Consider the following 230,686-nt stretch of genomic DNA (forward strand, 5'->3'; position numbering starts at 1 on the left):
CCGACCGCACCCGACCGTGGAACTCGCACGCTGTGTGTTCCGGCAGCATTACATCCGCATCATGCAGGCCGAGCATCCCGGCAGCTATGCGGTACTGGTCGACATCTGGCCGATGGACGGCCGGACTTTCAACAGCATCGATCAGGCCAAGCAGGCGGCCATGCTGTTCATTCGCGACATGGAAACCGAGTGAGTCCACGCAAGAGGCACCGGGTACCGCGCCGGGACCTCTGGCGCGGCCAACGAGACGAGACCGAAATGAAACATCACCACACCCGTCACAACGCCGCCGAGCGGCACGCGATGGCCGCATCGATGGCCACATCGACGACTCACCCCGCCCGCGCGGAGCAGACATCGGCCCGTGATGAGCCGGTGGTGCTCGACCCCGCCGGCGATCCCTACGCCCGGGTCGCCGTCGAAGCGTACGCCGGGGCGTGCGCCCAGGAACAGCCGTGGCTGGCCGAAGCGCTGCAACGTCAATACCGGTTGGCGGGCAGCACGCCCTCGAGCGCCGCCGCCGTCTGGCGAACGTTTCACGAGGCGCAGCAACTCGCACGGCAAGGGGATGGCTACGACGAAGCCGCCTGGACACACGTCGCGCTGCACCTTTGTGGCGTGCTTGGGGCGATGAATCTGTAATTGCGGATTTCGGGCGCACTGGCGCACCCACGTTGTCGTCTGGAGACGGATAACGCGGCGCAGCGGGCATTTCTGGCATACTTCGTGCAAAGCAAATTCCCGCAGTTGCCTGGTATCCAATGAGCAAGTCCGCCGCGCCGGCACGACCTTTCCGTCGGCACCTTTTTGCCAAGCTTTTCGGCACACTTATCCTGCTGTTTCCCGCCGCCTCGCTCGTCATACCGCGCGGAGGGAATACGGCTATGTTCCTGACCGTCGCGCTCGGCGCAATCGCGCTGTTCACGAACCGGAAGCCCGGTCAGACGTGCGCCCTCATCAAGGAGAACCTGCACGTCCGGATTCTGATCGTCTCGTTGCTCCTGCCGGTGCTGGCCATCCTGATCGTCGAAGCGCTGCACGGCAACGTCGTGGCCAACACACTCGATTCGCCCGTGCGTTTCCTGCTCGCCATCGTCGTCTTCCTCGGGCTTCGCCGGATCGCCGCCATTCTGCCCCGGTGGGTGGATCTGACGTTCTGCACCGGGGCGATCTGTGCGGCGCTCATGGCGTGGTATTCGACGGCGGACCTGTTTGCCGCCCGCGCGGAAAGCTCGTTTCTGAACCCGATCCATTTCGGCGACATCGCCGTGTTGCTCGGCATTCTGTCCGTCGTATCGATCCACTGGTTCTCGCACGACAAGCCGTGGATCGTCGGTTTGAAAATTCTCGGCGCCGCCTCCGGTTGCTACGCCTCGTGGGCCAGTCAGTCCCGTGGCGGCTGGATCGTGCTGCCGTGCCTGCTCGTCGTCTGGCTCCTCTGGCGCGATCAAGCGTTCAGCAAGGCGCGTCGTGCCGGGATCGCCGTCGTGGCCCTCGCACTGCTCGCGAGCACGTTTTCCTCGCAGGTCGTGCGGGACCGGTTCGAAGCCATTCGCGTGGATCTGGTCAGCCTGTCGGCAGGCAATGCGGATACGTCCACGGGCATCCGGCTCGAACTCTGGAAAGCGGCAGGCACGCTTATCGCGAAACGTCCGCTGCTGGGCTACGGTGCCCATGGCTATCACGACGCCATGCCTGCCATGGCGGCCTCCGGTGAACTGACGCCACAGGCGGCCGAACTCGGCAAGGGCGAGGTCCACAACCAGATTCTGGCGTACGCCGTGGACTATGGGCTGCTCGGCCTTATCAGCATTCTCGGCGTCTACGTCGGTCCGGCGATCTTCTTTATCCGGTCGGCCCGGATCCGGCGCGCTCGCGTGGAGAATCGCGCTGCGCTGATGGGGTTGATGACGGCCGTGTCGTTCGCCGTTTTCGGCCTGACCGTCGAGACATTCAATCTCAAGGTGACCGTCGCCTTCTATGCGACGATGCTGGCCCTGTTTGCCGCGATCGCCTATCCTGTCGACTCTTCAGAAGACGCAACGCCCGCGGGCCGATGAACGCGGCGTTCCCGACATGCTAAGTATCCTGATCCCCACCTGGAACAACCTTCCGTTCCTCAAGCTGTGCATCGATAGCGTTCGCCGTCATTCCGGCGAGGCGCATGAAATACTCGTTCATGTGAACGACGGCAGCGACGGCACGCTGGCATGGGTGCGCGAGCAAGGTCTGCGTTACACGCACAGCAGCGGCAATGTCGGCGTGTGCCTGGCGCTCAACCAGCTCGCGCCGCTCGCCTCGCACGATCAGTTGCTCTTTCTGAACGACGACATGTTCGTCACGCCAGGCTGGGACACGGCACTCGTCGACGCCGCCCGAGCGCTCGACACGCCCATCTACTACCTGTCGTCGGTGATGATCGAGCCGAACGCCGGCGCAAGCAAGCAAGTGGTCTCGAAGGACTTCGGCACCACCGCCGAGACATTCGACGAAGCCGGCCTGCTCGCCTATGCCGCCTCGCTGGGACGCAGCGACGTGAACGGCGTGCCGACTCAGCCCACGCTGGTAAGCCGCAGCCTGTGGCACCTCGTCGGCGGCTACAGCATCGAGTTCGGCCCGGGCATGAGTAGCGACGACGACTTCCTGATGAAGCTGTGGCTGGTCGGATGCCGGACCTTCCGCATCGTCGGCAAGAGCGTCGTCTATCACTTCGGCTGCCGCTCGACCGGGCGCGTCGTGAAAAATCGCGGCAGCCGCGAATTCCTGATGAAGTGGGGGATGACGCAGGCCGAGTTCAAGCGCGACTATCTCGATCTCGCCGGCACGCCTGCGGGCGCCGGTCTCCCGAACGTGCCCACGCCGAGCGGCAGAAGCCGCATCAAGCGCGCGCTGCACGGCAGCAAGCCCTATCCGCTGGAAGATCTCGCGCGTTGGGATACCGGCGTGCCTCGTCATCTGAAGCTGGACTGAGCATCCAGCCTTCCCCTTGAGGGATGTCGGCGGTGGCGTCAGTGCCGTGGGTGACGGATGCGCGCCCACGCGTGTTCAAGACGTTTCACTGCCGGGCTGTCGGGGTGACGCGTCCACCACACTCCCAGCTCCCACACCATTGCCGCCAGTACCGCGATCACCACGAGTGCGCCGATCGTGTACCAGAGTTCACCGAACGAGGTTGTCATCTCGGCCTCCCGAAAAGCCTTCACGGACGACCGGCGGCCGTCCGTGATTGCATTCTAGGCGACGAAAGGCGGCTTGCCCGCCGGGTCTGCCCTAAGGCGCCGGGCAGTCGCCCGGTCAGAGTTGCCCCATGCCGAGCTGCACCACGAGGCTGCTGACCGACACGGCCGCCCACACACCCAGGCCGAGGAGGATCGGTCGCACACCCGTCGAGGCCATCCGGCGCAGGTTCGACGACAGGCCGATAGCGCTCAGGGCGACGATGATAAGAAACTCGGCGGCGTCGTGAATCCACGGTTGCATGGCGGCGGGCACGAGACCGGCAGTGCGGACGCCCGACGCGATCAGGAAGCCGAGAATGAACCACGGGAAGATGCGAGCGAGGCTGAAGTTGCCGGCACCGGCGCGCTTGGCACGGTAGGCGACGATGGCCGCCAGCGTCAGGCAGATCGGAATGATCAGCGTGGCACGGGTGAGTTTGACGATGGTCGCGTAGTCGCCCGCCGCCTTGCTGTAGCTGTAACCCGCCGCCACCACCGACGACGTATCGTTGATCGCCGTGCCCGCCCACATGCCGAACCCGAGGTCCGAGAGGTTCAGCGCATGGCCCAGCACCGGGAACAGCAACACGGCGGCAATGTTGAACAGGAAGATCGTCGAGATGGCGAAGACCGTTTCATGGTCGTCCGGCTTGACGATCGGGGTCACTGCGGCAATAGCCGACCCGCCGCAAATCGCCGTACCCACGCCGATGAGCAGTTTGAGCTTGTCGGGCACGCCGAGCAAACGGCCCAGTCCCCAGGCGGACAGTCCGGCTGCCGTGATCGTCACGGCGGTCACGGCGAGCGATTCCAGCCCCGTGTGCGCCACCTGCGACAGGCTCAGACCGAAGCCGAGCGCGATGATCGACCACTGGAGCACATATTTTGAGGCGAACTTGATGCCCGCTTCGTAGCGCGCGCCGGGCGAGAACAGATTGCGAACGAGAATGCCCAGAAGAATGCCGAATACCGGACCGCCCACGAGCGGCATCTGGCGGCCCAGCAGCAACGCAACGAATGCAATGGCGGTCGAGAGGATCAGACCTGCCCACGGATTGTGCTGATCCGGCACCAGCGTGTCGGGACGGCTGGCCGAGGCGGTCGATGCAGTGTGGGTTTTTGTTGTCATTGCAGGCACTCCTTTCGAATGACTGCAAGTCTAAAAACTCCGCTTCAATAATAAAAATCGTTATATCGGATACAAAATATCCGAAATTCCGATAATTTCAGATGATCGCCGTAAGTCATTGATTCATCGGCGCTTTCCCCCTGGACTCACAAGTGCTGGCCCGGCCCGCTACACTGTCGTGAGCGCCAACACCGATGAACCGTGAAGCATCCACTCACAGGAGACCGCGCCTCATGTCGCAAAGTGCCGACGCCCCCGCTCGCCGTGCCCAGTGGTATTTCGATTTCGCCTCGCCCTTCGCATATCTGCAATTCGAACGCTTCGACACGCTCCCGCGCACGCTCGCCATCGATCTGAAACCCATCGTGCTCGGTGCCATTCTCGTGCACTTGCAGACGCAGGGACCGGCCGAAACGCCGCACAAGCGCATCTTCACTTACCGGATGGCGCAGTTCCGGGCGGAGCAGGACGGCATTGCGTTCAAGATGCCGCCCGTGCATCCGTTCCATCCGATTCGCGTGCTGCGCCTCGCCGTGTCGCTGGGCGCAACTCATGAAGTGGTACGCACGATCTTTCGTTTCATCTGGGCGGAGGGACGCGACGTCACCGACGCGCAGGGCTGGGCAGAGTTGAGCGGGCGTCTGGGCCTGTCGGCCGACGACGCGCTCGCGCGGACCGAAGCGCCGAAGGTCAAGGCGGCATTGCGCGAGAACACCGAGGCAGCGATCGCCACCGGCGTTTTCGGCGTGCCGACGTTTGCCTATGGGGGAGAGTTGTACTGGGGAGACGATGCCACGGCGATGTTCCGCCATTGCCTCGCCCATCCGGAATGGCTGCAATCGCCCGACGTGAAGTGGTTGCAGCAGGTCACTGTCGGTGTGCGACGCGAGCGCTGAGCCGGCTTCCCTCGTCGCGCCGAAGCGCCCTCGACGCCCGATGGGCTACTTGCCCGTGCCGAGGACGAGCGGCAGCGGCACCGCATCGGCCATGGCCGCATACCCCGCGTCGCTCGGATGCGTGCCGTCGCCACTGTCCAGGCGCGGCAACATACGCGTGGGCTGTGACGGGTCGCGCAGCGCGGCATCGAAATCGATCACGCCATCGAACGCGCCGCCGGTGCGCACCCACCGGTTCACGGCCTCTCGCACCGCTTCACGCTCCGGCGGCAGCTTACCCGGCGGGATCGTCGTACCGACGATGCGCACGTTGCGCGCGCGCGCCGCAGCGATCAGCGACTGGTAGCCCGCGATCATCTCGGGCACCGTCACGATCACATGGGGCACGTCGCAATCGAGGCCCGCATGCGGCGCCACATAACCGAAGTTGATGTCGTTGATGCCGATCTGCACGACAACCGTCTTCACGCCCGGTTGCTCCAGCGCGTCGCGGCGAAAACGCGCAATCAGCCGCTCGCCGTAACACGGGGAGTCGTTCAGCAGACGATTGCCGCTGATGCCGAGATTGAGCACGGCGACGTCGCGCCGCCCGGCGCTCTCGAGACGCCGTGCCAGCCCATCCGGCCAGCGGCGATTGGCGTTCAGGGTGCTGCGCATGCCGTCCGTGATCGAATCGCCGATGGCGACAATAGCGTGTGACGGCACTTCCGGCACCACGCTCAGGCCCGCCAGCCACAACGTATTCGTGAATCGCGACGGGAACGACGCCGCCTGTGCGTTATCGACGAAGTCCCCCGCCGCGCTCAAGAACGCCGTTTGCTGGGCAATCTTGTGCCACGTCGTCGGCGTCTTCGATTCGCGCGTGAAGAGGCTCACCGCCAGCGGCGTGCCGGCGCGCACCGCGAACGGCAGCGGGTCGCTCTCCAGCGAGGCCCCCGGTGCGATGCGCGCGCCCGGCTGCGCGCCGAACGTCAGGTTGCGCAGGCTCGCCGCGTCTACTGCCGCGCCACGCAGCGAGACAGCGAGGCTGGCGCGCTCGATGACCAACGGCTGCGAGCCGTAAGCGTTCGAGAAACGTACGCGTACCTCGTTGCCGGAAAGTGTCGGAAAGACGATCTGACGCACGGTGCGCCCACCCACCGCAGGCGCGCGATTGAACGACGGCGCGCCGGGATGTTGCGCCACTGCCTGGGGTGCGGTTGCCCACGCGCCGACGCGTGCGTTCGCCGTGCTCGATGGGTGTGGGGCGCTGACACCACCGGGGGCGTTGGACAAAGTTTGAGCCGCGACCGGCGGCGCGGCAGTGGCCGCCGCCAGCACGGCGGCAACGTTCACGGTGCAACACAGCACGAGACGCAGGACAAGACGCAGAGTGCGATGCATGCGGGGCAAGCCCTCGGCAGCAGGAAACCGGTGATTCGGGAACATCGGGAACATCGGAAGCATCGGAAGCATCGGGACAGCGTCGGCGACATACGCAATGGAGGCAGCAGCCGCCATTGTGCCTGATTGCGGCCGTTGGCAAGGACTTACATTGCCTATCCGGCCGACGGCGTCGATGCACCGGCGCCGGTGCCCCGCCACTCAGCGCGTCGAGATCACGATGGCGACGCGGCGATTCTGGGCGCGTCCCGCCGGCGTGCTGTTATCCGCCACCGGATTGCGCTTGCCTGCACCGATGGTCTGAATGCCCGCGCGCCGCATCCCGGCGTCGACGAGTACCTCGGCCACGGCCTCGGCACGGCGCGCCGAGAGTTGCTCGTTATAGGTGTCGCTGCCGACCGAATCCGTGTAGCCGTAGATGCGCACCGCCTCCAGTCCGACCTTCACCAGCGTGCGACCGATGCGCGAAACCGTCTCGCGCGCCGGGTCGCGCACGACGAACTTGTCGGTGTCGAACAGCACCGTGTCGGACAGGCCGAATTCCCAGCCCTCGTCCGTCTGCGTGAAGCCTTCGGACTTGAGCGCTGCGATTTGCTCGGGCGTGAGGCCGTGCGCCGGCGTGGTCTGACAGCCGGCGAGTGTGCCGGCACCCAGCAGCAGGCAAACGAGCAGGAACATCCGGCGCAGGAATGCCTTGCATTGCAGGCCCGCGTGTGACGTATGCGTGAACGGGAGGATGAAAGCGCCGAGCGGTGCGCGCTCACGTGTGTGATGAGTGCTCAAAACCATTCCCCATTGCAGTGATAAATCCGGTCGTGATATCTGATTGTTGTGAATACAGCGCAGGTGTTGCCCGCCCCCTTATCCCTTGGGGCTTTCCGCAACATGCCAGGTGCCCTGGCCGGCACGCTTGGCCTGATACATCGCCGAGTCCGCGACACGCAGCAGCGTGGAGGCGTTCCCGGCGTGTGTCGGGTACAACGCGATGCCGATGCTCATCGACGTGACGAGTTCGCCGCCGTCCGGCAGCGCGATCGGCTTTTCCATCGACGCGAGCAGGCTCTGCGCGAGCCGCACGGCGTTGGAGGTCTGACGCACCCCCGGCAGCATCACGGCGAACTCGTCTCCCCCGAGACGCGCCACCAGATCGCCTTCGCGCAACGGCTGGCGCAGACGCTGGGCAATCGCCACGAGTACGGCGTCGCCGGCATCGTGACCCAACTGGTCGTTGATGTCCTTGAATCGGTTGCTGTCGAGATACAGCAGCGCGACATGTGTGCCCAGCTCGCCCGCTTCGGCCAGCGCCTGCGCCAGACGCGACTCGAAGTACGCGCGATTCGGCAGCCCCGTGAGCGGATCGTGATTCGCCTGATGGGCAAGCGTCGCGTTCTGCGCCCGAAGGTGGTTCTGCCAGCCCTCGAACTCGTCGAGCAACGCGTTGAAGTCGTCGCCCAGTTCCTTGAACTCGGCGATCGGCGTCGCCGCCACGCGCTGATGGAACGCGCGTTCGCGGCGCACCGCGTGCGCCACTTCCGCCAGCGCCCGCAGCGGCTTGACGATATCGCGGTGCATGCGCTTGGCCAGCAGGTTCGCCACGGCAAAGGTCACCAGCAGACACGCGAGCACACCGCCGATGCCGCTCATGAGGAACACGAAGAACTGCTTGCCCTGCCCCTGCACCTCGATCTGTCCGACGACATTGCCGTCGTGACGAATGGGCAGGGTCACGGGTCCGGGCAACGCAATGTCGGCGACGGCGCGCTCGACTCTCGCCAGCGTGCCGCCGTCGGGGCGCCGCCACATCGCGAACTGCGCATTGCGGGCGTCGAGCACCCGTACCTGCACCACGTCCTCGTCGTTGGCAATGAGCGCAATCGCCTCGTGTGCCGCCACACGGTCGCCGAACACCACGGCCGCTTCGGCCGTATAAGCGAGCGAGCGCCCGACAAGCAGCAGATTGTTTTCAGCGTAGGCGCGTAGCGCGACCCATGCCACGACCGACAGCGAGAGCGCGGCGAGCACGACGGCCGAGACCGCCAGACGTAGGTGCGTGCGTCGCAGTACGCGTTGCAGCGACGGGCGTCGGCGGCGCGCAGGAGGCGGCGGAGGTGCAGTCTGGCCTGCCGGAGGATCGCGCGGATCGCGTGGATTACGCGAATCGTGCAATCCGGGCGCTTCGGGGACTTTGGCGGAAGCTGCGGAGGACACGGCCGATGCCTGCGGCGGCAGTCCGGCAACAGGCGCCCCGTGTCCGGTGGGCGGTGAATGGGCTGGAGGGAATTGGGTTGTCATGGTGTCCCCGGCTTTCGTGCCAGCTTCAGCACGTTCGGGTGGACACGTACGCCGCTGCGCGCGACGGTGTCGAGGTTGATATCGAATGTCACCCGATCGGCATCGACGTTCAGGCAGAACATCGTGCCGAGCGTGCACGAATCGTTACGCTCGCTGATCGTAAGCACGGGGTGACCGGCCAGTGAAGCCAGTACCTGACGGCGCTCGGTGTCGCTCACGGCGCCGAGATACAACGCGTCGCACAACGAACCGATGGCGGGCTCCGTGACGGATTGCCGCTGTGCGTCCACGGGCGGCGCGCTGCCGGACGACGCCGCGCCCGCCGGCGCCGCCAGCAAGTCGCGCGCATAGTCCGTGTTGCCGACCACGCACAGACGCACCCGGGCGGGCGGCACCGGCCAGCGGGTGAAGCTGATGATGCCCAGCACGACTTGCCGAACGTTTGCGTCGCGGGGACTGCCCGTCGATCCGGTGCCGCCGGCCGGCAGTTGTGACGAAGTCTGGGCCAACGCGTCGCCGAGCGTCACCATGCAGAGCGCCAGCCAGCAGAGCAGCAGACGCGCACGCCAAAACGGATCCGTCCGGCAATCGCGCCGCAGGCCCCCTGTCATGCCGTTCGTCTTCGTTCGGACGCTACGCAATGCCGTCTTCCCTGTGTGCCGAGATGTTCCGGGTCGCCGGAACGTCGTCCCCGGCGATGTCGACGCTTCGCGAGTGCCCGGCGCCGGAAACAGGCCGCATGATACCGAAGGGCTTGCCTTTGGGCCATACAGACGGTCGCCGGGCGTTCACCCCCTGTCGTCTCAAGTCCACAGCATGCGCGTTACAGCGCATTTTCGAAACCCCTTCCGACCCCGCGTTTTCCCTTGCCCGCAGGCGCTCGCATCGTGGCAGAATGGTGCTCATAACCGCTTGAAAAACAAAAGGAATCGTGCGATTCGATCGCTCGATTATCGAGATAAAAATCGCGGCGCCAGGGAGGTGTTGCATGAGGTTCCTGAACGCCGGTTCGACCGGCTTTCGGGAGGTGCGGACGTGAACGATCCCGCACCTCGCGGCGTGCCCGACGGGCAGGCCGAACTGAGTCGCGCCGCGCTCGACAGCGCGCCGTATGCCATGTTCGTCTGCACGGACGACGGCATGCTCGAACGCATGAACACGGCCTTCACGAGGCTGACCGGCTACCGGCCCGACGATCTGCTCGGCAAACGCAGCTTCCTCTCCCTGCTCGATCCCTCCGAACTCGCCCGCCGCCGCCTGCCCGCGCTGGCCAGTCTCTCGGCCCGGGAAGCCATGCCGTACGACGGCGAATGGCATCTGCTCACGCACAACCGCAGTTGGCTGCCGATCCGCCTGGCGCTCTCGTGCGTCGAACATGCGCCCGGCGAGCGCCGCTGGGTAGGAATCGTGCTCGACCTCTCGCGGCAGGTGCAGGTGGCGTCGCGCCTGTGGTACGTGACCCATCACGACCCGGTCACGAACCTGCCTAACCAGACCTTGCTCAACGAGCGGCTCGAACTCGCGATCCACCGGTGTGCGCATCAGGGTGCCGGGATGACAGTGTTGCTCGTGGAACTCGATCACCTGCGCATGCTGCGCAGCACGTTCGGCGCGCCGACCGCCGAACTGGCCTTGCGCATCGCCGCCGAACGTCTGCGCGAAGCGAGCGGCCCCGAAGACGCCCTCGCCTGCCTTGGCGGCAGCCAGTTCGTCATCGTCACCAACGAGACGGGCGACGGCGCGCGTTTGCTGGCTTCACGGATTCAGACACGCCTTGCCCAGTGGGCCGACGTCGATCAGGGCCCGGTAGCGCTCGACGCCAGCATCGGCGCCGTGAGCTATCCGGATCATGGCAATACGCCGGAGACCTTGCTGCGACGCGCACACGTCGCGCTCGGCATCGCCAGCGCCGCCGGGGGCGGCATGCGCTTTTTCAGCAGCGAGATGGACGCGCACGCGCGGCGCCGCAACGAACTGGAAGGGTCGTTGCGCGTCGCCGTGCACGAGCAGGCCCATTCGCAATTGCATCTCGTCTATCAGCCTCAGGTCACGCTCGCGACCGGCGAGATTCACCACGCGGAAACACTCCTGCGCTGGCGTCATCCGGCGCTAGGCGCGGTCGGCCCTGCCGAATTCGTGCCGATTGCCGAGACGTCGGGCCTCATCGTGCCGCTGGGCGAGTGGGTGATGCAGACCGCGTGCCGCGAAGCGAGCCGGTTGCTGCGGCGCTGCGGCCATTTGCCGCGTATTTCGGTGAATGTCTGCGCACAGCAGTTCGCCCGGCAGGATGTCGTGGGCATGGTGGAGCGGGCGCTGAACGTCAATGCGCTGGAGCCGCGCCACCTTGAAATCGAGATCACGGAAACGGTGCTGCTGGGCGACGCCAGCGCCGCCGTAGGCAGTCTGCGCTCGCTGCACGACATGGGCGTGGAGATCGCCGTGGACGACTTCGGCACCGGCTACGCGAGCCTGGCCTACCTCACCCGCTTCCCGGTGCACCGGCTCAAGATCGACCAGAGCTTCGTGCGCGACATGCTCACGCATGCGCCCAGCCATGCCATCGTGAGCGCCGTCATCGCCATGGCACATTCGCTCGGATTACGGGTGACGGCAGAGGGTGTGGAGACCCGGGCGCAGGCGCAGCGGCTCACCGAACTGGGCTGCGACGAGGCACAGGGGTTCTGGTTCGCGCGTCCCGTCGACGCGCGGGGCTTCTATCACATCGTCGCGCCGTTGGGCAGCGGTGCGCGGCGCTGAAAGCGCGGTCAAAGGATGACGAAGGCTGTCGCGGAAATTCGTGCGTCCGGCCCCGCCTTTTTCGCCGGCATCGCATGTCAAGACTCGCGCACGACTTTAGAACGCGGTATGGTACGTCGCGAAGGGATTCCCCCGAACGACGTTGCAACGAGGAATAACGCCATGAAAACCAAAGCCGCCATTGCCTGGGAAGCGGGCAAACCCCTGACCATCGAAGAAGTCGATCTGGAAGGGCCGCGCGCCGGCGAGGTGCTGATCGAGGTCAAGGCCACCGGCATCTGCCATACGGACTACTACACGCTCTCGGGCGCGGACCCGGAAGGCATCTTCCCCGCCATCCTCGGCCATGAAGGCGCGGGCGTGATCGTGGACGTCGGCCCCGGTGTCACCACGCTCAAGAAGGACGACCACGTCATTCCGCTGTACACGCCCGAATGCCGCCAGTGCAAGTTCTGCCTGTCGCGCAAGACCAATCTTTGTCAGGCAATCCGCAGCACGCAGGGCCGCGGCCTGATGCCGGACGCCACATCGCGCTTCTCGCTCGACGGCAAGCCCATCTTCCACTACATGGGCACGTCCACCTTCTCGAACTACATCGTCGTGCCGGAAATCGCCGTCGCGAAGGTGCGCTCCGACGCGCCGTTCGACAAGGTCTGCTACATCGGGTGCGGTGTTACGACAGGCGTTGGCGCCGTCGTCTACTCGGCGAAGGTCGAAGCGGGCGCGAACGTCGTCGTCTTCGGGTTCGGCGGTATCGGCCTGAACGTCATTCAAGGGGCCAGGATGGTCGGCGCCGACAAGATCATCGGCGTCGACATCAATCCGGGGCGCGTGGAACTGGCGAAGAAGTTCGGCATGACGCACTTCATCAATCCGAAGGAAGTCGAGAACGTCGTGGACACCATCGTGCAACTGACCGACGGCGGGGCCGACTACTCGTTCGAGTGCATCGGCAACGTCACGACCATGCGTCAGGCGCTGGAGTGCTGCCACAAGGGCTGGGGCCAGTCGTTCATCATCGGTGTGGCCGCGGCAGGCCAGGAAATCAGCACGCGCCCGTTCCAACTGGTGACGGGCCGCGAGTGGAAAGGATCCGCGTTCGGCGGTGCACGCGGCCGGACCGACGTGCCGAAGATCGTCGACTGGTACATGGAAGGCAAGATCAACATCGACGACCTCATCACGCACACGCTGCGCCTCGACCAGATCAACGAAGGTTTCGATCTGATGAAGCGCGGCGAGTCGATCCGCTCCGTCGTGTTGTACTGATCGTCATCGCGCGATGTGAGCGCGACGTGAGTGTGACGATGGCGGCGGCGATGTGCTTTTTCGACGAGCATGTCGCCGCCGTTGCCGTTTCCGAAAGGGCGGGCAATGGCGGGGCATCGGGCCTGCACGGGCCGCCAGCCGGCGGCAATCGAGCCACTTGCCACAACAGGGAGACGAACATGAACAAACGAACCTTGCCGCGCCTTCTCGCGGGCACGGCGATGCTCACGACGCTTGCGGCGGTGCACGGCGTGGCATCGGCGCAGTCGGGCCAGGCAATCGTCAATTCGTCGGCCAATGTGCGGGCAGGCCCAGCCAGCGACTACCCGGTCGTGGCGCAGGCAGCGGCGGGCATGCCCGTGACGGTCTACGGCTGTATCTCCGGGTATTCGTGGTGCGACATCGGTTTGCCGGGCACACGGGGATGGATATACGCCGGGTTGCTCAGTTATCCGTATCAGGGCAATCCGGTGCCTGTACTCAATTACGGAACGGTGATCGGATTACCGATCATCACCTTCTCGATCGGCACGTACTGGGGCAGCTATTACCGCAATCGCCCGTGGTACCACGACCAGCGCTATTGGCATCGTCCGCCGCCAGGGCCGAGGCCGCCGCACTGGGGTCCGGGTCCCACGCCGCGCCCTCCGGGCGGTCACTACCCCGGCAATCGACCGCGTCCACCGGGTCACGGAGCCGGTCCGGGACCGAAGCCTCCGGGGCATGGGGCGGGTCCGGGTCCGCGTCCGCCGGGCCATGGCGGGGGATCGGGCTCACGTCCGCCGGGCGGGGGCGGAGGGGGTCATGGAGGCAACCATGGCGGGGGTCATGGTGGCGGAGGCCGTCCGCCGGGCGGGGGGCCGGGAGGACCGAACCGATAGTATGGGTTCGGGCAAATGCAGCGCGCAGGCTATCGGCCCCCTGACGGCGCGGCTTTCAGACGGAGCACCGTCAGGGTACCGGTATCGAACGCGACACCATCAATTCAGCATCCACTGCACGCCCTTCGGCAAAAACGCTTAAAATGTGAGCAATTCCGGCCAGGCGGAGGTGCCGAACTGGCGCCGATGGCCGGACCGCAGGACAGCGAGCCCTTGCACACACGGCGTCATCCGGCGTCGACGTGCATCCAACGTTACAGACCCTTCAGCAGACCTATCTCCGGCGTACCGACGCGCAAATCGCGGCGGTCACGACCGTCCGGCAGGATCCTCGGTAAGTCTCGATCGTGTTCGTCCCCGCCCGGTGTGTCCAACGGCACGCCGTGGCATGCCTATCGCCTTGGCGCCTTGCCACCTTGCCGTCGATACGCGGAACGCGCTCTGCGCGCCAGCCGACGACGGCCTGCTGCCTTTGTCCGACCGGTGGTGGCACGCACGGGCGGCGCCGGCCGGCGTTAGCGCATCGACGTGGTTCGTCAAACCCTGTGGCTGTCCGCCACGCATGGGAACGAGCGGCCACAAGCCCGGGGTGCCCTTGCAGCCAGGCCGCGGGACACGTCTCCCGTGGATTCCCCGACGGCCCGCGCCCGACCAACCTCACGCGTGCGCCACGGATACACGTTGCAGGAACCATTTGCAGGCAATGAGTCTTTTCCGAACCAAAAACATCGAGAACATGCTGGCCGCCGGGCGTACCGGCAGTCTCAAGAAAGTGCTGGGCCCCGTCGACCTCGTCCTCATGGGCATCGGCGCCATCATCGGCACCGGCATTTTCGTGCTCACCGGCACTGGCGCGCTGACCGCCGGCCCGGCGCTCACCCTGTCCTTCGTCATCGCGGCCATGGCCTGCGGCTTCGCCGCGCTGTGCTATGCGGAATTCGCTTCGACCATCCCCGTCTCCGGCTCCATCTATACATACAGCTACGCCACCCTTGGCGAAATCGTCGCGTGGATCATCGGCTGGGACCTGATGCTCGAATACGGACTCGCGTCCTCCGCCGTATCCGTGGGCTGGTCGGGCTACTTCCAGTCGCTCGCCGCGGGGTTCGGGCTGCATCTGCCCGCCGCAATCACTGCCGCGCCCGGCAGTGTGCCCGGCGTCACGACCTTCATCAACCTGCCCGCCGTCGCCATCATGCTGCTCATCACCTGGGTGCTCTCGTATGGCGTACGCGAGTCGGCGCGCATCAACAACCTGATGGTGGCGATCAAGATCGGTGTGGTTCTGCTGTTCATCGCCGTGGGCGTCTGGCACGTCAAGCCTGCCAACTGGACGCCGTTCATGCCCTTCGGCACCAGCGGCCTGTTCAATGCCGCGGCGCTCGTTTTCTTTGCGTTCATCGGTTTCGACGCCGTGACCTCCGCCGCCGAAGAAGTCCGCAATCCGGCGCGCGATCTGCCCATCGGTATCATCGGCTCGCTCATCGTCTGCACGTTGCTGTACGTGACGGTGGCCGCGATCATGACCGGCATCGTCCCCTTCGCACAGTTCGCCGGTGTGGATCACCCCGTGTCGCTGGCGTTGCAGTACGCCGGTCAGAACTGGGTGGCGGGCTTCGTCGATCTTGGCGCGATCCTCGGCATGACCACCGTCATCCTCGTGATGACGTACGGCCAGACACGCATCACCTACGCCATGTCGCGCGACGGCCTGCTCCCGCCGCTGCTCTCGCGCATCCATCCCACGCACAAGACGCCGTTCGCGGGCACGTGGATCATTGGCGTGGTGTTCGCCGTCATCGCGGGCTTCGTGCCGCTGGACGTGCTCGCCGAACTGATCAACATCGGCACCCTGTCGGCATTCGCGCTCGTGTCGGTCGCCGTCCTCGTGCTGCGCCGCACGCGTCCCGACCTGCCGCGCGCCTTCCGCGTGCCCGGTGCGCCGGTCGTGCCGCTCATCTCGGCGGGCCTGTGCCTGTTCCTGATGGCGCACCTGCAAGCGGCCACCTGGATCGCGTTCGTGATCTGGCTGGCCATCGGCATGGGGATCTACTTCACCTACGCCCGCCGCAACGCCCTGCTGCACAAGCAAGGCGACACGCCGCGCGCCTGACGCGGATCGTCGTCCCGCGCTCGATGCGGCGTTCAGCCGAAATTGCGGTTGAGCCAGACCGCGCCGTAGCCAAGCGCGAACATCGTGAGCAGCAGCGGCACGGAAATGCGGATGATCTGGATGACGAGCGGGCGCGGCGGCAGGTCGTCTTCCCGCGGCATGCGCCCGGCCTCGTGCAACGCGCCCGTGCACAGCGCCGCTGCCAGTGCGCTCGCAAACACCCAGAACGTCTGGTTGTAGAGCAAGGCGATGAGCAGCAACGCGAGCGCCACGTTGCGTCCGTGATAGATCAGATTGACGGTGTTGCGAAAGGCTTGCGGCGACATGTCGGAAAAGCACTGACGCGTGCACGGATGCACCGCCTGCGCGAAGGGTCTTGTTATTTGTCCTTTTGACCTGCGGCACGCCTCACGGCGCATCGCGGGCCTCGAAAAGCTGTGCAGAGCTTATCCAGTCCTAACGGCTTTTGCCAGCGCAGTCTTTAGTCCCTGGCGCGATACGGCGGCCTTCCTTCCTCTCGAGACCGCGGTGCCGGGCGCCACGCGAATGGAGTATCCTCCCCCGCATGACCGCCCCCGCTTCCCCCCGTATCCAGCACGCCGCTCAGGACGCCCGCGAGGGCGCCCCGGCGCGAGCCGTCTATGTCATCGTGGCGCATCCGCGCTGGCGCGATTCGCGCGTGAATCGCCGTCTTCTGGAAGCCGCACGAGGCATCGAAGGCGTTGACGTCAACGACCTCTATTCGACATACCCCGACTTCAGTATCGACGTCGCTGCCGAGCAGCGACGCCTGGCGCGCGCCGATCTGATCGTTCTCGTCCACCCGATTTACTGGTACAGCATGCCGCCATTGCAGAAGCTCTGGTTCGACGAAGTCCTGTCGTGGGGCTGGGCCTATGGGCAGGACGGACATGCCCTCGCGAACAAGGACCTCTGGCTCGTGGCCAGCACCGGCGGCCCGGAAGACAGCTACCGGCCCGACGGCTACAACCAGCATCCGTTTGCCGCATTCCTGCCGGCGTACGAGCAGACGTCGCATCTGTGCGGCATGCGCTTTCTGCCGCCGCAGGTGCTCTACGGCGCGCGCCGTTGCGACGACGCCGCGCTCGACGCCCACGTCGGCGAATTCGCCGGCCGTCTTGCGACCTACCCGCACTGGCCCGAATTGATCTCGATGGCGCACGCCGCCGAATGTCAGGCCATTCCCTCCACCGACCGGCCGCACTTCTCGCCGGCCGAGGCCATGGATACGAACGCCGGCACCGGGAGGGCCGCCTGATGGAACACGTACCCGCCTGGCTGCTTGCCAGCCTGATTTACCTCGCCGCGGCCGTGATCGTCGTGCCGCTGTCGCGCGCGCTCGGCCTCGGCGCGATCATCGGCTATCTTGCTGCGGGGATCGCCATCGGCCCATGGGGTCTCGGCCTCGTCTCGCGAGTCGAAGATGTCCTGCACTTCGCCGAATTCGGCGTGGTGCTGATGTTGTTCCTCGTCGGTCTGGAGTTGGAGCCGCGGCGTCTGTGGAGCCTGCGGCGGCCGATCTTCGGCTGGGGCTCCGCACAGGTCGCCGGCTGCGCAGTGCTGCTTTTCGCCGCCGGCGTCGCCCTTGGCGCACCGTGGCGCATCGCCCTCGTCGCGGCGTTGGGACTGGCACTCTCCTCCACCGCCATTGCCTTGCAGGTGATGGCAGAGCGCAACATGCTCGCCACGGCCAGCGGTCAGGCCGGCTTCTCGATTCTCCTGTTTCAGGATGTCGCCGCCATTCCGATACTGGCGCTGCTACCGCTGCTCGCGAATTCCGTCGACAGCCATGCGATGACCGGCACCACCCGGGCGCTCGAAGCGTTGAAGATCGTGGGCGTGATTGCCGCCATCGTTCTCGGCGGGCGGCTCGCGCTGCGCCCCTTACTACGCTGGATCGCCAACAGCAGGACGCCGGAAATCTTCACGGCGGCCGCGTTGCTGCTGGTCGTCGCCATTGCCACGCTGATGCAGCTCGTCGGTCTGTCGATGGCGCTCGGAGCCTTTCTTGCCGGCGTGCTGCTCGCCGAGAGCGAATACCGCCGCGAACTCGAGACCGACATCGAGCCGTTCAAGGGATTGCTGCTGGGCCTGTTCTTCATCGCCGTGGGCATGAGCATCGACTTCGGCGTGCTGCTCGCGCAACCGCTGCGCATGATCACGGTCGTCGTCGGCTTCATGGCGCTCAAGGGTCTGGCGATCTACGGCGTGTCGCGGCTGATGCAGTTGCCGTACCAGGAGCGTCCGGTCTTCACGCTGCTGCTCGCGCAGGGCGGCGAGTTCGCGTTCGTCGTGTTCCAGTCCGCCGGACCGCAGGTGCTGCCGCCGGCCGTATCGTCGTTCCTGATCGGGGCCGTGGCGTTGTCCATGCTGCTCTCGCCACTGTTGCTGGTCGCCATCGACAAATGGCTGTTACCGCGCTATGGCATGAAGGGTTCACCCCGCATGGAGGAGATTTCGGAGCCGCAGTCGGCGAACGTCGTGATCTGCGGCTTCGGGCGCTACGGCCAGATCGTGGGCCGCACGCTGGTGCCGCAGGGCGTGTCGGTAACGGTGCTCGATCACGATCCCGACACCATCGAGAGCCTGCGCCAGTTCGGCTTTCGCGTGTTCTACGGCGACGCGACGCGTCTCGATCTGCTGCGCATTGCGGGCGTGGCGAATGCGCGCGCCGTCGTCATCGCCGTGGACGACGTCGATCAGTCGCTCGAAATCGCCGACCTGATGCGCGAGCACTTCCCCGAGGTGCCCGTCGTCGCCAGAGCGCGCAACGTCGGACACCTGTTCCAGTTGCGCGAGCGCGGCGTGCAGCATATCGAACGCGAAGTCTTCGAGTCGTCGCTGCGCAGCGCGCGCTCGGTCCTCGAAGCATTGGGATGGCCCGCGGCCGAAGCCCGCGAGGCGACGATGGCATTCAGGCGCGCCAATGTGCAGTTGACGGACGAAATGTATCCCTCCTACCAGGATCGCAACAAGATGATCGCCACCGCGAAGGAAGGGCGCCGTCAGTTCGAGGAACAGATGGCGCGCGAGCGCGCCATGCGTCATGCGCAACGTCAGGTCACCTTCGGCTGGGACGGCGAGCGCGCGCCCGACGGCACGAAAGACGATCGCCACGCATGACGTTGCGCCTTAATCGAATGGCTTGAAGTGACCGTCGGCCGGCGCGCGTGCATCGGCACGCAGGCGCGTTTCAGCCTCCACGCCGGCAAGGCCGCGATAGTAGAGATGCACCGCGATGGCCGCCGAGTAGCGGCGAATTTCCACGAGCGTGAGGTGCGCATGCTCAGCCGACGTGAACATCAGATACGGCGATTCTTCTTCGATCAGGCTTGCGACCTGATGCAAACCGTGGCGGTGCAGCACCTCGGTGAGTTCGTCGCGGCTGCGATGCGTATTCGCGTCGGTGGCCGGGTACATCATGCGCAGCAGGATGATCGGATGATCGGCAACGGCGAGCGACAACGCCTGCACGACAGCGTGACTATCGAGAGCCGTAGCCACGGCTTCACCTTCGGGACGATGCTGCGGAAAGAGTTGCTCAAGGGTCAGCGACATGGTGTGTCCATTGCAAGGTAGCTGTGAAAACTGCGACAGCGGCTCTACAGTCTAGTCACCTCTTTGCCCGCGATATAGCGCGCTGCGCGAATACCTGCGTTGCACGGCCCGCAACAATTACCGGATATTTCAACGCATCGTCGTCTCGTCCCGCCGCCCTTGCGCACACGGCGCCTGGGCATGATGACGCGCCACGCCCCCGTCTGCACGGCGCGCGCGCATCGCCGATGGTATGATTTTCGGCGACGCCGACACGACTCATACCGATGCGATATCCCGAACAGATGTCCGACACGTCAGCAGCCGCCGTGGCCGAAGCCGACCATGTCATGCGCCATTGGCAATACGATGTCCAGGGACCCGTGGAAATTGGTTCGGACTCCCACAAACGCATGTTCTGCCGCATGTTGCTGGAGTCTCACAATCCTTATAAGCCCGCCGTCATCGAATGGCCGACGCTGCCGCCCGATGCCCTCAAGCGTCTGACCGCGCTGCCCATCTGGGACATCGCGGTGCAGACCGAAGGCCGCGCGTCCATTCGCGTCGCAACGTATGCGGCGACGATTCAGGATCCGCTCCTGCGCGCGGCGCTCGTCATGGACGGCGAGGAAGAAGCGCGCCACAAGGTCGTGCTCTCCAGGCTGGTCGAGGCCTACGGCATCGAACTGGCCCAGGAACCGCCCTATCCGGCCCCGAAAGACGCCGAATGGGCGTGGATGAAGACCGGCTTCAGCGAATGCATCGACAGCTTCGTCGCGTTCGGTCTGTTTCGTTCGGCTCAACGCTCGGGCTACTTCCCCGAAGCGCTGGTCGAGACCTTCGAGCCGGTCATTCAGGAAGAAGCGCGCCACATTCTTTTCTTCGCGAATTGGGTGGCCTGGTATCGACGCACGCTGCCTTTCTGGAAGCGTCCATGGTTTTACGCGCGCGTGGCGGCCGTGTGGGTGACGCTGATCTGGGATCGCATGGCGATTGCCCGCGGCATCGATACGGACGGCGTGGCGCGCGACGCCAACTTCCCCGCCACGGGCACCGCCGACATCGGTGAATCGCTCAAGCCGCGCGATCTGATTGCGCTGTGCCTCGAAGAGGATGCACGCCGCATGGGGGGCTACGACAAGCGCCTGCTGCGTCCCACGTTCGTACCGAAGCTCGCACGCTTCGCGCTGCGTTTCATGAAGGCCTGAGCGCCTCCCCACAACGACAAAAAAGCCGTCCCGAGTGCGACACCCGGGACGGCTTTTCGATGGGCAAGTTCGGCGGCTTCGTCAGCCGTCCGGCAATCAACTGCCCTGGAACTCGTTGAGTTGGCCAGCGGCACGGGCGCGGGCGAGGTCCTGCTTGACGTCGGCGCGCGACACGCTCTGGCCTTGCGAGGCGACGATCGGATAGTCGACGTCGTTCTCGGCGAGCAACCCCTGGGCACGCGCTTGTGCCAGTTCCGACTTCACATCGGCGCGGGTCTTGCCCGGGCCCGAAGCGACGTACGCCGGATAGTCGGCGTCGCCGTGCGGGATCAGACCGTTGGCACGGGCCTGGGCCAGATCGGCCAGCACGGCAGCGCGGGTCAGCGCTTGACCTTGCGAAGCGATTTCGGGGTAGTTGTTACCGTTCTCGGCAGCGTTGCCGGCAACGGCACTCAGCGAAGCGACGGCAGCGATAAGGGCGATAGCGATGTTCTTGCGGTTCATTTTCATAACTCCTGTCAGTTGCGACGGCTTTGTTTTGAATGGCGCCGTCGATGGAAGGAAGTCTAGAACTCGCCATCACGATGAAAAACGCGAAATTTGTCGAGGAACTATTGTGCGTTTCGATAGGAATGAATGCACCACTTCGGTGCGTTGCCGGATATGAAAACGCCGCGGCCGCCGGGATGGCCGGCGACGTGCGGCGGGGTGCGGCGGGGTGCGGAAAAAGCACGAGAGCGCGTGAAAAGCCCGGGGCAGGATGCTCAGTCGACGAGCGAAGCGCCGAGCGCGTCGAGCAGGAAGTTCGTGCCGCGCTCGCGCGAGCCCGCGTCGTCGTAACCGTCGAGGAATGCGCCCTGCTCGGTCATGACGAGGTGCGTGCCGCCGTCGCGCGCCTTGAGATCGATGGTCGCGAGCGACACCGAAATCTTGCGCGTATCGAGATGCATCTCGTAGGCGTAGACGAGACGCGTGTCCTTGACAACGTCGTAGTAGAGCGCATCGAACGTCGACACCATGCCGCTCTGCCACTTGCCCTTCGCGATCTCGCGTCCTCCAGGGCGCACATCCATCGTGCGCTCGATCAGCGTCAGTCCCTCACCGCGCGCAAACCAGCGGTCCTTGGCCTCACGCTCGACCAGTGCGCGAAACACACGCGCCGGCGATGCGGGGTACTGACGTTCGATACGGAAGGTCGCATGCACGACGCTGCGAGACGTCGGCGCTTCGGCCTCGCGCATGACTTCGCGACCGAGCTTGTCGAGCGTTTGCGTCCAGCCCTGTCCGGCACCTTCCGGCATCCAGGCGAAGGCGGGATCGAGCACCGTATAGCGTTGCTCCACATCTAGCCGCGTGCCTTGCGCGACATCGGTGAACGTGGCGGTCGTGAGCGCACTGAACAGCGCGTGGCCCTTTTCGTCGGTCACGGTCATGTCGATGACGAGACGCGCGGGGGCATCGACGTCGACGAAGCGCCCGCGAATCCAGTGCGACTCGCCCTCGGGCGACTGCATGCGCAGATCGAACGCGCCACCTTCACGCGCCTCGATCTTCGCTTCGGGGACCGTGAAACCGGCCGGGCAAAACCAGCGCTTGACGGCCTCGGTCGCCGTCCACGCACCGAACACCACGTCGCGGGCGACCGCGTAAGTCCGGCCCACGGTCAACGGCTGACGTTGCGCCGTCGCTTTTGCTTCACTTGCTGTCGTCATGAAGGTCTCCTTCGGGCGGCAGGCTGGCCAGATACTCGCCCAATCGGTCGAGATGGCCTTCCCACTCGTGACGGCGCTGATTGATCCATCGCTCGGCAAGGCTCAGCGCCTGAGGTTCGATCCGGCACGTGCGCACACGTCCGGCCTTTTCCGTTCGCACCAGTCCCGCGCTCTCCAGCACGGACAGATGCTGCATGACCGCCTGCAACGACATCGCCAGCGGTTGCGCAAGCGCACTCACCGACGCCGGCCCCTGCGCCAGCCGCACGAGCATCGCGCGGCGAGACGCATCGGCCAGTGCCTGAAAGGTCAGATCGAGGGTGTTGTCATGGTCAAGCATGTACTTGAGTATAATCGCGTCAAAAACTAAAGCAAGGACTTTAGTATTAAAAATTTCAGCCGGTGTCCGGCGACAGGGATCAGGTGATGATGTGATGCTCGCGCGCACGCATCTGCGCCGTGTGCTGGCGATGCAGAATTTCCCGCAGAGATTGCTCGATGGTCTCGGACATGGCGTCGAGCGCCAGGTCGTTCGGTTCGAGTCCAAACGGCTCTTCGATTTCGGCACTCACCGCTTCGAGCGCGAAGAAGGTGTAGGAGATGAAGGCGACGATCACCGGCGTCATGGGGCCGATGGAATCCACGAGTCCGAACGGCAGCAGCAGACTGTAGAGATAAGTGACGCGGTGCAGGATCACGCCATACGTGAAGGGAATCGGCGTGGTGGCAATACGCTCGCAGCCGCCGATGGCCTCGCCCAGACGGTCCAGGTGCATCTCCATGAGTTGCGCGAGCGGCGCCTCGATCTGACCGCGCATCCGGCGCTCGCGCAACCATTCTCCGGCCATGAGCAGGAGCGTGATCGGCTTGAATTGCTTGCGCCCGAGGCAGGTCACGTCTTCCTTGCCGAGCAGACGATCGAGGTCGGCGCGCGGATCGGTGCCCCGCAATTGATGACGCATTGCGTGCACGAAGGCGATCAGATAGGCGACGAAGCGCGGCGAATCCGACGTGTCGGACACGAGCGTCATCGACTGACGCGACAGCGCGCGCGTCTCGTTGAGTACGCTGCCCCAGAGCATGCGGGCTTCCCAGTAGCGGGCATAACTCGTGGTGTTACGGAAGCCGAGAAAGATGGCGAGCGTAATGCCGATCAGCGAGAACGGGATGAACGTAAGCGGGATCTTCCATTCGAAGATACGCCCGTGCGCGAGCGTGACGGCAATCGAGATGATCGTGGTGAAGACAAGCTGCGGGGCGATCTTGGGCAAGATCGAGCCGCGCACGACGAATAGCATGCGCAGCCAATGCAGGTTGGGACGGACGATCATGATGACGGAGACGCTCGCAGGCGCTGAGAAACCGGCGGTGGGGGTAGCCGTTGGGGCCGGATGATACGCCGATATTCGCGTCATTGAAATGACTTCGGCCGATGCAACGGACCGAACGCATCGAATGGCCGCGGCTGCGCATCGGCGGCAAACCGATAGCGGAACACCCGCCGGATGAGCGTCCGGCGGGCGCAGCCCGTTGTCTCGCCGCCTTGCACAGTGCGAGACGCTACTTGACCTCCAGCGCCTGCGCCAGCGTTACCGGATCCTGGAAGATGCTCGAAAAATCGAGTCCCCCGTGACCGTTCGCGCGATGGACTTCGAAAATACGCCGGGCAAGATCGCCCAGCGGCGTGGCCACGTCGCTCGACACCGCCGCCCCATGCGCGAGACGCAAATCCTTCGCCATCAGGTCCGTTGCGAAGCCTCCCGTGTAACCGCGCGACGACGCCGCGTTCTCCATCACCCCCGGACACGGGTTATAGACTTCCAGCGTCCAGTTGCGCCCGGAGCTTTGCTGCATTACCGCCGAGAGCACCTTGGGATCGAGCCCGTTGGCGATGCCCAGACGCAGCGCCTCGCTCGTGCCCGCCATCAGAATGCCCAGCAGCATGTTGTTGCACAGCTTGAGCGTTTGTCCGGCACCGAGCGGCCCCCCGTGGTGGATGGCCTTGCCCATGTTGCCGAGCAACGGCCGCATGCGCTCGACGAGTGCCGCGTCGCCCCCGACCATGAACGTCAAGGTGCCCGCGGCGGCGCCCGCCGTGCCACCCGAGACCGGCGCGTCGAGCAGCAGCGTGCCCGGGCGCGCGAGTTTCGCCAACTGGCGCGGAATTTCCGGCGGCACCGTGCTGCTGTCGATCAGCACCGCGGGCGCGGGCGCATTCGCGAGCACACCTTCCGGGCCGTCATACGCCGCGAGCACGTGTTCCCCCGCGGGCAACATGGTAATGACGACCTGCGCGTCGCGCACGGCGTCGGCAATCGATTTCGCCGCTTTGCCGCCCGCCGCCACGAGGCGCTCCACCGCCGCGCCCGACAAGTCGAAGCCGCGCACCATATGCCCGGCGCTCACGAGATTCGCCGCCATCGGTCCGCCCATATTGCCCAGGCCGATGAAGGCGACGCGCAGCGGTCCTTGCTGAGTTTCCGTAGCCATGGTCCGTCTCCGAAGTTACTTCAGCGTGATCGTGGTGTTCACGCCCGCCGGGCCGGTGCCGCGCGCCTGCCAGCGCGCAGTCACGGTCTTCGTTTGCGTCCAGAACAGAATCGCCTGCTTGCCGTTCGGCCCCAGATCGCCGAGCTTCGAGGCTCGCGAACCGGTGAAGCTGAACCACGCGACGGGCACCGGAATCGGCAGGTTGATGCCGACCTGACCGACGTCGATCTCGTTCTGGAACTGACGCGCGGCACCGCCATCCTGCGTGAACAGCGCCACGCCGTTACCGTTCGGGTTCGCGTTGACGAAGGCGATCGCCTCGTCGAGCGTCTCGGCGCCCGCCATGCACAGCACCGGCCCGAAGATTTCATCCCGGTAGATCGACATATCGGCCGTCACGCCATCGAAGATCGTGGGGCCGACGAAGTTGCCGTCCGGCGCGTCGCTGACCGCGTAACCCCGCCCGTCGAGCAGCAGCTTGGCGCCCTCCTCCACGCCCGCGCCGATGAGTTTCTCCACCCGCGCGCGTGCCTGCTTCGACACCAGTGGGCCTACGTCCGCCGTGCGATCCGTACCCGGGCCGACCTTGAGCGCCCGCGCCCGCTCGACAAGTTCGGGCACCCACTCGCGCGCTTCGCCCACGAGCACCGCCACCGACGTCGCCATGCAACGCTGCCCTGCCGCCCCGAAGGCGGCGCCCAGCAGGTGGTTGATGGCCTGCTCGCGATCCGCGTCCGGCAGAATCACGCAGTGGTTCTTCGCGCCCATCATCGCCTGACAACGCTTGCCGGCTTCCGAAGCGCGACGATAGATGTGCGTGCCGACGTGCGTCGAGCCGATGAACGACACGGCCTTGATGTCGGGGTGATCGCAAATGGCGTTGGCGATGTCCGGGCCGCCGTGCACGACATTGAGCACGCCCGGCGGCAGACCGGCTTCGAGTGCGAGTTCCGCAAGCCGCAGCGACGCGCTCGGGTCCTGCTCCGAGGGCTTGAGCACGAACGTATTGCCGGTTGCCACCGCGAGCGGGAACATGAAACACGGCAGCATCACGGGGAAGTTGAAGGCCGTGATACCCGCGCACACGCCGAGCGGCTCGATGAGGGTGTAGACATCCACGCCGCCCGCCGCATTCTGCGCGTACTCGCCCAGTTGCAGCGAGGCGATCGAACACGCATGTTCGACGACTTCGAGACCGCGTCCGACTTCGCCTTCGGCATCGGGCAGCGTCTTGCCATGTTCGCGCGTAATCAGTTCGGCAAGCTCCGCCGTGTGATCGCGCAACAACTGCTGAAAGCGCAGCATCACGCGCATGCGGTTGGCTTGCGAGGTATTGCGCCAGCCCTTGTAAGCCGCCTTGGCGGATGCGACGGCCGCGTCGAGCTCTTCGGTCGTTGCAAACGGCACTCGCGCGACGACCTCCTGCGTGGCGGGGTTCACGACGTCACGCCACTGCGACGTCTTCGATTCAACACGCTTGCCATCGATGAGCAGCGCAATAGTGGGTAGGGACATGACACGCTCTCCAGATCGAAACGAATACGGGTGAAGGAATCCGGGTGAAAGTTACTTCGCTGCCGTGCTCGTCTTCACGAGCGGACAGATCGATTTCGACAGCGGCTGGAAGGCTTCCGTCGCGGGGACGGTGGCCACTGTAGTGTAGTAATCCCACGGCCCCCTGGACTCGGCGGGCGATTTCACTTTGAACAGATACATGTCGTGAATCACGCGTCCGTCCGGCCGAATGGACGCGTTGTGCATGATCGGATCGCGAATCGGCAATTCACGCATTTTTTGCGCAACGACCTTCGCATCGACACTCCGGGCAGCCGCCACCGAACGCAGGTAATGCAGCACGCTCGAATACACGCCCGCCTGCACCATCGTCGGCTTCAGGTTCCTGTACTTCTTCTGGAAGCGATCGGACCATTTGCGCGAGGCGTCGTCGAAATCCCAGTAAAAGCCGTCGGTGAACAGCAGGCCTTGCGCGGTGTTCAGGCCGAGCGCATGCACGTCCGAGAGGAACACCAGCAGCGCCGCGAGCTTCTGTCCGCGTTGCACGATGCCGAATTCGCGCGCCTGCTTGAGAACGTTGACGGTGTCCTGCCCGCCGTTGGCGAGCGCCACGACCTGCGCCTTCGAGCTTTGCGCCTGCAAGAGGAACGACGCATAGTCGGAGGCATTGAGCGGGTGGCGCGACTGGCCGACGACCGTGCCGCCGAGCGTCTTCACAATGTCCGCGGCGTCCTTTTCCAGCGAATGGCCGAACGCGTAATCGACGGTGATGAAATACCAGGACTTGCCGCCGTCACCGACCACGGCGCGCGCGGTGGCGGCCGATTGCGAGTACGTGTCGAACATCCAGTGAAAGCCCGTGGGCGAGCAGTCTTCGTTGGTCAGACGCGTGGTCGCCGGGCCGGAGAACAGCACCACACGCTGCTTGTCCATCGCCAGCTTCTGCACGGCAAGCGCGGCAGCGGAGTTGGTCAGGTCGGCAATCGCATCGACGTTATCGCGGTCGAACCATTCGCGCGCCTTGTTGGCGGCCACGTCGGCCTTGTTCTGGTTGTCGGCCGAGACCAGTTCGATCTTCATGCCCTTGCATTCGGCGGCCAGACAGTCGTCGATCGCGAGTTGAGCAGCAACGACCGAGCCAGCGCCGCCCATCGCGGAATACGTCCCCGACATATCGGTGAGCACCCCCACTTTCACGGGACGATCGGGCAACTGCGCAAACGAACCGAGAGACGACAATCCCAAACCCGCGCCGAGTCCCAGCGCGAGCAGCCACGGCTTGATCTTCATCGCTTTTGTCTCCTTGAGGTCTTATCGAACGCTCTTATGCTTTTTTGGCGCCGAGGTCTATGCGCGGCGCTCATAAATTGTATTTGTGCGAATTTGCTTTACATAGCGCATCGTTGCATCTACTTTGTGCAGAAATACACATAGGAGACAGCGCGATGACACGCATCGGCGCGACACGACAGAGCAGTCTGTCCGGGAATCCGGGCACGGAGCCGCGCCCCGACTGGGACGACCTTCGGTATTTTCTGGAAGTCGCGCGAACGCAGCGGGTCAGTGCCGCGGCGCAGCGTCTGGGCGTCGATCACACGACCGTCTCGCGACGCGTACGGGCGCTGGAGCAGGCACTCGGCACGCTGCTGTTCGACAAGTCGCGCAATGCGGGCTTTGCACTCACGCCGGAAGGTCAGCAACTGCTCGTGTATGCCGAACAGATGGAGACGGCACTGCAATCGGCGTGCGAACAGGTCGCCGGTCTCGGCCAAACGTTGTCGGGCCACGTGCGCATCGGCTCCACGGAGGCCTTCGGCACCTATTTCGTCACGCCCGTACTCTCACGCTTTCAGCGCGAATACCCCGCCATCGATTTCGACGTGTTGCCGGTGCCACGCTTCGTGAGCCTGTCCAAGCGCGAGGCCGATCTGGCCATCACCATCGAGCGCCCGCAACGCGGGCCGTATGTGTGCAGCAAGCTGTGCGACTACCGCTTGCAGTTGTACGCCACGCCCGGCTACCTGGCGCGATACGGCGACGTGAAGACATTTGCGGATCTGGCGGGACGCCGCTTCATCAGCTATGTGGACGAGCTGACGTTCAGCAACGAGTTGCGTTATCTGGAAGACATCGTGCCGGGTTGCAACGTCGTGCTGCGCAGCACCAGCGTCATTGCGCAGTATCAGGCGGCGTTGCAGGGCGAAGCGCTGGCGATTCTGCCGTGCTTCATGGCGGCGCAGGACCCGCGGCTCGCGCCGTTGCTGGTCGACGACGTGGTTGTCACGCGCAGTTTCTGGATCTACTGCCACGAGGAATTGCGCACGCTCAAGCGCATTACGGTGCTGTGGGACTATCTTCGCGACGCGGCGCATCGCAACGACGCGCTGCTGCAAGGCAAGGCGGGGCAACTGCGACTGCACTGAGCCTCTCTTCAGCGGATCTTGCGCTGCTCTTGCTCGATGACAACCGGCACCACGGTGCGCATCGCTTCGATGAAGCGCCGCAGCCGCGCCGGGTAGTACTTCGCGTAAAGATAGATGAGATACATGGGCAAGGCCGCCGAGCGCCACTGCGGCACCAGTTGAATCAGGCGTCCCTGCGAAATGTCTTCGGCCATCACCCACGCGGAAGCCACACCCACGCCCAGCCCCCGCAATGCGGCACTGCGCAATGCAAACAGGTTGTCGGTGCTCATTCGCGGATCGAATGTAATGCGCTCCGATTCGTGCGTCTGCCCATGCGTGAGCGTGAGTTCGGTGCGGTAGAACGTGGTGAGCGCGAGCCACGGCAGCGCCATCAGGTCCGACGGGCGTTGCGGCATCGCGCGTGCGCGCACCAGTTCAGGCGAGGCGACGACGATGCGCGGCACGTCGGTCAGCAGGATCGCGACATTCGACGGATCCTGCAATTCGCCCACGTGAATGGCGCAATCGACGCCCTCGGCGATGAAGTCCGGCTCGCGGTCCTGCAAGAACCAGTGCACCTTTATCTTCGTATGGCGTTCCAGGAAGTCGGCCAGCGGCCCGATCATCATGTCCTGCCCGAACGCATGCGGAACATATACCCGCAGCGTGCCTTCGGGCTCGTCGCCGGTGCCGCGCAAATCGGCTTCGAATGCCTCCCAGCTCGTCACCAGGTCCTTGGCCCGCGCATAGCAACGTTCCCCGTCCTCGGTGAGTTTCATCTGATGCGTGGAGCGCTGAAGCAGCCGCAGGCCGAGCGAGCGCTCCAGCATCTGGAGACGCCGGCTGACGGTCGGTTGCGTGGTGCCGAGCAGCGCGGCGGCCGCCGACAGGCTGCCGGATTCGACGATGCGCACGAAAGTCTGCATCAGTTCGACGCGGTCGGCACCACTGGGGCGCGCCGAGGCGACGCCAACGGCCGGATGAGGGGTATCGGGAGGCTCTGTCATACGTCGTGCGTATAAAGGTTGTACGGATTATAGGTCTACCGCTGCACCGCACCAAGCGAGACACTACGCCCCGTGCCTGGTTACCCCGTCATTGCCGCGCAGGTCTGTCGACATCGACGCTTCGTGACTGCCCGGTAGCGCCAGCTTCCGTACCGATTCTTTTCTGGAGACTCGCTCATGAGTTCCGCTCAGCTTTCCAACACTGCCACGGCCCGACGGCCCCAGCCCGCGCTGTCGGCGCGGCTCATCCTGTTGCTGGCGACCGGCACCGGCCTGACGGTGGCCTCGCTGTATTACGCGCAGCCGATGCTCGGCATCATGACCGACGACATCCACGCGGCCAACACAACCGTCGGCTGGGTGCCGACGCTCACCCAACTCGGCTACGCGCTCGGTATTTTGCTGCTGGTGCCGCTCGGCGACCGCTTCGACCGGCGTCGCATCGTGCTCATCAAGGGCGCGATTCTCACGCTGGCGCTGCTGCTGGCGGCCTTCGCGCCGGGCATCGGCACGCTGCTGGTCGCGAGCCTCGCCATCGGGCTGACGGCGACGATGGCGCAGGACATTGTGCCTGCCGCCGCGACCCTCGCCCCCGAATCGATCCGGGGACGCGTCGTCGGCACCGTCATGACCGGCCTGCTGCTGGGCATTCTGCTCTCGCGGGTCGTTTCGGGCTTCGTCGCGCAGAACTTCGGATGGCGGGCGATGTATGTGGTGGCGGCGATCAGTGTGGCGAGTTTCGGCGTGGTGGCATGGCGCGGTTTGCCGTCGTTCCATCCGACGACGCAATTGTCCTATCGTCAATTGATCGGCTCGGTGGCCGGTTTATGGCGCCGTCACCCGGCACTGCGCCGGGCAGCGTTTGCGCAGGGCCTGCTTTCGGTCGGCTTCAGCGCCTTCTGGTCGACGTTGGCGGTCATGCTCCACGAAGCGCCGTTCCATATGGGGGCGGCCGCGGCCGGTGCGTTCGGTCTGGCCGGTGCAGCCGGCGCCCTCGGCGCGCCGATTGCCGGTCGCATCGCCGACAAGAAGGGGCCCCAGGTCGTGACACGTCTTGGCGCCGCGATGGTCGCCGCCTCGTTCGCTGCCATGCTGTTCGCGCCGATGCTCAGCCCGCATGCGCAGTTGTGGCTGATCGGGCTCGGCGCCATCGGTTTCGATCTCGGGGTGCAGGTCGCGCTGATCTCGCACCAGACCATCGTGTACGGGATCGAGCCCGCCGCACGCAGCCGTCTGAACGCCGTGTTGTTCGTGTGCGTGTTCATCGGCATGTCGCTCGGCTCGGTGCTCGGTTCGCAAGCGCTGGCGCAGTGGGGCTGGACAGGCGTTGCCTCGCTCGCCACCCTCTCGGCACTGGGCGCACTCGCCGTGCGCATGTGGCCGGGGACCGCGTCGGCCCGCTGAATGCCGGCCTGCACGCGTGGTGCGCGGCCGCTCACGCGGCGTTTAGCGAACCACCGTCTTTGCCGCCCCCGCCAGCGCGCGCTCGAACAGGTCGCCGGTGTCGACACCCTCAAGATTGAGCCCGAACGATCCTTCGAGCACCTCGGCCAATTGCGACGCGGACCCGATCTGGGTCTCGACCCGCACGTCGCCAGCCGGCCCCCGCTCGACGAACTTGGTGTCGAACAGCGCGATGCGTCCGCGGGGGCCATCCGGCAGCACCCGGCACGCCATCAGATGGTTGGTGAAGATGGACTCCGGTGCGCTCGACGTGTACCAGTTGCCGAGTTTGTAGTCGATCCACTCGGCCGGTCGCGGCGTAAAGCGATAGGCCGGCAACCATGCCTGTGCCGATTTCACGCTCAGGCGGTACTCGGCGACGACATCGCCATCGGCCGGGCGTACGGGTTCGAGCTGGAAGATTTCGAGCGGTGTCGACTGCTCTTGCGACGTATTCAGACGCAGAGGCGCGGTGAGCGTCACCGAGCCGAATCCCACATCCGCCAGCCATGACTCGCTCTCCAGTTCCACGCGCAGCAACATGTGCGTGAGCGGCGCCTCCACGGTGAAGGTTCGGCCCCACGCGACACGCCCGATCATCGGTGTGACGTCGAACCCAAGATGGGTGAGCGCGTTGGCGAACAACGCGTTCTGCTCGAAACAATAGCCGCCCCGTGCGCCGTCGATCAGTTTGCCGACGACCGACGGCAAGTCGACGGCGACCGGCTTGCCGCGAATCGGGTCGATGTTCTCGAACGGAATGGCCTGTGGATGGAGTGCGTGGATGGCGCGCAAAACGTCGAGCGTGGGCTCGCGCGGACCGGTGTAGCCGATGCGCCGGAAATAGCGTTCGAGATCGAAAGTCTGGGACATACCGGCCTGCCTCTTCAGTCGGTCGATTCGCAGAAGCGAATACGATTATTGAACGGGTCCGTCACCGTCATCTGCTTGCCCCAGTCGAGTTCTTCGATGCCGGGGTTCATGTTCGGATAGCGCTTGCCGGACAAATCGCGCTGATACGCTTCGATGCCGCGCATGAACACGAACGTGGTTGCGCCGGGGCTCGCGTCGCCAAAATGGCCGGACAGATGCAACGTCATCCCCGCACGCGAGACCTGACAGTACAGCGGCATGCCGTCGGCGAAGCGATGCTCCCAATCGACGTGGAAGCCGAGAAAGCCGACGTAGAATTCGCGCGCCCTGGCTTCGTCGAAGATCCGGTGGATCGGTGCGACGGTGTCGAATACGATGCCATCGTCAGCCGCAGAGGCGAGCTTTGCGGCGAGCACGTTCCAGTCCGCAAAGCCGAACTGCGCGGCCACGGCTTCGAGTGCCTGTGCGTGGGAAATGTCGATGCCCTCGCGCGCGAGACGCTCGCGCAGCGACCTGGCCATGACTTTGGCGTCGAGATAGGTTCGCATGTTTGCCATCCTCGATAGCGTTCGGTGGCGACGCATTCGATCAGTGCTCGCGTTGCTGATGCGCGTCGCCTGAGGAACGGGACGGACATGCCCTGCCTGCGATGCTTTCACCATCCCCATGCGGGGGCGAGCGGCAGGCAGCATCGGCCTTGGCGGCAATTCTAGCAGCAATCCGAAGCGCCCCTGAGAGAGGGCCGGAACGACGCTTCGACAGCGCCTGCCAACGTGCCGGCATACCGCCCACCCATCGGCACGCGGGATGCCGGAATGCGATGACCGCGCGCTCAATTCCGCATTGGCCGGGATCGCGACACGCCGGTATAGTGACGCTCGTGCGCCGGCGCGACGCCGTCGGCATCCGCCTTCCGGAGTATGTTTTTCTCATGATCGACGCCGCGCGTATCACGCAGGCGCTGGCCGAGCGCCACGTCACCCCCGACCTGCGTCAACGCGACGCCATTGCCGTGCTCACACGCCTGACGACGCTCGGCGGCGCATCCGCCATCGCACCGTGCGGCGGCGTGTACTGCTACGGCCCGCCGGGACGCGGCAAGAGCCTCGTCGTCGACACCGCGTTCGCCGTCGCGCAATGCGAAAAGCGCCGTGTCCATTTCCACGAATTTCTGCGCGACATACACCGGCAACTCGTACGTGAGCCAAAGTGCGACGACCGGCTTGCCGCCGTGGCGAATCGCTGGCTCGATGCCGTCGAACTGCTCTGTTTCGACGAGTTCCACGTTCACGACATCGCCGACGCCTTTCTCGTCGGACGCTTTCTCGACATCGCCCTGGCACGCGGCGTCCGGCTGGTGCTGACGTCGAACTATGCGCCGCAGCAGTTACTGCCCGATCCCGAGTTTCACGAACGCTTCGAGCCGACCATTGCGCTTATCCTGCAACGCTTCGCCATCGTCCATTTCGACGGCGAAACCGATTACCGGATGGGCGGCGAGGCGGCGGAGATCGCCCGCTGGCTGTCGCCGTTGGAAGCAGCGCGCGACATCCTTCCCGCGCGCTACACCGAGTGGGAAGGATGTCCGCCCGCCGAGCCTTCGGAAGTGAGCGTGGCAGGCCGGGCGCTCGCCGTACGAAGTGCAGGTCGCCACGTGCTGTGGGCCGATTTCGATGCACTGTGCGTGGCGCATCGGTCGCATCTGGACTATCTCGGACTGGCGGAGCAATGGCAGACGCTGATCGTGGACGACCTGCACGTGGAGCGACTGCGTCGCCCCGATACGCTGCAACGCTTTCTCTGGCTCATCGACATAGCCTATGACCGGCAGCGCACGCTGCTGATCGCATCCGACGCGCCCCTCATCCCGGCGCTCGACGCCCTGAGCGACTGGCGCGACCTGTCGCGCACGATCAGCCGCCTCGCGGAGATGGGCTCGCGCGAATACGAGCGGCGCACGCGCCGTTAAACGGTGCTGGGATCCAGCTTTTCCGGATCGATACCGTACTTGCGGATCGCTTCGCCCACGCGCCCGCGCGGCACCATGCCGGCATCCGCCAACGCACCCAGCGCCGCCAGCACAATAAAGTGGCGATCCACTTCGAAGTACTTGCGCAGCGATTCTCGCGTATCCGAGCAGCCGAAGCCGTCAGTGCCCAGCGTGACGAAGCGGCGGTCTCGCACGAACGGACGAATCTGATCGCCGACGATTTTCATGTAGTCCGTGGCGACGACGAGCGGGCCTTTGCGGTCCGCCAGACATTGCTGGGCATACGGCACGCGCGGCGTCCGATCCGGATGCAGCAGATTCCAGCGCTCGGCGGCCAGCCCTTCGCGGCGCACTTCGGTAAGACTCGTCGCGCTCCAGATGTCGCTCTGCACGCCAAAGTCGTCGCGAAGCAGCGCGCTGGCGGCGATCACCTCCCGCAGAATCGCGCCGCTGCCCATTAGCTGCACGCGGGGCGCATCGGCGGGCGTGGGCTCACCTTCGCGCAACAGATACAGCCCCTTCAGAATGCCCGCCTGCGCACCCTCCGGCATTGCCGGGTGCGTGTAGTTTTCGTTGAGCAGCGTGACGTAGTAGTAGACGTCTTCATTGTCGCCGTACATGCGCTGCATGCCGTTCTGGAGAATTACCGCCAGTTCGTACTGGAATGTAGGGTCGTACGCCACGCAGTTCGGAATGACCGATGCCAGTACGTGACTGTGCCCGTCGTCGTGTTGCAGCCCTTCGCCCATGAGCGTGGTGCGCCCGGACGTGGCGCCCAGCATGAAGCCGCGCGTGCGCGCGTCGCCTGCCGCCCATGCGAGATCGCCCACCCGTTGCAGGCCGAACATCGAATAGAAGATGTAGAACGGAATGGTGGCGAAGTCATGGGTGCTGTACGACGTACCCGCCGCGATCCACGACGCCATCGCGCCCGACTCGTTGATGCCTTCTTGCAGAATCTGCCCGTCGAGCGCTTCCCTGTAGTAACTGAGCTGCCCGGCGTCCTGTGGCGTATAGCGCTGGCCGAGATACGAGTGGATGCCGATCTGGCGGAACAGCGGCTCCATGCCGAACGTGCGCGATTCGTCCGGCACGATGGGGACCACGCGCTGACCGATCTCGGGATCCTTGAGCAGCGCCGTGAGAATGCGCACGAACGCCATCGTCGTGGACAACTCGCGCTCGCCGGTGTCCTTCAATTGCGCGGCGAAGGTGCTCAGCGGGGGGATGGCCAGCGGCGCGCGCAAGCCGAAGCGCGCCGGCTGGTGCCCGCCCAGCGCTGCGCGACGCGCGGCAAGGTAGCGGCCTTCCGGGCTGTCGGGATCGGGGCGCAGATACGGCATCTCCGGCAACTGCGCGTCGGTCACGGGCAGGTCGAAGCGGTCGCGGAAAGCGCGTACGGCGTCGGCGCTCATCTTCTTCAATTGATGGTTGACGTTCTGCCCTTCGCCCGCTTCGCCCATGCCGAAGCCCTTCACGGTCTTGGCGAGAATCACACTCGGGCGCCCCTGCGTCTTCATCGCCTGCGCGTAGGCGGCGTAGACCTTCAGCGCATCGTGGCCGCCGCGTGCGAGTTGCCAGATCTCGTCGTCGCTCAGGTGCGCGACCATCGCCAGCAGCTCGGGGGACGTGCCGAAGAAATGTTCGCGCACGTAAGCGCCGTTCTGCGACTTGAACGTCTGGTAGTCGCCGTCGACGCACGCCATCATCCGCTCGCGCAGCAGGCCGTGAACGTCCTTTTCCAGCAACGCATCCCAGCCGCTGCCCCAGATCACCTTGATGACGTTCCAGCCCGCCGCGCGAAAGGTGCCCTCCAGTTCCTGAATGACCTTGCCGTTGCCGCGCACCGGGCCGTCCAGACGTTGCAGGTTGCAGTTGACGACGAAGATCAGATTGTCCAGACGCTCGCGCCCGCCCAGGGAAATCGCGGCAAGCGATTCCGGTTGATCCATTTCGCCGTCGCCGAGGAAGGCCCAGACCTTGCGGCCCTGATGCGGCTTGAGGCCGCGGTATTCGAGATAGCGCATGAAACGCGCCTGATACGCGGCAGTGATTGGGCCGAGACCCATCGACACCGTGGGAAATTGCCAGAAGTCCGGCATCAGACGCGGGTGCGGATAGGACGAGATGCCGTCGCGTCCCGCTTCGCGACGATAGTTGTCGAGCTGCGCGCCGGTGATGCGTCCTTCGACATAGGCCCTCGCATAGATGCCGGGCGCGGAGTGCCCCTGCACGTAGATCATGTCGCCGTCGAACGTATCGGTGCGGCCACGGAAGAAGTGATCGAAGCCCACGTCGTAGAGCACGGCCGCAGACTGATACGTCGCGATGTGGCCGCCCACGTTCGAATGCCTGCCCGCACGCAGCACCATCACCATCGCGTTCCAGCGAATGAACGCGTTGAGCCGGCGCTCGACGGCGAGATCGCCCGGATAGGCGCTCTGGCGCGAGGGCGGGATCGTGTTGACGTAATCGGTCGTCACACGCGCGTGGAAGTCGCCGTGCCGTGCGAAATCCCATGCAGCGAGCCGGTCGATCAGGAAGTGCGCGCGCGAACGGCCTTCGACGCAGGTGACGCCTTCGAGCGCATCGAGCCACTCTCGCGTTTCCTGAATATCGGTATCGGCGGATGCCACCACGGGCAGTTGAGTCATGACAGGTCTCCTTGAAGATCACGAAGGGTGCGATCGCCAACAATGTCGACAAACATCCATACGATGAATTGCATTTGCAATCGTAATGCCGGCCATTCTAACGATGTACAATTGCAACTGCAACTCACCCATGGAAACGACAAGGACATTCATGAGCTCGCTTGAACCCGATCTCTGGTTTTCCTTCGTGCGCGCACATCGCACGATGATCCGCGAGATCGAGCGCCGCCTGGCTGCCGCCGGTCTGCCCGCCTATGCCTGGTACGACACCCTGTGGGGCCTCGAGAGCGGTCCGCAAGGCACCCGCCGCATGCACGAACTGGCCGACGTGCTCGCCATCGAGCGCTACAACCTGACGCGCCTGATCGACCGGCTGGAGCAGGAAGGACTCGTCACGCGCATGCGCGACCCGGACGACGGTCGCGCGGCCTACGCGACCATTACCGACAAGGGACGCGCGCTTCGCAAGAAGATGTGGAAGGTCTACCAGTCCACCGTCGCGGAATTGTTTCTCAGTCAGTTTCGCGAGAAAGATGTCGCACCGGTGGCCGAGGCGCTCGACCGCGCCAGTACGGCGGCGCGCGAGTTTCTGCTCGAGACGAAGCAGCGCTGAGGCAGGCCCCGGCAAGGGGGAGCGGCGATGCGCCCCCCTTTTGCGCCCTGCCGATCCTGCGCGATGCATGGCGCGATCCGCGGCATGCCCCGCGCGATTGCGCACCGTCAAACCACGCCATAGCGACGTGTCGCTTCGGCGATACGCTCGCGCGGCAGTACGCCGTCGCTCACCAGCAACCGCAACGCATTCAGGACGATCCAGCGCACGCCCGGCGTGTCGCCGGATTTGAGGCTCTCACCGCCCTCGTCCTTCCCGCCCAGCGCATCGGTATCGTCGCTGCCCAGCGCCGCGAACCGTGCCGGGACGAACGCGCCGATCTGATTGGCGATGTGACGCGCATAGCCTGTCACGGCAAGCACCGGCGCTCGCCCGTCACCGAGGCATCGCATCACGTGGGGCACGCGCGCCGTGCTCTCGCCATGCAGCATCGCCATGCGCCCGGCATCGCCCGCCTCGCGTGCCAGACGCGTGTAGCTCGGACAACTCCACACTTCACACGCCACGCCCCAATCGAGTTGCAACCATCGTGCGGCTTCGAGCACATTCGCCAGCGCCCGGCCCGCGCCGCACAGACGAATCACATAAGGGGGATGCGTGCCGGGCAGCGCCCTCAGACGGTACATGCCACGAAAGGCATCGTGCGCATCGGCGGGACCGAGCGGCGGTCCCTCGATGGAGGGCACGTCGTGCGCGCTCAGATAGCAGAAACCGGATTCGCCCTGGACGTACAAGGCATCGAGCGCCGCGCATAGCAAGGCATGCAGCTCCTGCGCGGACGCCGGATCGTAGGGCAGCCATTCCGGTTGCGCCGCCAGCCACAGCGGCAACTCGGGACGCACGCGCTTGAGCCTGTCGGGCGACCAGAGGGCGGCGTCGTTCAGGAAGATGCCGCGCCTGAGTGTGCCAGCCGGTTCGCGGCGGCCCCGAAGCGTGGCCACATCGGCTGCATCGTTTGCGTTGTTCACATTGTTCGGCGCGGCCTCGATCCCCGCGCCGAGTCCCATCGCTTCGACGCCTGCCGTCAATACGCCACGCAACGTCGGCGAGTGCAGCAGATACAGCAACGGCCGCTCCCGGGCCGGCGACGGCTGAAACCACGTGGCGACGGCGCTCGGCAGCGACGCGCGCCTGCTTCGGCGTGGGCGTGCCGACGACCGGGGCGCGGCCTCGGCAACCGCCGAATCCACGATCCACACATGATCGGACATCTCGCCTTCGGCGAGCACGTTCGCGATATGAGTCAGGGCGTCCAGCGGCGACCTTGCATCGCCCGCCCCCCCCCGTCCCTCCCACGCCATCCACGCCATCCACGCCTCCCCCTGAGTTCCGGGAAGCCATCAGCCTGCCGATGCAAGCGAGCGCCGCCTGCCGCGTGGCGCCTTGCACCGCCGCAGCATTGCGACCCGCCGGGTTCGTGTCAGCCATTCCCCTCATCGCCGCTCCTTTGTGTCCGCTCTTGTTTCGTCGCGACTTGTGATTCGCCGCAAAAACTCATACGATTGCAATTGCAATCATTGTATTTGCAATCGCAAATGCGAACAACACCTGAGGAAAGAACATGAAGCCGACGCCCGCAACCACGCCGCCGCTCACCTTCTACACCGCCGACACTCCCAACGGCCTGAAAGTCAGCCTGTACCTGCATGAAGCCAATCTGGCGCACACGCAGATCAACGTCGACCTGTCTGCCGGCGAACAGAAACAGCCGGCGTTCCTGGAACGCAACCCTAACGGCAAGATTCCGGTCGTCGTCGATCACGAACGGGATCTGACAATCTTCGAATCGGGCGCGATCCTGACGTATCTCGCGATGCGCACCGGTGTTCTGCAACCGATGTCGCAAACGCAGGCCATCGCCGTGAATCAATGGCTCCATTTCCAGATTGGCGGTATCGGGCCAATGCTCGGGCAGCTGTGGTGGTTTCTGCACGGCTCGAAGACAGCCAACACGGAAGCCATCGCGCGGTATCGCAAGGAGTCGCTGCGACTGATCGACGTGGTCGATACGCGACTGGCGCGCTCGGCGTATCTCGCGACGGACGACTATTCGATTGCCGACATCGCCGCCTTCGCGTGGTTGCGCACCCACGACGAGCTGAATCTCGATCTGACGCCCTTCCCTCATGTGCGCCGGTGGCTTGCACAGATCGACGCGCGTCCGGCGGTGCAGGCGGCGATTGTCGCGAACCGCGGCGAGATGGTCCAACCGGAGGCCTGATGCGATGGCGTGGATCTATCTGCTGCTCGCGGCCGCGCTGGAGATCGCGATGGGGCTGGCGCTAAAGTTCAACGACGGCTGGACGCGGCTCGTGCCGAGTGCCGTCGCCATCGCCGCGGCGCTGGCCAGCATCTATCTGCTCGCGCTGGCATTGCGCGCGTTGCCGGTCGGCATGGCCTACGCCATCTGGACAGGTATCGGAACGGTCGGACTTGTGCTTGCGGGCGCGCTCTGGTTCGGCGATTCGCTGCCGTGGAGCCGCATCGGCTTTCTGATGCTGACGATCGTCGGCATCGCAGGGTTGCGATTTTCCGAGAGCGGCGGGGCGTAAGCCTCGTGCGGGGGCGGCGACATGCGGCCCGCCTTTGTCTCGCTTCCGTCTCGCTTCCCCGTATCGCTTCCGTATTGCTTCCGTCCCGTTTATCGGGCTTTTGCCGTTTTACCGCATGGAATGGCCCGCGGTTCGCGTGTCTTTCCCTTCCTTTCATCAATTCGTCACTACTCCGACGAATACTTGGCGGCTTCGAACAAGTTCCAAAGAGGACATCGGAGTCTATGAAACCCATCGCCATTCTGGCGGGCGTCATCGCGCTCTTCGCCGAGCAGCACGCCATCGCCGCCAATTTCCATATCGCCGACGGACAAACGTCGAACACGGCGCAGACACTCTCGGGCGCTCAGACCGGCGCCATCGACAAGGGCGGCACGCTGTCGGTCGGCGGCAGCACCGTCGGCATCTCCGTGACGGGCAACGCCACGCTGGTCAACAACGGCACACTCAACATGACGGGCACCGGCCGCGCAATTCGCGACAACACCGGTGGTCTGACGCTGACAGTGACGAACGGCGCCGGCGCGAGCATGACCACGTTCGACGCCGACGTGATTCAGATGAACAAGGCGAACAGCAACGTCATCTTCAACAACTACGGCACACTCACGTCGACCAACACGTCCGCGGGCGGCAGTCAGGCCATCGACTTCAACGCGATCGCCACGGGCACCAACGTGCTGAACAACTTCGCCGGCGGCATCATTCAGGCAAACGAAGCGGATGCCGTGCGCCCCGGGGTGAACGGTGTGGTCAACAACGCGGGCATCATCCGCTCGACCAACAACCCCGGCAGCACGAGCAGCAGCGACGGTATCGATGCGCAGGCGAACAGCGGCATTACGGTGATCAATACGGGCACCGGTCTGATTCAGGGTGCGCGGCATGGCATAACCGGCGGTGTGGACACGACGACCGACGGCACATTCAGGCTCTCCGTCACGAATCAGGCCGGCGGCACGATTCAGGGCACGAACGGCTCCGGCATCAATATCGACGGCTTCAACGCCAAGGAGGTCGTTACGATCGTCAACGCAGGCACCATCGTCGGCAACGGCGTGACGGGCGACGGCGACGGCGTGGACGTGGACGGCATCGTCAACATCACGAACACCGGTGTGATTCGTGGCGCCCGGGCCAACAACGACGTCAGCGAGGGCATCACGGTCGGGGGCGGCACCATCGTCAACAGCGGCACCATCGTCGGGGAGAACACCGCCGGCGGCATCGGGCGCGGCATTACGCTCGCCGGCGTCGACAAGGATCCGGTCTCGGGCTTGTCCATTGCGCCGCAGGGCATCTACGCGAATTCGACCATCGTCAACAGCGGCCTCATTCGCGGTCAAAGCGATTCGGCCATCGCGGTGACGGGGGCACGCAACGCCTTTACGGTCACGGTCGTCAATCAGGCGGGCGGCATTCTCGAGGGTGGCGGCGCGACGGCCGCCGTCGTCAACACCGGCGCGAGCGACGCAACGGTCGTCAACTACGGCACGATCACCGCCGATCGGAGCGGCAAGGCCGTGGATCTGGGCAGCGGCAACAGCAGCCTCCAGATTCTGGGCGGCTCGGCCGTGGTGAACGGCGACATCTCTGGCGGCACGGGCACCAGTACGTTGACGATCGCACCGGGCGCGGGCAACGCGTTCCGCTACAACGGCGCGATCTCGAACTTCTCGGCGGTCTCGCTGGGCGCGGGCACGATCACGCTGAACGGCGCCAGCACCTATGCGGGGGCGACGTCGATTGCGAGCGGGGCGACGGTCGTGATGGGCGACGCGGCGCATCGAAGCGCGACGCTGGGCAGCGGCATGACGAGCGTCGCCCCGGGTGCGACGCTCGGCGGCTACGGCGGCGTGCTGGGCAGCGTAACGAACGCCGGCATGATCGCGGTCGGGAGCGCCTCGCCCGGCGCGGTGGCGGGCAGTCTGGGAACGTTCACCATTGCCGGCAATTACGTGGGCAACAATGGCACGGCGCTGATGGGCGCGAGCATCGGAGCCGACGGCTCGGTGGCCTCCGACAAGCTCGTCATCAATGGCAATGCGAGCGGCACGACGTTCCTGCAGTTGAAGGTTTCAGGCGCTGGCGCGCCGACGCCGGGAAGCGGCATCGAACTGGTACAGGTCAACGGCACGGCATCGGATGGCGCGTTCAAGCTGGCCTCGCCGATTCAGGCGGGGGCGTATCAGTATCTGCTTCGCAAGGTCGGGCCGGTGGGCGGCGATCCGAGCTGGTTCCTGTCGACGTCGTATGCCTCGGGGGCGGCCGCCTATCGCGCCGCAACCGTCGCGTATGCGATGACACCGCAGTTGAACGCCGATTTCGGCTTCACGATGCTGGGCCGCATGCAGGAGCGGTTGGGCAGTGTGCGCACGAATGGCGGCGTGGGCGGTGTGGGCGGCGATGCATCGAACAGCGTCTGGGGACGCCTGTACGGCAAAACGATGGATGCCAGCCTGTCGGGCCGCTTCGGTGCCGATGAGCGCATGTTTGCGGCCCAGTTCGGGCGCGACTGGCGGCTGAACACGGACGCGTCCGGCATGGGGGGCAGCATGCTGGCGGGCGTGACGGCAACGTTCGGGACGGCGTCGGCATCGTTTTCCGACAGTGCCCGCACGCAGGACCCGGCACTCTCGTCAGCCACCGGGTCGGTGACGATGCAGGCGCAGTCGGTGGGTGCTTACTGGACGCGGATCCTACCGCAAGGGGCGTTCATCGACGTGACGACGCAGCTCTCGCACTACCGCAATAAGTACAGCGACGTGACGGGCGTTGGGGCGACGCAGAATGGCTTCGGTGCGGCGCTCTCGGGCGAGATCGGTCACAGGTTCGCCATCCTTGACTCCGGCTTCACCATCGAGCCGCAGGTGCAGTTGGCGTATCAGTATCTGCATCTGAACGGGTTCAGCGATAGCGTGTCGCCGGTCTCGGGCAATACGACGAATGCACTGCGCGGACGTATCGGCGTCAAGCTCAATACGCCGGATCTGGGCAATGCGGCGGGTATCGGATCGGCGTCGCCGTATGTGTCGGTCGACGTGATCCATGACTTCCTGTCGCCGGGCGCGACGAACGTGGGTGGCGCCACGTTCGACAGCAGTCTGGCGAAAACATGGTACGAACTCGGCGCGGGCGTGGAAGCGGCCCTGGGACGTGCTTCGTCACTGTATGCTGGCGTGAAATACGCGCGGAACATCGGTGGGGACTACCGTCGCAACATTTACGGGCAAGCGGGCTTCCGGTATCGGTGGTGATGTGAGGGGCAATGCCAAATGCGCACCGTTGGAGAATATGCTCTTGTTAGCGAACCGCCCCTGCCTTTCTGGCGGGGCCGTTCGATGCGCTCTCCTTGCCGATCACACCGCCACAGGTGCCTCGAAGCGAGCTGCCGTCCCACTCGATGTGGTTTTGCGCGCGAATGTCGCTTGACGGGCATGCCATGAAATGGATGGGCGCGGCGTTATTCGGCGCCGACTGCGTGTCGGTGCCTCCCGGCATGATCGACGGCGTCCCGCTGGGATAGGCCGTTTTCACGCCGCAGAGCGAGTCCTTCAGCGTTCCGCTACTGGCGTCGACCTGACTGGCGCCGGACAGGGTTGTGAAGCAGTAGCGCACGGCCACCGGGTAGTTGCACGTATTGGTGAAGCTCACCGAGTACTTCGTGCGTTTGAGGCTGACGCACTGGTTGACGGCGGGCACCGTCGGATCGAGGCCGAAGTTCGAGGCGGGGGACGTGTTCGACGGTCCTGAAGATGCACGCATGTCGGCGGGCTGGGCGGTGCCTTGCATGGCACTGCCCAGTGCCGCAAGTTGCGCTGCGTTCTTGCCGCCGCCGGCGGCGACGCCCTGCATGGCCGCACCGACGAGGGCAAGCGCGGAGCCGACCCCGGAGGACGACTCGCTTTCTTGAGCCGTATAGACGGTGCTGGCGTTCTTGCCGTCGGCGTAGGTTCGTACGCTGTAGTTGTTCGTTTCGGAGCCTGTGACGATATTGCCGCGAGAAAAGCGCCCGGCGCGGGTGACCGGGCCGCCGTTGAACTTCTCGGCGTTCATCCACATCTCGCCCATGCCATCGCGGAGACCGGCCTTCATCTCGCCTTCATAGCGCAGCATCAGGGTAGAGCCGCCGTAGCCGAGCAGCGTACCGGACCCGCTCGTCAGACCGCCCTCGCATTCGCCGGACCAGGTGTAACGCTCCCAAACGCCGTACACCCCACAGTCCGGACGATTCTCCAGCGCAACCAGCGCGCCGCCCTTATGCGTCGGACCAGGCAGTCCGCAGCCGGCCAGCAGCGAAGCAAGCCCCGCCGCGATGAATTGAAGTCGTTGCGCGTGAGCCTTGATCATACGTGCCCCCCGAAGTGCCGGATTTATGTGTCGAGGGATTTTAGGAGGCGATCGGAGGCGGAGGTATCGTTCATTTGAAGGATGGCGTTGGGCTTGTGCGGGAGCAGCCCAGTCGGCCCCACATTGCGACTCGACTTCACGAAGCTATGCTAAACTTCTCGACTCAGTGCGCCAGAGCGGGCGTCGTATAATGGTAATACCCTAGCTTCCCAAGCTAGAGCCGTGGGTTCGATTCCCATCGCCCGCTCCAAAGAATTCCCGAAGAAGCCGTCCTCGTGACGGCTTTTTTGTTTTCCGGTGCGGCGCTCCGTCGTCGCGCCCTCCGCCCTCCTCCCAAACCCACAACCGGCACCCGGTTATTTGAACGTCCGGTCAAAAAATCACCTATAGTCACGCCATCGGATCGGTGCGCCGTGCGCATCGCTATTTCCATTCCTCCAGACCGGCGAGGCGCATCATGAGCGGACGACCCAGAGAATTCGACGACGCTGCCGTCATCGACGCCGCGATGGATGCATTCTGGACGCATGGCTATGAAGGCACGTCCGCGCAAACGCTCGTCGAATGTACCGGCCTCGGCCGCGGCAGCCTCTACAACGCCTTCGGCAGCAAGCTCAACCTCTATCACGAAGCCCTGGAGCGCTACCAGACGCTCGGCCTTCAGAAGCAAGCCGATATTCTCAATGCGCCCGGTCTCGTCAAGGACCGGCTGCGCACCCTCATGCAATCGGGCATCGACGAAGAGCTCGACCCTGCCCGGCAGCGCGGCTGCATGTCGCTTTTCGCCGCCTTCGAGCGCGGCGCCAAGGACGAGAAAGTCCGGCAAATCAGTCAGGCTTACTTCACCCGCATCGAACAGGTGCTCGTCCATCTGATCGCCGTCGGTCAACACAGCGGCGAACTCGCCACCGAACGCTCACCCGTCGTCGTCGCCCGTACATTCCTGTCAAGCTACTACGGACTGCGCGCGCTCGGACGCACCGTCTGCGACCGTGCTTTCCTCGAAGGCATCATGGAAGGCACCCTCGATCAGCTCTGACGTGTGCCCGCCCGGCACAACGCCCCACTGCATTCCTTCTCGCGCAACCCGTCACCCCAAACACCTGACAACCTTATCCACCCCCTCGCGGGCGACGTTCTTGTCCGCAAATATGGAACGATCATTAAAGTTATGACGCAAAAATCGACAATGCCACCCGTCGTCTACCTGTTGGGACTCACTGTCTTCGCCATGACGACAGCGGAATTCATGGTCGCCGGGATGATGCCCGCGCTCGCCCATGCGATGCACGTCGGCATCGGCGACATCGGGAACCTGATTTCGCTCTATGCGCTCGGCATGACCATCGGCGGTCCGGTACTCACCGCCCTGCTGCTCGCATTGCGCACGCTGCACAAGCGTGCCCTCGTCTGGCTGTTGACGATCAATGTCGCGGGCGGCGTGCTTGCCGCGATGTCGACCCGCTACGAAGTGATGGCGCTCGCGCGAATCATCATGGGCGTGGCGAGTTCGGCGACCTTCGGTGTGGCGCTCACGCTCTGCGCCGATCTCGTCGCGCCGTCGGTTCGGGGGCGGGCCGCGTCGTTCGTACTCGGCGGCCTGATGTTCTCGCCGGTGGTCGGCGTGCCGCTCACGGCCTTCATCGAGCAACACTACGGCTGGCGCGCGAGCTTCTGGCTCGTTGCCGTGCTCGCCGCGCTTTGCACGGTGGCGGTCGCGCTTTGGGCGCCGAAACGCGAGGCGCATGATAAGGACGTCATCAGCCTGTCGGCGGAATTTCGCTCGCTGCTGAATCGCCCGCTGTGGGCCGCCTTCGCGACAAGCGGTTTGATTATCGGCGCGACATTTGCCGCGTTCAGCTACTTCTCGCCGATCTTTCTGAATGTCGCGGGCATCTCGGCGGCATCGATTCCGAATCTGCTTGCGATGTACGGCATCGCCAACATCGTCGGTAACGCCGTGGTCGGACGGTTCGCGGACCGCCATACGCTGACAGTCCTCGTAGTGGGTTTGTCAGTGCTTGCACTCGCGCTCATCAGCTTTGCGCTTTGGGCGCAGTTGACACCGGTCGGTATCGCCGCGTTCGCCGCCATCGGGCTCACGGGGGTCTCGCTCAATCCGGCCATGGTGGCACGCGTGATGCGCACCGCCGCCCCGGGTCCGCTGGTCAATACGATGCACACGTCGGTGATCACGGCGGGCCTCGCCTTCGGAACGTGGGCCGGGGGCGCCGCTATCGACGCCGGCTACAGCATGCGCGCGCCGCTGTGGATCGGCGCCGCGATGGCAGCCGCGGGTCTTGCCAGTTTGTTGCCCTACCTGCGCTCGGGTCTTGCCCAAGCGCCCGAGACGGTTTGCTCGACGTCCTGATTCGACGGCGTGCGTCGCCGGTCACATGAACGGATCGGCGACTTCCGAAAGCACTTATTGTTTTCCTGAAACCGGGGAAAATCGCAGCCGGGCTTTTGGCGAAGCACTCGCCGCAACGGTCAGTCTGCTGCCGGAGGGCGCGCGCAGTGTAAACTGCTGGGTTTTCGACCCCCAGTGGAATGGTGCAAGTGTCCCGGCGTCCCGTTATCAGCGCCCCAACACTCATACGCTCGCTGGCCCGTTTGAGCGCGTTCGTGCCCCCCGAGGCCGCGCCCTCGCTCTCGGACCGCCTGAGCCAGTGGCTGGGCTGGACCGACGCCATCGCGCTCTCGTCGGCCCTGAAAGCCAACCCGCCGGCGGCAACGCCCGGCGCGCGTGCGCCTGCGCAGGCCCCGGCCAGTGAACTCGCCCGTGTACGCGGGGAGCTTGCGGCTGCCATCGCGCGCGATTGCGGTCTGGCTGCCGCGCCCGGCGGGCAAATCCGCGCTCTGAGCGCCGCCGAGCGGCAGCGCGCCGCGTCGTTCGCCGAATTCCCGGCGTATCGGCAACGCTATGCGACCTCGCAACAGACGATGGACACGGCGATCAGCGCCCTGCGCACCCGCCTGCGCGCCCAACTGGCCGCGCAGTCGCCCGCCGCGGCGCGCCTCGCCAGCGTCGATGCCGTCATGGAGCGCGTGATGGGCGCACGTGAGCGCGCACTGCTTGCGAGCGTGCCGAATTTGCTCGAAGGGCACTTCGTACGATTGCGCGACACGGAGCAGGCGACGATGGCCGCCCCGCGCGTGCCCGGCGCCCCGGCGCTCGCACCCGCCGGCACATGGCTCGACACCTTCCACCGGGACATGCAGAGCGTTTTGCTCGCGGAACTGGATATACGCCTGGAACCGGTCGAGGGGCTGATTGCCGCCCTCGCTTCGGCCGCCACCGGCGAAAACGTTAGTGAACCCGGACAACATGACCCGTTACCTCGTTGATCTCGTTGCCTTTGTCGCAGGACTGGCCGTCGTAGGCTGGATCGCCATCGGCTATGCCGGCACCAATACCCTCGCACTCGCCGTCGCCCTGCTGATTGCCGCCGTCTATCTCATCGGCGCGCTCGAACTCAAGCGATTCCACCAGTCGACGAACGCCCTCGCGCGCGCTGTCGCGGGCCTGAGCACCACGCCCACGTCGCTGCCGTCATGGCTCGACACGCTGCCCGCCGGTCTGCGCACCTCGGTGCGTCTGCGCGTCGAAGGGGAGCGCGTCGGCCTGCCCGGCCCGGCGCTCACGCCGTATCTCGTCGGCCTGCTCGTACTGCTCGGCATGCTCGGCACCTTCCTCGGCATGGCGGCCACGTTGCGCGGCACCGGTATCGCCCTCGAAGGCGCGACCGATCTCCAGGCGATACGGGCCTCGCTCGCGTCGCCGGTCAAGGGTCTCGGCTTTGCCTTCGGGACATCGGTCGCCGGGGTGGCAACGTCGGCCATGCTCGGCCTGCTCGCCGCGCTCGCCCGCAAGGAACGCTCGCAAGTCGTCCAGTCGCTCGACGCCCGTATCGTTACGACGCTGCGCGGTTTTTCCCAGCAGCATCAACGCGAGGCCACGCTGCAACTGCTTCAGCAACAAGCGGCGGTCATGCCGGCGCTCGTCGACCGTCTGCAAGACATGATGGCCGCGATGGAGCGCCAGAATCAGGCGCTCGGCGAGCGCCTCGTCGCCAGTCAGGATGCGTTGCACGCCAGGACCGACGAGTCCTACGCGCAACTCACCGACGCGATGCGGCAATACCTGAAGGACAGCGTCGCCACCACCGCCAGCGCGGCCGGTGCGGCGATTCGTCCGGAAGTGGAAGCGACGATGGCAAGCCTGGCGCGCGAGACCGCCACATGGCACCAGACCGTTTCCGCCGCCGTGCAAGACCGTATGGACGGCCTGTCGGATCGCTTCGAAGCGACGACGGCGCGCGTGGCCAGTGTCTGGAAGGATTCGCTCGACGCTCAGTTGCGCGCCAATGAATCGCTCACAACCGATTTGCGTGCCGCGCTCGGCGACTTTGCGCAGACGTTCGAGGCGCGCTCGACGCAACTCGTCGACGGCATCGCCGCACGCCTGGACGCAACCACGGGGCAGGTCGGTGCGGCTCACGCCGGGATCGCGCAGACGTGGGAAACGTCGCTCGCCACGCAACAGCAAACGAACGACGCCCTCGCCCGCGCACTCGGCACCACGCTTGCGCAGTTCACCGAATCGTTCCAGACACGCTCGGCCGGTTTGCTCGCCGATGTCGCCACGCGCCTCGACAACGCCACCGGCAGCATCGCCACGGCGCAGACCACCGTGGCGCAGGCATGGGAGCAGGCGCTTGGCCGCCAACAACAATCGCACGACGCGCTCACGCAATCGCTCGGCGCCGCGCTGGAGCGCTTCGCGCAGACGTTCGAAGCCCGTTCGAGCGCGCTCCTGGGCGACGTCGCCGCAAAACTCGATGCGGCAAGCGGCAACGTAAGCGGCGCGCACGAGCGCGTGGCGCAGGCTTGGGACCGGTCGATTGCGTTGCAGCAGCAGGCGAACGCCGCACTGAGCACCGAGCTCGCCGCCGCACTGACGCGCTTCACCGACACGTTCGAGCAGCGCGCGGCGCATCTGGTCGACGGTGTGAGCCGACGGGCGGAGGGCGCCATGCACAGCGTGTCAGAGACGGCCGCCGTGGTGTCCGGCGAGTGGAAGCAGGCGATCGCTGCGCAGCAAACGGCCAATGACGCCCTCGCGCGCGACCTCGCCGTCGCCCTCGACCGCTTCGCCGAAACGTTCGAAGCGCGCGCGTCGCAGTTGCTCCAGGACGTTTCTGCCCAAATGGACGCGACGTCGAGCAACGTCGCACAAACGTGGCGCGACGCGGTGACGGCGCACGCCCGCACGAACGAACGTCTAGCCGACGGCAATCAGCAGCTCGTCACCGCGACGACACAGGCCTTCACCGAACACAGCGCGTCGTTGCTCCAGGCGCTCAATGCGGCGAACGCCGCCCATCACGACGCAACGGCCGAGCGCGAGACGCAACGGCTGTCCGTCTGGACCGAAACGCTCGAAGGCACGCTCGCCACGCTGCGCTCCGAATGGCAGCAGATCGGCGCGCAAACGGCCAGCCAGCAACAGGCGATCTGCGACACGCTCGCGCGTACGGCGCTGGAGATGTCCGAACAGACGCGCGCCAGCGCGAGCGACACGATCGCGGAAATCTCACGTCTCGTGCAGACCGCTTCCGAAGCCCCGAAGGCCGCCGCCGAAATCATCGGCGAACTGCGTCAGAAGCTCTCGGACAGCATGGCGCGGGACAACGCCATGCTGGAAGAACGCTCGCGACTGCTCGACACGCTGGGCACGCTGCTCGACACCGTCAGGCACGCGGGTAACGAACAGCGTGCCGCCGTCGACGATCTCGTGACGACGTCCGCGCAACTGCTCGAACGCGCCGGAGCGAATCTCGGCGACGCCATCGCCGCGCAGACGGAGAAACTCACGGAAGCGTCCGCGCAGGTCACCAGCAGCGTCATCGAAATCGCGAGCCTTGGCGACGCCTTCGGCGCCGCCGTGCAGTCCTTCGGCGAATCGAACACGCAACTGCTCGAACATCTGCGACGCATCGAAACCGCGCTCGACAAGTCGATGGCGCGCAGCGACGAGCAGCTCGGCTACTACGTCGCACAGGCGCGCGAAGTCGTGGAGTTGAGCGTAATGTCGCAAAAGCAGATCCTCGAGAACCTTCAGGACCTGGCGCAGATGCGCTCGCAGGCGGCGTCGCAGGCGAACGCGCAACCGGGTAGCGTGGCGGCATGAGGGACGATTTCGACGCGGACATCGCGCACGGCGACGTCGGTGCCGCCGCGCCGACGTGGGCCGTCTTCGGCGATCTGATGTCCGTGATGCTGGGTGCGTTCGTGCTCATCATGCTCGGCGTGATCGGCGTGCAGATCGAACTGTCCGCCAAGCTGGAGCGCGAGGTGAAGGAGCGTCAGGTCGAGACGCAGCGCCGCGAGACGCTGGAAAAAGCGCTCGCCGGGCCACTCGCCGGTGGACGCGTCACACTGGTCAACGGCCGTATCGGCATCAGCGGCAACGTGCTGTTCGCCCTGAACTCCGATCAGTTGCAACCGCAGGGCCGTGAGGTGCTGCGCAGTCTGGCCGCGCCGCTCGCCGCCTATCTGCGGGCAAGCGACGAGATTCTCATGGTCAGCGGCTTTACCGACGACCAGCAAGTGCGCGAGACGAACCGCCGCTTCGCGGACAACTGGGAGTTGTCGGCACAACGCGCGCTGACCGTCACGCGCGAGCTGATCGCCGCCGGTGTGCCGCCCTCGTCCGTCTTCTCCGCCGCCTTCGGCGCGGAACAACCGGTGACATCGAACGCCAACGAAGCCGGACGCGCGAAGAACCGTCGTGTGGAAATCGCACCGATGCCGCGCAGCAGCGCGAGCAACGCGGGGAAGCCGAATGCGTGAGCACGAAGACGCCGACGCGATCACGACACAACTCGCGGCGTGGCGCGCACAAGGGCTGCACGAACGTGACCCGGCCCGGTTTCATCGCATCGAGGCGCTCTCGCGTCGCGCACAGGCGTTCAGCGGTGACGTACGCCGTGTGCTCGACCAGCGCCTCGGTGTCCTCATGGGCGACTTTTCGAAGGGGCTCGACAGTGCGAAGGTCGCCTCGCACGCCCCGGCTGCACCGAACGCTGCGGCGTCGCCGCTCGTCGCACTGACCGCGAGCATGGCGCAACGGCCCGGCGCCGGCGAACGGTCCGCGGCGTCGGCACGGCTTCGCACCACGAAGCCTTCGACCACGTCGACCGCGTCGGCCACATCGACCACGTCGACCGCGGCGACGTCGGCGACGTCGGCCCGGCCACCGCGCACGGCGTCAAAAGCCGACGGTAGTGCGTCGCTGCCGACACGGCCGGCTGCACCGTCCGCTCCGTCCCCTGTCGCGATCACACCAACGGTCATCGCCACGGACGACGCGTTTGAAGACCTCGATGTCCTCGAATATTTCCGCGAGACGTGGTCGAAGCTGAGCACCGACGGCAATCTGCGCCAGTCACTCGCACAGGTGCCCGAGAATGCCGGGCCGCTCAATTCCAGCCATCTCGTGCACCGTGCACTGTCGCTCATGCACGATGTCTCGCCCGACTATCTGCGTCACTTCCTGCGCCATGCCGACGCCCTCTCGTGGCTCGAAGACATGGAGGCGACAGGCGTCTTCGGCAACAAGGCGGCCGCCCGCAGCGCGGCGCCCGCCAAGCCGTCACGCGCGAAGGCCCGCTGATGTCGACGGCATAGCGCGCAACGTCGCGCCCCAGAACACCAGCGCGATTGCGCTCACGCCCGCGCCGAGCAGGCACACGCCCAGCCAGCCATGGGCCGCATAGGTCGCCGTCGCCGCGACCGCCCCCACACCGCTTCCGGTTGCATAAAACAGCATGTAGGCACCGACGAGACGGCTCGGTGCATCGGAGCGCGCCGCGAAGATCAGGCTCTGATTCGTGACGTGAATCGCCTGCCCTGCGAGATCCAGCAACAACACCCCCACCACAAGCCACACGAGCGAGGCGTGCAGCCCCGCCAGCGGCAGCCACGAGAGCGTGAGCAACACCAGCGACACGCCGGTCGTGCGCTGCGCCCATCCCCGGTCCGCCCAACGGCCTGCGCGCGCCGCCGCCAGGGCTCCCGCTGCGCCAACGAGGCCGAACGCCCCCACCGTCGCATGGGAGAAGTGGAACGGCGCGGCGGACAGCGGCAACACCAGCGCACTCCAGAAAATGCTGAACGCCATGAACATCAGCAACGCAAGGGTGCCGCGAATCTGCAACGTGCGTTCTTCGCGAAGCAGGCCAAACATCGACCTCAACAACGCGGCGTAGCGCTGTCGCGCGCCCCGCGCCGCCTGATGCGGCAGCGCGCGCCACAGCACCACGCCGAGTCCCAGCATTGCCAGCGCCGACGCGAGATACACGCCGCGCCATCCGGCGATGTCGGCAATCGCTCCTGACATCACACGCGCGAGCAACAAGCCGACCACCACGCCGCCCTGCGTCGCCCCAACGACGCGCCCGCGCTCGTGCTCGCCCGCCGCGCTCGACGCATAGGCGATCAGGCCCTGCGTCATCGCGGTGCCCAGCATGCCGACGAGCGCCATGCCCGCCAACAGCGCCACGGCCGATGTCGACACCGATACCGCGAGCAGGCTCACCGTCAGCACGCCCCATTGCACGAGCATCAATCGCCGCCGTTCCCACTGGTCGCCCAGCGGCACGAGAAACAGCAGCGCCAGCGCGCAGCCGAGCTGCGTTGCCGTCATGACGCCGCCCGCCGCCCCCTGCGAGATGCCGAAGTCGCTGGCGAGGGCGTCGAGCAGCGGCTGGGCGTAATACACGTTTGCGACGCTCAGACCCGCCGCGCACGCGAAGACCGCCACCAGCGCGCGCGGCATGCGACGGGCGCTGTCCGGCATTGTGGAAGGCATGCTCGATGCGCATGCAGCGTTCGTAGGTTGACTCGATGACATGAAGACTCCCGAATCGGCGCGAAAACCGGTATCAAATTAAGACCTGTTGGATCATAGCCAAAGCAGTCTTAAAATGAAACCTGATTTTTCTGGCGATGCCTCTGGCATCGCTTGTGACGTCGCTTATGACGTTATTTTTCGGAGGGCATCCCTTCATGACCGCAAGCCGTTCCCGTTCCATCGCGCCGGCGTCTTCGCTCGACGCGTGTCCCGTCGCCCGCACCGTCGACGTGATCGGCGACCGTTGGAGTCTGCTCATCGTGCGCGACGCCTTCGATGGCGTGCGGCGCTTCGGCGACTTTCTGCGCAGCCTTGGGGTCGCGCGCAGCATGCTTACCACGCGTTTGCGCACGCTCGTGGAGGCGGGCATTCTCTCGGCGCAGCCCGCGTCGGACGGCACGTCGTATCAGGAATACGTGCTCACACCGCAGGGCCGCGAACTCTTCACGCTCATCGTGGCGCTGCGGCAGTGGGGAGAGAAATACCGGTTCGGAGAGCGCGAGCGGCACTCGACGCTCATCGACACACGCACCGGCAAACCGCTGGCCGAATTGCAGCCGAGTACCGTCGATGGGCAGCCCGTCGCGCCGGAACACACGCAGGTCGTTCGCCCGAGCTAGCACCGCCACAAGGGCACGCCGCCGTCGGCGGCCAAGGTGCGGGCGGCAGATGCCGCCACGAGGACCGACGCGGGGATCCAGGTCGACACAAGTGCACACCACGGCGAACGCCAACGCGGGCGCCGGCTTGCCAGTGGAGGCGGTTCCGGTGGATAATCGAGCCCGTTCCCACCGCCACGGCGCGGGAATTTTCCATTGAAAATCATCGTGTTGGGCGCCGGCTCGGGCAAGACTGCCAACGCTGCCGCCCGCCGCAGCATTCCTCGACAAGCCGTCGTCCAGACGGCTTTTTGCTTCCATGACGAACCACGGACATCCGCCGGCTGACGACGCGCAACCGGCTCACGACGACGACGAGAACGGTACGTCGCCAACCCACGCCGAAGGCGACGCCGATGCCTACGTCGGCCCGGACGGCGTGGCACACCCGCGACGCATTCGCAGTTTCGTGCGACGTGCCGGGCGCAGCTCGGAAGCGCAGAAGCGCGCCTTCGACGAACTCGGCCCCAAGTTCGTGCTGCCCTACATCCCCGAGACGCTCGACTGGCCCACGGCTTTCGGACGCGCGGGCGCGCCGCGCATTCTGGAAATCGGCTTCGGCATGGGCGACGGCACCGCACACATTGCAAAGCTGCGTCCGGCAGACGATTTTCTCGGCGTGGAAGTGCACGAGCCGGGCGTGGGCGCGCTGCTCAAGCTCATCGGCACGACACCGCTCTCGAACGTGCGCATCGTGCAGCACGATGCCGTGGAGGTCGTCGAGCACATGCTGCCGGAAGGCTCGCTCGACGGCGTGCACGTGTTCTTCCCCGACCCATGGCACAAGAAGCGTCACCACAAGCGTCGACTGCTGCAACCGCCGTTTGTGGCGCTGCTCGCGTCACGTCTGAAACCGGGCGGCTATCTGCACTGCGCGACGGACTGGCAGGAGTATGCCGAGCAGATGCTCGAAGTCCTCGGCGGCGAAGCATCGTTGGAAAATACGGCAGCCGGCTACGCGCCTCGCCCGGACTATCGTCCCGTGACGAAGTTCGAGAATCGCGGTCTGCGCCTCGGCCACGGCGTGTGGGATCTGGTGTTTCGCAAGCGCGGATGAGCGGCGATAGGCGACGATAATCAACGTCGGCACATAGTGAAAAGGGCACGGCGGTGCCCTTTTTCATGCGGCGTGCGGCGACGTGAAACTCAGTCCGCCCAGACCACCAGCCCACTGTATGCCGACGCCAGCACGATCAGGCCGAACACGATCCGGTACCACGCGAACGCCGTGAAGTCGTGCGAAGCAATGTAGCGCAGCAACCAGCGCACGCAAATGAACGCACTGATGAACGCGAAGACGAAGCCGACGCCGAACAGGCCGAAATCCTCGACGGCCAGCGTCGAGCGCGACTTGTAAAGTTCGTAGACCGTCGCGCCGAACAGGATAGGGATCGCGAGGAAGAACGAAAACTCGGTCGCCACACGGCGCTCCAGCCCGAACATCATGCCGCCGATGATCGTCGCGCCCGAGCGCGACGTGCCCGGCACCAGCGCGAGGCACTGCGCAAAGCCGACTTTCAGTGCGTCGAGCGCGCTCAGGTCGTCGATCGACGTCACGCGGGGCAACTTCCCCGCCGCTTCGTTGGCACGGTTGTGACGCTCCACGAGCAGAATGATTACGCCGCCGACGATGAATGCAGTAGCCACCACCAGCGGATTGAAGAGCACCGCCTTGATGTGCTTGCCGAACAACAGCCCAAGCACGATGGCCGGCACGCACGCGACGATGACGTTGAGCGCAAAGCGGCGCGCCTTCGCCTCGCTGCCCAGCCCCAGCACGACCTGAGCGATCTTTGCGCGGAACTCCCAGCACACGGCCAGAATCGCGCCGAACTGAATCACGATGTCGAAGACCTTGCCCTTCTCGTCGTTGAAGTTCAGCAGACTTCCTGCGAGGATCAGGTGTCCCGTCGAGGAGATCGGCAGAAATTCGGTCAGACCTTCGACCACACCGAGAATGACGGCTTTGAGCGCCAGCAACAAGTCCATGCAATGCGTTCCTGAAGAGTTTGGGTAAGAGGAATGACGGAAGTCTCAACGCGTGTCGAACTTCACGTTCACGCCGTGCGACAACACGGTGATCGCGCCCGGCTGACGCATCGCGCCGCCGATATTGAGTTGCTCGGGCTTGAACGTGTAGATCGGCGCGCCCTGCAACAACTGTGTCGCGATCAGCGCGCCCGCCGCGTTCAGTTGACGCGACCAGCGCTCGGGCAAGCCGTCGATCGTGAAGGTTTCGACCTCGGGATCTTGCAGGACCACGGACAGCGTGGCCGGATCGTACGCGAGCGCGCTGTCGATGGCGAGCGTGCCGGTTAGCGGTGCGCCCCCCAGCGGATGCGTCACCGTGGCATCGACCGCGACCGCCAGACGATTGCGCTCCGGCAGCAGCGTGAGACGCGGATGCGAAAGATTGACGTCGAGCACGGCCAGCACACGGCGGTCGAACGGAAACTTGCGTTCGAGCGCGCGCTGCAATTGTCCCTCGGAAAATGTGTAGTCGTTGCCGAACGGCAGACCCGTGCAGGCAGCAAGGCCGACGGCAAGCGCCGCCGCGCCGGTCATCGTCAGCCAGCGGCGACGCGATACGTGAGACGCGCGCCGTTGCGCGGCTTGCTTTGCAAGCCCGTTGCACTGCTGATGAAAATTCGGTTCCGGATGCGTGTTACCCGACATGAGACGTTCCGCTTCAGGGCGCCAGACGCCCGACACGCGCGACTATAGCACCCGCATGCGACACGGCCCTACGTTGGCCCGCGTCTTTCCCGCATCGGCCGGAGATGCGGCGATGAAACGACGATTCGTGGATCGACGGACCGGAGCGCCGTCAGGGGCGAACGCCGGCCGGCTCAGGCGCTGTCAACGCTTCGAGTTGCGACAGCCAGGCGATCGCCTGCGCGCGGTCGTCGCCGCACATCTCGCCCGAGGGCTGCAACGACCCGCACACGGCCGGACGCTGCGGGCTTCCGAAAATCCGGCAGCGGTCGTTCTCATCGAGCTGCACACAACGCGTATTCGCCGGCTTGCCGTTCGGCATGCCGGGAATGGGCGTCGAGATGGAGGGCGCAATGCAGCACGCCGCGCAGTGAGGTCGGCAATTCATGAACGTGGATGAGCAGACGCTGGCCGGTGGGATGGCATGGCGTCGACCGTGCGGAACGACGCTTTTCAGCGCCGCGCATTTTACCGCGAGTGCCGCGAGCGGATGCCGCAAGGGGATGCCGCCGCCGCGACGACGTCTTACCAGGGCAGATCGCCCTTCAGATCGAAGAACCCGCCCGTCACCGGTCCGCGTTCGCCGAGCGCGAGCATCACAACGCTTCGCGTACCGTCCGCCAGACCCTGGCGCCCGCGCTTGCCGCTCGCATCGACGGTGAGATCCGACGGCGCACCCGGATCGACGGAGTTCACGGTGATCGACGTATCGCGCAATGTCTGCGAGAGCTGCACCGTCAGCATGTTCAGTGCGGCCTTCGAGGCGTTGAATCCGATCTGCCGGAACGCCGCATGCTCCCACGCGGGATCGTTGTTGCGCGCCAGCGAGCCGAGCCCGCTCGACACGTTGACGATGCGCGCCGCTTCCGAGCGGGCAAGCCACGGCAGCATTGCCTGCGTCACGCGCAGCGTGCCGAAGAAGTTGGTCTGGAATATCCGCTCCACCGCCTCAATGGACGCCTTCTGCGGCGTATCGTCGCGCGGATCGGTCACACCGGCGTTGTTGACCAGCACGTCGAGCCGCGCGTGATAACGGCCGATGCGATACGCCGCCGCATGGAGCGTCTCGGGGCGCAACAGGTCGATGACGAGCGTCTCCGCCTGAAAACCCGCCTTGCGCAACGGCGCGACGACCTCGTCGCCCTTCGCCTCTTCGCGCGCGCCCACAAGCACCGTCATGCCCGCCTCGGCCAGCTCGCGCGCCACTTCCTGTCCGATTCCCCGGGTCGCGCCGGTCACCAGCGCCACTTTTCCCACGTGGCGTTCGGCGTCCTCGCGCACCGCATTCTCGATCGCGTCCCGTTTCATCACTGCTCCCGTCGAATTCCCTGTTGTTCTGCGCCCGACCGCTCGCAAATTTGTTAGCATCGAGTTTATGAAGAATCCTTCAGATTTTCTATTCGCATATGAAACCGGCCGCCCGATCCCCCGCAACGCCCCGTAAGTCGCCGCAGCAGGCCCGTTCGCGAGTCACCATCGACGCCATTTTCGAAGCCGCGCTTCAGGTTTTGCTGCTCGACGGCGGACGTCAGTTGACGACCACGCGAGTCGCCGAGCGCGCGGGGGTATCCGTCGGCACCCTCTATCAGTACTTCCAGAACAAACAGGTGTTGCTGTACGCGGTGCTGGAGCGCCATATCGACCGGATCGTCGAGACGGTCGAGCAAACCTGTCAGGCCGCGCGTGGGCGATCGCTGGAGGCCATGGCACGGGAATTGGCATGGGCGTATGTCGGCGCGAAGATGCGCGACATCGAGGAAGCGCAGGCGTTGTACCGGCTCTCGGAGGATCTGGACGGACGCGAAGTGTTTGCCGGCGCGGCGTCGCGCATGCATGCGGCGGTCGTCGGCATGCTTCGCACGGCGCACAATGCCCGGTTCGACGACCCGGAAACGGTCGCCTTCGTGTTCCTGAACTCGATGTCCGGCCCGATCAAGGCCATTCTGGAAAATCGTGCGCCCGCGGGCGTCTGCCACGAAACACTGTCCCGCCAGATCGCCGACCAGATGGCGACCATGTGCGGCGCGTACTTGCAGCGCGTCGCCCAAGGGGCGGGCGACGGTCCGCATGCCGATGTCCCGCCGGAGAAGGCGGCATGACATGCCGGATGGACGAGCGACGCGAACAGGCGGCCCCATGAGGGACTGAGCGCGGGCGGCGCGTCACCGCCACCGCCGTGCATCGCCAGTCGCCGTCTTCCGCCGCCGTCGTGCCGATTTGCGGCAAAAGTTCACACGTCATCATGGCCGCCGCCCGGAACTGGTAAAATGCCGGGTTGTGTTTGCCTACTACCCACGAGTAATCGAAATGAATTACGAACAGGCCCGCTTTAATATGATCGAGCAGCAGATCCGTCCCTGGGACGTGCTCGATCAGGACGTGCTCGAGTTGCTCAAAGTCGTCAAGCGCGAAAATTTCGTGCCGGCGGCTCTGCGCGACATCGCGTTCACGGACGTGGAACTCCCGCTCTCGGGCGCCGCCATCGCAAACAAGAGCCAGCACATGATGTTCCCGCGCGTCGAGGCGCGCATTCTGCAAGCGCTCGCCCCGAAGAAGAACGAAAACGTGCTCGAAATCGGCACCGGCTCGGGCTACATGGCCGCGCTGCTGGCCTATAACGCTCACCACGTCACCACCGTCGAATTCGACGCCAATCTCGCTCAGGCCGCCCAACAGACGCTTCGCGCGAACGGCGTGACCAACGTGGAAGTCGTGAACGCCGATGGCGCGCAAGGCTGGAGCGCCGCCGCGCCGTACGACGTCATCGCCATCTCGGGCGCACTGGCAGAGCTGCCGCAAGCGTTCCTCAACCAATTGAAAGTCGGTGGCCGTCTGGCCGCATTCGTGGGCGGCATCCCGGTCATGGAGGCCGTGCTCATCACGCGCGTGTCCGAGACCGAATACCGCCGCGAAAACCTGTTCGAGACGCAAGTGGCCTATCTGGTCGCGCCGCAGCCGTCGAGCTTCAAGTTCTAAGCCCGGTGACCGGCGCGCACGCGCAGTTCCCTCACGAACTTCGGGACTGCGCGCCTGCCGGATGCCGTGAGCGGACCGGTCCCGCGCACCTTCGTTTGGGGACGAACGTGCGGCAGAACGAGGACCGGACGCCATCGAATCGACACACGTGGAACATCATGCAAATCATTACACCGGCGCAATTGGACCAGTGGCTCGCGGATGGGGAACGCGACCAACCCACGCTCCTCGACGTGCGTGAGGACTGGGAAGTTCAGACCTGCCGCATCGCCAGGAGCAAGAACGTGCCGCTCGGCGACGTGCCCGCCCGTCTGAACGAACTCGACGCCGACGCGCCCATCGTGTGCATTTGCCATCACGGCATGCGCAGCGCCCGCGCCGCGATGTTTCTGGAACAACAAGGCTTTACCCGGCTGTTCAATCTGGACGGCGGAATCGATGCCTGGGCTCGCGAGGTCGATCCGTCGATGCCGACTTACTGAGCCAGGACCGTGCGCCCCCCAAGGATTGCCGCGCGAATCCGCGCGGCGAGGTGTGCACCCGCCTCGCACACTCGCGCTGCGAGCGCCTTCGCCACCGCGACGGCGCTCTTCGCCTTTCTTGCCCTCGCCGGGCACGCCGCGCCCGTTCGGGCGGCCGATCTCCTCCAGCTGTACAGCGAAGCGCAGAACCGCGACGCGCTGATCGCCAGCGCCCGCTCGGCATACCTCGCGAACATCGAAGCGCTGCCGCAAGCCCGCGCAGCCCTGCTGCCGCAAATCACCGCACGCTGGGGTACCGTCAACACGCACTACGGTTCCGGCAACATTTCGAACACCTTCGGCAGCAGCGGCTACAGCCTCGCGCTCACGCAGCCTATCTTCCATTGGGATAGCTGGCAGTCGTACCAGCAGGGCAAGCTGACGGTGGCAAGCGCCGAGGCCGCTTTCGCGCAGGCGCAGCAGGACTTGATCCTGCGGGTCGCCACCGCATATTTCGACGTGCTCGCCGCGCAGGACGATCTTGCGCTCGCCGGCACGCACAAGCAAGCCATCGCCGAACAGCTCGCATCCGCCAAACGCAACTTCGAGGTCGGCAACGCCACCATCGTCGATGCGAACGAAGCCCAGGCCAGCTTCGATCAGGCCACCGCTCAGGAAATCGCCGCACAGAATACGCTCGACGTACGTCGCGCGGCGTTCGCACGCATCGTCGGGCACCCCGTCGGTTCGCTCGCCACCCTGCGCGCGGGATCGACGCTGCCGTCACCCGAGCCGAACAACGTCGCGGACTGGGTCGCGCAGGCGGAGCAGTCCAACTACGGCGTGCAGTTGCAGACGCTGACGCTGGAGATCGCGCGTCGCGAAACGTCCAAGGCGAAGTCGGGCTATCTGCCGTCGGTCGATCTGGTTGCCTCGGGTGCACACTCGAATGTCGGCAATGCCAACAGTTTGCTGACCTCCGCGATGTCGAGCCCGTCGAGTCAGGGCACAGGCCCCAGTTCCGCAGGTCAGATCGGCATCCAGATCAGTATCCCGATCTTCTCGGGCGGGTCGGTGCAGAGCAGGATGCGCCAGACGCTCGCGCTCGAAGACAAGGCACAAAGCGATCTGGACGACGCGCGACGGCTCGCCGTACTGGGTGCGCGCACCTCGTATCTCGGCGTGTCGAGCGGGCTGGCGCAGGTCAAGGCGCTGGAAGCCGCCGAGCAGTCGGCGCAATCGTCGGTCGCATCGAACAAGCTCGGCTATCAGGTCGGCGTTCGCATCAACGCCGACGTGCTCAACGCCGAAGACAAGCTCTTCACCACACGGCGCGATCTCGCCAAGGCGCGTTACAGCACGCTGCTCTCGAGCCTTCAGTTGAAGGCCAGCGCCGCCACGCTCGTCGATACGGACTTGCAGTTGCTCAACGCCCTGCTCACCGAAAATCCGGACGCCTCCGCCGCCATGGCAGGCGCTCGCGAACCGGCACCGGCTGACGCCGGCACAGGGCTGCCGGCGCGCGGTGTCCGGCCGGGAACGACAGCGCCGCTTCGCCGGTGAAGGCGTAGCCAGGCAGCGCCCGAGGGCGCTAACCGAAGCAGAGGCAGACCGCACTCCCAAGCTTCCGCCCGCCCAACAAAAAGCCTCGCATTGCCATGTCGGCAGCATGCGAGGCTTTTTGTTGGCGAAGTCCGAACGCAGCATCGGACATCTTCCCGTTCACTCCTGCGGTGCGGCGTATCCCCGGTCGAGCCAGCGTCCGAGCGCGGTGACGGTGCGCGCCGTCGCGCCCTGGTGCTGTTTCGCGAACAACAGCGCCGCCGTGCGCATCGCGAGCCGCTTGTCGTCGTTGACGAGCAAATCGGCCAGCGTCGTAGCGAGTTCGCCGGCATCGCTCACACGCCGCGCGGCACCGGCGTTCAGCGCGTTTTCGCTCGCCTGGGTGAAGTTGAACATATGTGGACCGAAGACGACGGGTGTGCCCGCGGCGCACGCTTCGATCAGGTTCTGACCGCCCAGCGGCAACAGACTGCCGCCAATGAAGGCGACATCGGCCGCCGCGAAATATGCGGCCATCTCTCCCATCGAATCGCCCAGCACGACATCGACGTCGGCAGGCAACGGGGTGTCGTCGTCCGGCCATGCACTGCGGCGCACGTAGTTGAGGCGCACCTTCCCGAGCATCGCGGCCACTTCGTCGAAACGCTGGGGATGTCGCGGCACGAGTACCAGCAACGACCGGCGCCCCGCGTCGGACGCCGCCGAAAGCATGGCGCGCGCGTGAAGCACCAGCGCTTCCTCACCGTCGCGTGTACTGGCAGCGAGCCACACCTTGCGCTCGCCGAAGCGCGCCCGCCAACGGGCCCCCAGCGCGAGCAGGGCGGGCGGCGGCGTCATGTCGAACTTGAGGTTGCCCATGACGTCGACGTCGCTCGCGCCGAGCATGCGCAGGCGCTCGGCATCGGCATCGCTTTGCGCCAGCACGCGGCTGAATCCGCCGAAGACAGGCTTCGTCGCACCACCGAAGCGCGCCGCGCGACGGAACGAACGCGCCGACATGCGGGCGTTGGTCAGCACGAGCGGCACATCGTCTTCGCGACATGTGAAGATGAGATTCGGCCAGACTTCCGTCTCCATCACCACGCCCACGCTCGGCCGCCAATGCTTCAGGAAACGCCGGATCGGCCCGACCATGTCGTACGGCAGGTAGCAGCGCAGCACGCGATCGCCGAACAACCCCTCACCCGTGGCACGGCCGGTCGGGGTCATGTGCGTGAGCAGCACCCCGTGCGACGGATAGCGCTTGAGCAGGGCTTCGACGAGCGGTTGCGCCGCGCGCGTCTCGCCAACGGAGACGGCGTGCACCCAGATCAGCGCACGCCCGGTGTACGGCGGCGTGCCGTAAAAGCCGAAGCGCTCGCCGATGTGACGGCGATAGCCCGGCTCGAACCGCCCGCGCCACCACAGACGCACCACGGCCAACGGTGCGACGATCCACCAGAGCGCGCGATAGACGAGACGCAGCAGCATTCAGATCAGCGCGCGATGCGTCAGGCGTTGCAATACCGCCAGCGGCGAACACTCGGGGTGCACCATCGACTCGGCGGGCAGGAAAAAGGTCTGTTCCATCATGAACTGGCCCGACATCACGGCGTGCGACGTCTGGTCGGAAAAGCAGATCCACACGCTGCCCGGGGGGAACGGCATGGTCTGCTGGCCGGCGTCGCGCTGATACGCCATGTCGGCCTTCATGCCATCGTGCAGATGCAACATGATGTGGTCATAACCGCTGCGCGGACGTTTGGTGATGCCCACGGCGTTTTGCAGCCACGCGGAGCCCGGCCATTGCGTTGGCACTTTCGGCAAAAAGCGCTTCGCCACGTCCTCGAACGGCTCGCCCACGCGCCACACGCGAGGCTGGCCTGCCGGATTGATGTTGGTGAACACGCGCAGAATGCGCTCGCCATAATTCGGCCGCGACGGGAAAGCGTCCACATGCAGACGGCTGTCGTCCTTGCGCCACGATGTCTGGCGCGTTTCCACCTGATGCAGGCGCAGACTGGTCGGCGCCGCACGCAGCTTGCCGCGATACTCCGGCATCAGGCCGTCGACCAGACTGCACGCCTGCGTGTAATAGCGCTTGACCAGCGCGTGCACGGCGCGCTGCGTGGCAGCGTCGGCGGCAACGCCCACGAGGACATCCGTCTTCGGGTCGAGGCTGATGTTCTTGCGCTTCGGATCGGCGATCTTCGGGTCGAGCAGACGTTGCTCGGCGGTGTCGAGGGCGAAGGCCAGATGCGGAAAGTACAGCACCTTGCCGGCTTCGACATCGGCCACCAGCGCCTCGCGCGAGACCGACAGTTGTCCGCCTTGCCAGTCGCCCGAGTCGACGGTGACGATCTGGCTGCTGCCGGTCGGCGCGCTCACCTGGTTTGCCTGGTTCGCTTCGTTCGTTCGATTCATGCGGGTCGGTCCTCCTCGGGCACGGCAGCGCCGCTTCGCACCGGCGTGAGCGACGGCGCGAGTTCGCGCACCGCCTCGCGCACCTGTGCGAGCGTTGGCTTGTGTTCGGCGTCGCCGAGATTGACGATGCGCGGCGACCAGAACCCGCCGGTGCGCCACGCCGTGCTGAAATTGTATAGCTCGATGGTCGGGCGGTTCAGCGCTGCGGCGATATGCACCAACCCGGTGTCCACGCCCACGGTGATCGCGCCACGGTCGATGAGGCCGACGACCTGCGACAGGTTCATCTTCGGCGGCACCCACGCGGCGTCGCCCAACGCTGCCGCGAGGCGTAGCGACACGTCGCGCTCCGACGCACTGCCCCACGGCAAGACGATCAGGAAGCCTTGCGACGCCAGGTCGCGACCGAGCGCCACCCAGTTGTCCTCCGGCCACGTCTTGTCCTCACGCGAGGTCGCGTGCACGAAGACGGCATACGGACGATCCGGACACTGGCTGTGATCGGCCCGCTCGGTGGCAATGCCGAAGTCGATCTCGCCCGGCATCCCGAAGCCGAGCGCCTGTGCCACGAGCAGGCGAGAACGGGTCACCACGTGTGTATGCGGCTCGATACGTACCATGTGCCGATAGAGGTATCGCACCGGCCACTCGTAGCTCGCGCCCTCGGTGCGGTTACCCAGCCCCCACACGGCGCCGCGCGCAGTTCGCGCGATCCAGCCGGTCTTGACCAGACCCTGCGTATCGATCACGTAGTCGTAAGGGGTGTCGCGCAGGGCGCGGCGAAACGCACCGATTTCCTGCCACGTGCGAGCCGCGAAGGGTTTCTTGCGCCAGCGGCGCAGCGCGAATGGAATGACCCGGCGCACACCGCGCACGAGTTTGACTAGGTCGACGAAACCCTCTTCCACGACCCAGTCGATCCGGGCGTCCGGGTACTGGCGCAGGATGTCCTGCACCACGGGCATGTTATGGACGACGTCGCCGAGCGACGAGACTTTGACGATCAGAACCTGCAACCGAACGCCCCGGCGGTTCGGCCGGGCCTCGTGAGCAAAACCGCGATTTTACTCCGAGCCGGCCCGCCGATCATGATTGTCGTCCCCGTCGGGAAAACGGCCGCCTTACCATGTTCCCGTTCGCGCCGGCATGCGCGCAGGGGCAAGGCGGCCGCGCCGCCCGAGCCGGGCGGTCAGAACGGCAGCTTGGCGTCGGGCTTGACAGCGAGGATCGCGCGGCGGAAGTCGTCCTGAATGCGCTTGATCGCCGCATCGCTGTCGGCCTCGAAACGCAGCACGATGACCGGCGTGGTGTTCGACGAGCGGGCCAGCCCGAAACCGTCGGCGTATTCGACGCGAATACCGTCGATCGTGACGACCTGCTTTGCACCGTCGAACCTGGCCGTCTCGCGCAGCTTGTCGATCAGCGCGAAGTTCTCGCCCTCGGCGAGCGGAATCTGGAGTTCCGGCGTCGAGATCGAATTGGGCAGCGCGTTGAGCACGGCGCTCGGATCGGCAGACCTGGACAGGATTTCGAGCAGACGCGCGCCCGTGTAGAGGCCGTCGTCGAACCCGTACCAGCGATCCTTGAAGAACACGTGACCGCTCATCTCGCCGGCCAGCGGCGCGCCGGTTTCCTTGAGTTTGGCCTTGACCAGCGAGTGCCCCGTCTTCCACATGAGCGGCTCGCCGCCATGCTCGCGCACCCAGCCTGCAAGGTTACGCGTGCACTTCACGTCGTAGATGATCTTCTCGCCCGGGTTGCGGCTCAGCACTTCGGCAGCGAACAGCATCAGCTGACGATCCGGATAAATGATCTGGCCGTCCTTGGTGACCACGCCGAGACGGTCGCCGTCGCCATCGAACGCCAGACCGATTTCCGCATCGGTCGTTTGCAGCGTGCGAATGAGATCCTGAAGGTTTTCGGGATGCGCCGGGTCCGGGTGGTGATTCGGGAACGTGCCATCGACGTCGCAGAACAGTTCGACGACTTCGCAGCCCAGCGCCTGAAACAACGCCGGCGCGTAAGCACCGGCCACACCGTTGCCGCAATCCACTGCGACTTTCATCGGACGCGCCAGATGCACGTCGTTGACAATGCGTGCGCGATACGACTCGCCGATCTCGTCGGCAGTGTAGGTGCCTTGTCCGGATTCGAAGTCCTGCGCTTCGATCAGTCTGGCGAGGCCCTGAATCGCATCGCCGTAGATCGCGCGGCCGCGCAGCACCATCTTGAAACCGTTGTAGTCGGGCGGATTGTGGCTGCCCGTGACCATGATGCCCGAGTCGACGACGCGCCCGTGCAGGGTCACGTTGGTGGCGAAATACACCATCGGCGTGACCACGACGCCGATGTCGACCACGTCGACGCCCGCGGCGCGCAACCCGTCGGACAGCGCGCCGATCAGTTCCGGACCGGAGAGGCGGCCATCACGGCCGACGACGACGGCGTTGCCGCCTTCGCGACGCAGTGCCGTGCCGAAGGCGCGTCCGATCAGGTGTGCGACGTTGGCATCCAGCGTCTTGCCGACGATGCCGCGAATGTCGTAAGCCTTGAAAATCGCAGGCGAAACTTGCGTGGTTTGCGTCATGGGAAAGAGTCTCTCGGAAACGAGGGGAGAAATTGCACAGAAGATGCCGGGCGTACAGGGGGGTGCACAGACGCCACAGACATCGAATCCCGGCAGGAAGCCCGGCCGGGAATGGCTGCATTACGCTAAAATTATACGAGACTTCGCCGCACCGCGGCATTTCCCCGAACCCTTGTCAGCCAGTACCTACATTCCGTTCTGTCGGGCGCGGCCGAACACGACGCCCCGCGCCGGAAGTCCAGTTTCGGTCCACACGCACCGGCCCTCGCAAGGCCGGTTTTGCTTATCTTGAGAACGAGTGAGACGCGCGAGCGCCCCATGCCCTACCGAACGTACCGGACCATTTTCCGCAACATCCTATGGATGCTGACCGAGCGCGGCGCGCAGATTGCCGGCGGCATTGCGGTGTCCGGACTGCTGGCGCGCAGTCTGGGCGCGGCCCAGTTCGGCCTGTTTCAGTATGCGCAATCGCTCGTGTTTCTCGCCGCCTCCCTCACGTTGCTGTGCGGCAGCGAAGTCGTGGTGCCGCGCCTTGTCGACAAACCGGAAGCGGAACAGCGCACCGTCATCGCCCACGCGTTCGTGCTGCGGCTCGCGGCCGCGGCTGTCGCCTACACCCTGCTCACGATCTATGTTCTGGGCTTCGCGGAATCGAATCTGGTCGCCGTGACGCTCTGGCTCGGGGTGGCGCTGTGGTTCCGGGAGCCGTCGGGCATCGTGATCGCCTGGCTGCAAGCGCGCACGTTCAACCGGCCCGGCGTCACGGCCAATCTTTGCGGGCTGGGGGCGAAGCTCGCGCTCGTGGCCGTGCTGTTTGCCACGCACGCGGACGTCACGGTGTTCGCCATCGTGTATGCCGTGGAAGCCATTGTCGCGGCTGCGCTGCTCGTTCGATACTACCTGCGGCATTCGCCGAAGACCGCGATCGTCTGGCATCGCTCGCTGCTGCTCGAACTGCTGCGCAGCGGCGCAACATTCTGGGGCGGGCTGATGCTGATGATTCTGTTCAAGCGCATTGACCAGCTCGTGCTCAAACCGATCATTCCGCTGTCCGAACTGGGCGCCTACGCGGCCGCCATGCAGATCACGGAGAACTTCGTGCTGGTCGCGCCGATCATCGCGAATTCGCTCGCGCCGCAGCTGATCTTTCAGACGATGGATAACGCCACCGCCCGGCGCAACACGGTGCGTGCCGTCTGGCTGATGGTCGCCGCGGGCGCGAGTCTGGCTGTGCCGATCGCATTGCTGGCCCCCTGGATCGTCCACCTGATCTACGGGGCGGGATTTGCCGAATCGGCGCAGATTCTGCGAATCTCCGCGCTGATGGGCGTGCTCGTGTTCGCGGACGCCGCACTCAACCTCACGCTCATTCGGCGCGGTGCGGGGCGCTGGGTCATCGCGAAATGGCTGTGCGCCGCGGTCGTGGCCTTCGCTGTCGTGCGCGGACTCGCTCCGCAACTCGGCGCCTTCGCCGGCGCATTGGGGTATGGCGCGGGCTACGCGGCCGCGCTGGTGCTGGGCGTCTGGCTGCTTCGGCGGGATTGAGGCGGGATTGAGACTGGACCGAGACGAGATGACGATGATCGATTCGCGCACATCGCCCGACACCCCCCGCGCCCGCACGCTGTGTCTGTTCACCGGCACCCTTGCGGCATTCGCGGGCGCGGAGCGCGCCACCGCGACCCTTGCCAACGCGCTCGCCGCACGCGGGCACCGCGTTCACGTGCTGTCGCTGTGGGGCGATACGCCGGTCTTCGACCTGTCGCCCGGCGTTGTGCATCATGCGATGTTTCGCGAGCGCGTGGCGTTCAGACATCACTATGTGCCGATCGTGCGCCAGGTGCGGCGTTACGTGCGCGCCCATGACATCGACGTGATGATCGACGTCGACCCGATGCTCGCGCTCTACACGCTACCGGCCACATTCGCTCTGCCGTTGCGGCGCATCGCGTGGGAGCACAGCACTTACGCCAGCGATCTCGGCCGCCGCGCCCGCCGCTGGGCGCGCGCGCTTGCGGCGCGCCGGTACGAGGCCGTGGTGGTCCTGACCGACGCCGACCGCGACGCCTGGCAGGCGCATCATCGCCACGCCCGTGCGCAATTCGTCACCCTGCCCAATCCCCTGGGCATTCCGATTCCGGACACCGCCCCGGCGCCGGCCGGCGAACGCTGCATTCTCGCGGTCGGCCGTCTGGTGCCCGAAAAGGGCTTCGACCGGCTAATCGACGCGTGGGCGCGCATTGCCTCCGACGCGCCGGGCTGGCAGGTGTCGATCGTCGGCGACGGGCCGTTGCGCGACGACCTGCTCAGGCAGGCGCAGGCTCTCGGCGTGGCGGACACGGTACACGTGCTGCCTGCCGTCGCGAATATCGCGCAGCACTACGCGCGCGCATCGATCTACTGCCTGCCATCGCGTCGCGAGAGCTTCGGGCTGGTGTTGATCGAGACGAAGGCCTACGCGGTGCCGGTCGTGGCTTACGCCGCCGACGCCGGGCCGCGCGCGCTGCTCCGTCACGGTGTGGATAGCCTCGTCGTGGATGACGGCGACATCGCGGGACTGGCGAGCGCAATGCGCCAGCTCGTCGGCGACGCGGGCCTGCGCCGCCGGCTCGGGCTGGCCGGTTACGCCCATGCACGGCATTTCCGTGCCGACGCCATCGCCGCGCGCTGGGAAGCGCTGTGGGACGCCGCCGCACCTGCGCTGACGGAGGCACGATGAAGATCGCCCTGTTCGTCACCGGTCTGCAACTTGGCGGCGCGGAGACGCAGGTCGCCGATCTCGCCAGGGGCTTTCTCGCACGCGGTCATGACGTCACGCTGATCTCATTGACCGGCGCTTGCGCCATCGCCCTGCCGGAGTCGCCGCGCTTCATCCGCCTCGAACTGGGCGCGGGCAAGTCGCCGGTCTCTCTGGCACGTGCCATGCAGCGTCTCGTGTCGTACTTGCGCGCCTGGCGGCCCGACGTCGTTCACGCCCACATGGTTCACGCGAATCTGATGGCGCGCGTGGCACGATGGTTCGTGTCGATGCCGGTGCTGGTGACGAGCGCTCACAGCCGCAACGAGGGCGGCCGGGCGCGCATGCTCGCCTATCGGCTAACGGACCGCTGGACGGATCTCACGACCAACGTCAGCGACGACGCCGTCGCCGCCTTCATCGCGCAGGGCGCCGCTCCGGCCACCCGCATCGTCAGCATGCCCAACGGCATCGACACCGGGCGCTATCGGCCGGACCCCCAGGTACGCTCACATTGGCGCGGCATGATGCCGGGTCTGCCCGCGGCATCGACGGACAGCGCGCCCGTCGTGTTCGCCGCGGGCCGCATGGTCGAGGCGAAGGACTATCCGACGTTGATCGGCGCCTTCGCGCGCGTGCTCGACGCCATGCCCGACGCGCGACTGTTCATTGCGGGCGACGGCGCGTTGCTCGCATCGATGCAGGCACTGGTGAAGACGAGGGGGCTTGCGCATGCCATCACGCTGCTCGGACGCCGCAATGACATCGCGCAATGGATGTGCGCGGCCGATGTATACGCGATGTCCTCCGCGTGGGAGGGCTTGCCGCTCGTGATCGGCGAGGCGATGGCCAGCGGCCTGCCCATCGTATCGACGGACTGCGGCGGCGTTCGGGAACTGGTGGGCGACACCGGCCTGCAAACGTCGCACAACACCCTGGTGCCGGTCGGCGATGCGCCAGCCCTCGGCGACGCGCTGCTCCGCCACCTGCGCGCCACGCCCGAGGACCGGCAGGCCGCCGGCGCGGCCAACCGCGAACGCATCGTCGCCCGCTACTCGCTCGACGCCATCGTGACGCGCTGGCTCGACACGTATGCCCGTTTGCGCGGCGACACCCGCGCGAACGCCTGACTTTCACGGCACTCCGTCAATGACATTCCCGGTCCTGCTCTGCTCCAACACGTTCTGGTCGATCTACAACTTCCGGCGCGGCCCGATTGCGGCCATGCTCGCGGCCGGCCATCCGGTTCACGTTGCCGCGCCGGACGACGAATTCGCCGCGCCGCTCGCGCAGATGGGGTGCGTGGTGCACCGCGTGCCGATGGCGGCAAAGGGGCAGAATCCGCTTCAGGACTTCGGCCTGATGTGGCGGCTTTATCGCCTCTACCGGCAAGTGCGCCCGTCCGTCGTCTTTCACTACACCATCAAACCGAACATCTACGGCTCGATTGCCGCGCACTTCGCCCGCATTCCCGCCGTCTCGATGACGACCGGCCTGGGGTACGTCTTCATCCGGGAGTCGCTGACCACGCGTCTCGCACGCCAGCTCTACCGCGTGGCCTTCCGGCATACGCTGGAGAACTGGTTTCTGAACGTCGAAGATCATCGGACGTTCGTCGACGGCGGACTCGTCGCGCTGGGCAAGACACGCCTGCTGCCGGGCGAAGGCGTGGATCTGACGCATTTCGCGAAGGCCGCATGGCCAGCACCGGACGCACCGAATGCACCGAATGCACCGGACGCCGCGCCGGGAACGGCACCCGCCGTTCGCTTTCTCCTGATCGCGCGTTTGCTGCGGGACAAAGGGGTATTGGAATACGTGGAGGCCGCGCGAACCATCCGTGCCGAGATGCCTCACGTCACCTTCCAGATTCTGGGCGCGGCGGATGTCGAGAACCCCACGGCGATCTCCCGCACCGAGGTGAACGCGTGGCAACGGGAAGGCGTCGTCGACTATCTCGGTACCACGGGCGATGTGCGCCCCTTCATCGCCAACGCGCACTGCGTGGTGCTACCGTCGTACCGGGAAGGCCTGTCGCGAACGTTGCTCGAAGCTGCCGCCATGGCACGTCCGCTGATCGCCACCGACGTGCCGGGGTGCCGCGACGTGATCGACGACGGTGTCACGGGGTATCTCGTGCCGCCGCGCGACGCCGCCGCACTGGCGGCACGCCTGCGCGACGTGGCCCGTCAGCCTGCGGCCGATCTCGTCCGGATGGGCGAAGCCGGGCGTGCTAAAGTAGCGCGCCAATTCGACGAACACGTCGTCGTTGCAGAGTATTTTCGGGTTCTCGGATCCCTTCACGCATCATGCTGAGTCTCGCTATCGCCCTCGTGGTGTCGTTCGTCACGACATTGTTGATCGTCCGCTACGCGCACGTTCACTCCCGTTTCTCCGGCGATAGCGATGTCGCCGGCGTACAGAAATTTCACGTGCGTCCGGTGCCGCGTATCGGCGGCGTCGGCATTCTCGCCGGCCTGCTCGTCTCCGCGTCGGCGCTCAGCTTGTCCTACCCCGCCGTGTCGCGCGACATTCTGCTGCTCGTTGCATGCGGCCTGCCCGCGTTCCTGTCCGGCTTCATCGAGGATCTGACGAAGAAGGTCACGCCCACGGTACGTCTTGTGTGCACGATGTTCGCCGCGCTGCTCGCGTGGCTGGTGCTCGATATTCACATCACGCGCGTGGACATCGGCGTGGCCGACCGCGCGCTGCTCGCGGCTGCTGTCTCGGTGCCGCTCACGGTGCTGTGCGTGGCGGGCATGGCCAACGCCGTGAACATCATCGACGGCTTCAACGGCCTCGCGGCCATGGTCGCGATGATCATGTTCGCCTCGCTTGGCTACGTTGGGTTCCAGGTGCAGGACCCGATCGTGCTCACCACGTCGATGATCATGGTCGGCGCGATCCTCGGCTTCTTCATCTTCAATTTCCCCGGCGGACTGATCTTCCTCGGTGACGGCGGCGCCTACTTCCTCGGCTTCATGCTCGCCGAAATCGCCATTCTGCTCGTGATGCGCAACCCGCAGGTGTCGCCCTGGTATCCCGCGCTGATGGTGATTTATCCCGCTTTCGAAGTCTGCTTCTCGATCTACCGCAAGCGCTTCGTGCGCGGCATTTCGCCCGGCATTCCGGACGGCGTGCATCTGCACATGCTGGTCTACAAGCGGCTGATGCGCTGGGCCGCGGGCGCGCGCACGGCGAGCGCCCTCACGCAACGCAATTCCTTGACCTCTCCGTACCTTTGGCTGCTATGCTTGCTGGCAGTGATCCCGGCGACGGTTTTCTGGCGGCATAGCGTGGTGCTTGCACTGTGCTGCGTCGCTTTCATGGTGACGTATGTGTGGCTGTATCTGAGCATCGTCCGCTTCAAGGCGCCACGCTGGCTGATCTACAAGAAATGAACGACCACGGGGGGCAACGCGCGCGAAAGTGCGCGGCCGCGGCACACGGAATCCCCCGATCGGGACAACAAGACAAGACAGCGCCACCAACGCGATGCGTGACATCTATGCCATCGGCGACCTGCAAGGTTGCCAAACGTCGTTTGAACAACTGCTCGGGCGTTTGCCGCCGCACGCCGATCTCTGGCTCGCCGGCGATCTCGTCAATCGTGGCCCGCGCTCGCTCGATACGCTGCGTCAGGTCATTGCGCTGGGCGAGCGTGTCACCGCGGTGCTCGGCAATCACGATCTGCATCTTCTGGCCGTAGCCGCCGGCGTACGTCAGGCGCATGGCAGCGACACCCTCGACGATATTCTCAATGCACCGGACCGCGATGCCCTCATCGACTGGGTGCGCCGTCAGCCGTTGGCGCACTTCGCACATGGGCATCTGATGGTGCACGCCGGGGTCCTGCCGCAATGGGATGCCGAACAGGTCGTCCGGCTGGCGGGCGATGTGCAGGCGCAACTGCGCAGCCCCGACTGGAAGGTGTTTCTCTCGCGCATGTTCGGCAATCAGCCCGATCAGTGGCAGCCGGGGCTGAACGACGAAGACCGTCAGCGTCTCACGATCAATGCCCTCACGCGCATGCGCTTTTGCACGGCAGATGGCCGCATCGACTTCAAGATCAAGGAAGGTGCCGACGCCGCCACCGACTCGCTCAAGCCGTGGTTCGACGCTCCGGGCCGCCGTACGGCGGACGTGACGATGGTGTTCGGCCACTGGTCGGCGCTCGGGCTGGTGATGCGCGACGACGTGCTCGGACTCGATACGGGATGCGTGTGGGGCGGCAAGCTCACAGCAGTCAAACTCGCCAGTACGCCCGCCGGACGCGAGCTGATCCAGATCGATTGCCCGCGGATTCGCGACCCGCTCGCCACGAGCGACCAGAGGCGCAACAAGATGAAAACGGCGGAGAAGGCCGAAGATGCGCTCAAAGCCGCCAAGGCCGAGAAGCTGGACAAGTTCGGAAAGGCGGCGCGCAAGCTGGAAAAAGCGGCGAAGGCGGCGAAGGCAGAAAAGTCGGCGAGGGACGAGAAAACCGAAAAGGTCGAGAAGGCCGAGAAGGGAACGAAACGCAAGGCCGAGTGATCGCGCGGCATGGCGCCGCGCCGGTCGTGGCCATCCAACAAAAAACGGCACACTCGGGTGCCGTTTTTGTCGCCAGCGCGGGCAACGCCTCGATTCAGGCGCGAACGGGCTGTGCGGCGTCGTCCTCTTCGTCGCCCAACGTCGACGTGCGCGAACCGACCGAACCGCTCTCCGGCAACACCGCCTCGGGCAAGAAGCCCTGCAACGCCGCGCCCACGGCCTGCTGCGCGCCCAGCGTGAATTCGCGACGATGCTGCCCCTGCTGCGGATACTGCGGCTCGCCAATCGACAGACGCACGGTCATCGGCGGCGCCTTGAGAATCATGTCGATGGACTCGATCAGGCTCGTCTCGCCGATGTACGCCGGCGCCACCGTGTGACGCCCGCTCGCGGCGTCCGTATAGAACAGGCACATCGGCTGTACCGGCTTGCCCGTGGACACCGGCGCCTGCAACAGATTGGCATGAAAAGGCAGCAGGCTGCGCCCGTCGGTCGTCGTGCCCTCGGGAAAGACCGTGATGATGTCGCCGTCGCGCAGGCATTCCGACAGGTAATGCATGATGCGGCGCGCATCGGCACGGCGCTCGCGTTGCAGGAAGATGGTGCGCGTCTGCACGCACAGCCAGCCCACCAACGGCCAGTGGCGAATCTCCGCCTTGGCAACGAAGCGCACCGGCTGCCACGCGTTGAGCGCGAAGATGTCGATCCACGACACGTGATTGCACAGCAGCATGACGCCGCCCTCGGGCACCGGTGAGCGCTGCTCCACTTCGAGGTGCATGCCGCAGAGCTTGAGCAGCTTGCGCGACCACGCGCGAATGCGACGGTCCTTCTGCGCTTGCGACAGGAACGGGAAGAGCACGGCGGCGGTCACCATGCCGCGCGCGAGGTGCAGACCCAGACGAAGTTTTTTGATCAACAGCACGGCAATCGCATCCTATGCGGCGAGGGATTCGTACGCCACGCGGCCGCCGACCAGCGTGAGCCGTACCTGGCCCGGTAATTCGTAGCCCAGAAATGGGGTGTTGTGACCGGCGCTGCGCAACTGCCCGGCCGACACCGTCCAGTGCGCCGACGGCGCAAAAACACAGATGTCCGCAGGCCGTCCGGGCAATAACTGCCCCGCCCCCGGCGCGACCTGGGCCAGACGCTGCCCGGGCCCGCACGTCACCCGCGCAAGCGCATCGACGAGCGGCACGCGCCCTTCCTCGGCCCACTTCAACACCAGCGACAGCAGCAATTCGAGTCCCGTGGCGCCCGGCGCCGCTTCCGCGAAGGGAACGAGACGCGCGTCGGCGGCGAGCGGCGTATGGTCCGAGCAAATGGCGTCGATCGTACCGTCACGCGCCGCCTCGCGCACGGCTTCGCGGTCGCGTTGGGCACGCAGCGGCGGATCGAGCCGGTACTGGGCGTCAAAATACCCGATGTCCATGTCGGTGAGATGCAGATGATGAGCAGCTACGTCGCAACTCACCGGCAATCCTTCCGCTTTTGCCGCGCGCACGAGCGCCAGTCCGGCCGCCGACGACAGACGGCACAGGTGTACGTGCGTGCCCGTCACTCGCACCAGTTCGAGAATCGTGTGCAGCGCAATGGTTTCGGCCGCGACCGGAATTCCGGCCAGTCCGAGGCGAGACGCCACCGCGCCGCTCGCGGCCACGCCGCCGGCCGCCAATGCCGCGTCCTGCGCCCGCAGCCAGACCGTCACCCCGAAAGTGCCCGCATATTGCAACGCACGTAGCAGCGTCCGGTTATCCGCGATGGCAGCATTCGCCTGTGACACACCGATGCAACCGGCTTGCGTGAGCTGCGCCATCTCGGTCAGTTCGCATCCGGCAAGACCGACGGTCAGCGCCCCCAACGGGTGAACCTGCGCGTGATGTGTCGCGCGGGCCCGCAGTTGCAGCATCTCGACGAGATCGGGCTCGTCGAGCACAGGGTCGGTATCCGGCGGGCATACGACACGCGTGATGCCGCCCGCGAGTGCGGCGGCCGCTTCGCTGGCGGCTGTCACGCGCCGCGCGGATAAATCGATCAGTCCCGGCACAACCAGCGAACCCTGCACATCGATCACGCGCTCGGGCGCAAAGCCGGCAGGCGGCGTGTCGAGCGCAACGACGTTGCCCTCGGCAATGAAGACGTCCTGCACACGATCCGTACGGGACGCGGGGTCGATGACGCGGCCACCCTTCAGATGCAATCTCATGACGCGCTCATCCGTTGTTCGCGGCAACAATGCTCATCGCCGCCATCCGCACGGCAATGCCGAACGAGACTTGTTCGAGAATGACCGACTGCGGGCCATCCGCAACGGCGGAATCGATCTCCACGCCCCGGTTCATCGGGCCGGGATGCATGACGATGGCATCCGGCTTGGCGAATGCGAGCCGCTCGGGCGTCAGCCCGTAGTACTTGAAGTATTCGCTCGCCGACGGCAGCAGCGCCCCGTTCATTCGCTCGTTCTGCAAGCGCAGCATGATGATCACGTCGACGTCGCGCAGTCCTTCGTCCATGTCGTGAAACACGCGCACGCCAAGTTGTTCGAGTCCGGCCGGCAAAAGCGTGCGCGGGCCGATGGCGCGCACTTCGGGCACGCCGAGCGTTGTGAGCGCATGGATGTCCGAGCGGGCCACGCGCGAGTGCAGAATGTCCCCCACGATGGCAACCGTCAGATTCTGGAATTCGCCCTTGTGATGGCGAATCGTGTACATGTCGAGCAGGCCCTGTGTGGGATGTGCGTGACGTCCGTCGCCCGCATTGATGACATGCACGTGCGGCGCGCAATGCTCGGCAATCAGATACGGCGCCCCCGATTGTGCGTGACGCACGACGAAAAGGTCGGCATGCATCGCCGACAGATTGCCGATGGTGTCGAGCAGCGTTTCGCCCTTGCTCGTCGACGACGCGTTGATATTCAGATTCAGCACATCGGCCGACAATCGCGCGGCTGCGATCTCGAACGTCGTTCGCGTACGCGTCGAGTTTTCGAAGAAGAGATTGAAGACGGATTTGCCGCGCAGCAGCGGCACCTTCTTCACGTCGGCATCGTTCACGCTCACGAACTGCGTTGCCGTGTCGAGAATATGCATGAGCACGGCGCGCGGCAGTCCTTCGACCGTCAGCAAATGCTTCAGCTCGCCGTTGCGATTGAGTTGGGGGTGGCCGCGCCGGCCGAGCATACCGTTAGCCATGCCGGGCCTCCGTGGCGACCGGCATGGCGTTGTGCAAGGGAATATCAGGCGGGCACATGCTCGTCGAAGTACTGCTGGAGGATGATGCGGGCGGCTTCCGCGTCGAGCGATGTCTTTTGCGATACCTTGACGCCGGCATCGGCCAGCGCCGCCGCGGCGGCGACCGACGAATAGCGTTCGTCGACCCAGACCACCGGCACGTTGAACCGCCCGTTGAGTTGATTGCCGAAGCGCCGGGCCTGTTGCGTCATCTCGTGCGGTGTGCCGTCCGGATGGCACGGCAGACCGACGACGATCAGTTCGGGCTGCCACTCGGCGATGAGCTTGCCCATTTCGGCAAAACGGACGTCGCGGTTGAGATTGGCGACGACGGTGAGCGCGCGGGCTTCGCGCAGCACCAGGTTGCCCATCGCCACGCCAATGCGGCGCTCGCCGTAATCGAAAGCGAGCACCGTGCGACTGCCAGCCATCATGCGTGACCTGCGTCGGCGGAGAGCATGGACGACGTCACGCCGAGCAATGCCAGTGCGGCGTCGAAGCGCTCGGCCGGCGGTACATCGAACACGATGCCCGGGTCCGCGGCGACCGTCAGCCATCCATTACGGCTGATTTCATCTTCCAGTTGCCCCGCGCTCCACCCCGAATGCCCCAGCGTGAGCAGGAACCGGTTCGGGCCCTGACCGTTGGCGACGGCCTCGAGCACGTCCTTGGACGTGGTCATCTCCAGACCGCCCGGCACGGACAGCGAGGAACTGTACGATGTCCCCGTCGCTTCATGCAGCACGAAGCCGCGCTCGGTCTGCACCGGCCCACCGAAGAAGACAGGCTGATGCGCAAGCGGATCGATTTCGAGCTTGAGGTCGAGCCGCTCGAAGAGCGACGCGAGATCGATGTCGGTGGGACGATTGATCACCAGCCCGATTGCGCCCTTTTCACTGTGCTCGCACAGATAGACGACGGTGCCGGAAAAGGTGGGATCGGCCATGCCCGGCATGGCGATGAGGAACTGATTCGTAAGGTTGATACGGTCGTTCGGCATAGGGCCAGAGTTTGTCGGAACCTGTTTGACGGTCTGCCGTCCGGTACGTGCCGCAGCACGGTGCCAGTGCCCATGAGGGCTCGCGTCACCTGCCGGCGGCCGGTCGGCGGACGAACTTTTTCCGCATCGTGATACGGCCATCGGCCGCCAAGGGCAGCCTTTTGGCCGACTGTATCACGGAACGTCGCGAGCGGTGACTAGCCGCTGCCCGAACACGCTCGCATCCAGCGCACGCTCGCGCCACATGGCCATCTCCGCGATGAGATCGGGACGCGACTCGGGATAGGTGTCCGCCGCAAACTGGTGAAGCATGCCGCGCAACGCCTTGACTGTCATGGCCAGCGCGGCCGGCCCCCCGGGCTCCGCCGGCGGCGACACGGCCAGGCGCTCGCCCGTGGCGGCAACCGCAGCCGCCAGCCGGGCGACCGGTGCCAGCCCGATGGCAGCGGCGTACTGCGCCATCTGCCCCGCAACCGCCGGATCGTTCAAATTCGGAAGGGCCTCATCGGCGAGGCTGAGGAACGTCTGACAAACATCCTGACGCACCGCCAGCGGCCCGATACGCAGCCAGTCGCGCGAACTGGTGCCCACCCCCTGCTTCTGTCCGGCCTGCGCCGCATCTGCCAGCGGCTCGGGCAGGTGGCCGGAACGGCGCAATACGCCGAAATCGGCCAGGAGCGTGCCTAGCCAGGTGTCCGGCGCCCGCGCGTGCCAGGTCGCGAGCGCTTCGATCAGGTCATGGCCGGGAATCGCCTCGGAGGTTGCCTTGGCAGTCCCCGCCGATGCCGGTGCCTGCGCCAATGCCGATGTCGCGGCAGTGACGGGCGCCTTCGCCACCGCGTTCGCATCGTCCGCACCGGGACGCGTCAATTGCTTGCGCAGCGCCATGTTCATGCGTCCGATCTGGCGCTTGTCGGCCAGGCTCAGCGGTGCGCGCACAAAACGCAGCCAGGCGGCGGCCAGACGCCAATAATCGAGCGGTGCGCTCGCGCCCGCACGATGCAGATCGGCGGCCAGATCGGCCAACTGGCTCAGGGCAGCGGTGGTATCGGTCGCGTCGGCGTCCGGGCGCAGCAGGCGCAGCAACACCCGCTCGACGTCGGCACGCAGCGGCGCCGTGCCTGCCGGTAAGCCATGCAGGCGTGGCTGCGCCACCGTCCATCCCGCCATGCGGAGCGCCCCCAGCGTGGGCGCCCCGGGCCAACCGTCGGCGACGGCCGGTGCTGCGGTCGATGGTGTCGATGCTGTGGATGGCGCAGCGGGTGACAATGGGGCCGCCGCCCCCGCCTGCCAGATCTCTCGCTCGAACTGACGCAACGCGTTGCGCTGGGCGTCCTGACTACCCGGCTCGCCATAGGCGGCCTCGGCAATCGCCTGCACCAAACGCTCGCCATGCAACGCCCAGTCGGCGTGACCGCTCGTCAGAAGCAGCCGATTGGCGCGACGCAGCGGCCCGAGGGCTGCCGCGGGGCCGTTGGACCAGGCGTCGGACGCCTCGGTCAGCGCTTCGGCGACTTCGGGCAAACGCCACAACGGCACCTCGCGGGTCTCGCGCATCTCGCGCGCGGTGCCAGCCGTGGCGTTGGCAGAGGTATCGGGGGACGGTTGAGATGCGCCGCCAGTGCTCGACGAGCCGGACGATTCAGACATCACCATAGGCCATCTCCTGGCCGCTCGGCCTCAGATCTGCACCATCTCGAAGTCTTCCTTGCGGGCTCCGCACTCCGGGCAGGTCCAGTTGATGGGCACGTCTTCCCAGCGCGTGCCGGGGGCGATGCCCTCGTCGGGCAAACCTGCCTCTTCGTCATAAATCCAGCCGCAAATGAGGCACATCCAGCTCTTGTATTCCATTCTTTCTTAGGCGACGAGCGTTCCGTTACAATGGCTTGTCAACCGCTTCGGGTCCCGTCGGCAGAGATGCCGGACGGTCTTGTGGGAACCTGCCGGCGCATTGTCCGGCGGGCGCTGCCCACGGCGCTTTCGAGCGCTCCGAAACGGGCATTTAAGGCGTGATGGTACCAACGAACCCAAGGCCTGACCAGATCGCCGTCTATCCTGCCTCCATGCACACTGAATCCCCACCCATTCTGCTGACCTTCGGACTTTCCGACCCCACTTCGGCAACCGGCGTTCAGGCCGACCTGCTCACCTTCGCGAGCATGGGCGGCTATGGCGTGTCGGTCCTCACCGGCTATTCCTCGCAGGACTCACGCGCGTGCGACGACGTGCAACCCATCGATCCCGACTGGATTGCCGATCAGGCGCGCATGCTGCTCGAAGACATGCCCGTGGCGGCTTTCAAGGTCGGCAGCGCCGTGAATGCCGATAACGTGGCCGCCATCGCCGAGATCGTGGCCGATTACGACGAAACGCCGCTCGTTGTCTCGCCCGACTTCGGACTCGCGGGCGAACATCTGCTCTCGGCGGACGAGCTGCGCGAAGCAACGGCCAGCCTGCTCGTGCCGCAGGCGAGTGTGCTCGTGGTGAGCCCGGCGAGCGCCGTCGCGCTGGCACAGACCATCACCGAGAACGAAAACCTCTCGCAGGATGAGGCCGTGTCCGTACTGCTGGAGAACGGCTGCGAATTCGTGCTGGTAAGCGACGGCAACGCGCCGCAGTTCACGCACACGTTGTACAGCGACGGCGGCGTGGTTCGTGAGGACGCCTGGGATCGTCCGCCTCACAACGTGGCGGGCGCCATCGACACGCTCGCCGCTGCCGTCACCGCCATGCTTGCCAACGGTCTTGCGGTGCCGGAGGCCGTGCGCGAGGCCCAGGAGTACTTGCAGCAGGTGCTGGAGAATGCGTTCCGCCCCGGCATGGGACGGCACTTTCCCGATCGTTTTTTCTGGGCGCGCGCCGAAGACGCCGAGCAGGACAGCGCCTCGCCGCAGGCATGAGACCGAAGGGCCGGAGATCGAGGCCGACGCCGGAGCCCGGGTCCGGGCCGCTTCGGACACATCGGCGCCATCAGGCAAAACGCCCGCAAGTTCGCGGGCGTTTTCACGTCTATCGGGTTCAGACAGACCTTAAGTCAAACGGTGCGCCACCTCAGGCGGCACGATCATCGCGTCCTCATCCGACTCTCCCTTGGGACGCCCCCACACCTCGATGACACGCTTGACGAATGGCTTGAGGTCGTCGCCCTGAGCGCGCAGCATGCGCACCAGGGCGGCATATTGTCCGTCGAAGATTCGCATGTTGTAGTTCTTCAGGCGCTGAATATCCTGCAATGCCTCGTCGTCGCGGCCGGCCAGCGCGAGCAGGACGATGTAGCGCTTGATCATGGTCGGCCCGGCACCCAGCGCCAGCGCCTCGCGATGCGCGGCCAGCTTTTCGTCGAGCTGATCGCGATTGAGGTAAAGCGCCCCCGTGACCGCGTAATCGCCGTATGGCGCGAAGAATAATGCCGGATCGGTGCGATACGCCTCGATCTTGCCCGCGCGATAGGCCACTTCGACACGCTGATAGTCGTGATATAGCCATGGGATCGCCACGCACGCGAACAGCACGATGACGCCATTGACCGCGCCAGTCGCCGTCGGCGACACGCTCTCGATCGGCTTCGTCTCGCAAAAACCGAGCAGGAACATGGCCGGCAGCAGGAAGAACGCGTAATGCTGCGGATACTCAAGCAAGGCGTGAATTGCGAGCATGCCCAGCAGAACGAAGGCGATGGCGATCGGCGCCGCCTTGATGCCCCGAATCGCACGCGCAAACCAGAACGCCAGCGGCACCAACACCGCCAGTGTTCCGACAACGCCCGTCTTCGCAAGCAAATCGAGCAGCACGTTGTGCGCGTTATCTGCCATTTCCACCGGGCCGAGCTTGTCGACCAGCGCAAACTGCGCATCGATGTAGTTGGACCAACCCGCGCCGAAGAACCAGTGCTCGCGGAAAATCGCCAGCCCGTATTCCCACAGATTCAGGCGGCCCGCCACCTGCCCGGCCTGCTGCATGCGCGCCACGGCGCTGCCGTCGAGTTGCAGCCCCCACGCCAGATTCGCCCAGCCGACGAACAGCGTCATCAGGCCGAGCATCGGCAGCAGCGCAACGGGCACAAACCAGCGCATCGAACGGCGCATACTGCGCGCCGGCTCGCTTCGCTCGGTCCACACGAGCCACAAGCCGAAGGTCGAGAGCAATGCCAGTTGCAGCCACGGCGTGCGCGACCCCGTCAGGCAGATGCCGATATCGAACGCGGCACACGCGACGAGCAACGCCCATGCCGGCAACTTGCGCCGATACCAGAGGTAGAACGCACCGGCGCTCGCGAGCGACAGATACGTCGCCAGATGATTCGGCTGGTACATGTTGCCGAACAATCGGCGAGCCACGCTCACGGTGTACTTCGCCACCAGCCACGGCACCTGCGCCTCGAGGTGAAACGCCTGCACGATCTGCGCGCCGACAGCGTATAGACCGCCAAGCGTCAGCGCCACGGCGCTCCAGCGCATGAGCACGCTGCGCCAGCCCAGCTGCGCGAGCCAGTAACCGGCGTTGACCGCGACGATCATTGCAACGCCGTAGAGCAGCGCCGTCATCATCAACTGCGGCAATTCGGTCGGAATCGTCGCGCGCTGAATCAGCACTACCGCCACGAAGGCTAGTGGCATCCAGGTAACGCGCGGCATGCGCAGCGCCCGCGCATCGCGTTGCCACACGGCGATCATCGAGAGCACGCCCAGCAACGCGAACAGCGAAAACGTCAGCGCTTCCGAATAAAACGTGGAGATCGGATAGGTGTGCTTGACAAGGTTGTAGGGCGAAGCCCAGATCAAGGCCACCGTGAGCCCGATCATCGAGAGAAGCAAAGGAGGAAACAAGGTCGCCGCCGTGCAATGCACCGGTTGGAAGATGCGCAAGCATAACGAAAAATGGCCGCCCGAGGGGCAGCCATTTCATGCCTGACGCGCTTATTCACGCCGTCTGCCAATCCGCAATGACAGCCAGACCAGCCCGGGTATCGCGTATCGCGTGATGCAACTCCCCCAGCGTCCGGTCCGCTGTCAACGGAACTCAGGCCCCCTTGGTCGCCGCCTCGCCGCGGCACTCCGGCGGTGCCAGCTTCCCGGGCAGCGTAGCGCCGTTCGGCGCGCCCTCGCGGCCCTGCGCATAACACGTCCAGACGATCTGACCTTCCGGCGCCTTGCCGACGCTCAGCGATTCCGGCTTGCCGCTCGCGCCGGTACTCGTGGGCACCAGCACGAGCGCGCCGTCGCCGGCCCGCTGCGTGTATGCCACCGTGACATTGCCGCTCACGGAGTCGATGCTCACACCGCTCACGTTGTCCGTCGCGCTAGGCGCTTGCCAGCCGCTGTTGAACGGCGCGCCGTGCATGGCGTTCTCGCTCACGAGCGCCTTGGCCGAGGCCGCTGCGCCCAGGCCTTCGACGACACGTGCGCGCACCAGATAATTCTGCAAATACGGAACTCCAGCCGTGACCAGCACACCGATGATCGCCAACACGATCATCAGTTCGATCAGGGTGAAACCCCGGGACTTGGCGAGACCGGTTGTCCGGTGGCCGAAACGACGCATTGTGTAACTCCCTGCAAAAGCAATAAGAACAAAAGGGACATCGGGGGGAAGTGGGCGGAGTATGCCATAGCCCTCACGGCGAACGCCCTGCCGCAGATCAAATTCGGCTGCAGCCCCATGGGGTCATCGGAATCGTCCGAACCAATGTCGAACCGCCTGTCCGACGGCGCGCGATTCCCGCCGCATCTCGCGTGCGCTGCGTGTGCTGCGTGTGTCACGACGCGCCCCGCGACGTCATGACGCGCCGGCGCCCCCCCCAAAAGGGCACCCCGGCGCAACGCCCGGTCCCGGCAATGGACCCGATTATTTCGAAGAGGTTGCACCCGTTTGCCGGGCTTCGCTGCGACGCTTGAGCGTCAGACCCACGACAAGAACGAATAGCGCACCGGTCGCCGCCGCCACGTAATGGGTGTATTTCGCCGCATCGCCGGGTAAATGCAATAGGTGGCCAACGCCCGGGTCCGTCACGATCAGACCGCCGGCGATCCAGCCCAACAGCGCAGCGCCCGCCATCACGATGACCGGGAAGCGGTCCAGCGCCTTGAGCACGAGCTGCGAACCCCACACGATCAGCGGAATGCTCACGAGCAGACCGAAGATGACGAGCGGCAGTTGATGGTGATCCGCGGCGCCTTCGGCCGCCCCGGCAATCGCAATCACGTTGTCGATGCTCATCACCAGATCGGCAATGATGATGGTCTTGATCGCCGTCCAGAGCTTGTCGGCCGGTTTCACGCTGTCGTGCGCGTCATGGTCCGGCACCAGCAGCTTGGTACCGATCCAGAGCAGCAACAACCCGCCGACCGCCTTGAGATAGGGCACCGCGAGCAGCGTCACGGCGAACGCGATCAGGATCACGCGCAATACGATGGCCCCGACCGTCCCCCAGACGATGCCTTGCAACCGTTGCTTGGCCGGCAGATTGCGGCAGGCGAGCGCGATCACCACGGCGTTGTCGCCACCCAGCAGGATGTCGATCATGATGATCTGAGCCACGGCGGCCCAGTTCAGCTCGGCAAAAAACGCAAGCATGGCGCAAATATCCTCGGCAACGATGGGAACGACTGGAACGGATGAAACGCTGGGAACGACGGTAACAACGGCAACAACGGTGACAACGAAGGATTGCGCATACGCAATAGCAAAGAGGGAGCCCGATGTCCCGGGCTCCCTCTTTCATGACCGGTTGCGCGGCCGCCGGTTCCGGCGACCGTAACAAGGCCGTCCGGCGGGAATTACAGGGCTGCCTTGAGCAGACGGCCCATTTCCGACGGGTTGCGCGTCACCTTGATGCCGCAGGCGTCCATGATGGCCAGCTTGGCTTCGGCCGTATCGGCACCGCCCGAGATCAGCGCGCCGGCGTGGCCCATGCGCTTGCCCGGAGGCGCTGTCACGCCCGCGATGAAGCCGACGACCGGCTTCTTCATGTTGCCCTTGATCCACTCGGCGGCGGCGGCTTCGTCCGGACCACCGATTTCACCGATCATGATGACGGCGTCCGTTTCCGGATCGTCGTTGAACATCTTCATGACGTCGATGTGCTTCAGACCGTTGATCGGGTCGCCACCGATACCGACGGCGCTCGACTGGCCCAGACCCAGAGCGGTCAGCTGGCCCACGGCTTCGTACGTCAGGGTGCCCGAGCGCGACACCACGCCGATGCGCCCCTTCTTGTGGATGTGACCCGGCATGATGCCGATCTTCAGTTCGTCCGGCGTGATGACGCCCGGGCAGTTCGGGCCGAGCAGCAGGGTCTTGCGACCTTCGCGACGCATACGGTCCTTCACTTCGATCATGTCACGCACGGGGATACCTTCCGTGATACAGATCGCCAGGTCCAGGTCCGCTTCGACAGCTTCCCAGATGGCAGCGGCGGCGCCTGCGGGCGGCACGTAGATCACCGAGACGGTCGCGCCGGTTTGTTCCTTCGCATCCTTCACCGAACCGTAAATCGGAATGCCCTCGAAGTCTTCGCCAGCTTTCTTCGGGTTCACGCCGGCGACAAATGCGTTCTTGCCGTTCGCGTATTCGCGGCACATGCGGGTATGGAACTGGCCGGTTTTGCCAGTGATACCCTGGGTGATGACCTTGGTGTCTTTGTTGATCAGAATCGACATTGCTTGATTTCCTTCGTCCTGTTGCCTGACGGTGTGCGCCCGGCCTTTCGGGAGCGGCACGCCGCGACGGCTTCGACTGTTCTGGTTACTTGCCTGCGGCAGCCGCGACAACCTTCTGGGCAGCTTCTTCCATGCTGTCCGCAGAGATGATCGGCAGGCCGGACTCGGCGAGCATCTTCTTGCCCAGGTCTTCGTTCGTGCCCTTCATGCGCACGACGAGCGGCACCTTCAGCGAAACAGCCTTCGATGCGGTGATCACGCCTTCGGCGATCACGTCGCAACGCATGATGCCGCCGAAGATGTTGACCAGAATGGCCGTCAGGTTCGGGTTCTTCAGCATGATCTTGAACGCTTCGGTCACCTTTTCCGCCGTGGCGCCACCGCCCACGTCCAGGAAGTTGGCCGGCTCGCCGCCGAACAGCTTGATGGTGTCCATCGTGGCCATGGCCAGACCGGCACCGTTCACCAGACAGCCGATGTTGCCGTCGAGCGAGATGTACGCGAGATCGAACTTCGAGGCTTCGACTTCAGCCGGATCTTCTTCGTCCAGATCGCGGTAAGCGACGATTTCCGGATGACGGAACAGTGCGTTCGAGTCGAAGTTGAACTTGGCGTCCAGGGCCGTGACCGTACCGTTCTTGCTGACATTCAGCGGGTTGATTTCGGCCAGCGAAGCGTCCGTTTCCCAGAAGGCCTTGTACAGACCCTGGAGGATCGTGCGGGCTTGCGGCACCGAGGCGTCCGGCACGCTGATCTTCTTGGCGAAGTCGTCGGCTTGCGCGTCCGTCAGGCCGACCGACGGATCGATCACGACATGGTGGATCAGTTCCGGGTGCTTTTCGGCGACTTCTTCGATGTCCATGCCGCCTTCGCTCGAACCCATCAGCACGATCTTCTGCGTGACGCGGTCAACCACCAGGCTGACGTACAGTTCGTTGTGGATGTCGGCGCCTTCTTCGATCAGCAGGCGATTGACCTTCTGACCTTCCGGGCCCGTCTGGTGCGTGACCAGTTGCATGCCGAGGATCTGGCCGGCGTATTCGCGCACTTGCTCGATCGACTTGGCAACCTTCACGCCGCCGCCCTTGCCGCGACCGCCTGCGTGAATCTGGGCCTTGACCACCCAAACCGGACCGCCGAGTTCTTCGGCTGCCTTCACGGCCTCGTCCACGGAAAACGCCGGAATGCCGCGGGGCACCGCGACTCCGAATTTCCGGAGGATTTCCTTGCCTTGATACTCATGAATCTTCATGCGTGATTCCCTTCTTGCTGAGTTGGAAGTTTGGGTTCGAGCTTGCGAGTCGAGGCCTCATCGCGCACCGCTTCTGATGTGACGGGCGTCGTGGGCTCGTTCGCTCGATCGTTTGCGCGGCCGTTGAACCAGCGCGGGTAAAACCGGCGCACCGCCTCGCCATCAAACCGCAGGGCGTGACAATGTCCGAGTTGGAAAGGAGGTGCCGAATCTTCGGCATCGTTGGCGGCCTTGAGCGCGGTATCGGGCGTATCGATCACCACGCCGGCGAAGGCCTGAATCGCTGCGGTAGGCAGGACACTGCAAAGTTCGGTCAGATGGGTACAACCCGCGGCACCGCCAAGTCGCTCGCGAACCCCGCGCCGGAAGCCCCGCCGCAGGTTAAGTCCGATCAACTGACGATATTCTGGTCCAATCTGATCGCAAATACCGGGATAAGGCACCCAATCGGAAACGGCTTCGGCGTCATGCACCTCGAACGCTTCGTCGATCGTCAATCGCAGCCATAGCTCATGAATCGGCGTGCCTTCCTTGCGAAGGCCGGTCGCCAATGCAAAATCCCGATCCTTGTGATCGGTGAGACGGGCTTCGATGTCCCATAGGCCATCCTCGCGCGAATACGCTTCAACAGCGATCGTGCGACGGTGACGCAAGGTACGAGAGGCAGGCGCGGAGAGCGGCATGCGGAAGTGTGCAATGCATGAACGCAGAAAGACCTTGATTCTAGCATAGGCGACAGCGCCGTCTGCCGCAGCGCAGCAGAAGCCCGCTGCATAAGGCGCAATAACCCGACCCACCGGTCGGGTTATCAAAATCCCGCCACCGCCGGCGTGCATGGTGCGACGCCAAAAGGCGATAAGCGAGGCGTGACGCGTCACGTGAGTTCCATCGCTGTGTCACGCCAGCATCGGTGCAGGTTACACGACAAGGCGTGCCGTTAGCGGCTCGTGGATAAATGGACGCCCGTCCATGACGAATTTGCAGGGGCGTACGTCAGCAATCGTCCGAAAATTCGTCGGCGCCCCGCACGATTTTGCTGATAACGGTACGCGAGAAGCCACGAGCCGCCAGAAAGCGCATCTGTTTGGCACGCGCTTCCGGGGTCGTGGCGACTTCGCCGAACTTCTTCTGCCAGACGGCACGGGCGCGCGCCAGTTCGGTCTCGCGCAGTTGCTCCGAAATCGCGGCGACGGTCTCCGCGTCGACCTGATGTTGTTTGAGCTCGCCGACAATGCGTGTTGTGCCCATGCGCGACGCGCGACGGTTCACCACACTGTCCGCGAACCGCGAGTTCGACAGCCAGCGTTCCTGTTCAAGGGTATCGAGCACGCGATCCAGTGCTTCGGGGTCCCCGGCATCCACGTACGGCGTAAGCTTGCGACGCAGTTCCGCGCGACTGTACTCGCGACGCGCGAGATAGGACAACGCACGGCCTTTCAGACTCGGCGCGGGCTTGCGAGATTTTTTGACCGCAACGGCCTCGTCCCCCGGCGGGGGCGGCGGCGCATTCGGGTCGCGGGGAGGACGACGACTGATCATGAGTTCATCGTAGCGCCATCGGCGGCCATTCACAGAGCGAGATAAACAAACGCTGGCGCTGAGGCCACGACGTAGCCAATTGAGAAACCAGGTAACAAAGCAAAAACGGCAGCGCGAGGCCGTAAAGCTTCGCGCTGCCGTTTCGACAACTCGGGCGATTAAGCCTCGTCGTCTTCTTCGATCTCACCGGTTTCGTTGATCGCCGTCACCCCCAGCGATGCACGCACCTTGTTCTCGATTTCGTGGGCGATGTCCGGATTTTCGCGCAGGAACTCGCGCGCGTTGTCCTTACCCTGGCCGATCTTCTCGCCGTTGTAGCTGTACCAGGCGCCAGCCTTCTCAACGATCTTCGCATTGACGCCCAGATCGATGATTTCGCCTTCGCGCGAAATCCCCTGACCGTAAAGGATATCGAAAATCGCTTCGCGGAACGGCGGCGACACCTTGTTCTTCACAACCTTGACGCGGGTTTCGTTACCGACCACCTCGTCGCCCTTCTTGATCGAACCGATACGACGGATGTCCAGACGCACCGATGAGTAGAACTTCAGCGCGTTACCGCCGGTCGTCGTCTCCGGGTTGCCGAACATCACGCCGATCTTCATACGGATCTGGTTGATGAAGATCACCGTGCAGTTCGTACGTTTGATCGTGCCCGTCAGCTTGCGCAGTGCCTGAGACATCAGACGCGCTTGCAGCCCCGGCAGCGAGTCGCCCATTTCGCCTTCGATTTCGGCCTTCGGCACCAGCGCCGCAACCGAGTCGATGATGATGAGGTCGATCGACCCCGAGCGCACCAGTGCGTCGGCAATTTCCAGGGCCTGCTCGCCCGTGTCCGGCTGCGAGATCAGCAGGTCCGGCACCGAAACGCCGAGCTTGCTGGCGTAGCCAACGTCGAGGGCGTGCTCCGCGTCGATGAACGCGCAGGTACCGCCGATCTTCTGCATTTCCGCCACGACTTGCAGCGTGAGCGTGGTCTTACCCGACGATTCCGGACCGTAGATCTCGATCACACGACCGCGCGGCAGACCACCGACGCCAAGCGCGATGTCCAGACCCAGAGAGCCCGTGGAGACGACCTGGATGTCCGCTTCGACCTCGCCGTCGCCCAGACGCATGATCGAGCCCTTGCCGAATTGCTTCTCGATCTGCGCGAGGGCGGCGGCGAGCGCCTTGCCTTTCTCGGCCGACAGATTGGCAGACCCTTTCTTGCTTTCTTCCATGAATCGTCCTTTGATATGATGAGCGAGACGGCTCGAGTGAGGCGTGACTGCCGGTACTGTATAAAAAACCAGTGCTCTTTGCAAGTGCCTGTTGTCCGAAAGCGCCGAAACGACAAAAAAAGCCGCGAACCACGCGCCGCAACATCACAGGAGACACACCGTTGCCGTCAGGCGCCGGTGCCTACACAAGCCTATCACGCCCATGCGAATTCTCATCGCAGAGGATGACAGCATTCTGGCCGACGCCCTGACCCGCTCGCTGCGTCAGGGGGGCTACGCCGTCGATCACGTGAAGACGGGGCTCGAAGCGGACTCCGCTCTCTCCGCCCAGACGTTCGACCTGCTGATTCTCGACCTTGGTCTGCCTCGCCTGCCCGGTCACGAAGTGCTGCGCCGGCTGCGCGCCCGCAATTCCCATTTGCCCGTACTGATCCTGACGGCATCCGACAGCGTCGACGCCCGCGTAAAGGGTCTCGATCTCGGTGCTGACGACTATATGGCCAAGCCCTTCGCGCTTGCCGAGCTCGAAGCGCGTGTACGGGCGCTGACCCGGCGCGGCGCGGGCGGCGGCTCGACAGTCATCCGCCACGGTCCGCTGAGTTTCGATCAGGTCGGACGCACCGCTTACATCCATGAGCAGATGCTCGACCTGTCCGCGCGCGAACTCGAATTGCTCGAAGTCCTGCTGCTGCGTACCGGCAGACTCGTCTCGAAGGAGCAATTGGTCGATCATTTGTGCGGTTGGGGCGAGGAGGTGAGCAACAACGCCATCGAGGTCTACATGCACCGGCTTCGCAAGAAGATCGAGCCGAGCGGCGTACGCATCGCTACGATCCGCGGCCTGGGGTATTGTCTGGAGAAGCCCGCAGCGGCGCCCGCCAACGCCGCCTGATCGTGCAGGCGCAGACGGGGCGTTCCACATCACCGCGACGAACCGCGCCCTTCGGCCGCCTGTTGCGACGTCGGCCGGCGCCCGGCGTGCCCCGCCACCTCAGTCGCCTCAGTTTCTTTAGACCTCACATCCGATGCGTCTGAGCTTTCGTCATCCCCATCGCACCACGCCTGCGGACCCGCACGCCTCTGCCCCTGCCGCAGACGCCGCCGATCCGCTCGACCCCTACGCCGATCCCTTCGTACGCCCCGGCTTCGGCGCGCCGCTGGAGCGCGAAGCGGAGCCTCCGCCACGCTCGCTGTTCGGCGAGATTCTCGACTGGATGCTCGCGCCGTTGCTGCTGCTTTGGCCAATGAGCATTGCCGTGACGTATCTCGTCGCAAAGTCGATCGCCAACGGGCCGTTCGACCGGGCGCTGGAAACGAATACTTACGTCCTCGCCCAGCAAGTTCACTCGGATCGCGGACAGGTCACCCTCACACTGCCGATGCCCGCGCGCGACCTGCTGCGCGCCGATGCCACCGACAACGTCTACTTTCAGGTGCTTGGCGCGAAGGGAGAACTCGTGGGCGGCACGGCCGAACTGCCGTTGCCTCATGAAGACGACCGGCCGCAACCGGGCGTCGTCCAGTTCCGGGACGAGACAGTGGGCGGCAACGACATTCGCGTGGCGTTCACTTATGTCGATCTGCCGCGCATGGAACCGCCGGGCAGCATGGCGCTCGTGCAGGTTGCGGAGACGCTCGACAAGCGCAGCCAGTTGGCGAACGAGATCATCAAGGGCGTGATCCTGCCGCAGTTCGTGATCTTGCCACTGGCCATCGTGCTCGTGTGGTTCGGCCTGTCACGCGGCCTTGCCCCGCTGCATGCGTTGCAGGAACACATCCGCGCCCGTCGCCCGGACGATCTGTCGCCGCTCGAAGCGCGTCAGGCGCCGCCGGAAATCGCACCGCTCGTCAATTCGTTGAACGATCTGCTCGGACGTCTCGAACAGAACATGAAACTCCAGCAGCGCTTCATCGCCGACGCCGCACATCAACTGAAGACGCCGCTTGCCGGGTTGCGCATGCAGGCCGAACTCGCACTGCGTCAGACCTCGCCCGACGAATTGCGCCGCTCGCTCTCGCAGATCGCCGTCAGTTCCGAACAGGCCGCCCGTCTGGTCAATCAGTTGCTCGCACTGGCGCGTGCGGAAAACAGCGCGAACGACGCTGCCGCGTTCACCCCTCTGAATCTCAGCCTGCTGGCCCGCAGCGCCATGCAGGACTGGTTTCAGGCCGCGTTCGCGAAGCGGATCGATCTCGGCTTCGAAGAGCCGCCGTTCCCGGTGCACCTGTCCGGTCAGCCGGTAATGCTGCGCGAGTTGCTCAACAACCTCATCGACAACGCGATCCGTTACACGCCCGCTGGCGGCAAGGTGACCGTGCGCTTGCGCCATGAGGCCTCCGACGGTTTCGTCCATCTCGAAGTGGAGGACACCGGTCCCGGCATTCCTGTCCCGGAACGACCACGCGTGTTCGAGCGCTTCTATCGCATTCTCGGCAGCGACAGCGACGGCAGCGGGCTGGGTCTGGCCATCGTGCGCGAGATCGTGCAGATTCATCGCGGCGATGTCAGCGTGCTCGATCACGTCGACGCGCAGCACCCCGAAGCAACCGGCACCCTCATTCGTGTGACGTTACCGCTCGCCGAGGTGCCTATCGAAAACCCTCATGCGTGACGGAATCACGCGAAATGCGGCCATTTTTCGACCAAAGTCGAGGGTAAATCCCTAGCGACGTAAGGTTCGAGTCAGTTTGGCGTCAGACGGCGGTAAGGTTGCCCTCCAATAATCAGTTGCAACGGCCCGGGTGCGTCCCAGGGGCGTGCTCACATTACAGGAGACAACCGCATGGCTACTACAACGGCAGCCACCACCCATGCGCCGATGACCAAAGAAGAACGCAAGGTGATCTTCGCGTCGTCGCTGGGCACGGTGTTCGAGTGGTACGACTTTTACCTGGCCGGTTCGTTGGCCGCCTTCATCAGCCGTCATTTCTTCTCGGGGATCAATCCGACGGCGGCCTTCATTTTCACGCTGTTGTCGTTTGCCGCCGGTTTCGCGGTGCGTCCGTTCGGCGCTATCGTGTTCGGCCGCATCGGTGACCTCGTGGGACGCAAGTACACGTTCCTCGTGACCATCACGCTGATGGGTCTGTCGACGCTGGTCGTCGGTCTGTTGCCGAGCTATGCGTCCTGGGGTATTGCCGCACCGGTGATCTTCATCGCCATGCGTCTGTTGCAGGGTCTGGCCCTGGGCGGCGAATACGGCGGTGCTGCCACGTACGTTGCCGAGCATGCGCCGCACGGCCGTCGCGGTTTCTACACTTCGTGGATTCAGACGACCGCAACGCTGGGTCTCTTCCTCTCGCTGCTGGTGATTCTCGGCACCCGCATGGTGATGGGCGAAGAGGCGTTCGGCGACTGGGGCTGGCGTATCCCGTTCATTCTGTCGATCGTGCTGCTGCTCATCTCGCTGTGGATTCGTCTGCAACTGAGCGAATCGCCGGCGTTCCAGCGCATGAAGGCGGAAGGCAAGGCATCGAAGGCGCCGCTCAAGGAATCGTTCGGTCAGTGGAAGAACCTGAAGATCGTGATTCTGGCGCTGGTCGGTCTCACGGCCGGTCAGGCCGTCGTGTGGTACACGGGCCAGTTCTATTCGCTGTTCTTCATGACGCAGGTGCTCAAGGTCGACGGCAACACCGCGAACATCATGGTCGCGCTGGGTCTGCTGATCGGTAGCCCATTCTTCGTGTTCTTCGGCGCGCTGTCGGACAAGATCGGCCGCAAGCCCATCATCATGGCGGGCTGCCTGCTGGCCGCACTGCTGTACTTCCCGATCTTCAAGGCGCTTACGCACTACGCCAACCCGGCCCTCGAAGCGGCATCGGCACGGTCGCCGATCACGGTCATCGCCGATCCGAACGAGTGCTCGTTCCAGTTCAACCCGGTGGGCACTTCGAAGTTCACCAGTTCGTGCGACATCGCAAAGAGCTATCTGTCGCGTGCCGGTCTGAATTATCAGAACGAAGCGGCACCGGCGGGCACGATGACGTCGGTGAAGATCGGCGACAAGCTGATCCAGTCGGTCGACGGCAAGGCGGCGGACGCCAAGGAGAAGACCAAGGCATTCGAGACGGACATGTCGGCCACGCTCAAGGCGGACGGATATCCGGCGAAGGCCGACCCGGCGCAGATGAACAAGCCGATGGTCGTGATCCTGCTGGCGATTCTCGTGATCTTCGTGACGATGGTGTACGGGCCGATTGCGGCGATGCTGGTGGAACTGTTCCCGACCCGCATTCGCTACACCTCGATGTCGCTGCCGTATCACATCGGTAACGGCTGGTTCGGCGGCTTCCTGCCGGCCACCGCCTTCGCCATCGTGGCTGCCAAGGGCGACATCTACTCCGGCCTCTGGTACCCGATCGTGATCGCGCTGATTACCTTCGTGGTCGGTATGCTCTTCATCAAGGAAACGAAGGACGTCGACATCTACGCCAACGACTGACGCCGGATAGCTCGTTAGCGATGTGAGACGCCGGGGCCTGCGGGCTCCGGCGTTTTTGTTTGCGCCGAGCCCATTGCGTCGGCCAGGCCATCGCGCGTGGCCGGCGGTCCTGGCGACATTTTCATAGTTTTCGCAAAATACCTGTTGACAGCCTATAGAGGGCTACCTATAATCTTTCTTCTACGGCGAATTAGCTCAGTCGGTTAGAGCGACGGAATCATAATCCGCAGGTCCGGGGTTCGAGTCCCTGATTCGCCACCAAATGCGAAAAGCCGCTGCTCCGAAAGGTTCAGCGGCTTTTTCTATGGCCGATCTTTCCATGCCTGATCGGCTTATCGATTCCGGCGTTGCCGCTCGCGACGCATGGCTCGTGCAGCGATCAATCGAAGTCGAATATCTCGAACAGCGACTTCTTCTTGCGCGGACGGTCGTCGTCGCGTCGATGGCCGTCGTGGCCGTGGCGATGCCCTTTGCGATAGTCCCGGTCGCGTTTGTCGTACCCGCCGTGATATTCGCCGCCATATTCGTTGTCATATTCGCGCGATTCACGCGCCGCGCGACCGTCGTGACCTTCCCGGCCGAACCCGCGCTGCACCACCGGCGGCGGTGCCGACACGCCTTGCATACCGTCCGTGCGCTCGATCAACTTGTCCAGCTCGCCGCGATCCAACCACACGCCACGGCAGTTCGGACAGTAATCGATCTCCACTCCCTGCCGCTCGGCCATCAACAAATCCGGGGTACCGCATACAGGACATTTCATCGTTTTCGCTCCGTCACGTAAAAGACAACGCCCTCAATGTATCGGGGACGATATGACGAAAAAACCTGTATTTGTAGACATCCGACTTCGGCAAAACCGAAGTTTCCGTAGATTGACCGACCATCACGGCATTGCTGCGCCGCCTGCGCGGTCGACCGCCCGTTGTTCCTCCGTCCGCGGCGAATTGCGAGCACGGCAAGCGAAATGATGGTCGTCCCCGACATCCGCCGATGAAAAAAGCGGTGCCGATTCTCACCGGCCCCGCTTTTTTCATTGCGCGACAACAACTTCGTTTAATGCAGCACGCGCGTCTTCTCCGCCTCGCGCCGGGCCCTGGCCCGGCGCGTCATCATGTTCAGCCCCTCGACGAACGCCGAGAACGCCATGGCAGCGTAGATGTAACCCTTCGGGATATGGGACCCAAAGCCCTCCGCGATCAGCGTCATCCCGATGACCAGCAGGAAACCCAGCGCCAGCATGACCACCGTCGGATTCGCCGCAATGAAGCGCGAGAGCGGCCCCGCCATGAACAACATCGCGGTCACCGCCGCAATGACGGCAACGAACATGATGGGGATGTGCTCGGTCATGCCCACCGCCGTCACGATACTGTCGATCGAGAACACCAGATCCAGCACCAGAATCTGCATGACGGCCGCGCGCGCCGTGATCGTCGCCACGGTGCCCGCCCCCGACGCACCATCGCCATGCGCCTCGTCGTCCGGACCGATCGCGACATGGTGATGCATCTCCTTTGTCGCCTTCCACACGAGGAACAGCCCCCCGGCAATAAGGATCAGATCGCGCCACGAAAAGCCGTGATCGAACAACTCGAAGAGCGGCGTGGTCAGCTTGGCAATCCAGGCCACTGTGCCCAGTAATGCCAGACGCATGACAAGTGCCAGCGCGATACCCATGCGCTGCGTGCGCGCACGCATCGATAACGGCAGCTTGTTCGTCAGGATCGAAATGAAGATCAGGTTGTCGATGCCGAGCACGACCTCCATGACCACCAGCGTGACGAGCGCCGCCCATACCGCCGGGTCGACCGCCAAAGCAAGTAAATAGTCCATATGTGCGCCAGAGTTTCCGTATGGTTATCGGTATGTCCGCCACCGGCCGGCAGCGGATCTTCCCTTCATATCCCGCACACAACGTAGTGTCCGGGCTCAGGACAGCATCATCGTCGAACTCCCGCTTCGCAAAAACCAGCTATATACTTCGCTTTAGTTCGGTTTTTCCGAAACATTCCATCCATGTTGAATTACCGCCATCTTTACTACTTCTGGGTGGTCGTCAAGGAAGGCGGCTTCGCGCGCGCCGCGCAGCGCCTCGACATGGCCGTGCAGACGATCAGCGCGCAGGTTCGCGAACTGGAAAAGTCGCTGGGCCACCAACTGCTCAAGCCGGCCGGACGTGGTGTCGCCATGACGGAGCCAGGTCAGGCGGCCTTTCGCCGTGCGGAGGAAATCTTCCGCCTCGGCCAGGCCATTCCCGACGAAGTCCGCGAAGCGGCGAGCGGCCGGGTCGCCCGGCTGGCCGTGGGACTCGCCGACGGTATCTCCAAACTCGCCGCCCACGCCATTCTCGCACCTGTGCTGGACACACCCTCGCTGCGGCTCGTCTGCCACGAAGGGGAACACGAACAACTCCTCGCCGAACTTGCGCTGCATAAGCTCGACCTCGTACTCGCGAGCCAGCCCGCGCCTTACAACCCGACCTTACGTCTGACCAGCGAACGACTGGTGGCGTCGCCGATCGACTGGTATGGCCCCGCCTCGCTCGTGCGCAATGTCTCGCGCGACACCTTCCCGCAGTGTCTGACGGAACTCCCCGTATTATTGCCGACCGGTCACTCCGTGCTGCGATCCCGGCTCGATCAGTGGTTCGAGTCGCAGGGCCTGCGCCCGAACATTGTCGGCGAGTTCGAAGACAGCGCATTGATGGCCGTGTTCGCCACGCGCGGCATGGGGGTGTTCGCCCTGAGCGAGGCGGGCGCGGGCGATGTCTCCCTGTTACGGGGACTGCGCTGGCTGGGCCGGCCGCAGGGCGTGCACGAAGACATCCACGCCATTCGCTCGCGACGCGGCGAAGGACATCCGCTCGTCACCCGCATTCTCGCGAATACGATGGCGGCGACGTCCGCAACGTCCGCAGCGGTCGCGCCGGACGATGCGCCATCGGCATCTGCTATAAGAACGACTGACGCGCCCTCCCGCCCGTCGTCACCTGTGAGGAAACCCCATGTCGAGTCGTAGCGACCAGCGCAAGTTCTTCCACCTCATGCTGTTCATCGTGACAGTCGTGTTCGGGTGGATTCTGTTCCCGCTGTTCGGCGCCGTATTCTGGGGGACGATCCTTGCCGTGCTGTTCCAGCCGGTGCAGCGCCGCATGCTCGCGCGCATGCGCGGCCGCCCGAACCTCGCCGCGCTTACCACGCTCGCCGTCATTCTGGTGATCGTGATCCTGCCGCTCACGCTCGTCGTGGGCATGCTCACGCAGGAAGTCAGCACGGCGCTCGTGCGCTTTCGCACCGATCTGCCGCAACTGACCGTCGCCTTCCAGCAATTGCTCGACCGTCTGCCCGCCAGCGTTCACCGCATCATGGATCTCGCAGGCGTGCAGGACGTCAACGCCATACAGCAGCGGCTGGGAGACGGTGCCGCGCAGATCGGACGCCTCGTGGCCGTCTACCTCGTGAGCATCGGCCAGAACACGGCGCAACTGCTGGTGAGCTTCGGTGTGATGCTGTACCTGCTGTTCTTCCTGCTGCGCGACGGCACGGTGCTCGGCGCGATGGTGCGCCGCGCGCTGCCGCTCGACGAGCGCCACAAGAGTCAACTGATCCGGCAGTTCACCACGGTCGTACGCGCGACGGTCAAAGGCAACATCGCCGTTGCCGTTGCGCAAGGGGCGCTCGGCGGCTTCATCTTCGCCGTGCTCGGTATTCAGGGATACGTGCTCGCGGCCGTGGTGATGGCGTTTTTGTCGCTGTTGCCCGCCGTCGGCGCGGCCGTGGTGTGGGTGCCCGTAGGGATATGGCTGCTGCTCGCCGGGCACGTCTGGAAGGCGGTAATACTGTTCGCATTCTGCGGCACCATCGTCAGTCTGGTGGACAACGTGCTGCGTCCGATTCTCGTAGGCAAGGACACCAAGCTGCCCGACTGGGTGGTGCTGATCTCCACCCTCGGCGGCATGTCGCTCTTCGGACTGACGGGCTTCGTCATCGGCCCGCTCATCGCCGCCCTCTTCATCGCGAGCTGGAACATCTACACACGCCTGCGCGACGACGACGATGCCGCCGATGCGGGCTGACGCCGCCTGTCGTCAAGCGAAACTGCACGACATCGCCGCAACGTCGTCGCTCACCTGTGCCATCACGGCATCCCAATCGCCTCGCGCCGGCTGACGATACAGCGACGCCGAAGGGTACCAGTCGCTATCGCGTCGCATCATCTGCCAGCGCCAGTCCGGCGTGTAGCTCAACAGCACCCAGACCGGTTTGCCCAGTGCGCCCGCCAAATGGACAACGGCGGTGTCGGCGGCGATCACGAGGTCCATTTGCGCAATGACGGCGGCAGTCTCGGCAAAATCGCTGAGTTTCGCGCCAATGTCGTGCACGTTGCCGTGCACCTTTCGATAATTCGCCAGCGCGGCATGCTCGTCGTCCGTCGCGTCGACCTGCAACGAATAGAACTGTGCGTTCGTCGCGAACAACGGCGCCCAGTGCGTCAACGCGATATCGCGATTCGGCGGGTACGGACGCGTGCGCCAGACGAAGCCAACGCGCATCGCCCCCTCGGGCTTCGCCCCGAGCATCGAGCGCCAGATCGTTTCGCGTCCCGCGCTGGCGCGCAGATACGCGGCGCTCGTGGCCACATTGCCGCCCACCTTGAGCAGATGCGGCAGGCTGAGCAGCGGCATCTGCCAGTCGAACGACGGCACCGGCATATGCTCGCCCAGCACCGTCACCCCCCGTGCGAAACCACCCAGCAATGTCACGAGCGGCGCCTGCACCGAGAGCACCACCGTCGCGCCCAACGCCACCAGACGAGGCACGAAACGCACGAACTGCAAGGTGTCGCCGAAGCCCTGTTCGCTGTAGACGAACACCGTCTTGCCCGCAAGCGGGGCCTTGCCGTCCCATAGTCGATCGTCGAACCGGCGCGTCTGCATACCGTCCTGCCAGCGCCACTCGTAGTCGTGCCAGCCGTGCTCGAAGTCGCCCATCAGCAGGTGGGTCTGCGCGCGATTGGTCCGCGCCCCGGCGTGATCCGGCGCGAGCCTCACGGCTTCGTGCAGGCATTTCAGGGAATCGGCGAACGCGTGCCGTTCGCGCAGCGCCACGCCAAGATTGACGAGGGGGTCGGGCTGTTGAGGCGCAATCGCATTGGCGAGCCGGTAGGCGGCGATCTCCTCGTCGAATCGACCCAGCGCACCGAGCGCGCGTCCTTTGTTGAAATGGGCCTGCCACAGCGCGGGCGCCCTGGCGGCCGTGCGCTCGAACCAGGCAAGTGCGCGGGCATTGTCGCCCGCCTGCGCCCACGTCAGGCCGATGGTGTGCAACGTGCCGATGACGTCCGGCGATTGCTGCACGGTCGCTTCGAACAACGCCTCGGCACGCATCGGACGGCCGGCCTGCAAGCTGGCCATTGCGGCATCGAAAGTAGGCTGCGCGCCGGGGCGCGGCACGAGCGCGAGCAGACGATCGAACGCATCGGCTGCGGCCTCGAACGCGCTCATGCGCAACGAGACGTAGGCGAGCCCTTCGAGCGCGGGGAGAAATTCGGGAGACTGTTTCAGAACTTGTCGTAACTCGGCGATCGCCTCGTCGAGCCGGCCGGCGGCACTCAGTTGTCGTGCACGCTCGCAACGCGCGTCTAATGGCGTCGTCATGCGGCGCATCCTTGCTTGTCTTGGAATTGGAGGGGGACGGGCCGGCAAGCCGCATATTTACCGGAAGCAAGCACGCCCCCGGGGACAGGCGCCGTAGCCCGAGCGAGCGGTGCACACTACACGACCGCACGGCGCGAAGCAAGCCGCGGGAATTGGTCCGCGCAACGCCAATAAAGTTCACACATTCACAGTATCGGCTTGCACCGGCCTCGATGCGCGTTTTTCGGAAGCGCAAACGGACATCCCGTCAGTGGTATCACTCAATGAAACCGCCTTCTCCCGCAGTGCAGCATAAATACCACAGTCACGCATGAGCGACCCCGTTTGCCAACGTATGGCACGCGCTTTAACATCTTTTTGCGGGGCAATCTGGTAGCATCCGCTGCCGTCATTGCGCGCGCGCCATGCCGTTGCCGTGCCGCACTTCGACGCTTCAGTCCTGTTGTCCGTCCGAACCCTCATCCAGACGAGGTCCTGATGACGCGCGTAGCCCGTCCGTTCATCCCCGCCACCGCGCGACGCCTGCTGCCCAACCGCTGGGACTTCATTGCGTTCCCGATCATCATCGGTTTTCTGATGGTCAGTTCGTCGGGCATTCGTCAGACGTGGGCGCCGCTGGGCGACCTGCATACCGAAGTCATCTCGCTGGATCCGGCCAACCTGCCCGAATACGCGTTGCGCACCACGCTGCGAATGCTCGCGGCGATGGTGGCGTCGCTCGTCTTCACGCTGGTCTACGGTACGCTCGCCGCCAAGAGCCGGCGTGCGGAGAAACTGCTCGTGCCGATGCTGGACATCCTTCAGTCGGTGCCGGTGCTGGGCTACATCTCGTTTACCGTCACGTTCTTTCTCGCGCTTTTCCCGGGACGCGTGCTGGGCGCCGAGTGCGCCGCCATCTTCGCGATCTTCACAAGTCAGGCGTGGAACATGACGTTCTCGTTCTACCAGTCGATGCGGACCCAGCCGCGCGATCTGTCCGAAGTGGCGGTCAACCTGCGCCTCTCGCCGTGGCAGCGCTTCTGGAAGCTCGACGTGCCGTATTCGATGCCGGGCCTCATCTGGAACATGATGATGAGCATGTCGGGCGGCTGGTTCTTCGTGGTGGCCTCCGAGGCGATCACCGTGGGCGACAAGACCGTCACATTGCCGGGTATCGGCGCGTATCTCGCCACGGCGATCCTTCAGCGCGATCTGGGCGCCGTCGGATGGGTGATTCTGGCGATGGTCGTGGTGATCGTCATTTACGATCAGTTCCTGTTCCGCCCCATGGTCGCGTGGGCGGACAAATTCCGTCTGGAAGACACCGTCTCACAGGCCGCGCCCGAGTCCTGGGTGCTCAACGTGATTCAGCGCACGCGCGCGATTCAGTTGCTGCTGCGCCCGCTGGGCAAGCTGCTGCGCACGATTGCCCGCATGCGGATGCCGATCTCGCTGCCTGCGGCGATTCACTCCGAAGCGAATACGCCTTTGTCGCGTGTCATCGACTGGCTGTGGGCCGCGCTGCTCGTCGTGCTGGGCGTGGCGACCGCGTGGAAGATCTGCACCTTCGTGCTGGCCGAAGTCGGCGGGACGGAGATTCTGCGTGTGTTCGGCCTTGGCCTTGTCACGCTGGTGCGAGTGGTCGTGCTCATCGCCATTGCGTCGGCGATCTGGGTGCCGTTGGGTGTGCTGATCGGGCTTCGCCCGAAGCTGGCCGAGCGCATCCAGCCGCTTGCCCAGTTTCTCGCCGCCTTCCCGGCGAACCTGCTGTTCCCGATCTTCGTGGTGGTCATCGTCCACTTCCGCCTCAATCCGGACATCTGGCTCTCGCCGCTGATCGTGCTGGGCACGCAGTGGTACATCCTGTTCAACGTGATCGCGGGGGCCACGGCGTTCCCGAACGACTTCAAGGAAGCGGCGACCAACTTCCGCATTCGCGGCTGGCAGTGGTGGCGTCAGGTCATGCTGCCGGGCATCTTTCCTTATTACGTAACGGGCGCGATCACGGCGTCGGGCGGTGCGTGGAACGCCTCCATCGTCTCGGAATACGTGCAATGGGGCGACGACAAGGTCGCCGCGCACGGCCTGGGGGCCTATATCGCGCAAACGACGGCCGCCGGCGACTATCCGCGCATTCTGCTCGGCATCGCGGTGATGGCGCTGTTCGTCGTGCTGTTCAACCGTTTGCTGTGGCGCCCCATGTACGCCATCGCCGAAAACAAGCTTCGTCTGAATTGAAGGGACCGTGATGCCAAACGATACGAACGCTGGCCAATCGATCGCCGGAAAAGAAATCTTCTCGCTCGCCAACGTCAGTCGCGGCTTCCGCAAGGGCAGCGACGAGCGTCAAGTACTCGACAGCGTGAACCTGCAACTGCACGAGGGCGAGATTGTCGGCCTGCTGGGCCGCTCCGGCTCCGGGAAGTCGACACTGCTGCGCATCATCGCCGGTCTGATCCAGCCCAGCTCGGGCGACATCCGCTACCTGGGCCAACCGCTCGAAGGCCCGCCCGAGGGCGTGGCGATGGTGTTCCAGACCTTCGCGCTGTTTCCGTGGCTGACAGTGTTGCAGAACGTGGAAGCCGGGCTCGAAGCGCTGGGCGTGGAACCTCGCGAGCGCCGCGAGCGGGCGCTCGCCGCCATCGATCTGATCGGTCTGGACGGCTTCGAGAACGCCTACCCGCGCGAACTCTCCGGCGGCATGCGCCAACGCGTGGGCTTCGCCCGGGCGCTGGTGGTCAACCCCACGCTGCTGCTCATGGACGAGCCGTTTTCCGCGCTCGACGTGCTCACGGCGGAAACGCTGCGTACCGATCTGCTCGACCTGTGGAGCCAGCGTCAATTGCCGATCAAGTCGATCCTGATCGTCACGCACAACATCGAAGAAGCGGTCTTCATGTGCGACCGGATTCTGGTGCTGTCGTCGAATCCGGGCCGCGTGGTCGCGGAGATCAAGGTGCCGTTCCCGCACCGTCGTAACCGCCTCGATCCGGCGTTTCGCAAGATGGTGGACGACATTTACGCGCTCATGACTTCGCGCCGCAACGCCCACACCACGCAGAAGATGCCGCTGGAGCTTTCCAGCCCGCTGCATGAGGTCTCGACCAACCTGATGGCCGGTCTGCTCGAAGCCCTGGCGGTGCCGCCGTACAACGGGCGCGCCGACTTGCCGGACATCGCGCAGACGCTGCTGCTCGAAGTCGACGATCTCTTCCCGGTCGCCGAAATTCTCGATCAGTTGGGATTCGCGGAACTCAAGGAGGGCGACATTTTGCTCACCGCCGCGGGCAAGCGGTTCGTGGACGTAAGTACGCAGGAGCGCAAGGTGCTGTTCGCAGAGCATTTGCTGCGTCACGTGCCGCTCGCGGCGAAGATTCGCTCGGTGTTGCAGGAGCGTCGCGGCCAGCGCGCGCCGCGCGTGCGTTTCGAGCAGGAACTGGAAGATTCGATGTCGGACGATCTGGCGCAGGAAACGCTCGACACTGCGATCAACTGGGGCCGTTACGCCGAGATCTTTTCGTACAACGACCACACCGAAACGTTCAGTCTCGAAGACATGGAAGGCGCGAGCTGACCGGCGTTTGCGGCAACGAACCCCGAATGCGGCCGGCCATGCGCCGCAAGGCGCACGCCGGTCAGAAGGCGTAACCCGCGCCGATCATCCACGTCTGGTTGATCGTCTTCGAATCGGGCTCGTACGCCGTCACACCGGGGCCGACCTGCGTCACCGCCGAGCGGCCGTACTGAAAGCGCGACCACTCGTAGCTCGCATTCACGTGGAAGTTGCGGGCAATCGCGTAATCGAGACCGAAGCCCGCCACGACGACCGGTTTGTTGCCAAGGGTGAAGGTGTTCTGCGAACCGGCCAGCGTCATCGATGCGCCGACCATCGCGCCGGCCCGGACGTCCGCCGTTGCGACCAGCTTCGGCGTGAGCTCGACCTGCCCCATCAGCCCGCCGCCGACCACGTGGTGGCGATAGCGTTCGTAGAATCCGTAGGGGTCGCGGCTGCTGTCGCGAATCCAGTCCCGGTAGCTGTAGCTCACATAAGGGATGACTTGTGCATTCCATGTGCCCAGATGGAACGGGATGGCCTTGCCCGCCTTGAGCGTGACGTCCGTGGCCGTGGAGCGTGTCTTCATCTGATAGTCGGACTGAAGCACCCTGCCGGCGGTGTCCTGCAAATAGCCGCCATAGTCCACGTTGCCATGCGCCACGCGCACGGCCCCGCTGAAATACAGATTGGAGATGCCGAACAACTGGCGCTGCGTGGAGGCGGTCAGGGCGAAGGCCGCGGTCGTTCCGCTTTCCGAGTCGCTCTTGCCGGGCCCAATGGATTCCCAGTAGTTCAGCCGTTGTGCGCCCACGCCGAACCAGACCTGATTGTTGGCCCGCAGCATGGCTTCCTGCGCGTGGACATTGGCCGCGGAAAAAACGAGAAGGCCGGTAAGACCGGCGGCGGCAAGACGTAGGCCGCAAGCGATGGTGCGGCGCGTGTTCGGCGTCATGGCACGTCCCTCCCCAGGCGTGATCGCAACGACGGCTTGGAAGCGGCCATCGGCGTGGCCACCGTTTTCAGGCATTGTTTCAGCGCCCACGGCACCGCGCAAGCGGAGAAGTGTGGATTCTTCGTGTCTCTCGACAATCGAGATTTCTGCACAGTCGGGCGCTGATTCGTGGAATGTCCGCCGGCGGGCCGTGGCGATTGGGCGCGGCGGCGGCGACGGCGATGCCGGCACGCCCGTCGGGCGACGTTCGAGCGCTGCGTCGAAACGAATCGAGCGTGAGCCGACCGTGTCAAAAAGGCCACACCTATCGGTAAAGATACTGATTAGCGGTCGGTTTTGTGCGGTCGCATAATCGATTCGGAACCTGCGTGTCATGTGCCGGGGGGCACATCGACAAGGGAGTGCGCGGGTTCTCCTTGCGGCGAAGACCGTGTACCAGATCGAGAAGGTGCAATATGAGCTATTACCATTCGAAAGAAGAAGGCCGCGTACGGGCCATCAGCTTCACCGCCGCCTACCGTTGGCGACGTCGCGCATTTGCGGTGACTTGTGCGGTGCTGGCCGCACTCGCGTACTACGCCGTGCACCATCCCAAGTAAGTCGTCATCGCAAGCGCAGCGCCAAAAGAAACAAGGCGCGTACGAGTCGCATCGCACGCGCCTTGCTCAGGCCGTCTTTCCGCCCACCTTCCGGTTCGCCTTTGCGTTTTCTCTCAGCCCTTGCGGTTTAGCCTCCGGCGTCCACCATGACGCCCGCCCGTCAGGCGGCGTTTCCCAGTGCGCTCGCGTGCCAGTCGAGCGGTACGTTGGCGAGCATGTCGTCCACCATGGCGTCCAGATCGTAGGCCGGCTTCCAGCCCCAGTCATATCGTGCGTGCGTGTCGTCGAGGGTATGCGGCCACGTCTCGGCGATCGCCTGGCGGAAATCCGGCGCATACGTCACGGTAAAGCCCGGCACACGGTGCGCAATCGCCCCGGCCAGCGTCTTCGGATCGAAACTCACCCCCGCGACGTTGTATGACGAGCGCACGCGCAGTTTCGACGCATCGGCGTTCATCAGTTCGAGCGTCGCGCGTACGGCGTCGGGCATGTGGATCATCGGCAGCGTGGCATCTTCCTTCAGGAAACAGGTGTACGTCTGGCCGCGACGCGCCGCCTGGAAGATCTCGATGGCGTAATCGGTCGTGCCGCCGCCCGGCGGCGTCTTGTAGCTGATGACGCCCGGATAGCGCAGGCTGCGCACGTCCACCCCGAACTTCGTAAAGTAGTACTCGCATAACCGTTCGCCCGCCTGCTTGCTGATGCCATACATGGTGGTCGGGTCCATGATCGCGAGTTGCGGCGTCTCCACGGCAGGCGTGTGCGGGCCGAAAGCGGCAATCGACGACGGCCAGAACACTCGCAGGCTCCGGCCCTTGCCCCGATGCTCGCGCGCGAGTTCGAGCACGTTGAGCAAGCCGTTCATGTTAAGTGTCCACGCTTGCAACGGTCGCGTCTCGCCAGTGGCCGAGAGCAGCGCCGCCAGATGGAAGATCTGCGTGATGCCGAAGCGCTCGACCAGCGCGGCCAGACGCGCGGCGTCGAGCACGTCGAGTGTCTCGTAATGCACCGGGTGACGCGACGGCCCCGGAGCGATATCCGTCGCAACGACATTCCCGTTGCCGTACTGCGCCGCCAGCGCCTCCACGAGTTCGCTGCCGATTTGCCCGTTGGCGCCGATGATGAGAATTCGTTCCATGATCAACCTTGCTTGAGAATGCCGAGTTCGTTACCGGCCTGGGCGAACGCCGCCAGCGCACGGGTGAGGTGTTCGCGGGTATGGGCCGCCGAGAGCTGCACGCGCACGCGCGCCTGACCTTGCGGCACCACGGGGTAAAAGAAGCCGGTGGCGATGACACCCAGTTCGTACAGACGCTGGGCGAAGCGTTGCGCAAGTGTGGCGTCGAACAGCATGACGGGGACGATGGGGTGCGTGCCCGGCTTGATCGTGAAGCCCAGTGCCGCGACTTCCTGACGGAAGAACGCCGTGTTTTCGTGCAATCGTTCGCGGCGCGCCGACGAATGTTCGAGCTCCTCGAAAACGGCAAGCGAGGTGCCCACGATGGCCGGTGCCAGACTGTTGGAAAAGAGGTAGGGGCGCGAACGCTGACGCAGCGTCTCGATGACTTCCCGGCGGCCGGCCGTAAAGCCGCCCATCGCACCGCCCAGCGCCTTGCCCAGCGTGCCGGTGATGATGTCGATCCTGCCCAGCACGCCGTGATGCTCGTGCGTGCCGCGCCCGGTCGGGCCCATGAAGCCGGAGGCGTGGCACTCGTCGATCATGACGAGCGCGCCGTACTGTTCGGCAAGCGCGACGATGCGATCGAGCTGGGCAATCGTGCCGTCCATCGAAAACACTCCGTCGGTGACGATGATCCGATGGCGCGCGCCCGCGGCGGCCTGCAACTGGCGCTCGAGATCGTCCATGTCGTTATGGGCGTAGCGCAAACGTTGCGCCTTGCAAAGCCGCACGCCGTCGATGATGGAGGCGTGGTTCAGCGCGTCGGAAATGATGGCGTCCTGCTCGTCGAACAGCGGCTCGAACACCCCGCCGTTGGCGTCGAACGCCGCGGCGTAGAGAATGGCGTCCTCGGTACCGAGGAATGCCGCGATGCGGGCTTCGAGTTCCTTGTGCGGGCCCTGCGTGCCGCAAATGAAGCGCACCGACGACAGGCCGAAGCCGAAATCTTCCAGCGCCTTCTGCCCGGCCTTGACCAGCGATTCGCTGCCCGACAGCCCCAGGTAGTTGTTGGCACACAGGTTGATACGCGTTTGCCCGTCGTCGCACATGACCTCCGGCCCCTGCCGCGACATGAGCACACGTTCCTGCTTGAAAAGGCCCTGCCGGCGCGTGTCTTCGAGTCGTTCGGTCAGTTGACGGTAGAAGCCCTCGCGGGCTTCCGGGGTTTGTGCGGTCATGGGGTGCATCTCCTGAATGTGATCGGGCCGAAAGCCCCGCTGCGTGCGAGCATGCTCTGCTACCATCACGACATACAGCTTATCGGAAACTATACTTTATATTGAACTAGTTTCAATATATTGAAAAATTCTAATATCCCGGAATTCATATGGCAAGTACTCCCGCAGCCGCTGCGGTGTCCCCTATCGCCCCGCCGCCCGTCGGCGACATGATCCAGCAGTTGCGCAAGGAGCGCGGCATGACGCTGGAGACGCTCTCGCGCGCCTCCGGCGTGTCGAAGTCGATGCTCTCGCAAATCGAGCGCGACAAGGCCAATCCGACCATTGCGGTCGCATGGCGTCTGGCGAACGCCCTGGGCGTGCGGCTCGACCAGTTGCTCGGCGCTCCCGCGGGCGACCCCGAGCCGGTGCGCATTTTCGGCAAGCACGAGACGCCGACACTCGCCGGGGCCGAGCAGGCTTATCAGTTGAAGATCCTCGGACCGATGGACCTCGCCGGGAAGTTCGAATGGTATGAACTGACGCTGCAACCGGGCGCGGCGCTTGTCTCCGAGCCGCACGATCCGGGCACGCGCGAGCATTTCACGGTATTCGACGGACAGGTTGACATCGAAGTCGAACATGTTGCCCGGCGCGCCAGACCGGGCGAGACGGCGCGCTACCCCGCCGACCGGGCGCACGCGATCCGCAACGTCGGCAAAGCGGTGGCGCGCGGCCTGATGGTCGTCATCCACGGCTAAGCGATCGCCGGTCTCCCGCCGGGTTCGCCATTCCCACTTCCCCATTCCTCCCGTCCTGTTTCCCGCCGCGCCCCGCCCGCACCGCCCGCCGCCAGGGCGGCGGTGCGCATGTCGCCTCGCGCAAAGCTCAAGTCCGCCCGCCAACTGCCGTTAGCACACGTTTGGTCCGTGTCTTCATCGAAGGACGCCGGCAACTCGATAACCGGACCGCCCGGACGTGCCAGCACGTCACGCGCGGCCGCCGCAAGCGCAACACCAGCGCGGAATCAGTGGGGATGACGAAGGAATGCAGCGATTGAGTCTGAAAGCGAAGTTGTGGTCTGCGGTGGCATTGATGTGGGTGAGCCTGCTCGCAATGGCAATCTGGGGCGCATGGGCCCAACGCGACACAATGCTCGCCGAGCGCCGCGCGGGCCTGACCCACGTGGTCGACGCCGGTCTGAGTCTGGCCAAGCACTACGCCGCACGCGCCGAGCGCGGTGAAATGAGTGTCACCGACGCCCAAAGACTGGCGCGCGAGCAGATCGGCGCGATCCGTTACGACGGCGACAACTATTTCGGTATCTTGAACTCCCAGCGCGTGATCGTGCTCAATTCGGTGAATCCGAAGCTCGAAGGCAAGGACATGAGCCAGTTCCGCGATCCGTCGGGCAAGCTCATGTTTTCGGACATCGTGGCGGCCGCGCGCACCGGCGATCCGTTCGTCACTTATCTGTGGCCGAAGCCCGGCTCCGAGCAACCCGTGGAGAAGATCAGCCGAGTTGGCGTGTTCTCGCCGTGGGACTGGTATCTGACGACGGGCGTCTACGTCGACGACATCAACGCGGCCTTCCTTGGCGCGCTGTTGCGCTGGGGCGCGATGCTCGCCATCGTCGGTCTGGCCGTATCGGGCGTCATGCTGCTCATCATCCGCAACGTCCAGCACAGTCTGGGCGGGGAACCGGAGTACGCCGCGGACATCGCAACGCGTATCGCCGACGGCGATCTGCTCACGCAGGTACGGCTGCGCCCGGGCGACGGCGCAAGTCTGCTTTATGCCATGCAACGCATGCAAGGCAACCTTCAGCAGATGATCGGACGCATCCGCAGCGGCACCAGCGCCATTACCGTCGCGTCGCGAGAGATTGCCGAAGGCAACACCGATCTGTCGGCGCGCACCGAACAGCAGGCGGCGGCGCTCGAAGAGACGGCGTCGTCGATGGAGCAGCTCACTTCGACGGTGCGTCAGAACGCCGACAACGCGCGTCAGGCGAGTCAACTGGCGGAGAATGCGTCGGCCATCGCCGTGCGCGGCGGACAAGTGGTGGACCAGGTGGTTGCCACGATGGAAGGCATTTCCCATAGCTCGGGCAAGGTCGTCGACATCATTGGCGTGATCGACGGTATCGCTTTCCAGACGAACATTCTCGCGCTCAATGCGGCGGTGGAAGCCGCACGCGCGGGCGAGCAGGGACGCGGCTTCGCGGTCGTGGCGGGCGAAGTCCGCACGCTGGCGCAGCGTAGCGCGGCCGCGGCCAGGGAGATCAAGGAACTGATCGAATCGTCGAACAGCCGTGTGCAGGACGGCTCGGTGCTCGTCGCACAGGCGGGTCAGACGATGCACGAAGTGGTCCAGGCGGTGCGGCGCGTGACCGACATCATGGGCGAGATTTCGGCGGCGTCCGAAGAACAGAGCCACGGCATCGAGCAGGTCGGCCGGGCGGTCACGCAAATGGACGAAGTCACGCAGCAGAACGCAGCGCTCGTGGAACAGGCGGCCGCGGCCGCCGCCTCGATGGAAGATCAGGCCCGCCTGCTCGATCAGGCGGTGGCCGCATTCCGGATGAACGGGACGGCCACGGCACCCGGCGCCCCAGACGCACCGCTCACGCAAGGCACGGCGGCCGTGGCGCTCCGGCGGCTGGCGGCCTGAGCGGCAAACTCAGCGTCTACGCCGTCAACTCGCCTGCCATTCCCGCGTCGATGATCCGCTGCGCGACGATCGGCAGAATACGCAGCGGCGGTGAACCCGCGCCGAAGGTCTGGCTCGCGGCGTAGGCGCCTTCGAGAATCAGCGACAACGCGTCGACCAGCGGCGCCGGCTCCTTGAGGCCGGCCGCCGTCACGAGGGCCGTGAAGCGGCGCACCACTTCCGCCTTGTAATTGAGCACCGACACCCGCGCCGCATGGGCCGGATCGGGGAATTCCGCCGCCACATTCACGAACGGGCAGCCGCGATAGCCGGGTTTGCTCGCCCGCTCCGACAAATCCAGGAAAATTTGCAGCATCTGCGCGCGCGGTTCGCCCGGGCGCTTCGCGATGCTTTCGTCGATACGCGCGAGACTTGCCGTCTGCATATGATCGAGATACGCCAGAATCAGGTCGTCCTTCGATGCGAACTGACGGTACAGGCTCATCTTGTTCACACCCGCGCGTTTGACGACGGCGTCCACCCCCACGGCGCGCACACCTTCCGAATGGAACAACTCCACGGCGGCGTCGAGCAGGTGCTGTTGTGCGATGGGGGCCGGCGTGACATGGCGTGGCGTCTTGCCGGCACGCGGCGCAGCACCGCGCCGGTGCGCGGCAGACGACACCGCGGGCGCTGCGGGCGCCTGCGGCGATGAAGACGTGGTCGATTTGGCCATGATCCGGCACTCCCTGAACTGTGGTTTGCGAAGCACGCGAGCGAAGCGATAACCCTGCCGTCGCAATGGATGTCTTGACATGTTACCGATCGGTTCATAACATGGCAACCTAATGTTACCGATCTGTCACATGTCTACTGAGGGACATAGACAGCCCGGTTCTCCCAAACGTTCCCGGTTCGGCGCACAACACCGAACCTCAGCAAGGATTTCTGCCATGAAGGCTGCACTTGCAAAGCGCATCGACGGACATTTCCACTACGGGTGGATCGTCGTCGGCGTCATTTTTCTGGTTTTGCTTGCCTCGGCGGGCATCCGCGCGACGCCGAGCGTCATGATGGTGCCGCTGGAGCACGACTTCGGCTGGAGCCGCGCCACGATCTCGCTGGCGATCTCGGTGAACCTTGCGCTGTACGGCCTGACCGGCCCGTTTGCCGCAGCCGCCATGCAGCGTTTTGGCATTCGTCCCACGGTCATGGTGGCGTTGCTGCTGTTGGCGTCGGGCACGGCGTTGTCGTCGCTCATGACGGCGCCCTGGCAGATGGTGCTGATCTGGGGCGTGATGGTCGGCGGCGGGACGGGTGTGGCCGCCGTCACGCTCGCGGCCACGGTCTCGAACCGCTGGTTTCACACGCATCGCGGCCTGGCGATGGGCATTCTCACGGCAAGCTCGGCAACGGGCCAGATGGTGTTCCTGCCGATGATGGCGGCGATCACCGAAAACTACGGCTGGCGCCCGGTGGTGCTGGTCGTGGCGCTCGTGGCGGCAATCGTTTTGCCTCTGGTGGCGTTCCTGTTGCCGGAGCGTCCCGGCTCGGTCGGACTGCGTCCGGTCGGCGCACCGGAAGATGCCGCCGACGTGCCGCTCACGCAAGGCAACCCCCTTACTGCCGCGTTGTCTGCGTTGCGCATGGCCGCCGGCAAGCGCGACTTCTGGCTGCTGTTCTTCAGCTTTTTCATCTGCGGCGCGAGCACCAACGGTTACATCGGCACGCACTTCATCGCGATGTGCGGCGATTACGGCATTTCCGAGGTGAAGGGAGCGGGCATTCTGGCGGCGATGGGCATTCTCGACCTCGTGGGCACCACGGCCTCGGGCTGGCTCTCGGACCGATACAACAGCCGCGTGTTGCTGTTCTGGTACTACGGTCTGCGCGGTCTGTCGCTGATCTATCTGCCGTACGCCTTCGGGCTGGACTTCTTCGGGCTCCCGCTTTTCGCGCTGTTCTACGGGCTGGACTGGATTGCGACGGTGCCGCCGACGGTGCGCCTGACCACCGATGTCTTCGGCAAGACGATGGCCCCGATCGTGTTCGGCTGGATCGTCGCCGGCCATCAACTGGGCGCGGCCACTGCCGCACTCGTTGCCGGTTCGCTGCGTGCCACGCTCGGTAACTACACGATGGCGTCGATGCTGTCGGGCGGCGTGTGCATCGTCGGGGCATTCATGGTGCTGCGAATTGCGCCGCACGCACCGAAGCGCCCGGCGGCCGCGAACGCCTGAATTGCCGAATGTCGGCGGATTTTCGACGAATTCCGTCTTCGATCCCGCCGTCGGTCCCGCCGTCGACGCACTTGTCACGCATGCCATGAAGACTCGCTGCGATGCCCTGCTCCGGTGCATGACATCCGGAACGTTTTCCTATCGGCTGCGGCCGGCCGGAGCACCTTGGGCGTGTTCGGCAAGGCCGAGCGAATTGCCGTAACCTGTGCAGGTTTTGTGCAGCACAGCAACCCCCACTTTCACAGGACCTTCAGCAATGACGGACTCGCAACATACCCCACTCGCCGCCCTCGATACCGATCTGTTCTCGCCGTATCCGCTCGGCCCGCTTGAACTGAGCAACCGTATCGTGATGGCCCCGCTCACCCGCAGCCGTGCCGGTCAGGGCGACGTGCCCGGCCCGATGGTCGCCGAGTACTACGCGCAACGCGCATCGGCCGGGCTCATCATCAGCGAAGCCACGAACATCTCGCAACAGGGCAAAGGCTACGCCTTCACGCCGGGCATCTATACCGAAGCACAAGTCGCCGGCTGGAAGCAGGTGACGGACGCGCTGCATGCCAAGGGCGGCAAGATTTTCTGCCAGTTGTGGCACGTCGGCCGCATCTCGCATCCGTCGTTGCAACCCGGGGGGGCGCTGCCCGTGGCGCCGTCGGCGATTCAGCCGGCAGGTAAAGCGTTCACCGAGCACGGTTTCGAGCCGCATCCGGTGCCGCGCGCGCTGGAGACGTCCGAGATCCCGGGCATCGTCGAACAGTATCGACACGCCGCCGAATGCGCCAGGCGTGCCGGTTTCGACGGCGTGGAAATCCACGCCGCGAACGGCTATCTGCTCGATCAGTTCATGCGCGACAAGACGAACCATCGCACGGATCAATACGGCGGAAGCATCGAGAACCGCGTGCGCATCGTACTAGAAGTGACGCAAGCCGTCGTCGATGTGTGGGGCGCCGAGCGCGTGGGCATTCGCCTGTCGCCGATCAGCCCGGCGAACGATTGCGGCGACAGCCATCCGGAACCCGTGTTTACCTATGCCGTCGAGCAACTCAACCGTTTCGGTCTGGTGTACCTGCACGTGGTCGAAGGGGCAACGGGCGGCCCGCGCGAAGTGGAAGGCGGCTTCGATCTGCAAAAGCTGCGTCGTCTGTTCAAGGGTACGTTCATGGCCAACAACGGCTATGACCTTGCGCTCGCGATCAAGGCACGCAAGGAAAACCTCGCGGATCTGATCGCCTTCGGCAAGCCATTCATCGCGAACCCGGATCTGGTCGAGCGCCTCAGGCGCGGCGGCCCGTTCAACGCGCTCGATCGCGACACGCTGTACGGTGGCGACGCGCGGGGTTACGTCGATTACCCGACGCTGGACGAGTCGGCAGCCTGACGTTCGCGCCGCCGCCACGGCGGCGATGACATCGTTGCGTTGCCGCCCGGAAAGCAGGACGCCTGCGAGGCGCCCTGCGTTTATGTCCGGCTCGCCTCGCCGCGATGAGGCTTTCAGGATGTTGACCTGAAGCGCTTAACCGGGATCCCGGTTAAGCCGCGCGCGCCTCCGGCGCGGTCCAACGCATCAGGTCGGCGCCCGCCGGGTTCTGATACATGCGCAGCCCGAACTCCGGCAGGATCGCCAGCAGATGGTCGAAGACATCGCCCTGCACGCGCTCGTATTCGGCCCACACGATCGTGTTGGTGAAGCAGTAAAGCTCTACCGGAATTCCCGTGGCGGACGGTTGCAGCGAGCGCACCATACACGTCATGCCTTCGTGAATGTTCGGGTGCGCTTTCAGATACGCCAGCGCATACGCGCGGAACGTGCCAATGTTCGTCAGACGGCGCGTGTTGGCCGGCACTCCCGCCGCAATGCCCAACGCAGCATTTGCGTCCGCCAGCGAACGCTGTTTCTCCGAGAGGTAGTCACACAGCAGATGCAACTTCGACAAACGCGCGATCTCCGCCTCGTCGAGGAACCCAACGCTCCCCGCATCGATGCACAACGTGCGCTTGATGCGGCGCCCACCCGCCTGCTGCATTCCCCGCCAGTTCCGGAAGCTCTCGGAGATCAGACGCCATGTCGGAATGGTCGTGATCGTCTTGTCCCAGTTCTGGACTTTCACCGTGTGCAGCGCAATGTCCACCACGTCGCCATCGGCGCCGACTTGCGGCATTTCGATCCAGTCACCCACGCGCAGCATGTCGTTCGACGTCAATTGCACGCTCGCGACGAACGACATGATCGTGTCCTTGAATACCAGCAGCAGCACCGCCGACATCGCGCCCAGGCCGGAGAGCAGCAACCACGGCGAGCGGTCGATGATCGTCGCGACGATGGCAATGCCCGCGACCACGTACAGCGCGATCTTCCCTAGCTGGACATACCCCTTGATCGACCGCGTGCGCGCATGCTCGGACATCGCATAGACGGACTGCGCCGCATCCAGAATGCCCGCAATGGCCAGCGTGGCGTAGAGCAGGGTCGTGGCAAGCGCCACGTTGCCGATGACGAGTACGGCCTTTTCCGGCAGGTCCGGCACCAGTTCGATGCCGAACTGAACCACGAGATACGGCAGGGTACGCGCGGCCCGATGGAACACGCGATGCGCGAGTAGCGCATCGTCCCAGCGATTGGCCGTACGTTGCACGACCAGGCGCACGACACGCACGATCACGAACTGCGCCACGGCCTGCACCAGCACCGCCACCACAACCAGCATCGCCAATGCCACGGCCATCCGCGCCCAGGGCGCATTGCCGAACCACGCCATCAAGGCTTCCCACGTCATCCCGCCACTCCTCGACTCTCAGATTCACCAACATACCGACGACCTTGCCCGGCGCTGCCACCGGCCCCGACCGGACCGATGCGCCGCCGAGCGCGCCAACCGCCAACGTAAAATGACGGCCGCCATGGACCGTCATTCCCGGAGTCGCCGCGCGCTCGCCGTTCCCGCGCACGGGCCGGCACGCACACGGCGGCACGCTTTTTCAGACGCCGTCACGAGCGGCCACGAGCGGTTACGAGCGGTCATGGCGGCGTGCCGCATCGACCGGCCCCGCGACACCGTGATGCCGTGATACCGCAGAATGCCCGCACGCACGCCCGTCCGCACGTCTTATACGGACGCTCCAAACGGCACGCTCGCCACGACACTCTGCGCCCCCGGCAGCGACGGCGCGATGATCGTACCTCCGCCATTGCCGCGCGACTTGCCGGAACTCAGGTAATCGGCGATGGAGTCCTGCGTGACCTCACCGAGGTATTGATTGTCGTCGCCGAGCACCGGCAGCGATGCCAGATTGTGTTCGTACATGCGCGAGAGCAGCACCCGAAGGTTGTCTCCCGCCACCGCCGACGCCTTGAAATCCCGCACCCGTTCGCCGCACGTGCCCTGTGCGTGACGCGTATCGCGACGCGCAATGTAACCCAATGCACGCGCATTTTCGTCAACGACCACCAGCGAGCGTGTGTCGAGTTCGTCCATCAGACCGTACGCTTCGGACAGCGTGGTTTGCGGCTTGACGGTCGGTTGCGGCGTGGCCGCATCCTCGGCGCGCACCAGCAGCAGTCGCTTGAGAATTCGGTCATGTCCCACGAAGCTCGCCACGAACTCGTCGACCGGGCGTGCGAGCAAGGCGTCGGGCTGCGCATACTGCACCAGACTGCCCTGGCGGAAAATCGCAATGCGGTCCGCCAGCTTGATCGCCTCGTCGATATCGTGGCTGACCATGATGACCGTCTTGCCCAGTTGACGCTGCATCTGCAGGAACTCGTTCTGGATCGACTCGCGGTTGATCGGGTCGACGGCGCCGAACGGCTCGTCCATCAGCAGCACCGGCGGGTCGGCCGCCAGCGCGCGGATCACGCCGATACGCTGCTGCTGACCGCCCGAGAGTTCACGCGGATAGCGCGACAGATAACGCTTCGGATCGAGGGCGACCATGCCCATCAGTTCGGTCGCCCGTTCGCGGCAGCGCTTCTTGTCCCAGCCGAGCAGGCGCGGCACCACGGTAATGTTCTCCTCGATGGTCATGTTCGGGAACAGACCGATCTGCTGGATCACATAACCGATATGGCGGCGCAGTTCGATTTCGTTGATGTTGCCGGTGTCTTGCCCATTGAGCAGAATGTGCCCGGAGGTCGGCTTGATCAGCCGGTTGATCATCTTGAGCGTGGTCGTCTTGCCGCACCCCGACGGGCCGAGGAAGACGCAGATTTCGCCAGGCGGCACATCGAGACTGACCTTGTTCACGGCGTTCACGCGCGTGCCGTCCTTCTGGACGAAGCTTTTGGTGAGATTGTCGAGTTTGATCATACGGTTCGGATTCCTTTCGGTGTCAGCACACGCTGAAGGCGGTGCAACAGGGTGTCGGCAACGATGGCGAGCAGACTCACCATGACCGCACCCGCGACAAGCTGCCGGGTATCGCTCTGGCTGATTCCCTGGGTGATCAACACCCCGAGACCGCCGGCCCCGACGATGGCGCCAATGGCCATCACGCCAATATTCATTACGACAGCAGTGCGCACGCCACCCAGTACCACCGGCACGGCGAGCGGCAATTCCACCAGACGCAGACGCTGCCAGAACGTCATGCCGATGCCGACTCCCGCTTCGCGAATGCTCGGATCGATCTGCCGAAGCGCGAGGCTCGTGTTGCGCATGATCGGAAGCAGCGAATACAGGAAGACGGCGGCAACGGCGGGCGCGGGGCCGATGCCCATGCCATAGACGGACAGTGCCGGGATCATCAGGCCGAACAGGGCAATCGACGGGATCGTGAGCACGACCGTCGCCAATCCCAGCACCGCGCCGGACAACCAGCGAAACCGCGTGACCAGCACGCCCAGCGGCACGCCGACCACGATGGCCGCTCCTACGGAAGCTGCCACCAGCCACGCGTGCTGACCGGTGAGGGTCAGAATGCGATGCCAGTTATGCGTCAAAAATTCAATCATGAGACTCCTCGATCAAAATCCATGGGTGCCATGACAAGCCTGCGGCCGTCACGGCACCAGTCCTTCCTGCTTGAGGAATTCGCTCGCCACCCGCGAGACGGCACGGTGATCGATATCGACCTGTGCATTCATGTCTCGCATGTTCTCGTCGTTGATCTTCGCTGACAGTGCGTTGAGTTCGTCAGCGAGCGCGGGGTTGGCGTCGAGCACTTCCTTGCGCACGACCGGCGTGGCGGCGTAAGCCGGGAAGAAGCCCTTGTCGTCGGCCAGCACCTTCAGATCGAAACCCTTGTTGCGGCCATCGCTGGTGTAGACGAGTCCGGCATCGATCTGCTCATTGCGCAGCGCCGTGTAGACGAGACCCGGGTCCATCTGCTTGATGTTGCTGCGCGCGAGATGGAAGTCGTAGAGCTGTTCCATCGGTTCGAGACCGTCCGAACGACCGACGAACTCCATGTCGAACGCAAACTGCATCTTCGGATTCGAGCGAAATTTATCGATGAGCTGCGACACCGTATCGATGCCTTCTTCGCGTGCGATCTTGCCGGGCATCGCGAACGCATAGGTGTTGTTCAGCGCCGCCGGATTCAGCCAGACGAGGCCGATCCTGCCGTCGAGTTCCTTCACGCGTTCATAGGTCTGCTGCGGGTCGAGTTTCTCGGTAACCTTGTTGTAGACGATCAGCGAAGTGCCCGTGTACTCCCAGACCACATCGAGCTGCTGGCTCTCCATGCCTTGACGCATCACCACGCTGCCCAACCCGTTTTTGAGCTCGACGTCGTAGCCTTTGCTGCGCAGATATTGCGCCGTCATCTCGGACAGGATGAGTTGTTCGGTGAAGTTCTTGCCGCCGATGGTCAGCGTGGCAGCCTGCGCCGCGGCACTCGTGGCCATCACGCCCAGCGCGAGTGCCGCGGCGCCGAACAGGCGCATCCAGCGCGGCATCATCTGTTGAAACGAAATTTTCATACGTATGGGCCTCCTGAGGTCTCAGCGCACGGCAGCGCCGTGACGGGCGAACCACAGCCCGCTGGCGAAGGCGACGATACCGTCGAGCACGAGCGCCAGCAGGGCAGTTCCGGCAGCGCCGAGCAACAGCTTGGTCTGGTCGTTGAGATAAATGCCCGGAAAAATCAGTTGTCCCAGACTGTCCGCGCCGATCAGAAAGGCGAGCGGCGCCGTACCGACATTGATGGCGAGCGCGGTGCGAATGCCGCCGACGATGACCGGCATGGCGTTGGGCAGATCGACGCGGAACAACACCTGCGCGGGTGTCATGCCCATGCCGCGCGCCGACTCCCGCAATGCGGGCGGCACCTGCCGCAACCCTTCGTACGCATTACGCACGATCGGCAGCAGCGACGCGAGCCACAGCGCCAGAATGGCCGGGCGGTCGCCAATGCCGAGTACCGCCATCGAAAGCGCCAGGACGGCAAGCGAGGGCAGCGTGTTGCCGATATTGAAAATCTGCACCGCCCGCTCGGCGTGCTTCTCGAACATCGGCCGCGAGATCAGCACCCCCGCGGGCACGCCGACCACGATGGCCAATGTCATCGATATGGCTACGAGCTTGAGATGCTGCTGGGTGTAATACACCAGGTCGCCCCGGTATTTGACGAGCGAATCGACGCCCAGCCAATACACCAGACCAGTGGCTGCGGCGGCAACGCCGAGTAGCCCGAATCCGGCCAGATAGAGAATGCGATACTGCTTCGCCACGTTCATGCTCCCTTTGAATGGGTTGGCAGCGCTGCGCGCGAAGCAATAGCCATCGCCCCACGTGACAACGCGGTCAAACAAGCATGACAACTGTTAGCTGCCTTGCGAATTGTGATGTGTTCGATCCGAAGGTCTGTGGAAGACGACGGTGACGAACAAGGCGTCGCGGAATGCGACTTGAGAGACGAGCTTTCAACGCCGTGGGCGCCTGGGCCTCTCGGTGCACGCTTATTGAAAGCGCGCGAATGTTTTACTGCTGAAACTCATTGCGTGGTGGTAAGGACGCCGGCGCAACGAGGAACACCGGCAACGCTTTTGATTCTATGGGCCAACCGCAGCGATTGGCTTTTTTTATTCTAGTACAGATAATGCGTCGATGCCAACCCTTAGCATGTTTTTGATGCGGAATCGGGCATATTTACACGCAATTACACAAGATATTTTTCATACGAATAGGATTCCGAATCAATTGTGCACGCCGTAATCCCCCGCCGGGCGGGGCCATTCGGGAATGGAAAAAGATGCACGAACGAGATATTTTTGAAATGTCCCGAAATCCGGCATTTGTGTCGAAACTCGCATGTTCCGCATGGCGGACCAGTGTGCCGCACGGTGCGCTCCCCGAGGACGTGGACGTGTCGTTTCGCAGGCCTTGACCCGACACGAAGTGCCGTCGAAATCTGCGTGCTTTCTCGTCGCCAACCGGAAATTGGCGGCCCACTCCGGAAACCAGTGCGAAGCCGGAAAAACTCGTGTATTCTCCGAGGTTTATCTTAGTTATCAATCATTTAGCGCAAAATCGGGGAACGTGAACGCAACGTGAGGCCATGATCTCGCGGCGATTCGCGGGCGCGATGATTGAACGGTAGGAAAGCGATCGTGCGCGGGCACGAGGTCGTTGAATGGCGAATAACAACTATGAAAAGTACCATCAGCCGTACCGAACAGGGCAATCGGGTTGCCGCGGCCACCATTTTGGCAGCGTGCGCCGCACTCACTCTCGCGGGATTCCTTGCGCGTGCGCTCGAAGGCACGGTGAATCCCTTGCTCACGTTCTTCCTCGTCTCGGCCGGCGGCATCCTCAATTTGTCGACGGCGTGTCTGCTCGGCGTTCAGTACCTCTACAACGGTAAGCGTTACTTCGCGCAGTTCGGTTGCGCGTTTTTGCTGCGCGGACTCTTCATGTTCACCGAAGGCGTGCTGCTCGCGAACCAGCTCGCCGGCATTTCCACCCACGTCACGCGCGCGCCGTTCTGGCTCTGGCTCGTGGCTGAAGCGAGCTTCGCCGCATACGTCATGTTGAGCGTGCGCAGTTATTCGCGCACCCGCATGGACCCGCATACGCGCCCCGGCTATTCGGAAGCGGCGCGCTACGGCGCGACTGTGCTCATCATCTGGGTGACGGTGTCGTTGTCGCTCGTTGGCGCCGGACGCACCCTCGTCACGCCACATCTTGCGGGCGGCATCGACATCGAGACACTCGCGCTTGGCGCACTCTTCGTCGCTTATGTCGCGCTGTGGTGGCGTATTGCGGCCGTCACGCGCCTGTCGCACAAACTCTTCCTGCTCGTGTGGGTCGTGGTCACGATCTCGCTGTGCCAGTTGCTGCTCTCGCTTACCGCGCCGAGCGAGGCGTCTTATCAGTGGTACGCGGCGCGCCTGCTCGCGCTGGCATCGCCGGGCGTTGCAACGCTCGCGCTGGTATGGGAGATCACACGACAATACCAATCGCTCGCACTCACGAACACCGATCTCGTGGAGAAGGTGTTCATCGATCCGCTCACGCATATCTACAATCGCCGCTACTTCGACAATCGCATTCGTCTGGTGGCCGAACGCGTGCAACAGCGGGAGATTCCCCTGTCCGTACTGCTCATCGACATCGACTTCTTCAAGCAGGTCAACGACCGCTACGGCCATCCGTTCGGCGACGCCGTGCTGCAACGCATCGCCACGACGATCCAGCATTGCATTCGCTTGCCGAGTGACTTCGCAGTGCGTCTGGGAGGAGAGGAGTTCGCGGTGGTGCTGCCGGAGATCGATCAGCATGCGGCGCTTCGTGTGGCCGACCGTATTCGCGAATCGGTCAAACGCGCCAGTTCGGATTTGCTGCCGCAGGCCGCACGTGATGAGGGCGAAGCGATCACGATCAGCGTGGGGATCGCGTCATGGCAGCCGGGCGAGCCGCTCGTCATCAGTGCAATGCTGGAGCGCGCCGACAAGGCGCTGTATCAGGCGAAGCACAAGGGACGCGATCAGAGCGTGCTGGGACAGATGGCGGCATGACGTTGCGTAAGGTTGCATAACCTGACATGACGCCGCATAGGCGGGAACGCTAACGAGACGGCGGTCCCTTGAGCTCGACGGTATTGCCGTCGGGGTCGTTGAGGTAGCACGACGGCCCTTGCCCATGCGCGCCATAGCGTTGCACCACCTCGCCCAGCGTGACCCCATGCGTTGCCAGTTCCCGACGGATCGCCTCGTCGTCGAACGGTTCGACCCGCAGACAGAAATGATCGAGGTTACGGCCTTCGGGGCCCGGCGCGGCGCCGCCCTGACGGCCGATCGTTCCTGCGACGTCCACCAGATCGATGAGCGAATCGCCCGCGCGCAACTGCACCAGCCCGAGCTCGGCCTGTACCTTCTCCAGCGAGCACGCCAGCACGTGGATGTAGAAATGCTGGAGCCGGGCGACATCTGCGGTGCGCAGCACGACATGATCGAGTGCGACGAACGGGATCTTCATCCGCTGCCCGCGCCCGCCGTCAGGCGCTCAGCGCGTAGCGCCGCCGCTTCTCGACCTTGGTTTCGTGCGTCATCTCGCTGCGCCCGTCCTCGAACACCGTTTCCAGCCGTACGGTGAAGCCCCACAGCCGGGCCACGTGCTTGAGCACTTCCTCGAAGCTGTCGTCGAGCGGTTTTCGCTCGCTTTGCACGTGACGCAGCGTGAGTGACCGGTCGCCATGCAGATCGACGTGTGCGACCTGTATGTTCGGTTCGAGCTGGCTGAGGTTGTATTGCTGCGCCAGCATCTCGCGAATCTCGCGATAGCCGCTGTCGTTATGAATGGCCGTCACGCGCAGGCGGCTGTCGCGGTCGTCGTCGAGCACGGAAAACAGCTTGAGGTCGCGAATGACCTTGGGCGAAAGGAACTGCTGGATGAAACTCTCGTCCTTGAAGTTGCGCATCGCGAAGTCGAGCGTTTTCACCCAGTCGGACCCCGCGATGTCGGGGGCCCACAGACGATCTTCTTCCGTTGGCGCCTCGCACATGCGGCGAATGTCCTGGAACATCGCAAAACCGAGCGCGTACGGATTGAGCCCGCTGTAGTAGGGGCTGTCGAACGACGGTTGATAGACCACGTTCGTATGCGCGTGCAGGAACTCCATCATGAAGGCGTCGTTGACAAGTTTCTCCTTGTAGAGCTGCTGGAGAATCGTGTAGTGCCAGAACGTGGCCCATCCTTCGTTCATCACCTTGGTCTGGCGCTGCGGATAGAAGTACTGCGCCAGCTTGCGCACGATGCGCACGATCTCGCGCTGCCACGGAGCGAGCTTCGGCGCGTTCTTCTCGAAGAAATACAACAGGTTCTCCTGCGGCTCGCCCGGAAAGGGCGGCTCGTCCGACTCCGTGGGGTCGAGGCCGTCGTCCTCATCGTCGTCGTGCAGCGCGTGATTCGGCAGCGTGCGCCACAGATCGTTGATCTGCATTTGCAGGTAATTCTCGCGTTCCTTCTGGCGCGCCTGCTCCTGGGCGAGCGACAGACGTTTGGGCCGTTTGTACCGGTCCACGCCGTAGTTCATCAGCGCGTGGCAGGAGTCGAGCAGCAACTCCACCGACTGTTCGCCGTAGCGTTGCTCGCACTCGGTAATGTAGTTCCGCGCGAACAGCAGATAGTCGACGATGGCGTCGGCGCTGGTCCATGTGCGGAAAAGGTAATTCCCCTTGAAGAACGAGTTATGACCGTAGCTGGCGTGCGCGATGGTCAGCGCCTGCATGGTCATGCTGTTCTCCTCCATCAGATAGGCGATGCAGGGGTTTGAATTGATGACGATCTCGTAAGCCAGCCCCATCTGCCCGCGCTTGTAACCGCGCTCGGAAGACAGGAAGTGCTTGCCGTACGACCAGTGGTGATAGCCGATGGGCAGGCCGACGGTCGCGTAAGCGTCGAGCATCTGCTCGGCGGTAATGATCTCGATCTGATTCGGGTACGTGTCGAGCTTGAAGTCCGAGGCAATGCGCGCGATCTCGTGCTCGTAACGCTGAATCAGTTCGAACGTCCATTCCGATCCGGTGGAGATATACGCCATGATGCGTCCTCGTTGTAGTACCGGCGGGACGGTTTTCAGGCCGCCTTCTTCTTGAACAGGTCGTGCAGCACCGGGTAGATTTCAGCCGCTTCCATGATGCGCTGCATTGCGAAATTCGGATGCTGCTGCTTGACCGACAGGTATTCGTTCCACAGGTTCTGCGGCTCGGCGCTCGCCACCTCCACGTAGGCGAAATACTGCACCGCCGGCATGATCGACTGCATCAGAATATCGCGACAGATCGGCGAGTCCCCGTCCCAGTTGTCGCCGTCCGAAACCTGCGCGCCGTAGATATTCCAGTCGCTGGGCGAATACCGGTCGGCAATGATGTCGTTCATCAGCTTGAGCGCGCTGGACACCACCGTGCCGCCCGATTCGCGCGCGTAGAAGAAGTCGTCTTCGTTGACTTCCTTCGCGGTCGTATGGTGACGGATGAGCACGAGGTCGATGCGCTCGTAGTTATGCCGCAGGAACAGGTAGAGCAGCATGAAAAAGCGTTTGGCCAGATCCTTGCGGCTTTGGTCCATGGAGCCGGAAACGTCCATCAGACAGAACATGACGGCCTGCGCCTGCGGGCGCGGCTGCATGATCCGGTTCGAATACCGCAGATCGAGCTTTTCGATGTATGGAATCGCCTCGACGCGCGTACGCAGATGCGTAATCTCGTGCGCCAGCGCCAGCGCACGGGGCGACGTGTCGCCTTCCCGTGAGACGATGTCCGCATACTCGGCCTCCAGTTCGCGCAACTGCTTGCGATAGGGCGCGGTGAGCGCGATGCGGCGGCCCAGCGAGCTGCGCATCGTGCGAATGACGTTGAGGTTCGACGGCGTACCGTCGATGGAATAGCCCGCACGAACCTTGCGGAACTCCGGAATCTGCGCGAGCCTGCGCTTGGCAAGGTCGGGCAGCGCCATGTCTTCGAAGAAAAATTTCAGGAACTCCTCCCGCGAGAGGTTGAAGACGAAATCGTCCTCGCCCTCGCCCGAGTCGCTGGCGCGGCTGCCGCCGCCGCCCGCGCCCGATGGCGGACGCTCGAAGTTGTCGCCCACCACGAACTCCCGATTGCCGGGATGTACCATCTCCCGCCGCCCGCCGGGTCCGTGGTGGAACAATGGCTCCGAAATGTCCTTCACCGGGATCGAGACCTGTCCGCTGCCATCGATATCGGTAATCTTGCGCCCACCCACCGCCTTCGCTACCGCGCGACGAATCTGATCGCGGTAGCGCTTGATGAAGCGCTGCTGATTGATGGCGCTTTTGTTCTTGCCGTTTTGCCGTCTGTCGATGATTGCTGACATGGTGGCCCCGATTGGTTGCTACGGTTGCTACGAGGATTTGCGCACGCGCAGATACCATTCCACGAGCAGGCGAACCTGCTTCGGGGTATAGCCCTTTTCCACCATCCGGTTGACGAAGTTGGCGTGCTTTTCCTGATCCTCCTTGGACGACTTCGCATTGAAAGAAATCACCGGCAGCAGATCCTCGGTGGTCGAGAACATGCGCTTCTCGATGACCGCGCGCAGCTTTTCGTAACTCGTCCAGAGCGGATTCTTGCCCGCGTTGTTGGCGCGCGCACGCAGAACGAAGTTGACGATCTCGTTGCGGAAGTCCTTCGGATTGGTAATCCCGGCCGGTTTCTCGACTTTCTCCAGTTCGTCGTTGAGCGCCGTGCGATCCAGAATTTCGCCGGTGTTCGGGTCACGATATTCCTGATCCTGAATCCACAGATCCGCGAAGTTCACATAACGATCGAAGATGTTCTGACCGTACTCGGAATACGACTCGAGATAGGCGGTCTGAATCTCCTTGCCGATGAACTCGACGAAGGGTGCGGTCAGATACTCCTTGATGTAGGCCAGATAGCGCTTCTCGACTTCGCCCGGATACTGCTCGCGCTCGATTTGCTGTTCGAGCACGTACAGCATGTGCACCGGGTTGGCCGCGACTTCGGTGTTATCGAAGTTGAAGACTTTCGAGAGCACCTTGAAGGCAAAACGCGTGGACATGCCCGTCATCCCTTCGTCCACCCCGGCGTAGTCGCGGTATTCCTGATACGACTTGGCCTTCGGATCGATGTCCTTGAGGTTTTCACCGTCGTAGACACGGACCTTGGAGAAGATGTTGGAGTTCTCGGGCTCTTTCAGCCGGGTGAGCACTGCAAACTGAGCCAGCATCTTGAGCACGTTCGGCGCGCGCGGTGCATTGGCGAGCGAACTGTTCTTCACCAGTTTCTCGTAGATCTTTACCTCGTCGGTCACGCGCAGGCAGTACGGCACCTTTACGATATAGATACGGTCGAGGAAAGCTTCGTTGTTGCGGTTGCCCTTGAAACTTTGCCACTCCGCTTCGTTCGAGTGGGCGAGCACGATGCCGTCGAACGGAATCGCGCCGAACCCTTCCGTTCCCTTGTAGTTGCCTTCCTGTGTCGCGGTCAGCAACGGGTGGAGCACCTTGATCGGCGCCTTGAACATTTCGACGAATTCGAGCAGGCCGCGGTTGGCCAGGCACAGCCCCCCGGAGTAGGAATAGGCGTCGGGATCGTCCTGCGGATATTCCTCGAGTTTGCGGATATCGACCTTACCGACCAGCGACGAGATGTCCTGGTTGTTTTCGTCCCCCGGCTCGGTCTTGGCAATGGCGATTTGTTGCAGCACGGACGGCCGCACCTTCACCACACGGAACTTCGTGATGTCGCCGTTGAATTCATTCAGACGCTTGGTGGCCCATGGAGACGGAATCGTATTCAGATACCGTATCGGGATGCCGAAGTCCTCTTCCAGAATCTTGCCGTCTTCCTCGGGCGAGAACAGACCCAGAGGCGACTCGTGCACTGGCGATCCCTTCAGGCAATAGATGGGCACGTCCTCCATCAACGCCTTGAGCTTCTCGGCCAGCGACGACTTGCCGCCGCCCGGAGGCCCGAGCAGATAGAGAATCTGCTTGCGCTCTTCGAGTCCCTGTGCGGCGTGTTTGAAGAACGAGACGATTTGCTCGATCGTGTCTTCCATGCCGTAGAAGTCACGGAAGGCGGGATAGATCTTGATGATCTTGTTGGAGAACAGCCGCGAGAGTCGCGGGTCGTGATGCGTATCGATCAGCTCAGGCTCGCCGATCGCGCGCAACATGCGCTCGGCTGCCGTTGCATACGCAGTCGAGTCCTTCTTACAGATCTCCAGATATTCCTGGATGCTGTATTCCTCTTCCTTGCGTGCTTCGAAACGTGTCGTGTAGTGGCTGAAAATATCCATATGCCTCACCCCGCTTCATCGGAAAACATCGCGACGCGATGCCCGCTCTGTTGCCTAAGAACGTGTTTGCGATCTTCTGGTCATCCCTGATAATTCGAGGATGACGAGAAAGAAATACGCGAGTGACATAAGCCGAGAGAAGTTCTCGGAGATCGAGCCGCTGTTGCGCAGCGTGCGCCGGCGCACGAAGCCCACGACGGTGGACTTGTACGAGGTGTTTTGCGCGGTGCTGTATCTGTTGCGTACAGGTTGCCAATGGCGCTTCTTGCCCAGCGAGTTTCCCAAGTGGCAAACCGTCTACGCGTATTTCAGCAAATGGAGTCAGCCTGACCAGCACGGCGTGAGCGTGCTGGAGCAGGCACTCAAAAAATCAGGTTGGCGCGGCGCGCACAAGACAGGGACGCAGCGCCAGCACGACGTTCTTGATCGTGGACGCGCAGAGCGTGAAGAACACTGACACGGCAGCGCATAAGGGTTATGACGCGGGCAAGAAGGTGTCGGGCATCAAGCGTCATATTGCCGTAGACACGCAGGGCTTGCCGCACGCCGTGGCGGTAACCACTGCCGAGGTGACCGATCGCAAAGGAGCGTTGCTGGCGTTCGAGCACGGCAAGCCTCGCTTGGGACAGGTGCAAAGTGTGCTGGTCGATGGCGGTTACGTGGGCGAACCCTTCGCGCAGGGCGTGCGCGAGATCTTGGGCGAGCGGGTCACGGTGCAGATCGCCAAACGCAGCGAACTGCATACTTTCAAGGTCCTGCCGCAGCGTTGGGTCGTCGAGCGCAGTTTCGCCTGGCTGGAGAAGAACCGGCGCTTATGGAAGAACTGTGAGCGTTTGCTCAACACCAGCTTGCAGTTTGTCCATCTCGCCTTTTTGGCACTGCTGCTCAGGAGATCGTAAACCGGCTCTAAGACCCGGATGACTGCGCAATGGTTTCGACCTGGCTCACTGCATGCCGGAGCGACTGACGCGAAACCTTTCGCACTGTCCCCTCCCTCACATGAACGACTCAAAATCGGTTTAGGTTGACTTTAAACTTGTCCGTGAAAATTGCAACCGTTAACTCATCATATGCACAAACAAAAAAACTGTCGCTAGATATTTGCCGCATCGCTAACCATTCTTGATAACCCGCATGCGGCAAGGGTTTCCGCCACATCTACGCAATGCGCACGTCACACGAGACATGTCGAAAGTCGAGCGACTTTTGGAGTCTTCACCCACGCACAGCGCACTCGGGTTTGCCTGCATCGAAAGACGTTTCGACTTCTCTCCAATTTATTACGGAATCCTATTTATCATGGAAAATATCGCAGTCGTATCCGAACCACGGTGTGCGAAGTTTTTGGGAAAAAAAGCGGGCGGCCCGACGACGTCGACGAAGCCGAAGACGTGGGCGCGATACGAGTGCTTTCCTGTCGAGGCGTCGCGACTGCGCAAAGTCGCGAAGGTCGTGCGAACGACATGTAGCGACACATGATCGCCGCAAGCGGAAAGTCGACGACGGACGGCTGTCTGAACGGACTACCTCCTCCTTGCAAATCGCCGATCTCTGGAATGAAGCGAACAACGTGCCAGACGATCAGCCTTGAAAGCATGTTACGCCGGTTCACCGAAATGTGCTGCGCGGAATATGTAACGTGTTGTGAGCCGCCGCGCCGCCCGGCCAGGGTTCGAACGACAACCGCTGCCGCCCGGTCGATTCGTGCAATAATGCAACCTTGTTGCATTTAGGGCGCATCTGCACATAGCGCCACGCAGCGCCGCACAGCGGTTCCGTGGCTTCGCACCCGTGCGTCACCCGACTTTTCCATGATTCGCTTCTCTGTTTGGCTCTACCGTCTCGCTGGCTGGGAACGCACGGCACTTACGCTGCTCGTGCTCGTCCCACTCTGGGCGCTCGTTTTTTGGGCGCTGAAAGGGGTCGCCCAGTGATCGGCTGCCAGGATCTCTCGGTCCGTTTCGGGCCGAACGTCGCACTCGAAGGCGTAAGCGCGACATTCGCCCCGGGCGTACTCTCGGCGGTGGTCGGCCCCAACGGCGGCGGCAAGACGACCTTGCTGCGCGCGCTTGCGGGATTGCAAAAGGTCTCGACAGGCCATGTCGTGTGCGACGGGCCGGCGGCCTATCTGTCTCAGCGGCCCGAAACCGATCACCGTTTCCCGATGTGCGTGGAAGAGTACGTGCTCACCGGCACGTGGCGACGCACGGCAGACGCACGGCGTGTTGGGCGCGACGAGTTCGATCGCGCCATCGACGCCCTCGCCCGTGTCGGCCTGGCCGACAAACGCATGCAGGCGCTGGAAGTCTTGTCCGGCGGTCAATGGCAGCGCGCCCGCTTCGCCCGGCTGATCGTCGAAGACGCCCCGATCGTTTTGCTCGACGAACCGCTGACCGGCATCGATGTGCCCTCCGCGGAACTGTTGCTGGCTTTGCTGGATCAATGGCGCAACGAAGGCCGCACCGTCGTGACGGTGCTCCACGACTTGCCGCTCGTGCTCGAACGCTTCGCCCATGTGGCCGTGATGGCCGGACGGCTGGTGGCCTCGGGCACCCCGGCAGACTGCCTGCACAGCGGCTTCCCGTCGACGGAGCGGGCGGGCGGCGGCACGTTCTCCGGCCTGTCGGGCGCCGGCGGGTACACCGCATTCGCGGCCGGGCAGCCGTCACTGCCGTTGCCGGCGTCGCCACCGCCACAGACACCGCGCCCTGCCGGCTCCGTCACGGGAGGCCGCCAGTGAGCGCACTGCCCGAACTGATTGTCGGCCCGTTCGCGGAGTTCGACTTCATGCGGCACGCCCTCGTCGGCAGTCTGGCGCTATCGCTCGGCTGTACGCCCGTCGGGGTGTTTTTGCTGCTGCGCCGCATGAGCCTGATGGGCGATTCGCTCTCGCACGCCGTGTTGCCGGGCGCGGCCGTCGGCTATCTGATCGGCGGCCTGTCGCTGCCATGGATGGCCGGAGGCGGCATGGCGGCGGGTCTGCTCGTCGCCATGCTCGCCGGGCTGTCGAGCCGGCGCACACGGCTGGACGAAGGCGCGTCGTTCGCCGGGTTCTATTTGTTGGCGCTCGCGGGCGGCGTGGTGATCGTGTCGAAGTGGGGGAACAGCGTCGACCTGATGAACCTGCTGTTCGGCTCCGTGCTGGCAGTGGACGACCCCTCGTTGATCCTCGTGGCCGCGATCACCACGGTGACGTTGCTCTGGTTCGGCTGGCACTATCGCGGCCTGGTGCTCGACAGCGCCGACCCGACATTCCTGGGCCAGGGCCGCTCCCAGGGCAAGGGAATGAGCGTGATGCGCTATCACCTCGGCTTTACCGTGCTGACGGTGATGAACCTCGTTGCCGGCTTTCAGGCCATGGGCACGCTCATGGCCGTAGGGCTGATGATGCTTCCGGCGGCCACCGCACGGCTCGTCGCCCGCACCTTGCCCGGCATGCTGCTGGCCGCGTGGCTGGTCGCAAGCGCCTCGAGCGTGATCGGGTTGCTGATTTCGTACTATCTGGCCTGCCCTTCCGGGCCGGCCATCGTTTTGACGGCAGGCGTGGCCTATTTGAGCGCGCTGCTTGTTTCGCCGGGCACTACCGGTACTGCAAAGGCTTCGGCGCTTTAAGAGAGGGAAACATGTTCGGATTGAGTCAACGGGGCAAGCCGCAGGGCAAATCGCGGCTTGGCGCAGGGCTTTCTGTCGTTTTGGCGGCAATGTTTGCGTTGGCGATGGCCTTCGCCGCGCCGGCTCGCGCGCAGGACACACGTCTGCCTGTCGGCGTGAGCTTCAGCATTCTGGCGGACATCGTGAAGTCCGTCGGCGGAGACCGGGTCGACGTCACCGCGCTCGTCGGCCCCGATCAGGACACCCATACCTACGAACCGACCCCGGCCGATGTCGCCAAACTCTCCGGCACCCGGCTGTTCTTCGTGAATGGTCTGGGTTTCGAAGGCTGGCTGCCCCGCCTGATGAAGTCGAGCCACTATCCCGGCCAGCTGGTGACGGTCACGAAGGGCCTCAAGCCGCGCACCATGGTCGACGACGGCAAGGCCGTGACCGATCCGCATATGTTTCAGGACCCGGAGCGCGTGAAGACGATGGTGGACAACATTGCCGCCGCCCTGTCGCAAGCCGATCCGGCCGGCGCCAGCTATTACGCGGAACGCGCGAAGAACTATCGTGGCGCGCTCGACGACCTGATCAAATGGGCCGACAAGCAACTGGCGGCCATCCCGCCGTCGCGCCGCGTGGTACTCACCTCACATGACGCCTTCGGCTACCTCGGCCAGCGTTTCGGCATCAAGTTCCTTGCCCCGGAGGGCGTGTCGACGCAAAGCGAAGCCAGCGCCAAGGACGTGGCGAACCTGATCCGCCTGATCCGCCGCACCGGTATCCGCGCCGTGTTCATGGAGAACATCTCCAATCCGCGCCTCGTGGAACGCATTGCGCACGACGCCCGGGTGACGGTGGACGGCAAGCTGTACTCCGACGCGCTGTCGAAGAACCCGGAAGCAACGACCTATCTCCAGTTGTTCCAGTACAACATACGGGCGCTCGCCACGGCCATGAAGGACAACCGCTGAGCGGCGGCGGCCTCTCCCGCTCCCATGCGGTGCACGCGGTATAATGCGTGCACCACACACCGGCCCCGCTACGGAGGTCCGGACAGGCCGGCGATGCCGGCTTTTGCGTTTGGGTCATCCCGTTTCCCGCGTGACCCGAGACTGAACCCCTGAAACATTCAATACGGACGCCCCCAGGTCAACCACTGCGAACGGCGCACACTCAATGGCAAAGAAGATTTACATCAAGACGTTCGGCTGTCAGATGAACGAGTACGACTCCGACAAGATGGCGGACGTACTCGGGGCTGCCGAAGGCCTCGAAAAGACCGATACCCCCGAAGACGCCGACGTCATCCTGTTCAACACCTGCTCGGTGCGCGAAAAGGCACAGGAAAAGGTGTTTTCGGATCTGGGCCGCATGCGCGCGCTCAAGGAAATCAAGCCGGATCTGGTCATCGGCGTCGGCGGCTGCGTCGCCAGTCAGGAAGGCGCGGCAATCGTGCAACGCGCCCCGTACGTGGACGTGGTGTTCGGCCCGCAGACCCTGCACCGCCTGCCGCAAATGCTCGAAGCGCGCCGCTCGACCGGCCGCTCCCAGGTCGACATCTCCTTCCCCGAAATCGAGAAGTTCGACCACCTGCCGCCGGCCAAGGTCGAAGGCGCCACGGCGTTCGTCTCGATCATGGAAGGCTGCTCCAAATATTGCAGCTACTGCGTGGTGCCGTACACTCGCGGCGACGAAGTCTCACGCCCGTTCGATGACGTGCTGACCGAAATCGCGGGGCTGGCCGAACAGGGCGTGCGCGAGATCACGCTGCTGGGACAGAACGTGAACGCCTATCGCGGCCTGATGGCCGACGGCGAGATCGCCGACTTCGCGCTGCTCATCGAGTATGTGGCCGAAGTGCCCGGCATCGAGCGCATTCGCTATACGACCAGCCACCCGAAGGAATTCACGCAGCGTCTGATCGACACCTACGCCAGGGTGCCCAAGCTCGTGAGCCATCTGCACCTGCCCGTGCAGCACGGCGCCGACCGCATCCTGTCGGCCATGAAGCGCGGCTACACGGTACTCGAATACAAATCGATCATCCGCCGTTTGCGTCAGGTGCGCCCCGATATGTCGATGTCGTCGGACTTCATCGTCGGCTTTCCCGGCGAGACCGAAGAGGACTTCGACAAGCTCATGGCGATGATTCACGAGATCGGCTACGACACCAGCTTCTCGTTCATCTACAGCCCGCGCCCGGGCACGCCCGCCGCGAACCTGCCGGACGACACGCCGCGCGCAGTGAAGCTGCGTCGTCTGCAACACTTGCAGGCCGTGATCGAAGAGAATGCCGCGCGCATCAGTCAGCGCATGGTCGGCTCGCGTCAGCGTATTCTGGTCGAAGGCGTTTCGCGCAAGGACCCGAACGAGCTGCAAGGCCGCACCGAGAACAACCGCGTGGTCAATTTCCCGGCGCCCGAGGCACAGCGCGCGGGGCTGATCGGCCAGATGACCGACGTCGTGATCACGTTCGCCTACCCGCACTCGTTGCGCGGCGAGCTGGTCACCACGCACTGAGCGCCACCGAAACAAGATCGCGAACATGAACGGACCGACGGGAGACAGGCCCCCCCCTTCCGCCGCCACGACGCCATCGAACGACCTGAACAGGCAACCGACCGGATCCCCTTGAAAGCACCCGTCCAAGAATTCACCGCCCCGCGCGACGACAACCGCCGTCTGGCCAACCTCTGCGGTCCGCTCGACGAAAATCTGCGTCAGATCGAGCAGGCGCTCGACGTCTCGATCACCCGCCGCGGGCATCGCTTCTCCATTCGCGGCAAGAGCGCCGCCGTCGCCACGCAGGCGCTCGAGAGCTTCTACAACCGCGCCACCGAAGCGCTGTCCGTCGACGACATTCAGTTGGGCCTGGTGGAAACGCGTCAGGGCCTGGCCCCGACCGTGCGTCATGGCGACGACAACCCGTTCGCGGCCGGTGAGACGGAAGATGGCTCACCCGTGCTGCATACGCGTCGCAGCGATCTGCATGGCCGTACGCCGGCACAACGCGAATACCTCAAGCAAATCCTCTCGCACGACGTGACGTTCGGCATCGGCCCGGCCGGCACCGGCAAAACGTATCTCGCCGTGGCGTGCGCCGTCGACGCGCTGGAGCGCGACGCCGTCAAGCGCATCGTGCTTACGCGCCCGGCCGTGGAAGCCGGTGAACGTCTGGGCTTCCTGCCCGGTGACCTGGCGCAGAAGGTCGATCCGTATCTGCGTCCGCTCTACGACGCGCTCTACGACCTGCTCGGCTTCGACAAAACGCAGAAGTATTTCGAGAAGCAGATGATCGAGATCGCTCCGCTTGCGTATATGCGCGGGCGCACGCTCAATCACGCGTTCATCATTCTGGATGAGGCGCAAAACACCACGCCCGAACAGATGAAGATGTTCCTCACGCGGATCGGCTTCGGCAGCAAGGCCGTCGTGACCGGCGACACCACCCAGGTCGATTTGCCGCGCGGTCAGAAGAGCGGCCTGATGGAAGCGCAGGTCATCCTCAAGAACGTGCGTGGCATTGCCATGACGCGTTTCACCAGCGTCGACGTGGTGCGTCACCCGCTGGTGGCGCGCATCGTCGAAGCTTACGACGAGCATGCGCAACACGTGGAAGCCGGGCTCGATCTGCCGGCGTCCGGGCGTCCCGCCCGTGCGTCGCGCGTGGCCGGAGGCAAAGCGTGAACCGCCCGGGCGGGCCGAGCGGGCGAACGCCCCGTCATTCGCTCGCGCTGACGAGTCAGTTCGTAGCCGGGCCGGCGTTCGCGTCGCACAAGACGTTGCTCACGCGCACGACCGTGCGCCGTTGGGTGCAGGCCGCGCTGCTGGCCGACGCCGAACTCACGCTGCGCTTCGTCGACGCGCAGGAAGGCCAGACGCTCAATCGCGGCTATCGCGGTAAGGACTACGCCACCAACGTGCTGACGTTCGCCTACGCGCAGCATGAGAGCGATCCCGTGACGGCCGATATCGTGCTGTGCTGCCCCGTCGTCGAGCGCGAAGCGAACGAGCAAGGCATTTCGCTCGAAGCGCATTACGCGCATCTGATCGTGCACGGCGTGCTGCACGCGCAAGGCTACGATCATGAGGAAGATGACGAAGCGCGGGAAATGGAAGGCCTCGAGACCGGGATTCTCGCTGACCTCGGATATGCCGATCCCTACGCTGCCGAGAAGCCGCCGGCGGCCGCCGCCGCGGCAAAACCGGTGAAGACTCCGAATTCGCCTGACTCGCCCAGGTCGCGCCAGACCCGCCGCTCCCCTCAACCGCCCGAATCCCGGACGACGGCCAAACCACGCCGCGTCTGACCGACCGCTCATGGACCGTATCCCCGATCGACCGACCGCCCCTGACGTTAGCGATACCGCACAGGCCAGCATCTCGAGCGGCCCCGGATGCAACCGTTACCCACCCGATCTCGGCGTTTCGCGCCATCTGACGCAAGACGAAATGAGCGAGTCGCTCGACGCCGCACTCGTCGACTGGGACGGCCGCGAGGATCTGTGGATCTTCGCGTACGGCTCGCTCATCTGGAATCCCGGCATGCCGGTCGAAGAAAGTCATCGCGCTCGCGTGCACGGCTATCACCGCGGGCTGTATCTGTGGTCGCGGGTCAATCGCGGCACGCCCGAGCAGCCCGGCCTCGTGCTGGCGCTCGATCGCGGCGGTTCCTGCGCCGGCGTGGCGATGCGCCTTGCGGCCAGACGCGCCCGCGCGGAACTCGAAACGCTCTGGTATCGCGAGATGGCGATGGGCTCGTACCGGCCAATGTGGCTGAACTGCCGGTTGACGGACGGCCGCACCAAGCCCGGACTGGCGTTCGTCATGCGCCGCGAGGCCGTGAGCTACGCCGGGCGCCTGCCCGACGAGATCATCCGGCAAGTCTTCGACCGGGCGCAGGGACGCTACGGCACCACGCACGATTACGTCGCGCGCACGGTCAAGGCGTTGCGCGAAGCCGGCATGCCGGACCCCGCGCTCGAAGCCTTGCTGCACCGCTGCGGTGCGAGGTAAGCCGTGCGGGCGGGCGGCGAGCCTTGCAACGCGCACGGCCTGACGCGGAGATGCCGCACATCTGGTGTATCCTTGAGCTTCCTGTAACAGCTCGGCGTCCGCCCAACTTGGACGCGCCGTCATGAACGACCCTTATCCCAGTCGACCCGGTCGAAAAAGCACCGAAAAACCTCGCTCCCTGCTCGAACGCCTCACCGATCTGATTTCCCCGGAGCCGGAGTCGCGCGCAGAGTTGCTCGAAATTCTGCAAGACGCCCACGCCCGTAACCTGATGGACGCCGATTCGCTGGCGATGATCGAGGGCGTATTCCAGGTGGCCGATCTGTGCGCCCGCGACATCATGGTTCCGCGCGCACAAATGGACGCCATCAACATCGAACAGACTCCCGAAGAATTTGTCCCCTTCGTGCTGGAGCAGGCGCACTCGCGCTACCCGGTCTACGAGGGCAATCGCGACAACATCATCGGCATTCTGCTCGCGAAGGATCTGCTGCGTTACTACGCCAACCACGACTTCGACGTGCGCGACATGCTGCGCCCGGCCGTGTTCATTCCGGAGTCGAAGCGTCTGAACGTATTGCTGCACGACTTCCGCGTCAATCGCAATCACATCGCCATCGTCGTGGACGAATACGGCGGCGTGGCGGGCCTCATCACCATTGAAGACGTGCTGGAGCAGATCGTCGGCGATATCGAAGACGAGTACGACTTCGATGAGGAAGAAGACAACATCATCGCCGCCCCCGACGGCACGTACCGCATTCGCGCGCTCACCGAAATCGAGCAGTTCAACGAAGCGTTCGGCACACAGTTTCACGATGACGAGAACGACACGATCGGCGGTATGATCACCCACCAGTTCGGACGTGTGCCGCGCCGGGGCGAGCGTATGCGCATCGGCAATCTCGTGTTCGAGGTGCTGCGCGCCGATGGTCGTCAGGTCCACATGCTGCTGTTGCGGCGTGTCGAACCGGCACCGGCCGTTCAGCCCGACTAACGCCCGAGTCAATCAACTCATCTGTCCATGCAGGAAATGACCGTCCACGCGCCCGAGCGGCGCTCGTGGCCGGCCTGGCGTGCCCGAGCGCTCGCCGGTCTGGCCGGTATCGCGCAAACGCTGGCGTTCGCGCCGCGCGACTTCTGGTGGCTGCAACTGCTCGCGATGGCCGCGCTGTTCGCGCTCGTGGAGCGCAGCGCCTCGCGACGCCAGGCGCTCTGGCTCGGCGGCAGTTTCGGTGTCATGTCGTTCGTGTGCGGCATCTGGTGGCTCTACATCAGCATGCACACCTACGGCGGCATGCCCGGCGTCATGGCCGGTGCGGCGGTCGTTCTGTTTTCGGTCTATCTCGCGCTTTACCCCGCTCTGGCGGCGTTCGCGACGCGCGCGGTGCCGGCCGCCGGTCCATGGCGTGCATTCGCCTTCGCGGGGGCATGGACGATTGCCGAATGGCTGCGCGGCACCGTCTTCACCGGCTTTCCCTGGCTCTCGCCCGGGTATGCCCATGTCGACGGCCCGCTCGCGGGCTTCGCGCCACTGCTCGGCGTGTACGGCGTTACGGGTCTGGCGGCACTGGCTGCGGCCTGGCTCGCCCGCGCCGTCGTTCCCGTCGTTCCCGTCGTGCCGGGCGCGCTCGCTGCGCGGCGTCTTGCCGCCGTAGCCGGCGTGCTCGCGCTGATGGGCGTGGGCGCGGGGCTGGCGCGCCACGCATGGACGGCACCATCGGGCAAACCGCTCTCCGTGCGTCTACTGCAAGGTAATGTCCCGCAGGACATGAAGTTCGAGCGTGCGGGCATCGACCACGCGATGGCGATGTATCGCGACATGATCGTCGCCGCGCCCGCCGATCTGGTCATCACGCCGGAAACCGCCTTTCCGGTGCTGCTCCAGGGCATTCCGCCCGAAATCGCCACGCCGATTCGCGAATTCGCGGATCGCACCGGCTCACACGTGGTACTGGGCGCCGTGGGCGCCACGCTCACCGATCGCGGCCCCACCGACCTCACCAACAGCCTGTTCGGCGTGACGCCGCGCGATCAGACGCTCTACCGCTACGACAAACACCATCTCGTGCCCTTCGGCGAATTCGTGCCGTGGGGCTTCCGCTGGTTCGTGGACATGATGCACATCCCGCTGGGCGACTTCCTGCGGGGCACCGCCACGCCGAGCGGCTTCCCGGTCCGCGATCAGCGCGTGGCACTCGACATTTGCTACGAGGACCTGTTCGGCGAGGAAATCGCGCAGGCGCTGCGCAATATGCCGGAGCCAGCGACCGTACTCGCCAATTCGACCAACCTCGCGTGGTTCGGCGACACCATCGCGCTCGATCAGCATTTGCAGATCGCCCGCATGCGCACGCTCGAAACGGGGCGGCCAATGCTGCGCGCGACGAATACTGGCGCTACGGCCATCATCGACGCCCACGGCAACGTTCAGGGACGTCTGCCCGCGATGACCGTCGGTGCACTCGCGGGCAACGTCCAGCCCTATGGCGGCCTCACGCCGTATGTTCGTTTCGGCAACGTGCCCGCCCTCGCGCTCGCCCTCGTGGCGCTCGGCCTCGGTCTGGCAATGACGCGCCGCTCGCGCTGAACGGAAAATCGACACCCGCGGGTGCGCTTCGCGCCCGTCGGAACGGCACAGGGGGACGCAAAAATCTCCGTGTGGCGCCCTGCCGAGGGCATCGGCGCCCCGCGCGAGTCGAATTCCCGCTAAAATTCAACGTTTTAGTCTTTCGGCCGCGCTCGCGGCCGGGCCGAAAGACTGCGCAAAATCCGCATCTTTTCCTGTTCGTCCGCGCGAATTCATCATGCTTACCTTTCAGCAAGTCATCCTGACATTGCAGGATTACTGGGACAAGCAAGGCTGTGCGTTGCTCCAGCCTTACGACATGGAGGTCGGCGCCGGTACCTCGCACACTGCCACGTTCCTGCGCGCGATCGGTCCGGAGCCGTGGCGCGCTGCCTACGTGCAGCCGTCGCGCCGTCCCAAGGATGGCCGTTACGGTGAGAACCCGAACCGCATGCAGCACTACTACCAGTACCAGGTGGTGCTCAAGCCGGCGCCGGAGAACATTCTCGATCTGTATCTGGGCTCGCTGCGCGCGCTCGGGCTCGACCTCACCCAAAACGACGTGCGCTTCGTCGAAGACGACTGGGAAAATCCCACGCTCGGCGCCTGGGGCCTGGGCTGGGAAGTGTGGCTCAACGGTATGGAAGTCACCCAGTTCACCTACTTCCAGCAAGTCGGCGGCCTCGACTGCAAGCCGGTGCTCGGGGAAATCACGTACGGTATCGAGCGTCTGGCCATGTATCTGCAACAGGTCGAGAACGTCTACGATCTGGTGTGGACGGAATGGGAAGAGCAGACGGCCGGCGGTCCGGTCAAGCGCCGCCTGACGTATGGTGACGTGTTCCATCAGAACGAAGTCGAGCAGTCGACATACAACTTCGAGCATTCCAATCAGCCGATGCTGTTCGGGTTCTTCGACAACTACGAGAGCGAAGCGAAGCGTCTGATCGAAGCCGAACTGGCGCTGCCCGCCTACGAGATGATTCTCAAGGCCGCGCACACCTTCAACCTGCTCGACGCGCGCGGCGCCATCTCGGTGACCGAGCGCGCGGCGTACATTGGCCGCATCCGCTCGCTGTCGCGTCTGATCGCACAGGCCTACTACGCGTCGCGCGAAAAACTCGGTTTCCCGATGCTGAACGCACCCGCCGCTTCAACCCAAACATCCGCCCAAACGCAAGCCGCATGATGAGCACCGCACAACGCACCCTGCTGGTCGAACTGCTGACCGAAGAATTGCCGCCGAAGGCGCTGGCGCGTCTGGGCGACGCGTTTGCCGACGGCATCGCCAACGGCCTGCGCACGCGCGGGCTTGTCACCGAAGCGGGCGTCATCACGCCATACGCCACGCCGCGTCGTCTGGCCGTCTCGATCACGAACGTACTCGATCGCGCCCCGGACGCCACCATCCGTGCCAAGGTGCTCCCGGTATCCGTCGCACTCGACGCCAACGGCAACCCCACGCCGCCGCTGGCGAAAAAGCTTGCCGCGATGGGTTTCCCCGACCTGCCGCTCGCCAGTCTCGAACGCGCGATGGACGGCAAGGCCGAAGCCTTCTTCCACACGTACACCGCGCCGGGTGCCCAACTGGCCGATGCGCTGCAAGCCTCGCTCGACGAAACACTCGGCAAGCTGCCGATCCCGAAGGTGATGAGCTACCAGCGGCCGGACGGCGAGACGGTGCAGTTCGTGCGCCCCGTGCATGGCCTGATCGCGCTGCACGGCGACACGCTCGTGCCAGCCACGGCCATCGGCCTCGCGTCGGGCAACAAGACGCAAGGCCATCGCTTCCTGTCGAAGGGCGAAGTCACCATCGCCAACGCCGATGCCTATGCCGCCACGCTCGAACGCGACGGCAAAGTGCTCGCCAGCTTCACGGGCCGCCGCGACGCGATCCGCACGCGATTGCTCGCCGCCGCCGGTAACGACCATGTGGTGATGCCCGAGGCGCTGCTCGACGAAGTGACGGCACTCGTCGAATGGCCCGCCATCTACGCCTGCCATTTCGAGCAGGAATTCCTGGCGGTGCCGCAGGAATGTCTGATTCTGACGATGCAGACGAATCAGAAGTACTTCGCACTCACCGACAAGCCGCTCACCGATGGCGGCAAGCTCACGAACCGCTTCCTGATCGTCTCCAACATCGAGACGGCTCAGCCCGAACAGATTGTCACGGGTAACGAGCGCGTGGTGCGCCCGCGTCTGGCCGATGCGAAGTTCTTCTTCGAACAGGACAAGAAGAAATCGCTGGCCGATCGCGTGCCGCTGCTTGCAAACGTCGTCTATCACAACAAGCTGGGCTCGCAGTTCGAGCGCACCCAGCGTCTGGTGAAGCTTGCCGGGGCGATCTCGCACATGATCGGCGCGGATCGGGACGGCGTGGAACTCGCCGAACGCGGCGCGCTGCTGGCCAAGGCCGACCTGCTGACCGACATGGTCGGCGAATTCCCCGAACTGCAAGGCACGATGGGGACGTACTACGCGCGCCACGACGGCGAAGCGGCAGACGTTGCCCTGGCCTGCTCGGAACACTATCAGCCGCGCTTTGCGGGCGACGCCCTGCCCATCAGTCCGACTGGTACCGTGGTCGCACTGGCCGACAAGCTCGAAACGCTCGTGGGCATCTGGGGCATCGGGCTGCAACCGACCGGCGAGAAGGATCCGTTCGCGCTGCGCCGTCATGCCCTGGGTATCGTGCGCATGCTCATCGAGAAGCGTCTGCCGGTACTGCTGCCGGAATTGCTGCACGTCACGTACCGGCAGTTCACGACGGGGGTGGCCGATTCGCGCTACCTGGAGCAAGTCTCGCAGTTCGTGCTCGACCGTCTGCGCGGCTATCTGCGTGAGCGCGGTTACGCGGCGAACGAAATCGAAGCCGTGCTGGCGGAGCAGCCGAAGTATCTCGGCGATCTGATCGAGCGTCTGGACGCCGTGCGCGCCTTCTCGGCACTGCCGCAGGCCGACGCGCTCGCCGCGGCGAACAAGCGAATCGGCAACATTCTGAAGAAGACGGCGCCGCCGGCCGACGGCACGATCTCGCCCGACCTGCTGGTGGAACCGGCCGAGCAGGCGCTCGCCGCCGCGCTGGAGAAGGTGACGCCGGTCGTCGAACGGAAATTCGAAGCCCGCGAGTATGCGCAGGCGCTCTCGGCACTGGCCGAACTGCGCGATGCGGTCGACGCCTTCTTCAACGACGTGATGGTGATGGCCGAAGCGGACGCGCTGCGCAACAACCGCCTCGCGCTGCTCAAGAACCTGCACTTCCAGATGAACCGCGTGGCCGATCTCTCGAAGCTCGCCGCCTGATGTTCCAACGAGTCAACTGAGCTCCTCATGGATTCGCGCAAAGATCGCACCCTCGGCCCCGCCGCCCGCAAACTCGTGATTCTCGACCGGGACGGTGTCATCAACGCCGACTCGGATCAATTCATCAAGTCGACGGATGAGTGGGTACCGCTGCCCGGCAGTCTCGAGGCCATCGGCCGGCTCAACCAGGCCGGGTACCGCGTGGTCGTCGCGACGAACCAGTCGGGGGTGGGGCGCGGTCTTTTCGATATGGCGACGCTCGGCGCCATGCACGCGAAGATGTCGAAGCTGGCCGCCGCGGCCGGCGGACGCATCGACGCGGTGTTCTTCTGCCCGCACACGTCGGTCGACGCCTGCGATTGCCGCAAGCCGAAGCCCGGCCTGTTCCAGGAAATCGCGCGACGCTACGAAGTCGACCTGACCGGTGTGCCGGCCGTGGGCGACTCGCTGCGCGATTTGCAGGCCGCCGCGGCGGTGGGTGCATTGCCCCATCTGGTGCTCACCGGCAAGGGCAAGAAGACGCTCGCCGCCGGCGACCTGCCCGAAGGCACGCGCGTGCACGAGAGTCTGGCGGCTTTCGTCAACGATCTGCTCGCCGACGAGGACGCTTAACTCTCTCGCACACCGCGCGCGATGCGCGAGGCGGCGACCGCTTTCAGGCCAGGACCCCATGCTGCAACTTCGTTCGATTCTCTTCTTCATTTTCCAGATCGTCTGGACGATTCCGTACGCCATCGCGTGCATCGTGTCGTTCCCGTTCCTGTCGCGGGTGCAGCGTTACTGGTTCGCCGTGGGCTGGTGCAAGGTCGTGATTCGCGTGGGTGACACGCTGTGCGGCATGCGTTACCGCGTGATCGGCTGGGAGAATTTGCCGAAGACGTCGGCCATTCTGCTCTCGAAGCATCAATCGGCATGGGAGACGGTCGCGTTGCCCGCCCTGATGCCGCGTCCGCTGTGCTATGTCTTCAAGCGCGAGCTGCTGCTCGTGCCGTTTTTCGGCTGGGCGCTGGGCCTGCTGAGCATGATCCACATCGACCGTCGCAAGGGCACCGATGCGTTCGCGTCGGTCGTGAAACAGGGGCGTGAGCGACTCGCCGAAGGGAACTGGATCATCATGTTCCCGGAAGGCACGCGCACGAAGACCGGCTCGCGCAACAAGTACAAGTCGGGCGGGGCGCGTCTGGCGACGGCGACCGGTACCCCGATCGTGCCGATCGCGCACAACGCCGGACGGGTCTGGCCGCGCAACTCGTTCATGAAATACCCCGGGGAAGTGACCGTCTCCATCGGACCGGTCATCGAGACGGCAGGCCGCACGGCCGAAGCCGTGAACGCCGAGCTCGCCGAGTGGATCGAGCGCGAGATGATACGCATCGACCCCGCCGCTTATACGTCGAAACCGAGGGCGAGCGCGTCTGACACTTCCGACGCGACGCCCCGGACCTGACTGCGCATCACGCGAGGCCGTCTCATGTCGAAAGCTCAACCCGCCACCCGCGATACACGCGATGCACGCGATAGCCGCTCCCGGCACGAGACGCCCGCCCCCCAGATGGAACTCGACCTGTTCGGCAGTCCCGCGCCCGAAGCCAATGGCGTAGCGACCGACGCTCCCGGCGTCGCCGCGTCGCCGCTCGGGGTGCCGGCCGGGTCACCGGTCATGCCGCGCCCGTCCACCACTCCCACCGCGCCCACCTTGCCGGGTGCAACGGCACCTGCCACAGACACGCCCACATCGCCGGGCACCGGTCCGCGACGCGCCCCCACCGCGGGCGAGCGCGTCATCATGCTCGACGGTCATGCGCTCTACTATCGCTTCAAACGCTCCTCACGCCGCACTATCGGCTTCATGATCGACGAATCCGGCCTGGCGGTGACTGCGCCGCGCTGGGTCACGATTGCGGACGTCGAAGCCGCCGTTGTCGAGAAGAAGCGCTGGATCTTCAGCAAGATCGCCGAGTTCCGCGAGCGGGCCGCGCGGCGCGTGATTCCGCGCGTGACATGGATCGACGGTGCGACCCTGCCCTACCTCGGCCATACGCTCACGGTCCGCCTCGGCGGGCGCGCAGGCGCGGCTCAGTACGACATCCACACGCATACGTTGTGGCTCGATTTGCCCCCGCAAGCGGCACCAGAACAAATGCGCGACCGCGTACAGGGCTGGCTGCAACAGGAGGCCCGCAAGCTGTTCACGACACGGCTGGAAGTCTATGGCGAACGGCTCGGTGTGCGTTATACGGCGCTGGGATTGTCCTCGGCGGCCACTCGCTGGGGCAGTTGCAGCGCCGACGGCCGCATTCGTCTGAACTGGCGCCTCATCCATTTCCCGCTGGGGGTGATCGATTACGTGGTCGCACACGAACTGGCGCATCTCAAGGAGATGAACCACGGGCCGCGCTTCTGGCAGGCCGTGGCGTCGATCTTCCCCGAATTCGAAGCTGCCCGGGACACGCTCAAGTCGCACGCGCCGGAGTGGCTGCCCGAATTCTGAACGACCGGCTGGGCGAATATCGCCATCGGCTCGACTGACGTTAAAATTGGTTCAACGCAACATGAATGATGTTCATTTTCACGGTGGCGAGTACAATTGAGCTTTCGTTGTCCCCACACTGAAAACACCATGCGAATGCTCCATACCATGCTGCGGGTCGGCGACCTCCAGCGCTCGATCGATTTCTACACGCGCGTGCTCGGCATGCAACTCCTGCGTCAGAGCGAAAACCCCGAGTACAAGTACACGCTGGCGTTCGTCGGCTATGGCGCCGAGTCGGGGAACACCGTGCTCGAACTGACGTACAACTGGGGCGTGGAAAAGTACGAAATGGGTACGGCCTTCGGCCATCTGGCCGTGGAAGTCGACGACGCGTACAAGGCCTGCGATACGATCCGTGCGGCCGGTGGCAAGGTCTCGCGCGAAGCCGGTCCCGTCAAGGGCGGCACCACGGTCATCGCGTTCGTGGAGGACCCGGACGGCTACAAGATCGAACTGATTCAGAAACACTCGTCCAAGGGCGGCCTGTAAGTCGCAAGCGCCGCCACCGCATTCCGGTCGCGAACGCAATAACGGCCGCCCCTGCGGGTCAGTTCAGGGGCGGCCGTCTTCATTGGTACGTTGGTGCGTTGGTACATTTTCGCTCGCGCGTGAGGCGGACGTCGCCCGTTTGCGCGGCATCGGCCCACCGGGCCGTCGCTCAGATCTCCACCATCGCGAAAACTTCCTTGCCCACGTCGCACAACGGGCAACGCCAGTCTTCCGGCACGTCTTCCCAGCGCGTGCCCGGCGCGATGCCGTCTTCGGGATACCCCGCCGCTTCGTCATAGATCCAGCCGCAAATGACGCATACCCACTGGCGTGACGCGTCCTTCGCCGCCGGAAGGCCCGGGGCCGCCTGAGCAATCCCGGCAGTCGCCTCGTTCTGCGCGATCGAGCGCCCTTCGGATGCGGGCGCGGTGCCCGGATCGAGCAAGGTGAAAATCATTGGCGACGCGGTCCCGGACGCATCGCTCGCCGGACGTGCCAGATAGGATTGCAAGGATTCGAGCAGCGCCTGGGCTTCGTCACGCGTGAGGTCGATCCAGAACGGATCGCCCGCGCCGTCGTTGAGCCGCGACGGAGAAAACTGCAATTCGACGGCAGAGCCTTTCTTGTACATACGTATTGATGCAGGTGACGATGGGCAAAATCGAGACGCGAATGCTGCCTCGCGAAGCATTCTATCGGCACGCCCGGGTGAAATAAATCGGCGATTCCGGGAGACATTGTGCCGCATGGCGCAACAATGGTGCGCCGCACGAGCGGCTTCCGGGCGACCATACCCGCACTGACTGCACCGGAATGATGCGGACCATATCAGGATCGGTGACAATGGCCGTCACTGCGCACCCCGTGCGCGATACATCGCCATCCGAATCAACTTCATGAAAACCACGCCGCGTGCGCTCGACGCTACCGCACTCGCGATCATGCTGGGCCTGTGCATGATCTGGGGCGGCCAGCAAGTCGCCGTCAAACTGGCAGTGCCCGTCGTGCCGGCCGTCCTGCAGGCAGGTCTGCGCTCCGTCGTCGCGACCGTACTGGTCGGTGCATGGATGCTGTGGCGGCGACAGCGCCTGTTCACCGGCGACGGCACCCTGCCCGCCGGGCTGCTCGCAGGCGGGTTGTTCTCGCTGGAATTTCTCTGCATCTTCGTCGGCCTCACGCACACGAGCGCGTCGCGCATGGCGGTCTTCCTGTATTCGGCGCCATGCTTTACCGCCATCGGCCTGCACTGGAGCGTGCCGAGCGAGCGGCTGCGACCCATGCAATGGCTCGGCATGGCGCTCGCCTTCTTCGGCATCGTGGTGGCATTCTCGGACGGCAGCAGTGCCGATATTGCGAAGACCTGGCCCGGCGATCTGCTCGGGGTTCTCGCCGGAGTGTTCTGGGGAATGACGACGGTCGTCGTGCGCGCCTCGCGCCTGGCCACGGCAGCGGCGTCGAAGACGCTGCTCTATCAACTCGCCGTCTCGGCCGTGTTGTTGTGCCTGTTGGCGCTGGTCACGGGGAACGTGCAGATCGCGCCGATGACGATGACGACCTGGATCAGCCTTGTCTACCAATCCGTAGGGGTCGCGTTCGCCAGCTACCTGATCTGGTTCTGGCTGCTCACCCGCTACAGCGCCGCCCGCCTCGCGTCGTTCTCGTTCCTGAGTCCGCTATTCGGCGTGACGTTCGGCGTGCTGATTCTCGGCGAATCGGTCGGCTGGCGCTTTGGATGCGCCGTCGTACTGGTATTCGTCGGCATCAGCCTTGTGAATCGGCGCCGCTGATCGCGCGTGCGAGATTCACGTATTCGTCGACGGGCACATCTTCGGCGCGACGCGTCAGGTCGAAACCGAGCGCGCCGAAATCGACCCGGTCGCGGTAGCTGTGCAGCGTGTTGCGCAGCATCTTGCGACGCTGGGAAAACGCCTGCGCGACCACGGTCTCGAACACGTCCAGATCGACCTGCGGCAGATCGGCTACGGCGCGCGGAATCATCCGCACCACGGCGGAATCGACTTTCGGCGGCGGATTGAAGGCGTCGGGCGGTACGTCGAGTACCTTGTCCATCCAGTAGCGGTACTGAAGCATGACCGACAGCCGGCTGTAGTTGCTCGATCCGGCCGGGGCAACCATGCGCTCGACCACTTCGTCCTGCAACATGAAATGCTGATCGCGCACGAGCGCGGCGTAGCGCATGAGGTGGAACAGCAGAGGACTGGAGATGTTGTACGGCAGGTTGCCGACGATGCGAAGGGGCGCTTCGTCGCGACGATCTTCCGGCACGAGCGAGCCGAAATCGAAATCGAGGGCATCGCCCGCGTGCACGCTCACGCGCTCTGCGAACTTGCGGGTCAGGCGCGCGACCAGATCCCGGTCGAGTTCGACCACGTGCAGATGGGCGAGCCATTCGGTCAATGGTGTCGTGAGGGCGCCGAGTCCAGGTCCGATTTCGACCATCAGATCGTCGGTGCGTGGCGAGATCGCGCTGACGATGGCGTCGATCACGCCCATGTCGACGAGAAAGTTCTGACCAAAACGTTTGCGCGCCACGTGGCCCTGCTGGACGCCCGTGCGCTTCGATGCGCTACTCATGTGAAATTCCTTATGAACGCGGCGGCACGGCGTGCGGATCGCCGCTCGCGCCTGCGGTCAGTTGTGCGTGTGTGGCGGCGTTCGCTGCCATCGTGGCAGCGGTGCGCAGGGCTTCGAGCAGACTTCCGCTCTCGGCCCGGCCCGTGCCCGCGAGATCGAGCGCCGTGCCATGATCGACCGATGTCCGGATGATCGGCAGACCCAGTGTGATGTTCACGCCGGCGCCGAAGCTCGCGTATTTGAGCACCGGCAACCCCTGATCGTGATACATGGCGAGCACGGCGTCGGCACCTTCGAGATGACGCGGCTGAAACAGCGTATCCGCGGGATACGGTCCGCGGGCGTCGATGCCCGCGGCATTCGCATCGTTCAACGCCGGCGTAATGACGTCGATCTCTTCGCGCCCCAGATAGCCCGACTCGCCTGCATGCGGATTGAGGCCGGTCACGAGAATGCGGGGGCGCGTCACACCGAAGTGGCGCATCAGATCGTGATTGAGGATGACGAGCGTGCGCAGCAGTTCGTCGCGACGGATCGCACCGGGCACCTGTGCGAGGGGCAGATGCGTGGTCGCCAGCGCAACGCGCAGTCCACCGCCGGCGAGCATCATCACCACGCGTGGCGTACCCGTGCGTTCGGCAAGATATTCGGTATGTCCCGTGAAGGCAACGCCGCAGTCGTTGATGGTGCTCTTCTGCAACGGCGCCGTGACGATGGCGTCGTACGTTCCTGCCAGCGCGCCGTCGATGGCGTCGTCGAGCAGCGCGAGTACGTATCGGCCGTTCGCCGCGTCGAGCTGTCCCGCCGTCACCGGTACGGAAAGCGGATGATGCACGACACGCACCCGCCCGCTCGCCAGCAATGTCTGCCATTCGTCGCCCAGGCCCACCGCCTGCGCGCGCGAGGCGAGCAACGATGCGTCGCCAAGTACGGCGAACCGGCATCGGGCCAGCAGGGTATCAGGGGAGGCAGTCGAAAGCGCCGCGGTGGCCGGAGCGGCCAGCGAAGCGGCGAGGCACGTCACAAGTGCCTGCACCGTCAATTCCGGCCCGACGCCCGCCGGTTCACCCGTGGTGATGGCGAGGACGAAGGACCGGTCGGTAGTCATGCCTGAAAGGGGAAGAGAATCGAGAAACGTCTCACGCGGCGCTTACTGCTGCGCGTTGTTCAGACGATAGTCGACGTAAGCGCTGTCGCGCAGTTGTTGCAACCAGTCGCGATACTGCTGTTCGGCCTTGCGCCCGCGCAGTTCCTGCATGGCGAGATTGCGTTCCTGATCGCCGGAGACCTGCGACTCGCGATGGCCCAGTACCTGAATCAGGTGATAGCCATACTCCGAGCGCACCGGGTCGCTGATCTGTCCATCCTTGAGTTCGGACATCGCACGCTCGAACGCGGGCACCGTTTCGCCCGGCGAAATCCAGCCGAGATCGCCGCCCTGCGACGCAGAACCGTCCTTCGAGTTCTCGCGCGCAGCCACCGCAAAGTCGAGCTGACCGGCTTCGATTTTCGACTTGAGATCGAGCAGTTTCTTGCGGGCGGCTTCCTCGGAGACGCCGTCACCCACCGGGATCAGGACGTGACGCGCGTGGATTTGCGGCACCGTCATGCCCTGATCGCCCCCCTGCTTGCGGGTCTCGACCAGCTTGATGACGTGAAAACCGTTGTTGCTGCGAAGCACCTGCGGCACGACGGTGCCCGGTTGCAGCTTCTGAATCTGGTTCAGATAGAGATCGGGAATACGTTCGGGGATACGGAACCCCATGTCACCGCCATTGGCGGCATCGGACGCGTCCGAATACTGCCTGGCCAACGCGGCGAAATCGCCCCCGCTCTTCGCCTTGTCCAGCGCTTCGGCCGCTTTCTTCTGGGCAGCGCTGACCTGATCGGCGCTCGCGCCGTCCGGCAGCTTCACGAGAATTTCGCTCAGACGGTATTCCGTCTCCGCCGGTGCGGCCGTCGCGCCGCGCTGTGCCGCGAGATACGAATTGATTTCCGAATCGCTCACCTGCACCTGGCTGTCGACCTCACGGTCGCGCAGCCGCGCCATGATGATCTGTTCGCGCACTTCCTTGCGGAAGGCATCCCAAGGCACACCCGCCTGCGACAGACGCGCCTTGTACTGAGCGACGCTCAGACGGTTGTCGGCGGCAATGCGCTGCAAGGCCTGCTCGACGTCGGCATCCTTGACGACGATGCCGCTTTCCTTGGCCCGCTGGAGCTGCACCTGCGTGACGATCATCTGTTCGAGCACCTGACGTTGCAACAGGTCGGCGTCGGGCACCGGGCGCTTGGCGAGCGTGAGTTGATGCTTGGCTTCCTCGATACGCGTGTCGAGTTCCTTGCGGGTAATCACGCTGTCGTTGACCACGGCAACGATGGAATCGACCGCACGTGCGGACGACGCGGGCGCGCCTGCCGCGCGGGCGCTGACCGGCGCGGGCTGAGCCACCGCCACCCCGGCGGCGAGACACAGGCTCGCCAGCAGCGAGGCGCGCTTCACAAACATGTCATTCATAGTTGCTGAATCGAGAAGGAATCTGGTTCGTCGGCGGCGGCTGATAGCCCGGCACCCCGACCTTGAAGGCTTCTGTGGCGCTGTTGCCGGACTTGGTCAAGCCCTTCAACTCCAACTGCGCGAAGATGCGCGAAGTCGTCGTCGTGGCGTTGGTCGCGTAGCGCTGGAGCCCCACCCGGAAGGCCCAGCAGTCGGCATCATACTCGAAACCCGCCAGGGCATCGATGAACGTCTTGTCGGTAATGCTGTAGTTCAGACGCCCGACAACGCCGAATCGCGGTGTGATCGGCCATTGACCCGAAAGTTCGATCTGGTTGATCGGCGTCACGTCCAATGCGGTTTGTCCCACCACCGGTTGCGGGTTGCGCAGATAGCGGTAATACAGGTTGAAGACCTTGCGCTCGCCCGGGCGCCACGTCACGCCGACGTCCGACCGGTTGAACTGCGAGGTGCTCGGGCTGTACTGCACGGCCGAACTGAACGTGATGTTGCGGTAGAGCAATGCCGATCCACCCACCAGGAAGTCGGACACGCCGGCGTCTTCCGGCACGCCACCCGGCATCGTCACTCGCGAGGCCTGGATGTTGTAGCGCTGCGCGTACCAGAAACGCCCACGCTCCACGCCGGTATCCGCGTCGATCAGGCGCGAGGTCAGCGCCGCGGTCACGCGGTTCGCGTCCTGAATCCGGTCGACGCCGATGAACGAGTTCTCGCTGAAGATTTCGGCGAGGTTGAAGTCGGCCACCGCGCTATCGAAAATCGGAATCGAACTCTGATTGCGATACGGCGTGTAGACGTAGAACAGACGCGGCTCCAACGTCTGCTTCATCGCCGTGCCGAACAGCGTCAACGGACGCTCGAACGTGAGCCCGGTATCGAGACTGACCGTGGGCACCGTGCGCGTGATCGACGATTGCATGGTCGATCCGTTCGGATATTTGACGTTGTACGACGCCGCATTGAACATGACCTTCGGCACGATGAAATAGCCGGGGGTCAGAATCGGGTAGCTCAACGTCGGTTGCGCGTAAATACGCTCGCCGTTCGGTTGCCCCGTCCACGAGGCGATCTGGAAGCGGTTGTACCGGATCGGCATCGTGAAGTCGAAGCCGTGGAAATCCAGCTTGTTGTACGTTGCGGACAGTTCCGGCACCGACTCGTACTGCGGCACGCTGGGTGCAAGCGTCTGATACTTCAGCACACGCGCCAGGAAGGACCAGTCGCCGTGGCTCCACGTCAGACCGGCTTCGCGGCTGTACACGCGCTGCACGCCGGTCTGGAAATTCGTCCCCGAGCCGAAATCGTCCGGATACGTGTCGTCCGACACCTTCGTGAAGTTCACGTAGGCATTCACGCCGTAACCCAGGGCCTGACTATGCTGGAACGTGAACGTGTAACGCGCGTCGCCCGTGACGCGGTCCTTGGGCAGGTATTCGATATGGAATAAGCCCGCGTACGTCGGTTCCAGATAACGGAAGTCCGCCACGCCCATCACGCCCCGCTTGGTCATGAAGCGCGGCGTAATGGTCAGATCGCGGTTCGGCGCGATGTTGAAATAGTATGGCGTTGCCAGTTCGAAGCCGGTACGGCTCGACTGCGTGAAGGTCGGCGCGAGAAAACCCGAACGGCGCTCGTTCGACGTCGGAAACGACAAATACGGGCTCGCCAGGATCGGCACACCCTGAAAGAACAGAATGCCGTTGTATGCCGTGCCTTCCTGCTGCTCCTGATCGAACTCGAACTCCGAGGCCTTGATGTACCACGCGGGCGTCTTGCCCTCGTCCGAGCACTCGCAGGCGGAATAGGTGCCGCGTTGCAGCGTGACGACGTTGCTCGCCTCGATGTCCGCACGCTCCGACTTCCCGCCGCCGCCCGACACCAGCCGGTAGGTCGGCGTGAGCATGTAGCCGTCGCCCGCGCCTGCATACATGTGCGCTTCGGGGCCGGTGAACAGATTGCCGCCCTGCGACAGACGCGCATTGCCGCGTGCCACCACCTCGTCCGAGTCCTGATCGTACGTGAGGCGATCGCCCTTCACGAACGAGCGATACTTGCGCGCCTCGGCGTCGCCGTCGACGGTCGCGTCGACGTTGGTCCGCCCGGTGAGGCTCATGCCGCGCACGTACATCGGCACATCGTCACCGCTGGCGAGCGGGTTGTCGACGAGCGCGGGCACCGTGCGCAGCACGAGACCGTCGCTCTTGGCAATATCGGGCGGGGGGGCTTCCTGCGCACCGGCGAGCGAACACCACACCCCCGGAAGGGAGAGCAGAAGCGCCAGTGGCTTACGGCGCGTGCGCATCATGCGCCGCAGCGAAAAAACTTCATTCGTATGGACTTGTTTATCCGGCATGTACGCAAACAGCGTGACAATCGTGGCGCCGCTTGCGGGCAGCCAATCCCGCCGGTCCAGACAGCATTGCCGGGACATTCGGGACGGTCGATCGAGGTCGAGAAACAGGGCGTCTGGAAAACATGATCGGGTATTATATGGCAAGACGTTTACCGCCCCCATCATGACTGCACACCCCACCGCATCCGCGAGTGTTTCCGACGCTTCCAGCGCCCTCGCCGACACCACCGAACCCCGCCTGCAAGCCCTCTCGCACTGGCTCTCCAGCGGGGGCGCTCCGTTCTCGCTCGATCTGGCGAACTGGGCACCGGCGTCAAGCGACGCGAGCTTCCGCCGCTACTTCCGCATCGGCAGCCACGATCCGGCGCATCCGAGCCTCATTGTCATGGACGCGCCACCGCCCCAGGAGGACTGCCATCCGTTCGTGCACGTCGCCGGATTGCTCGACGAAGCCGGTCTGCAGGCGCCGAAGGTACTGGCCGCGGACCTGTCGCAGGGTTTTCTGCTCCTCACGGATCTGGGACGCGAGACGTATCTCGACGTGCTGACCGACGACAACGCCCGCCCGCTCATGCGCGCCGCGCTCGACGCACTGATCGTGTGGCAGAAGAGTTCACGCCCGAACGTGCTGCCCGCCTACGACACCGCGCTGCTTCAGCGCGAACTCGATCTGTTCCCCGACTGGTACGTCGACAGGCATCTGAAGGTGGATCTGAGCGAGACACAGCGCGCCACGCTCGAGCGCACGAACCAGTTGCTCATCGAAAGCGCGCTTGCACAGCCCAAAGTGTTCGTGCATCGGGATTACATGCCGCGCAATCTGATGCCTGGCCTGCCGGGCACGCCGGGGCCGGGCATTCTCGACTTTCAGGATGCGGTCTACGGCCCGCTCACTTACGACGTGATCTCGCTCATGCGCGACGCGTTCCTCAGCTGGGACGAAGCGCGCCAGCTCGACTGGCTCGCGTATTACTGGGAGCGGGCGCGCAAAGCCGGTCTGCCGGTCGATGCCGACTTTGGCGAGTTCTACCGCCAGGCCGAGTGGATGGGGCTGCAACGCCACCTCAAGGTGCTCGGCATCTTCGCGCGAATCAACTATCGCGACGGCAAGCCGCGCTACCTCGCGGATACGCCGCGCTTTATCGAATATGCGCGCAAGGTCGCGGACCGTTATGCCCCGCTGCGTCCCCTGGCCAAACTGCTCGACGAACTGACCGGCCAGCAGGTCGATGTCGGTTACACCTTCTGAGGCCGGCGGATGAAGGCGATGATCTTCGCTGCCGGACGCGGCGAACGCATGCGTCCGCTCACGGACACGACCCCGAAGCCGCTGCTGTGCGTTGGCGGCAAGCCGCTCGTCGTCTGGCAGATCGAAGCGCTGGCCCGAGCGGGCTTTACGGATATCGTCGTCAATCACGCCTGGCTTGGCGCACAGATAGAAGCCACGCTCGGCGACGGCCGCGCATTCGGTGTGCGTCTGGCCTATTCGGCCGAGGCCGAAGCGCTTGAGACCGCTGGCGGCATCGCGAAGGCGCGAGCGCTGCTCGAAGGCAACGGGAACGTGTTTCTGGCGGTGTCCGGCGATATTTTCACCACGTTCGATTACGCATCGCTGGGTGCGCAGGCCACGCGTCTTGCCGCCCTGACCGAGCCCGGCATGCATCTGGTGATGGTCCCCAATCCAGGGTTTCATCCGAAAGGCGACTTCGCGCTCGACGCGTCGGGCCGCCTGTATGCGCGCGACACCGCGCCTTCAACGGCCGAGCCGCTCACGTTCGGCAACATCGCGCTGTACGACCTGCGTCTGTTCGACGGGATTGCGCCCGGCACGCGCATGGCGCTCACTCCGCTATATCAGCGCTCGGTGGCGGCCGGACGGGCCAGCGGCGAGCGTTTCGACGGCGTTTGGGAGAACATCGGCACGCCAGCGCAACTCGCCGCCCTGGACACCGGGTTGCGCGCCCGGCACGACCTCGTCCCCGGCAGTAGAATCGCCTGAAAGCGCGTGAATGCGTCCGAGCGTGTTCGAAGCGCACCAACTCATCCCCGACAATGGAGCCCGCGATGTCTGATTCCCCGTACCGTGCCCGCCGCGAGCGCGTCATCGAACAGATGCGCAAGGCCGGTGGCGGCGTCGCCATTCTGCCGACGGCGCCGGAAGTGCCGCGCAACCGCGACAGCGACTATCCGTATCGCCATGACAGCTATTTCTATTACCTGTCCGGCTTCACGGAGCCTGAAGCCGTCGTCGTGCTCGACAGCCGTACGGGCCAGTCGATCCTGTTTTGCCGCGCGAAGAACGAAGAACGGGAAATCTGGGACGGCTTCCGTTATGGTCCGGAAGCCGCACGCGAGACGTTCGGCTTCGACGCCGCCCACGCCATCGACGAGATCGACACGCGTTTGTCGCAGTTGCTGGCCGACGCGCCCGCCCTGTTCTATGCGCTCGGCGCGTCCGCCCAGCAGGACCGCCAGGTACGCCACTGGCTGAGCGCCGTGCGTGCGCAGAGCCGCACCGGCGTATGCGCGCCGTCGGCCGCGCACGATATCCGCGCGATTCTCGACGAGATGCGTCTCGTCAAGGACAGCACCGAACTGGACATCATGGCCCGTGCCGGCAAGATTTCCGCCGACGCTCATGTGCGCGCAATGAAGGCCGCGCGTGTCGGGCTGCGTGAATACCACCTCGAAGCCGAACTGCTGTACGAATTTCGCCGCAATGGGTCGCAGTTCCCCGCGTACGGCTCGATTGTCGCCACCGGTGCGAACGCGACCGTGCTCCACTACCGCGCGGGCGACGCCGAATTGCGCGACGGCGATCTCGTGCTGATCGACGCCGCCTGCGAACTCGACGGCTACGCTTCCGATATCACCCGCACGTTCCCGGCCAACGGCAAGTTCACGCCCGCGCAACGCGAGCTTTACGACATCGTGCTGGCCTCGCAACAGGCGGCCATCGATGCCACGCGCGCCGGTGTCCGCTTCGACGCCCCGCACGACGCGGCCGTGCGCGTCCTGGCGCAAGGCATGCTCGACACCGGCCTGCTCAAGCGCGACGCGGTGGGCGGCCTCGACGACGTCATCGCCAACAAGTCGTTCAGCCGCTTCTACATGCATCGCACGGGCCACTGGATCGGCATGGACGTGCACGACTGCGGCGAGTACCGGGAAAATGGTCCGAACGGCGAGCGCCCATGGCGCACGCTGGCTGCGAACATGGTCACGACCATCGAGCCCGGCATCTACGTGCGCCCGGCACCGGACATCGACGAGCGCTACTGGAACATCGGTATCCGCATCGAAGACGACGCGGTGGTGACGGCGCACGGCTGTACGCTGCTCACGCGCGGCGTGCCGGTCGACGCCGACGAGATCGAAGCGCTCATGCGCGGTTGAGCTCGAGCGCAGCCACTAGCGAACGAGAGACAGACAAGTGACGGATGAGCGGCCGATGACGAACGCGCAGACTACCGAACCGCTCGGCCGGCGTGCAGCGGCCCCGTGCCTCGCCGGGCGCTTCGACGTCGCGATCGTCGGTGCGGGCCCCGTGGGTACGACCCTTGCGCTGCTGTTGACGCAGCGTGCCCCGCAGTTGCGCATTGCGCTGGTGGACGGGCGCGCGCCACAGGCCGGTTACGACGATCCGCGAACGCTCGCACTCTCGCACGGCAGTCATGAAATTCTCTCGCGCGCCGGCGCGTGGCCGCACGATCGCAACGCGCTGCCGAGCACGCCGATCCGGCACATCCATGTGTCGCAGGCGCAGCGCTTCGGCAGCACCGAAATCGACTATCGCGAGCAGCAGGTGCCCGCGCTCGGCTACGTCGTGCGATACGGTGCGCTCATGCGCGCGCTCGACGCGGCAACCGCGCACTTGCCCGTTCGCTTCGAACATGCGCCCGAGGCCGCCCGCACGACCGCTGTAGCACCGGCGGCACCGACGAGCCGCACAGCGCCCCCCGTTCCCGCGACAACCTCGAACATGCTCGACGACGGCACGCCGGGCCTGCATCACTTCCGTGCGTACCGCGCCATTGCCCTGCGTCAGGACGCGCAGCAAGTCACGATCACGCTCGGCACGTCGGGCGGCGACCACGCCCATACCCTGCACGCGACCCTGGCGGTGAATGCCGAAGGCGGTCTGTTCGAGGGCCAGACGGCGCGACCGCGTGCGCGCGATTACGGCCAGACGGCGCTCGTCGGGTTCGTGACGTGCGAACGTCCCCGTATCGGCTGGGCCTGGGAGCGCTTCACGCCCGATGGTCCGCTGGCCCTCCTGCCGCAGGAAAACGGCTACGCGCTGGTGTGGTGCTGCGCACACGCCGAGGCCAGACGCCGCCGCGAGCTGGACGACGCCGCGTTTCTGGCCGAACTGCACACGGCGTTCGGCGACAGAATGGGCCGATTCACATCGATTGCCGGCCGTGCGGGATTCCCGCTGGGACTCAATGCGCTCGGCCATGTGGTGGACGGGCGCGTCGCGGCCATCGGCAACGCGGCCCAGACGCTCCATCCGGTCGCCGGTCAGGGCCTGAATCTGGGTCTGCGCGACGCTTTCGATCTTGCCGACAGCCTCGTGCGGGACGCCCGCAACGCCACGACGCATCGGGGCGTGCCCGGTCCCGCCGCGCTCAGGACGTTCGCGCGGCGCCGCCGCGCCGATCGGGGGCTCACGATCCGCATCACCGATCTGCTGCCGCGCGTCTTCGGCATCGACGCCTCCCCCGTGGCACTCGTGCGCGGGCTGGCGCTCGCCGGTCTGGACCTCGTCCCGCCCCTCAAGACGGCCTTCGCGCGTCAGATGATGTTCGGCCATCGCGGCTGATGCCGAGGCATTTCCGGCGGGGCCGCCGGGAAGATTGCACAATTTTTAGGCGACAAGGGCGGGTTTTCGCCGTAAAATAGCGATCTTTTTCCCGGCTTTTCCCTTCATCGTGCGTATCGGTCCTCACGAACTCCGCAATAACCTGTTCGTCGCCCCCATGGCGGGGGTGACGGATCGGCCGTTCCGCCAGTTGTGCAAACGACTGGGCGCGGGCTATGCCGTCTCGGAGATGGTGGCCTCCAACGCTCAATTGTGGAAGAGCGAGAAGACGATGCGCCGCGCGAACCACGCGGGCGAAGTCGCCCCGATCTCCGTGCAGATCGCGGGGGCCGACCCGGTCATGATGGCCGAGGCAGCCCGCTACAACGTCGAGCGCGGCGCCCAGATCATCGACATCAACATGGGTTGCCCGGCCAAGAAGGTTTGCAACGTGGCAGCCGGCTCCGCCCTGTTGCAAAACGAGCCGCTGGTCGCGCGTATCGTTTCCGCTGTCGTGGGCGCCGTGGGCGACGTGGTGCCGGTCACGCTCAAGATTCGCACCGGCTGGGACCGCGAGCACAAGAACGCGCTCACCGTCGCGCGCATCGCCGAAGACTGCGGCATCAGCATGCTGACGGTGCATGGTCGCACGCGCGCCGATCTCTATCACGGTGACGCCGAGTACGAGACCATCGCGGCCGTGAAGGCGGCCGCGCGTATTCCGGTCGTGGCCAATGGCGACATCACGTCGGCGCAAAAGGCGAAACACGTGCTCGAAGTCACCGGCGCGGACGCCATCATGATCGGCCGGGCGGCACAGGGACGTCCCTGGCTGTTCCGCGACATCGAACTTTTTCTCGCGACGGGCGAAATCGCGCTGCCGCCGCGCGTCGACGAAATCCAGCAGATCATGAACGAACACCTCGAGGACCATTACGAGTTCTACGGGGAGTACACCGGTGTACGTACCGCACGCAAGCACATCGCGTGGTACTCGCGTGGCCTGCCGGGGGCAGCCACGTTTCGCCAGCGTATGAACACGCTCGACACCACGCAGGAACAGTTGGCCGCCGTCAACGAGTTTTTCGAACAGCAGAAGGTGCACTCGGACCGCCTCTGCTATGAACAAGAATCTCCGAGGGAGCTATTAGCCGCATGAGCAAAGCAAACATAGAACAATCTGTGCGCGACAGTCTGGACATGTATTTCCGCGATCTGGACGGCGCACGGCCACACGATGTCTACGACATGGTCGTCTCCGTCGTCGAAAAACCCCTGCTCGAGTTCGTGCTCGGCAAGGCCGACGGCAACCAGTCGCTCGCCGCGGAGTATCTGGGGATCAACCGCAACACGCTGCGCAAGAAGTTGCAGCAGCACGGTCTGCTGTAACGGCAGCGCCACCCGGGCTGTCGGCCCGGGCAATCCCGTCGATCCGCGTTCACCCGCCCGTTTTTGCCGCTTTATTTTGCCGCTTTACTATCGTCCGTCATGATCAAGCAAGCTCTCATCTCCGTCTCCGACAAGACCGGCATCGTCGACTTCGCCAAGTCGCTCGCGGCCCAAGGTGTGTCGATTCTCTCCACCGGCGGCACCGCCAAACTGCTGGCCGACGCCGGTCTGAAAGTGACCGAAGTGGCCGACTACACCGGTTTCCCGGAAATGCTCGACGGGCGCGTGAAGACGTTGCACCCGAAGGTCCACGGCGGCATTCTGGCGCGTCGCGATCTGCCCGAGCACATGGCGGCTCTCGACCAGCACGGCATTCCGACGATCGACCTGCTCGTCGTGAACCTGTATCCGTTCGTGCAGACGGTTGCGAAGGACGACTGCTCGCTCGACGACGCCATCGAGAACATCGACATCGGCGGCCCGACCATGCTGCGCTCGGCGGCCAAGAACCATCGTGACGTCACGGTCATCGTCGATCCGGCCGACTACGCCGTGGTGCTCGATGAAATGAAGGCGAACGGCAACACCGTCGGCTACGCCACGAACTTCCGTCTGGCGACCAAGGTCTTCGCCCACACGGCCCAGTACGACGGCGCGATCACGAACTATCTGACGAGTCTGGGCGAGTCGCTGCGTCACAGCGAGCGCTCGGCCTACCCGGCAACGCTGAACCTCGCCTACACCAAGGTGCAGGACATGCGTTACGGCGAGAACCCGCACCAGAGCGCCGCGTTCTACCGCGACATCTCGACGCCGGACGGCTCGCTGGCGAACTATCGTCAGTTGCAGGGCAAGGAACTGTCGTACAACAACATTGCCGACGCCGACGCCGCGTGGGAGTGCGTGAAGACGTTCGAAGCCCCCGCCTGCGTCATCATCAAGCACGCGAACCCGTGCGGCGTGGCCGTGGCCGCATCGCCGGCCGACGCCTACGCCAAGGCCTTCCAGACCGATCCGACGTCGGCCTTCGGCGGCATCATCGCGTTCAATCGCGAAGTCGACGAAGCCGCGGCGCAAGCCGTCGCCAAGCAGTTCGTGGAAGTGCTGCTCGCCCCGTCGTTCACCGACGCGGCCAGGCAGGTCTTCGCCGCCAAGCAGAATGTGCGTCTGCTGGAAGTACCGGTGGGCAACGGCGTGAACCAGTACGACTTCAAGCGCGTCGGCGGTGGTCTGCTCGTGCAGTCGCCGGACGCGAAAAACGTTGCGCCGCATGAACTGCGCGTGGTCACGAAGCGTCACCCCACGCCGAAGGAAATGGAAGATCTGCTGTTCGCATGGCGCGTGGCGAAGTACGTCAAGTCGAACGCCATCGTGTTCTGTGCCGGCGGCATGACGCTGGGCGTGGGCGCCGGTCAGATGAGCCGCGTGGATTCGGCCCGCATCGCGAGCATCAAGGCGCAGAACGCCGGCTTGTCGCTCAACGGTTCGGCCGTGGCGTCAGACGCCTTCTTCCCGTTCCGTGACGGCCTCGACGTGGTCGTGGACGCCGGTGCCACGTGCGTGATTCACCCGGGCGGTTCGATGCGCGACGACGAAGTCATCGCGGCAGCGGACGAGCGCAATGTCGCCATGCTGATGACCGGCACGCGTCACTTCCGTCACTAAGCCCCGCAGGTATTCAGCACGCGGGTCCCGCATCGGGCTCGCGCCCGGCATCGCAACTGGCGCCGGGCGCGTCCGACACTTCCTGCGGCGCCATTCCCCCCGGGCCGGCGCCGCATGGCGAGGCGGTGACGGCTCCGCCTCTGAAGCCTCGTCGGCAAACGATTCAGAAGTAGTGCGCCAGCCCCACCGCGACGCCAAGCTGATTGCTGCCCGGCACGACGCTCATGCCGTAGCCGGTCACGCCCAGATTCGAGCCGTTCTGGTTGCGCGAGAAGCCGACTTCCGCAAACAGCTGCGTGCGCTTGGACAGCAGATATGCCGCGTTCGCGGCGAGCAGGTACGGATGCTGATTCGCCGAGGTGATGTTGTTGTAGTAAATCGCGCCCGACAGAATCACTTCCGTCACCGGCCGGTATTGCACCCCCGCGAAGTACAGCTCATTGCGCCCGGCGACACCGGGCACGTTGCTCAGATACCACTGGTAGCCAACGTACGGTTTCCAGTTGCCGATGGCGTAGCTCGCGCCCGCGGCCACACGCTGTGTTGTCGTCCCCTGCGTGGCAACTGACGTGCCCTGCTGCTGATCGTACGTCAGCGAGACGTTGACCGGCCCGTTGGCGTAGCCCACCGACACGCCGTATTCCTTGCCCACGCGCCATTCGCCCGGCACCTGCGCGCCGTTGGCGATGCTCGCATCGTAGCCCGTCGAGAACAGACCCGCGATCTTCACGCCGTTGAAGTTGCCCGAATACTTGATCGCGTTGTCGGCCTTGCCGACGAACTGCGCATCGAGCGCCGGCAGCGAGTAGCTGTAGTAGCTGAGCGGATCGAGTTCGAGGAAAGCGTCGTAGATCAGATTCTTCTGACGACCGAGGGTCAGCGCACCCCACTCGTTCTGCAAGCCGACGTAGGCCTGACGACCGAACATCCGCCCCCCTTGCTGCAACAGTCCGGTGTTGAGGTTGAACCCCGCTTCGAGTTGCATGATGGCCTTGAGACCGCCACCGAGGTCTTCCGAGCCCTTGAAGCCGAAGCGATTCGGCGCCTGCGAACCATTGCTCGCGCGCAGTACCGACGCCTTGCTGCCGTTCGCGTTCACGCTCGCGTTGCTGAGGTACTCCAGGCTGTTATCCAGAATCCCGTAGATCTGCAACCCGTCGGCCCTGGCGCCGCCCGCGGCCAGCGACAACGCCATCGCCATCCAAACCTTGCGCTTCCTGAGTTTCATGACATTCCCTTATTTATATTGGATTACGAATTACCTTACCGTCATGCACTGCGAGACGACCGCGCCTTGCGTCTCATAGGGACGCTTCGGCACGAACTGGGGGGAAGTGACGCTTTCAGGCCGCGCATATCCGTTGTGGCGGATCTACGTGGCGCGTGGCGCGATTCGACGATAGCGCCGGGACGTCGATACCGTTTCTCAGCGCCGTTATCTCGGCGAGGATGGCCAGCGCGATCTCCGGTGGCGTGCGAGCGCCAAGCGGCAAGCCCACGGGACCGCGCAGCCGCGCGATCTGCGCAGCGCTCAGATCGAACATCGCCAGCCGTTCGCGTCGCGACGCCTGATTGCGGTGCGAGCCGATGGCGCCCACATAGAAGGCATCGGACTTGAGTGCTTCGAGCAACGCCATGTCGTCGAGCTTGGGATCGTGCGTCAGCGCCACGATGGCCGTGTTGCCGTCGGGCCGCAGCCGCACGATGAGATCGTCGGGCATCTCCGCCGTGCGTGTGACGTGCGGCGTCCGGGTTGCCTCGGGCGTCACGTCATGGATGCCGCGCGGATCGCAGATGACGATCTGATACCCCAGCGGCACCGCCATGTTCACGAGGTGGCCGGTGAGCTGGCCATCGCCGATCACGACGATTCGCCAGCGCGGCCCGAACGGCACGCGCAGACGCGCCGGCGTGTAGGCGAATGCCATGGGTCGCGCCGCACTGCGCACGCACGCCTGTCCCGTGAGCAGATCGAGTTCGCGCACGCCAAGGCGTCCGGCAGCGATGGCCTCGCGCATGGCGTCGAGTTCACTGCGCGGCGTCACCTGCTCGATGACGAGTTCGAGCGTTCCCCCGCAGGGCAGGCCGAAGCGATGCGCCTCGTCGGCACTCAGGCCGTACGTCTGCACATGCGGTCGCAGGCCGGGACAAAAACCGCCGGCCACCTTCGCGAGCAAATCGTCCTCGATGCATCCGCCGGACACCGACCCGGCCACCCGGCCACGCGTGGTCAGCGCCATGAGCGCACCGACCGGGCGCGGCGCCGAGCCCCACGTGCGGGCGACGGTCGCGAGCAACACGTCGTCGCCCTGAGCCTGCCAGCGCGCAACAGCGTCGAGCACCTCGGCGTCGAGCCCGTCCATTACACGCGCCCCTTTTCCAGCCGTTGCGCGGCGGCCAACGCACGTGCTTCGGCCACCGTCTGCGGCAGCGGCATCGAGCGCGGGCGCACGCCCGTTGCCCGGCGGATCGCCTGCGCCACGGCCGGCGCCATCGGCGGCAACGACACCTCGCCGCAGCCCTGCGGCGGCCGGTCGCTCGGCAAGATGACCGTCTCGATCCGGGGCATTTCGGCAAGATACAGCAGCGGGTAATCACCGAAGTTGCTTTGCTCGACGCTACCGTTCGCGAACGTGATCTGACTCTTGAACGTGTTCGTCAATGCGAAGCCGATGCCGCCTTCGATGTTCGCCCGGATGAGGTTCGGGTTGATCGAGCGGCCGCAGTCGACGCCGCACACCACGCGCTCGATCCTGAAGCGCTCACGCTCGACACGCAGTTCCACGGCGACGGCAACGTACGTCGAGAACGCGGCCCCGCGCCCGGTGTAGGTGCAGTAGCCAAAGCCGCGATGAACGCCCGGCTTCGCCTTCGCCTGCCAGCCCGCCGCGCCCACCGTCGTCTCGATCACGCGTGTGGCAAGCGGGTCGTGCCGGAGCAGGCGCTTGCGATACTCGATGGGGTCGATGCCCGCCGCATCCGCCATCTCGTCGATGAAGCTCTCCAGGAAGAACACGCTGGAGGTCGAACCGACCGAGCGCATGAAGCTCACCGGAATGTTGGGCTGCGGTACGTCGATACCTTCGACGAGCAGGTTCGGCACGGCGTAGGCAAGGTCGTAGAGGCCGTCGAGCATGGTCTCGTCGTAGCCCGCCTTCTCGTAATGATCCTTCTTGATGACGTTGTACATCGACTGCCCGGCCACGCGCAGGTGCATCGCCGTGGGCAAACCGTCGTTGCCGAGCACCGCCTGGAAGCGGCCGGAGGCGCACGGGCGATAAAAGCCGTGGCGAATGTCGTCTTCGCGCGAACGGATCACCTTGACGGGGCGCCCTACCGCAGCCGATGCCACCGCCGCGTGAATGACGAAATCGGGCACGTACTTGCGTCCGAAGCTCCCGCCGAGGAACGTGGTGTGGACGATGACCTTTTCCGGCGGCAATTTGAAGATGCCTCCGAGTGCCCAACGCACTTTGTCCTGCCCCTGGATTGGCCCCCAGACTTCGATTTCGCCTTTGTCTTTTCGCACGTGCGCGGTGGCGTTGACCGGCTCCATCGTCGCGTGGACGATGTACGGCGAGTGATACTTGCCCGTCACGACCTCGCCGCCGGCGGCGATCAGCCCCTTTGCGTCGCCGATGTTCGTGGCGACCCCGCCCTTCGCGCTTGTCAGGGCTTCGCGGCGCTGCGCGAGAATCGTCGTGCTGTCGGCGGCCGGCCCGGCTTTCCATTCGACGTCCAGCGCATCGCAGGCTTTCTTCGCGCGCCAGTAATCGTCTGCCACGACGATGACGGCATCTTTCGCAAGCACCACGTCGTGCACGCCGTTGCGCGCTTTGATCGCGTCGCGATTGCGCACGGACAGCGGCGTGCCGCCCGACGTCGGCGCCATGCGGATCGCGCCGATCAGCATGTCCGGCACCTTCACGTCGATACCGAACACCGCCGAGCCGTCGACCTTCGACGGCGTGTCCAGACGCGCCACCGACTTGCCGATCAACCCGTGCGCGGCGTCGTTCTTCAGGCGGGGATGCGCATTGAGCGGGAGCTTCGCCGCCTCCGCCACCAACTCGCCGTAGCCCAGCGAGCGGCCCGATTGCGGATGCATCACACGGCCGTCGCGCGTCACGCAGTTGGTCGTGCGAACGCCGAACCGGCGAGCGGCCACGGCAACGAGCGCTTCGCGCGCCTGCGCCCCGGCGATGCGCAGACGCTCGTAGAAGAGCGTTGCCGACATCGATGCGCCGACGAACTGCTGCAAGGCTTCGTTGGCGGCGGCGGTCCGGTAGGCGTCGCGCGCCGTCACGAACTCCACGCGCACGCGTCGCCAGTCGGCGTCCAGTTCGTCGGCCAGCACCTGGGGCAAGCCCGTGTACACGCCCTGTCCAACTTCGCACTGCGACAGGCCGAGCACCGTGGTGCCGTCGGCGTCGATGCGAATCCAGTCATTGATTTCGACGAGATTGTCACCGGCGGCATGCGCGTGCGGACTGGCGAGCCACGAGGCCGAAAGCGGGATCATCAGGCTGCCTGCGGCCAGCGACATCCCCTTGATCCATCGGCGGCGCGACGGTGAGGCAGGCACGGCACGCGACACGTGCGTGGCGTGAGCCTCGGGGCGGGCGGCGGCCGGGGCGGCCGGAGCGTCCGGAGCGTCCGGCATGGGCGCCGTCGTCACTTCAGCGTTTTGCTGCGTCATGGATCGCCTCGCGGATACGGTGATAAGTGGCGCAACGGCAGAGATTCGTCATCGCCTCGTCGATCTGCGCATCGGTGGGGTGCGGATACTTGTCGAGCAGCGCGGCGGCGGCCATCACCATGCCGGACTGGCAGTACCCGCACTGGGGCACGTCCTTGGCGATCCACGCCTGCTGAATCGGATGCGAGCGCGCGGGCGAGAGCGCCTCGATGGTCGTGATGCGTTTTCCAGCGACGGCGGAGACCGGCATCACGCACGTGCGCGTGGCCACACCGTCGATATGCACCGTGCAGGCGCCGCATGCGCCGATGCCGCAACCGTATTTGGTGCCGGTCAGTCCCGCAGCGTCGCGAATGACCCAGAGCAAAGGCGTGTCGTCATCGCCGTCGAAGACGAAAGGCCGCCCGTTGAGTTGGAATTCCATTGACTCTCCCGTTGTGTCTGCCCGCTGCCGCGATGCGCCCCGGGAGGCACCGGCAGACGGCGAGTGAATTCTCACAACGAGGAAATTGCCGGACAACGGCCGGGCGGCCCGAAAGGGTTGCCGTTCGTCCAGAGACGGGAAAACCCTCAGAGGCTTGTGGTGCGGGGCATTCGAGACAGGGAGATGATGCAGGCACGCGCAGGCGCGGCCACCGGAATTCGGGCGGCGCGGTCTTGGCGGTGGTTATCGGTTGCCGCTTAGTTCGCGAGTTCGCAGCTTTTCAGATATTCGCGCGGCGGCAGGCCGTAGCAACGTCGAAACGCGCGGGTGAAGGCTTTCTCGGAGGCGTAGCCCACGGCATCGGCGACATCGCCGATGCGCGCCCCCGCCCCGGCCAGCCGCTCGGCGGCAAGGTACATGCGATGCGCGGTGAGATACGTCATCGGCGACTCGCCGACGAGGTCGCGAAAACGCAGGCAGAACTTGGAGCGCGACATCCCCGCAATGGCGGCGAGTTGTTCCACGGACCACGGGCGTTGCGGCGTTTCGTGCATGGAGGCGATGGCGCGTCCGAGTTGCGGATCGGTCATGCCGCGCAGCCAGTGCGTGCTCGTCGCGCCGTTCTTGCCCAGATGTGCGCGCAGAATCTGTACGAAGAGCACGTCGGCCAGACGCGCCACGGCTACGCGCCATCCCGCGCCCCGCTGCATCGATTCCTCGATGAAGCCCGCGATGGTCGTTGTAAGCAGCGCAGGCACGGCAGGATCGCCCGCACGAATGTGAATCAGCGGCGGCAGCGATGCCAGCAACGGATTGCGCACCCGGTCGCGAAACATAACGACACCGGTGTAAAGATCGCTCACCGGACCGTCGCCACCGGCACGAAACGCGAGCGGTGTGTCGAGCCGCGGCTCGATCCCCTGCGCGGACATCAGGGCCTCGAAGACGATGGGCGGCTCGTCGAGCGACGAACACATCACATGCTCATGTCCGTGCGGCAACAACACGCAATCGCCCGGTTCGACGAGCACCGGCGCCATTCCCGCCACGACGAGATAGAACGGCTCGCCCATCGCCGTGCGAAACGGCGCACCGTCGAGCGCCGGTTTGCGCAGCGACCACGGGGCGCCGAAGGTGAATCGTCCGGTGACGACAGCATCCGCGCGCAAGTCGCCAAGCACGTCGCTCAGCGGATCCATCACGCCCCGCTTCGCGCAATACGGCCAGCAGATTGTTTCATGGATGAAACCTTGATTTACTTATGGGTAAATCGAAGTATGCCGGTTTACCGAGCGGAAAAGTATTGGGATTGTCCTGAAGGGAACGGTGGGAAGGGAGTGCGACGGTCGCGGCCACTGTGACCATTGCAGCCGCGCGCGTCGCGCGCGGCTATCGGCGACGCACCAGTGCCGTCAGAAAAACGTCTGCGCAACCGCTCGCGGCCTGCAACTCGCAGACCTCGCCGCCTTCGATGCGAAGCGCGTGGTTCGCCGGTACGGTGAGCGTCTGCCCGTCGCGCGAGGTCACACGCACCTCGCCCTGCGCGGTATAGAGGAACGCCACGGCGCCGGCGGCGGCCGGCAACTCCCACGTCAGCGCTTCGCGTTCGAGACGATGCTGCGTCAAGGTATGTTGCCAGCCGGTGCGGCGCGTCATGACATTGAAGTCGTCGATCGGCACATCGGCCACGTCGAGCGCCGGGGTACTGCTCACCGCCAGTTCGCCACCGAAGGCGTAAGGCGGCGTGCGCGTGGTGAGGGTGACGTCCGGGCGGCCTTCGACGTTCAACGTCAGCGAGCCCCCCCGCACGATGGCCAGCGACCGGTCGATCCCGGTAAATACCGAGAACGGCCCCGGCGCGGCGACGGTGGCCGTGCTGATGCGCCAGTCGAAGCCCTCCTGCCCGGGACGCCGTGCCACGGCGAGTTCCGTCGTGACACCCTGGCCGTTCTTCCACGGCATCTTCAGAAAGTCGGCCGGGCCGAGAACCGTAAGTTTCATTGGCGAACTTCACCGTGACCGAACACGACGTACTTCAGACTCGTCAGCCCTTCGAGACCGACCGGACCGCGGGCGTGGAGCTTGTCGTTCGAGATACCGATCTCGGCCCCGAGACCGAACTCGAAACCGTCGGCAAAACGCGTGCTCGCGTTGATCATCACACTGGCCGAATCGACTTCGCGCAGGAACTGCATGGCGTCGGTGTAGTTCTCGGTCACGATCGCGTCGGTGTGATGCGAGCCATAGCGATTGATGTGGGCGATGGCCGCGGCCATGCCGTCGACGATTTTGATGGCGAGCACCGGTGCCAGATATTCCGTCGACCAGTCGTCTTCGGTCGCCGCGATGGCACCGCTCACGCCCGCTTGCTCCAGCGCAGCAAGCGTGCGCGCGCAGCCGCGCAGTTCGACCTGTTTGCTCTGGAACATGCGCGCGATGGCGGGCAGCTGATCGATGGCCTTCTGGTCGACGAGCAGCGTCTCCATCGTGTTGCAGGTGCCGTAGCGGTGCGTCTTGGCGTTCTCGCAGATCGCCAGCGCCTTCGCGGGATCGGCGCGGCCGTCGACATACACGTGGCAGATGCCGTCGAGGTGCTTGATCATCGGCACGCGGGCGTCCTGCATCAGGCGCGCGATCAGACTCTTGCCACCGCGCGGCACGATCACGTCGACATACTCCGTCATGGTGATGAGTTCACCGACCGCCGCGCGATCCGGCGTGCTCACGACCTGCACGGCGTCGCCAGGCAGGCCGGTGGCGGCGAGCGCCTCGGCGATGAGCGCCGCCAGCGCCGTATTACTTTCGATGGCTTCCGAGCCGCCACGCAGAATGGTGGCGTTGCCCGACTTCAGGCAGAGCGCCGCCGCGTCGATGGTCACGTTGGGACGCGATTCGTAAATGATGCCGATGACGCCCAGCGGCACACGCATCTGGCCGACCTGAATGCCGCTCGGCTGCACCCGCACATTGCCGATTTCGCCGATGGGATCGGACAGCCCGGCGATCTGACGCAGCCCTTCGATCATCGTGCGCAGCGCTTTGTCCGACAGCGTGAGGCGGTCGATGAACGCGGCGTCCTGACCGTTGGCACGGGCACGTTCGAGGTCGCGGCGGTTCACCTCCTGCAAACGGCCGCCCTCGCGCTCGATGGCATGAGCGATGGCGAGCAGGGCGCGGTTCTTCGCTGCGGTGTCCGCACGCGCCATCGCGCGCGATGCGTCGCGGGCGCGCTGGCCCAGCGATTGCATATAGGCTTTGATATCCATATCGTCGGCTTCAATGTTGGCGGTTCTGCCGCCTGTACGTTCTGTTGACTGTCGAGACGAGCGGGATCGAAAAAATCGGACGGCACCGTCGCTCATGTCACCGGCCGTGCGCAAGATTGTCCGTCAATTGCCCGGACTTTGCTGGCCCGTCTCCCGCGGTCCGGGATCGATGCGTGGGTGACGGCCGATGCTCGGGGATGTCGGGCGCGATCTACGCGTGCGCCGGGCGGGCCGCACGAGCGGAGCGCGCCATCGGCGGTCGCTCGCCGGCGAGCAGCAGGCCGAGTTGCAGCATGCCGTCCCACGGATCGCCGGGCAGTCCGTCGGCGCGCAGCCCTTTGACTTGCCGGTCCAGACGCGCCGCCAGTTGCAGCGCCTGTGCGAGCATCGGCGCGGTGACACGGTTCGCCGCCTGTTCCATCAGCCGCTCGCGCGGCCCCCAGACGCGATATTCGCGCAGCAGCATCGCGAGCGGTTTGCCCGAAGCCATGCCACGCGTGATCTTGGCAAGTGTACGCACCTCTTCGGTGAGCGCCCACAATACGAGCGGGGCCGCTTCGCCCTCGCCGCGCAGCCCGTCGAGCATGCGCACCAGACGCGCCACATCGCCCGCGAGCACGGCTTCGCTGAGCTTGAAGACGTCGTAGCGTGCAACGTTCAGCACGGCGTCCTGCACCTGCTCGAACGTCAGCACCCCGGACGGATACAGCAGCCCCAACTTCTGAATTTCCTGATGCGCGGCGAGCAAATTGCCTTCGACGCGATCGGCAATGAACTGCAGCACGCGCCGACCCGGCTCACCGGCTTCGACACGCTGGCCTTGTGCGCCGAGGCGCTGCGCGATCCAGTCCGGCAGGCGCGCACGATCGACGGGATCGACCTTGACCGTAACACCGGCGCGCTCGAGCGACGTGAACCAGTCGGATTTGCTCGCCGCGGCGTCGAGCCGGGGGAGCGTGACGATGGTCAGCACATCGCTGTTGGCGGCCTCGGCATGCGCCTTGAGCGCCGCGCCACCGTCCTTGCCCGGCTTGCCGCCGGGAATACGCAACTCGATGAGCTTACGGTCACCGAAGAGCGACATCGACTGTCCGGCATTGGCCAGCGCTCCCCAATCGAAGCTCCGCTCCACGCTCAGCACGTCGCGCTCGGTGTACCCGCCGGCACGCGCTGCCGCACGCACGCGATCCACCGCCTCCTGCACGAGCAGGCTCTCGTCGCCATGAATCGTGTAGATCGGCGAGAGCGTCTTGGCAAGGTGCGCGTCGAGCGCGTCGGGCCGCAATTGCATGGTGACTGTCGCAGGCGTTGTGTGACGGTTCGAAACTTACTCTTCGTGCTTGGCTTCCGGCATGGATTTCACAGCTTCCATGCGGCGGATGATCTGATCGACGGCATCTTTCTGCATGTCGCGATTGAGCAGCGCGGCTTCCGTATCGCGTGCGGTCGTCTCGTTATCGCTGTACGGCAGATTGCGCACCAGACGGATGGTCGTGAGCGGAATCAGCGGCCTGCCATCCGGCGTGACGAGCTGGAAGGTGAACGCGCTTCGCATTTCGTACTCGCGCGCCTGACCGTTCGCATCCAGACTCACAGCGATACGCGAGCTAGTCGTGCCGATGAGTTCCAGGCGGGCATCGGCGTCTTTCGGGTCGGTCACGACGACCGTGCCCTTGCTGCCATAGCGGATGTATCGCGAGATATCGACCGCCATCTGACCGCCGCCCGAGATGTAGAGACGGTGGAAAGCGTACTCGCTCGCGCCGCGCAACTGAAAGCCGCAAGCGCTCAGCGTCAATGCCGTCGCCAACAATGCGATCCAGCCGAAAATCCTGCGCGTCGCACCGACGCCTCGTTGCCGGGTTGTCATTTGCACGTGATGTGCCCTCTTCTCGCCAAATCTCTGCATCATCGATGGCGGCAATGGCTGCCGCCCCGGATCTTTCGAATACCGACGGGTCAGACCACCACGTTCACGAGACGGCCCGGCACGACGATCACCTTCTTCACCGGCTTGCCCTCGCCGAACTTGGCGGTCATTTCATGCGCGAGTGCGGCCTGTTCGATGGTTTCACGCGAGGCGTCCTTCGCCACGCGCACCGCGCCGCGTACCTTGCCGGCCACCTGCAACACCAGTTCGATTTCGTCCTGCACGAGCGCGGCTTCGTCGACCTCCGGCCACGCGGCGTCGAGCAAATCGCCAGACTGCGCCGCGTATCCCAGTTCCACCCACAGATTGTGCGTGACGTGCGGCACAACCGGATACAGCACGCGCAACAGAATACCGTAGCATTCGCGCACCGCGCCGGCGCCCGCCGCACCCTTGTCGCTCTCGATGGCGTTGAGCATCTTCATCGCCGCCGACACGACCGTGTTGTATTGCACGCGCTGGTAGTCGTAGTTGGCTTGCTTGAGCACGCTGTGGATTTCAAGGCGCAGCGCCTGAGCCGCCGGATTCGCCGTATCGATGGCCGCATCCGCCTGGCGCAGCAGTGCGGCGTGCGACTGACCGAAGCTCCACAGGCGGCGCAGGAAGCGGCTCGCGCCTTCCACACCCGCGCCGGACCACTCGAGCTGCTGCTCGGGCGGCGCGGCGAACATCACGAACAGACGCGCCGTGTCGGCACCGTACGAGTCGATCAGCGACTGCGGATCCACGCCGTTGTTCTTCGACTTCGACATCTTCTCGATGCCGCCAAGTGTCACGCCGGCCCCGTCGGCCTTCGACGTCGCGCCCACCGGACGGCCCTTGTCGTCGAACTGCACCTGCACGTCGAGCGGGTTGAACCACGTCTTCTTGCCCGACGCATCTTCGCGGTAGAACGTTTCGTTGAGCACCATGCCCTGCGTGAGCAGGTTCTGCGCCGGCTCCTTGAAGCTCACCAGCCCCAGATCGCGCATGACCTTGGTCCAGAAGCGCGAGTAGAGCAGGTGCAGAATGGCGTGCTCGATGCCGCCGATGTACTGATCCATCGGCATCCAGTAGTCGGTGCGCGCGTCGACCATGGTCTCGGCGTCCGGACACGCGTAACGCGAGAAGTACCACGACGAATCCACGAAGGTATCCATCGTGTCGGTCTCGCGACGTGCCGGCTTGCCGCACTTCGGGCAATCGCACTTGAGGAATGCTTCGGACTTCGCCAGCGGGTTGCCCGTGCCGTCCGGCACGAGGTCTTCGGGCAGCACGACCGGCAGGTCCTTCTCGGGGACCGGCACCGCACCGCACGACTCGCAATGAATGATCGGGATCGGCGTGCCCCAGTAACGCTGGCGCGAGATACCCCAGTCACGCAGACGGAAGGTGACCTGCTTGTCGCCCACGCCCTGCGCCTTGAGGTCGGCTGCAATGGCGTCGACGGCGGCGGCGAAATCCAGGCCGTCGTACTTGCCGCTGTTGATGAGCGTGCCCTCCTTCTCGCCATACCAGGCCTGCCAGGCGTCGGTGGAATACGTCTGACCTTCGACGGCCACGACCTGTTTGATCGGCAGGCCGTACTTGCGGGCAAACGCGAAGTCCCGCTCGTCATGCGCCGGCACGCCCATCACGGCGCCTTCGCCGTAGCCCATGAGCACGTAGTTGCCGATCCACACTTCGACCTTGTCGCCCGTGAGCGGATGCTCGACGAAGAAGCCCGTCGGCATGCCCTTCTTTTCCATCGTGGCGATGTCGGCTTCCGCCACCCCCCCCTGCTTGCACTCGGCGATGAATGCCTGCAAATCGGGGCGGTCGGCGGCCAGACGCGTCGCGAGCGGATGCTCGGCGGCGATCGCGGCGAACGTCACCCCCATGATCGTGTCGGCACGCGTGGTGAACACGCGAAGCAGCTTTTGCTCGCCGTCGAGTTCGTACAGGAAGCCGAAGTTCACGCCGAAGCTCTTGCCGATCCAGTTCTGCTGCATCACCTTCACGCGCTCGGGCCAGCCGAGGTCGTCCAGGTCGCCGAGCAATTCGTCGGCGTATTCGGTGATGCGCATGTAGTACATGGGGATTTCGCGCTTTTCGACGAGCGCACCCGAGCGCCAGCCGCGGCCGTCGATCACCTGCTCGTTGGCAAGCACGGTCTGATCGACCGGATCCCAGTTGACGGTGCCCGTCTTCAGGTAGACAACGCCCTTTTCGAGCATCTTCAGGAACAGCCACTGGTTCCAGCGGTAGTAGTCGGGCTTGCAGGTGGCGACTTCGCGCGACCAGTCGATCGCCAGACCCATCGCCTGCATCTGCTTCTTCATGTACGCGATGTTGTCGTACGTCCACTTGGCCGGCGGCACGCCGTTGGCCATCGCGGCATTCTCTGCCGGCATGCCGAAGGCGTCCCAGCCCATCGGCATGAGCACGTTGAAGCCGCGCATGCGCATCTGACGGTACATCACGTCGTTGATGGTGTAGTTGCGCACGTGCCCCATATGCAGCTTGCCCGACGGATACGGCAGCATCGAGACGCAATAGAATTTCTGTTTGTCCGCGCGCTCGGTGGTCTTGTAGGCATCGATTGCCTGCCAGTGGGACTGGGCAGTGGCTTCGACGTCGGCGGGAACGTATTTTTCTTGCATGATGGGTCGGCGGATAGGATTCGGCTCGGCTTCGGCCCCGCAGGTACGCGACATCGGGTGCGCGGTACGCAGGAATTACGGGGCGGATCCGGGGAAAACGATGATTATAACGCCGCCGGGAGTCGATTCGGCGTGACGTTGGCGAGGGAGGACGACCTTTGCGTCACTTTCGCTGCGGGGCGGCGCACGGGTAGCGCCGTCGGCACGGACGCTTGCCACACGGGTGGCATCGGATGCCGGCCGGTGTCGCCCACGCCATCGGACTCGACGCGCAGCGACATTGCCGGCCACCCGGTGAAAAATGCGTGCCGGATCAGCGCAGACCCAGCACGTCCTGCATGTCGAACAGGCCGGTCTTGTGTTGCGCGAGGAAACGGGCGGCACGCAGCGCCCCCTGCGCGTACGACAGACGGCTCGACGACTTGTGCGTGATTTCGATACGCTCTCCGATTCCGGCAAACAGCACCGTGTGATCGCCAACGATGTCGCCGCCGCGCACGGTGGCGAAGCCGATGGTCGACGGATCGCGCTCGCCCGTCACGCCCTCACGACCGTAAATCGCGCACTCCTTCAGATCGCGGCCCAATGCTTGCGCCACGACTTCGCCCATGCGCAGTGCCGTGCCCGACGGGGCATCGACCTTGTGACGATGGTGTGCTTCGATGATCTCGATGTCGTAGCCGGTATTGAGAATCTTCGCCGCGATTTCGAGCAGCTTGAACGTGGCGTTCACACCCACGCTCATGTTCGGCGCGAAGACGACCGCGACGCGTTCGGCGCCCTTGGCCAGCAACGCCTTGTCTTCGTCCGAAAAACCGGTCGTGCCGACGATCATCTTTACGCCATGCCTTTCGGCAGCCGCCAGATGGGCCAGCGTGCCTTCGGGACGCGTGAAATCGATCAGGTATTCGGCGCCGGCCAGTGCGGCGTGGAGATCCGACGTGATCGTCACGCCGGTGTCGCGTCCCAGAAACGCACCAGCGTCGATGCCGAGCGCCGGGCTGCCTTCGCGGTCGAGCGCGCCGACCAGTTCGGCGTCGTCCGCCGCGAGTACGGTTTCGATCAGCATCCGGCCCATACGGCCGGAAGCGCCAGCAATCGCAATCTTCATCATGGTGAGTCTTTCGTCGTCTTTCTTCAGTCGTTGCGCGCCTTACCGCCGCGTGGCGTCACTTACCGCCACTCAGGGAGACTCGCGGGCCCCGTGCCGCAGCGGGATTGGGCGTGTTCCCGCTTATTGCGGCGCAGAGAACAGCCCGCCGCCCGAGGTCACGCGCGGTGACGGAACGAGTCCCGTGCCCGAAGCGCCGCTGCCCGTTGCGGGCGCGGCCGACGGTGCAGGTTGCGATGTGGGTTGCGGCGCGGGCTTGGCCGCAGCGGCCACGTTGTGGGCTGCGGCGTCCGTCGATACCGTCGCGACGTCGGTCGTTGCCGGCGCCGCGCTCGGGGCTGCGGCAGCAGCATCGGGCGAAGGTGCCGCAGCTTCTGCGGCTGCGGCGCTGGCCGTCGACGGCGCCGGGGCTTCCGTCTTCACGGTCTTGCCCTTCTGGCCGTCGATTTCCTGCACCAGTTGGTATTCGGTCGGCAGATTTTCGCCGCCTTCCCAGCGCGCCAGCGTGTCGCCGTCGAAATACACCTTCAGGTGGCGCTCTTGCACCACCGACGCGTTGCCGCGCTTGAAGTAAAAGACGTAGTCCCAGCGATTGGCGTGGAACATGTCGGTGAGCAGCGGCGTGCCGAGCAACTGACGGACCTGATCGCGCGTCATGCCGGCCTTGAGCTGCTCGTAGGCTTCCTTCGAAACGAAGTTGCCCTGGACGATGTTGATGCGATACGGCGTGACCACGCCGATCACTTTGTCGGTCACGCTGTCGTACGTCGAGCAACCGGCGAGCGCGAGGAATGCCGCCGCGGCACAGACGGAGAACGGAAGGGAGAGATAACGACGCAAATCTGACTCGCTTTCAAAAAAATCGAACTTGAATCCGGCACGCCGGGCGCGCCGCCACATCGCCCCCGTTGACGGCACAACCGTCCCGTTTGCCCCGGTTTGCGCCCGGGCAAGGCAAAAAGGCATTATTATTGGGGCTGTATTGTACTCTAGGGACGTAGAGCGATGCCGAATCCCGCCGATCTGAAAAATATCGGACTGAAAGCCACGCTTCCGCGCCTCAAGATTCTGGAAATCTTCCAGAATAGTGAGGTGCGCCATTTGACCGCTGAAGACGTATATCGTCATCTGCTCGGCGAAAATCTCGATATCGGTCTGGCCACGGTCTACCGGGTGCTGACGCAATTCGAGCAAGCCGGGCTATTGTCGCGCAGTAACTTTGAATCCGGCAAGGCCGTTTTCGAGCTCAACGAAGGCCATCACCACGATCACCTCGTGTGCATGGACTGCGGCCGCGTCGAGGAATTCTTCGACGCCGAGATCGAACGCCGTCAGAAGCTGATTGCCAAGGAACGCGGCTTCGCGCTCCAGGAGCACTCGCTCGCCATGTACGGCAGTTGCACGAAAGAGCCCTGCCCGCATCGCCAGAAAAATTAAAAAAGACTTTGTCAGAATGCCTTCGGGCGAAGGCATTCTGAGATTTTTCCTCTGACGCCTTGTCTTACTGAACCGAGCGCCCGAGCGCATCGTCTACAATATTTCCCCGTTAGCAGCGTTGAGACGCGACCTGCGTCTCCACGGGACCACATTAACCGCCTGGCTCCCTATGACCCACAAAGAATTGCCCAACGACATGGCACAGAGCGACGCAGACGAAATTTCGTTCGCAGATGTTCTCCGCTTCATTCGCGACAATCTGAAAACGATCGCAGGACTTGCTGTGCTCGGTGCGGTGATCGGCATTGCCAGCACTTTTTCGATCAGCAAGCAGTGGCAGGGCAAAGTCACGCTGCAAGTCGGGCGTGCCGCGGGTTCGCCGGTCGTGGGTCCCGATGGCCCGCTGATCGAATCACTTCAGCAGACGGTCGGACGCATTCAGCTCAATACCTTCCGCGACAAGGTGATGGCCGAAGTCTTTCCGCAATTGCAGAAGGATGAGAGTGCCCTGCGCCGCACGACCGCGTGGGGGGCATTGAAAGCCCAGACCCAGCCGGGGACGGCGTACGTCGAAATTACCGCTCGCGGCCAGTCGCCCGAACAGGCACAGCAGGTACTGACGGCGGCGGCGCACCTTGTCGAGACCGAGCACGCGGCGATTCTCGAGCGCGCTCGTGCGCTGCCGAAGCAGCAGTTGAGTGTCATTGACGCGGCCATCGAAGCCAACACCAAGGCGCAAGAGCAATTGAGCGCAGCGCTGGCACATTCGAAGAATACGGATTCGCTGCTGGCGCTGGGCGCCTTGCAGAGCAGCCGTACGGAACGCGCCGCACTCAATGACAGCCGCTATCGGGTATCGCAACTGCTCGCACCGGACCAGTCGTACAACACTCGCATCGTCAGCGAGATCCAGGTCGATACGAACGCCGTATTTCCGCGCAAGCTGTATTTCGGCTTCGGCGGCCTTGCCGCGGGTGCCGTCCTGGGCGTTCTTTTCGGTCTCTGGCGTAAAATACGAGCGCGCTAAGTGCGATTTCCCACGCGCGATCACCCATCGCGCGATTGGCGGACGCTCCGCCGTTGGCCAAAGAAAAAGCCGCTGTCCTTCGACAGCGGCTTCAGATTGCTGACGAACCCCTCGTTTTTCGGAGCGAGGGGTTTTTGGCTTTTAGGCAAGGGCGAATGGGCAGCGTAAGGGCGCGCACATTGAGAGACAAGCCCTCAGGACGCTCATGAGCCACCGAAACGGGCGCCAGAGGTACGAACGCTCGCCTAAACGCGCCCGTAGGCGCGCCACCAGCATCGCAATTTTCTTGATGTTCTGCGCCGCCGCAGCCAACAAGCACTGCTCGGCCACCTTGCGCAGCCCGCGCATGCGCGCATAGCGATGCCCATGCAGTTGCTTGGCATCGGCAAAGCTGCGTTCCACCGTCTCCTTGCGCCGCGCGTAAATGCGTCGCCCCCACTCGCTCAGCCGCCTCGCATCCACCCGCTCCTTGGCGCGCTCCCAGACATGGCGCGTCACCACCTTCACCGCGTTGGCACTGTTCGTGCACTGTGCTCGTACCGGGCAGCACCGGCATATCCGAGCATCGGATTTGTATTCCCGATAGCCGAGCCGGTTAGTCGTGCTGTACGGCAGCGCCTGTCCCTGCGGGCACACGTACTCGTTGCGGTACGCGTCGTACTGGAACTGCCGTTTGTAGAACAGCCCCGGCTTGTGGTTCGGCGTGCGATAGCCCATCACCCCGGCAATCTCCCGCTCCTCGAGCCCCTGGCACACCGCCGGCGTGAAGTAGCCAGCATCCAGCCCCACCGCTTCCACCTTGAACTCGAAGCGCTCGCGCTGTCGATCCAGCCGCTCCAGATACGGCTGGCTGTCGTGCACCGAGGCCGGCGTCACATGCGTATCGGTGATGATCGCGTGCTTCGCGTCCACCGTGCGGTGGTCCAGATAGAAGAACCCCTTCGGCTTGTCGTCCCGCACCATGTAGCCGCTGTCCGGATCGGTCCGGCTAATCTTGGTGTCCTTGCTCGACGGCGGCTCATCGCCGTCGCGATTCAGCGGCTTCTTGCCATGCGCGGCCCGGTCCGCATCCACTGCCGCATTGAGCTTCTCCAGATAGGCCGCAGGCGTCTGTTCCAGCTTTACCACGTCGAATTTGTTCTTGTTCGCGTTGGCTTTCAGGTGCGTGCTGTCGGTGTACAGCACCCGGCCATCGACCAGACCACGGCCCATCGCCTGGCGCACGATCTCGTCGAAGATCTCCTGATACACCGTCGTGTCCGTGAAGCGTCGGCGGCGATTCTGTGAGAACGTCGACGCATCCGGCACCTTGTCGGTCAGCCGAAACCGGGCGAACCACCGATAGGCGACGTTGACCTGGACCTCGCGCATCAACTGCCGCTCACTGCGCACTCCAAACAGGTAGCCGATGAACAGCAGCTTGAACATCACCACCGGATCGAGCGCCGGACGACCGTTGTCTGCGCAGTACAGATGCGCGACCTTTTCGCGGATGAATTCGAAATCCACTGCCGCGTCGATCTGGCGCAGCAGGTGGTCCTTCGGCACGAGTTCCTCGAGCGTCACCATCTCGAGTTCGTGCTGCGTGGGCGTCGGGATCTTTAGCATCCTGCTATTAAAAAACAAAACCCTCGCACTTGGCGAGGGTTTGTCAGCAATCTGAAGCCGCTGTCCTTCGACAGCGGCTTTTTCGATTCTGCAACAGGCCTTCAACCGACCTTATTTCGCGGCCATCAGCGCGACGGTGGTGTCGAGCATGCGGTTCGAGAAGCCCCACTCGTTGTCGTACCACGAGCTGACCTTCACCAGGCGACCCGAGACCTTGGTCAGGGTGCCATCGAAGTTCGACGATGCCGGGTTGTGGTTGAAGTCGACCGACACCAGCGGCGCCGTGTTGTACGTCGCGATGGCCTTCAGCGAACCCTCAGCCGCTTCCTTCAGGATCGCGTTGACTTCGTCCACGGTCGTGTCGCGCTTGGCGATGAAGGACAGGTCGACGATCGACACGTTGATCGTCGGGACGCGAATGGCGTAACCGTCGAGCTTGCCGTTGAGTTCCGGCAACACCAGGCCGACCGCCGAGGCAGCGCCCGTCTTCGTCGGAATCATGCTCATCGTGGCCGAACGGGCGCGACGCAGGTCTTCATGGTAGACGTCCGTCAGCACCTGATCGTTCGTGTAAGCGTGAACGGTCGTCATCAGGCCCGTTTCCAGACCGATCTTGTCGTGCAGGGGCTTGACCAGCGGTGCCAGGCAGTTCGTGGTGCACGAAGCATTCGAGATGACCGTGTCGGTCGACTTGAGCACGCCTTCGTTCACGCCGAACACGACGGTGGCATCCACATCCTTGCCGCCCGGCGCCGAGATGATGACCTTCTTCGCGCCGCCCTTCAGGTGGGCGCTGGCCTTTTCCTTCGTGGTGAAGAAGCCGGTGCACTCGAGCACGACGTCAACGCCCAACTCGCCCCACGGCAGTTCGGCCGGGTTGCGGTTGGCCAGCACGCGGATCTTGTCGCCGTTGACGACCATGTAGTCGCCGTCGACCGTCACGGTGCCCGGGAACTTGCCGTGCGCCGTGTCGTATTGCGTCAGGTGAGCGTTCGTCTGCGCGTTGCCGAGATCGTTGATGGCGACGATTTCGATGTCGTGCTTCTTACCGCCTTCGTAGTGGGCACGCAGCACGTTGCGGCCGATACGGCCGTAGCCGTTAATAGCGACGCGAATGGTCATGGGGGTATCTCCGTAGGGTCTAACGAAATCAGCCAAGCACGGACTTGACCGTCGCGACCACATGGTCGACGGTGAAGCCGAAGTGTTTGAACAGCACGCCGGCCGGAGCCGACTCGCCAAAGGTGTCGATGCCGACCACGCCGCCTTCCAGGCCGACGTACTTATGCCAGAAGGCCGTCACACCGGCTTCGACGGCCACACGCGGCACACCGCGCGGCAGCACGCTCTCACGGTACGCCTTGTCCTGGCGGTCGAACACGTTGGTCGACGGCATGGACACGACACGCGCGGCGATCCCTTCGGCCGCCAGCGCTTCGGCGCCCTTCAGGGCCAGATCCATTTCCGAACCGGTCGCGATCAGCACGATCTGCGGGTTCGCCACGTCGCGCAGTACATAGCCGCCACGGCGAATGTCCGCGATCTGCGCATCGCTGCGCGAGACGAACGGCAGGTTCTGACGGCTGAGCACGAGGCTCGACGGGCCATCGCGACGCTCCACCGCAGCCACCCAGGCAGCCGCCGTTTCCGTCGTATCGCACGGACGCCACACGTCCATTTGCGGAATCAGGCGCAGGCTCGAGACATGTTCGATCGACTGGTGCGTCGGGCCATCTTCGCCCAGGCCGATCGAATCGTGCGTGAACACGAAAATCGAGCGGAGCTTCATGAGCGCCGCCATGCGCAGCGCATTGCGGCTGTAGTCGGAGAACGTCAGGAACGTGCCGCCGAACGGGATGTAACCGCCATGCAGCGCAATGCCGTTCATGATCGCGCTCATGCCGAACTCGCGCACACCGTAGTTGATGTGGTTGCCGAACTGTACGCCGTCGGCGTTGGCGCGCACGGCCTTGCTGGCCTTCCAGTTCGTGAGGTTCGAGCCCGTCAGGTCGGCCGAACCGCCCAGGAACTCCGGCAGCACGGCAGCCAGACCTTCGATGGCCAGTTGCGAGGCCTTGCGCGTCGCGACCGTTTCGGCCTTCTCGTTCGTCTTCGCGATGAGCGCAGCAGCGGCCGACTTGAAGTCGCCGGGCAGTTCGCCCTTCATGCGACGCTCGAATTCGGCGGCTTCTGCCGGGAATTGGCTGCGGTAGGCGGCGAAACGCTCGTTCCAGGCGGCTTCGGCTTGTTGGCCTGCGGCCTTGGCGTCCCAGGCGGCATAGACTTCGGCCGGCACTTCGAACGGCGGCAGGTTCCAGCCCAGCGCAGCGCGCGTGGCGGCGATTTCGTCGGCGCCCAGCGGGGCGCCGTGAACGTCGTGACCGCCTTGCTTGTTCGGTGCGCCCTTGCCGATCAGCGTCTTGCAGCAGATCAGCGTCGGCCGATCCGACGTCTTGGCTTGTGCGATGGCGGCATCGACGGCGTCGGCGTCGTGACCGTCGATACCGCGGATCACGTTCCAGCCATACGCCTCGAAGCGCTTCGGCGTATCGTCGGCGAACCAGTACTCGACATCGCCGTCGATCGAGATGCCGTTATCGTCGTACAGCGCGATGAGTTTGTTCAGACGCAGCGTACCGGCCAGCGAGCAGGCCTCGTGCGAGATGCCTTCCATCAGGCAACCGTCGCCGAGGAATGCATACGTATAGTGGTCGACAATGTCGTTGCCCGGACGGTTGAACTCCTTCGCGAGCAGCGCTTCGGCGAGGGCGAAACCCACCGCATTCGTAATGCCCTGGCCCAGCGGCCCCGTCGTGGTCTCGACGCCCGGGGTGATGCCCACTTCGGGGTGACCCGGCGTCTTGCTGTGCAATTGACGGAAGTGCTTGAGTTCTTCGATCGGCAGGTCGTATCCCGTGAGGTGCAACAACGAGTAGATCAGCATCGAGCCGTGACCGTTCGACAGCACGAAGCGGTCGCGATCGGCCCAGTGCGGATTGACCGGGTTGTGCTTGAGATGGCGGCCCCACAGAGCGACCGCGATATCGGCCATGCCCATCGGCGCGCCAGGGTGACCGGAGTTTGCCTGTTGGACCGCGTCCATGGAGAGGACGCGAATGGCGGAAGCCATCAGCGCAGCCTTAGCAGGAGAGGAGTTCGTCATGGTGACCAGCCGGAAGAGCGGGCGTGCCCCGTTGCCGCGAGCTGCCGCGCGAAATTCAAATGCAGGAAAAGACCGGGATTTTACCAGAATCGACCATCGCCCGGGTCGATCGCGGCGAACTTCCTCAACCGGCGGGAACGTGGAATCATGTCAAAAAGTGACATGATCGACACAAATTAGAGGAAGTTGTCCGACCGATGCCCACCAAACACGACACCCCGGAAGCCGATTCCGGCGACGGAAGCCCAGCCTCGCGCGCCGCTTGCGCGCCCGGCACCGCTCGCGCGACACTCGACGCCCCGCTGGGGCCGTGGGCCGGTTATCGGTTCGCGGCCCGCCCGGTTTTCGCCACGACGTCGGCCCACCAGCACATCGAAGTCGTGGACTTGCCGGCTTTCGGCGAGCGGGGATCGCCATATCAGGCATGCCGGGCATATCGGCTTGACGGCCGCTTCATGGCGTCGCTCGCCGACGCACACATTTGCCACGAGTGCATGGTGCACCCGTTGATTCTGGCCCACGGCACGGCGCGGCGCGTGCTGATCCTCGGCGGCGGCGATGGCGGCTCGGCGCGCGAAGCACTGCGCCATGGCAGCGTGAAGGAAGTCGTGATCGCCGAACTCGACGCGCAGGTTCCCGCCACCGTCCTGCGATACCTGCCCTCGCTGCCCGACGGCGCATTCGACGACCCGCGCACGACGCTTGTCATCGGCGATGCCCGCGACCTCGTCGAAGCCGCCGTGGCGAGGGGCGAACGGTTCGACGCCGTCATCTTCGATCTGACGGAGGCCGACGGCGACGCGGCGTCGTTGCACGGCGCGCCGTTCTTCGCCAAGGTCCACCAATTGCTCACGCCGCGCGGCGGCATCGCGCTGCAACTCGGTGCGCCGTGGTTCGAGGGAACGCGGGTGCGCCACATGCTCGATGCGCTGCGCTCGGTGTTCAAGCACGTTATGCCGATGACGGCTTACGTCCCCCTGTACGGCACCCAATGGGCGCTCGCCATTGCCAGCGATGCGCTCGACGCACGCGATCTCGCGGCACTTGCCTCCGCGCCATTGCCCGCGGCGCTGCGTGGCATGCGGCATTACGCGCCCTTGCGTCATGCGGCGCTTTTCGACATCCCGCCGGAATTACGCGACATCCTCGGCGAAAACGCGCCTACCCCATAGTATCTGGCGCCGGCACCGGCGCCCGTCCGGCATCGTCTCCATGGGCTCGCGTTCTGGATGAAGCGCTCGCGCGTTCCTTGTATATTGGGAACTTGTCACGACGCGCCGGCGTACCCCCTCGATGCACTTCGCCGGCGAACCCAACGGAGCACCATCATGTCCGATCCCCGTCCCTCCCATGTGCCATGGCTGACGCCCTACCTGACCGTGCGCGACGCCAAAGCTTCGGCGGCGTTCTATGAACAGGCGTTCGGCTTTACCGTTCACGACATGGTGGACGACGATGGCGCCGTCATGCACGTCGAAATGTTTTACCAGGGACAATTGATTCTGATGTTCGCCCCCGAGGGTGCCTTCGCGACGACGGCGCGCACGCCGCGCACGTCCGGGGTCGAAGCGCCGCAGAGCTTTTACGTCTATACGGAAGATGTCGACGCGCTGTACGCGCGGGCGACGGCGGCGGGTGCCAAGGGCCTGATGCCGCCCAGCGACCAGTTCTGGGGCGATCGCTTTTGCCAGTTGGAAGACCCCGACGGCTACCGCTGGGGCTTTGCCCGGCCTGTCACTCCGCGCAGTTAGGCGCCTGCGGACGTGAGCTGCGCGTGCGTTGGGGTATGCTTCGTCCCGAACGCCCGAACGTCATATCCGGCAACCCTTCTTCCCCTCGCCCGAATGCCTCGCTTTTTCATCGATGCGCCGCTGCATGCCGGCGCCCTGCTCGACCTTCCCCAAACCGTCGTCCGTCACGTTCAGGTGCTGCGCCTCAAAGCCGGAGATTCACTTACATTGTTCAACGGCATGGGCGGGGAATATCCGGCAGTGCTCACGACCTTGGAAAAGCGCCACGCCACGGCCCAGCTCGGCGAACACAATCCGCGCGAAGCCGAACCGCCGTATCGCATTACGCTGGCGCAAGGCATCGCCGGCGGCGACAAGATGGACTGGCTGATCGAGAAAGCCATCGAGCTCGGCGTGACGCAAATCCAGCCGCTGGCTACCGAACGCTCCGTCATCCGGCTCGACGGTGAACGCGCCGCGAAACGTGTCGCCCATTGGCAGGCGCTCGTGCAGGCCGCCTGCGAGCAGTGCGGACGAAACCGGGTGCCGCGCGTAATGCCCATCCAGCCGATCACACGTTGGTTGAACGATCGGGATGCAGGGCAGGATGAGGCCGGGAATGCGGATGGGGATGTCATAAAGAGTGGCGTATGGCGTGTGCTATTGTCACCTCGAGCGGACAGCGGGTTCGATTCACTGCCGCAGGAAGCGCCGTCTCATGCCGGCGTGCTGCTCTTCGGCCCGGAAGGCGGGCTGGCACCTCAGGAGGAAGCGCTCGCGCGGGACGCCGGATTCACGGCAATCCGTCTCGGCGAACGCATTCTTCGGACCGAAACGGCGGGCATTGCAGTTCTCGCTGCGTTGGCCGCTCGCTGGGGCGGTTGGTAAGCAACGATGATTCAGAAAATGGCATCACAAGCCTAAAGGAGTAATCGTCATGGGTATCCTCGACAACATTCTCGGCGGTGGGTCCGGAAATCAAACCGGTGGCGGCTTCAACACAAAGACATTGCTGTTGATGGGCTTGCTCGCGATGATTGCGAGCCGCTCGGGCAACGCACAGGGGCAGGACGGCGAAGGCGGTGGCTTGCTCGGATCGCTCGGCGGCGCGCTCGGCGGCATGCTGGGCGGCGGTGGGGTGGCGGGGAGTGCCGGCGGTGCCGGTGCGCTGGGTGGCCTTGGCGGACTGTTGGGCGGTTTGCTGGGCGGCGCGCAATCGTCAGCGGCCGGCGCGGGCGCCCCGGCGACATCTCCCGGCGATCTGATCGGTTCGCTGGGCGGCCTCGGCGGCCTGACGCAAATCCTCAGCCAAGGCGGGCTTGGCGACGCCGTCAACTCGTGGGTCGGCACCGGCGCGAACCAGCCTGTCACGCCCGATCAGGTCGCCCAGGCGCTCGGCCCGGGCGGTCAATTACAGCAACTGGCCGGCACAGCAGGCATCTCGGAGAGCGAAGCCGCTCAGGAGTTGTCGGCACTGCTGCCGCAGGTCGTCAACCACCTCACGCCGAACGGCGCGGTGTCGCCGGATCAACTTGATCTGGCATCGCTCGCGCAACAGTTCCTCGGCGGCGGACGCGCTGGCTGACCGGCGGCTGATCGCGCGCCCCTTCATCGCAATCGTCGTTATGAAAAAAGGTCCGCTATGCGGACCTTTTTCTTGAGAACGGCCGGGCGAAACCGCAGCCGCGCGTAGCGAAGGGCGACGTTAGAACCGTTGCGAGCCACGTTGGCGCCCATTGCGGCGCGTTCGTCACCCGCATAGAGCCGTCGCAGCGGATACTTGATCGCTCAAAACCCGCCCTCGCCGACGAACTTTGATATGCAAATCAGGCGAACGAGTAGAAAACGCGGAAGCTCACGCGCCGTTCGCTCCAGAACTCGGCGGCATCACGGAAGACTTCAAGCAGCGTTTCCCGCCCGTCCTTGTCGAACTTCGTGGCGATTGGAAGCCCCTCGAGCACGACAACGAACCCGGGTTGCGGACCGCAGTGGCTCACGAGATCGGTCAGACAATCGTGCAGGGCGTCGTAGTTTTTCCCGAAATGCTTCGGGAACAGGAACGATGTGGCGATCGTTTCCAGCACTTCGGCCTTGCTCTGCGCTTGCGAACAATTGGCGTACAGGAAGTGTTGCCCGAGTCGCTCGGCCTCCGCCGCCAGTTCCGGAACCCGGAATGCACGGATCGACTGCACGATATTGGGCCTGACGGCCTGGAAAAGACTCATATCTCCCTCTTCCGATAGGCTACGGCGATGGCCGGCCCGCGCGACAGCATGCAGGCCCAGCACCTGCTTGAACAAGTTGCCCTCGCCCGCACCGAATGGATCTGCCATAAGATCTTTCCCGCGTTCTTGTGCGAAAACCGGCTCACTCATACTGCTGTCATTCCCTTATGCGTTTAAAGCTGTTGTAGTGGTCTTGGGTGTAGTAACACGGATCGATAGCTCGTTGGTTTCCCCCGCAGACGATGCGCTTGGCGCCTCTATTGCGGGCACCGGGAGTCGGCACCGTATATTCATGGTAATAGCCGCGCGGCATTTTGGGCAGACGCTTCTCGTAGTTTCCGAACGTAATGCCGTCCTTGGCATAGGGAAACGGCCCGCCCTGGGCAATCAGCGACAGCGTGCGCTGCGCTTCGCGAGGCAACTCGGCAACGGATACCGTCGCCATTTGATCCGTGACGTATGGCGCGGTTTCACGCGCTAACGCATTGGCCCCCAGAAAGACGCTGCTCGCCGCAGTCAGTGCCACGATGCTCCGGTGAAGCCAACGTGCCATTGTCATAGCTAGCTATCGCCCGGCGGGATTTTGCGCTGCGGGCCTGTGTTCTGGTGGGTGGAGCCGTAAGGTTATCGCTATTGGTCACGAGAATCAATGTCGGCTTACATTTTGCAACTAAACCGCTCAACAAATTCATGAAAAAACAAGCTTTTTCATGATAGTGAGCACACACACGAATATATACGATACACACAACGCGTCGCCGGAATAACAAACGCCGCCCCGGTTGAGTGCGGCGTTTTGTTCGTTTTATCGGCTAACGTACGCGAATTGGCAGCCAATCGCCTTTCGCGCCGCCGACTCAGCGTGCCTGTTGCTGCGCCGCCGCATCGGCCACTACCAGCGCGGCCATGTTGATGATACGGCGCACCGTGGCGGATTCGGTCAGGATGTGCACGGGCTTGGCAGCGCCCAGCAGGATCGGTCCGATCGCCACGTTGTTGCCCGCAGCCGTCTTGAGGAGGTTATAGGCGATGTTCGCAGCATCGATGTTCGGCATGACCAGGAGATTGGCCGCACCGGTCAGCGTCGAGTCCGGCATGATGCGCGCGCGCAATTCCGGATCGAGCGCACAATCGCCGTGCATTTCGCCATCCACTTCGAGTTCTGGCGCGCGTTCTTGCAGAATGGCCAGCGTTTCACGCATCTTGCGTGCACAATTCGCATCGCTCGTACCGAAGTTCGAGTGCGACAGCAGGGCCACCTTCGGCTGAATACCGAAGCGACGTATTTCTTCAGCGGCCATCAGCGTGATTTCAGCGAGTTGTTCGGCCGTCGGATCCTGATTGATATGGGTGTCGACCAGGAAAATCTGTCGATTCGGCAAAATCAGCGCGTTCATTGCGCCGTAGACGTTTCCGCCTTCGCGCTTGCCGATCACACGGTCGATGAAGTGCAGGTGACGGCCGGGCGTCGACACCGTACCGCAGATCATGCCGTCCGCTTCGCCCTTGTTCACGAGCATGGCAGCAATGAGCGTCGTGCGGCGACGCATTTCTACGCGCGCATACGAAGCCGTCACCCCCTTGCGGTTCGTCAGCCGATGGTACGTCTCCCAGTAATCGCGATAGCGCTCGTCGTGCTCCGGGTTGACGACAGTGAAGTCCACGCCCGGCGTCAGGCGCAGGCCGTACTGCTGGATCCGATGTTCGATCACCGCCGGACGGCCCACGAGAATCGGCGTGGCCACACGCTCATCCACCAGCACCTGCACCGCACGCAGCACGCGCTCTTCTTCACCTTCGGCAAACGCAATGCGCTTCTTGCCGGCCGGCACGCTGCGCGCGACCGAGAACAGCGGCTTCATCAGTCCGCCGCTGTGATAGACGAATTGCTGGAGCGACTGCGAATAGGCGTCGAGATCGGCGAGCGGACGCGTTGCCACGCCAGCCGCCATCGCCGCTTCTGCCACGGCCGTTGCCACCTTGACGAGCAGACGCGGATCGAAAGGCTTCGGAATCAGATACTCCGGGCCGAACGACAGATTCTTGATGCCGTAGGCCGATGCCACGATATCGCTCTGTTCCTGACGCGCGAGTTCGGCGAGCGCGTTTACGGCGGCGATTTCCATCGAACGTGTAATCGTCGTGGCGCCCACGTCAATCGCGCCGCGGAAAATGAACGGGAAGCACAGCACGTTGTTGACCTGGTTCGGATAGTCCGTGCGGCCCGTCGCCATCACGCAGTCCGGACGCACTTCCTTCGCCAGTTCCGGCGTGATTTCCGGGTTCGGATTGGCCAGCGCGAAGATGAGCGGCTTGTCCGCCATCGTCTTGACCATCTCCGGCTTGAGCACGCCGGCAGCCGACAGCCCGAGGAACACGTCGGCGCCGCCGATCACATCGGCCAGTCCGCGCGCATCCGTCTTTTGCGAGAAGCGAATCTTCTCCGGATCCATCAGTTCGGTACGGCCTTCGTACACTACGCCCGCGAGGTCTGTCACCCAGATATTCTCGACGGGCAACCCCATGTCGACGAGCAGATCGAGACACGCGAGGGCCGCTGCCCCCGCACCGGACGTGACCACCTTCACCGAGGCCAGATCCTTGCCCACCACCTTCAAGCCATTGATAAGCGCCGCCGCTACCACGATGGCCGTGCCGTGTTGATCGTCGTGAAAGACCGGAATCTTCATGCGTTCGCGCAATTTGCGCTCCACGATGAAGCACTCCGGCGCCTTGATGTCTTCAAGGTTGATCGCCCCGAACGTCGGTTCGAGCGCGGCAATGATGTCGACCAGTTTCTCTGGGTCCTTCTCCGCGATTTCGATATCGAACACGTCGATATTGGCGAACTTCTTGAACAGCACCCCCTTGCCTTCCATCACCGGCTTCGAGGCCAGCGGACCAATGTCGCCCAGGCCCAGCACGGCGGTGCCGTTGGTAATCACACCCACCAGATTGCCCCGGGCCGTATAGCGCGACGCGTTGAGCGGATCGACGACGATTTCCTCGCACGCGGCGGCAACGCCCGGCGAATACGCCAGCGCCAGATCGCGCTGGTTCAGCAACTGCTTGGTCGGCGCGATGGCGATTTTGCCGGGGCTGGGAAATTCGTGATACTCGAGCGCAGCTTCGCGCAGTTTCGGATCGATCGGCGTGGGCATGAGGGGAAGCTCTTGGCGAACAGAAGAGGTCAAATTTTCAGTGCGAATTGTAGCCCTATTTATTCACGCCATTTATGCAAAAAACGGATAAGGGCTGCACCCGCACTGAAGCAATTCCACGCCGATAGTGGCGAAAAATCTGCATGAGTTCAACGCTGCATTGCACCATCGCCCGCATTTTCAGACAACGGATCATTGGCGATTGAGGTGTTGTCCGAGACCGGTATCGGACCTCGCCTGAAAACGGGACGCCGCCCCATTGTCCGCTTGGGAAAGCCGGGGCGGCCTCTTAGAATAGGGGCGTGCACGGTGTCAGCCGGGGCTCTCTGGCCGGCTTCCATTTGCACAACAGCGTTAGCACCTTTCGCCCATTACCTGTTCTGTTCATGACCACGACATCCCCGACCGGCTCATCTCCACTGTCCGAGTTTTCGCTGATCGACCGCTTCTTTGCGCGAGCGACGCGGCAGGGTGAGCACGTCACGCTGGGCATCGGCGACGACTGTGCCCTGCTGCGCCCGCCGGCGGGAGAGCAACTCGCGATTTCGAGCGACATGCTGGTGGAAGGCCGGCATTTCTTTGCGGACGTCGATCCGCGCACGCTGGGTCACAAGACGCTCGCCGTGAATCTCTCGGATCTCGCCGCCATGGGCGCACGCCCGCTGGGCTTCACGCTGGCGTTGGCGCTCCCCGATAGTGACCCGGCATGGCTCGGCCCGTTTGCGCAGGGGCTCGCCGAACTGGCAGACCGCTACGAATGCCCCCTGATCGGCGGCGACACCACGCGGGGTCCACGCAATCTGTGCGTAACGGTCTTCGGCAGCGTGCCGGGCGTGCAAGCGCTGCGGCGCGACGCGGCGCAACCCGGTGACGACCTGTGGATCTCCGGCACGCTGGGCGACGCCCGCCTCGCACTCGGCGCGTTGCGCGGCGAATGGACGTTGGTCGACAGCGAGCTGGCGCTTGCGCGCCGCGCAATGGACGTGCCGGAACCGCAGATTGCACTCGGGCTGGCATTACGGGGCGTGGCCCGCGCCGCGCTCGATATATCGGACGGCTTGCTCGGCGATCTTGGCCATATCCTGGCGCGTTCGGGCATGAGTGCGCACATCGACGTCGATGCCTTGCCACGCTCGGCGCTGCTCGCAGCACAGTCGCCTGACATCCAGCGACTTTGCACGCTCGCCGGCGGCGACGATTATCAGCTTTGCTTCAGCGCGGATGCCGCGCAGCGCGGGCGAATCGAAGCGATCGGCAATCAACTCGGCATACGGGTCACGCGTATCGGTACAATAGCGCTTCCCGACGCGCGCCGAACGATGCTGCATCTCCATGACAATACGGGCGCGAGCGTCGCTGCCGACTTCAAAAGTTTCGACCATTTCCAATGAGCACTGATCAAACGGCCGCCGTTAATCCGGGCAGCGGCCCGCGCCGGCCGAACTCGCGGTTCCTGCTGTCGCACCCTGCGCACCTGTTTTCGCTCGGCTTCGGCACGGGCCTCTCGTCATTCGCGCCGGGCACGGTGGGAACACTGTTCGGCTGGGCATCGTATCTGGTGCTCAATCTGTATCTGACCGTCACGGACTGGGCGATGCTGATCGCGGCATCGATCATCGGCGGCATCTGGATTTGCGGCTTCACGGCGCGCAAGCTCGGTATTCAGGACCCCAGCGCTGTCGTATGGGATGAGATCGTCGCGTTCTGGATCGTGTTGTTGCTGATTACGCCTGCGAGCTTCGCCGGCCAACTTGTCGCTTTCGTCCTGTTCCGCTTCTTCGACGCAGTGAAGCCACCGCCGATCCGCTATTTCGACCGGACAGTCAAAGGCGGGCTGGGGATCATGCTGGACGATCTGGTGGCGGCATTCTGTACGTTGCTCGTTATTGCGCTCTGGCGCTCGGTCTGAGCACCGGCTCGCACGGCACTGTCGTTGCTCCTGCCCTGGCGGCACGGCGAATGTCACGTGAGGCGCGCGGAGAACGAGCGCTGCCAAAGCGTCATCCGCTTCGTGGTCGTAGTCGGGGTCGTTGCTGCTTCCGTAGCGGCTTTCGTAGCTGTATTCGTTGCTTTAGACTTCTTGAAGGCGTCGTCCCGTGGTCTCCGAACAAAATCTTTTGGCCCAGTTGTCGGTAAAGGTCGGCAACCGTCTGCGCGACGAGCGTTTGTTGCTCGCGACAGCCGAGTCGTGCACCGGTGGACTCGTTGCCGCAGCGATTACTGACATTTCCGGCAGCAGTAACTGGTTCGAGCGAGGTTTCGTCACATACTCGAATCAGGCCAAGTCGGAGATGATCGGCGTGCCCCCCGAACTGATCGAAAAGCACGGCGCCGTGAGCGAGCCCGTGGCACGCGCGATGGCCGAAGGCGCGTTGCTCAATAGCCGCGCGCAGGTCTCGCTGTCGATCACCGGCGTGGCGGGGCCAAGCGGTGGCACCGCCGACAAGCCCGTTGGCATGGTTTGCTTCGGTTGGAGCAATCGTGTGACGACCGTCGTCGAGACGAAGCACTTCAAGGGCGACCGCACACAGGTCCGCAGTCAAGCGGCGCAATACGCGCTGCGCGGCATCATCGAATTGCTCGACAAGCAAGCGTGACGTCGCGCTGACGCGTCACCACTCGATCAGCGATAGGCGTTGATGCTGTCGCGCGTCTTCTGCGCAGCCTGCGCCGCGGCTTGCGCGAAGTTTTCGTCCCGGCCCGCATAGATGATGGCGCGCGATGAGTTGATCATCATGCCGGTGCCGTTGGCCGTGCGACCGGCGGTGACCGTCGCCTCGACGTCCCCCCCTTGCGCACCAACGCCCGGGATCAGCAATGGCATGTCGCCGACGATGCCGCGCACCGCGGCGATTTCCGCGGGGAACGTGGCACCGACGACCAGACCGATCTGACCGCTCGTATTCCAGGGCCCGGCCGCCAGTCGAGCCACCGTCTGATAGAGCGGCTTGCCGTCCACGTCCAGGAATTGCAGGTCGCTACCGCCCGGATTCGACGTTCGGCACAGGACGATTACCCCTTTTTCGGCGTAGGCGAGATACGGCTCCAGCGAGTCGAAACCCATGTACGGATTCACCGTCACCGCGTCGGCGCGATAGCGTTCGAACGCTTCACGGGCGTATTGCTCCGCAGTGCTGCCGATGTCGCCGCGCTTGGCGTCGAGAATCACCGGCAGGCCCGGGTGATTGGCGTGGATGTGGGCGATCAGCTGTTCGAGCTGATCTTCGGCGCGATGCGCTGCGAAATAGGCGATCTGCGGTTTGAAGGCGCTGGCGTACGGCGCCGTGGCGTCCACGATCTGACGGCAGAATTCGAAAATCGCGTCCGGCTTGCCTTGCAGATGCGCGGGAATGCGCGACGGCTCCGGGTCGAGGCCCACGCACAGCAGCGAGTTGTTGCGCGTCCAGGCGGCGTTGAGAACTTGGGTGAATGTCATAACGGTGTTCCAGCGGGGTTCCGACGGTGGCAAGCCGACGGCGAATGATTCGAATTCGAGCCGAATCCAATCCGGCAAGGCCGCCATTTTACCCGCTCGGCGGCCCGGGCTCGCCATCGCCTCTGCTGTCCGTTCGTCATCGCCGCGGCAACGGCTTCATGGCGCTGCGCGTGCCACCCTCAGTCGAGCCAGCCGCGATGACGGAAATACAGGAACGGTGCGATGGCCGAGAGAATCATCAAACCGATCGCGAACGGATACCCGGCTTCCCAGGCCAGTTCCGGCATCATCTGGAAGTTCATGCCGTAAATGCTGGCGATGAGCGTCGGCGGCAGAAATGCCACGGCGGCCACCGAAAAGATCTTGATGATCTTGTTCTGATTGATGTTGATGAAGCCGATGGTGGCGTCCATCAGAAAGTTGATCTTGTCGAACAGATACGCCGTGTGATTATCGAGCGACTCGATATCGCGCATGATCTGCTTGCCTTCCTGGTACTGCTCGTCCTTGAGCATCCGGGCGCGCATCAGGAACGATACTGCACGTCGCGTATCCATGACGTTCCGGCGAATGCGCCCGTTCAAGTCCTCCTGCGCGGCAATGCTTTCGAGCGCCTTGGCGGCGTCGGCATCGGTGAGGTTCTTGCCGAGCACGCGCTTGCTCACCTCTTCGAGCGCGGCGTACACGCCTTCGAGCGAATCGGCCGAGTACTCGGCATCGGTTGAATAGAGGTCGAGAAGCACGTCCATCGCGTCACGCACCGAGCCCGGGCGGATCCGCGCGCGCATGCGAACCAGACGGAATACCGGCAAATCCTCGTCGTGAACGGAAATCAGCAGATCCTTGACCACAACGAACGCTACCGGCACGTTGCGCGACTGCTCTTCGTCGTCGAGCAAGAAGTCGGTGCGGATGTGCAGCACACCGTCGTCGTCTTCGTAATAGCGCGCCGAAGCTTCGATATCGGTCACTTCATCGCGTGACGGCAGCTTGACCTTGTAGGCCTCTTCGACCCAGCGACGCTCCTCTTCGGATTCGCTGTGCAGATCGACCCAGACCGGCGTAACACTGGCCAGATCACTGGGATGGTCACAAGTCACCTGTTGCAGGCGGCCATGATGGATGACGAAGGCGTTGATCAAACGAGGTTCTCCCTGCTACAAGGCGACGCCAAGTGTAGCAGCCGCGCTACAGTCACGCCAATGGCGGCACGCCGCGGGACGCAAAGCGCATGCCCGCCCGTGTCGGTCGTTGTCGGAATCGTTCGTAGGAATATTCCTAGATCCGACAAATTCGCGGGCGCCGGTGCGCAACGATGGCAGGCTGATCGAACCAATCTACGCACTTTGCGTCAACTTTGTTATCGCCTTCAGTGGCGACCGCTTTTCGGACCGCCATGTGTCGCGGTGTCATTCAATCGGGAGAAAAGACAAAATGACGGAAGTCACCCCTGCGCTCACATCGTTCGACGCCGTGACGGGTTTCCTTGCGGCCAACGCCATCCATTACGGTCTGTCGCTCTTGCAGGCCGTACTGATTCTGCTCGTCGGCTTCTGGATCGCGAAACGACTGTCCCGCTTCGTCCAGAACACACTTAACCGCTCGCAGCACTTCGATGCCACGCTCAAGCCGCTGATCCAGTCCGTCGTCTTGTGGTCGGTGCGCATCGTCACGATCATCGCGGTACTGGCGCAGTTCGGCGTGCAGACGGCGAGCATCGTCGCGGTGCTGGGCGCCGCCGGTCTGGCAATCGGCCTGGCGTTGCAAGGCACGTTGCAGAACATCGCGGCCGGCACGATGCTGCTCGTGCTGCGTCCGTTCCGTAACGGCGACTATGTGACGGCAGGCTCTGCGGTCGCCGGCACGGTCGAGGAAATCGGCTTGTTCACCACAACGCTCACGAATGCCGACGGCATTTACGTCTGCGTGCCGAACAATCAGATCTGGGGCCAGCCGATCACGAACTTCAGCCGCAACGCGACGCGCCGCATGGAAGTCACTGTCGGCATCGCGCTCGACGACGATCTGGACGCCGCGATGCAGGCCTTGCGCGAACACGTGAGCGCCGACAAACGTGTTCTCGACAAGCCCGCACCGGAAATCATGGTCAAGCAGGTGAGCGACAGCGCCGTGATCGTGAATGTGCGCGTGTGGGCACTGTTGGGCGACTACTGGGGGCTGTACTGGGACCTGCAACGTAACGTGAAGGAGACGGTCGAGCGCGTGGGTTGCTCGCTGCCCTACCCGACGCGTACCGTCGTGCAGGTACCGTCGCAGGCGATCCCCGATGCGGTCCAACCGCGTCACTGATCGCGGCGGCCGCGCCTCTTACTGCGGCAGTTCGGCCGCGCCCATGCGACGTGCAATGACCCCCGCGCGTTGTGAGAGGTATGGCGAGTTCCGATGGGTATCGAAGTAGCGCGGACGCGGCAACATGACCGCGAGCCGCGCCGCCTGCCAGGGCGAGAGCTTCGAGGCGGGAATGCCGTAGTAGTAGCGTGCTGCCGCTTCGGCACCGAACACCCCCTCGCCCCACTCCACCGAGTTCAGATAGATTTCGAAGATGCGCTGCTTGTCCATCCAGAATTCGAGCATCCACGTGATGGTGAATTCTTCGGCCTTGCGCAGGTAGCTCTTCTCGCTGGAGAGGAACAGATTCTTCGCGAGTTGCTGCGAAATGGTCGAGCCACCGGCAACGATCCGGCCTTTCTTCTGATTTTTCTCCCATGCGCCCAGCATGGCGTCGATTTCGTAACCGTCATGGTTGACGAAATTCGCGTCTTCGCTGGCGATGATCGCGCGCTTCAGATTGCGCGAGATCCGGTCGTAAGGCACCCATTCGTGCCTGAGCGTCGCTTTCGGATCCGTTTCACGCAAGCGCGTCTGCGCGGCGCGCATGAATGCCGTCGATTGCGGGTCGAAACGCACCCACCAGCCGATTTGCAGAAAGTAGTAGAGCTGCGTTGCGAGCACGCCGACGATGAGCAAGGTGAAGAAGTACCCTGCCCATTGCCACGCCCCCCATGCCCGCTTGCGCCCGATGCGGCCGGTGCGGGATGTCGATGATGTCCGTCGCTGCGCAGCCATCGCCGCCGCTCAGGCTTTGGCGTTGAGACGGGCGCGCAACGCCGCGCGTACGGCATCGGTCGACGGTCGCACGCCGCGCCACACGGCGAACGCTTCCGCCGCCTGCTCGACGAGCATGCCAAGGCCATCCGCGGCCCGGGCTGCCCCCGCCGACAGGGCATGCGTCATGAAAACCGTGGGCCGTGCACCGTACATCATGTCGTACGCCAGTGATCCTTCCGCAAAGGCACCCTCGGGAAGCGGCGGCACGTCGCCCTGAAGGCTGCCGGCCGTGGCATTGATGACGAGGTCGAAGCCCGCCGGAACCCTCTCCCAACCGCCGCCCGCAAGCCGCACTTCGTGACGCCCGGCCGCGTCGGCAAATCGTGCGACGAGTTCGTCAGCACGCGCGGCCGTGCGATTGGCGACGAAAAGCACGGCCGGTTTGGCTTCGATCAGCGGCAGCATCGCACCGCGCGACGCACCGCCCGCGCCGAGCAACAGCACGCGACGTCCCGCGAGCGACACGCCGAGCGGCCCTTCGATATCGCGTACCAGCCCCACACCATCGGTGTTGTCGCCGGTAATGCCCTGCGCATCGAACACCAGCGTGTTCACTGCGCCGGCCGCCTGCGCGCGCGCTGTCAGGCGATCTGCCAGCGCATGCGCTTCGAGCTTGAAGGGAACGGTGACATTGGCACCTCGCGCGCCGTGTTCGATGAACGTGCGCACCGTCGCCGCAAACGCATCGAGCGGCGCGAGCAGGCGCTCGTAGACAAGGTGCTGCCCTGTCTCCCGGGCAAACTCGGCGTGAATGAATGGCGACTGGCTATGTTCGACAGGGTGACCGATCACGGCGTAGCGATCGGCGGGTAATTCCCCGGCAGGCGTTTGGTTTGTCATCGTTTTCAAAGACGCGGCGCCCGGCTTTCCCCCGGGCGCCGCGATATCTTGCAGCAAATACGGCCTCGACCGCGATTCGGCGGGCGCCGATTACGAGAGCACCCACAGCAGAATGCTTCCGAACAACGCCCATTTCACCGCATAGTACACGTAGCGGTTCCACGCCTTGAGGCGTTTGCCGACGAGGCGGATCGCGTAAATATACTTGAACGCCTTGTTCAGCCCACCGGTACGATCGCTCGCGTCGTTCGGTGATGCGGCGGCGCCGACCAGATGGCGGCCGAACCATCGGTTCACACGCTGTGCCCAGCGGTATTTCATCGGACGCTCGACGTCGCAGAAGAGAATGATACGGTTCTGGCCGCTTTGATTCTCGGCGTAATGGATGTACGTCTCGTCGAACAGAACGCCCTCGCCGTCGCGCCAGCTGTATCGCTGTCCATCGACGTCGATGTAGCACCGGTCGTCGTTCGGCGTGACGAGTCCGAGGTGATAACGCAGCGACCCGGCATAGGGATCGCGATGACGCACCAGACGGCTGCCGTGCGGCAATTCCGCAAACATCGCGGCCTTGATCGCCGGAATCTGGCGAACGAGACGGGTCGTCACCGGGCATAGTTCGCTCGCGGACGGATGCGCCTCGTCATACCACTTCAGATAGAAGCGCTTCCAACCACTCTTGAAGAACGAATTGAAGCCGACGTCGTTGTACTTGTCGGAGGCTTTGATACGGCTGGCATCGAGCAGCGCCAGCGCTTCGGCGCGAATCGCTTCCCAGTTCTGGCGCAGCGGTTCGAGTTCGGGGAATTGATCGGTCTTGAGATACGGCGTGGTCGGCACCCGCGAGAACGCGTACATGAACACGTTCAGTGGTGACAGAAACGTCGAGTGGTCGGACAGCTGGCGGAAAAATTTGTGGCGAACCTTACCGCGGAAATGCACGTACACAGCACAAGCAGCAATGATCGCCAGAACAATCCATTTCATGGCGGGCTTTTCAGTTCGGGGAAAACCTCGCAATTATAGAAATATTTGGAAAGTTTCACCGGGCACGATCCCAACGTACCGCCGTGCCGGACGCGCCGAAGGCGGGCACCCCGCGTGCGAGCCGGTGCCCCCCGTGCGCCGGGTATACGCGCAGTGACTTGGGAGAGCGCACACCGACGCGCGCATTCAGGACGATGGCTGGGACGAATCGCTGCCTATTGCACCGCGCCGCTCGCCGGTGCGGCGAGCGTCTGAGCTTGCACACCCTGACGCGTGAACGTCATGCGCGTGACAATCTCCAGAATGTCGTAACGCTGCTTCATGTCCGGGGAAAAATCGCCGAACGGTGCACTGGCCTGCACGATGGCAACCGCGCGACGGTCGAGATCGCGGTTGCCCGAGCTTCGCGTCACCTCCACGCCGACGACATTCCAACCGTCCTTGTGATACCCGAGCCCGCCACGCTGATTGACGTTGAGCGTGACGATCAGTTCGCCGTATAGACGATCGTTGCCGATCTGAGGAAAGTGTTCGGTACCGTATCGCTCGACCCGATGGCGCAGTGCGTCGAAATAGCGGGCGTACGCGACCTCGCGCGTATTCGCCGTGACCTGTCCCCGCTTGGGACGCGTCTGATAGGCGCGCAACTGCTTGTCGATTTCCGCCTGCAACCGCGCGATCTGCTGATCGACGGTCCGGTCGTCCGGCCCGTGCCCGCGCTGCGGCGAGTCGGTTCGATTGCGCTCGGCTTCCGGCGAGGCGGCGTACTGGCTACGAAGCTGCGAGAGCAGCTTTTCCTGCATGGCTTCAAGGTCGCTTACGTTGCGCTGAAGCTGGGCGACGGGCGCGCCCTCGCGCTGCGCCGCACGCGAGGGCAACGGCGACGTCGCGCGTTCGCCTTCATGCTCGCCACCGCCGGCAAGATTGGCCTGCGCGAGCGCGGTGGCCTTTTCGGGCGCATGGGCCGACTTGGCATTGACAAGCACCACTTCGAGCGGCGTGTCCGCGCTGTGCAACCGGAAACTGCCGGGCGCGACGAAATGCACTGCCAGCGCGAGCAAATGCACCATCGCCGAGAAGATGAGGCCGGTGGCTAGCGGATGCTCGCGCATGAGCGACCAGCCGCGGCGACGTGCCGCGACTAGCTGACCGGACGGAAGCGCGGGTTTCAGCACGCAGGGCTTGCCGACGCATCGTGCGCGCCAGCGGCCATTAGTGCCACCGCCAGCGGCGACGCGCCGCTGGCGGTGCCTGCCGCACCAGCGGCCGATGTTCGTGCGGTGTCGTTGGTATCGTTGGTACCGTCGCTGTCGGTGCAATCGCCGTGCCGGACAGATGCCACTCCCTCCCCATTGCCGGCGTCACCTTGCTCACCGCCCGGGCCATCGGCCCCTTCGCTGCCGGAACCTTCACCGCTGTCGGAGCCTTCGGCACCCTCGCCGCCGCCACCGTCACCTGCTCCGCCATCGCCTTCATCGTCGTCGTCCGCGAGCGCGCTCTGGCCGGCACCGAGGACTTGTGCAACACGCACCGAGATACTGAGTGTGACGACGTCGAACGACAACACATCGAGCATGATCTGCGTGCCCCGTGCGTGCAACCCGAGTCCCGGCACGATCAGCGTGAGCGGAATGTCGTTCAGACGCACGGTATCGCCCTTGAGCACGCTTGCCTGGACCTGCGACTTGTTCTCCTGAATCAGCCAGCGCATGCACCAGTAACGCTCCATGCGGCTCTGGTGTTCGCCATACGCCGCATAGGCCGCCTCGAAACTCGACACCGTGGCGTACAGATCGGCGTCCTTCGGTTTGAAGGGCGCCGCCAGTTTCGCGGTCACGCCATGGCGCACGCATGCAATCAGTTGCCACTGATTCACCAGATCGACGTAGCGACGCAGCGGCGACGTACTCCACGCGTACTGCTCAACGCCCAGACCTTCGTGTGGCGCGGGCGACGTTTGCATACGCGTACGGTTCACGCCATACGCGCGCTGCGCACGATAGATGCCCGGCACGCCGCATTCGGCCAGCAGGCGTCCCCAGCGGCTGTTCGCGAGAATCGCCATCTCGGCCACGATCAGGTCGAGCGGTGCGCCGCGCATACGCTGCTTGATCGTGATGTGTTCGCCATCGACGTAGAAATTGAAGTCGGTCTTGTTCTGCACTTCGGGACGCAGGCCGTAGCCCACGCGCGCCGCCTGGCGCTTGTTGTACAGCGACTGCGCGAACGGCCAGAGCAGACGCAACTCTTCCTTGTGCGGATAGTCGCCGCTGCCATCGGCCAGCGTCTGTTCCGTAATGATCGAATCGAGTTCGTTGTGCCGCAGGTTCGCGGAGATCGGCACGCGTTCGGCACGCGTTTCGGTCGTCACGATGTCATACGTATCGGCCTTGACCACGACGTACAGCGACAACGCAGGGCGTGCACCGCCTTCGGCGAGCGTGTAAGTCTCGACCACCGAATCGGGAAGCATCGTGATCTTCTCGCCCGGCGCATAGACAGTCGACAACCGCACGCGCGCGATCTCGTCGATGGGGTCGCCGCGCTTGATGCCCAGCGCGGGCGCGGCGATGTGGATTCCCACACGCAGCAGACCGTCGGGCAGCACCTGCACCGAGAGGGCATCGTCGATTTCGGTCGTCGTCGAATCGTCGATGGAGAACGCCTGCACGTCGGCAAGCGGCAGGTCGTCGTCAGGCAGCGGCGTCGGCCCGACGTCTGGAAAACCGGTGCCGCGCGGGAAGTGTTCGTAGAGGAACGCCGCCTCGTGATAGGCGCGCGGCGACGCGATACCACCGCAGGCCAGCATCACTTCGGCATGCGTCTTGCCGAGCGCGATGGCGGCGGCGTCGAGCGCCTTCCACTCGATCGTGTTCTTGTCGGGACGGAACAGCAGTTGGAGTTCCTTGCCCTTGAGTGCGTCCGGCAGCGTGCCGGCGACCATCTGATCCGCATACGATGCCTGTAGCTCGGCCTGCTGCTGCTTGCGCGCGAGTCCGGCGAGGGCGGCTTCCAGTTGTTCCTGCGCTGCGCGCTGATACTGGCCGCGCCCCTTGCGACGGAAATAAATGGGCGACGCCTGCAACGCCAGCGCCAGACCGGCCTGCTGCGCCACACTCGCCCCTTCGCCGAAATACTCGGCGGCGAGCACGGGAAAGGCAAATTCGTCGGCCGGCGCGCATTCCCACAGGAAACTCATGTCGATGTCCTGTGCGGCGGCCTGCGCCTGCGCGATCAACTCGGCGGGCGTGGGCGACTCGAAACGCAGGAGGACATCACGCCCCTTGATCTTGCTGCGACGCCCGCCAGGCAACTCCACCTGATACGACTCGCCCTGCTGCGACAACACCGTGCCAGCCTTGAAGCCGCCGGATTCCTCAAAAAAAATGTTCATGAAACAGCCATCGATCGCAATAGGCGATATTGTAGCCCGCCAATGTACGGCGGTTTGGGGCGGAACGGGCAAACGCGTTATTCGCCCCCGAAAGGGCTTGCTGCGTCAGGCCCGAGGGTAACGTCGACGCCCGCGAATCGCAAAACGTCGTCCATATAGTTGGAGAAATCGGAAATCCCGTGGTCGCTGCCCTTGATCAACGTAAGCTTCGCTCCGGGATACTTCGCCAGCATGTCGCGGTAATCCAGCGTCTGGTCACCGGTCGCCGCTACAAGGTAATAGCGCTCGGGACGCGTGATTTGCGCCACGTCGATCATGCGCAATTCATCCAGATGCCGGGGTTCGACCACGATCGATCCGCCGCCATGCCACATCGGCTGCTCGCCGAGCCACTTATGCAGATCGTCGTACGGACGCGTGGCCGGATTGAGCAGCACCGCACGGCACCCCAGCTTTTCCGCCAGATATGTCGCGTAGTAGCCTCCCAGCGAACTGCCCACGATGGTCAACTCGTCGGGGCTCGCCCCGGTGAGCAGGCGCTGCGCATCGACGACAGCGGCGAGCGGCGACGGCGGCAGCTGCGGGCATGCCCAGTCGTGGCCAAGCCCGAGCCGATGCATGCGCGCCGCCATCAACTGCGCCTTGAAGGAACGCGGCGACGAACGGAAGCCGTGCAAATAGAGAATCATGTAAGCCCCCGATAGAACCTGTTCGGTGTGCGCGGGCACACCGTATCCGCAGCGGGCGTGTCCCGGGCGAGTCAGATGCGACCGCCCGCCACCGCCGCCGCGAATTACCCGTGCGCCGCAATCGCATCCAGCAACTTCTGATGGATACCGCCGAAGCTGCCGTTACTCATGACGACGATCTGGTCACCCGGTTGCGCCGCGGCACTGACAGCCCGCACCAGTCCATCGATGTCGCTGAATGCCTGGGCCCGTGCACCCAGCGGGGCAAGCGCTTCCGCAAGATTCCAGCCGAGGGCGTCCTTGCCGGACGGTGCGCCGTAGCCGAACACGAGATCGGCGTCGGCCAGACTGGCAGGCAACTGCGCCTTCATCACGCCCAGCTTCATCGTGTTGGAGCGCGGTTCGAGCACCGCAAGAATGCGGGCGCTGCCGGCACGGCGACGCAATCCGGCGAGCGTTGTCTGAATTGCTGTCGGATGATGCGCGAAATCGTCGTAGACGGTCACCCCACCGGCTTCCCCACGGACTTCCATACGGCGCTTCACATTCTGGAATTTGCCCAGCGATGCGGCGCCCTGTTCCGCCGGTACGCCCACGTGGCGCGCGGCGGCCAGTGCGGCGAGCGCGTTCATCCGGTTGTGCTCGCCCTGGAGCGCCCATTTCACTTCCCCGGCTGCCTTCGGACCCTGATGGACCCAAAACGCCTCCTGTCCGGAGTTGAGAACTTCGTTGGACTGCGCCACGTGCCAGCCGTCTGCCACACCAAAGCGTTCGACCTCACTCCAGCAACCGCGCGCAAGCACACGTTCCAAAGCCGGCTCACGGCCATTGACGATCAGACGGCCCTGACCCGGGACAGTGCGCACGAGATGATGAAATTGCGTCTCGATGGCAGTCAGATCCGCAAAGATGTCGGCATGATCGAACTCAAGGTTGTTGAGGATCGCCGTGCGCGGGCGATAGTGGACGAACTTGGAGCGCTTGTCGAAGAAGGCCGTATCGTACTCGTCGGCCTCGATGACGAAGAAGTCGCTGTCGGTGAGTCGCGCCGAAATGCCGAAGTTCATCGGCACGCCACCCACCAGGAAGCCCGGGTTGTACCCGGCGTCTTCGAGAATCCAGGTCAGCATCGACGTCGTGGTCGTCTTGCCGTGCGTGCCCGCCACCGCCAGCACCCATTTCCGGGAGAGCACATGCTCGCCGAGCCATTGCGGGCCAGACGTATACGGCAGATTCCGGTTCAGGATCTCTTCCATGAGCGGATTGCCGCGCGAGACGACGTTGCCGATCACGAACAGGTCGGGCTCCAGCGAAACCTGATCGGCATCGAAGCCTTCGATCAGGCGGATACCCTGAGCCTCTAGCTGCGTGCTCATTGGCGGATAGACGTTGGCGTCGCACCCCGTAACGGTGTGACCGGCCTGACGTGCGAGGACTGCCAGACCGCCCATGAACGTGCCGCAGATGCCAAGAATATGAATATGCATGGATGGGGAGCGTGATGAAGGCCGGGCCGAGCCCGTGCGGGAATGGGGAGTGCCGAAGAGCCAAGGGCTCCATTGTACCTGCGGCGCGAAGCCCAATGCCTTTCAGGTATCATCGTTCGCATGACACGCAAATCCTGGACCGACGCCCAACGCCTGCGCGAAGAAATCGCCCTTGCGGCCGCCCGCCTCATTGCCGAGGAGGGTGCCGACTACGCGAGCGCGAAGCGCAAGGCAGCCAAACAAGTGACGGGAGAGGCGCGAATTGCTGGAGAGTTGCTGCCGGATAACGACCAGATCGAAGCGGAAGTGCGCGAGTATGTACAGACATTCCTGTCCGACACGCAACCGGACGAGTTGGCTCACCTGCGCCGGGTTGCGCTGACGGTCATGACGGAGTTGGCGCGTTACCGCCCGTACATCACTGGCGCTGTCTACAATGGCACCGCGACGGCGCTATCCGATATCTATTTGCAGGCTTTTTGCGACAACCCCAAGGAAGTTGCCATCGACCTGCTAAATAGAGGCATCGATTACGAGGTCTCCGAGAGCCGCCACTTCAACGGCCGGGGCATGGTCGAGACGTTAAGCTTTCTCTGGCGCGAGCGCGGGCATCGCGGCGAACCCGCCGGCGTCCATCTGTCGTTGTATTCGACGGACGACATGCGCGGCGCTCTCAAGGCAACCGACGGCAATGGCCGTGCGGTCCGGACCGATGCCGACGGCTTGCGCGCGCTGATGGACGAAGCCCACGCCTTGGCGCCGGCCCATCGCCATTGATCTTCGGGCCGATGACCGCGCAATAACGGCCGATTCGATGCAAAATCGCCACTAATTCTCCGCAATTACCGTTCGTCTTTCGTTTACCGTTGATTCCGGACCTTCCACCTCTCATCCATCATGGCAAAACGTATCGTTATTCTGGTGATGCTGGCCATCGCGGGTTTGACCGCCGGTTTCTGGCTTGGTCACCGAAACCAGCCGGCCCCGAGCGCCTCCGACGCCTCCGACGCCTCCGATGCCGCCGTCGCACAATTGCTGGCAACGCGCCTGCCCGACCTCAAAGGTAACGATCAGGCCGTGTCGCAATGGAAAGGTAAGACGCTGGTCGTGAACTTCTGGGCGCCATGGTGCGGTCCCTGCGTTGAGGAAATGCCCGAATTGCAAGCGCTTTCCACTGAATTCGGCACGAAAAACGTCCAATTCGTGGGTATTGGTATCGATACGGCACAGAACATGATCGCGTTCGAGCAAAAGGTGAAAGTCGACTATCCGCTGCTCGTGGCAGGCTACGCGGGCACCGACCTCGCTCGCGCACTGGGAAACAAGGCGGGCGCCTTGCCCTTTACCGTCGTGATCGACCCGAAGGGCCGCATGCACTACGAGAAACTTGGACGCATTACGTCCGACGAAGTGCGCGCAGCCCTCAAACCGCTCATCTGACCCCACCATGGGAAAGGCAGACGTGCCGGGAAACCCCGTCGGACGTGACCAGCGGGGTCCGATTTTCGCCCCACTGGACAAAATCCACCAACTGGCGTTTAATTGCGCCCAATTTCGTGAAATTTGATTCGCCGATGCCTCACCGCATTCTCGTGCTCCACGGCCCTAACCTGAACCTGCTCGGTATTCGCGAGCCGGAGGTGTACGGTCGCACGACGCTGGCCGACATCGACTCCGCCCTTGTGGAGCAGGCCAGGATCGCGGGCGCCGAGGTGACGACATTCCAAAGCAATCACGAAGGTGCACTGGTTGACCGGATTCAGGCGGCGAGCGGTGAGTCGATCGACTTCGTCGTCATCAACCCTGCGGCCTATACCCATACCAGCGTGGCAATTCGCGACGCGTTGGCCGGGGTAGGCATCCCGTTCGTCGAGGTTCACCTCTCGAACGTTCATACGCGCGAGGCCTTCCGGCATCACTCGTACTTTTCCGATATCGCGCAAGGTGTGATCTGCGGCCTGGGCTGGCGCGGGTATACCTACGCACTCGATTTTGCCCTGCGGCGGCTCGCCGGCGGGTAGTCGTCTCACATCCCCATTTCCTCTCGCGGGACGTTGTGCCCGCGCCGATACAGAATCAAGGAGCCTCCTTCATGGATTTGCGCAAACTCAAGACATTGATCGACCTCGTGGCCGAATCGGGTATTTCCGAGCTCGAAGTCACCGAAGGCGAAGGCAAGGTCCGCATCGTCAAGGCGCCGCCGCAAGTGATCGCCGCCCCGGTGCAGATGGCCATGCCGGCCGCCGTGCCGCAAGTCGCTGCGCAAGCTCCCGCGGCCACGCCCGCCGCCGCCGCCCCGGCAGCACCGGCCGTGCCGCAAGGCCACATCGTGACGTCGCCGATGGTCGGCACGTTCTACCGCGCGCCGTCGCCGGGCGCCGATCCGTTCGCGCAGGTCGGCGATTCGGTCAAGGAAGGCCAGACGCTTTGCATCATCGAAGCGATGAAGCTGCTCAACGAGATCGAGTCGGACAAAGCCGGCGTGATCAAGGAAATCCTCGTCGAGAACGGTCAGGCCGTGGAATACGGTCAACCGCTGTTCGTGATCGGCTAATGCCGGTTGTCGGACGCTTCGCCCGTACGGCCATGAGCCGTATGGAGGCACCGGGCGTCCGGCCCCGCTCCTCTCCCCTTTCGGGCAGGACTGCACATAATGTTTGAAAAAATCCTCATCGCCAATCGCGGCGAAATCGCCCTGCGCATCCAGCGCGCGTGCCGCGAGATGGGCATCAAGACCGTCGTGGTCTATTCCGAAGCCGACAAGGAAGCGAAGTACGTCAAGCTCGCCGACGAAGCGGTCTGTATCGGCCCGGCCCCGTCGCCGCTGAGCTATCTGAACATGCCGGCGCTCATCAGCGCGGCCGAAGTCACCGACGCCCAGGCCATTCACCCGGGCTACGGCTTCCTCTCGGAGAATGCCGACTTCGCCGAGCGCGTGGAGCAATCGGGCTTCACGTTCATCGGTCCGCGCCCCGAGACCATTCGCCTGATGGGCGATAAGGTCTCGGCCAAGCAGACGATGATCAAGACCGGCGTGCCCTGTGTGCCGGGTTCGGAAGGCGCGTTGCCCGAAGATCCCAAGGAAATCGTGCGAATTGCGCGCCAGGTCGGCTATCCGGTGATCATCAAGGCCGCGGGTGGCGGCGGTGGTCGCGGCATGCGCGTGGTACACACGGAAGCGGCGCTGGTGAATGCGGTCAACATGACGCGCGAAGAAGCCGGCCGTGCCTTCGGCAACCCGGAAGTCTATATGGAGAAGTTCCTCGAGAACCCGCGCCATATCGAAATCCAGGTGCTCGCCGACAAGCACAAGCAAGCGATCTGGCTGGGCGAGCGCGACTGCTCGATGCAGCGTCGTCACCAGAAGGTGATCGAAGAAGCAACCGCACCGCTGATCCCGCGCCGTCTGATCGAGCGCATTGGCGACCGTTGCGCCGACGCTTGCAAGAAGATGGGCTATCTCGGTGCCGGCACGTTCGAATTCCTGTACGAGAACGGCGAGTTCTATTTCATCGAAATGAACACGCGCGTGCAGGTCGAGCACCCGGTCACGGAAATGATCACGGGCGTCGACATCGTGCAGGAACAGATCCGCATCGCGGCCGGCGAGAAGCTCGCCTATCGTCAGCGCGACATCCAGTTCCAGGGGCACGCCATCGAGTGCCGTATCAACGCTGAAGACCCGTTCAAGTTCACGCCGTCGCCGGGTCGCATCACCGCGTGGCACATGCCGGGCGGTCCTGGCATTCGCGTCGACACGCACGCCTACAACGGCTATTTCGTGCCGCCGAACTACGATTCGATGATCGGTAAGCTGATCGCTTACGGCGCAACGCGCGAGCAGGCAATTCGCCGCATGCGCGTGGCACTGTCGGAAATCGTGGTCGAAGGTATCCAGACAAACATTCCGCTGCATCGGGAATTGATGCTCGACGCCAAGTTCGTCGAAGGCGGCACGAGCATCCACTATCTGGAACACAAGCTGGCGCAGAAGTCTGCCGTCGGCGGTAATTAAGCCGTTATTGCGCAGGAAATACTCGCTATGTATCGCGAACTCGTCGTAGAAGTTGCCCGTGCCCAGGCCGAGGCCCTGTCGGACGCCCTGCTCGATCTGGGCGTGCTGTCCGTCTCGGTGGAAGACGCGGACGCCGACACACCCGACGAGCAACCGATGTTCGGCGAGCCGGGTCTGACCCCACCGGACACCGCTTGGCAACGCTCGCGCGTGGTCGCGCTGGTGGGGGAAGATCAGGACGCGGCCGTGTTGCTCGCGGCGGCCGTCAACCAACTGGGCCTCGCCGAGTCGCCGGCGTTTGCGCTGCGCGACGTGGAGGAACAGGACTGGGTACGTCTGACGCAATCGCAGTTCGAGCCGATGCAGATCGGTCAGCGGATCTGGGTCGTGCCGTCGTGGCACGACGCCCCGGACACCGACGCGCTCATCCTCGAACTCGACCCCGGTCTTGCCTTCGGCACCGGCAGTCACCCGACCACGCGCCTTTGCATGGAGTGGCTCGAACAGCACGTGCAGGCCGGTCAGTCGCTGCTCGACTATGGCTGCGGCTCGGGCATTCTGGCGATTCTCGCGCGCAAGTGCGGCGCCGATCCGGTCATCGGCATCGACATCGACCCCCAAGCCGTGGAATCGGCCCGCTACAACAGCGAACGCAATCACGCGCCAGTCGAATACGGGTTGCCGGACGATCTTCGCGATGGTCGGTTCGATATCGTGGTCGCGAACATTCTGTCGAATCCGCTCAAGCTGCTCGCCTCGATGCTGACGTCCCGTGTCGCGCCCGGCGGCAGGCTCGCGCTCTCCGGCGTGCTGGAGCGGCAGGCAGACGAAGTGATCGCGGCTTACGCGCCTTATATGAAGATGTCGGTCTGGCGCGCTCACGACGGCTGGGTCTGCCTGCACGGGCAGGCCACAGACTAACCCGCGCGTCGCGCGCCGAGTCTCCCGAGTCTTCCTCACATGACCCAGTCCTCGCGCGTTCTCGCTACCCGTTGCCCTCACTGCCACACCGTCTTTCGCGTCGTCGCGGATCAGCTCAAGCTGCGCGATGGCCTTGTGCGCTGCGGCCACTGCCGTGAAGTGTTCGACGGGCGCGCTTATCTTTGCGATCCGCCCGCCGACGACACCGGCACCGAAACCCCGGTAAATGCCGGGGAAGCCGCATCCCCCACCGATGTCGCGCCTGGCGCTGCCGCCGGCACCCTACCGGCCAATTCGCCCACGAAACCCTCCACGACAGCGTTCGCGACGAGTTCCGCATCGACGGCATCGGCGGCTTCCACGCCCCCGTCAGTCACAGCGGCATCCGTAGGAGACAAGTCGATTCCGGAGATGCTCACGCCCACGGCCATCGCCGCCCTGCTCGGTACACCGGACGAAAGCCGTGCACGGATGCAGCATGGGCCGGGCCGCTACCTGGACGACGATCCCACCGTCCTGAGTGCGCCGACAGCCGCACCGTCGCGCTCCGAACCATCGCCGACCACGCGTACCGGGCCGCAAAAACGCCCCGGTGCCGCGCGCGCCGTGTGGCGCCTGCTGATGGCGCTCGCGATCCTCGGTCTGCTCGGGCAGTGGGCATGGATCGAGCGCGCGGCACTCGTCGATCGAATGCCCGCGTTGCGCGGCGTGTTCGCGGCACTCGGCCGTCCGATGCACGTGAGCATCGGATTGCCGCGTCAGCCCGACCGGATCCAGATTTCGAGCGTGACGCTCGTCACCGACGGCAACGCGTCGCCGAGCGCAGGCGAATCGAGTGCCCCCGACACCGCTGTCGAGCCGCCCGCCCGCGACGCCGCTGCTCCCGCCGCTCCCGCCGATGCGGTTCCGATGACGCTCACCGTCTTCATGCGCAATCAAGCCGGCCATGCGCTGGCCTGGCCGTCGCTCGAACTCACGCTCTCGGACCTCGACGGAAAGCCCGTGGTGCGTCGCGTTTTTTCAGCGGACGAATACGTCACCGAGGCAACAATGCGCGAAGCGGGGCTCGCACCACGCAGCGAACGCACGATTCGGTTACGATTATCGGCGCAGGCAGCGCTAGCCAGTAATTACCGGGTGCTCGCGTTCTATCCCTGATAGCGCTGTTGCACTCAACCTAGGAGATATAGATGTCCCAAGTCACGCTCGGGGGCAACCCCACCGAAGTCGGCGGTCAGTTCCCGCAAAAGGGTCAGACCGCACCGGCGCTGAAGCTGGTCAACGCCAAGTTGCAGGACGTCACGCTCGACGACTTCACCGGCAAACGCAAAGTCCTCAATATCGTGCCGAGCCTCGACACGCCGACGTGCGCTACGTCGACCCGCAAGTTCAACGAAGCGGCCAGCAAGCTCGAAAACACCGTCGTGCTGGTGATCTCGGCCGACCTGCCGTTCGCGATGAGCCGCTTTTGCGCCACCGAAGGCCTGACCAACGTCGTCACGCTCTCGACGATGCGCGGCCGCGAGTTCCTCCACAACTACGGCGTGGACATCAAGACCGGCCCGCTCGCCGGTGTGGCCGCTCGTGCCGTGGTGGTGCTCGATGCCGACAATCGCGTCATGCACGCCGAACTGGTGCCGGAAATCAAGAACGAACCGAACTACGACGCAGCGCTCGCCGCCCTGTCGTAATTCCGCGGTCTCCTCGCGAGATCGCCGCCGCTGCGATCTGATGCTTTCCGCACTTGCGGCATTCGTCAGATCGCGGGATCGGCAGCATGGGCAAGACCCGCAGTTCCCGCGCCGATGCATGGCATGCACCGGCTCGATTTTTGTCCAGCGGCCCAAGACAGCACGACTGGCTCTCACCGTCCGCCGTCCCCCGTTGACCCTCCCCCCGCTTATTTTTCGCAAGGAATTTCCCGTGACTACCGTGATCTGCGGCTCGCTGGCCTACGACAACATCATGACGTTCGAAGGCCGCTTCGGCGAGCACATCCTGCCTGATCAGGTGCACATCCTGAATGTCAGCTTCCTCGTGCCGACAATGCGCCGCAACTTCGGTGGCTGCGCCGGCAACATCGGCTACAGCCTGCATCTGCTCGGCGGCACGCCGGTCGTCATGGCTACGGTGGGCGAGGACGGTGCGGCCTATCTGGAGCGCTTCCGGTCACTCGGCATGACGACGGAGTTCGTGCGCACGGTCACGGACAGCATGACGGCCAACGCGATGATCACCACCGACCTGGACAATAACCAGATCACCGCTTTCCACCCGGGCGCGATGATGTTCTCCGCGCGTAACCGCGTGGCGGATGCCAAGGGCGCCACGCTCGGCATCGTCGCCCCGGACGCTCCGGACGCCATGCTCACGCACGCCGAAGGTTTCGCCGCCGCGGGCGTGCCCTTCGTTTTCGATCCGGGCCAAGGCCTGCCGTTGCTCACGCCCGAGGCACTACGCCGCATGGTGGAACTCGCAACGTATCTCGCGGTCAGCGACTACGAAGCCAAGCTCCTCTGCACGAAGACCGGAATGTCGATGGAAGACCTCCAGTCGCGTGTCGAGGCACTTGTCGTCACGCGCGGAGAACACGGGGCCCAGATCTTCGCCGGCGGCAAGCAACACGACATTCCTGCCGTGACCGCCAAGCGTGTCGTCGACCCCACGGGGTGCGGCGATGCATTCCGTGGCGGTTTGCTCTATGGCATCGAGAAGGGCCTCGAGTGGCCGACCACTGGCCGCCTGGCCAGTCTGATGGGTTCGCTCAAGATCGCCGAGCAGGGCTCGCAGACATATGCACCCACGCGCTCGGACATCGAAGCGCAATATGAAGAAGCGTTCGGCCACCGCTTCGAATGATTTAAGGAAAGACACAACGATGGCACGACTCACCACACCGCTCATCATCCTCGCCGCTGCGGCGTCGCTCTCGCTGTCCGCCTGCACGGCGTTCGGTCCGAGCAACTCGGCAAGCGTCTACAGCAGCCGTCAGGCCCAACGCGAACAAGTGGTTCGCATGGGCACGGTCGAATCGGTTCGCCCGGTCACGATCGACAGCAGCAACGGTGACCCGGGCATTCTCGGTATCGCGGGCGGCGGCGCGCTGGGCGCTATCGGCGGTAGTGCCATCGGTGGCGGGCGCGGTTCGATCGCGACGGGTATCGTCGGCGGTCTGCTCGGTGCGGTGGCTGGTCAGGCTATCGAGAGCCGCATGAGCAAGAAGGCCGGTCTGGAGATCACCGTGCGACTCGATAACGGCGAGTTGCGCGCGATCACGCAGGACGCCGACGAAGCGTTCCAGCCGGGCCAGCGCGTGCGCCTGCTCTCGAGCGGCGGTGTGACACGTGTGACGCACTGAGTCGCGACGCGGTCCTGACGCCACGGGCGGCTTCGGTCGCCCGTTTTCGTTTTCGCATGAAAAAACCCGCCGTGACGATCGCTCATCACAGCGGGTTTCGGATCGAGTAGCCCTACTCGATCAGCAGACACCTAAGTGCCTTGGTTCCTGCATCGGCACTCGGATTACGGACGGCTGCCAGTCGGGAACGGCCATGCCGCTGCCGGGTTCAGCGTCGTCTTTGCAGCTGCGGGTGCTGCGGCCGGTGCTGCGGGAGCAGCGGGCTTGGCAGCAACCTTCTTCGCGGCCGGTTTCTTGGCAGCGGGCTTCTTCGCAGCGGCCGGCTTCGCGGCAGCCTTCTTGGCGGCCGGCTTCTTGGCAGCAACCTTCTTCGCAGCAGGCTTGGCAGCGGCCTTCTTCGCAGCCGGCTTCTTGGCTGCGACAGCCTTCTTGGCGGCCGGCTTCTTGGCGGCAACCTTCTTCACTGCTGCCTTCTTGGCGGCCGGCTTCTTGGCGGCGACCTTCTTCACTGCTGCCTTCTTGGCGGCCGGCTTCTTGGCGGCGACCTTCTTCACTGCTGCCTTCTTGGCGACCGGCTTCTTGGCGGCGACCTTCTTCACTGCTGCCTTCTTGGCGACCGGCTTCTTGGCGGCAACCTTCTTCGCTGCCGGCTTCTTCGCGGCAACAGCCTTCTTCGCTGCCGGCTTCTTGGCAGCCACAGCCTTCTTGGCGACCGGCTTCTTGGCAGCCGCAGCCTTCTTCGCTACCGGCTTCTTGGCAACAGCCTTCTTTGCTGCGGGTTTTTTCTTAGCAGTAGTAGCCATCACATTACTCCTTAACGTGAAAGATCACTCAAACGAAACTACCTGAGAAGGAAACCCGACCACCGTGCGGGAACCGCCGGCGAGCGGGCTATTCATCGGCGTACGCATCGGACTTCGACGGCTTACGCTAATGAATTCGGCGCTGCGCGCATGACGCTGACCGTGTGTGGCCACGCGCGCAAAAAAATTGCCGGCGACATTGCCGCCAGCAATTCGATTGTCTTGAGAAAGGGGGATCGCCAGATTCTTCGGGGGGTAGCTTGCCTGTCCCGTCATCGGGATGGAGGAGATTGCGATAGCGGATAAGCGATACTGCTTGCTATGCACCAAGGTTTTTACGCTCCGTAACTACCAGCTCTCTGTCGCGGGAGGAAAGCAGTGAGTGCTTTCGTGTGTTCATCGAGACTGCAATTTATTTGAGCGAATAATAATTCTTTTGTGATGCGATGTTAATACTTTGCGCGCAAAAAAGCGCACATCAATCGTAACGAAGAAGTCAATCTGTTGTATTTGATGCACATCACACTCGCATGTCGATGCGTGCGATGCGTTCGTCGGGAGGCAACTGCAACGTGCGAGTGAGGATGATGTGCGTGGTCGGTGCCACGTCTTCGACGGCTCGTTGCGTCAGTCACGCGTGCAACGCACGCACGCACCATCCTCTCGAAACCCGCATGGATGCTCGCATTGCACAGGGCACCCATTTTTCACTCGGCGCACAGCCGGCGCCGGGCGAGCACTGCGCGAGTGCTTAGTCCCAGCTCAGTGCGCCACCGGTCTGGTACTCGATCACTCGCGTTTCGAAGAAGTTGCGCTCCTTCTTCAAGTCGATCATCTCGCTCATCCAGGGGAACGGATTTTCTTCGTTCGGGTAGAGCGCTTCGAGACCGATTTGCGCGCAGCGACGATTCGCGATGAAGCGCAGATAGCTCTTGAACATGCCCGCGTTCAGGCCGAGCACACCGCGCGGCATCGTATCTTCGGCGTAGCGATACTCAAGTTCGACGGCCTTCTGGAACAGCCCGCGAATCTCTTCGCGGAACTCCGGCGTCCACAGGTTCGGGTTTTCCAGCTTCACCTGGTTGATCAGGTCAATGCCGAAATTGCAGTGCATCGACTCGTCGCGCAAGATGTATTGATACTGCTCCGCAGCACCGGTCATCTTGTTCTGACGGCCGAGCGCCAGAATCTGCGTGAAGCCCACGTAGAAGAACAGACCTTCCATGATGCAGGCAAACACGATCAGCGAGCGCAGCAGTTTCTGGTCAGCTTCCTGCGTACCCGTCTTGAACTCCGGATCGGCCACCACTTCGATGAACGGCAGCAGGAATTCGTCCTTGTCGCGAATCGACGGCACTTCGTGATACGCGTTGAAGATCTCGGCTTCGTCCAGGCCCAGACTCTCGACGATGTACTGGTAAGCGTGCGTGTGAATCGCCTCTTCGAACGCCTGACGCAGCAGGAACTGACGGCACTCCGGCGCGGTGATGTGGCGATAGGTGCCCAGCACGATGTTGTTCGCGGCGAGCGAGTCGGCCGTCACGAAGAAGCCGAGGTTGCGCTTGATGATGCGGCGCTCGTCTTCCGTCAGACCGTTCGGGTCCTTCCAGAGGGCGATGTCGCGCGACATGTTGATTTCCTGCGGCATCCAGTGGTTCGCGCAACCGGCCAGGTACTTTTCCCATGCCCACTTGTATTTGAACGGCACCAACTGGTTCACGTCCGTCGTGCCATTGATCACGCGCTTGTCGGAGGCGCTCACGCGGCGCGTCGACTGCGAGGCGATCGTGTGCGGCGTGTTGTCTTGCGTGCCCAGAATGTTCGAAGCAGGAGCAGCGGGCTTGGCGGTAGTGGTGTCTTCTTCCCAGTTAAGCATAGGGTCTCGGTCCGTTCAGGTTGATGCGATACACGCCCCGGGGCGCGCATCGCCGAAGTGACAGATCAGCCGTTCGCGTGCGAAGGCCGACGAAAAAATTGCCGATAGTGCAGCCGTCAACTTGACGATGACGACGAAAAATCCGCTGAAGGTAAAGCCTGGTATTGGGGGTGAAGCAGATTCGCTTTCGCGCTGGTTTGAACGATGATGCCGGTGCGGGAGTTGGTGTCTCTGTCTTGCAACATCATGACCTCCCGACGTCGATCGAATGACTCCAATTTAGCACAATACCGTCACTCATTCCAGTGCATCGATACTACATATTGTGTCAAGCGATGCACCCACCACAATACATAGTGTTTTCGAGTATCCCGCACACATTGACACTCCGGCCTTGCGGGATCGGCATCTTGCCATGAAACGGCAGTGCGCGACAGCGTTTGCAGTGCATCAAAATGACGCGCGCCCGCATTGGCGTATCCTGTGCGGCAGGCGTCACGACGCAGGAGCGGAGCGACAGATTCCGGCAAGCGCCACCTCACCATCTCTCGACGCCGATGAAGGAGATACCGACGATGACACCCTCAGGCGCAGACGGCGCGCGGCACCCGGCCGGCCAACCGGGTTCGGCACCCCTCACCCCCGCCATTCTCACGCCCGGCAAGCCGGTTCGCCTCACCAGAGGCGCGCTCATCGCGGAGGTGCAGCCCGGCTGCGGTGCCCGCCTCTCGCGACTGGCGCGGCGCGACACGCGCGGCGATCTGTTCGACTACCTCGTGCCGCTCGGCACCGAGCCATTCTCCTCCGACGAATGGCCCAAAGCCGGTGCGTTCCCGATGCTGCCGTATACCAATATGTTGCGCGACGACACGCTGCACTGGCGCGAGCGCACCATCGTCGTACACGAGGCGCCGGTCGCCTCCAGCTCGCTGCATGGCTGGGGACTGCGGCGCGAATGGGAAGTCGTGGACGAAAGCACGCATTGCTGCGTGCTGCAACTCGACTGTCCCGCCCAGCCAGCGTGGCCCTGGCACTATCAGGCGTATCTGTCGACCACGCTCGACGAGCACGGCATCGACATGCAGCTTTCACTGACCAACCTCTCGGCGCAGGAGATGCCCGCAGGACTCGGCCTGCATCCGTATTTCCGCTGGCCGGCAGGTGCACGTCTGACGTTCGAATCCGAGGCGCTCTGGCGTTCGCCGTCCGAGGACATCCGCTGGCCCAGCGAGCAGCGTGTACACGTCGGGCCGATGGAAGTGGTATCGGTCGGCGGCGGTCTCGATACCGGCGGACGCTCGACCTGGTTCGCCGAAGTACCCGCCGAGTCGGGACGCTTCGAAGCCCGCATCGAGTACGCGGGCGGCTTGCGTTCTGCCACCGTACGCAGCGACGACGCCACGTGGCTCGTATTGCACTCCCCCCCCGGGCGCCCTTATCTGTGCCTCGAACCGTCCACCCATCGTGTCGGCGAGTTCGATGACGATCACGTCGTGCTCGGCCACGGCCAGACGCTCGACCTGTCGATGCGCATCGATCTGGCCTGAGCGCCCCACACCACCCTGCGCCGGGCGCAGCGCATCTCCAAGAAAAACCCCGCCGTCCATCGGACAGGCGGGGTTTTTCCCGATACGGCGTGCCGCACGTCGAATGCGGCACCGCATCACACCCGGCTTACTGGCAAGCCTCGCACTCTTCGAAGCCCGGATCGCCCGGGCGCATCGTGCAGACGGCGCCTTCGGCTTCCGGCATCGGTTGCGCCAGCGGCGAGGTCGGCTCGGCCGAGAACCCGCCCGACACACCGCCCGAGCTCGGCACCGCGTTCAGCGCACCGTGGCTCACCGTCGACTTCTCGACGTGCGTGGCGGCCATCGTACGGAGGTAGTACGTGGTCTTGAGCGCACGCGTCCATGCCAGCTTGTACGTCTCGTCGAGTTTCTTGCCCGAGGCGCCCGCCATATAGATATTGAGCGACTGCGCCTGGTCGATCCATTTCTGACGGCGCGACGCTGCCTCGACCAGCCACTTCGGCTCGACTTCGAACGCCGTGGCGTAGATCTCGCGCAGGTCGGCCGGCACGCGGTCGATACGGGCGAGCGAACCGTCGAAGTATTTCAGGTCGGCGACCATCACTTCGTCCCACAGACCGCGGGCCTTCAGGTCTCGGACGAGGTACTCGTTGACCACCGTGAATTCGCCCGAGAGGTTCGACTTCACGTACAGGTTCTGGAACGTCGGCTCGATACAGGCCGACACACCGATGATGTTCGAGATGGTCGCAGTCGGCGCGATCGCCACGCAGTTCGAGTTGCGCATGCCGTGCGAGGCGATGTGCTTGCGCAGGCTGTCCCAGTCGAGCGTGCTCGACAGATCGACGTCGACGTACCCGCCGCGCTCTTCCATCAGCAGCTTGAGCGAATCTTGCGGCAAGATGCCACGGTCCCACAGCGAGCCCTTGTACGACGAGTACTGACCGCGCTCCTTGGCCAGCTCGGTCGACGCCCAGTAAGCGTAGTAGCAAACCGCTTCCATCGAACGGTCGGCGAATTCGACGGCAGCGTTCGAAGCGTACGGCGTGCGCAGCAGGTGCAGACAGTCCTGGAAGCCCATGATGCCCATGCCCACCGGACGGTGATGCAGGTTCGAATTGCGTGCCTTCGCCACCGCGTAGTAGTTGATGTCGATGACGTTGTCGAGCATGCGCATCGCCACACGAATGGTGCGTTGCAGCTTCTCGTGATCCAGCTCGTAGCCGTTTGCCGTCTGCTTCATGTGAGCCACGAGGTTCACCGAGCCGAGATTACACACGGCAATTTCCGTCTCGCTGGTGTTCAGCGTGATTTCCGTGCACAGGTTCGACGAGTGCACCACGCCCACGTGCTGCTGCGGCGAGCGGATGTTGCACGGATCCTTGAACGTGATCCACGGATGGCCGGTCTCGAACAGCATGCCCAGCATCTTGCGCCACAGCGCTTGCGCCGGCACCTTCTTGAACAGCTTGATCTCGCCGCGCGCGGCCTTGTCTTCGTATGCCGTGTAAGCCTGTTCGAAGGCCTTGCCGAACTTGTCGTGCAGGTCCGGGCAGGTCGAGGGCGAGAACAGCGTCCATTCGCCGCCTTCCATCACGCGCTTCATGAACAGGTCGGGAATCCAGTTCGCCGTGTTCATGTCGTGCGTGCGGCGACGGTCGTCGCCCGTGTTCTTGCGCAGCTCCAGGAACTCTTCGATATCCAGGTGCCACGTTTCCAGGTACGCGCACACGGCGCCCTTGCGCTTGCCGCCCTGGTTCACGGCCACGGCCGTGTCGTTGACCACCTTCAGGAACGGGACCACCCCCTGGCTCTTGCCGTTCGTGCCCTTGATGTGCGAGCCGAGCGCGCGAACCTGCGTCCAGTCGTTACCCAGGCCGCCGGCGAACTTCGAGAGGAGGGCGTTTTCCTTGAGCGCTTCGTAAATGCCTTCCAGATCGTCCGAGACGGTCGTCAGGTAGCACGACGAGAGCTGCGAGCGGCGCGTACCCGAGTTGAACAGCGTCGGCGTGGAGCTCATGAAGTCGAAGCTCGACAGGATCTGATAGAACTCGATCGCGCGCGCTTCGCGCTCGACTTCGTTCAGCGCCAGACCCATTGCCACTCGCATATAGAACGCCTGCGGCATTTCGATGCGATGGCTTTCGATATGCAGGAAGTAGCGGTCGTACAGCGTCTGCAAGCCGAGGTAGTTGAATTGCAGGTCGCGGTTCGCATCGAGTGCGGCAGCCAGCCTGCCCAGATCGTACGAGAGCAGTTGCTCGTCGAGCAGTTCGGCTTCGACACCCTGCTTGATGAAGCGCGGGAAGTATTCGATGTAACGCGCGGCCATCTCGGCCTGCGGCACTTCTTCGCCGAGGATTTCGCGGCGGATCGTGTGCATCAGAATGCGCGCGGTGACCTGACTGTAGGCCGGTTCCTTTTCGATGAGGGTGCGCGAGGCGAGGATCGCCGAATCGTAGACCTGCGACAGCGGCACGCCGTCGTACAGGTTCTTGATGGTTTCGGTCAGGATCGGCTCGGGCGAGACTTCATCGCCGAGGTTCTCGCAGGCGGCCTTCACCACGTTACGCAGCGCCGCCATGTCGAGCGGACGCGTCACACCGTTGTCGGTGACATGCAGCACCGGGGTGTCGGGCGTTGCCGCCTCTTGCGTGGTCTCGACCGCATGCGCACGCTCCTGCGAACGCTTTTCGCGATACAGCACGTAGGCGCGGGCCACGTTGTGTTCGCCTTCGCGCATGAGCGCGAGTTCGACCTGATCCTGAATGTCTTCGATGTGGAACGTACCGCCGTTCGGGCGGCTGCGCACCAGTGCGCGCACGACGTTCTGCGTCAACTGTTCCACGAGCTCGCGTACGCGGGCCGACGCCGCACCCTGACCGCCGTTCACGGCGAGGAATGCCTTGGTCACGGCGATCGCGATCTTCGACGGCTCGAAACCCACCACCGCGCCGTTGCGTCGAATCACTTTGAAGTCGGCGTTGGTGGCCGGCTCGAATGCGCCCGTCGTCTGGGGCGCCGACGCACCCGTGCCACTGCCGGCGTTCGCGGCGGGCGTCGGGTTCGGGCGGGTGAGGTTTTCGTTAGTCTGCATGTAAAAACTCCCGTTCCAATGAGATGGTGCTGTTAGCGCACTTCCACCAGCGAATACGAAGTACCGAGTCGGCAAAAAGTGCGCCCTGGGGGCGCCGATGGAGCGAAGTGCTGAACACCGCACGACCGACGGACGGCCAAGGGTTCGAGGTGTCCGCTGCACGGCTTTGCTGCTGTACCGCCCCACAAAACGCCGCGGGGCAAGCACGGTATTGATGGATCTTGCTTCCCATCACTGACCACTATATGTAGTGGTCGGTGGCCGGATTGGCACTAAGTATAGTGGAGATGACGCACTCCGCAAAATCAAAAATTTGTGTCCCGGGAAGGCCCGCGCCGTCTTCGTGTCAAGCAAAACCTGCCCTTCGGTGAGGGTTAATCGTTTGCCTGAAACGGCAACGTTTCGGGTTCCAACGCGGCCATCCGGCGCAACCGCTGCCACTCGAAATGCGGCCCCGGGTCCGTCTTCCGGCCCGGTGCTATATCGGCATGCCCGGCCACGGCTTGAATCGGATAATGCTCACGCAACACGCGCGTGAGCGCCGCCAGCGTGACGTACTGCGCCGCGGTAAACGGCAGGTCGTCGGTGCCTTCCATTTCAACGCCGATCGAAAAATCGTTACAGCGCGTGCGCCCCTCGAAGGACGACGCGCCCGCATGCCAGGCCCGCGCATCGCACGACACGAACTGTTGCAACGCACCATCTCGCCGCACCAGAAAATGCGAGGAGACGTGCACGCCGCGAATCTCATCGAAAAACGGATGCGCATCGTGATCGAGACGGTTCTGGAAGAACGCGGGAATCTCATTGCCGCCGAACTGCCCTGGCGGCAACGAGATGTTGTGCACGACGAGCAGACCGACCGGCATGCCCTGCGGGCGAGCGTCGAAATTCGGCGACGGCAGACGCTCGGCTTCCCGTACCCAACCTTCGGGATCGAGCGTGAAGACCGGCAGCGGATCCGGCGCGTTCATGCGCCACCTCGCGCAGGCAACGCGCTTGCGCCGTATCCGGTCAACAGGCAGCACGAGCGGAGCAAAACATTAGGGGACGCAGATGACTGGGGCATGACGGGCACAGCGAACTCCCGTAGAGCGAGGGGTGGCATTGTAGCCCACTTGGCGTGACGTCGCCGGTGACCGGCCCGGTGCGCGGACCGTCCGGCAAGTCGACATACGACCAGTGTCACGTGGGGCATCGTCTGAAACAAGCCAAAAAAATAAAAGGAGAATTCCCAAAGAAGAAGCCTCTCGCCGTTCCTGGCCGAGAGGCTTCCGTGGGCGTGTCCACGCCCGGGGATGGCGCCGCTGTCGTGCCGTGCATCGCCTGCAAGGCACGCACACCATCCCGCGCCGCTCACAGGGGCGGCGCCAATGGCCGTTGCCGGCCGGTAAAACCCTCTCCCGCACTGACCCCGAGGTCGTCCCCGATCACGGGAACGCCGGGATCGCCGCCTCGACCCCTTCCATATGGGCCTCGGGGTGGTGTTCCTTGAGCATGTCGCGAATCTCGTCGACGCGGCTCTCGCGCACGTCCACCATCAGCAGGATCATGCCGCGCTCCATCGGTTCACGAAACGCCTTGAGCCGCGAGTTCGGTACCGAGACGCCGATCATGCTCGACACCCAGGCGCCGAACAGCGCGCCGAGCGGTGCGGTCACGATCATCAGTTCCCACTGGGGACGCGTGCCCACGATGGGGAAAAACGCGGCGACCGCACCGACCGCCAGACCACAGAAGCCGCCGATCACGAGCCCGGCTTCTGCGCCGTGCACGATATCGGAAGTCTGTAGCAGGTTAGCCTCGTGCAGTCCCTCCAGATCCATTTCGTCACGTGCCATGAAGTGGATGTGACGCTCCTCGATACGGGCGAGCAACAAGTCGCTCATCGTGCGCTGGGCACTGGCCAGATCGGGAAGAAGGAAATACATCCGTCTGCGCATTAGCATATTGCGCCCTCCTGTCGTCACGCCCTTTCGTTGTCGTTCTTATAGGCGAGGTCGGTAACTGTGTTTTAGTGCATGCGGCAGTCATGCGCAAGCCGCCGCGCCCGTTTGGGCGCCGGGCGCAAACCACGCAGTCGATGACGGTAGACGAGGAAGATGCGCGATGAGGCACGGCGAGATGCCAACGCTGCGCGGGCGAGCCGCGCAACGGGACTCAGACGCGGTGTTCGCGCGCCGCGTACGCCTCGCGATGCGCGGCGCTGCAAAAATGCTTACCGCCCGCACCGGCGACGGACTCGCTCTCGGGCAGATAGGTGTCGCATTCGCTGCATCGCACCATGCACTCGGCGGGCGGCAGCGACTGACGCGCCGCGGTGCGGCCATCGCCGCCGGGCGACGTGCGCATGCGTTCATTGTGTTCCGGGCGCCCGGCATTGCGCTTGCGCTCGTTGTGACGCATCCACCACGTCCCGGCAATCAAGAGCAACAGTAACAGCAGGATATTGCGCATCGCGCTTCAAGTCTCCGTCATGCGATGCAGCACCACCTCAAGCACGAAGCGAGAACCGACATACGCCAGCAACAGCGCCACGAACGACGCCAGAACCCAACGCAGCGCGACCTTGCCGCGCCACCCGTAAAAATGCCGGCCGAGCAGCACCGCGCCGAACATCAGCCACGACACCACGGCGAACACGGTCTTGTGATCGATACGTACTGCGCGCCCGAAAAGCGCCTCGGAGAACATCACGCCCGAGATCAGCGTGAGCGTGAGCAGCACGAAGCCGGCGCCGATGAGGCGGAACAGCAATTTCTCCATCGTGAGCAGCGGCGGCAGCGTCTCGAGCCAGCGCGACAGCCAGCCTGTCGCCTCGCTGCTGCGCGACGGATGCAGTTGGCGCTCGGCATAGATCATCAGCAAAGCGTGCAGCGCCGCCAGCGCGAACAATCCATAGGCCATGTTGGCGATGATGAAATGCGCCTTGAAAATCGGATCGGCCGCAAAGCCGAGAATGCGCACGTCCGGAAAAACCATGGGCAGCACACAGGCGACGGCGGCCACGGGTGTGACCATCAGCCGCAGGCTGTCGAGCGGAAAGAAGAAGCTTTCGATCCAGTAGATGCCGACCGAGAGCCACAACATGGCCGAGAGCATGTATGCGAAACCGAAGTGCATGCTCTGCGCGCGGAAGATGGTCTGATGCAGCAGCACCCCATGCAACACGAGCACGACGAACAGCGAAAGCTGCATCGGCCAGCGCGAGGGCGTGCCTGCGACAGGCGCAGGCGCGATCTGCCCGCCCGCGAGAGCGAGCGCGGCGTCGCGCCGGTAACCGTGCCACGAGCAAACCGCCAGCCCGGCGTAGAGGATGGCGGTCAGCGCATACAGTAAAATAGTCATGTTTGAAGTTTACACCAGCCCAAGAGGGGCGCGCTGCCGTGCTTGTCACCACCGTCAACAGCCCATGAGACGGCAGGGAGGCGGGCAAACAAGGCCGCTGCGGGTCTTACAGGATACGTTTCATGCTCGACAATCTCACTACGCGGCTTGCCAAAGTCGTCAAGACGCTGCGCGGCGAAGCCCGGCTGACCGAGGCCAACACGCAGGAAATGCTGCGCGAAGTGCGCCTCGCCCTGCTCGAGGCCGACGTCGCGCTGCCGGTGGTGCGCGATTTCATCGCCAAAGTGAAGGAAAAGGCCCTCGGTGAGGAAGTCATTTCCAGCCTTTCGCCGGGTCAGGCCCTCGTCGGCGTGGTGCAGCGCGAGCTCACTGCCCTCATGGGCGGCGATTACGAAGGCCGCGCCGCCGAACTCAATCTGGCTACGACCCCGCCCGCCATCATTCTGATGGCCGGTTTGCAGGGCGCGGGCAAGACGACCACCGTCGGTAAGCTCGCCAAACTGCTGCGTGCCCAGAAGAAGAAAGTACTCACGGTTTCCACCGACGTCTACCGTCCCGCCGCTATCGCCCAGCTGGAGACGGTCACGAAGCAGGTCGATGCCGACTTCTTCCCGTCCCAACCCGATCAGAAGCCGGTCGACATCGCGCGTGCGGCCGTCGACTGGGCGCGTCGCCATCACCACGAAGTGCTCCTCGTCGACACGGCCGGCCGTCTGGGTATCGACGAAGCGATGATGCAGGAAATCAGCGCCCTGCACGCCGAACTGAAACCGATCGAAACGCTGTTCGTCGTCGACGCCATGCTGGGTCAGGACGCCGTGAATACCGCCCGCGCCTTCAACGAGGCGCTGCCGCTCACCGGCGTGGTCCTTACCAAGCTCGACGGCGACTCGCGCGGCGGTGCCGCGCTGTCGGTGCGTCACATCACCGGCAAACCGATCAAGTTCGTGGGTGTGGGCGAAAAGCTCGATGGCCTCGAAGTCTTCCACCCGGACCGCATGGCGAACCGGATTCTCGGCATGGGCGACATTCTCGCTCTGGTCGAGGAAGCGCAACGCGGCGTCGACGTTCAGGCCGCGCAGAAGCTCGCCGACAAGGTCAAGAAAGGCGGTGACTTCGATCTGAACGACTTCAAGGCGCAAATCGGTCAGATGAAGAAGATGGGCGGCCTGTCGTCGCTCATGGACAAGCTGCCCGCCCAGTTCCAGGCGGCGGCGAGCCAGACGAACATGGACCAGGCCGAGAAGCAGGTGCGCCGCATGGAGGGCATCATCAATTCGATGACGCCCGCCGAGCGCGCCAAGCCCGAACTGATCAAGGCGAGCCGCAAGCGCCGCATTGCCGCCGGCGCGGGCGTTCAGGTACAGGAAGTCAACCGCATGCTCAATCAATACGACCAGATGCGCACCATGATGAAGAAACTCAAAGGCGGTGGCATGATGAAGATGATGCGCAGCATGAAGGGCATGATGCCTGGGATGCGCTGATCCGCGTCCGATGGCATCCGGCCTCGCACGGCCTTGCCAGACCTCGATTCCCCCGCAACACCGTTCCACAGGGTCGCCCCATATGAACCGCGAAGAAGCCCTCGAAGTATTCCGTAATTCCGAAGAAATCGTCACCGCCGACGAAGTCAACCGATCCGTCGACACCATGGCCAAGGCCATCAAGGAGGCCATTGGCGACGAATTTCCGATGGTGCTGTCGGTCATGGGCGGCGCCGCCGTCTTCACCGGCATGCTCCTGCCGCGCCTGGACTTCCCGCTCGAATTCGATTACATCCACCTCTCGCGCTACAACAACACCACCACCGGCGGTGCGATGCAGTGGCGTGTGGCGCCGCGCGACTCGGTGCGTGATCGTGTGGTCCTCGTGCTCGACGACATCCTGGACGAAGGCGCCACCATGGCCGCGATTCGTGACCGCATTCTGGAGATGGGCGCATCGAAGTTCTACAGCGCCGTGCTCTGCGAGAAGCTGCTGACGAAAGAAAAGCCGTCGCATCCGGATTTCTGTGGCTTTACCGTGCCGGATCGCTACGTCTTCGGTTGTGGCATGGACGCGAAGGGTTACTGGCGCAACCTGCCCGCCATTCGCGCGCTGACGACGCCGCGCTAAGCGATTCAGGCAGTTCGGGCGCCCCAGGCGACTTTGGGCGGCCGGCGCGGCCTGGACAGGACATCGCCCCCTGGCGCGTCCAACCCACTCACCTCGTCGAATCACCCCGCGCCGGACTGAAACGCGAAAGGGACCCTCTCCGGGTCCCTCAGATTGCTGACAAACCCTCGCCAAGTGCGAGGGTTTTGTTTTTTAATAGCAGGATGCTAAAGATCCCGACGCCCACGCAGCACGAACTCGAGATGGTGACGCTCGAGGAACTCGTGCCGAAGGACCACCTGCTGCGCCAGATCGACGCGGCAGTGGATTTCGAATTCATCCGCGAAAAGGTCGCGCATCTGTACTGCGCAGACAACGGTCGTCCGGCGCTCGATCCGGTGGTGATGTTCAAGCTGCTGTTCATCGGCTACCTGTTTGGAGTGCGCAGTGAGCGGCAGTTGATGCGCGAGGTCCAGGTCAACGTCGCCTATCGGTGGTTCGCCCGGTTTCGGCTGACCGACAAGGTGCCGGATGCGTCGACGTTCTCACAGAATCGCCGCCGACGCTTCACGGACACGACGGTGTATCAGGAGATCTTCGACGAGATCGTGCGCCAGGCGATGGGCCGTGGTCTGGTCGATGGCCGGGTGCTGTACACCGACAGCACGCACCTGAAAGCCAACGCGAACAAGAACAAATTCGACGTGGTAAAGCTGGAACAGACGCCTGCGGCCTATCTGGAGAAGCTCAATGCGGCAGTGGATGCGGACCGGGCCGCGCATGGCAAGAAGCCGCTGAATCGCGACGGCGATGAGCCGCCGTCGAGCAAGGACACCAAGATTAGCCGGACCGATCCGGACAGCGGCTACATGGTGCGGGACGACAAGCCGAAGGGGTTCTTCTATCTGGACCACCGCACGGTGGACGCGAAGCACGCGATCATCACCGATACGCATGTGACGCCGGCCTCGGTGCACGACAGCCAGCCGTATCTGGAGCGGCTGGATCGACAGCGCGAGCGCTTTGAGTTCAAGGTGGAAGCGGTGGGGCTGGATGCTGGCTACTTCACGCCGGCGGTGTGCCAGGGGCTCGAGGAGCGGGAGATTGCCGGGGTGATGGGCTATCGCACGCCGAACCACAAGCCGGGGCTGTTCTACAAACGGCAGTTCCAGTACGACGCGTACCGCAACGAGTACGTGTGCCCGCAGGGACAGGCGCTGCCGTACAGCACGACTAACCGGCTCGGCTATCGGGAATACAAATCCGATGCTCGGATATGCCGGTGCTGCCCGGTACGAGCACAGTGCACGAACAGTGCCAACGCGGTGAAGGTGGTGACGCGCCATGTCTGGGAGCGCGCCAAGGAGCGGGTGGATGCGAGGCGGCTGAGCGAGTGGGGGCGACGCATTTACGCGCGGCGCAAGGAGACGGTGGAACGCAGCTTCGCCGATGCCAAGCAACTGCATGGGCATCGCTATGCGCGCATGCGCGGGCTGCGCAAGGTGGCCGAGCAGTGCTTGTTGGCTGCGGCGGCGCAGAACATCAAGAAAATTGCGATGCTGGTGGCGCGCCTACGGGCGCGTTTAGGCGAGCGTTCGTACCTCTGGCGCCCGTTTCGGTGGCTCATGAGCGTCCTGAGGGCTTGTCTCTCAATGTGCGCGCCCTTACGCTGCCCATTCGCCCTTGCCTAAAAGCCAAAAACCCCTCGCTCCGAAAAACGAGGGGTTCGTCAGCAATCTGAGGGACCCTCTCCGGGTCCCTCTTCTTTTGCGCCGACGTGCGCTGCGCTCCCACGCCTTCGCTCGCATGGGCCGGGATCAGAACTGGTGGACGAAGATCTTCACGCCCTTGAGGATCATCTCGACCGAGATCGCCACCAGAATCAGCCCCATGAGGCGCTCGAACGCAGCCACCACGCGCGAGCCCAGCCACCGCTCGATGCGATCGGCAAGCAGCAGCACGATCGCGCAAACGAGCATCGTCACGCTTAGCGCTGTCATCCATTCGAGCATGCGTCCCGGCTGCTGCGAGACGAGCAGCATGACGGTCGCGAGCGCCGACGGGCCGGCCAGCGCCGGGATCGCGAGCGGCACGATGAGCGGCTCGCCGGCATCCGGTAACGAACCGCTGTCCGGGCGAGGAAAGATCATCCGCAACGCAATCAGGAACAGCACGATCCCGCCCGCCAATTGCAACGACAGGTCGGTGAGACTCATCATGCGCAGGAAACGCTCGCCAACGAGCATGAAGATCAGCAGGATCGCGAATGCAATCAATACCTCCCGCAGAATCACGCGCGAGCGTCGGCTGGCCGGCACGTTCTTCAGCGCATTCACGAAGATGGGGATATTGCCGAACGGATCGGTAATGAGCAGCAGCAGTACGGTGGCCGACGCAAACGTATATTCCATACGAACGACGCTTTCCAGATCACAGACGTAAAACGGCAGCCGCCGAAGCGACTGCCGTCAGGTAATGCCGTTCGAAGCGAGGCAGCTAGGCAGCTAGGTGCGGTGACGCCGTGCAGATGCGCATCGGCACGGCGTCACCCCGCCGCCGTTCAGACGCCCTTGGCAGCGCGCACCTTGCCGGCCACGACATCAGCGACGCCGGCGGCGTCGAGCAGTTGGGCTTCAGTGTCGCGACGGCCCTGATACTCGATCTTGCCTTCCTTCAGGCCACGCTCGCCGATCACCACGCGATGCGGCACACCGATCAGTTCCCAGTCGGCGAACATGACCCCCGGACGCTCGCCACGGTCGTCGAGAATCACGTCGATGCCAGCGGCAAGCAGTTCTTCGTACAGCTTGTCGGCGGCAGCGCGCACCGCGTCGCTGCGCTCGTAGCCCATCGGGCAAAGCACCACTTCGAACGGCGCGATCGCTTCCGGCCAGATGATGCCGCGTTCGTCGAAGTTCTGCTCGATGGCCGCACCGAGAATCCGGGTGATGCCGATACCGTAGCAGCCCATTTCCATCGGTGCCGGCTTGCCGGTCTCGTCGAGGAAGGTGGCGTTCATGGCATCCGAATATTTCGTGCCCAGCTGGAACACGTGACCGACTTCGATGCCGCGGCACAGCGCGATCTCACCCTTGCCGTCCGGCGAGGCGTCGCCCGGCACGACGTTGCGCAGATCGGCCACGACTTCCGGCTCCGGCAGATCGCGGCCCCAGTTCACGCCCGTGATGTGGAAGTCCTTCTCGTTCGCCCCGACGACGAAGTCGCTCATATGCGCCACACTGCGGTCGACCACGAGCTTCACCGGCTTTTTCGTACCGATCGGGCCGAGGTAGCCCGGCGGTGTGCCGAACCACTCGACAATTTCCGCCTCGCTGGCAAAACGCAACTCCGCGAGCCCCGGCACCTTGCTCGCCTTGATCTCGTTGAGGTCGTGATCGCCGCGCAGCAACAACAACCAGAGGGTCGTGCCGGCTTCGTCGTCGGTGGCCAGCACGATCGATTTGACCGTACGTTGCAACGGAATCGAGAGCAATTCGGCGACCGCTTCACACTTGGCCTTGCCCGGCGTCGCCGTCTTCGTCATCGCTTCGGTGGGTGCGGCACGCTCGCCTTGGGGCGGCAGCGCCTCGGCCATTTCCACGTTCGCGGCATAGTCCGACGTCGGGCAATAGGCGATGGCGTCTTCACCGGTTTCGGCAATGACGTGGAATTCATGCGAGCCCGACCCGCCGATGGAGCCGTTGTCGGCCATCACCGCACGGAATTCGAGCCCCAGACGGGTGAAGATGCGCACGTAGGCATCGAACATCTTCTGGTAAGACACTTGCAGACCGGCGCGATCCTTGTCGAAGGAGTAGGCGTCCTTCATGATGAATTCGCGCCCGCGCATCACGCCGAAACGCGGACGGATTTCGTCGCGGAACTTCGTCTGCACCTGATAGAAGTTCACCGGCAGTTGGCGATAGCTCTTGATCTCGCGACGCGCGATGTCCGTCACGACTTCCTCGTGGGTCGGACCGACCACGAATTCGCGCTCGTTACGGTCTTTCAGGCGCAGCAGTTCCGGACCGTACTTCACCCAGCGGCCCGACTCCTGCCACAGTTCCGCCGGCTGCACAGCCGGCATGAGCAACTCCAGCGCACCGGCGCGATTCATTTCTTCACGGACGATGGCTTCGACCTTGCGGATCGAGCGCAGGCCGATCGGCAGGTAATCATAGATACCGCCGGCAACGCGACGAATCATGCCGGCACGCATCATCAGCTTGTGGCTGACGATTTCGGCGTCGGCGGGAGCTTCCTTGAGGGTGCCGATGAAGAAACGAGAGGCTTTCATGCAGATTTCCGGGAAAAAATAGGGTCAACGGCGCACGCGGCGGTTCGGTCGGCTGCGCCGGGGCGAGGCCGGGGCGCACGATGATGTCTTCGCAGCCCCTGAGACTCCCGCCGGCCGTACGCGCCGCCCCGGTTACCCGAGCCGCCGCCGGCCGCCGCGCCGGTGATTATCTGTTTATAATCGAAACAATTTTAAAGGATTCAAGGGTGGTTGTATGCTGGACCGTGAAGGCTTTCGCCCGAACGTCGGCATCATCCTCTTAAACGCACGCAATGAAGTGTTCTGGGGCAAGCGGCTGGGCGAGCACTCCTGGCAGTTCCCGCAAGGCGGCATCAAGTACGGCGAAACGCCGGAACAGGCCATGTTCCGAGAATTGCACGAGGAAACCGGGCTAAAGCCAGAACACGTCAAAATCATCGGTCGCACACGCGACTGGCTGCGTTATGAGGTGCCGGACAAGTTCATCAAACGCGAAGTGCGCGGACATTACCGGGGCCAGAAACAGATCTGGTTCCTGCTGCGCATGGTCGGTCGCGACTGCGATATTTGCCTTCGCGCCACCGATCATCCGGAGTTCGACGCCTGGCGCTGGAACGAATACTGGGTGCCGCTCGACGCGGTGATCGAGTTCAAGCGCGAGGTCTATCAACTCGCACTGAACGAACTCTCGCGTTATTTGCGGCGCTCGGCCGCCCGTGCCCAGCAGGACCGGCGGCGGTTTCCGCGCGCCGGGGCACGCGTGGGCGAAATGCCGCCGGGTGCCACCGACGCATCGCAGGGGCAGAACGACAACTTCGGCAGCGGCGACTGCAGCGGTACGACCGAACCGGCTGCCAATGCAGGTAACGCTGACAATGTCGACGTCCAGCACCGCCGGGACCACTGAACCGGGTGGCTGCCGGGCTGTCTCATCACCGGACGCGGGCATCACGCCCGCGCCCGCTTTCTTTCGAACTCTCGACCACATTCCCATGCGTCCTTCCCTTCCCCGCCGCGCTCCGCGCCTGGTCACGCTCGTCGGTCTGGCCGCGCTCGCGCTGATCTCCGCTTGCAGCAGCACGTCGCAGCCCGTTCAGGACTTTGACGAATACCTGGCTCAACAGGAGGCAAACAAGGGCAAATGGAAGGAAGCGGAATTCAAGCTGCCGACCGCCGCGCCGCAGGACGCCGATCTGATCAGCTTCCCCACGCTGCCCAATTCGTCGCTCGATTACGCCATCGACGCGAAGTCCATCGAAGTCACGCGTGAAGACGGTGTGATTCGTTACGTCGCCGTTATCCGCAGCAAGGAAGGCGCGCGCAACGTCTCGTACGAAGGCATGCACTGCGCGACGTTCGAATCGCGTCTGTATGCCACCGGCCGCCCGGACGGCACCTGGGTGCCGGCGCGCAACAGCGAATGGCGCCCGATCAAGCCTTACGGTTCGACCGCCTATCAGGGCATTCTCTATCGCGATTTCCTCTGCCAGGACAAGACCCCGTACGGCACCGCCAAGGACATCGTGCAGAACCTGCGTTATCCGACAACGCCCGCCGCCTATCGTTGAGCTCCCAACCGGCGGGACGATGTCCCTCCGGCGCCCCCGCCGACGTCGGCGCGAGCGCATCACCGAAAAAAACGCCGGTCACGAAACCGGCGTCAGATTGCTGACAAACCCTCGCCAAGTGCGAGGGTTTTGTTTTTTAATAGCAGGATGCTAAAGATCCCGACGCCCACGCAGCACGAACTCGAGATGGTGACGCTCGAGGAACTCGTGCCGAAGGACCACCTGCTGCGCCAGATCGACGCGGCAGTGGATTTCGAATTCATCCGCGAAAAGGTCGCGCATCTGTACTGCGCAGACAACGGTCGTCCGGCGCTCGATCCGGTGGTGATGTTCAAGCTGCTGTTCATCGGCTACCTGTTTGGAGTGCGCAGTGAGCGGCAGTTGATGCGCGAGGTCCAGGTCAACGTCGCCTATCGGTGGTTCGCCCGGTTTCGGCTGACCGACAAGGTGCCGGATGCGTCGACGTTCTCACAGAATCGCCGCCGACGCTTCACGGACACGACGGTGTATCAGGAGATCTTCGACGAGATCGTGCGCCAGGCGATGGGCCGTGGTCTGGTCGATGGCCGGGTGCTGTACACCGACAGCACGCACCTGAAAGCCAACGCGAACAAGAACAAATTCGACGTGGTAAAGCTGGAACAGACGCCTGCGGCCTATCTGGAGAAGCTCAATGCGGCAGTGGATGCGGACCGGGCCGCGCATGGCAAGAAGCCGCTGAATCGCGACGGCGATGAGCCGCCGTCGAGCAAGGACACCAAGATTAGCCGGACCGATCCGGACAGCGGCTACATGGTGCGGGACGACAAGCCGAAGGGGTTCTTCTATCTGGACCACCGCACGGTGGACGCGAAGCACGCGATCATCACCGATACGCATGTGACGCCGGCCTCGGTGCACGACAGCCAGCCGTATCTGGAGCGGCTGGATCGACAGCGCGAGCGCTTTGAGTTCAAGGTGGAAGCGGTGGGGCTGGATGCTGGCTACTTCACGCCGGCGGTGTGCCAGGGGCTCGAGGAGCGGGAGATTGCCGGGGTGATGGGCTATCGCACGCCGAACCACAAGCCGGGGCTGTTCTACAAACGGCAGTTCCAGTACGACGCGTACCGCAACGAGTACGTGTGCCCGCAGGGACAGGCGCTGCCGTACAGCACGACTAACCGGCTCGGCTATCGGGAATACAAATCCGATGCTCGGATATGCCGGTGCTGCCCGGTACGAGCACAGTGCACGAACAGTGCCAACGCGGTGAAGGTGGTGACGCGCCATGTCTGGGAGCGCGCCAAGGAGCGGGTGGATGCGAGGCGGCTGAGCGAGTGGGGGCGACGCATTTACGCGCGGCGCAAGGAGACGGTGGAACGCAGCTTCGCCGATGCCAAGCAACTGCATGGGCATCGCTATGCGCGCATGCGCGGGCTGCGCAAGGTGGCCGAGCAGTGCTTGTTGGCTGCGGCGGCGCAGAACATCAAGAAAATTGCGATGCTGGTGGCGCGCCTACGGGCGCGTTTAGGCGAGCGTTCGTACCTCTGGCGCCCGTTTCGGTGGCTCATGAGCGTCCTGAGGGCTTGTCTCTCAATGTGCGCGCCCTTACGCTGCCCATTCGCCCTTGCCTAAAAGCCAAAAACCCCTCGCTCCGAAAAACGAGGGGTTCGTCAGCAATCTGACGCCGGTCACGAAACCGGCGTTTTTTACCCTCTGACCGCCCTCGACGCAATGCGCGAAGCTCAGCGCACGATCAGGTTATCGCGATGAATCAGCTCCGGCTCGTTCGCGAAACCCAGCACCTGCTCGATGTCGCTGCTTGGGTGGCGGCGAATCAGACGCGTCTCCGACGCGCTGTAATTCGACAGCCCGCGCGCGACCTCATGGCCGGCCTCGTCCACGCACGCGATGACCTCGCCGCGCGCGAACGTGCCTTCGACGTCGATGACGCCGATCGGCAGCAAACTCTTACCCTCTTCCATCAGCTTCTTGCACGCACCCGCGTCGATCACGACACGGCCACGCACTTGCAGGTGGTCGGCCATCCACTGCTTGCGGGCGGTGAGGACTGCCGTGCGTGCCACGAGCTGCGTGCCGATGGCCTCGCCGCCGGCCAGACGCACCAGCACATCCGCCTCCCGGCCCGACGCGATCACCGTGTGCGCGCCGCTCGTCGCTGCGCGCTTGGCTGCCAGAATCTTGGTCAGCAT

Annotated in this window: 203 protein-coding genes, 2 tRNA genes and 4 pseudogenes (2 of these 209 cut by a window edge); 105 read left to right on the forward strand and 104 right to left on the reverse strand. The window is 64.2% G+C overall.

The features are described from left to right. The 4 genes from AB870_RS18950 to AB870_RS18965 all read left to right on the forward strand — a co-directional run. Positions 1–193, forward strand: the 3' portion of a protein-coding gene (locus AB870_RS18950; protein ID WP_064674872.1) for a hypothetical protein. 20 nt of this gene lie to the left of the window's left edge; only the last 193 of its 213 coding nucleotides appear in the window; its start codon lies beyond the left edge, outside the window; the stop codon is at positions 191–193. A 65-nt stretch (positions 194–258) separates the two neighbouring features. After that, positions 259–642 carry a hypothetical protein gene (locus AB870_RS18955; RefSeq protein ID WP_053059438.1) on the forward strand — a complete coding sequence of 128 codons (384 nt, stop codon included), beginning with the start codon at positions 259–261 and terminating at the stop codon, positions 640–642. A gap of 242 nt (positions 643–884) precedes the next feature. Beyond that, complete coding sequence (locus AB870_RS18960) at positions 885–2,060, forward strand: O-antigen ligase family protein (protein WP_071386897.1); 1,176 nt, start codon at positions 885–887, stop codon at positions 2,058–2,060. Between the two features lie 16 nt (positions 2,061–2,076). Next, positions 2,077–2,970 carry a glycosyltransferase family 2 protein gene (locus AB870_RS18965; protein ID WP_047905886.1) on the forward strand — a complete coding sequence of 298 codons (894 nt, stop codon included), beginning with the start codon at positions 2,077–2,079 and terminating at the stop codon, positions 2,968–2,970. Positions 2,971–3,008: 38 nt separating this feature from the next. Here AB870_RS18965 and AB870_RS26470 read toward each other — a convergent pair whose 3' ends face one another. Both AB870_RS26470 and AB870_RS18970 read right to left on the reverse strand, forming a co-directional pair. Then, positions 3,009–3,179 (reverse strand): hypothetical protein, encoded by a 171-nt coding sequence (locus tag AB870_RS26470; RefSeq protein WP_157112384.1) that lies wholly within the window; start codon positions 3,177–3,179, stop codon positions 3,009–3,011. A gap of 115 nt (positions 3,180–3,294) precedes the next feature. After that, positions 3,295–4,347 carry a YeiH family protein gene (locus tag AB870_RS18970; protein WP_047905887.1) on the reverse strand — a complete coding sequence of 351 codons (1,053 nt, stop codon included), beginning with the start codon at positions 4,345–4,347 and terminating at the stop codon, positions 3,295–3,297. A 233-nt stretch (positions 4,348–4,580) separates the two neighbouring features. Here AB870_RS18970 and AB870_RS18975 point away from each other — a divergent pair, with 233 nt between their 5' ends. Then, positions 4,581–5,243, forward strand: a complete 663-nt coding sequence (locus AB870_RS18975) for a 2-hydroxychromene-2-carboxylate isomerase (RefSeq protein ID WP_047905888.1) — start codon at positions 4,581–4,583, stop codon at positions 5,241–5,243. Positions 5,244–5,288: 45 nt separating this feature from the next. Here the strand turns inward: AB870_RS18975 and AB870_RS18980 are convergent, their stop codons facing one another. The 4 genes from AB870_RS18980 to yfiR all read right to left on the reverse strand — a co-directional run bounded on the left by AB870_RS18980 (position 5,289) and on the right by yfiR (position 9,529). Beyond that, positions 5,289–6,626: an SGNH/GDSL hydrolase family protein gene (locus tag AB870_RS18980; protein ID WP_084664213.1), complete on the reverse strand. Its 1,338-nt coding sequence runs from the start codon at positions 6,624–6,626 to the stop codon at positions 5,289–5,291. A 201-nt stretch (positions 6,627–6,827) separates the two neighbouring features. Continuing rightward, entirely contained in the window at positions 6,828–7,409 is a 582-nt protein-coding gene (yfiB, locus tag AB870_RS18985; protein ID WP_237169989.1) for an outer membrane lipoprotein YfiB, read from the reverse strand. A 78-nt stretch (positions 7,410–7,487) separates the two neighbouring features. Beyond that, positions 7,488–8,699 carry a diguanylate cyclase DgcN/YfiN gene (gene dgcN / locus AB870_RS18990; protein WP_237170145.1) on the reverse strand — a complete coding sequence of 404 codons (1,212 nt, stop codon included), beginning with the start codon at positions 8,697–8,699 and terminating at the stop codon, positions 7,488–7,490. 215 nt (positions 8,700–8,914) lie between these two features. Continuing rightward, positions 8,915–9,529 (reverse strand): regulatory sequestration protein YfiR, encoded by a 615-nt coding sequence (yfiR, locus tag AB870_RS18995; protein WP_084663885.1) that lies wholly within the window; start codon positions 9,527–9,529, stop codon positions 8,915–8,917. 424 nt (positions 9,530–9,953) lie between these two features. On the opposite strand from yfiR, the gene AB870_RS19000 reads away from it, so the two are divergent. The 4 genes from AB870_RS19000 to AB870_RS19015 all read left to right on the forward strand — a co-directional run bounded on the left by AB870_RS19000 (position 9,954) and on the right by AB870_RS19015 (position 15,938). Next, positions 9,954–11,675 carry a putative bifunctional diguanylate cyclase/phosphodiesterase gene (locus AB870_RS19000; RefSeq protein ID WP_047908433.1) on the forward strand — a complete coding sequence of 574 codons (1,722 nt, stop codon included), beginning with the start codon at positions 9,954–9,956 and terminating at the stop codon, positions 11,673–11,675. Positions 11,676–11,837: 162 nt separating this feature from the next. Beyond that, on the forward strand, positions 11,838–12,944 hold the full coding sequence (locus AB870_RS19005; RefSeq protein ID WP_047905890.1) for an S-(hydroxymethyl)glutathione dehydrogenase/class III alcohol dehydrogenase: 1,107 nt from the start codon (positions 11,838–11,840) through the stop codon (positions 12,942–12,944). Positions 12,945–13,123: 179 nt separating this feature from the next. Continuing rightward, positions 13,124–13,825, forward strand: coding sequence for an SH3 domain-containing protein (locus AB870_RS25720; RefSeq protein WP_064674932.1), 702 nt, complete (start codon positions 13,124–13,126; stop codon positions 13,823–13,825). 703 nt (positions 13,826–14,528) lie between these two features. After that, complete coding sequence (locus AB870_RS19015) at positions 14,529–15,938, forward strand: amino acid permease (protein WP_047905891.1); 1,410 nt, start codon at positions 14,529–14,531, stop codon at positions 15,936–15,938. A 32-nt stretch (positions 15,939–15,970) separates the two neighbouring features. Here AB870_RS19015 and AB870_RS19020 read toward each other — a convergent pair whose 3' ends face one another. Next, the gene (locus tag AB870_RS19020; RefSeq protein WP_047905892.1) at positions 15,971–16,264 is read right to left on the reverse strand and encodes a hypothetical protein; all 294 of its coding nucleotides are present in this window, start codon (positions 16,262–16,264) and stop codon (positions 15,971–15,973) included. 239 nt (positions 16,265–16,503) lie between these two features. Between AB870_RS19020 and kefF the strand changes: the two genes are divergently transcribed. After that, entirely contained in the window at positions 16,504–17,217 is a 714-nt protein-coding gene (kefF, locus tag AB870_RS19025) for a glutathione-regulated potassium-efflux system oxidoreductase KefF (RefSeq protein WP_084663887.1), read from the forward strand. Next, a complete protein-coding gene (gene kefC / locus AB870_RS19030; protein WP_047905893.1) occupies positions 17,217–19,082 on the forward strand; it encodes a glutathione-regulated potassium-efflux system protein KefC in 1,866 nt (621 codons plus the stop codon). Before kefF ends, kefC begins: the two co-directional genes overlap by 1 nt. A 9-nt stretch (positions 19,083–19,091) precedes the next feature. Here the strand turns inward: kefC and AB870_RS19035 are convergent, their stop codons facing one another. Next, the gene (locus tag AB870_RS19035; protein ID WP_047905894.1) at positions 19,092–19,517 is read right to left on the reverse strand and encodes a hypothetical protein; all 426 of its coding nucleotides are present in this window, start codon (positions 19,515–19,517) and stop codon (positions 19,092–19,094) included. Between the two features lie 284 nt (positions 19,518–19,801). Here AB870_RS19035 and AB870_RS19040 point away from each other — a divergent pair, with 284 nt between their 5' ends. Next, positions 19,802–20,704, forward strand: coding sequence for a hypothetical protein (locus tag AB870_RS19040; RefSeq protein WP_047908436.1), 903 nt, complete (start codon positions 19,802–19,804; stop codon positions 20,702–20,704). A 96-nt stretch (positions 20,705–20,800) separates the two neighbouring features. Here AB870_RS19040 and AB870_RS19045 read toward each other — a convergent pair whose 3' ends face one another. The 7 genes from AB870_RS19045 to AB870_RS19075 all read right to left on the reverse strand — a co-directional run bounded on the left by AB870_RS19045 (position 20,801) and on the right by AB870_RS19075 (position 27,711). Next, entirely contained in the window at positions 20,801–21,208 is a 408-nt protein-coding gene (locus tag AB870_RS19045) for a DUF4148 domain-containing protein (protein WP_064674933.1), read from the reverse strand. Positions 21,209–21,468: 260 nt separating this feature from the next. Next, positions 21,469–22,416 (reverse strand): SRPBCC family protein, encoded by a 948-nt coding sequence (locus AB870_RS19050; RefSeq protein ID WP_047905895.1) that lies wholly within the window; start codon positions 22,414–22,416, stop codon positions 21,469–21,471. Continuing rightward, entirely contained in the window at positions 22,400–22,756 is a 357-nt protein-coding gene (locus AB870_RS19055; protein ID WP_044456996.1) for an ArsR/SmtB family transcription factor, read from the reverse strand. The genes AB870_RS19050 and AB870_RS19055 overlap by 17 nt, the downstream gene beginning before the upstream one ends. A gap of 79 nt (positions 22,757–22,835) precedes the next feature. Beyond that, on the reverse strand, positions 22,836–23,747 hold the full coding sequence (locus tag AB870_RS19060; RefSeq protein WP_047905896.1) for a bestrophin family protein: 912 nt from the start codon (positions 23,745–23,747) through the stop codon (positions 22,836–22,838). Positions 23,748–23,976: 229 nt separating this feature from the next. Beyond that, on the reverse strand, positions 23,977–24,906 hold the full coding sequence (gene mmsB / locus AB870_RS19065) for a 3-hydroxyisobutyrate dehydrogenase (RefSeq protein WP_047905897.1): 930 nt from the start codon (positions 24,904–24,906) through the stop codon (positions 23,977–23,979). Positions 24,907–24,921: 15 nt separating this feature from the next. Then, positions 24,922–26,421 (reverse strand): CoA-acylating methylmalonate-semialdehyde dehydrogenase, encoded by a 1,500-nt coding sequence (locus AB870_RS19070; protein ID WP_047905898.1) that lies wholly within the window; start codon positions 26,419–26,421, stop codon positions 24,922–24,924. Between the two features lie 51 nt (positions 26,422–26,472). Further along, positions 26,473–27,711: an ABC transporter substrate-binding protein gene (locus AB870_RS19075; protein ID WP_167362716.1), complete on the reverse strand. Its 1,239-nt coding sequence runs from the start codon at positions 27,709–27,711 to the stop codon at positions 26,473–26,475. Between the two features lie 155 nt (positions 27,712–27,866). Between AB870_RS19075 and AB870_RS19080 the strand changes: the two genes are divergently transcribed. Next, complete coding sequence (locus AB870_RS19080; RefSeq protein ID WP_237169990.1) at positions 27,867–28,844, forward strand: LysR family transcriptional regulator; 978 nt, start codon at positions 27,867–27,869, stop codon at positions 28,842–28,844. Positions 28,845–28,852: 8 nt separating this feature from the next. On the opposite strand, the gene AB870_RS19085 is transcribed toward AB870_RS19080, so the two are convergent. After that, entirely contained in the window at positions 28,853–29,833 is a 981-nt protein-coding gene (locus AB870_RS19085; protein WP_084663889.1) for a LysR family transcriptional regulator, read from the reverse strand. 177 nt (positions 29,834–30,010) lie between these two features. Here AB870_RS19085 and AB870_RS19090 point away from each other — a divergent pair, with 177 nt between their 5' ends. After that, the gene (locus AB870_RS19090; RefSeq protein WP_047905900.1) at positions 30,011–31,237 is read left to right on the forward strand and encodes an MFS transporter; all 1,227 of its coding nucleotides are present in this window, start codon (positions 30,011–30,013) and stop codon (positions 31,235–31,237) included. A 42-nt stretch (positions 31,238–31,279) separates the two neighbouring features. Here the strand turns inward: AB870_RS19090 and AB870_RS19095 are convergent, their stop codons facing one another. After that, on the reverse strand, positions 31,280–32,149 hold the full coding sequence (locus AB870_RS19095; protein WP_047905901.1) for an arylamine N-acetyltransferase family protein: 870 nt from the start codon (positions 32,147–32,149) through the stop codon (positions 31,280–31,282). 14 nt (positions 32,150–32,163) lie between these two features. Continuing rightward, positions 32,164–32,697, reverse strand: coding sequence for a glyoxalase superfamily protein (locus AB870_RS19100; RefSeq protein ID WP_047908440.1), 534 nt, complete (start codon positions 32,695–32,697; stop codon positions 32,164–32,166). Positions 32,698–33,080: 383 nt separating this feature from the next. On the opposite strand from AB870_RS19100, the gene zapE reads away from it, so the two are divergent. Next, entirely contained in the window at positions 33,081–34,118 is a 1,038-nt protein-coding gene (gene zapE / locus AB870_RS19105) for a cell division protein ZapE (protein ID WP_047908441.1), read from the forward strand. Here zapE and aceE read toward each other — a convergent pair. Next, positions 34,115–36,793, reverse strand: coding sequence for a pyruvate dehydrogenase (acetyl-transferring), homodimeric type (aceE, locus tag AB870_RS19110; protein WP_047905902.1), 2,679 nt, complete (start codon positions 36,791–36,793; stop codon positions 34,115–34,117). The two genes, zapE and aceE, sit on opposite strands and share 4 nt — an antisense overlap. A 151-nt stretch (positions 36,794–36,944) precedes the next feature. Here aceE and AB870_RS19115 point away from each other — a divergent pair, with 151 nt between their 5' ends. Then, positions 36,945–37,406 carry a MarR family winged helix-turn-helix transcriptional regulator gene (locus AB870_RS19115; RefSeq protein ID WP_047908442.1) on the forward strand — a complete coding sequence of 154 codons (462 nt, stop codon included), beginning with the start codon at positions 36,945–36,947 and terminating at the stop codon, positions 37,404–37,406. Between the two features lie 107 nt (positions 37,407–37,513). Here the strand turns inward: AB870_RS19115 and AB870_RS19120 are convergent, their stop codons facing one another. Further along, positions 37,514–38,716 carry a transketolase-like TK C-terminal-containing protein gene (locus AB870_RS19120; protein WP_064674873.1) on the reverse strand — a complete coding sequence of 401 codons (1,203 nt, stop codon included), beginning with the start codon at positions 38,714–38,716 and terminating at the stop codon, positions 37,514–37,516. Positions 38,717–38,967: 251 nt separating this feature from the next. Here AB870_RS19120 and AB870_RS19125 point away from each other — a divergent pair, with 251 nt between their 5' ends. The 3 genes from AB870_RS19125 (at position 38,968) to AB870_RS19135 (ending at position 43,215) form a co-directional block, all read left to right on the forward strand. Beyond that, positions 38,968–39,627: a glutathione S-transferase family protein gene (locus tag AB870_RS19125; protein ID WP_047905903.1), complete on the forward strand. Its 660-nt coding sequence runs from the start codon at positions 38,968–38,970 to the stop codon at positions 39,625–39,627. 4 nt (positions 39,628–39,631) lie between these two features. After that, complete coding sequence (locus tag AB870_RS19130; protein WP_047905904.1) at positions 39,632–39,958, forward strand: DMT family transporter; 327 nt, start codon at positions 39,632–39,634, stop codon at positions 39,956–39,958. Positions 39,959–40,182: 224 nt separating this feature from the next. Then, positions 40,183–43,215: an autotransporter family protein gene (locus AB870_RS19135; protein ID WP_047905905.1), complete on the forward strand. Its 3,033-nt coding sequence runs from the start codon at positions 40,183–40,185 to the stop codon at positions 43,213–43,215. A 46-nt stretch (positions 43,216–43,261) separates the two neighbouring features. On the opposite strand, the gene AB870_RS19140 is transcribed toward AB870_RS19135, so the two are convergent. Further along, entirely contained in the window at positions 43,262–44,308 is a 1,047-nt protein-coding gene (locus tag AB870_RS19140; RefSeq protein WP_047905906.1) for a hypothetical protein, read from the reverse strand. 176 nt (positions 44,309–44,484) lie between these two features. On the opposite strand from AB870_RS19140, the gene AB870_RS19145 reads away from it, so the two are divergent. The 7 genes from AB870_RS19145 to AB870_RS19175 all read left to right on the forward strand — a co-directional run bounded on the left by AB870_RS19145 (position 44,485) and on the right by AB870_RS19175 (position 51,986). Then, positions 44,485–44,558: transfer RNA gene (locus AB870_RS19145), tRNA-Gly, on the forward strand. Between the two features lie 207 nt (positions 44,559–44,765). Further along, complete coding sequence (locus tag AB870_RS19150; RefSeq protein ID WP_047905907.1) at positions 44,766–45,347, forward strand: TetR/AcrR family transcriptional regulator; 582 nt, start codon at positions 44,766–44,768, stop codon at positions 45,345–45,347. Between the two features lie 132 nt (positions 45,348–45,479). Next, a complete protein-coding gene (locus AB870_RS19155) occupies positions 45,480–46,679 on the forward strand; it encodes an MFS transporter (protein ID WP_047905908.1) in 1,200 nt (399 codons plus the stop codon). 179 nt (positions 46,680–46,858) lie between these two features. Then, positions 46,859–47,656 (forward strand): DUF3348 domain-containing protein, encoded by a 798-nt coding sequence (locus AB870_RS19160; RefSeq protein WP_047905909.1) that lies wholly within the window; start codon positions 46,859–46,861, stop codon positions 47,654–47,656. Next, positions 47,637–50,501, forward strand: a complete 2,865-nt coding sequence (locus AB870_RS19165) for a DUF802 domain-containing protein (RefSeq protein ID WP_047905910.1) — start codon at positions 47,637–47,639, stop codon at positions 50,499–50,501. Before AB870_RS19160 ends, AB870_RS19165 begins: the two co-directional genes overlap by 20 nt. Beyond that, positions 50,498–51,163: an OmpA family protein gene (locus AB870_RS19170; protein WP_047905911.1), complete on the forward strand. Its 666-nt coding sequence runs from the start codon at positions 50,498–50,500 to the stop codon at positions 51,161–51,163. Before AB870_RS19165 ends, AB870_RS19170 begins: the two co-directional genes overlap by 4 nt. Next, complete coding sequence (locus AB870_RS19175) at positions 51,156–51,986, forward strand: DUF2894 domain-containing protein (RefSeq protein ID WP_047905912.1); 831 nt, start codon at positions 51,156–51,158, stop codon at positions 51,984–51,986. Before AB870_RS19170 ends, AB870_RS19175 begins: the two co-directional genes overlap by 8 nt. Here the strand turns inward: AB870_RS19175 and AB870_RS19180 are convergent. Further along, the gene (locus AB870_RS19180; RefSeq protein WP_418303970.1) at positions 51,966–53,183 is read right to left on the reverse strand and encodes an MFS transporter; all 1,218 of its coding nucleotides are present in this window, start codon (positions 53,181–53,183) and stop codon (positions 51,966–51,968) included. The two genes, AB870_RS19175 and AB870_RS19180, sit on opposite strands and share 21 nt — an antisense overlap. A gap of 197 nt (positions 53,184–53,380) precedes the next feature. Between AB870_RS19180 and AB870_RS19185 the strand changes: the two genes are divergently transcribed. Next, on the forward strand, positions 53,381–53,845 hold the full coding sequence (locus tag AB870_RS19185; protein WP_047908444.1) for a winged helix-turn-helix transcriptional regulator: 465 nt from the start codon (positions 53,381–53,383) through the stop codon (positions 53,843–53,845). 298 nt (positions 53,846–54,143) lie between these two features. Further along, positions 54,144–54,941, forward strand: a complete 798-nt coding sequence (gene trmB / locus AB870_RS19190) for a tRNA (guanosine(46)-N7)-methyltransferase TrmB (protein WP_047905914.1) — start codon at positions 54,144–54,146, stop codon at positions 54,939–54,941. A gap of 89 nt (positions 54,942–55,030) precedes the next feature. Here trmB and AB870_RS19195 read toward each other — a convergent pair whose 3' ends face one another. The 4 genes from AB870_RS19195 to AB870_RS19210 form a co-directional block, all read right to left on the reverse strand. Next, on the reverse strand, positions 55,031–55,873 hold the full coding sequence (locus AB870_RS19195; RefSeq protein WP_047905915.1) for an undecaprenyl-diphosphate phosphatase: 843 nt from the start codon (positions 55,871–55,873) through the stop codon (positions 55,031–55,033). 45 nt (positions 55,874–55,918) lie between these two features. Further along, positions 55,919–56,560: a DUF1439 domain-containing protein gene (locus tag AB870_RS19200; protein ID WP_084663891.1), complete on the reverse strand. Its 642-nt coding sequence runs from the start codon at positions 56,558–56,560 to the stop codon at positions 55,919–55,921. A 151-nt stretch (positions 56,561–56,711) separates the two neighbouring features. Next, on the reverse strand, positions 56,712–56,987 hold the full coding sequence (locus tag AB870_RS19205) for a YkgJ family cysteine cluster protein (RefSeq protein WP_047905916.1): 276 nt from the start codon (positions 56,985–56,987) through the stop codon (positions 56,712–56,714). Between the two features lie 137 nt (positions 56,988–57,124). After that, entirely contained in the window at positions 57,125–57,907 is a 783-nt protein-coding gene (locus AB870_RS19210; protein WP_047905917.1) for an SDR family NAD(P)-dependent oxidoreductase, read from the reverse strand. Between the two features lie 98 nt (positions 57,908–58,005). Between AB870_RS19210 and AB870_RS19215 the strand changes: the two genes are divergently transcribed. The 4 genes from AB870_RS19215 to AB870_RS19230 all read left to right on the forward strand — a co-directional run bounded on the left by AB870_RS19215 (position 58,006) and on the right by AB870_RS19230 (position 61,599). Then, entirely contained in the window at positions 58,006–58,698 is a 693-nt protein-coding gene (locus tag AB870_RS19215) for a TetR/AcrR family transcriptional regulator (protein WP_047905918.1), read from the forward strand. Positions 58,699–58,906: 208 nt separating this feature from the next. Next, the gene (locus AB870_RS19220; RefSeq protein WP_047905919.1) at positions 58,907–59,575 is read left to right on the forward strand and encodes a protein-L-isoaspartate O-methyltransferase family protein; all 669 of its coding nucleotides are present in this window, start codon (positions 58,907–58,909) and stop codon (positions 59,573–59,575) included. A 158-nt stretch (positions 59,576–59,733) separates the two neighbouring features. Then, positions 59,734–60,057, forward strand: coding sequence for a rhodanese-like domain-containing protein (locus tag AB870_RS19225; protein WP_047905920.1), 324 nt, complete (start codon positions 59,734–59,736; stop codon positions 60,055–60,057). Between the two features lie 9 nt (positions 60,058–60,066). Next, a complete protein-coding gene (locus AB870_RS19230) occupies positions 60,067–61,599 on the forward strand; it encodes a TolC family outer membrane protein (protein WP_237169991.1) in 1,533 nt (510 codons plus the stop codon). A 159-nt stretch (positions 61,600–61,758) separates the two neighbouring features. Here the strand turns inward: AB870_RS19230 and waaA are convergent, their stop codons facing one another. The 4 genes from waaA to AB870_RS19250 all read right to left on the reverse strand — a co-directional run bounded on the left by waaA (position 61,759) and on the right by AB870_RS19250 (position 66,589). Continuing rightward, complete coding sequence (gene waaA, locus AB870_RS19235; RefSeq protein WP_047908447.1) at positions 61,759–63,066, reverse strand: lipid IV(A) 3-deoxy-D-manno-octulosonic acid transferase; 1,308 nt, start codon at positions 63,064–63,066, stop codon at positions 61,759–61,761. 3 nt (positions 63,067–63,069) lie between these two features. Further along, a complete protein-coding gene (locus AB870_RS19240; RefSeq protein WP_047905921.1) occupies positions 63,070–64,002 on the reverse strand; it encodes a Kdo hydroxylase family protein in 933 nt (310 codons plus the stop codon). Then, positions 63,999–64,967, reverse strand: a complete 969-nt coding sequence (gene waaC / locus AB870_RS19245) for a lipopolysaccharide heptosyltransferase I (RefSeq protein WP_047908448.1) — start codon at positions 64,965–64,967, stop codon at positions 63,999–64,001. Before waaC ends, AB870_RS19240 begins: the two co-directional genes overlap by 4 nt. 224 nt (positions 64,968–65,191) lie before the next feature. Next, positions 65,192–66,589, reverse strand: a complete 1,398-nt coding sequence (locus AB870_RS19250) for a phosphomannomutase/phosphoglucomutase (RefSeq protein ID WP_047905922.1) — start codon at positions 66,587–66,589, stop codon at positions 65,192–65,194. Between the two features lie 318 nt (positions 66,590–66,907). On the opposite strand from AB870_RS19250, the gene AB870_RS19255 reads away from it, so the two are divergent. The 6 genes from AB870_RS19255 to AB870_RS19280 all read left to right on the forward strand — a co-directional run bounded on the left by AB870_RS19255 (position 66,908) and on the right by AB870_RS19280 (position 73,859). Beyond that, positions 66,908–68,134, forward strand: a complete 1,227-nt coding sequence (locus AB870_RS19255) for an oligosaccharide flippase family protein (protein ID WP_047905923.1) — start codon at positions 66,908–66,910, stop codon at positions 68,132–68,134. 28 nt (positions 68,135–68,162) lie between these two features. Continuing rightward, the gene (locus AB870_RS19260) at positions 68,163–69,308 is read left to right on the forward strand and encodes a glycosyltransferase family 4 protein (RefSeq protein ID WP_167362717.1); all 1,146 of its coding nucleotides are present in this window, start codon (positions 68,163–68,165) and stop codon (positions 69,306–69,308) included. Continuing rightward, complete coding sequence (locus tag AB870_RS19265; protein WP_047905924.1) at positions 69,305–70,456, forward strand: glycosyltransferase; 1,152 nt, start codon at positions 69,305–69,307, stop codon at positions 70,454–70,456. Before AB870_RS19260 ends, AB870_RS19265 begins: the two co-directional genes overlap by 4 nt. A 19-nt stretch (positions 70,457–70,475) precedes the next feature. Next, positions 70,476–71,642 (forward strand): glycosyltransferase family 4 protein, encoded by a 1,167-nt coding sequence (locus AB870_RS19270; protein ID WP_047905925.1) that lies wholly within the window; start codon positions 70,476–70,478, stop codon positions 71,640–71,642. Beyond that, positions 71,636–72,727, forward strand: coding sequence for an MraY family glycosyltransferase (locus tag AB870_RS19275; RefSeq protein ID WP_047905926.1), 1,092 nt, complete (start codon positions 71,636–71,638; stop codon positions 72,725–72,727). The genes AB870_RS19270 and AB870_RS19275 overlap by 7 nt, the downstream gene beginning before the upstream one ends. Before the next feature lie 94 nt (positions 72,728–72,821). Continuing rightward, positions 72,822–73,859, forward strand: a complete 1,038-nt coding sequence (locus AB870_RS19280; protein WP_047905927.1) for a symmetrical bis(5'-nucleosyl)-tetraphosphatase — start codon at positions 72,822–72,824, stop codon at positions 73,857–73,859. Positions 73,860–73,953: 94 nt separating this feature from the next. Here AB870_RS19280 and AB870_RS19285 read toward each other — a convergent pair whose 3' ends face one another. The 7 genes and pseudogenes from AB870_RS19285 to AB870_RS19315 form a co-directional block, all read right to left on the reverse strand. Next, a complete protein-coding gene (locus tag AB870_RS19285) occupies positions 73,954–74,784 on the reverse strand; it encodes a lysophospholipid acyltransferase family protein (protein ID WP_047905928.1) in 831 nt (276 codons plus the stop codon). 12 nt (positions 74,785–74,796) lie between these two features. Next, complete coding sequence (locus tag AB870_RS19290) at positions 74,797–76,065, reverse strand: dihydroorotase (protein WP_047905929.1); 1,269 nt, start codon at positions 76,063–76,065, stop codon at positions 74,797–74,799. A gap of 7 nt (positions 76,066–76,072) precedes the next feature. Then, a pseudogene (locus AB870_RS19295) lies at positions 76,073–77,026 on the reverse strand (aspartate carbamoyltransferase catalytic subunit); the annotation flags it as partial. Positions 77,027–77,094: 68 nt separating this feature from the next. Continuing rightward, entirely contained in the window at positions 77,095–77,520 is a 426-nt protein-coding gene (gene ruvX / locus AB870_RS19300) for a Holliday junction resolvase RuvX (protein ID WP_047908451.1), read from the reverse strand. Next, on the reverse strand, positions 77,520–78,089 hold the full coding sequence (locus tag AB870_RS19305) for a YqgE/AlgH family protein (protein WP_044457038.1): 570 nt from the start codon (positions 78,087–78,089) through the stop codon (positions 77,520–77,522). The genes ruvX and AB870_RS19305 overlap by 1 nt, the downstream gene beginning before the upstream one ends. A gap of 174 nt (positions 78,090–78,263) precedes the next feature. After that, positions 78,264–79,745 carry a hypothetical protein gene (locus AB870_RS19310; protein WP_064674874.1) on the reverse strand — a complete coding sequence of 494 codons (1,482 nt, stop codon included), beginning with the start codon at positions 79,743–79,745 and terminating at the stop codon, positions 78,264–78,266. Positions 79,746–79,769: 24 nt separating this feature from the next. Beyond that, positions 79,770–79,940, reverse strand: a complete 171-nt coding sequence (locus AB870_RS19315) for a rubredoxin (protein WP_006400971.1) — start codon at positions 79,938–79,940, stop codon at positions 79,770–79,772. 212 nt (positions 79,941–80,152) lie between these two features. On the opposite strand from AB870_RS19315, the gene thiD reads away from it, so the two are divergent. After that, entirely contained in the window at positions 80,153–80,989 is an 837-nt protein-coding gene (gene thiD / locus AB870_RS19320; protein WP_047905931.1) for a bifunctional hydroxymethylpyrimidine kinase/phosphomethylpyrimidine kinase, read from the forward strand. Positions 80,990–81,118: 129 nt separating this feature from the next. Here the strand turns inward: thiD and AB870_RS19325 are convergent, their stop codons facing one another. From AB870_RS19325 to recA, 8 genes are all read right to left on the reverse strand, one after another. Next, positions 81,119–82,915, reverse strand: coding sequence for an O-antigen ligase family protein (locus AB870_RS19325; RefSeq protein ID WP_157112388.1), 1,797 nt, complete (start codon positions 82,913–82,915; stop codon positions 81,119–81,121). Between the two features lie 193 nt (positions 82,916–83,108). Continuing rightward, complete coding sequence (locus AB870_RS19330; RefSeq protein WP_047905933.1) at positions 83,109–83,630, reverse strand: pilin; 522 nt, start codon at positions 83,628–83,630, stop codon at positions 83,109–83,111. Between the two features lie 303 nt (positions 83,631–83,933). Continuing rightward, complete coding sequence (locus AB870_RS19335) at positions 83,934–84,662, reverse strand: TerC family protein (protein WP_047905934.1); 729 nt, start codon at positions 84,660–84,662, stop codon at positions 83,934–83,936. A 203-nt stretch (positions 84,663–84,865) separates the two neighbouring features. Continuing rightward, positions 84,866–85,747 (reverse strand): succinate--CoA ligase subunit alpha, encoded by an 882-nt coding sequence (sucD, locus tag AB870_RS19340; RefSeq protein WP_047905935.1) that lies wholly within the window; start codon positions 85,745–85,747, stop codon positions 84,866–84,868. An 85-nt stretch (positions 85,748–85,832) separates the two neighbouring features. Continuing rightward, positions 85,833–86,999, reverse strand: coding sequence for an ADP-forming succinate--CoA ligase subunit beta (gene sucC, locus AB870_RS19345; RefSeq protein ID WP_047905936.1), 1,167 nt, complete (start codon positions 86,997–86,999; stop codon positions 85,833–85,835). Beyond that, positions 86,996–87,682 (reverse strand): DUF2889 domain-containing protein, encoded by a 687-nt coding sequence (locus tag AB870_RS19350; protein ID WP_047905937.1) that lies wholly within the window; start codon positions 87,680–87,682, stop codon positions 86,996–86,998. Before AB870_RS19350 ends, sucC begins: the two co-directional genes overlap by 4 nt. A 310-nt stretch (positions 87,683–87,992) precedes the next feature. Next, a complete protein-coding gene (gene recX / locus AB870_RS19355) occupies positions 87,993–88,538 on the reverse strand; it encodes a recombination regulator RecX (RefSeq protein ID WP_047908452.1) in 546 nt (181 codons plus the stop codon). A 158-nt stretch (positions 88,539–88,696) separates the two neighbouring features. Continuing rightward, positions 88,697–89,761 carry a recombinase RecA gene (recA, locus tag AB870_RS19360; RefSeq protein WP_047905938.1) on the reverse strand — a complete coding sequence of 355 codons (1,065 nt, stop codon included), beginning with the start codon at positions 89,759–89,761 and terminating at the stop codon, positions 88,697–88,699. A 202-nt stretch (positions 89,762–89,963) separates the two neighbouring features. Between recA and AB870_RS19365 the strand changes: the two genes are divergently transcribed. The 4 genes from AB870_RS19365 to AB870_RS19380 all read left to right on the forward strand — a co-directional run bounded on the left by AB870_RS19365 (position 89,964) and on the right by AB870_RS19380 (position 94,464). Next, complete coding sequence (locus tag AB870_RS19365) at positions 89,964–90,653, forward strand: response regulator transcription factor (protein ID WP_047905939.1); 690 nt, start codon at positions 89,964–89,966, stop codon at positions 90,651–90,653. A 133-nt stretch (positions 90,654–90,786) separates the two neighbouring features. Beyond that, positions 90,787–92,373: a sensor histidine kinase gene (locus AB870_RS19370; protein ID WP_047905940.1), complete on the forward strand. Its 1,587-nt coding sequence runs from the start codon at positions 90,787–90,789 to the stop codon at positions 92,371–92,373. Between the two features lie 171 nt (positions 92,374–92,544). Next, the gene (locus AB870_RS19375; RefSeq protein WP_047905941.1) at positions 92,545–94,203 is read left to right on the forward strand and encodes an MFS transporter; all 1,659 of its coding nucleotides are present in this window, start codon (positions 92,545–92,547) and stop codon (positions 94,201–94,203) included. 184 nt (positions 94,204–94,387) lie between these two features. After that, positions 94,388–94,464: transfer RNA gene (locus AB870_RS19380), tRNA-Met, on the forward strand. 118 nt (positions 94,465–94,582) lie between these two features. On the opposite strand, the gene AB870_RS19385 is transcribed toward AB870_RS19380, so the two are convergent. Together AB870_RS19385 and AB870_RS19390 are read right to left on the reverse strand one after the other, a co-directional pair. Further along, positions 94,583–94,966, reverse strand: coding sequence for a TFIIB-type zinc ribbon-containing protein (locus AB870_RS19385; protein WP_047905942.1), 384 nt, complete (start codon positions 94,964–94,966; stop codon positions 94,583–94,585). 293 nt (positions 94,967–95,259) lie between these two features. Then, complete coding sequence (locus AB870_RS19390; protein WP_047905943.1) at positions 95,260–96,039, reverse strand: TerC family protein; 780 nt, start codon at positions 96,037–96,039, stop codon at positions 95,260–95,262. 183 nt (positions 96,040–96,222) lie between these two features. Here AB870_RS19390 and AB870_RS19395 point away from each other — a divergent pair, with 183 nt between their 5' ends. Together AB870_RS19395 and AB870_RS19400 are read left to right on the forward strand one after the other, a co-directional pair. Continuing rightward, positions 96,223–97,224 (forward strand): LysR family transcriptional regulator, encoded by a 1,002-nt coding sequence (locus tag AB870_RS19395; RefSeq protein WP_047905944.1) that lies wholly within the window; start codon positions 96,223–96,225, stop codon positions 97,222–97,224. After that, a complete protein-coding gene (locus AB870_RS19400) occupies positions 97,211–98,281 on the forward strand; it encodes an AI-2E family transporter (protein ID WP_047905945.1) in 1,071 nt (356 codons plus the stop codon). The genes AB870_RS19395 and AB870_RS19400 overlap by 14 nt, the downstream gene beginning before the upstream one ends. A 12-nt stretch (positions 98,282–98,293) precedes the next feature. Here the strand turns inward: AB870_RS19400 and AB870_RS19405 are convergent, their stop codons facing one another. Then, positions 98,294–99,862 (reverse strand): tetratricopeptide repeat protein, encoded by a 1,569-nt coding sequence (locus AB870_RS19405; protein WP_047908453.1) that lies wholly within the window; start codon positions 99,860–99,862, stop codon positions 98,294–98,296. 477 nt (positions 99,863–100,339) lie between these two features. Here AB870_RS19405 and AB870_RS27570 point away from each other — a divergent pair. The 3 genes and pseudogenes from AB870_RS27570 to AB870_RS19415 all read left to right on the forward strand — a co-directional run. After that, a pseudogene (locus tag AB870_RS27570) lies at positions 100,340–101,275 on the forward strand (ABC transporter permease subunit); the annotation flags it as partial. A 171-nt stretch (positions 101,276–101,446) separates the two neighbouring features. Beyond that, positions 101,447–102,079: pseudogene (locus AB870_RS27575) on the forward strand (ABC transporter permease subunit); the annotation flags it as partial. Positions 102,080–102,089: 10 nt separating this feature from the next. Further along, positions 102,090–103,415, forward strand: a complete 1,326-nt coding sequence (locus AB870_RS19415) for an ABC transporter ATP-binding protein (protein WP_047905947.1) — start codon at positions 102,090–102,092, stop codon at positions 103,413–103,415. 61 nt (positions 103,416–103,476) lie between these two features. Here the strand turns inward: AB870_RS19415 and AB870_RS19420 are convergent, their stop codons facing one another. Then, a complete protein-coding gene (locus AB870_RS19420) occupies positions 103,477–104,349 on the reverse strand; it encodes a hypothetical protein (protein ID WP_157112389.1) in 873 nt (290 codons plus the stop codon). Positions 104,350–104,804: 455 nt separating this feature from the next. On the opposite strand from AB870_RS19420, the gene AB870_RS26475 reads away from it, so the two are divergent. After that, positions 104,805–104,948, forward strand: a complete 144-nt coding sequence (locus tag AB870_RS26475; protein ID WP_157112390.1) for a hypothetical protein — start codon at positions 104,805–104,807, stop codon at positions 104,946–104,948. A 160-nt stretch (positions 104,949–105,108) separates the two neighbouring features. Here AB870_RS26475 and AB870_RS19425 read toward each other — a convergent pair whose 3' ends face one another. Next, on the reverse strand, positions 105,109–106,086 hold the full coding sequence (locus AB870_RS19425) for an NAD-dependent epimerase/dehydratase family protein (RefSeq protein ID WP_047905949.1): 978 nt from the start codon (positions 106,084–106,086) through the stop codon (positions 105,109–105,111). A gap of 2 nt (positions 106,087–106,088) precedes the next feature. Beyond that, positions 106,089–107,306 (reverse strand): glycine C-acetyltransferase, encoded by a 1,218-nt coding sequence (gene kbl, locus AB870_RS19430; RefSeq protein ID WP_047905950.1) that lies wholly within the window; start codon positions 107,304–107,306, stop codon positions 106,089–106,091. 149 nt (positions 107,307–107,455) lie between these two features. Between kbl and AB870_RS19435 the strand changes: the two genes are divergently transcribed. Together AB870_RS19435 and AB870_RS27420 are read left to right on the forward strand one after the other, a co-directional pair. Further along, a complete protein-coding gene (locus tag AB870_RS19435; RefSeq protein ID WP_047905951.1) occupies positions 107,456–108,046 on the forward strand; it encodes a helix-turn-helix domain-containing protein in 591 nt (196 codons plus the stop codon). Between the two features lie 286 nt (positions 108,047–108,332). After that, entirely contained in the window at positions 108,333–109,958 is a 1,626-nt protein-coding gene (locus AB870_RS27420; protein ID WP_047905952.1) for a methyl-accepting chemotaxis protein, read from the forward strand. Between the two features lie 16 nt (positions 109,959–109,974). On the opposite strand, the gene AB870_RS19445 is transcribed toward AB870_RS27420, so the two are convergent. Then, positions 109,975–110,673 carry a TetR/AcrR family transcriptional regulator gene (locus AB870_RS19445; protein WP_047905953.1) on the reverse strand — a complete coding sequence of 233 codons (699 nt, stop codon included), beginning with the start codon at positions 110,671–110,673 and terminating at the stop codon, positions 109,975–109,977. 217 nt (positions 110,674–110,890) lie between these two features. On the opposite strand from AB870_RS19445, the gene AB870_RS19450 reads away from it, so the two are divergent. Both AB870_RS19450 and AB870_RS19455 read left to right on the forward strand, forming a co-directional pair. Beyond that, positions 110,891–112,177, forward strand: a complete 1,287-nt coding sequence (locus AB870_RS19450) for an MFS transporter (RefSeq protein WP_047905954.1) — start codon at positions 110,891–110,893, stop codon at positions 112,175–112,177. A gap of 256 nt (positions 112,178–112,433) precedes the next feature. Next, positions 112,434–113,558 carry an alkene reductase gene (locus AB870_RS19455; RefSeq protein ID WP_047905955.1) on the forward strand — a complete coding sequence of 375 codons (1,125 nt, stop codon included), beginning with the start codon at positions 112,434–112,436 and terminating at the stop codon, positions 113,556–113,558. 151 nt (positions 113,559–113,709) lie between these two features. Here the strand turns inward: AB870_RS19455 and AB870_RS19460 are convergent, their stop codons facing one another. From AB870_RS19460 to AB870_RS19480, 5 genes are all read right to left on the reverse strand, one after another. Then, on the reverse strand, positions 113,710–114,954 hold the full coding sequence (locus AB870_RS19460) for a mechanosensitive ion channel family protein (RefSeq protein WP_047905956.1): 1,245 nt from the start codon (positions 114,952–114,954) through the stop codon (positions 113,710–113,712). 330 nt (positions 114,955–115,284) lie between these two features. Next, entirely contained in the window at positions 115,285–116,484 is a 1,200-nt protein-coding gene (locus AB870_RS19465) for an osmoprotectant ABC transporter ATP-binding protein OsmV (protein WP_047905957.1), read from the reverse strand. Then, positions 116,481–117,128 carry an ABC transporter permease gene (locus tag AB870_RS19470; RefSeq protein WP_047905958.1) on the reverse strand — a complete coding sequence of 216 codons (648 nt, stop codon included), beginning with the start codon at positions 117,126–117,128 and terminating at the stop codon, positions 116,481–116,483. Before AB870_RS19470 ends, AB870_RS19465 begins: the two co-directional genes overlap by 4 nt. A gap of 48 nt (positions 117,129–117,176) precedes the next feature. Then, positions 117,177–118,097, reverse strand: coding sequence for a glycine betaine ABC transporter substrate-binding protein (locus AB870_RS19475; protein ID WP_157112391.1), 921 nt, complete (start codon positions 118,095–118,097; stop codon positions 117,177–117,179). A 21-nt stretch (positions 118,098–118,118) separates the two neighbouring features. Further along, positions 118,119–118,853 (reverse strand): ABC transporter permease, encoded by a 735-nt coding sequence (locus AB870_RS19480; RefSeq protein ID WP_047905959.1) that lies wholly within the window; start codon positions 118,851–118,853, stop codon positions 118,119–118,121. Positions 118,854–119,765: 912 nt separating this feature from the next. On the opposite strand from AB870_RS19480, the gene AB870_RS19485 reads away from it, so the two are divergent. After that, positions 119,766–121,133, forward strand: coding sequence for a GGDEF domain-containing protein (locus tag AB870_RS19485; RefSeq protein ID WP_047905960.1), 1,368 nt, complete (start codon positions 119,766–119,768; stop codon positions 121,131–121,133). A 49-nt stretch (positions 121,134–121,182) separates the two neighbouring features. Here the strand turns inward: AB870_RS19485 and AB870_RS19490 are convergent, their stop codons facing one another. Genes AB870_RS19490 through AB870_RS19505 form a run of 4 tightly spaced genes read right to left on the reverse strand, consistent with a single transcriptional unit; the run spans position 121,183 to position 126,405 of the window. After that, complete coding sequence (locus AB870_RS19490; RefSeq protein ID WP_047905961.1) at positions 121,183–121,593, reverse strand: VOC family protein; 411 nt, start codon at positions 121,591–121,593, stop codon at positions 121,183–121,185. Positions 121,594–121,612: 19 nt separating this feature from the next. Then, positions 121,613–123,157, reverse strand: a complete 1,545-nt coding sequence (locus AB870_RS19495; protein ID WP_047905962.1) for a SpoVR family protein — start codon at positions 123,155–123,157, stop codon at positions 121,613–121,615. A gap of 35 nt (positions 123,158–123,192) precedes the next feature. After that, a complete protein-coding gene (locus tag AB870_RS19500) occupies positions 123,193–124,455 on the reverse strand; it encodes a YeaH/YhbH family protein (RefSeq protein WP_047905963.1) in 1,263 nt (420 codons plus the stop codon). 27 nt (positions 124,456–124,482) lie between these two features. Next, positions 124,483–126,405 carry a PrkA family serine protein kinase gene (locus AB870_RS19505; RefSeq protein ID WP_047905964.1) on the reverse strand — a complete coding sequence of 641 codons (1,923 nt, stop codon included), beginning with the start codon at positions 126,403–126,405 and terminating at the stop codon, positions 124,483–124,485. Positions 126,406–126,505: 100 nt separating this feature from the next. Between AB870_RS19505 and AB870_RS25725 the strand changes: the two genes are divergently transcribed. The 16 genes and pseudogenes from AB870_RS25725 (at position 126,506) to gloA (ending at position 143,918) form a co-directional block, all read left to right on the forward strand. Beyond that, positions 126,506–127,304, forward strand: a protein-coding gene (locus tag AB870_RS25725) for an IS5 family transposase (RefSeq protein WP_418303967.1) whose coding sequence is annotated in 2 segments (ribosomal slippage) — positions 126,506–126,777 and positions 126,776–127,304 — 801 coding nt in all. Because the reading frame shifts where the segments join, the coding sequence is not laid out codon by codon here. Between the two features lie 1,031 nt (positions 127,305–128,335). Further along, entirely contained in the window at positions 128,336–129,145 is an 810-nt protein-coding gene (locus tag AB870_RS19525; protein ID WP_053059445.1) for a metal ABC transporter ATP-binding protein, read from the forward strand. Then, a complete protein-coding gene (locus AB870_RS19530; protein WP_157112392.1) occupies positions 129,142–130,017 on the forward strand; it encodes a metal ABC transporter permease in 876 nt (291 codons plus the stop codon). Before AB870_RS19525 ends, AB870_RS19530 begins: the two co-directional genes overlap by 4 nt. Before the next feature lie 11 nt (positions 130,018–130,028). Continuing rightward, entirely contained in the window at positions 130,029–130,976 is a 948-nt protein-coding gene (locus tag AB870_RS19535; protein ID WP_053059446.1) for a metal ABC transporter solute-binding protein, Zn/Mn family, read from the forward strand. Between the two features lie 205 nt (positions 130,977–131,181). Next, the gene (gene miaB / locus AB870_RS19540; protein WP_047905966.1) at positions 131,182–132,525 is read left to right on the forward strand and encodes a tRNA (N6-isopentenyl adenosine(37)-C2)-methylthiotransferase MiaB; all 1,344 of its coding nucleotides are present in this window, start codon (positions 131,182–131,184) and stop codon (positions 132,523–132,525) included. 111 nt (positions 132,526–132,636) lie between these two features. Next, on the forward strand, positions 132,637–133,692 hold the full coding sequence (locus AB870_RS19545; protein ID WP_047905967.1) for a PhoH family protein: 1,056 nt from the start codon (positions 132,637–132,639) through the stop codon (positions 133,690–133,692). Further along, positions 133,689–134,171, forward strand: a pseudogene (gene ybeY, locus AB870_RS19550) (rRNA maturation RNase YbeY); the annotation flags it as partial. The gene AB870_RS19545 and the pseudogene ybeY, both read left to right, overlap by 4 nt. A gap of 154 nt (positions 134,172–134,325) precedes the next feature. Beyond that, a complete protein-coding gene (locus AB870_RS19555; RefSeq protein ID WP_084663897.1) occupies positions 134,326–135,021 on the forward strand; it encodes a gamma-glutamylcyclotransferase in 696 nt (231 codons plus the stop codon). Positions 135,022–135,142: 121 nt separating this feature from the next. Next, a complete protein-coding gene (locus AB870_RS19560) occupies positions 135,143–136,018 on the forward strand; it encodes an HlyC/CorC family transporter (RefSeq protein ID WP_047905968.1) in 876 nt (291 codons plus the stop codon). 36 nt (positions 136,019–136,054) lie between these two features. Next, positions 136,055–137,611 carry an apolipoprotein N-acyltransferase gene (gene lnt, locus AB870_RS19565; RefSeq protein WP_047908459.1) on the forward strand — a complete coding sequence of 519 codons (1,557 nt, stop codon included), beginning with the start codon at positions 136,055–136,057 and terminating at the stop codon, positions 137,609–137,611. 217 nt (positions 137,612–137,828) lie between these two features. Next, positions 137,829–138,779: a glycine--tRNA ligase subunit alpha gene (gene glyQ / locus AB870_RS19570; RefSeq protein ID WP_047905969.1), complete on the forward strand. Its 951-nt coding sequence runs from the start codon at positions 137,829–137,831 to the stop codon at positions 138,777–138,779. Next, on the forward strand, positions 138,776–140,896 hold the full coding sequence (gene glyS, locus AB870_RS19575; protein ID WP_047905970.1) for a glycine--tRNA ligase subunit beta: 2,121 nt from the start codon (positions 138,776–138,778) through the stop codon (positions 140,894–140,896). The genes glyQ and glyS overlap by 4 nt, the downstream gene beginning before the upstream one ends. Positions 140,897–140,923: 27 nt before the next feature. Continuing rightward, entirely contained in the window at positions 140,924–141,508 is a 585-nt protein-coding gene (gene gmhB, locus AB870_RS19580) for a D-glycero-beta-D-manno-heptose 1,7-bisphosphate 7-phosphatase (RefSeq protein WP_047905971.1), read from the forward strand. 58 nt (positions 141,509–141,566) lie between these two features. Next, entirely contained in the window at positions 141,567–142,343 is a 777-nt protein-coding gene (locus tag AB870_RS19585) for a lysophospholipid acyltransferase family protein (protein WP_047905972.1), read from the forward strand. A gap of 105 nt (positions 142,344–142,448) precedes the next feature. Continuing rightward, positions 142,449–143,387 carry a M48 family metallopeptidase gene (locus AB870_RS19590; RefSeq protein WP_053059447.1) on the forward strand — a complete coding sequence of 313 codons (939 nt, stop codon included), beginning with the start codon at positions 142,449–142,451 and terminating at the stop codon, positions 143,385–143,387. 129 nt (positions 143,388–143,516) lie between these two features. After that, positions 143,517–143,918 carry a lactoylglutathione lyase gene (gloA, locus tag AB870_RS19595; protein ID WP_047905973.1) on the forward strand — a complete coding sequence of 134 codons (402 nt, stop codon included), beginning with the start codon at positions 143,517–143,519 and terminating at the stop codon, positions 143,916–143,918. A gap of 169 nt (positions 143,919–144,087) precedes the next feature. Here gloA and AB870_RS27425 read toward each other — a convergent pair whose 3' ends face one another. Continuing rightward, positions 144,088–144,549 (reverse strand): rubredoxin, encoded by a 462-nt coding sequence (locus AB870_RS27425; RefSeq protein WP_084663901.1) that lies wholly within the window; start codon positions 144,547–144,549, stop codon positions 144,088–144,090. Between the two features lie 265 nt (positions 144,550–144,814). Here AB870_RS27425 and AB870_RS19605 point away from each other — a divergent pair, with 265 nt between their 5' ends. After that, positions 144,815–145,705, forward strand: a complete 891-nt coding sequence (locus AB870_RS19605; RefSeq protein ID WP_047905974.1) for a DMT family transporter — start codon at positions 144,815–144,817, stop codon at positions 145,703–145,705. Here AB870_RS19605 and rsmA read toward each other — a convergent pair. Genes rsmA through AB870_RS19625 form a run of 4 tightly spaced genes read right to left on the reverse strand, consistent with a single transcriptional unit; the run spans position 145,680 to position 151,336 of the window. Continuing rightward, a complete protein-coding gene (rsmA, locus tag AB870_RS19610; RefSeq protein WP_047905975.1) occupies positions 145,680–146,513 on the reverse strand; it encodes a 16S rRNA (adenine(1518)-N(6)/adenine(1519)-N(6))-dimethyltransferase RsmA in 834 nt (277 codons plus the stop codon). The genes AB870_RS19605 and rsmA overlap by 26 nt on opposite strands. A 10-nt stretch (positions 146,514–146,523) precedes the next feature. Beyond that, a complete protein-coding gene (gene pdxA, locus AB870_RS19615; protein WP_047905976.1) occupies positions 146,524–147,621 on the reverse strand; it encodes a 4-hydroxythreonine-4-phosphate dehydrogenase PdxA in 1,098 nt (365 codons plus the stop codon). A 42-nt stretch (positions 147,622–147,663) separates the two neighbouring features. Further along, positions 147,664–149,031 carry a peptidylprolyl isomerase gene (locus AB870_RS19620; protein ID WP_053059448.1) on the reverse strand — a complete coding sequence of 456 codons (1,368 nt, stop codon included), beginning with the start codon at positions 149,029–149,031 and terminating at the stop codon, positions 147,664–147,666. Continuing rightward, a complete protein-coding gene (locus tag AB870_RS19625; protein ID WP_167362718.1) occupies positions 149,024–151,336 on the reverse strand; it encodes an LPS-assembly protein LptD in 2,313 nt (770 codons plus the stop codon). The genes AB870_RS19620 and AB870_RS19625 overlap by 8 nt, the downstream gene beginning before the upstream one ends. 211 nt (positions 151,337–151,547) lie before the next feature. On the opposite strand from AB870_RS19625, the gene AB870_RS19630 reads away from it, so the two are divergent. The 7 genes from AB870_RS19630 to purH all read left to right on the forward strand — a co-directional run bounded on the left by AB870_RS19630 (position 151,548) and on the right by purH (position 159,242). Continuing rightward, the gene (locus AB870_RS19630) at positions 151,548–152,633 is read left to right on the forward strand and encodes an aminoglycoside phosphotransferase family protein (protein WP_084663905.1); all 1,086 of its coding nucleotides are present in this window, start codon (positions 151,548–151,550) and stop codon (positions 152,631–152,633) included. Positions 152,634–152,642: 9 nt separating this feature from the next. Further along, a complete protein-coding gene (gene murU / locus AB870_RS19635) occupies positions 152,643–153,383 on the forward strand; it encodes an N-acetylmuramate alpha-1-phosphate uridylyltransferase MurU (protein ID WP_047905978.1) in 741 nt (246 codons plus the stop codon). Positions 153,384–153,448: 65 nt separating this feature from the next. Next, entirely contained in the window at positions 153,449–154,780 is a 1,332-nt protein-coding gene (locus tag AB870_RS19640) for an aminopeptidase P N-terminal domain-containing protein (protein ID WP_047908464.1), read from the forward strand. 55 nt (positions 154,781–154,835) lie between these two features. Continuing rightward, on the forward strand, positions 154,836–156,209 hold the full coding sequence (locus tag AB870_RS19645) for a UbiH/UbiF/VisC/COQ6 family ubiquinone biosynthesis hydroxylase (protein ID WP_047905979.1): 1,374 nt from the start codon (positions 154,836–154,838) through the stop codon (positions 156,207–156,209). Between the two features lie 109 nt (positions 156,210–156,318). Next, the gene (dusB, locus tag AB870_RS19650; protein WP_084663907.1) at positions 156,319–157,347 is read left to right on the forward strand and encodes a tRNA dihydrouridine synthase DusB; all 1,029 of its coding nucleotides are present in this window, start codon (positions 156,319–156,321) and stop codon (positions 157,345–157,347) included. After that, on the forward strand, positions 157,344–157,577 hold the full coding sequence (locus AB870_RS19655; protein ID WP_039393174.1) for a Fis family transcriptional regulator: 234 nt from the start codon (positions 157,344–157,346) through the stop codon (positions 157,575–157,577). The genes dusB and AB870_RS19655 overlap by 4 nt, the downstream gene beginning before the upstream one ends. A 99-nt stretch (positions 157,578–157,676) precedes the next feature. Then, entirely contained in the window at positions 157,677–159,242 is a 1,566-nt protein-coding gene (gene purH, locus AB870_RS19660; RefSeq protein ID WP_047905981.1) for a bifunctional phosphoribosylaminoimidazolecarboxamide formyltransferase/IMP cyclohydrolase, read from the forward strand. 163 nt (positions 159,243–159,405) lie between these two features. On the opposite strand, the gene AB870_RS19665 is transcribed toward purH, so the two are convergent. From AB870_RS19665 to AB870_RS19720, 12 genes are all read right to left on the reverse strand, one after another. After that, on the reverse strand, positions 159,406–160,470 hold the full coding sequence (locus AB870_RS19665) for a porin (protein ID WP_047905982.1): 1,065 nt from the start codon (positions 160,468–160,470) through the stop codon (positions 159,406–159,408). 115 nt (positions 160,471–160,585) lie between these two features. Beyond that, on the reverse strand, positions 160,586–161,605 hold the full coding sequence (locus tag AB870_RS19670; protein ID WP_047905983.1) for an XdhC family protein: 1,020 nt from the start codon (positions 161,603–161,605) through the stop codon (positions 160,586–160,588). Next, on the reverse strand, positions 161,605–163,788 hold the full coding sequence (locus AB870_RS19675; RefSeq protein ID WP_064674934.1) for a xanthine dehydrogenase family protein molybdopterin-binding subunit: 2,184 nt from the start codon (positions 163,786–163,788) through the stop codon (positions 161,605–161,607). The genes AB870_RS19670 and AB870_RS19675 overlap by 1 nt, the downstream gene beginning before the upstream one ends. 133 nt (positions 163,789–163,921) lie before the next feature. Continuing rightward, positions 163,922–164,365, reverse strand: coding sequence for a (2Fe-2S)-binding protein (locus AB870_RS19680; protein ID WP_047905984.1), 444 nt, complete (start codon positions 164,363–164,365; stop codon positions 163,922–163,924). 257 nt (positions 164,366–164,622) lie between these two features. After that, entirely contained in the window at positions 164,623–165,564 is a 942-nt protein-coding gene (locus tag AB870_RS19685) for an AraC family transcriptional regulator (protein WP_047905985.1), read from the reverse strand. 190 nt (positions 165,565–165,754) lie between these two features. Further along, complete coding sequence (locus tag AB870_RS19690; RefSeq protein ID WP_047905986.1) at positions 165,755–166,366, reverse strand: HutD/Ves family protein; 612 nt, start codon at positions 166,364–166,366, stop codon at positions 165,755–165,757. Further along, the gene (locus AB870_RS19695) at positions 166,363–167,631 is read right to left on the reverse strand and encodes a glutamate-5-semialdehyde dehydrogenase (protein WP_047905987.1); all 1,269 of its coding nucleotides are present in this window, start codon (positions 167,629–167,631) and stop codon (positions 166,363–166,365) included. Before AB870_RS19695 ends, AB870_RS19690 begins: the two co-directional genes overlap by 4 nt. A gap of 211 nt (positions 167,632–167,842) precedes the next feature. Beyond that, on the reverse strand, positions 167,843–168,922 hold the full coding sequence (gene holA / locus AB870_RS19700) for a DNA polymerase III subunit delta (protein ID WP_047905988.1): 1,080 nt from the start codon (positions 168,920–168,922) through the stop codon (positions 167,843–167,845). Between the two features lie 36 nt (positions 168,923–168,958). Further along, entirely contained in the window at positions 168,959–169,501 is a 543-nt protein-coding gene (locus AB870_RS19705; protein ID WP_047908466.1) for an LPS-assembly lipoprotein LptE, read from the reverse strand. A gap of 89 nt (positions 169,502–169,590) precedes the next feature. Continuing rightward, a complete protein-coding gene (gene leuS, locus AB870_RS19710; protein WP_047908467.1) occupies positions 169,591–172,182 on the reverse strand; it encodes a leucine--tRNA ligase in 2,592 nt (863 codons plus the stop codon). 313 nt (positions 172,183–172,495) lie between these two features. Next, complete coding sequence (gene dapB, locus AB870_RS19715; RefSeq protein ID WP_047908468.1) at positions 172,496–173,293, reverse strand: 4-hydroxy-tetrahydrodipicolinate reductase; 798 nt, start codon at positions 173,291–173,293, stop codon at positions 172,496–172,498. A 123-nt stretch (positions 173,294–173,416) separates the two neighbouring features. Beyond that, positions 173,417–174,133 carry an outer membrane protein assembly factor BamE gene (locus AB870_RS19720; RefSeq protein ID WP_047908469.1) on the reverse strand — a complete coding sequence of 239 codons (717 nt, stop codon included), beginning with the start codon at positions 174,131–174,133 and terminating at the stop codon, positions 173,417–173,419. A gap of 165 nt (positions 174,134–174,298) precedes the next feature. On the opposite strand from AB870_RS19720, the gene fur reads away from it, so the two are divergent. Then, entirely contained in the window at positions 174,299–174,730 is a 432-nt protein-coding gene (fur, locus tag AB870_RS19725; protein WP_047905989.1) for a ferric iron uptake transcriptional regulator, read from the forward strand. Positions 174,731–174,899: 169 nt separating this feature from the next. Then, complete coding sequence (locus AB870_RS19730; protein WP_047905990.1) at positions 174,900–175,757, forward strand: YveK family protein; 858 nt, start codon at positions 174,900–174,902, stop codon at positions 175,755–175,757. Positions 175,758–175,898: 141 nt separating this feature from the next. Here the strand turns inward: AB870_RS19730 and AB870_RS19735 are convergent, their stop codons facing one another. The 3 genes from AB870_RS19735 to tkt form a co-directional block, all read right to left on the reverse strand. Further along, positions 175,899–177,365 (reverse strand): IS1182 family transposase, encoded by a 1,467-nt coding sequence (locus AB870_RS19735; RefSeq protein WP_157112225.1) that lies wholly within the window; start codon positions 177,363–177,365, stop codon positions 175,899–175,901. A gap of 111 nt (positions 177,366–177,476) precedes the next feature. Then, on the reverse strand, positions 177,477–178,487 hold the full coding sequence (gene gap / locus AB870_RS19740) for a type I glyceraldehyde-3-phosphate dehydrogenase (RefSeq protein WP_044457102.1): 1,011 nt from the start codon (positions 178,485–178,487) through the stop codon (positions 177,477–177,479). Positions 178,488–178,515: 28 nt separating this feature from the next. Beyond that, the gene (tkt, locus tag AB870_RS19745) at positions 178,516–180,528 is read right to left on the reverse strand and encodes a transketolase (RefSeq protein ID WP_047905992.1); all 2,013 of its coding nucleotides are present in this window, start codon (positions 180,526–180,528) and stop codon (positions 178,516–178,518) included. A gap of 197 nt (positions 180,529–180,725) precedes the next feature. Between tkt and AB870_RS19750 the strand changes: the two genes are divergently transcribed. From AB870_RS19750 to AB870_RS19765, 4 genes are all read left to right on the forward strand, one after another. Continuing rightward, the gene (locus AB870_RS19750; protein ID WP_053059451.1) at positions 180,726–181,700 is read left to right on the forward strand and encodes a spermine/spermidine synthase domain-containing protein; all 975 of its coding nucleotides are present in this window, start codon (positions 180,726–180,728) and stop codon (positions 181,698–181,700) included. A 156-nt stretch (positions 181,701–181,856) separates the two neighbouring features. After that, entirely contained in the window at positions 181,857–182,279 is a 423-nt protein-coding gene (locus tag AB870_RS19755) for a VOC family protein (RefSeq protein WP_047905993.1), read from the forward strand. 93 nt (positions 182,280–182,372) lie between these two features. Beyond that, positions 182,373–183,146 (forward strand): 16S rRNA (uracil(1498)-N(3))-methyltransferase, encoded by a 774-nt coding sequence (locus AB870_RS19760; RefSeq protein WP_047905994.1) that lies wholly within the window; start codon positions 182,373–182,375, stop codon positions 183,144–183,146. A gap of 49 nt (positions 183,147–183,195) precedes the next feature. Next, entirely contained in the window at positions 183,196–183,843 is a 648-nt protein-coding gene (locus tag AB870_RS19765; protein WP_047905995.1) for a YidB family protein, read from the forward strand. Between the two features lie 241 nt (positions 183,844–184,084). Here AB870_RS19765 and AB870_RS19770 read toward each other — a convergent pair whose 3' ends face one another. The 3 genes from AB870_RS19770 to AB870_RS19780 form a co-directional block, all read right to left on the reverse strand. Then, the gene (locus AB870_RS19770; RefSeq protein WP_047905996.1) at positions 184,085–184,633 is read right to left on the reverse strand and encodes a barstar family protein; all 549 of its coding nucleotides are present in this window, start codon (positions 184,631–184,633) and stop codon (positions 184,085–184,087) included. A 7-nt stretch (positions 184,634–184,640) separates the two neighbouring features. Beyond that, positions 184,641–185,042 carry a guanyl-specific ribonuclease gene (locus tag AB870_RS19775; protein WP_418303971.1) on the reverse strand — a complete coding sequence of 134 codons (402 nt, stop codon included), beginning with the start codon at positions 185,040–185,042 and terminating at the stop codon, positions 184,641–184,643. 298 nt (positions 185,043–185,340) lie between these two features. Then, complete coding sequence (locus AB870_RS19780; protein WP_047905998.1) at positions 185,341–187,644, reverse strand: NADP-dependent malic enzyme; 2,304 nt, start codon at positions 187,642–187,644, stop codon at positions 185,341–185,343. Positions 187,645–188,030: 386 nt separating this feature from the next. On the opposite strand from AB870_RS19780, the gene thiL reads away from it, so the two are divergent. The 3 genes from thiL to AB870_RS19795 all read left to right on the forward strand — a co-directional run bounded on the left by thiL (position 188,031) and on the right by AB870_RS19795 (position 190,241). Then, the gene (thiL, locus tag AB870_RS19785; protein ID WP_047905999.1) at positions 188,031–189,035 is read left to right on the forward strand and encodes a thiamine-phosphate kinase; all 1,005 of its coding nucleotides are present in this window, start codon (positions 188,031–188,033) and stop codon (positions 189,033–189,035) included. Beyond that, entirely contained in the window at positions 189,032–189,553 is a 522-nt protein-coding gene (locus AB870_RS19790; RefSeq protein WP_047906000.1) for a phosphatidylglycerophosphatase A family protein, read from the forward strand. The genes thiL and AB870_RS19790 overlap by 4 nt, the downstream gene beginning before the upstream one ends. A gap of 187 nt (positions 189,554–189,740) precedes the next feature. Then, positions 189,741–190,241 (forward strand): CinA family protein, encoded by a 501-nt coding sequence (locus AB870_RS19795; RefSeq protein WP_047906001.1) that lies wholly within the window; start codon positions 189,741–189,743, stop codon positions 190,239–190,241. 26 nt (positions 190,242–190,267) lie between these two features. On the opposite strand, the gene pyrF is transcribed toward AB870_RS19795, so the two are convergent. Continuing rightward, entirely contained in the window at positions 190,268–191,080 is an 813-nt protein-coding gene (pyrF, locus tag AB870_RS19800; protein ID WP_047908471.1) for an orotidine-5'-phosphate decarboxylase, read from the reverse strand. Between the two features lie 179 nt (positions 191,081–191,259). Then, positions 191,260–192,222, reverse strand: a complete 963-nt coding sequence (corA, locus tag AB870_RS19805; RefSeq protein WP_047906002.1) for a magnesium/cobalt transporter CorA — start codon at positions 192,220–192,222, stop codon at positions 191,260–191,262. A 292-nt stretch (positions 192,223–192,514) separates the two neighbouring features. Here corA and AB870_RS19810 point away from each other — a divergent pair, with 292 nt between their 5' ends. Beyond that, positions 192,515–193,390, forward strand: a complete 876-nt coding sequence (locus AB870_RS19810) for a mechanosensitive ion channel family protein (protein ID WP_047906003.1) — start codon at positions 192,515–192,517, stop codon at positions 193,388–193,390. An 18-nt stretch (positions 193,391–193,408) separates the two neighbouring features. On the opposite strand, the gene mtgA is transcribed toward AB870_RS19810, so the two are convergent. From mtgA to mpl, 7 genes are all read right to left on the reverse strand, one after another. Further along, positions 193,409–194,167 carry a monofunctional biosynthetic peptidoglycan transglycosylase gene (gene mtgA, locus AB870_RS19815; RefSeq protein ID WP_084663913.1) on the reverse strand — a complete coding sequence of 253 codons (759 nt, stop codon included), beginning with the start codon at positions 194,165–194,167 and terminating at the stop codon, positions 193,409–193,411. Positions 194,168–194,176: 9 nt separating this feature from the next. Beyond that, positions 194,177–195,049 carry a shikimate dehydrogenase gene (gene aroE, locus AB870_RS19820; RefSeq protein WP_047908472.1) on the reverse strand — a complete coding sequence of 291 codons (873 nt, stop codon included), beginning with the start codon at positions 195,047–195,049 and terminating at the stop codon, positions 194,177–194,179. Positions 195,050–195,139: 90 nt separating this feature from the next. Further along, the gene (gene lpxO, locus AB870_RS19825) at positions 195,140–196,036 is read right to left on the reverse strand and encodes a lipid A hydroxylase LpxO (protein ID WP_047906005.1); all 897 of its coding nucleotides are present in this window, start codon (positions 196,034–196,036) and stop codon (positions 195,140–195,142) included. A gap of 215 nt (positions 196,037–196,251) precedes the next feature. Beyond that, complete coding sequence (locus AB870_RS19830; protein ID WP_084663915.1) at positions 196,252–197,211, reverse strand: energy transducer TonB; 960 nt, start codon at positions 197,209–197,211, stop codon at positions 196,252–196,254. Continuing rightward, positions 197,205–199,430: a ribonuclease catalytic domain-containing protein gene (locus AB870_RS19835; RefSeq protein WP_047906007.1), complete on the reverse strand. Its 2,226-nt coding sequence runs from the start codon at positions 199,428–199,430 to the stop codon at positions 197,205–197,207. Before AB870_RS19835 ends, AB870_RS19830 begins: the two co-directional genes overlap by 7 nt. A gap of 77 nt (positions 199,431–199,507) precedes the next feature. Then, positions 199,508–200,119, reverse strand: coding sequence for a YqiA/YcfP family alpha/beta fold hydrolase (locus tag AB870_RS19840; protein ID WP_047906008.1), 612 nt, complete (start codon positions 200,117–200,119; stop codon positions 199,508–199,510). A gap of 104 nt (positions 200,120–200,223) precedes the next feature. Further along, the gene (gene mpl, locus AB870_RS19845; RefSeq protein WP_047906009.1) at positions 200,224–201,606 is read right to left on the reverse strand and encodes a UDP-N-acetylmuramate:L-alanyl-gamma-D-glutamyl-meso-diaminopimelate ligase; all 1,383 of its coding nucleotides are present in this window, start codon (positions 201,604–201,606) and stop codon (positions 200,224–200,226) included. Between the two features lie 120 nt (positions 201,607–201,726). Here mpl and AB870_RS19850 point away from each other — a divergent pair, with 120 nt between their 5' ends. From AB870_RS19850 to AB870_RS19900, 10 genes are all read left to right on the forward strand, one after another. Next, positions 201,727–202,383, forward strand: a complete 657-nt coding sequence (locus AB870_RS19850) for a hypothetical protein (protein WP_047906010.1) — start codon at positions 201,727–201,729, stop codon at positions 202,381–202,383. A 120-nt stretch (positions 202,384–202,503) separates the two neighbouring features. Beyond that, entirely contained in the window at positions 202,504–203,046 is a 543-nt protein-coding gene (locus tag AB870_RS19855; protein ID WP_047906011.1) for a TlpA family protein disulfide reductase, read from the forward strand. A gap of 134 nt (positions 203,047–203,180) precedes the next feature. After that, a complete protein-coding gene (gene aroQ / locus AB870_RS19860) occupies positions 203,181–203,627 on the forward strand; it encodes a type II 3-dehydroquinate dehydratase (protein WP_047906012.1) in 447 nt (148 codons plus the stop codon). Positions 203,628–203,698: 71 nt separating this feature from the next. Next, the gene (gene accB / locus AB870_RS19865) at positions 203,699–204,160 is read left to right on the forward strand and encodes an acetyl-CoA carboxylase biotin carboxyl carrier protein (protein ID WP_047906013.1); all 462 of its coding nucleotides are present in this window, start codon (positions 203,699–203,701) and stop codon (positions 204,158–204,160) included. A gap of 99 nt (positions 204,161–204,259) precedes the next feature. After that, positions 204,260–205,621, forward strand: coding sequence for an acetyl-CoA carboxylase biotin carboxylase subunit (gene accC / locus AB870_RS19870; protein WP_044457124.1), 1,362 nt, complete (start codon positions 204,260–204,262; stop codon positions 205,619–205,621). Positions 205,622–205,648: 27 nt separating this feature from the next. Further along, positions 205,649–206,542 (forward strand): 50S ribosomal protein L11 methyltransferase, encoded by an 894-nt coding sequence (gene prmA, locus AB870_RS19875; RefSeq protein ID WP_047906014.1) that lies wholly within the window; start codon positions 205,649–205,651, stop codon positions 206,540–206,542. Between the two features lie 39 nt (positions 206,543–206,581). After that, positions 206,582–207,700, forward strand: coding sequence for a DUF3426 domain-containing protein (locus AB870_RS19885; RefSeq protein WP_047906015.1), 1,119 nt, complete (start codon positions 206,582–206,584; stop codon positions 207,698–207,700). A gap of 32 nt (positions 207,701–207,732) precedes the next feature. Continuing rightward, complete coding sequence (gene tpx, locus AB870_RS19890) at positions 207,733–208,233, forward strand: thiol peroxidase (RefSeq protein ID WP_047906016.1); 501 nt, start codon at positions 207,733–207,735, stop codon at positions 208,231–208,233. Positions 208,234–208,465: 232 nt separating this feature from the next. After that, positions 208,466–209,401, forward strand: a complete 936-nt coding sequence (locus tag AB870_RS19895; RefSeq protein WP_047906017.1) for a carbohydrate kinase family protein — start codon at positions 208,466–208,468, stop codon at positions 209,399–209,401. A 19-nt stretch (positions 209,402–209,420) separates the two neighbouring features. Further along, complete coding sequence (locus AB870_RS19900; protein WP_042113135.1) at positions 209,421–209,900, forward strand: outer membrane lipoprotein; 480 nt, start codon at positions 209,421–209,423, stop codon at positions 209,898–209,900. Between the two features lie 164 nt (positions 209,901–210,064). On the opposite strand, the gene AB870_RS19905 is transcribed toward AB870_RS19900, so the two are convergent. From AB870_RS19905 to AB870_RS19910, 3 genes are all read right to left on the reverse strand, one after another. Then, a complete protein-coding gene (locus AB870_RS19905) occupies positions 210,065–210,703 on the reverse strand; it encodes a histone H1-like DNA-binding protein (protein ID WP_047906018.1) in 639 nt (212 codons plus the stop codon). 24 nt (positions 210,704–210,727) lie between these two features. Beyond that, positions 210,728–211,033 carry a hypothetical protein gene (locus tag AB870_RS26480; RefSeq protein ID WP_157112394.1) on the reverse strand — a complete coding sequence of 102 codons (306 nt, stop codon included), beginning with the start codon at positions 211,031–211,033 and terminating at the stop codon, positions 210,728–210,730. 421 nt (positions 211,034–211,454) lie between these two features. Beyond that, on the reverse strand, positions 211,455–212,579 hold the full coding sequence (locus AB870_RS19910) for a ribonucleotide-diphosphate reductase subunit beta (protein ID WP_047906020.1): 1,125 nt from the start codon (positions 212,577–212,579) through the stop codon (positions 211,455–211,457). A 575-nt stretch (positions 212,580–213,154) separates the two neighbouring features. On the opposite strand from AB870_RS19910, the gene AB870_RS19915 reads away from it, so the two are divergent. Then, positions 213,155–214,126 carry an aldose epimerase family protein gene (locus tag AB870_RS19915; protein WP_071386900.1) on the forward strand — a complete coding sequence of 324 codons (972 nt, stop codon included), beginning with the start codon at positions 213,155–213,157 and terminating at the stop codon, positions 214,124–214,126. A 127-nt stretch (positions 214,127–214,253) separates the two neighbouring features. Here AB870_RS19915 and AB870_RS19920 read toward each other — a convergent pair whose 3' ends face one another. The 5 genes from AB870_RS19920 to AB870_RS19940 all read right to left on the reverse strand — a co-directional run bounded on the left by AB870_RS19920 (position 214,254) and on the right by AB870_RS19940 (position 220,553). Next, on the reverse strand, positions 214,254–217,205 hold the full coding sequence (locus AB870_RS19920) for a ribonucleoside-diphosphate reductase subunit alpha (protein WP_047906022.1): 2,952 nt from the start codon (positions 217,203–217,205) through the stop codon (positions 214,254–214,256). Positions 217,206–217,579: 374 nt separating this feature from the next. Then, positions 217,580–218,179 carry a 1,6-anhydro-N-acetylmuramyl-L-alanine amidase AmpD gene (gene ampD / locus AB870_RS19925; RefSeq protein ID WP_047906023.1) on the reverse strand — a complete coding sequence of 200 codons (600 nt, stop codon included), beginning with the start codon at positions 218,177–218,179 and terminating at the stop codon, positions 217,580–217,582. 456 nt (positions 218,180–218,635) lie between these two features. Then, complete coding sequence (locus tag AB870_RS19930) at positions 218,636–219,148, reverse strand: DUF1269 domain-containing protein (RefSeq protein WP_044457135.1); 513 nt, start codon at positions 219,146–219,148, stop codon at positions 218,636–218,638. 217 nt (positions 219,149–219,365) lie between these two features. Beyond that, positions 219,366–219,662, reverse strand: a complete 297-nt coding sequence (locus AB870_RS19935) for a PP0621 family protein (RefSeq protein WP_047906024.1) — start codon at positions 219,660–219,662, stop codon at positions 219,366–219,368. Between the two features lie 6 nt (positions 219,663–219,668). After that, the gene (locus AB870_RS19940; protein ID WP_047906025.1) at positions 219,669–220,553 is read right to left on the reverse strand and encodes a cytochrome C assembly family protein; all 885 of its coding nucleotides are present in this window, start codon (positions 220,551–220,553) and stop codon (positions 219,669–219,671) included. Positions 220,554–220,675: 122 nt separating this feature from the next. On the opposite strand from AB870_RS19940, the gene ffh reads away from it, so the two are divergent. From ffh to AB870_RS19955, 3 genes are all read left to right on the forward strand, one after another. Beyond that, positions 220,676–222,040 carry a signal recognition particle protein gene (ffh, locus tag AB870_RS19945; protein WP_047906026.1) on the forward strand — a complete coding sequence of 455 codons (1,365 nt, stop codon included), beginning with the start codon at positions 220,676–220,678 and terminating at the stop codon, positions 222,038–222,040. Positions 222,041–222,122: 82 nt separating this feature from the next. Next, positions 222,123–222,671: a hypoxanthine-guanine phosphoribosyltransferase gene (locus AB870_RS19950; RefSeq protein WP_047906027.1), complete on the forward strand. Its 549-nt coding sequence runs from the start codon at positions 222,123–222,125 to the stop codon at positions 222,669–222,671. A gap of 203 nt (positions 222,672–222,874) precedes the next feature. Next, the gene (locus tag AB870_RS19955; protein WP_157112225.1) at positions 222,875–224,341 is read left to right on the forward strand and encodes an IS1182 family transposase; all 1,467 of its coding nucleotides are present in this window, start codon (positions 222,875–222,877) and stop codon (positions 224,339–224,341) included. Between the two features lie 126 nt (positions 224,342–224,467). Here the strand turns inward: AB870_RS19955 and AB870_RS19960 are convergent, their stop codons facing one another. Then, on the reverse strand, positions 224,468–225,061 hold the full coding sequence (locus AB870_RS19960; protein ID WP_047906028.1) for a MarC family protein: 594 nt from the start codon (positions 225,059–225,061) through the stop codon (positions 224,468–224,470). A gap of 149 nt (positions 225,062–225,210) precedes the next feature. Continuing rightward, positions 225,211–226,947, reverse strand: a complete 1,737-nt coding sequence (locus AB870_RS19965) for a proline--tRNA ligase (RefSeq protein ID WP_047906029.1) — start codon at positions 226,945–226,947, stop codon at positions 225,211–225,213. Between the two features lie 214 nt (positions 226,948–227,161). Here AB870_RS19965 and AB870_RS19970 point away from each other — a divergent pair, with 214 nt between their 5' ends. The 3 genes from AB870_RS19970 to AB870_RS19980 all read left to right on the forward strand — a co-directional run bounded on the left by AB870_RS19970 (position 227,162) and on the right by AB870_RS19980 (position 230,108). Continuing rightward, positions 227,162–227,833 carry an RNA pyrophosphohydrolase gene (locus AB870_RS19970; RefSeq protein WP_084664225.1) on the forward strand — a complete coding sequence of 224 codons (672 nt, stop codon included), beginning with the start codon at positions 227,162–227,164 and terminating at the stop codon, positions 227,831–227,833. An 85-nt stretch (positions 227,834–227,918) separates the two neighbouring features. Further along, positions 227,919–228,494, forward strand: coding sequence for a CNP1-like family protein (locus AB870_RS19975; protein ID WP_053059452.1), 576 nt, complete (start codon positions 227,919–227,921; stop codon positions 228,492–228,494). A gap of 147 nt (positions 228,495–228,641) precedes the next feature. Then, complete coding sequence (locus AB870_RS19980; protein ID WP_157112225.1) at positions 228,642–230,108, forward strand: IS1182 family transposase; 1,467 nt, start codon at positions 228,642–228,644, stop codon at positions 230,106–230,108. A 110-nt stretch (positions 230,109–230,218) separates the two neighbouring features. Here the strand turns inward: AB870_RS19980 and proB are convergent, their stop codons facing one another. Continuing rightward, positions 230,219–230,686, reverse strand: partial view of a glutamate 5-kinase gene (gene proB / locus AB870_RS19985; protein WP_047906030.1) — the end only. The gene runs 666 nt beyond the window's last position; only the last 468 of its 1,134 coding nucleotides appear in the window; its start codon lies beyond the right edge, outside the window — the gene reads right to left on this strand; its stop codon occupies positions 230,219–230,221.

It is taken from the genome of Pandoraea faecigallinarum (assembly GCF_001029105.3).
Lineage (GTDB): Bacteria > Pseudomonadota > Gammaproteobacteria > Burkholderiales > Burkholderiaceae > Pandoraea > Pandoraea faecigallinarum.

Bases quoted from the DNA above. Each gene is read 5' to 3' on its own strand.
- AB870_RS19045 (WP_064674933.1), bottom strand. From the start codon at position 21,208: ATGAACCGCAAGAACATCGCTATCGCCCTTATCGCTGCCGTCGCTTCG.
- AB870_RS19705 (WP_047908466.1), bottom strand. From the start codon at position 169,501: ATGACAACCCGGCAACGAGGCGTCGGTGCGACGCGCAGGATTTTCGGC.
- AB870_RS19475 (WP_157112391.1), bottom strand. From the start codon at position 118,097: ATGAAAATTTCGTTTCAACAGATGATGCCGCGCTGGATGCGCCTGTTC.
- AB870_RS19170 (WP_047905911.1), top strand. From the start codon at position 50,498: ATGAGGGACGATTTCGACGCGGACATCGCGCACGGCGACGTCGGTGCC.
- sucC (WP_047905936.1), bottom strand. From the start codon at position 86,999: ATGAAGATTCATGAGTATCAAGGCAAGGAAATCCTCCGGAAATTCGGA.
- accC (WP_044457124.1), top strand. From the start codon at position 204,260: ATGTTTGAAAAAATCCTCATCGCCAATCGCGGCGAAATCGCCCTGCGC.
- mtgA (WP_084663913.1), bottom strand. From the start codon at position 194,167: ATGGCTGCGCAGCGACGGACATCATCGACATCCCGCACCGGCCGCATC.
- glyS (WP_047905970.1), top strand. From the start codon at position 138,776: ATGATGAGCACCGCACAACGCACCCTGCTGGTCGAACTGCTGACCGAA.
- AB870_RS19050 (WP_047905895.1), bottom strand. From the start codon at position 22,416: ATGACGACAGCAAGTGAAGCAAAAGCGACGGCGCAACGTCAGCCGTTG.
- AB870_RS19630 (WP_084663905.1), top strand. From the start codon at position 151,548: ATGACTGCACACCCCACCGCATCCGCGAGTGTTTCCGACGCTTCCAGC.
- AB870_RS19140 (WP_047905906.1), bottom strand. From the start codon at position 44,308: ATGATCAAGGCTCACGCGCAACGACTTCAATTCATCGCGGCGGGGCTT.
- AB870_RS19790 (WP_047906000.1), top strand. From the start codon at position 189,032: ATGAGCACTGATCAAACGGCCGCCGTTAATCCGGGCAGCGGCCCGCGC.
- glyQ (WP_047905969.1), top strand. From the start codon at position 137,829: ATGCTTACCTTTCAGCAAGTCATCCTGACATTGCAGGATTACTGGGAC.
- AB870_RS19690 (WP_047905986.1), bottom strand. From the start codon at position 166,366: ATGAAACTTACGGTTCTCGGCCCGGCCGACTTTCTGAAGATGCCGTGG.
- AB870_RS19955 (WP_157112225.1), top strand. From the start codon at position 222,875: ATGCTAAAGATCCCGACGCCCACGCAGCACGAACTCGAGATGGTGACG.
- AB870_RS19505 (WP_047905964.1), bottom strand. From the start codon at position 126,405: ATGGATATTTTCAGCCACTACACGACACGTTTCGAAGCACGCAAGGAA.
- recA (WP_047905938.1), bottom strand. From the start codon at position 89,761: ATGGAAGAAAGCAAGAAAGGGTCTGCCAATCTGTCGGCCGAGAAAGGC.
- AB870_RS19040 (WP_047908436.1), top strand. From the start codon at position 19,802: ATGTCCGACACGTCAGCAGCCGCCGTGGCCGAAGCCGACCATGTCATG.
- kefC (WP_047905893.1), top strand. From the start codon at position 17,217: ATGGAACACGTACCCGCCTGGCTGCTTGCCAGCCTGATTTACCTCGCC.
- AB870_RS19205 (WP_047905916.1), bottom strand. From the start codon at position 56,987: ATGAATTGCCGACCTCACTGCGCGGCGTGCTGCATTGCGCCCTCCATC.
- AB870_RS19750 (WP_053059451.1), top strand. From the start codon at position 180,726: ATGCCCACCAAACACGACACCCCGGAAGCCGATTCCGGCGACGGAAGC.
- holA (WP_047905988.1), bottom strand. From the start codon at position 168,922: ATGCAATTGCGGCCCGACGCGCTCGACGCGCACCTTGCCAAGACGCTC.
- gap (WP_044457102.1), bottom strand. From the start codon at position 178,487: ATGACCATTCGCGTCGCTATTAACGGCTACGGCCGTATCGGCCGCAAC.
- AB870_RS19185 (WP_047908444.1), top strand. From the start codon at position 53,381: ATGACCGCAAGCCGTTCCCGTTCCATCGCGCCGGCGTCTTCGCTCGAC.
- AB870_RS19350 (WP_047905937.1), bottom strand. From the start codon at position 87,682: ATGCCGCTCTCCGCGCCTGCCTCTCGTACCTTGCGTCACCGTCGCACG.
- AB870_RS19695 (WP_047905987.1), bottom strand. From the start codon at position 167,631: ATGGATATCAAAGCCTATATGCAATCGCTGGGCCAGCGCGCCCGCGAC.
- tkt (WP_047905992.1), bottom strand. From the start codon at position 180,528: ATGACGAACTCCTCTCCTGCTAAGGCTGCGCTGATGGCTTCCGCCATT.
- AB870_RS19755 (WP_047905993.1), top strand. From the start codon at position 181,857: ATGTCCGATCCCCGTCCCTCCCATGTGCCATGGCTGACGCCCTACCTG.
- sucD (WP_047905935.1), bottom strand. From the start codon at position 85,747: ATGTCGATTCTGATCAACAAAGACACCAAGGTCATCACCCAGGGTATC.
- ffh (WP_047906026.1), top strand. From the start codon at position 220,676: ATGCTCGACAATCTCACTACGCGGCTTGCCAAAGTCGTCAAGACGCTG.
- recX (WP_047908452.1), bottom strand. From the start codon at position 88,538: ATGATCAGTCGTCGTCCTCCCCGCGACCCGAATGCGCCGCCGCCCCCG.
- AB870_RS19210 (WP_047905917.1), bottom strand. From the start codon at position 57,907: ATGAAACGGGACGCGATCGAGAATGCGGTGCGCGAGGACGCCGAACGC.
- aceE (WP_047905902.1), bottom strand. From the start codon at position 36,793: ATGACTCAACTGCCCGTGGTGGCATCCGCCGATACCGATATTCAGGAA.
- AB870_RS26475 (WP_157112390.1), top strand. From the start codon at position 104,805: ATGAGCTATTACCATTCGAAAGAAGAAGGCCGCGTACGGGCCATCAGC.
- AB870_RS19735 (WP_157112225.1), bottom strand. From the start codon at position 177,365: ATGCTAAAGATCCCGACGCCCACGCAGCACGAACTCGAGATGGTGACG.
- AB870_RS19015 (WP_047905891.1), top strand. From the start codon at position 14,529: ATGAGTCTTTTCCGAACCAAAAACATCGAGAACATGCTGGCCGCCGGG.
- AB870_RS19940 (WP_047906025.1), bottom strand. From the start codon at position 220,553: ATGACTATTTTACTGTATGCGCTGACCGCCATCCTCTACGCCGGGCTG.
- AB870_RS18980 (WP_084664213.1), bottom strand. From the start codon at position 6,626: ATGCATCGCACTCTGCGTCTTGTCCTGCGTCTCGTGCTGTGTTGCACC.
- AB870_RS19470 (WP_047905958.1), bottom strand. From the start codon at position 117,128: ATGATTGAATTTTTGACGCATAACTGGCATCGCATTCTGACCCTCACC.
- AB870_RS19930 (WP_044457135.1), bottom strand. From the start codon at position 219,148: ATGCGCAGACGGATGTATTTCCTTCTTCCCGATCTGGCCAGTGCCCAG.
- AB870_RS19055 (WP_044456996.1), bottom strand. From the start codon at position 22,756: ATGCTTGACCATGACAACACCCTCGATCTGACCTTTCAGGCACTGGCC.
- AB870_RS19665 (WP_047905982.1), bottom strand. From the start codon at position 160,470: ATGAAACTCAGGAAGCGCAAGGTTTGGATGGCGATGGCGTTGTCGCTG.
- AB870_RS19605 (WP_047905974.1), top strand. From the start codon at position 144,815: ATGAAAACCACGCCGCGTGCGCTCGACGCTACCGCACTCGCGATCATG.
- AB870_RS19675 (WP_064674934.1), bottom strand. From the start codon at position 163,788: ATGTCGCTGGCCGCAGGCAGCCTGATGATCCCGCTTTCGGCCTCGTGG.
- pyrF (WP_047908471.1), bottom strand. From the start codon at position 191,080: ATGACATTCACCCAAGTTCTCAACGCCGCCTGGACGCGCAACAACTCG.
- AB870_RS19950 (WP_047906027.1), top strand. From the start codon at position 222,123: ATGAACCGCGAAGAAGCCCTCGAAGTATTCCGTAATTCCGAAGAAATC.
- ruvX (WP_047908451.1), bottom strand. From the start codon at position 77,520: ATGGCTGGCAGTCGCACGGTGCTCGCTTTCGATTACGGCGAGCGCCGC.
- miaB (WP_047905966.1), top strand. From the start codon at position 131,182: ATGGCAAAGAAGATTTACATCAAGACGTTCGGCTGTCAGATGAACGAG.
- accB (WP_047906013.1), top strand. From the start codon at position 203,699: ATGGATTTGCGCAAACTCAAGACATTGATCGACCTCGTGGCCGAATCG.
- AB870_RS19835 (WP_047906007.1), bottom strand. From the start codon at position 199,430: ATGAACATTTTTTTTGAGGAATCCGGCGGCTTCAAGGCTGGCACGGTG.
- AB870_RS19370 (WP_047905940.1), top strand. From the start codon at position 90,787: ATGCGTCTGAGCTTTCGTCATCCCCATCGCACCACGCCTGCGGACCCG.
- AB870_RS19240 (WP_047905921.1), bottom strand. From the start codon at position 64,002: ATGAATCGAACGAACGAAGCGAACCAGGCAAACCAGGTGAGCGCGCCG.
- AB870_RS19560 (WP_047905968.1), top strand. From the start codon at position 135,143: ATGAACGACCCTTATCCCAGTCGACCCGGTCGAAAAAGCACCGAAAAA.
- AB870_RS19100 (WP_047908440.1), bottom strand. From the start codon at position 32,697: ATGCGAACCTATCTCGACGCCAAAGTCATGGCCAGGTCGCTGCGCGAG.
- AB870_RS19625 (WP_167362718.1), bottom strand. From the start codon at position 151,336: ATGATGCGCACGCGCCGTAAGCCACTGGCGCTTCTGCTCTCCCTTCCG.
- leuS (WP_047908467.1), bottom strand. From the start codon at position 172,182: ATGCAAGAAAAATACGTTCCCGCCGACGTCGAAGCCACTGCCCAGTCC.
- AB870_RS19780 (WP_047905998.1), bottom strand. From the start codon at position 187,644: ATGCCCACGCCGATCGATCCGAAACTGCGCGAAGCTGCGCTCGAGTAT.
- AB870_RS19005 (WP_047905890.1), top strand. From the start codon at position 11,838: ATGAAAACCAAAGCCGCCATTGCCTGGGAAGCGGGCAAACCCCTGACC.
- yfiR (WP_084663885.1), bottom strand. From the start codon at position 9,529: ATGACAGGGGGCCTGCGGCGCGATTGCCGGACGGATCCGTTTTGGCGT.
- thiD (WP_047905931.1), top strand. From the start codon at position 80,153: ATGCACACTGAATCCCCACCCATTCTGCTGACCTTCGGACTTTCCGAC.
- aroQ (WP_047906012.1), top strand. From the start codon at position 203,181: ATGCCTCACCGCATTCTCGTGCTCCACGGCCCTAACCTGAACCTGCTC.
- AB870_RS19730 (WP_047905990.1), top strand. From the start codon at position 174,900: ATGACCCACAAAGAATTGCCCAACGACATGGCACAGAGCGACGCAGAC.
- AB870_RS19485 (WP_047905960.1), top strand. From the start codon at position 119,766: ATGAAAAGTACCATCAGCCGTACCGAACAGGGCAATCGGGTTGCCGCG.
- AB870_RS19255 (WP_047905923.1), top strand. From the start codon at position 66,908: ATGCCCTACCGAACGTACCGGACCATTTTCCGCAACATCCTATGGATG.
- AB870_RS19180 (WP_418303970.1), bottom strand. From the start codon at position 53,183: ATGCCTTCCACAATGCCGGACAGCGCCCGTCGCATGCCGCGCGCGCTG.
- AB870_RS19130 (WP_047905904.1), top strand. From the start codon at position 39,632: ATGGCGTGGATCTATCTGCTGCTCGCGGCCGCGCTGGAGATCGCGATG.
- AB870_RS19135 (WP_047905905.1), top strand. From the start codon at position 40,183: ATGAAACCCATCGCCATTCTGGCGGGCGTCATCGCGCTCTTCGCCGAG.
- AB870_RS19060 (WP_047905896.1), bottom strand. From the start codon at position 23,747: ATGATCGTCCGTCCCAACCTGCATTGGCTGCGCATGCTATTCGTCGTG.
- AB870_RS19590 (WP_053059447.1), top strand. From the start codon at position 142,449: ATGGAACTCGACCTGTTCGGCAGTCCCGCGCCCGAAGCCAATGGCGTA.
- AB870_RS19480 (WP_047905959.1), bottom strand. From the start codon at position 118,853: ATGAACGTGGCGAAGCAGTATCGCATTCTCTATCTGGCCGGATTCGGG.
- ampD (WP_047906023.1), bottom strand. From the start codon at position 218,179: ATGAACGCGCCGGATCCGCTGCCGGTCTTCACGCTCGATCCCGAAGGT.
- AB870_RS19450 (WP_047905954.1), top strand. From the start codon at position 110,891: ATGAAGGCTGCACTTGCAAAGCGCATCGACGGACATTTCCACTACGGG.
- AB870_RS19855 (WP_047906011.1), top strand. From the start codon at position 202,504: ATGGCAAAACGTATCGTTATTCTGGTGATGCTGGCCATCGCGGGTTTG.
- thiL (WP_047905999.1), top strand. From the start codon at position 188,031: ATGACCACGACATCCCCGACCGGCTCATCTCCACTGTCCGAGTTTTCG.
- AB870_RS19330 (WP_047905933.1), bottom strand. From the start codon at position 83,630: ATGCGTCGTTTCGGCCACCGGACAACCGGTCTCGCCAAGTCCCGGGGT.
- AB870_RS19980 (WP_157112225.1), top strand. From the start codon at position 228,642: ATGCTAAAGATCCCGACGCCCACGCAGCACGAACTCGAGATGGTGACG.
- purH (WP_047905981.1), top strand. From the start codon at position 157,677: ATGATCAAGCAAGCTCTCATCTCCGTCTCCGACAAGACCGGCATCGTC.
- AB870_RS19075 (WP_167362716.1), bottom strand. From the start codon at position 27,711: ATGAAGATCAAGCCGTGGCTGCTCGCGCTGGGACTCGGCGCGGGTTTG.
- AB870_RS19775 (WP_418303971.1), bottom strand. From the start codon at position 185,042: ATGACAATGGCACGTTGGCTTCACCGGAGCATCGTGGCACTGACTGCG.
- AB870_RS19175 (WP_047905912.1), top strand. From the start codon at position 51,156: ATGCGTGAGCACGAAGACGCCGACGCGATCACGACACAACTCGCGGCG.
- AB870_RS19415 (WP_047905947.1), top strand. From the start codon at position 102,090: ATGCCAAACGATACGAACGCTGGCCAATCGATCGCCGGAAAAGAAATC.
- AB870_RS19765 (WP_047905995.1), top strand. From the start codon at position 183,196: ATGGGTATCCTCGACAACATTCTCGGCGGTGGGTCCGGAAATCAAACC.
- murU (WP_047905978.1), top strand. From the start codon at position 152,643: ATGAAGGCGATGATCTTCGCTGCCGGACGCGGCGAACGCATGCGTCCG.
- tpx (WP_047906016.1), top strand. From the start codon at position 207,733: ATGTCCCAAGTCACGCTCGGGGGCAACCCCACCGAAGTCGGCGGTCAG.
- trmB (WP_047905914.1), top strand. From the start codon at position 54,144: ATGACGAACCACGGACATCCGCCGGCTGACGACGCGCAACCGGCTCAC.
- AB870_RS19905 (WP_047906018.1), bottom strand. From the start codon at position 210,703: ATGGCTACTACTGCTAAGAAAAAACCCGCAGCAAAGAAGGCTGTTGCC.
- AB870_RS25720 (WP_064674932.1), top strand. From the start codon at position 13,124: ATGAACAAACGAACCTTGCCGCGCCTTCTCGCGGGCACGGCGATGCTC.
- AB870_RS19960 (WP_047906028.1), bottom strand. From the start codon at position 225,061: ATGGAATATACGTTTGCGTCGGCCACCGTACTGCTGCTGCTCATTACC.
- AB870_RS19020 (WP_047905892.1), bottom strand. From the start codon at position 16,264: ATGTCGCCGCAAGCCTTTCGCAACACCGTCAATCTGATCTATCACGGA.
- AB870_RS19265 (WP_047905924.1), top strand. From the start codon at position 69,305: ATGAAGATCGCCCTGTTCGTCACCGGTCTGCAACTTGGCGGCGCGGAG.
- AB870_RS19395 (WP_047905944.1), top strand. From the start codon at position 96,223: ATGTTGAATTACCGCCATCTTTACTACTTCTGGGTGGTCGTCAAGGAA.
- aroE (WP_047908472.1), bottom strand. From the start codon at position 195,049: ATGACAAACCAAACGCCTGCCGGGGAATTACCCGCCGATCGCTACGCC.
- AB870_RS19310 (WP_064674874.1), bottom strand. From the start codon at position 79,745: ATGGTGATGTCTGAATCGTCCGGCTCGTCGAGCACTGGCGGCGCATCT.
- AB870_RS19200 (WP_084663891.1), bottom strand. From the start codon at position 56,560: ATGTCGGGTAACACGCATCCGGAACCGAATTTTCATCAGCAGTGCAAC.
- AB870_RS19115 (WP_047908442.1), top strand. From the start codon at position 36,945: ATGAGCTCGCTTGAACCCGATCTCTGGTTTTCCTTCGTGCGCGCACAT.
- AB870_RS19275 (WP_047905926.1), top strand. From the start codon at position 71,636: ATGCTGAGTCTCGCTATCGCCCTCGTGGTGTCGTTCGTCACGACATTG.
- AB870_RS19920 (WP_047906022.1), bottom strand. From the start codon at position 217,205: ATGCAGACTAACGAAAACCTCACCCGCCCGAACCCGACGCCCGCCGCG.
- AB870_RS19500 (WP_047905963.1), bottom strand. From the start codon at position 124,455: ATGTCAGCAATCATCGACAGACGGCAAAACGGCAAGAACAAAAGCGCC.
- AB870_RS19155 (WP_047905908.1), top strand. From the start codon at position 45,480: ATGACGCAAAAATCGACAATGCCACCCGTCGTCTACCTGTTGGGACTC.
- AB870_RS27425 (WP_084663901.1), bottom strand. From the start codon at position 144,549: ATGTACAAGAAAGGCTCTGCCGTCGAATTGCAGTTTTCTCCGTCGCGG.
- AB870_RS19090 (WP_047905900.1), top strand. From the start codon at position 30,011: ATGAGTTCCGCTCAGCTTTCCAACACTGCCACGGCCCGACGGCCCCAG.
- pdxA (WP_047905976.1), bottom strand. From the start codon at position 147,621: ATGACTACCGACCGGTCCTTCGTCCTCGCCATCACCACGGGTGAACCG.
- AB870_RS19220 (WP_047905919.1), top strand. From the start codon at position 58,907: ATGAATTACGAACAGGCCCGCTTTAATATGATCGAGCAGCAGATCCGT.
- AB870_RS19420 (WP_157112389.1), bottom strand. From the start codon at position 104,349: ATGACGCCGAACACGCGCCGCACCATCGCTTGCGGCCTACGTCTTGCC.
- AB870_RS19195 (WP_047905915.1), bottom strand. From the start codon at position 55,873: ATGGACTTGTTGCTGGCGCTCAAAGCCGTCATTCTCGGTGTGGTCGAA.
- AB870_RS19215 (WP_047905918.1), top strand. From the start codon at position 58,006: ATGAAACCGGCCGCCCGATCCCCCGCAACGCCCCGTAAGTCGCCGCAG.
- AB870_RS19535 (WP_053059446.1), top strand. From the start codon at position 130,029: ATGTTCGGATTGAGTCAACGGGGCAAGCCGCAGGGCAAATCGCGGCTT.
- AB870_RS19250 (WP_047905922.1), bottom strand. From the start codon at position 66,589: ATGACGCAAACCACGCAAGTTTCGCCTGCGATTTTCAAGGCTTACGAC.
- AB870_RS19375 (WP_047905941.1), top strand. From the start codon at position 92,545: ATGGCTACTACAACGGCAGCCACCACCCATGCGCCGATGACCAAAGAA.
- AB870_RS19080 (WP_237169990.1), top strand. From the start codon at position 27,867: ATGACACGCATCGGCGCGACACGACAGAGCAGTCTGTCCGGGAATCCG.
- AB870_RS19125 (WP_047905903.1), top strand. From the start codon at position 38,968: ATGAAGCCGACGCCCGCAACCACGCCGCCGCTCACCTTCTACACCGCC.
- AB870_RS19435 (WP_047905951.1), top strand. From the start codon at position 107,456: ATGGCAAGTACTCCCGCAGCCGCTGCGGTGTCCCCTATCGCCCCGCCG.
- AB870_RS18970 (WP_047905887.1), bottom strand. From the start codon at position 4,347: ATGACAACAAAAACCCACACTGCATCGACCGCCTCGGCCAGCCGTCCC.
- AB870_RS19655 (WP_039393174.1), top strand. From the start codon at position 157,344: ATGAGCAAAGCAAACATAGAACAATCTGTGCGCGACAGTCTGGACATG.
- AB870_RS19965 (WP_047906029.1), bottom strand. From the start codon at position 226,947: ATGAAAGCCTCTCGTTTCTTCATCGGCACCCTCAAGGAAGCTCCCGCC.
- AB870_RS19150 (WP_047905907.1), top strand. From the start codon at position 44,766: ATGAGCGGACGACCCAGAGAATTCGACGACGCTGCCGTCATCGACGCC.
- AB870_RS19160 (WP_047905909.1), top strand. From the start codon at position 46,859: ATGGTGCAAGTGTCCCGGCGTCCCGTTATCAGCGCCCCAACACTCATA.
- AB870_RS19365 (WP_047905939.1), top strand. From the start codon at position 89,964: ATGCGAATTCTCATCGCAGAGGATGACAGCATTCTGGCCGACGCCCTG.
- AB870_RS19685 (WP_047905985.1), bottom strand. From the start codon at position 165,564: ATGGATCCGCTGAGCGACGTGCTTGGCGACTTGCGCGCGGATGCTGTC.
- AB870_RS19975 (WP_053059452.1), top strand. From the start codon at position 227,919: ATGCGTCCTTCCCTTCCCCGCCGCGCTCCGCGCCTGGTCACGCTCGTC.
- fur (WP_047905989.1), top strand. From the start codon at position 174,299: ATGCCGAATCCCGCCGATCTGAAAAATATCGGACTGAAAGCCACGCTT.
- AB870_RS19915 (WP_071386900.1), top strand. From the start codon at position 213,155: ATGACACCCTCAGGCGCAGACGGCGCGCGGCACCCGGCCGGCCAACCG.
- AB870_RS19810 (WP_047906003.1), top strand. From the start codon at position 192,515: ATGACGGAAGTCACCCCTGCGCTCACATCGTTCGACGCCGTGACGGGT.
- AB870_RS19460 (WP_047905956.1), bottom strand. From the start codon at position 114,954: ATGACGTGGGAAGCCTTGATGGCGTGGTTCGGCAATGCGCCCTGGGCG.
- prmA (WP_047906014.1), top strand. From the start codon at position 205,649: ATGTATCGCGAACTCGTCGTAGAAGTTGCCCGTGCCCAGGCCGAGGCC.
- kbl (WP_047905950.1), bottom strand. From the start codon at position 107,306: ATGACCGCACAAACCCCGGAAGCCCGCGAGGGCTTCTACCGTCAACTG.
- AB870_RS18975 (WP_047905888.1), top strand. From the start codon at position 4,581: ATGTCGCAAAGTGCCGACGCCCCCGCTCGCCGTGCCCAGTGGTATTTC.
- AB870_RS19085 (WP_084663889.1), bottom strand. From the start codon at position 29,833: ATGACAGAGCCTCCCGATACCCCTCATCCGGCCGTTGGCGTCGCCTCG.
- AB870_RS19640 (WP_047908464.1), top strand. From the start codon at position 153,449: ATGTCTGATTCCCCGTACCGTGCCCGCCGCGAGCGCGTCATCGAACAG.
- kefF (WP_084663887.1), top strand. From the start codon at position 16,504: ATGACCGCCCCCGCTTCCCCCCGTATCCAGCACGCCGCTCAGGACGCC.
- AB870_RS19315 (WP_006400971.1), bottom strand. From the start codon at position 79,940: ATGGAATACAAGAGCTGGATGTGCCTCATTTGCGGCTGGATTTATGAC.
- AB870_RS19455 (WP_047905955.1), top strand. From the start codon at position 112,434: ATGACGGACTCGCAACATACCCCACTCGCCGCCCTCGATACCGATCTG.
- mpl (WP_047906009.1), bottom strand. From the start codon at position 201,606: ATGCATATTCATATTCTTGGCATCTGCGGCACGTTCATGGGCGGTCTG.
- waaC (WP_047908448.1), bottom strand. From the start codon at position 64,967: ATGCCCGTGGTGCAGGACATCCTGCGCCAGTACCCGGACGCCCGGATC.
- AB870_RS19385 (WP_047905942.1), bottom strand. From the start codon at position 94,966: ATGAAATGTCCTGTATGCGGTACCCCGGATTTGTTGATGGCCGAGCGG.
- AB870_RS19970 (WP_084664225.1), top strand. From the start codon at position 227,162: ATGCTGGACCGTGAAGGCTTTCGCCCGAACGTCGGCATCATCCTCTTA.
- AB870_RS19400 (WP_047905945.1), top strand. From the start codon at position 97,211: ATGTCGAGTCGTAGCGACCAGCGCAAGTTCTTCCACCTCATGCTGTTC.
- zapE (WP_047908441.1), top strand. From the start codon at position 33,081: ATGATCGACGCCGCGCGTATCACGCAGGCGCTGGCCGAGCGCCACGTC.
- rsmA (WP_047905975.1), bottom strand. From the start codon at position 146,513: ATGAGTAGCGCATCGAAGCGCACGGGCGTCCAGCAGGGCCACGTGGCG.
- AB870_RS19445 (WP_047905953.1), bottom strand. From the start codon at position 110,673: ATGGCCAAATCGACCACGTCTTCATCGCCGCAGGCGCCCGCAGCGCCC.
- AB870_RS19035 (WP_047905894.1), bottom strand. From the start codon at position 19,517: ATGTCGCTGACCCTTGAGCAACTCTTTCCGCAGCATCGTCCCGAAGGT.
- AB870_RS18965 (WP_047905886.1), top strand. From the start codon at position 2,077: ATGCTAAGTATCCTGATCCCCACCTGGAACAACCTTCCGTTCCTCAAG.
- AB870_RS19620 (WP_053059448.1), bottom strand. From the start codon at position 149,031: ATGAATGACATGTTTGTGAAGCGCGCCTCGCTGCTGGCGAGCCTGTGT.
- AB870_RS19465 (WP_047905957.1), bottom strand. From the start codon at position 116,484: ATGATCAAACTCGACAATCTCACCAAAAGCTTCGTCCAGAAGGACGGC.
- AB870_RS19760 (WP_047905994.1), top strand. From the start codon at position 182,373: ATGCCTCGCTTTTTCATCGATGCGCCGCTGCATGCCGGCGCCCTGCTC.
- AB870_RS19910 (WP_047906020.1), bottom strand. From the start codon at position 212,579: ATGCTTAACTGGGAAGAAGACACCACTACCGCCAAGCCCGCTGCTCCT.
- AB870_RS19645 (WP_047905979.1), top strand. From the start codon at position 154,836: ATGACGAACGCGCAGACTACCGAACCGCTCGGCCGGCGTGCAGCGGCC.
- AB870_RS18955 (WP_053059438.1), top strand. From the start codon at position 259: ATGAAACATCACCACACCCGTCACAACGCCGCCGAGCGGCACGCGATG.
- AB870_RS19070 (WP_047905898.1), bottom strand. From the start codon at position 26,421: ATGTCCCTACCCACTATTGCGCTGCTCATCGATGGCAAGCGTGTTGAA.
- gloA (WP_047905973.1), top strand. From the start codon at position 143,517: ATGCGAATGCTCCATACCATGCTGCGGGTCGGCGACCTCCAGCGCTCG.
- AB870_RS19770 (WP_047905996.1), bottom strand. From the start codon at position 184,633: ATGAGTGAGCCGGTTTTCGCACAAGAACGCGGGAAAGATCTTATGGCA.
- AB870_RS19280 (WP_047905927.1), top strand. From the start codon at position 72,822: ATGCGTGACATCTATGCCATCGGCGACCTGCAAGGTTGCCAAACGTCG.
- lpxO (WP_047906005.1), bottom strand. From the start codon at position 196,036: ATGAAATGGATTGTTCTGGCGATCATTGCTGCTTGTGCTGTGTACGTG.
- AB870_RS19120 (WP_064674873.1), bottom strand. From the start codon at position 38,716: ATGGCGTGGATGGCGTGGGAGGGACGGGGGGGGGCGGGCGATGCAAGG.
- AB870_RS19555 (WP_084663897.1), top strand. From the start codon at position 134,326: ATGGACCGTATCCCCGATCGACCGACCGCCCCTGACGTTAGCGATACC.
- lnt (WP_047908459.1), top strand. From the start codon at position 136,055: ATGACCGTCCACGCGCCCGAGCGGCGCTCGTGGCCGGCCTGGCGTGCC.
- AB870_RS19270 (WP_047905925.1), top strand. From the start codon at position 70,476: ATGACATTCCCGGTCCTGCTCTGCTCCAACACGTTCTGGTCGATCTAC.
- AB870_RS19225 (WP_047905920.1), top strand. From the start codon at position 59,734: ATGCAAATCATTACACCGGCGCAATTGGACCAGTGGCTCGCGGATGGG.
- AB870_RS19095 (WP_047905901.1), bottom strand. From the start codon at position 32,149: ATGTCCCAGACTTTCGATCTCGAACGCTATTTCCGGCGCATCGGCTAC.
- AB870_RS19260 (WP_167362717.1), top strand. From the start codon at position 68,163: ATGACGATGATCGATTCGCGCACATCGCCCGACACCCCCCGCGCCCGC.
- AB870_RS19935 (WP_047906024.1), bottom strand. From the start codon at position 219,662: ATGCGCAATATCCTGCTGTTACTGTTGCTCTTGATTGCCGGGACGTGG.
- AB870_RS19405 (WP_047908453.1), bottom strand. From the start codon at position 99,862: ATGACGACGCCATTAGACGCGCGTTGCGAGCGTGCACGACAACTGAGT.
- AB870_RS19165 (WP_047905910.1), top strand. From the start codon at position 47,637: ATGACCCGTTACCTCGTTGATCTCGTTGCCTTTGTCGCAGGACTGGCC.
- mmsB (WP_047905897.1), bottom strand. From the start codon at position 24,906: ATGGCTACGGAAACTCAGCAAGGACCGCTGCGCGTCGCCTTCATCGGC.
- AB870_RS19305 (WP_044457038.1), bottom strand. From the start codon at position 78,089: ATGCCGAACGACCGTATCAACCTTACGAATCAGTTCCTCATCGCCATG.
- AB870_RS19885 (WP_047906015.1), top strand. From the start codon at position 206,582: ATGACCCAGTCCTCGCGCGTTCTCGCTACCCGTTGCCCTCACTGCCAC.
- AB870_RS19840 (WP_047906008.1), bottom strand. From the start codon at position 200,119: ATGATTCTCTATTTGCACGGCTTCCGTTCGTCGCCGCGTTCCTTCAAG.
- AB870_RS19670 (WP_047905983.1), bottom strand. From the start codon at position 161,605: ATGGACGGGCTCGACGCCGAGGTGCTCGACGCTGTTGCGCGCTGGCAG.
- AB870_RS19850 (WP_047906010.1), top strand. From the start codon at position 201,727: ATGACACGCAAATCCTGGACCGACGCCCAACGCCTGCGCGAAGAAATC.
- AB870_RS19425 (WP_047905949.1), bottom strand. From the start codon at position 106,086: ATGGAACGAATTCTCATCATCGGCGCCAACGGGCAAATCGGCAGCGAA.
- AB870_RS19335 (WP_047905934.1), bottom strand. From the start codon at position 84,662: ATGCTTGCGTTTTTTGCCGAGCTGAACTGGGCCGCCGTGGCTCAGATC.
- AB870_RS19495 (WP_047905962.1), bottom strand. From the start codon at position 123,157: ATGGCGTATATCTCCACCGGATCGGAATGGACGTTCGAACTGATTCAG.
- AB870_RS27420 (WP_047905952.1), top strand. From the start codon at position 108,333: ATGCAGCGATTGAGTCTGAAAGCGAAGTTGTGGTCTGCGGTGGCATTG.
- gmhB (WP_047905971.1), top strand. From the start codon at position 140,924: ATGGATTCGCGCAAAGATCGCACCCTCGGCCCCGCCGCCCGCAAACTC.
- AB870_RS19390 (WP_047905943.1), bottom strand. From the start codon at position 96,039: ATGGACTATTTACTTGCTTTGGCGGTCGACCCGGCGGTATGGGCGGCG.
- dapB (WP_047908468.1), bottom strand. From the start codon at position 173,293: ATGAAGATTGCGATTGCTGGCGCTTCCGGCCGTATGGGCCGGATGCTG.
- AB870_RS19490 (WP_047905961.1), bottom strand. From the start codon at position 121,593: ATGAAGATCCCGTTCGTCGCACTCGATCATGTCGTGCTGCGCACCGCA.
- AB870_RS19680 (WP_047905984.1), bottom strand. From the start codon at position 164,365: ATGGAATTCCAACTCAACGGGCGGCCTTTCGTCTTCGACGGCGATGAC.
- AB870_RS19585 (WP_047905972.1), top strand. From the start codon at position 141,567: ATGCTGCAACTTCGTTCGATTCTCTTCTTCATTTTCCAGATCGTCTGG.
- AB870_RS26470 (WP_157112384.1), bottom strand. From the start codon at position 3,179: ATGACAACCTCGTTCGGTGAACTCTGGTACACGATCGGCGCACTCGTG.
- AB870_RS19290 (WP_047905929.1), bottom strand. From the start codon at position 76,065: ATGAGATTGCATCTGAAGGGTGGCCGCGTCATCGACCCCGCGTCCCGT.
- AB870_RS19900 (WP_042113135.1), top strand. From the start codon at position 209,421: ATGGCACGACTCACCACACCGCTCATCATCCTCGCCGCTGCGGCGTCG.
- AB870_RS18960 (WP_071386897.1), top strand. From the start codon at position 885: ATGTTCCTGACCGTCGCGCTCGGCGCAATCGCGCTGTTCACGAACCGG.